At 67.6% G+C, this 227,055-nt stretch carries 210 protein-coding genes, 1 tRNA gene, 1 other RNA gene, 3 pseudogenes and 1 riboswitch (2 of these 216 running past the window's edge); of the genes and pseudogenes, 79 read left to right on the plus strand and 136 right to left on the minus strand.

The features are described 5' to 3' along the window. The 3 genes from AC1DER_RS06210 to AC1DER_RS06220 form a co-directional block, all read left to right on the plus strand. Positions 1–221 carry the 3' portion of a hypothetical protein gene (locus tag AC1DER_RS06210; protein ID WP_441817569.1) on the plus strand. Its footprint begins 202 nt before the window's first position, so the window shows 221 of its 423 coding nt (coding positions 203–423); its start codon lies off the left edge, out of view; it ends in the stop codon at positions 219–221. Between the two features lie 32 nt (positions 222–253). Then, positions 254–763, plus strand: coding sequence for a DUF3106 domain-containing protein (locus AC1DER_RS06215; RefSeq protein ID WP_477247738.1), 510 nt, complete (start codon positions 254–256; stop codon positions 761–763). A gap of 115 nt (positions 764–878) precedes the next feature. Beyond that, a complete protein-coding gene (locus AC1DER_RS06220) occupies positions 879–2,021 on the plus strand; it encodes an NAD(P) transhydrogenase subunit alpha (RefSeq protein ID WP_477247740.1) in 1,143 nt (380 codons plus the stop codon). 102 nt (positions 2,022–2,123) lie between these two features. Here the strand turns inward: AC1DER_RS06220 and AC1DER_RS06225 are convergent, their stop codons facing one another. Beyond that, entirely contained in the window at positions 2,124–4,355 is a 2,232-nt protein-coding gene (locus AC1DER_RS06225) for a DUF1631 family protein (protein ID WP_477357760.1), read from the minus strand. A 162-nt stretch (positions 4,356–4,517) separates the two neighbouring features. Between AC1DER_RS06225 and AC1DER_RS06230 the strand changes: the two genes are divergently transcribed. The 3 genes from AC1DER_RS06230 to AC1DER_RS06240 are packed head-to-tail and all read left to right on the plus strand — an operon-like array spanning position 4,518 to position 6,648. Continuing rightward, the gene (locus AC1DER_RS06230) at positions 4,518–5,123 is read left to right on the plus strand and encodes a nitroreductase family protein (protein WP_441817573.1); all 606 of its coding nucleotides are present in this window, start codon (positions 4,518–4,520) and stop codon (positions 5,121–5,123) included. Further along, a complete protein-coding gene (locus AC1DER_RS06235; protein ID WP_477248220.1) occupies positions 5,120–6,067 on the plus strand; it encodes a 5'-3' exonuclease in 948 nt (315 codons plus the stop codon). The genes AC1DER_RS06230 and AC1DER_RS06235 overlap by 4 nt, the downstream gene beginning before the upstream one ends. Before the next feature lie 26 nt (positions 6,068–6,093). Continuing rightward, positions 6,094–6,648, plus strand: a complete 555-nt coding sequence (locus tag AC1DER_RS06240; protein ID WP_477248222.1) for an NUDIX hydrolase — start codon at positions 6,094–6,096, stop codon at positions 6,646–6,648. Here the strand turns inward: AC1DER_RS06240 and AC1DER_RS06245 are convergent. The 3 genes from AC1DER_RS06245 to prmC form a co-directional block, all read right to left on the minus strand. Beyond that, positions 6,645–8,060, minus strand: coding sequence for a sugar porter family MFS transporter (locus tag AC1DER_RS06245; protein ID WP_477248224.1), 1,416 nt, complete (start codon positions 8,058–8,060; stop codon positions 6,645–6,647). The two genes, AC1DER_RS06240 and AC1DER_RS06245, sit on opposite strands and share 4 nt — an antisense overlap. 104 nt (positions 8,061–8,164) lie before the next feature. Beyond that, a complete protein-coding gene (gene pip / locus AC1DER_RS06250) occupies positions 8,165–9,106 on the minus strand; it encodes a prolyl aminopeptidase (RefSeq protein ID WP_477248226.1) in 942 nt (313 codons plus the stop codon). A gap of 107 nt (positions 9,107–9,213) precedes the next feature. Next, positions 9,214–10,074 (minus strand): peptide chain release factor N(5)-glutamine methyltransferase, encoded by an 861-nt coding sequence (prmC, locus tag AC1DER_RS06255; RefSeq protein ID WP_477248228.1) that lies wholly within the window; start codon positions 10,072–10,074, stop codon positions 9,214–9,216. A 217-nt stretch (positions 10,075–10,291) separates the two neighbouring features. Here prmC and ahpC point away from each other — a divergent pair, with 217 nt between their 5' ends. From ahpC to AC1DER_RS06270, 3 genes are all read left to right on the plus strand, one after another. Next, a complete protein-coding gene (gene ahpC, locus AC1DER_RS06260) occupies positions 10,292–10,855 on the plus strand; it encodes an alkyl hydroperoxide reductase subunit C (protein ID WP_241918628.1) in 564 nt (187 codons plus the stop codon). A gap of 234 nt (positions 10,856–11,089) precedes the next feature. Then, a complete protein-coding gene (ahpF, locus tag AC1DER_RS06265; RefSeq protein WP_477248230.1) occupies positions 11,090–12,679 on the plus strand; it encodes an alkyl hydroperoxide reductase subunit F in 1,590 nt (529 codons plus the stop codon). A 192-nt stretch (positions 12,680–12,871) separates the two neighbouring features. Next, positions 12,872–13,807 (plus strand): LysR substrate-binding domain-containing protein, encoded by a 936-nt coding sequence (locus AC1DER_RS06270; RefSeq protein WP_441817580.1) that lies wholly within the window; start codon positions 12,872–12,874, stop codon positions 13,805–13,807. Positions 13,808–13,813: 6 nt separating this feature from the next. On the opposite strand, the gene AC1DER_RS06275 is transcribed toward AC1DER_RS06270, so the two are convergent. From AC1DER_RS06275 to AC1DER_RS06285, 3 genes are all read right to left on the minus strand, one after another. Beyond that, the gene (locus AC1DER_RS06275; protein WP_441817581.1) at positions 13,814–14,389 is read right to left on the minus strand and encodes a hypothetical protein; all 576 of its coding nucleotides are present in this window, start codon (positions 14,387–14,389) and stop codon (positions 13,814–13,816) included. Positions 14,390–14,493: 104 nt separating this feature from the next. Further along, positions 14,494–15,012 (minus strand): adenine phosphoribosyltransferase, encoded by a 519-nt coding sequence (locus AC1DER_RS06280; RefSeq protein WP_477248233.1) that lies wholly within the window; start codon positions 15,010–15,012, stop codon positions 14,494–14,496. Between the two features lie 74 nt (positions 15,013–15,086). Next, positions 15,087–15,365: a putative signal transducing protein gene (locus tag AC1DER_RS06285; protein ID WP_477248235.1), complete on the minus strand. Its 279-nt coding sequence runs from the start codon at positions 15,363–15,365 to the stop codon at positions 15,087–15,089. 150 nt (positions 15,366–15,515) lie between these two features. On the opposite strand from AC1DER_RS06285, the gene AC1DER_RS06290 reads away from it, so the two are divergent. From AC1DER_RS06290 to AC1DER_RS06310, 5 genes are all read left to right on the plus strand, one after another. Further along, positions 15,516–17,288 (plus strand): glutamine--tRNA ligase/YqeY domain fusion protein, encoded by a 1,773-nt coding sequence (locus tag AC1DER_RS06290; protein WP_477248237.1) that lies wholly within the window; start codon positions 15,516–15,518, stop codon positions 17,286–17,288. A gap of 11 nt (positions 17,289–17,299) precedes the next feature. Continuing rightward, complete coding sequence (locus tag AC1DER_RS06295) at positions 17,300–17,743, plus strand: hypothetical protein (RefSeq protein ID WP_477248239.1); 444 nt, start codon at positions 17,300–17,302, stop codon at positions 17,741–17,743. Next, entirely contained in the window at positions 17,743–18,318 is a 576-nt protein-coding gene (locus AC1DER_RS06300) for a nucleoside deaminase (RefSeq protein ID WP_477357763.1), read from the plus strand. The genes AC1DER_RS06295 and AC1DER_RS06300 overlap by 1 nt, the downstream gene beginning before the upstream one ends. Positions 18,319–18,320: 2 nt before the next feature. Then, complete coding sequence (gene rlmM / locus AC1DER_RS06305) at positions 18,321–19,403, plus strand: 23S rRNA (cytidine(2498)-2'-O)-methyltransferase RlmM (protein ID WP_477248243.1); 1,083 nt, start codon at positions 18,321–18,323, stop codon at positions 19,401–19,403. Between the two features lie 155 nt (positions 19,404–19,558). Then, the gene (locus AC1DER_RS06310; RefSeq protein ID WP_477357766.1) at positions 19,559–20,251 is read left to right on the plus strand and encodes a hypothetical protein; all 693 of its coding nucleotides are present in this window, start codon (positions 19,559–19,561) and stop codon (positions 20,249–20,251) included. Between the two features lie 129 nt (positions 20,252–20,380). On the opposite strand, the gene AC1DER_RS06315 is transcribed toward AC1DER_RS06310, so the two are convergent. Together AC1DER_RS06315 and ubiH are read right to left on the minus strand one after the other, a co-directional pair. After that, positions 20,381–21,580, minus strand: a complete 1,200-nt coding sequence (locus tag AC1DER_RS06315; protein WP_477248036.1) for an FAD-dependent oxidoreductase — start codon at positions 21,578–21,580, stop codon at positions 20,381–20,383. Then, the gene (gene ubiH, locus AC1DER_RS06320) at positions 21,577–22,827 is read right to left on the minus strand and encodes a 2-octaprenyl-6-methoxyphenyl hydroxylase (protein ID WP_477248034.1); all 1,251 of its coding nucleotides are present in this window, start codon (positions 22,825–22,827) and stop codon (positions 21,577–21,579) included. Before ubiH ends, AC1DER_RS06315 begins: the two co-directional genes overlap by 4 nt. A gap of 98 nt (positions 22,828–22,925) precedes the next feature. Between ubiH and AC1DER_RS06325 the strand changes: the two genes are divergently transcribed. From AC1DER_RS06325 to AC1DER_RS06365, 9 genes are all read left to right on the plus strand, one after another. Beyond that, entirely contained in the window at positions 22,926–23,522 is a 597-nt protein-coding gene (locus tag AC1DER_RS06325; RefSeq protein ID WP_441817591.1) for a DUF6580 family putative transport protein, read from the plus strand. Positions 23,523–23,541: 19 nt separating this feature from the next. Further along, complete coding sequence (locus tag AC1DER_RS06330; RefSeq protein WP_441817592.1) at positions 23,542–24,096, plus strand: cob(I)yrinic acid a,c-diamide adenosyltransferase; 555 nt, start codon at positions 23,542–23,544, stop codon at positions 24,094–24,096. Positions 24,097–24,120: 24 nt separating this feature from the next. Next, a complete protein-coding gene (locus AC1DER_RS06335; protein ID WP_477248032.1) occupies positions 24,121–25,041 on the plus strand; it encodes a histone deacetylase family protein in 921 nt (306 codons plus the stop codon). 145 nt (positions 25,042–25,186) lie between these two features. Further along, positions 25,187–27,670, plus strand: a complete 2,484-nt coding sequence (lptD, locus tag AC1DER_RS06340) for an LPS assembly protein LptD (protein ID WP_477357769.1) — start codon at positions 25,187–25,189, stop codon at positions 27,668–27,670. Continuing rightward, entirely contained in the window at positions 27,667–29,061 is a 1,395-nt protein-coding gene (locus AC1DER_RS06345; RefSeq protein ID WP_477248028.1) for a peptidylprolyl isomerase, read from the plus strand. The genes lptD and AC1DER_RS06345 overlap by 4 nt, the downstream gene beginning before the upstream one ends. A 10-nt stretch (positions 29,062–29,071) precedes the next feature. Beyond that, a complete protein-coding gene (gene pdxA, locus AC1DER_RS06350) occupies positions 29,072–30,076 on the plus strand; it encodes a 4-hydroxythreonine-4-phosphate dehydrogenase PdxA (RefSeq protein ID WP_477248026.1) in 1,005 nt (334 codons plus the stop codon). Beyond that, positions 30,073–30,897, plus strand: a complete 825-nt coding sequence (gene rsmA / locus AC1DER_RS06355; RefSeq protein ID WP_477248024.1) for a 16S rRNA (adenine(1518)-N(6)/adenine(1519)-N(6))-dimethyltransferase RsmA — start codon at positions 30,073–30,075, stop codon at positions 30,895–30,897. Before pdxA ends, rsmA begins: the two co-directional genes overlap by 4 nt. Before the next feature lie 88 nt (positions 30,898–30,985). Then, positions 30,986–31,369: a Co2+/Mg2+ efflux protein ApaG gene (gene apaG / locus AC1DER_RS06360; protein WP_441817598.1), complete on the plus strand. Its 384-nt coding sequence runs from the start codon at positions 30,986–30,988 to the stop codon at positions 31,367–31,369. Between the two features lie 16 nt (positions 31,370–31,385). Continuing rightward, positions 31,386–32,414 carry a symmetrical bis(5'-nucleosyl)-tetraphosphatase gene (locus tag AC1DER_RS06365; protein WP_477248022.1) on the plus strand — a complete coding sequence of 343 codons (1,029 nt, stop codon included), beginning with the start codon at positions 31,386–31,388 and terminating at the stop codon, positions 32,412–32,414. Here the strand turns inward: AC1DER_RS06365 and AC1DER_RS06370 are convergent. From AC1DER_RS06370 to AC1DER_RS06405, 8 genes are all read right to left on the minus strand, one after another. Next, positions 32,411–32,920: a dihydrofolate reductase gene (locus AC1DER_RS06370; RefSeq protein WP_477248020.1), complete on the minus strand. Its 510-nt coding sequence runs from the start codon at positions 32,918–32,920 to the stop codon at positions 32,411–32,413. The genes AC1DER_RS06365 and AC1DER_RS06370 overlap by 4 nt on opposite strands. A 4-nt stretch (positions 32,921–32,924) precedes the next feature. Continuing rightward, a complete protein-coding gene (locus tag AC1DER_RS06375) occupies positions 32,925–33,719 on the minus strand; it encodes a thymidylate synthase (RefSeq protein WP_441817601.1) in 795 nt (264 codons plus the stop codon). Positions 33,720–33,737: 18 nt separating this feature from the next. Next, positions 33,738–34,622, minus strand: a complete 885-nt coding sequence (gene lgt, locus AC1DER_RS06380; protein ID WP_441817602.1) for a prolipoprotein diacylglyceryl transferase — start codon at positions 34,620–34,622, stop codon at positions 33,738–33,740. Positions 34,623–34,703: 81 nt separating this feature from the next. Next, on the minus strand, positions 34,704–35,192 hold the full coding sequence (locus AC1DER_RS06385; protein WP_441817603.1) for a TPM domain-containing protein: 489 nt from the start codon (positions 35,190–35,192) through the stop codon (positions 34,704–34,706). Positions 35,193–35,194: 2 nt separating this feature from the next. Next, the gene (locus AC1DER_RS06390) at positions 35,195–36,082 is read right to left on the minus strand and encodes a TPM domain-containing protein (protein WP_477248038.1); all 888 of its coding nucleotides are present in this window, start codon (positions 36,080–36,082) and stop codon (positions 35,195–35,197) included. 45 nt (positions 36,083–36,127) lie between these two features. Next, positions 36,128–36,781, minus strand: a complete 654-nt coding sequence (locus tag AC1DER_RS06395) for a LemA family protein (protein WP_441817604.1) — start codon at positions 36,779–36,781, stop codon at positions 36,128–36,130. Positions 36,782–36,895: 114 nt separating this feature from the next. Further along, positions 36,896–37,633 carry a TerC family protein gene (locus AC1DER_RS06400; RefSeq protein ID WP_477248015.1) on the minus strand — a complete coding sequence of 246 codons (738 nt, stop codon included), beginning with the start codon at positions 37,631–37,633 and terminating at the stop codon, positions 36,896–36,898. Positions 37,634–37,698: 65 nt separating this feature from the next. Continuing rightward, entirely contained in the window at positions 37,699–38,079 is a 381-nt protein-coding gene (locus AC1DER_RS06405) for a diacylglycerol kinase (RefSeq protein WP_477248013.1), read from the minus strand. A 247-nt stretch (positions 38,080–38,326) separates the two neighbouring features. Here AC1DER_RS06405 and AC1DER_RS06410 point away from each other — a divergent pair, with 247 nt between their 5' ends. After that, positions 38,327–38,629 carry a putative quinol monooxygenase gene (locus AC1DER_RS06410; protein WP_441817607.1) on the plus strand — a complete coding sequence of 101 codons (303 nt, stop codon included), beginning with the start codon at positions 38,327–38,329 and terminating at the stop codon, positions 38,627–38,629. Between the two features lie 45 nt (positions 38,630–38,674). On the opposite strand, the gene AC1DER_RS06415 is transcribed toward AC1DER_RS06410, so the two are convergent. From AC1DER_RS06415 to AC1DER_RS06435, 5 genes are all read right to left on the minus strand, one after another. Next, on the minus strand, positions 38,675–39,916 hold the full coding sequence (locus AC1DER_RS06415) for an ABC transporter permease (RefSeq protein ID WP_441817608.1): 1,242 nt from the start codon (positions 39,914–39,916) through the stop codon (positions 38,675–38,677). After that, complete coding sequence (locus tag AC1DER_RS06420) at positions 39,913–40,632, minus strand: ABC transporter ATP-binding protein (protein WP_477248011.1); 720 nt, start codon at positions 40,630–40,632, stop codon at positions 39,913–39,915. The genes AC1DER_RS06415 and AC1DER_RS06420 overlap by 4 nt, the downstream gene beginning before the upstream one ends. Next, positions 40,629–42,209, minus strand: a complete 1,581-nt coding sequence (locus AC1DER_RS06425) for an efflux RND transporter periplasmic adaptor subunit (protein ID WP_477357773.1) — start codon at positions 42,207–42,209, stop codon at positions 40,629–40,631. Before AC1DER_RS06425 ends, AC1DER_RS06420 begins: the two co-directional genes overlap by 4 nt. Positions 42,210–42,338: 129 nt before the next feature. Next, complete coding sequence (locus tag AC1DER_RS06430; protein ID WP_441817611.1) at positions 42,339–43,610, minus strand: sensor histidine kinase; 1,272 nt, start codon at positions 43,608–43,610, stop codon at positions 42,339–42,341. Between the two features lie 12 nt (positions 43,611–43,622). After that, positions 43,623–44,339 (minus strand): response regulator transcription factor, encoded by a 717-nt coding sequence (locus tag AC1DER_RS06435; RefSeq protein ID WP_158733290.1) that lies wholly within the window; start codon positions 44,337–44,339, stop codon positions 43,623–43,625. 109 nt (positions 44,340–44,448) lie between these two features. On the opposite strand from AC1DER_RS06435, the gene AC1DER_RS06440 reads away from it, so the two are divergent. Beyond that, positions 44,449–44,790: a DMT family protein gene (locus AC1DER_RS06440; RefSeq protein WP_441817612.1), complete on the plus strand. Its 342-nt coding sequence runs from the start codon at positions 44,449–44,451 to the stop codon at positions 44,788–44,790. A 12-nt stretch (positions 44,791–44,802) separates the two neighbouring features. Here the strand turns inward: AC1DER_RS06440 and AC1DER_RS06445 are convergent, their stop codons facing one another. The 4 genes from AC1DER_RS06445 to nudE form a co-directional block, all read right to left on the minus strand. Continuing rightward, positions 44,803–45,105, minus strand: a complete 303-nt coding sequence (locus AC1DER_RS06445) for an Mpo1-like protein (protein WP_477247159.1) — start codon at positions 45,103–45,105, stop codon at positions 44,803–44,805. Positions 45,106–45,216: 111 nt separating this feature from the next. Beyond that, a complete protein-coding gene (gene mazG / locus AC1DER_RS06450; RefSeq protein WP_477247161.1) occupies positions 45,217–46,095 on the minus strand; it encodes a nucleoside triphosphate pyrophosphohydrolase in 879 nt (292 codons plus the stop codon). 8 nt (positions 46,096–46,103) lie between these two features. After that, complete coding sequence (gene cysQ / locus AC1DER_RS06455) at positions 46,104–46,913, minus strand: 3'(2'),5'-bisphosphate nucleotidase CysQ (RefSeq protein ID WP_477247163.1); 810 nt, start codon at positions 46,911–46,913, stop codon at positions 46,104–46,106. Further along, entirely contained in the window at positions 46,910–47,461 is a 552-nt protein-coding gene (gene nudE / locus AC1DER_RS06460; protein ID WP_441817616.1) for an ADP compounds hydrolase NudE, read from the minus strand. The genes cysQ and nudE overlap by 4 nt, the downstream gene beginning before the upstream one ends. A 68-nt stretch (positions 47,462–47,529) precedes the next feature. Here nudE and bioA point away from each other — a divergent pair, with 68 nt between their 5' ends. Continuing rightward, positions 47,530–48,963 (plus strand): adenosylmethionine--8-amino-7-oxononanoate transaminase, encoded by a 1,434-nt coding sequence (gene bioA, locus AC1DER_RS06465; protein ID WP_477247165.1) that lies wholly within the window; start codon positions 47,530–47,532, stop codon positions 48,961–48,963. Continuing rightward, positions 48,954–49,691, plus strand: coding sequence for a 16S rRNA (uracil(1498)-N(3))-methyltransferase (locus AC1DER_RS06470; RefSeq protein WP_477247167.1), 738 nt, complete (start codon positions 48,954–48,956; stop codon positions 49,689–49,691). Before bioA ends, AC1DER_RS06470 begins: the two co-directional genes overlap by 10 nt. A gap of 47 nt (positions 49,692–49,738) precedes the next feature. On the opposite strand, the gene AC1DER_RS06475 is transcribed toward AC1DER_RS06470, so the two are convergent. Genes AC1DER_RS06475 through AC1DER_RS06490 form a run of 4 tightly spaced genes read right to left on the minus strand, consistent with a single transcriptional unit; the run spans position 49,739 to position 55,322 of the window. Further along, complete coding sequence (locus tag AC1DER_RS06475) at positions 49,739–50,824, minus strand: acyltransferase family protein (RefSeq protein ID WP_477247169.1); 1,086 nt, start codon at positions 50,822–50,824, stop codon at positions 49,739–49,741. Beyond that, positions 50,821–51,342 (minus strand): chemotaxis protein CheW, encoded by a 522-nt coding sequence (locus tag AC1DER_RS06480; protein WP_477247171.1) that lies wholly within the window; start codon positions 51,340–51,342, stop codon positions 50,821–50,823. The genes AC1DER_RS06475 and AC1DER_RS06480 overlap by 4 nt, the downstream gene beginning before the upstream one ends. A 22-nt stretch (positions 51,343–51,364) precedes the next feature. Next, the gene (locus tag AC1DER_RS06485; protein ID WP_477247173.1) at positions 51,365–52,954 is read right to left on the minus strand and encodes a chemotaxis protein CheB; all 1,590 of its coding nucleotides are present in this window, start codon (positions 52,952–52,954) and stop codon (positions 51,365–51,367) included. Further along, the gene (locus tag AC1DER_RS06490; protein ID WP_477247204.1) at positions 52,947–55,322 is read right to left on the minus strand and encodes a response regulator; all 2,376 of its coding nucleotides are present in this window, start codon (positions 55,320–55,322) and stop codon (positions 52,947–52,949) included. The genes AC1DER_RS06485 and AC1DER_RS06490 overlap by 8 nt, the downstream gene beginning before the upstream one ends. Positions 55,323–55,498: 176 nt before the next feature. Between AC1DER_RS06490 and AC1DER_RS06495 the strand changes: the two genes are divergently transcribed. Beyond that, on the plus strand, positions 55,499–56,146 hold the full coding sequence (locus AC1DER_RS06495; RefSeq protein ID WP_477247206.1) for a pentapeptide repeat-containing protein: 648 nt from the start codon (positions 55,499–55,501) through the stop codon (positions 56,144–56,146). Between the two features lie 775 nt (positions 56,147–56,921). On the opposite strand, the pseudogene AC1DER_RS06500 reads toward AC1DER_RS06495, so the two are convergent. From AC1DER_RS06500 to pilG, 5 genes and pseudogenes are all read right to left on the minus strand, one after another. Next, positions 56,922–59,153: pseudogene (locus AC1DER_RS06500) on the minus strand (Hpt domain-containing protein); the annotation flags it as partial. A gap of 103 nt (positions 59,154–59,256) precedes the next feature. Next, the gene (locus AC1DER_RS06505; RefSeq protein WP_441817622.1) at positions 59,257–61,281 is read right to left on the minus strand and encodes a methyl-accepting chemotaxis protein; all 2,025 of its coding nucleotides are present in this window, start codon (positions 61,279–61,281) and stop codon (positions 59,257–59,259) included. A gap of 68 nt (positions 61,282–61,349) precedes the next feature. Then, positions 61,350–61,910: pseudogene (locus AC1DER_RS06510) on the minus strand (chemotaxis protein CheW); the annotation flags it as partial. A gap of 8 nt (positions 61,911–61,918) precedes the next feature. Next, complete coding sequence (locus AC1DER_RS06515) at positions 61,919–62,284, minus strand: response regulator (RefSeq protein WP_115843696.1); 366 nt, start codon at positions 62,282–62,284, stop codon at positions 61,919–61,921. Between the two features lie 19 nt (positions 62,285–62,303). Continuing rightward, positions 62,304–62,702: a twitching motility response regulator PilG gene (gene pilG / locus AC1DER_RS06520; RefSeq protein ID WP_115843698.1), complete on the minus strand. Its 399-nt coding sequence runs from the start codon at positions 62,700–62,702 to the stop codon at positions 62,304–62,306. A 372-nt stretch (positions 62,703–63,074) separates the two neighbouring features. Between pilG and gshB the strand changes: the two genes are divergently transcribed. Then, positions 63,075–64,025 carry a glutathione synthase gene (gene gshB / locus AC1DER_RS06525; RefSeq protein WP_477247176.1) on the plus strand — a complete coding sequence of 317 codons (951 nt, stop codon included), beginning with the start codon at positions 63,075–63,077 and terminating at the stop codon, positions 64,023–64,025. Then, positions 64,022–64,900: an energy transducer TonB gene (locus AC1DER_RS06530; protein WP_441817624.1), complete on the plus strand. Its 879-nt coding sequence runs from the start codon at positions 64,022–64,024 to the stop codon at positions 64,898–64,900. Before gshB ends, AC1DER_RS06530 begins: the two co-directional genes overlap by 4 nt. A gap of 68 nt (positions 64,901–64,968) precedes the next feature. Here AC1DER_RS06530 and tsaB read toward each other — a convergent pair whose 3' ends face one another. The 7 genes from tsaB to mrcB all read right to left on the minus strand — a co-directional run bounded on the left by tsaB (position 64,969) and on the right by mrcB (position 73,373). Next, positions 64,969–65,691 carry a tRNA (adenosine(37)-N6)-threonylcarbamoyltransferase complex dimerization subunit type 1 TsaB gene (gene tsaB, locus AC1DER_RS06535; RefSeq protein WP_477247178.1) on the minus strand — a complete coding sequence of 241 codons (723 nt, stop codon included), beginning with the start codon at positions 65,689–65,691 and terminating at the stop codon, positions 64,969–64,971. A gap of 99 nt (positions 65,692–65,790) precedes the next feature. Then, positions 65,791–66,192, minus strand: a complete 402-nt coding sequence (locus AC1DER_RS06540) for a hypothetical protein (protein ID WP_477247181.1) — start codon at positions 66,190–66,192, stop codon at positions 65,791–65,793. Further along, positions 66,193–67,110: an AEC family transporter gene (locus tag AC1DER_RS06545; protein ID WP_477247183.1), complete on the minus strand. Its 918-nt coding sequence runs from the start codon at positions 67,108–67,110 to the stop codon at positions 66,193–66,195. Continuing rightward, on the minus strand, positions 67,107–68,135 hold the full coding sequence (locus AC1DER_RS06550) for a TauD/TfdA family dioxygenase (protein WP_477247185.1): 1,029 nt from the start codon (positions 68,133–68,135) through the stop codon (positions 67,107–67,109). The genes AC1DER_RS06545 and AC1DER_RS06550 overlap by 4 nt, the downstream gene beginning before the upstream one ends. 61 nt (positions 68,136–68,196) lie before the next feature. Beyond that, a complete protein-coding gene (locus AC1DER_RS06555) occupies positions 68,197–70,299 on the minus strand; it encodes an ATP-dependent DNA helicase (RefSeq protein ID WP_477357776.1) in 2,103 nt (700 codons plus the stop codon). 120 nt (positions 70,300–70,419) lie between these two features. Next, on the minus strand, positions 70,420–70,962 hold the full coding sequence (locus tag AC1DER_RS06560; protein WP_477247189.1) for a tetratricopeptide repeat protein: 543 nt from the start codon (positions 70,960–70,962) through the stop codon (positions 70,420–70,422). Beyond that, entirely contained in the window at positions 70,959–73,373 is a 2,415-nt protein-coding gene (gene mrcB, locus AC1DER_RS06565; RefSeq protein ID WP_477357779.1) for a penicillin-binding protein 1B, read from the minus strand. The genes AC1DER_RS06560 and mrcB overlap by 4 nt, the downstream gene beginning before the upstream one ends. A 134-nt stretch (positions 73,374–73,507) precedes the next feature. Between mrcB and AC1DER_RS06570 the strand changes: the two genes are divergently transcribed. Then, positions 73,508–75,613, plus strand: coding sequence for a glycosyltransferase (locus tag AC1DER_RS06570; protein WP_477247193.1), 2,106 nt, complete (start codon positions 73,508–73,510; stop codon positions 75,611–75,613). Between the two features lie 29 nt (positions 75,614–75,642). Here the strand turns inward: AC1DER_RS06570 and AC1DER_RS06575 are convergent, their stop codons facing one another. Together AC1DER_RS06575 and AC1DER_RS06580 are read right to left on the minus strand one after the other, a co-directional pair. Then, positions 75,643–77,322, minus strand: coding sequence for a tetratricopeptide repeat protein (locus AC1DER_RS06575; RefSeq protein WP_477247195.1), 1,680 nt, complete (start codon positions 77,320–77,322; stop codon positions 75,643–75,645). Positions 77,323–77,377: 55 nt separating this feature from the next. Beyond that, positions 77,378–79,555: a RelA/SpoT family protein gene (locus AC1DER_RS06580; RefSeq protein ID WP_477247197.1), complete on the minus strand. Its 2,178-nt coding sequence runs from the start codon at positions 79,553–79,555 to the stop codon at positions 77,378–77,380. 74 nt (positions 79,556–79,629) lie between these two features. Here AC1DER_RS06580 and AC1DER_RS06585 point away from each other — a divergent pair, with 74 nt between their 5' ends. Next, positions 79,630–80,130: a hypothetical protein gene (locus AC1DER_RS06585; protein ID WP_441817635.1), complete on the plus strand. Its 501-nt coding sequence runs from the start codon at positions 79,630–79,632 to the stop codon at positions 80,128–80,130. Between the two features lie 50 nt (positions 80,131–80,180). Beyond that, entirely contained in the window at positions 80,181–80,657 is a 477-nt protein-coding gene (locus AC1DER_RS06590) for a hypothetical protein (protein ID WP_477247200.1), read from the plus strand. Positions 80,658–80,678: 21 nt separating this feature from the next. Here the strand turns inward: AC1DER_RS06590 and hrpA are convergent, their stop codons facing one another. Continuing rightward, the gene (gene hrpA / locus AC1DER_RS06595; RefSeq protein WP_477357825.1) at positions 80,679–84,638 is read right to left on the minus strand and encodes an ATP-dependent RNA helicase HrpA; all 3,960 of its coding nucleotides are present in this window, start codon (positions 84,636–84,638) and stop codon (positions 80,679–80,681) included. Positions 84,639–84,734: 96 nt separating this feature from the next. On the opposite strand from hrpA, the gene AC1DER_RS06600 reads away from it, so the two are divergent. The 11 genes from AC1DER_RS06600 (at position 84,735) to AC1DER_RS06650 (ending at position 95,542) form a co-directional block, all read left to right on the plus strand. Beyond that, positions 84,735–85,268, plus strand: a complete 534-nt coding sequence (locus AC1DER_RS06600; protein ID WP_441817637.1) for a Dps family protein — start codon at positions 84,735–84,737, stop codon at positions 85,266–85,268. Positions 85,269–85,368: 100 nt separating this feature from the next. Continuing rightward, positions 85,369–87,183, plus strand: a complete 1,815-nt coding sequence (gene recQ / locus AC1DER_RS06605) for a DNA helicase RecQ (RefSeq protein ID WP_477247435.1) — start codon at positions 85,369–85,371, stop codon at positions 87,181–87,183. Positions 87,184–87,278: 95 nt separating this feature from the next. Further along, positions 87,279–87,686 carry a GFA family protein gene (locus AC1DER_RS06610; protein ID WP_477247437.1) on the plus strand — a complete coding sequence of 136 codons (408 nt, stop codon included), beginning with the start codon at positions 87,279–87,281 and terminating at the stop codon, positions 87,684–87,686. A 22-nt stretch (positions 87,687–87,708) separates the two neighbouring features. Further along, entirely contained in the window at positions 87,709–88,170 is a 462-nt protein-coding gene (locus tag AC1DER_RS06615; RefSeq protein WP_441817640.1) for a GFA family protein, read from the plus strand. 120 nt (positions 88,171–88,290) lie between these two features. Then, positions 88,291–89,040 carry an SDR family oxidoreductase gene (locus tag AC1DER_RS06620; protein ID WP_477247439.1) on the plus strand — a complete coding sequence of 250 codons (750 nt, stop codon included), beginning with the start codon at positions 88,291–88,293 and terminating at the stop codon, positions 89,038–89,040. 92 nt (positions 89,041–89,132) lie between these two features. Then, entirely contained in the window at positions 89,133–89,573 is a 441-nt protein-coding gene (locus tag AC1DER_RS06625) for a carboxymuconolactone decarboxylase family protein (protein ID WP_477247441.1), read from the plus strand. A 104-nt stretch (positions 89,574–89,677) separates the two neighbouring features. After that, the gene (locus tag AC1DER_RS06630) at positions 89,678–90,910 is read left to right on the plus strand and encodes an MFS transporter (RefSeq protein ID WP_477247443.1); all 1,233 of its coding nucleotides are present in this window, start codon (positions 89,678–89,680) and stop codon (positions 90,908–90,910) included. Between the two features lie 74 nt (positions 90,911–90,984). Further along, positions 90,985–91,455: a MarR family winged helix-turn-helix transcriptional regulator gene (locus AC1DER_RS06635; RefSeq protein WP_477247445.1), complete on the plus strand. Its 471-nt coding sequence runs from the start codon at positions 90,985–90,987 to the stop codon at positions 91,453–91,455. Positions 91,456–91,553: 98 nt separating this feature from the next. Then, entirely contained in the window at positions 91,554–92,480 is a 927-nt protein-coding gene (locus tag AC1DER_RS06640) for an NmrA family NAD(P)-binding protein (RefSeq protein WP_477247447.1), read from the plus strand. A gap of 34 nt (positions 92,481–92,514) precedes the next feature. Next, on the plus strand, positions 92,515–93,474 hold the full coding sequence (locus AC1DER_RS06645) for a carbon-nitrogen hydrolase family protein (protein ID WP_477247449.1): 960 nt from the start codon (positions 92,515–92,517) through the stop codon (positions 93,472–93,474). A gap of 160 nt (positions 93,475–93,634) precedes the next feature. Then, entirely contained in the window at positions 93,635–95,542 is a 1,908-nt protein-coding gene (locus tag AC1DER_RS06650; RefSeq protein ID WP_477247451.1) for an acyltransferase family protein, read from the plus strand. 106 nt (positions 95,543–95,648) lie between these two features. Here AC1DER_RS06650 and yczE read toward each other — a convergent pair whose 3' ends face one another. Continuing rightward, a complete protein-coding gene (yczE, locus tag AC1DER_RS06655; RefSeq protein ID WP_477247453.1) occupies positions 95,649–96,308 on the minus strand; it encodes a membrane protein YczE in 660 nt (219 codons plus the stop codon). A gap of 60 nt (positions 96,309–96,368) precedes the next feature. Between yczE and yczR the strand changes: the two genes are divergently transcribed. Further along, positions 96,369–97,820, plus strand: a complete 1,452-nt coding sequence (gene yczR / locus AC1DER_RS06660) for a MocR-like transcription factor YczR (RefSeq protein WP_477247455.1) — start codon at positions 96,369–96,371, stop codon at positions 97,818–97,820. A gap of 78 nt (positions 97,821–97,898) precedes the next feature. After that, the gene (locus AC1DER_RS06665) at positions 97,899–99,365 is read left to right on the plus strand and encodes a M20/M25/M40 family metallo-hydrolase (protein ID WP_477247457.1); all 1,467 of its coding nucleotides are present in this window, start codon (positions 97,899–97,901) and stop codon (positions 99,363–99,365) included. A gap of 221 nt (positions 99,366–99,586) precedes the next feature. On the opposite strand, the gene AC1DER_RS06670 is transcribed toward AC1DER_RS06665, so the two are convergent. The 23 genes from AC1DER_RS06670 to aspS form a co-directional block, all read right to left on the minus strand. Then, complete coding sequence (locus tag AC1DER_RS06670; protein ID WP_477247459.1) at positions 99,587–100,354, minus strand: tetratricopeptide repeat protein; 768 nt, start codon at positions 100,352–100,354, stop codon at positions 99,587–99,589. A 135-nt stretch (positions 100,355–100,489) separates the two neighbouring features. Next, entirely contained in the window at positions 100,490–100,930 is a 441-nt protein-coding gene (locus AC1DER_RS06675) for a pentapeptide repeat-containing protein (RefSeq protein ID WP_477247461.1), read from the minus strand. A 531-nt stretch (positions 100,931–101,461) separates the two neighbouring features. Next, a complete protein-coding gene (locus AC1DER_RS06680; protein WP_477247464.1) occupies positions 101,462–101,920 on the minus strand; it encodes a hypothetical protein in 459 nt (152 codons plus the stop codon). 220 nt (positions 101,921–102,140) lie between these two features. Next, a complete protein-coding gene (locus AC1DER_RS06685; protein WP_477247466.1) occupies positions 102,141–102,683 on the minus strand; it encodes a DUF4279 domain-containing protein in 543 nt (180 codons plus the stop codon). 51 nt (positions 102,684–102,734) lie between these two features. Further along, a tRNA-Lys gene (locus AC1DER_RS06690) sits at positions 102,735–102,810 on the minus strand. Positions 102,811–102,920: 110 nt separating this feature from the next. Continuing rightward, the gene (gene queC / locus AC1DER_RS06695; RefSeq protein WP_477247468.1) at positions 102,921–103,619 is read right to left on the minus strand and encodes a 7-cyano-7-deazaguanine synthase QueC; all 699 of its coding nucleotides are present in this window, start codon (positions 103,617–103,619) and stop codon (positions 102,921–102,923) included. A gap of 46 nt (positions 103,620–103,665) precedes the next feature. Continuing rightward, complete coding sequence (gene queE, locus AC1DER_RS06700) at positions 103,666–104,343, minus strand: 7-carboxy-7-deazaguanine synthase QueE (RefSeq protein ID WP_477247470.1); 678 nt, start codon at positions 104,341–104,343, stop codon at positions 103,666–103,668. A gap of 54 nt (positions 104,344–104,397) precedes the next feature. Beyond that, entirely contained in the window at positions 104,398–105,213 is an 816-nt protein-coding gene (ybgF, locus tag AC1DER_RS06705; RefSeq protein WP_477247472.1) for a tol-pal system protein YbgF, read from the minus strand. 12 nt (positions 105,214–105,225) lie between these two features. Beyond that, the gene (gene pal / locus AC1DER_RS06710; protein WP_441816694.1) at positions 105,226–105,738 is read right to left on the minus strand and encodes a peptidoglycan-associated lipoprotein Pal; all 513 of its coding nucleotides are present in this window, start codon (positions 105,736–105,738) and stop codon (positions 105,226–105,228) included. 102 nt (positions 105,739–105,840) lie between these two features. After that, a complete protein-coding gene (tolB, locus tag AC1DER_RS06715) occupies positions 105,841–107,157 on the minus strand; it encodes a Tol-Pal system beta propeller repeat protein TolB (RefSeq protein WP_441816695.1) in 1,317 nt (438 codons plus the stop codon). Between the two features lie 119 nt (positions 107,158–107,276). Continuing rightward, positions 107,277–108,242, minus strand: coding sequence for a cell envelope integrity protein TolA (gene tolA, locus AC1DER_RS06720; protein WP_477247475.1), 966 nt, complete (start codon positions 108,240–108,242; stop codon positions 107,277–107,279). Further along, positions 108,242–108,703 carry a protein TolR gene (tolR, locus tag AC1DER_RS06725; RefSeq protein WP_441816697.1) on the minus strand — a complete coding sequence of 154 codons (462 nt, stop codon included), beginning with the start codon at positions 108,701–108,703 and terminating at the stop codon, positions 108,242–108,244. Before tolR ends, tolA begins: the two co-directional genes overlap by 1 nt. Before the next feature lie 93 nt (positions 108,704–108,796). Continuing rightward, a complete protein-coding gene (tolQ, locus tag AC1DER_RS06730; RefSeq protein WP_441816698.1) occupies positions 108,797–109,588 on the minus strand; it encodes a protein TolQ in 792 nt (263 codons plus the stop codon). A 108-nt stretch (positions 109,589–109,696) separates the two neighbouring features. Continuing rightward, the gene (gene ybgC / locus AC1DER_RS06735) at positions 109,697–110,119 is read right to left on the minus strand and encodes a tol-pal system-associated acyl-CoA thioesterase (RefSeq protein WP_441816699.1); all 423 of its coding nucleotides are present in this window, start codon (positions 110,117–110,119) and stop codon (positions 109,697–109,699) included. Continuing rightward, complete coding sequence (gene ruvB / locus AC1DER_RS06740; protein WP_441816700.1) at positions 110,109–111,149, minus strand: Holliday junction branch migration DNA helicase RuvB; 1,041 nt, start codon at positions 111,147–111,149, stop codon at positions 110,109–110,111. Before ruvB ends, ybgC begins: the two co-directional genes overlap by 11 nt. Before the next feature lie 85 nt (positions 111,150–111,234). Then, positions 111,235–113,154 carry a potassium transporter Kup gene (locus tag AC1DER_RS06745; protein WP_441816701.1) on the minus strand — a complete coding sequence of 640 codons (1,920 nt, stop codon included), beginning with the start codon at positions 113,152–113,154 and terminating at the stop codon, positions 111,235–111,237. Between the two features lie 37 nt (positions 113,155–113,191). Continuing rightward, positions 113,192–113,782, minus strand: a complete 591-nt coding sequence (gene ruvA / locus AC1DER_RS06750) for a Holliday junction branch migration protein RuvA (protein ID WP_441816702.1) — start codon at positions 113,780–113,782, stop codon at positions 113,192–113,194. Continuing rightward, complete coding sequence (ruvC, locus tag AC1DER_RS06755; protein ID WP_477247480.1) at positions 113,779–114,306, minus strand: crossover junction endodeoxyribonuclease RuvC; 528 nt, start codon at positions 114,304–114,306, stop codon at positions 113,779–113,781. Before ruvC ends, ruvA begins: the two co-directional genes overlap by 4 nt. Before the next feature lie 17 nt (positions 114,307–114,323). Continuing rightward, complete coding sequence (locus AC1DER_RS06760) at positions 114,324–115,052, minus strand: YebC/PmpR family DNA-binding transcriptional regulator (RefSeq protein ID WP_441816704.1); 729 nt, start codon at positions 115,050–115,052, stop codon at positions 114,324–114,326. Positions 115,053–115,157: 105 nt separating this feature from the next. Next, complete coding sequence (locus AC1DER_RS06765) at positions 115,158–115,841, minus strand: esterase/lipase family protein (protein ID WP_477247482.1); 684 nt, start codon at positions 115,839–115,841, stop codon at positions 115,158–115,160. Next, positions 115,813–116,325: a GNAT family N-acetyltransferase gene (locus AC1DER_RS06770; protein WP_477247484.1), complete on the minus strand. Its 513-nt coding sequence runs from the start codon at positions 116,323–116,325 to the stop codon at positions 115,813–115,815. The genes AC1DER_RS06765 and AC1DER_RS06770 overlap by 29 nt, the downstream gene beginning before the upstream one ends. A gap of 2 nt (positions 116,326–116,327) precedes the next feature. After that, the gene (locus AC1DER_RS06775; protein ID WP_477247486.1) at positions 116,328–116,630 is read right to left on the minus strand and encodes a DNA primase; all 303 of its coding nucleotides are present in this window, start codon (positions 116,628–116,630) and stop codon (positions 116,328–116,330) included. A 4-nt stretch (positions 116,631–116,634) separates the two neighbouring features. Beyond that, positions 116,635–118,434 carry an aspartate--tRNA ligase gene (gene aspS / locus AC1DER_RS06780; RefSeq protein WP_477247488.1) on the minus strand — a complete coding sequence of 600 codons (1,800 nt, stop codon included), beginning with the start codon at positions 118,432–118,434 and terminating at the stop codon, positions 116,635–116,637. Positions 118,435–118,568: 134 nt separating this feature from the next. Here aspS and AC1DER_RS06785 point away from each other — a divergent pair, with 134 nt between their 5' ends. After that, entirely contained in the window at positions 118,569–119,471 is a 903-nt protein-coding gene (locus AC1DER_RS06785; RefSeq protein ID WP_477247490.1) for a DUF3011 domain-containing protein, read from the plus strand. A gap of 201 nt (positions 119,472–119,672) precedes the next feature. After that, the gene (locus tag AC1DER_RS06790) at positions 119,673–120,080 is read left to right on the plus strand and encodes a DUF3011 domain-containing protein (protein ID WP_441816710.1); all 408 of its coding nucleotides are present in this window, start codon (positions 119,673–119,675) and stop codon (positions 120,078–120,080) included. A 33-nt stretch (positions 120,081–120,113) separates the two neighbouring features. Here the strand turns inward: AC1DER_RS06790 and AC1DER_RS06795 are convergent, their stop codons facing one another. From AC1DER_RS06795 to AC1DER_RS06805, 3 genes are all read right to left on the minus strand, one after another. Further along, a complete protein-coding gene (locus AC1DER_RS06795) occupies positions 120,114–120,428 on the minus strand; it encodes an FmdB family zinc ribbon protein (protein WP_477247493.1) in 315 nt (104 codons plus the stop codon). 54 nt (positions 120,429–120,482) lie between these two features. Further along, positions 120,483–121,715 carry a cation:proton antiporter gene (locus tag AC1DER_RS06800; protein ID WP_477357782.1) on the minus strand — a complete coding sequence of 411 codons (1,233 nt, stop codon included), beginning with the start codon at positions 121,713–121,715 and terminating at the stop codon, positions 120,483–120,485. A gap of 74 nt (positions 121,716–121,789) precedes the next feature. Continuing rightward, positions 121,790–123,661, minus strand: coding sequence for an ABC-F family ATP-binding cassette domain-containing protein (locus AC1DER_RS06805; protein ID WP_477246093.1), 1,872 nt, complete (start codon positions 123,659–123,661; stop codon positions 121,790–121,792). Between the two features lie 238 nt (positions 123,662–123,899). Between AC1DER_RS06805 and ybaL the strand changes: the two genes are divergently transcribed. Continuing rightward, positions 123,900–125,588 carry a YbaL family putative K(+) efflux transporter gene (gene ybaL / locus AC1DER_RS06810; protein WP_477246095.1) on the plus strand — a complete coding sequence of 563 codons (1,689 nt, stop codon included), beginning with the start codon at positions 123,900–123,902 and terminating at the stop codon, positions 125,586–125,588. Between the two features lie 115 nt (positions 125,589–125,703). After that, entirely contained in the window at positions 125,704–126,510 is an 807-nt protein-coding gene (locus AC1DER_RS06815; protein ID WP_477246097.1) for an SH3 domain-containing protein, read from the plus strand. Here AC1DER_RS06815 and clpB read toward each other — a convergent pair. Beyond that, on the minus strand, positions 126,449–129,034 hold the full coding sequence (gene clpB / locus AC1DER_RS06820; protein ID WP_477246099.1) for an ATP-dependent chaperone ClpB: 2,586 nt from the start codon (positions 129,032–129,034) through the stop codon (positions 126,449–126,451). The genes AC1DER_RS06815 and clpB overlap by 62 nt on opposite strands. A gap of 145 nt (positions 129,035–129,179) precedes the next feature. On the opposite strand from clpB, the gene otsB reads away from it, so the two are divergent. Genes otsB through otsA form a run of 3 tightly spaced genes read left to right on the plus strand, consistent with a single transcriptional unit; the run spans position 129,180 to position 133,180 of the window. Beyond that, positions 129,180–129,941, plus strand: a complete 762-nt coding sequence (otsB, locus tag AC1DER_RS06825; protein WP_477246101.1) for a trehalose-phosphatase — start codon at positions 129,180–129,182, stop codon at positions 129,939–129,941. A 46-nt stretch (positions 129,942–129,987) separates the two neighbouring features. Next, a complete protein-coding gene (locus AC1DER_RS06830) occupies positions 129,988–131,784 on the plus strand; it encodes a glycoside hydrolase family 15 protein (RefSeq protein WP_477246103.1) in 1,797 nt (598 codons plus the stop codon). Between the two features lie 28 nt (positions 131,785–131,812). Next, a complete protein-coding gene (gene otsA / locus AC1DER_RS06835) occupies positions 131,813–133,180 on the plus strand; it encodes an alpha,alpha-trehalose-phosphate synthase (UDP-forming) (RefSeq protein WP_477246105.1) in 1,368 nt (455 codons plus the stop codon). A gap of 64 nt (positions 133,181–133,244) precedes the next feature. On the opposite strand, the gene AC1DER_RS06840 is transcribed toward otsA, so the two are convergent. The 6 genes from AC1DER_RS06840 to rluD all read right to left on the minus strand — a co-directional run bounded on the left by AC1DER_RS06840 (position 133,245) and on the right by rluD (position 139,355). Next, the gene (locus tag AC1DER_RS06840; protein ID WP_477246107.1) at positions 133,245–134,669 is read right to left on the minus strand and encodes a phosphatidylinositol-specific phospholipase C domain-containing protein; all 1,425 of its coding nucleotides are present in this window, start codon (positions 134,667–134,669) and stop codon (positions 133,245–133,247) included. Between the two features lie 103 nt (positions 134,670–134,772). Then, a complete protein-coding gene (gene gloA, locus AC1DER_RS06845; RefSeq protein ID WP_477246109.1) occupies positions 134,773–135,303 on the minus strand; it encodes a lactoylglutathione lyase in 531 nt (176 codons plus the stop codon). A 59-nt stretch (positions 135,304–135,362) separates the two neighbouring features. Then, positions 135,363–136,973 carry a SulP family inorganic anion transporter gene (locus tag AC1DER_RS06850; protein ID WP_477246111.1) on the minus strand — a complete coding sequence of 537 codons (1,611 nt, stop codon included), beginning with the start codon at positions 136,971–136,973 and terminating at the stop codon, positions 135,363–135,365. Between the two features lie 101 nt (positions 136,974–137,074). After that, positions 137,075–137,626 (minus strand): DUF4166 domain-containing protein, encoded by a 552-nt coding sequence (locus AC1DER_RS06855; RefSeq protein WP_477246113.1) that lies wholly within the window; start codon positions 137,624–137,626, stop codon positions 137,075–137,077. Then, positions 137,623–138,378: a peptidoglycan editing factor PgeF gene (gene pgeF, locus AC1DER_RS06860; RefSeq protein ID WP_477246115.1), complete on the minus strand. Its 756-nt coding sequence runs from the start codon at positions 138,376–138,378 to the stop codon at positions 137,623–137,625. Before pgeF ends, AC1DER_RS06855 begins: the two co-directional genes overlap by 4 nt. A 2-nt stretch (positions 138,379–138,380) precedes the next feature. Beyond that, positions 138,381–139,355, minus strand: a complete 975-nt coding sequence (gene rluD, locus AC1DER_RS06865; RefSeq protein ID WP_477246117.1) for a 23S rRNA pseudouridine(1911/1915/1917) synthase RluD — start codon at positions 139,353–139,355, stop codon at positions 138,381–138,383. Between the two features lie 79 nt (positions 139,356–139,434). Between rluD and AC1DER_RS06870 the strand changes: the two genes are divergently transcribed. Continuing rightward, positions 139,435–140,280, plus strand: coding sequence for an outer membrane protein assembly factor BamD (locus tag AC1DER_RS06870; RefSeq protein WP_441816726.1), 846 nt, complete (start codon positions 139,435–139,437; stop codon positions 140,278–140,280). Positions 140,281–140,340: 60 nt separating this feature from the next. Here AC1DER_RS06870 and AC1DER_RS06875 read toward each other — a convergent pair whose 3' ends face one another. The 3 genes from AC1DER_RS06875 to sucC form a co-directional block, all read right to left on the minus strand. Then, on the minus strand, positions 140,341–141,975 hold the full coding sequence (locus AC1DER_RS06875) for an NAD+ synthase (RefSeq protein ID WP_477246119.1): 1,635 nt from the start codon (positions 141,973–141,975) through the stop codon (positions 140,341–140,343). Between the two features lie 127 nt (positions 141,976–142,102). Continuing rightward, positions 142,103–142,978: a succinate--CoA ligase subunit alpha gene (gene sucD, locus AC1DER_RS06880; protein WP_441816728.1), complete on the minus strand. Its 876-nt coding sequence runs from the start codon at positions 142,976–142,978 to the stop codon at positions 142,103–142,105. A gap of 12 nt (positions 142,979–142,990) precedes the next feature. Beyond that, positions 142,991–144,157 (minus strand): ADP-forming succinate--CoA ligase subunit beta, encoded by a 1,167-nt coding sequence (gene sucC, locus AC1DER_RS06885; protein WP_477246121.1) that lies wholly within the window; start codon positions 144,155–144,157, stop codon positions 142,991–142,993. A 270-nt stretch (positions 144,158–144,427) separates the two neighbouring features. Here sucC and AC1DER_RS06890 point away from each other — a divergent pair, with 270 nt between their 5' ends. The 8 genes from AC1DER_RS06890 (at position 144,428) to AC1DER_RS06925 (ending at position 154,035) form a co-directional block, all read left to right on the plus strand. Then, a complete protein-coding gene (locus tag AC1DER_RS06890; protein ID WP_477246123.1) occupies positions 144,428–146,050 on the plus strand; it encodes a sensor histidine kinase in 1,623 nt (540 codons plus the stop codon). Between the two features lie 103 nt (positions 146,051–146,153). Further along, entirely contained in the window at positions 146,154–147,605 is a 1,452-nt protein-coding gene (locus tag AC1DER_RS06895) for a sigma-54-dependent transcriptional regulator (RefSeq protein WP_477246125.1), read from the plus strand. Between the two features lie 409 nt (positions 147,606–148,014). Continuing rightward, positions 148,015–148,422: a pilin gene (locus tag AC1DER_RS06900; RefSeq protein ID WP_477357786.1), complete on the plus strand. Its 408-nt coding sequence runs from the start codon at positions 148,015–148,017 to the stop codon at positions 148,420–148,422. 173 nt (positions 148,423–148,595) lie between these two features. Further along, positions 148,596–149,003, plus strand: coding sequence for a pilin (locus AC1DER_RS06905; RefSeq protein WP_477246129.1), 408 nt, complete (start codon positions 148,596–148,598; stop codon positions 149,001–149,003). 85 nt (positions 149,004–149,088) lie between these two features. Beyond that, complete coding sequence (locus AC1DER_RS06910; protein WP_477357789.1) at positions 149,089–150,972, plus strand: ArnT family glycosyltransferase; 1,884 nt, start codon at positions 149,089–149,091, stop codon at positions 150,970–150,972. Between the two features lie 14 nt (positions 150,973–150,986). Further along, on the plus strand, positions 150,987–152,096 hold the full coding sequence (locus AC1DER_RS06915; RefSeq protein WP_477246133.1) for a glycosyltransferase family 4 protein: 1,110 nt from the start codon (positions 150,987–150,989) through the stop codon (positions 152,094–152,096). Further along, complete coding sequence (locus AC1DER_RS06920; RefSeq protein WP_477246135.1) at positions 152,096–153,019, plus strand: NAD-dependent epimerase/dehydratase family protein; 924 nt, start codon at positions 152,096–152,098, stop codon at positions 153,017–153,019. The genes AC1DER_RS06915 and AC1DER_RS06920 overlap by 1 nt, the downstream gene beginning before the upstream one ends. Then, positions 152,992–154,035 (plus strand): glycosyltransferase family 2 protein, encoded by a 1,044-nt coding sequence (locus tag AC1DER_RS06925; protein ID WP_477246137.1) that lies wholly within the window; start codon positions 152,992–152,994, stop codon positions 154,033–154,035. Before AC1DER_RS06920 ends, AC1DER_RS06925 begins: the two co-directional genes overlap by 28 nt. Here the strand turns inward: AC1DER_RS06925 and AC1DER_RS06930 are convergent. The 7 genes from AC1DER_RS06930 to AC1DER_RS06960 are packed head-to-tail and all read right to left on the minus strand — an operon-like array spanning position 154,032 to position 161,066. Beyond that, positions 154,032–154,811 (minus strand): class I SAM-dependent methyltransferase, encoded by a 780-nt coding sequence (locus AC1DER_RS06930; protein WP_477246139.1) that lies wholly within the window; start codon positions 154,809–154,811, stop codon positions 154,032–154,034. The genes AC1DER_RS06925 and AC1DER_RS06930 overlap by 4 nt on opposite strands. After that, the gene (locus AC1DER_RS06935; RefSeq protein ID WP_477357792.1) at positions 154,808–155,788 is read right to left on the minus strand and encodes a glycosyltransferase family 2 protein; all 981 of its coding nucleotides are present in this window, start codon (positions 155,786–155,788) and stop codon (positions 154,808–154,810) included. Before AC1DER_RS06935 ends, AC1DER_RS06930 begins: the two co-directional genes overlap by 4 nt. Further along, the gene (locus tag AC1DER_RS06940) at positions 155,788–156,807 is read right to left on the minus strand and encodes a glycosyltransferase (RefSeq protein ID WP_477246143.1); all 1,020 of its coding nucleotides are present in this window, start codon (positions 156,805–156,807) and stop codon (positions 155,788–155,790) included. The genes AC1DER_RS06935 and AC1DER_RS06940 overlap by 1 nt, the downstream gene beginning before the upstream one ends. Continuing rightward, positions 156,804–158,261, minus strand: coding sequence for a lipopolysaccharide biosynthesis protein (locus AC1DER_RS06945; RefSeq protein WP_477246145.1), 1,458 nt, complete (start codon positions 158,259–158,261; stop codon positions 156,804–156,806). Before AC1DER_RS06945 ends, AC1DER_RS06940 begins: the two co-directional genes overlap by 4 nt. Before the next feature lie 44 nt (positions 158,262–158,305). Continuing rightward, positions 158,306–159,034 carry a dTDP-4-amino-4,6-dideoxyglucose formyltransferase gene (locus AC1DER_RS06950; RefSeq protein ID WP_477246147.1) on the minus strand — a complete coding sequence of 243 codons (729 nt, stop codon included), beginning with the start codon at positions 159,032–159,034 and terminating at the stop codon, positions 158,306–158,308. Then, positions 159,031–160,206 carry a DegT/DnrJ/EryC1/StrS family aminotransferase gene (locus tag AC1DER_RS06955; RefSeq protein WP_477246149.1) on the minus strand — a complete coding sequence of 392 codons (1,176 nt, stop codon included), beginning with the start codon at positions 160,204–160,206 and terminating at the stop codon, positions 159,031–159,033. Before AC1DER_RS06955 ends, AC1DER_RS06950 begins: the two co-directional genes overlap by 4 nt. Before the next feature lie 5 nt (positions 160,207–160,211). Beyond that, the gene (locus tag AC1DER_RS06960) at positions 160,212–161,066 is read right to left on the minus strand and encodes a glycosyltransferase family 2 protein (RefSeq protein ID WP_477246151.1); all 855 of its coding nucleotides are present in this window, start codon (positions 161,064–161,066) and stop codon (positions 160,212–160,214) included. Between the two features lie 175 nt (positions 161,067–161,241). On the opposite strand from AC1DER_RS06960, the gene pilB reads away from it, so the two are divergent. The 4 genes from pilB (at position 161,242) to coaE (ending at position 165,803) form a co-directional block, all read left to right on the plus strand. Further along, the gene (gene pilB / locus AC1DER_RS06965) at positions 161,242–162,966 is read left to right on the plus strand and encodes a type IV-A pilus assembly ATPase PilB (protein ID WP_477246153.1); all 1,725 of its coding nucleotides are present in this window, start codon (positions 161,242–161,244) and stop codon (positions 162,964–162,966) included. 3 nt (positions 162,967–162,969) lie between these two features. Next, a complete protein-coding gene (locus AC1DER_RS06970) occupies positions 162,970–164,226 on the plus strand; it encodes a type II secretion system F family protein (protein WP_477246155.1) in 1,257 nt (418 codons plus the stop codon). A gap of 37 nt (positions 164,227–164,263) precedes the next feature. After that, the gene (locus AC1DER_RS06975; protein ID WP_441816745.1) at positions 164,264–165,127 is read left to right on the plus strand and encodes a prepilin peptidase; all 864 of its coding nucleotides are present in this window, start codon (positions 164,264–164,266) and stop codon (positions 165,125–165,127) included. A 64-nt stretch (positions 165,128–165,191) separates the two neighbouring features. Then, positions 165,192–165,803 carry a dephospho-CoA kinase gene (gene coaE, locus AC1DER_RS06980; RefSeq protein ID WP_477246158.1) on the plus strand — a complete coding sequence of 204 codons (612 nt, stop codon included), beginning with the start codon at positions 165,192–165,194 and terminating at the stop codon, positions 165,801–165,803. A gap of 4 nt (positions 165,804–165,807) precedes the next feature. On the opposite strand, the gene AC1DER_RS06985 is transcribed toward coaE, so the two are convergent. The 3 genes from AC1DER_RS06985 to AC1DER_RS06995 form a co-directional block, all read right to left on the minus strand. Further along, positions 165,808–166,806, minus strand: a complete 999-nt coding sequence (locus tag AC1DER_RS06985; protein WP_477246160.1) for a Nudix family hydrolase — start codon at positions 166,804–166,806, stop codon at positions 165,808–165,810. Positions 166,807–166,891: 85 nt separating this feature from the next. Beyond that, the gene (gene secA / locus AC1DER_RS06990; protein WP_477357795.1) at positions 166,892–169,624 is read right to left on the minus strand and encodes a preprotein translocase subunit SecA; all 2,733 of its coding nucleotides are present in this window, start codon (positions 169,622–169,624) and stop codon (positions 166,892–166,894) included. A gap of 246 nt (positions 169,625–169,870) precedes the next feature. Next, the gene (locus tag AC1DER_RS06995) at positions 169,871–170,794 is read right to left on the minus strand and encodes a M23 family metallopeptidase (RefSeq protein WP_441816749.1); all 924 of its coding nucleotides are present in this window, start codon (positions 170,792–170,794) and stop codon (positions 169,871–169,873) included. Between the two features lie 5 nt (positions 170,795–170,799). On the opposite strand from AC1DER_RS06995, the gene AC1DER_RS07000 reads away from it, so the two are divergent. After that, entirely contained in the window at positions 170,800–171,237 is a 438-nt protein-coding gene (locus AC1DER_RS07000; RefSeq protein ID WP_441816750.1) for a DciA family protein, read from the plus strand. Between the two features lie 248 nt (positions 171,238–171,485). Here AC1DER_RS07000 and lpxC read toward each other — a convergent pair whose 3' ends face one another. From lpxC to rsmI, 17 genes are all read right to left on the minus strand, one after another. Further along, a complete protein-coding gene (gene lpxC, locus AC1DER_RS07005) occupies positions 171,486–172,400 on the minus strand; it encodes a UDP-3-O-acyl-N-acetylglucosamine deacetylase (protein WP_441816751.1) in 915 nt (304 codons plus the stop codon). 361 nt (positions 172,401–172,761) lie between these two features. Next, entirely contained in the window at positions 172,762–173,988 is a 1,227-nt protein-coding gene (gene ftsZ / locus AC1DER_RS07010) for a cell division protein FtsZ (protein ID WP_441816752.1), read from the minus strand. 186 nt (positions 173,989–174,174) lie between these two features. Further along, positions 174,175–175,410: a cell division protein FtsA gene (gene ftsA, locus AC1DER_RS07015; RefSeq protein ID WP_477246165.1), complete on the minus strand. Its 1,236-nt coding sequence runs from the start codon at positions 175,408–175,410 to the stop codon at positions 174,175–174,177. After that, positions 175,407–176,147, minus strand: coding sequence for a cell division protein FtsQ/DivIB (locus AC1DER_RS07020; RefSeq protein ID WP_441816754.1), 741 nt, complete (start codon positions 176,145–176,147; stop codon positions 175,407–175,409). Before AC1DER_RS07020 ends, ftsA begins: the two co-directional genes overlap by 4 nt. Beyond that, positions 176,144–177,118: a D-alanine--D-alanine ligase gene (locus tag AC1DER_RS07025; protein ID WP_477246248.1), complete on the minus strand. Its 975-nt coding sequence runs from the start codon at positions 177,116–177,118 to the stop codon at positions 176,144–176,146. Before AC1DER_RS07025 ends, AC1DER_RS07020 begins: the two co-directional genes overlap by 4 nt. Before the next feature lie 14 nt (positions 177,119–177,132). Next, the gene (gene murC, locus AC1DER_RS07030; RefSeq protein ID WP_441816755.1) at positions 177,133–178,614 is read right to left on the minus strand and encodes a UDP-N-acetylmuramate--L-alanine ligase; all 1,482 of its coding nucleotides are present in this window, start codon (positions 178,612–178,614) and stop codon (positions 177,133–177,135) included. 58 nt (positions 178,615–178,672) lie between these two features. After that, positions 178,673–179,734, minus strand: a complete 1,062-nt coding sequence (gene murG / locus AC1DER_RS07035) for an undecaprenyldiphospho-muramoylpentapeptide beta-N-acetylglucosaminyltransferase (protein ID WP_477246250.1) — start codon at positions 179,732–179,734, stop codon at positions 178,673–178,675. Between the two features lie 35 nt (positions 179,735–179,769). Then, a complete protein-coding gene (gene ftsW / locus AC1DER_RS07040; protein WP_477246168.1) occupies positions 179,770–181,101 on the minus strand; it encodes a putative lipid II flippase FtsW in 1,332 nt (443 codons plus the stop codon). Next, a complete protein-coding gene (mraY, locus tag AC1DER_RS07045; protein WP_441816757.1) occupies positions 181,101–182,186 on the minus strand; it encodes a phospho-N-acetylmuramoyl-pentapeptide-transferase in 1,086 nt (361 codons plus the stop codon). The genes ftsW and mraY overlap by 1 nt, the downstream gene beginning before the upstream one ends. Continuing rightward, positions 182,176–183,579 (minus strand): UDP-N-acetylmuramoyl-tripeptide--D-alanyl-D-alanine ligase, encoded by a 1,404-nt coding sequence (locus AC1DER_RS07050; protein ID WP_477246170.1) that lies wholly within the window; start codon positions 183,577–183,579, stop codon positions 182,176–182,178. The genes mraY and AC1DER_RS07050 overlap by 11 nt, the downstream gene beginning before the upstream one ends. Beyond that, positions 183,576–185,048 carry a UDP-N-acetylmuramoyl-L-alanyl-D-glutamate--2,6-diaminopimelate ligase gene (locus tag AC1DER_RS07055; RefSeq protein WP_477246172.1) on the minus strand — a complete coding sequence of 491 codons (1,473 nt, stop codon included), beginning with the start codon at positions 185,046–185,048 and terminating at the stop codon, positions 183,576–183,578. Before AC1DER_RS07055 ends, AC1DER_RS07050 begins: the two co-directional genes overlap by 4 nt. Beyond that, complete coding sequence (locus AC1DER_RS07060) at positions 185,045–186,973, minus strand: peptidoglycan D,D-transpeptidase FtsI family protein (protein WP_477246174.1); 1,929 nt, start codon at positions 186,971–186,973, stop codon at positions 185,045–185,047. The genes AC1DER_RS07055 and AC1DER_RS07060 overlap by 4 nt, the downstream gene beginning before the upstream one ends. Beyond that, on the minus strand, positions 186,970–187,233 hold the full coding sequence (gene ftsL / locus AC1DER_RS07065) for a cell division protein FtsL (protein WP_158733508.1): 264 nt from the start codon (positions 187,231–187,233) through the stop codon (positions 186,970–186,972). Before ftsL ends, AC1DER_RS07060 begins: the two co-directional genes overlap by 4 nt. A 2-nt stretch (positions 187,234–187,235) precedes the next feature. Beyond that, entirely contained in the window at positions 187,236–188,198 is a 963-nt protein-coding gene (rsmH, locus tag AC1DER_RS07070) for a 16S rRNA (cytosine(1402)-N(4))-methyltransferase RsmH (RefSeq protein ID WP_477246176.1), read from the minus strand. 11 nt (positions 188,199–188,209) lie between these two features. Beyond that, positions 188,210–188,656 carry a division/cell wall cluster transcriptional repressor MraZ gene (mraZ, locus tag AC1DER_RS07075; protein WP_441816762.1) on the minus strand — a complete coding sequence of 149 codons (447 nt, stop codon included), beginning with the start codon at positions 188,654–188,656 and terminating at the stop codon, positions 188,210–188,212. Positions 188,657–189,231: 575 nt separating this feature from the next. Continuing rightward, positions 189,232–189,587, minus strand: an RNA gene (gene rnpB / locus AC1DER_RS07080) — RNase P RNA component class A. Positions 189,588–189,950: 363 nt separating this feature from the next. Then, entirely contained in the window at positions 189,951–190,805 is an 855-nt protein-coding gene (gene rsmI / locus AC1DER_RS07085) for a 16S rRNA (cytidine(1402)-2'-O)-methyltransferase (protein ID WP_477246178.1), read from the minus strand. A 213-nt stretch (positions 190,806–191,018) separates the two neighbouring features. Here rsmI and AC1DER_RS07090 point away from each other — a divergent pair. Both AC1DER_RS07090 and AC1DER_RS07095 read left to right on the plus strand, forming a co-directional pair. Beyond that, positions 191,019–192,266 (plus strand): annotated as a pseudogene (locus AC1DER_RS07090) (penicillin-binding protein activator); the annotation flags it as partial. Then, the gene (locus AC1DER_RS07095) at positions 192,250–192,630 is read left to right on the plus strand and encodes a YraN family protein (protein ID WP_477246180.1); all 381 of its coding nucleotides are present in this window, start codon (positions 192,250–192,252) and stop codon (positions 192,628–192,630) included. The pseudogene AC1DER_RS07090 and the gene AC1DER_RS07095, both read left to right, overlap by 17 nt. A gap of 47 nt (positions 192,631–192,677) precedes the next feature. Here the strand turns inward: AC1DER_RS07095 and AC1DER_RS07100 are convergent, their stop codons facing one another. The 4 genes from AC1DER_RS07100 to AC1DER_RS07115 are packed head-to-tail and all read right to left on the minus strand — an operon-like array spanning position 192,678 to position 195,969. Beyond that, positions 192,678–193,256 (minus strand): manganese efflux pump MntP, encoded by a 579-nt coding sequence (locus AC1DER_RS07100; RefSeq protein WP_477246182.1) that lies wholly within the window; start codon positions 193,254–193,256, stop codon positions 192,678–192,680. Positions 193,257–193,296: 40 nt separating this feature from the next. Then, positions 193,297–193,701, minus strand: a complete 405-nt coding sequence (locus AC1DER_RS07105; protein WP_477357798.1) for a response regulator — start codon at positions 193,699–193,701, stop codon at positions 193,297–193,299. Positions 193,702–193,735: 34 nt separating this feature from the next. After that, positions 193,736–194,176, minus strand: coding sequence for a response regulator (locus AC1DER_RS07110; protein WP_441816767.1), 441 nt, complete (start codon positions 194,174–194,176; stop codon positions 193,736–193,738). Beyond that, complete coding sequence (locus AC1DER_RS07115) at positions 194,173–195,969, minus strand: sensor histidine kinase (protein ID WP_477246186.1); 1,797 nt, start codon at positions 195,967–195,969, stop codon at positions 194,173–194,175. Before AC1DER_RS07115 ends, AC1DER_RS07110 begins: the two co-directional genes overlap by 4 nt. Positions 195,970–196,203: 234 nt before the next feature. Between AC1DER_RS07115 and AC1DER_RS07120 the strand changes: the two genes are divergently transcribed. The 6 genes from AC1DER_RS07120 to AC1DER_RS07145 all read left to right on the plus strand — a co-directional run bounded on the left by AC1DER_RS07120 (position 196,204) and on the right by AC1DER_RS07145 (position 201,892). Beyond that, positions 196,204–197,169 carry an MBL fold metallo-hydrolase gene (locus AC1DER_RS07120; RefSeq protein WP_477246188.1) on the plus strand — a complete coding sequence of 322 codons (966 nt, stop codon included), beginning with the start codon at positions 196,204–196,206 and terminating at the stop codon, positions 197,167–197,169. Positions 197,170–197,241: 72 nt separating this feature from the next. Beyond that, on the plus strand, positions 197,242–197,457 hold the full coding sequence (locus tag AC1DER_RS07125) for a hypothetical protein (protein WP_477246190.1): 216 nt from the start codon (positions 197,242–197,244) through the stop codon (positions 197,455–197,457). 195 nt (positions 197,458–197,652) lie between these two features. Then, a complete protein-coding gene (locus AC1DER_RS07130; RefSeq protein ID WP_477246192.1) occupies positions 197,653–199,029 on the plus strand; it encodes a DUF3300 domain-containing protein in 1,377 nt (458 codons plus the stop codon). Between the two features lie 12 nt (positions 199,030–199,041). Then, positions 199,042–199,941 carry a DUF2950 domain-containing protein gene (locus AC1DER_RS07135; RefSeq protein WP_477246194.1) on the plus strand — a complete coding sequence of 300 codons (900 nt, stop codon included), beginning with the start codon at positions 199,042–199,044 and terminating at the stop codon, positions 199,939–199,941. Between the two features lie 32 nt (positions 199,942–199,973). Beyond that, positions 199,974–200,435, plus strand: a complete 462-nt coding sequence (locus tag AC1DER_RS07140) for a hypothetical protein (protein WP_477246196.1) — start codon at positions 199,974–199,976, stop codon at positions 200,433–200,435. 71 nt (positions 200,436–200,506) lie between these two features. Beyond that, positions 200,507–201,892 (plus strand): FAD-binding oxidoreductase, encoded by a 1,386-nt coding sequence (locus AC1DER_RS07145; RefSeq protein ID WP_441816774.1) that lies wholly within the window; start codon positions 200,507–200,509, stop codon positions 201,890–201,892. A 9-nt stretch (positions 201,893–201,901) separates the two neighbouring features. On the opposite strand, the gene thiL is transcribed toward AC1DER_RS07145, so the two are convergent. From thiL to glyA, 9 genes are all read right to left on the minus strand, one after another. Beyond that, positions 201,902–202,849, minus strand: coding sequence for a thiamine-phosphate kinase (thiL, locus tag AC1DER_RS07150; RefSeq protein ID WP_477246199.1), 948 nt, complete (start codon positions 202,847–202,849; stop codon positions 201,902–201,904). A 95-nt stretch (positions 202,850–202,944) separates the two neighbouring features. Next, a complete protein-coding gene (nusB, locus tag AC1DER_RS07155) occupies positions 202,945–203,406 on the minus strand; it encodes a transcription antitermination factor NusB (RefSeq protein WP_200606821.1) in 462 nt (153 codons plus the stop codon). Then, on the minus strand, positions 203,403–203,870 hold the full coding sequence (gene ribH / locus AC1DER_RS07160) for a 6,7-dimethyl-8-ribityllumazine synthase (protein WP_477246201.1): 468 nt from the start codon (positions 203,868–203,870) through the stop codon (positions 203,403–203,405). Before ribH ends, nusB begins: the two co-directional genes overlap by 4 nt. Before the next feature lie 79 nt (positions 203,871–203,949). After that, positions 203,950–205,074, minus strand: a complete 1,125-nt coding sequence (gene ribB / locus AC1DER_RS07165; RefSeq protein WP_477246203.1) for a 3,4-dihydroxy-2-butanone-4-phosphate synthase — start codon at positions 205,072–205,074, stop codon at positions 203,950–203,952. Between the two features lie 158 nt (positions 205,075–205,232). Next, positions 205,233–205,832 (minus strand): riboflavin synthase, encoded by a 600-nt coding sequence (locus AC1DER_RS07170; RefSeq protein WP_477246205.1) that lies wholly within the window; start codon positions 205,830–205,832, stop codon positions 205,233–205,235. A gap of 148 nt (positions 205,833–205,980) precedes the next feature. Further along, positions 205,981–206,167, minus strand: a riboswitch (FMN riboswitch). A gap of 102 nt (positions 206,168–206,269) precedes the next feature. Then, positions 206,270–207,043, minus strand: a complete 774-nt coding sequence (locus AC1DER_RS07175; protein WP_477246207.1) for a class I SAM-dependent methyltransferase — start codon at positions 207,041–207,043, stop codon at positions 206,270–206,272. Between the two features lie 30 nt (positions 207,044–207,073). Continuing rightward, positions 207,074–208,189, minus strand: coding sequence for a bifunctional diaminohydroxyphosphoribosylaminopyrimidine deaminase/5-amino-6-(5-phosphoribosylamino)uracil reductase RibD (gene ribD / locus AC1DER_RS07180; RefSeq protein ID WP_441816779.1), 1,116 nt, complete (start codon positions 208,187–208,189; stop codon positions 207,074–207,076). After that, complete coding sequence (nrdR, locus tag AC1DER_RS07185) at positions 208,189–208,710, minus strand: transcriptional regulator NrdR (protein ID WP_441816780.1); 522 nt, start codon at positions 208,708–208,710, stop codon at positions 208,189–208,191. Before nrdR ends, ribD begins: the two co-directional genes overlap by 1 nt. 59 nt (positions 208,711–208,769) lie before the next feature. Next, on the minus strand, positions 208,770–210,038 hold the full coding sequence (gene glyA, locus AC1DER_RS07190; RefSeq protein WP_477357801.1) for a serine hydroxymethyltransferase: 1,269 nt from the start codon (positions 210,036–210,038) through the stop codon (positions 208,770–208,772). 176 nt (positions 210,039–210,214) lie between these two features. On the opposite strand from glyA, the gene lpxO reads away from it, so the two are divergent. The 4 genes from lpxO (at position 210,215) to AC1DER_RS07210 (ending at position 215,289) form a co-directional block, all read left to right on the plus strand. After that, positions 210,215–211,123, plus strand: a complete 909-nt coding sequence (lpxO, locus tag AC1DER_RS07195) for a lipid A hydroxylase LpxO (RefSeq protein WP_477246253.1) — start codon at positions 210,215–210,217, stop codon at positions 211,121–211,123. A 210-nt stretch (positions 211,124–211,333) separates the two neighbouring features. Continuing rightward, positions 211,334–212,998 (plus strand): energy-dependent translational throttle protein EttA, encoded by a 1,665-nt coding sequence (gene ettA / locus AC1DER_RS07200; protein WP_441816782.1) that lies wholly within the window; start codon positions 211,334–211,336, stop codon positions 212,996–212,998. A 64-nt stretch (positions 212,999–213,062) separates the two neighbouring features. Then, positions 213,063–213,896 (plus strand): orotidine-5'-phosphate decarboxylase, encoded by an 834-nt coding sequence (pyrF, locus tag AC1DER_RS07205; RefSeq protein WP_441816783.1) that lies wholly within the window; start codon positions 213,063–213,065, stop codon positions 213,894–213,896. Between the two features lie 58 nt (positions 213,897–213,954). Beyond that, on the plus strand, positions 213,955–215,289 hold the full coding sequence (locus AC1DER_RS07210) for an NCS2 family permease (RefSeq protein WP_441816784.1): 1,335 nt from the start codon (positions 213,955–213,957) through the stop codon (positions 215,287–215,289). Between the two features lie 15 nt (positions 215,290–215,304). Here AC1DER_RS07210 and AC1DER_RS07215 read toward each other — a convergent pair whose 3' ends face one another. The 14 genes from AC1DER_RS07215 to gspE form a co-directional block, all read right to left on the minus strand. Beyond that, positions 215,305–216,150 carry a glycosyltransferase family 2 protein gene (locus AC1DER_RS07215; protein ID WP_441817012.1) on the minus strand — a complete coding sequence of 282 codons (846 nt, stop codon included), beginning with the start codon at positions 216,148–216,150 and terminating at the stop codon, positions 215,305–215,307. Positions 216,151–216,184: 34 nt separating this feature from the next. After that, positions 216,185–217,030: a glycosyltransferase family 2 protein gene (locus tag AC1DER_RS07220; protein WP_477246216.1), complete on the minus strand. Its 846-nt coding sequence runs from the start codon at positions 217,028–217,030 to the stop codon at positions 216,185–216,187. Continuing rightward, positions 217,027–219,276, minus strand: a complete 2,250-nt coding sequence (gspD, locus tag AC1DER_RS07225; protein ID WP_477246218.1) for a type II secretion system secretin GspD — start codon at positions 219,274–219,276, stop codon at positions 217,027–217,029. The genes AC1DER_RS07220 and gspD overlap by 4 nt, the downstream gene beginning before the upstream one ends. A 9-nt stretch (positions 219,277–219,285) precedes the next feature. Then, positions 219,286–220,113: a type II secretion system protein XpsN gene (locus AC1DER_RS07230; RefSeq protein ID WP_477246220.1), complete on the minus strand. Its 828-nt coding sequence runs from the start codon at positions 220,111–220,113 to the stop codon at positions 219,286–219,288. Beyond that, the gene (gene gspM / locus AC1DER_RS07235; protein ID WP_477246222.1) at positions 220,103–220,759 is read right to left on the minus strand and encodes a type II secretion system protein GspM; all 657 of its coding nucleotides are present in this window, start codon (positions 220,757–220,759) and stop codon (positions 220,103–220,105) included. The genes AC1DER_RS07230 and gspM overlap by 11 nt, the downstream gene beginning before the upstream one ends. Further along, on the minus strand, positions 220,749–221,930 hold the full coding sequence (locus AC1DER_RS07240) for a PilN domain-containing protein (RefSeq protein ID WP_441816789.1): 1,182 nt from the start codon (positions 221,928–221,930) through the stop codon (positions 220,749–220,751). Before AC1DER_RS07240 ends, gspM begins: the two co-directional genes overlap by 11 nt. After that, the gene (locus tag AC1DER_RS07245; protein ID WP_477246255.1) at positions 221,927–222,886 is read right to left on the minus strand and encodes a type II secretion system minor pseudopilin; all 960 of its coding nucleotides are present in this window, start codon (positions 222,884–222,886) and stop codon (positions 221,927–221,929) included. Before AC1DER_RS07245 ends, AC1DER_RS07240 begins: the two co-directional genes overlap by 4 nt. Before the next feature lie 23 nt (positions 222,887–222,909). Further along, on the minus strand, positions 222,910–223,572 hold the full coding sequence (locus AC1DER_RS07250) for a prepilin-type N-terminal cleavage/methylation domain-containing protein (protein ID WP_477246224.1): 663 nt from the start codon (positions 223,570–223,572) through the stop codon (positions 222,910–222,912). After that, positions 223,569–223,991: a type II secretion system protein XpsI gene (gene xpsI / locus AC1DER_RS07255; protein ID WP_477246257.1), complete on the minus strand. Its 423-nt coding sequence runs from the start codon at positions 223,989–223,991 to the stop codon at positions 223,569–223,571. The genes AC1DER_RS07250 and xpsI overlap by 4 nt, the downstream gene beginning before the upstream one ends. A gap of 5 nt (positions 223,992–223,996) precedes the next feature. After that, a complete protein-coding gene (xpsH, locus tag AC1DER_RS07260) occupies positions 223,997–224,455 on the minus strand; it encodes a type II secretion system protein XpsH (protein ID WP_441816792.1) in 459 nt (152 codons plus the stop codon). 33 nt (positions 224,456–224,488) lie between these two features. Further along, a complete protein-coding gene (gene gspG, locus AC1DER_RS07265; protein WP_441816793.1) occupies positions 224,489–224,923 on the minus strand; it encodes a type II secretion system major pseudopilin GspG in 435 nt (144 codons plus the stop codon). Between the two features lie 156 nt (positions 224,924–225,079). Further along, entirely contained in the window at positions 225,080–226,297 is a 1,218-nt protein-coding gene (xpsF, locus tag AC1DER_RS07270) for a type II secretion system protein XpsF (RefSeq protein ID WP_441816794.1), read from the minus strand. Positions 226,298–226,451: 154 nt separating this feature from the next. After that, on the minus strand, positions 226,452–226,745 hold the full coding sequence (locus AC1DER_RS07275) for a GIY-YIG nuclease family protein (RefSeq protein ID WP_477246229.1): 294 nt from the start codon (positions 226,743–226,745) through the stop codon (positions 226,452–226,454). Between the two features lie 239 nt (positions 226,746–226,984). Then, positions 226,985–227,055, minus strand: the 3' portion of a protein-coding gene (gspE, locus tag AC1DER_RS07280) for a type II secretion system ATPase GspE (protein WP_477246231.1). 1,648 nt of this gene lie beyond the right edge of the window; only the last 71 of its 1,719 coding nucleotides appear in the window; the start codon falls outside the window, past its right edge — the gene reads right to left on this strand; the stop codon is at positions 226,985–226,987.

Raw genomic sequence — 227,055 nt, forward strand, 5'->3', positions numbered from 1 at the left:
CCGCGGTGTTCGCGCTGGCGATCGGACTGCTGCTGCGGCCGTCGCCGCAGGCACCGGTACCGGCAGCAGCCGTGGCCGTGTCCCAGCCCGCGGCGGCAGTCGCAACGACGGCCGCGCCGCACTACGACCCCGACAGCGCCGTCGCCGTCCTCGACGAAAACCCCGACCTCTACCTGTGGCTGGCAGCGAACGACGATGCCATGCCGGATCTTGAACAGTGATGATCTGGAACAGTGACATGCGGAGCAACGACATGCGCAAGGTTTCCCTTCCCTCCAGCCTCGGGCGCGTTGCAACCGTGATGGCGCTGCTGCTGGCGGTTACGCCGGCATTCGCGGCCGATCCGCCCAAGGCCGCAGCGCCGGCCGCGACCAGCGCGCCTGCAGCCGCACCTGCCAAGCCATTGCCCGCCTGGGAGCAGCTCACCCCGGCGCAACGCGAGCAATTGATCGCGCCGGTTCGCGAGCGCTGGAACAGCCAGCCCTACGAGCGCCAGCGCATGCTCGATCGCGCCGGGCGCTGGCAGGAGATGACCCCCGACCAGCGCCAGCGCGCGCGTCACGGCATGAATCGCTGGGAGCACATGAGCCCGGAGCAGCGCGAACAGATGCGGGCGCTGTACGCCCGGATGCGCGGCCTCGACGACGCGCAGCGTGCCACGCTCAAGGAGCAATGGCGGGCGATGACGCCCGAACAGCGCCGCGCCTGGGTGCAGGCGAACCCCGCCCCGGCCGACAGCGACGACCAGCCACGGCGCCGCTGACAGGCGCAGCTCGCAGGCGCCAGCCGGAGCCGGCTGGCGGCGATCTCCGCGGCCAGGGGTCGCCAGCAAGCTCGCTCCTACACTAGGATGCAGCCATCAGGTTCTGGAGCGGAGCATGGCGGGCATCACCATTGGCGTTGCAAGCGAGACCGCAACCGGCGAACGCCGTGTCGCCGTGACTCCGGAAACGTGCAAGAAACTCGTTGCGCGAGGTGCGCGCGTGCGTGTGCAGCGTGGCGCCGGCCGTGCGGCCAGCTTCGACGACCAGGCCTACAGCGACGCCGGTGCGGAACTCGCCGATGACGCCGCCGCGGCATGGGCCGATGCCGATGTCGTGATGTGCGTGCAACCGCCGGGCGCGCAGGCAATTGCCGGGCTGCGCCAGGGCGCAGTGCTGGTCGGCATCCTTGCGCCGCAGGGCGACGCGGCACGCGGCGAAGCCATCGCCGCGCGCGGCCTGCTCGCCTTTCCGCTCGAACGCCTGCCGCGCACCACGCGCGCGCAGGCGATGGACGTGCTCAGTTCGCAGGCCGGCATGGCCGGCTACAAGGCCGTGCTGATTTCCGCGCAGCTTGCGCCGCGCTTCTTCCCGATGCTGACCACCGCGGCCGGCACCATCCGGCCATCGAAGGTGCTCATCGTCGGCGCCGGCGTCGCCGGTCTGCAGGCGGTGGCGACAGCCAAGCGCCTGGGCGCGCAGGTCGAAGGTTTCGACGTGCGCCCGGAGACGCGCGAGCAGATCGAATCGCTCGGCGGCAAGTTCCTCGACCTGGGCGTCAGTGCCGCCGGCGAAGGCGGCTATGCGCGTGCGCTCACCGATGAGGAGCGCGCCGAACAGCAGCGTCGCCTGGGCGAACATCTCAGGGGCATCGACGTCATCGTCTGCACGGCCGCCGTGCCGGGCCGTCCGGCGCCGAAGATCATCACCGCGACCATGGTGGCCGGGATGAAGCCGGGCAGCGTGATCGTCGACCTCGCCGCCGAAACCGGCGGCAACTGCGAACTGACGCAGCCGGGCGAAACCATCGAGCGCAATGGCGTCACCATCGCCGGCCCGCTCAACCTCGCCAGCAGCGGCGCGGTGCATGCCAGTGAGATGTACGCGCGCAACCTGCTCAACTTCGTCAGCCTGTTCGTGACCGAGGAAGCGTCGAAAGAAGGTCGCCTTGCCATCGACTGGAACGATGAGCTGCTGGCGCGCACGGTATGGCCGGAGCGTGAGGCACCGGCGCCGGCACCCTCACCAGCGCAGGCCTAGCCTTCGCGCAAACCGTCATCCCCGCGCTGGCGGGAATCCATGGACGTTGCCTTGACCGGCCCCGGCGTCCGCCGGGGCGAGATTGAATCGCCGGGACAACGCTCAGCGCGCGACCGGCGCCCTGTCCAGATGACGACGCACCTGCCGCATCGCCTCGTCGAAGGCGGTGCGTTCGGCGCCGATGGTCAGGCGCCCGGCGCTGGCCAGTGCGGCCAGTTCTTCCGGCGAGGCGACCAGCATGCGGATGCCGCGGCGGTTGACCAGCAGGAAGCGTGACGTCAGCGGGCTGACCCAGGCGATCTTGGCCGCCACCGACTCGCCCTGCGGGTCGGTCAGGCGCACCCAGTCGCCCGATTCCAGGCTGCGCATGCGCTCGGCCAGGATCTGGTCGTGGCTCATGGTGTCGGTGCCGCCGGCGAGCCACAACTTGCGCTCGTTCTCGGTGACATCGTCCTCGGGCATGGTCAGCGGCGGCGCCGGGCGACGGCGACGCGGCGTGTCCGGTGTCGCCAGCGCGCGCACCAGGCCAGCCATGCCGTGTTGCGCGGCGCTGTCGTCGAGGCCGGAACTGGCCAGGCATTCGACAATCGCCGGATGCAGCGCCAGCAGCTGGTCGGCCAACTCGCGGCCGCGGTTCTGCTCGGCCATGCGATCGGCCATCAACAGCGCATCGCCCAGGGCGATGGCTTCGGCGTGGCGGCGCGGATCGGCGCCGTCGCGCAGCAGCGTCTGCACCACGTGGTGGCGCCAGGGCATCGCCAGGAAATCGGCTACGGCCTGGGTCAGCTCCGGCTCGGCAAGGCGGTCGGTCAGCGCCGACTCGGCCTGCTCGCGCGCGGCGCCCAGGCGCTCGCGGCCATAGGTGGCCTTGGCGGCGCGCTGCTCCTGCATTTCGATGCGGCGGCGCTGCTGCGCCAGCAGGGCGTCGAGCTCGGCATGGGCCAACTCGAACACGGCCAGGTCTTCGTTGTATTCGGAGACGATGCGCTGCGAGATCTCGGTGGCGCGATCGAGCAGTTCGCGATCCTGCGCGGTCTCGGCGTCGTTGCCTTCGCAGGCCTCGGTGATCGCGTCGAGCAGACGGCGCGCCGGGTGCTCGCGCTTGACGAACACGCCGTTGTCGGTCAGCGCGACCTTCACGTATGGCAGCACCAGGCGCGCATACAGGCGGCGGGCGCGATCCTGCAGGGCGTTGTGCTTGAACAGCGAGTCGAACAGCAGCGCGACCAGGTCGATCGCGTCCTCTTCCTCGGAGCTGAAACAGGCCTGTTCGGGATTGAGGCCGAGGCGGCGGGCGCCGTCCTGGATATGGTCGCGGATCGTCTCGCCCAGCCTGCCGGTCACTGCCAGCGCGCGCGCGAACGCATCCGGCGGCTCGGCCTGCAGCAGCGAGGCAACGCTGAGGATTTCATCGACGCGCAACTCGCGGCGCGGCCCGCCGACGCGCGTGGACACCGAGCCCGGGCTGGCGTCGGCCCTCGGCGCGCTTTCGCGCCAGGCATGCAACTGGCTGCGCAACTCGGCCAGCTCGCTGGCCATCGCCGCCATGTCCTGGTTGGACATGGGGGTCGACAGGGTCCGTCCGAAATTGCCCGCCCCGGAGGCGTGGGCGAACGACGGCCCAGCACCGGGACCACCGAAACCATCGCCGCCCGAGAAGCCCTGCGCCGGCCCGTAGCCGTCGCCCTGGCCGCCGCGCTCGCGGCGCGAGTCGTCGCCGCGCGGCGCCGGCGTGGCCGGAGCGGCGCTGCCATAGCCGGACGTCGCCAATACGGTATTGACGCGTGCGTACAACTCGCCGAGCACGCGGACCAGCTCGGTTTCGTAATGACGGAACAGGCGTGCGCGCAGCGTGTCCGGGACCTGCGCTTCCAGGAAGGTCTGGGAAAAGGCCGCGACCAGGCGGTCCGGACCGATCGGGTTGACCCCCATCGGCACGCGCATCGCCTCGGAGAGGGTCTGCAGGCGGCTTTGCAGGGTGTCCAGGGGGCGCGCGAACCGCGCCACCAGCGCCTCGTTCAGGCGGCCGCTGGCAAGCTCGTATTCCAGTTGCTGCTCGTCCACCAGGCGCAGCTGGACTTCGCCGCCGCTGCGGATCCGCAGCGCCCGGAAGTCATCGAAGCCCTGCGCGACCTGCTGGCGGAAACGCATGACATGCGACGCCTGCTGCTGGCGCAGCACCCACAACGCAGCCTGCTCTTCGTAGAAGTTGTTTTTGCCATCGGTCTTGAGGGAGGCGAGCTTGAGCGCGTCCTCGATCGGGCCATAGAGCGTCCCCGGCAGCCCGCCGAGCGCTTCCAGGGCCTGACGCTTGATCTCCTCAAGCATGCGCATCGGATCGGTACGCGTAGCTTGAGCGACGCCGTGCGGATAGCCGGACACTAGCTTGTTCCCCAGAGTTGCGTGGACCGAATCTGCCGTGCGCCGGCAGGTGGTAGGCGCATAGTGGCAAGATACGACCTCGCCTTGCAGGCCCACTTTGAGCAATTGTGACTGATGTCGCGAAACACTTCTGACCCGTCCCGGGATTTCGACCTCGCCCTCGCCCCTTTGGACGCCCGCCGCTCGGTCCCGCCGAAGCAGCTGGGCGAGCCCGGCCCCGATCCGGACACCCTGATGCGCCTGCTGCGCTCGGCCGTACGGGTCCCCGACCACGGCAAGCGGGTGCCTTTCCGCTTCATCAGCTTCAGCGGCGACGCCCGCCATGCGTTTGGCGAACGCCTGGCCCAGCGCAGCCGCCAGCGCGATCCGGACGCCAGCGACGCGGTCATCGAGAAGGACCGGACGCGATTCTCCCACGCCCCGCTGGTGGTCGCGGTGATCGGACAACTCGGGCCGGACGAGAAGATTCCCGAATCTGAACGCTTTTCCACGGCTTCCTGCGTCTGTTTCGCCCTGCTCCAGGCCGCGCAGGCACTGGGCTACGGTGCGATCTGGCTGACCGGCTGGCTGGCCTATGACGCCCAGGTCGGCCAATGGCTGGGCCTTGGCGAGCACGAGCGCGTCGTCGGCTTTGTCCATATAGGTACGCCGAAGCTGGACGCGCCCGAACGCGAGCGCCCCGACCCGGCCGCCCTGCTGAGCGCGTGGTCACCGGCATGAGCAGCGTCGACGCCGCAGCGCCCGCACCGGGGCAGACGCTTTACCTGGTCGACGCGAGCATGTACGTGTTCCGCGCCTGGCACTCGATGCCCAACGAATTCCACGACGCCGACGGCTGGCCGACCAACGCCGTGCACGGCTTCGCCCGCTTCCTGCTGGAGCTGATCGACCGCACCCGCCCGCAGCACATCGCCATCGCCTTCGACGAAGCGCTCGACTCGTGCTTCCGCAATGCGCTGTACCCGGCCTACAAGGCCAACCGCGAGTCGGCGCCGGAAGAGCTCAAGCGCCAGTTCGTCCACTGCAAAGCGCTGTGCAGCGCGCTCGGCCTGGCGGTGCTGTCGCACGGCCAGTACGAAGCCGACGACCTGATCGGCAGCGCCGTGCATGCCGCCCGCGGCAACGGTTTCCGCTCGGTGATCGTTTCGGCCGACAAGGACCTGTCGCAGCTGCTCGGCGATCACGACGAGCAGTGGGACTTCGCCCGCGGCCAGCGCTGGGGCGCGGCCGGCGTGCCCGAGCGCCACGGCGTGCAGGCGCGGCAGATCGCCGACTATCTGGCGCTCACCGGCGATGCCGTCGACAACATCCCCGGCGTGCCCGGCATCGGCGCCAAGACCGCGGCCGCGCTGCTGGCGCATTTCGACACCCTCGATGGGTTGCTCGCCCGGGTCGAGGAAGTGCCCTACCTGCGCCTGCGCGGCGCCGCCAGCGCAGCGGCGAAACTGCGCCAGCATCGCGAACAGGCGTTGCTGTGCCGGCAGCTGACCACGATCGCGCTCGACGCGCCGCTGGGCGACACCGGCCTGCAGTTCGTGCGCGGCAACGGCGACAGCGCCGGCCTTGGCGTGCTGTGCGATGCGGTCCGCTTCGGCCCGATGACACGACGCCGCCTGTATCAGTCGGCCGGCCTCGACTTCGCCACGTCACAGGCCCAGGCGTAGCATTCGGCAAAACACCAGGGCGCCCCATGGACGATCACGCACAAGAACCGCTGGAAACCCTCTACGAAGGCCCCTGGCTGCGCATGCGCCGGCGTGGCCGCTGGGAGTACGTGGAGCGCACCAACGGCGACGGCATGGCGGTGATCGTGGTCGCGGTGACGCCGGAGGACAAGGTGCTGTTCGTCGAGCAATACCGGGTGCCGCTGGGCGCGCGAACGATCGAGATGCCGGCGGGACTGGTCGGCGACGACCATGCCGGCGACACACTGGAAGCGGCGGCGCGGCGCGAACTGATCGAGGAAACCGGCTGGTCGGCGCAGCGCGTCGACGTGCTGCTGGTCGGCCCGACCTCGGCCGGCATGAGCAACGAGCGCATCGCCTTCGTGCGCGCGCGCGGCTTGAGCAAGGTCGGCGACGGCGGCGGCATCGACAACGAGGACATCACCGTCCACGAAATCCCCCGCGCGCAGGCACCGGCATGGCTGATGCAGAAGCAGCGCGAGGGCTACGAGCTGGACCTGAAGCTGTGGGCCGGGCTGTGGATGATCGAGCACAACCCGGACGGCTCAGCGGCGCTCTAGTCGCGCATTTCCTCGAGCTCCATGCCCTTGGTCTCGCGCACCGAGGTCAGCACGAACACCAGCGAGCCCAGCGCGAACAGCGCATACAGGCCATAGGCGAACGACAGCCCGATCTCGGCCAGCGACGGGAACGAACTGGTGATGACGAAGTTGGCGATCCACTGCGCCGAAGCCGCCACCGCCAGCGCGATCGCGCGGATGCGATTGGGGAACATCTCGCCCAGCAGGACCCACACCATCGGCCCCCAGCTCAGGCCGAAGAACACGACGTAGGCATTGGCGGCCACCAGCGCGACCATGCCCCACGGCTCGGGCAGGCTCAGTTGGGAACCGCTGCCGGTCGCCTGCGAGAAGCACCACGCCATCAGCGCCAGGGTGACGGCCATGCCGGCCGAACCGATGGTCAGCAGCGGCTTGCGGCCGATCCTGTCGACCAGGGCGATGGCGACCAGCGTCACCAGCACGTTGACCACCGAGGTCACCACGGTGATCGTGAACGAGTCGGCCTCGCTGAAGCCCACCGAATGCCACAACGTGGACGAGTAATAGAAGATCACGTTGATGCCGACGAACTGCTGGAACACCGACAGCGCGATGCCGATCCACACCACCGGCAGCAACCCGGCGCGCGGACCGCGCAGATCCTTGAGCGTGGGACGGTACTCAGAACTCAGGCTGTTCTGGATGTCGCTGACCTTCTGGTCGAGCGCCGATTCGCTGTTGAGACCCAGCACCTGGCGCAGCACGTCGCGCGCTTCACGCGGGCGGCCACGCGCAACCAGGTGACGCGGCGACTCCGGCACGCCCAGCACCAGTGCGCCGTAGATCAGCGCCGGCACCACCGCGACCAGGAACATCCAGCGCCACGCCTCCAGCCCGAACCACAGCTTTCCTGCAGCGCCACCGGCCAGTCCTGCCAGCCATGAATCGCTGAGCAGCGCCATGAAGATGCCAAGCACGATCGCCAGCTGCTGCAGCGAACCCAGGCGGCCGCGCACCGCCGCCGGCGAGACCTCGGCGATATAGGTAGGCGCGATGACCGAGGCCACGCCCACGCCTATGCCACCCATCACGCGCCAGAACATCAGGTCGAGCACGCCGAACACCAGCCCCGAGCCGAGCGCACTGACGGCGAGCAGCAACGCAGCCACCTGCATCGTGCGGACGCGACCGAAGCGGTCGGCGAGCGGCCCGGCGTACCAGGCGCCCAGCGCGGAGCCCAGCAGCGCGCACGACACGGCGAAGCCGGTCTGCGCCGCACCGAGGCCGAAGCCACCGCGGATGGCATCGACGGCACCGTTGATGACCGCGGTATCGAAGCCGAACAGGAATCCGCCCAGAGCGGCGGCGGCGGATATCAGCACCACGCGTGCGGTGACGTGTTGTTGCTCGGACTCGGCAATCGCGCTCATTCGGGCTCCCCTGGGGCCGCCTGCTGGCGGCTGTCGGGCGATTCTGCGCGAGGCGGGGGTGGGCCGTCCTTGAATACGTATGCAGCCCCCCCTGGCGCTGCGCGTCAGGCGAAGCGGTCGGTTGCCGTCACCAGCGCGTCGACGTTCTCGGCCTCGAACGCCGAGTGCCCCGATGCCGGCGTGATCACCAGTTCGCTCTTGGGCCAGGCCTTCTTCAGGTCCCAGGCGTTGGCGACCGGGCAGACCACGTCGTAGCGGCCGTGGACGATCACGCCCGGGATGTCGGCGATGCGATGCGCGTCGCGCAGCAACTGGTCGTCGACCTCGAAGAAGCCGCTGTTGACGAAGTAGTGGTTCTCGATGCGCGCGAACGCGAGCGCGAACTGCGGATCCTCGTGGCTCGCGGCGAAATCCGGATCGACGTGCAGGAAGCTGGTCGCGCCTTCCCACACGCTCCATGCCTTGGCCGCGGCCAGGCGCGTGGCTTCGTCGGAGGAGGTCAGGCGGCGGTGGAACGCGCTGATCAGGTCGTGGCGCTCGACCACCGGGATTGCCTTCAGGTAGTGCTCCCACGCATCCGGGAACAGGCGCGAGGCGCCGTCCTGGTAGAACCACTCCAGCTCCCAGCGACGCAGCATGAAGATGCCGCGCAGGACCAGTCCGGTCACGCGCTGCGGATGTGCCTGGGCATAGGCCAGCGCCAGCGTCGAACCCCACGAGCCGCCGAACACCTGCCACTTGTCGATGCCCAGCTTGCCGCGCAGCTTCTCGATGTCGGCAACCAGGTCCCAGGTGGTGTTGTCGACCAGGTCGGCGTGCGGCGTCGAGCGGCCGCTGCCGCGCTGGTCGAACAGCACGATCCGGTACTTGGCCGGGTCATGAAAGCGCCGCATCTTCGGGCTGCAACCCGCACCTGGACCACCGTGCAACAGCACCACCGGTTTGCCGTCGGGATTGCCGCACTGCTCGAAATAGAGCGTATGGCGCCCGTCGACCTGGAGGGTGCCGCTGTCGAAGGGTTCGATCTCGGGATAGAGCGTGCGCATCGCGGGGCCTCGCCTGGGCAGGGGTGCAAATCAGAGGTCGGCAATTCTAGCCGCTGGGCATGCACGCCAATGCATGCATGCCAATGCCGGCGCGCGCCGGCAGGCGTCTACTGCGGCAAACGCCCGAGCGTCACACGGTCGCGCTGTTCCCAGTCGGTGGCGGTTTCGACCTGCTGCAATCCCGCCGCCAGCATCAGTTCGCGCACCGCACCGCCCTGCTCCCAACCGTGCTCGATCAGCAGCCATCCGCCCGGCGCCAGATGGTCGGGCGCGTCGGCGACGATGACGCGGATCGCGTCGAGGCCATCGTGGCCGGAGGCCAGCGCGCTGCGCGGCTCGAAGCGCAGGTCGCCCTGTTGCAGGTGGGCATCGTCGTCGGCGATGTATGGCGGATTGCTCGCGATCAGATCGAAGCGTTCGCCCGCCAGCGGCGCCAGCCAGTCGCCATGGCGGAACTCGACGCGCGCCAGGCCGAGCAGTCCGGCGTTTGCGCGCGCCACCGCCAGTGCCGGTTCGCTGACATCGACCGCCACCACCTGGGCCTGCGGCCGCTCGTGCGCCAATGCCAGCGCGATGGCGCCGGTCCCGGTGCCCAGGTCGGCGATGCGCAGCGCGCGGCCGGCCGGCAGGCGTTCCAGCGCCAGTTCGACCAGGCGCTCGGTTTCGGGACGGGGAATCAGCGTGGCCGGGGTCACTTGCAAGTCGAATCGCCAGAAACCGCGCTCGCCCAACAGGTAGGCCACCGGTTCGCCGGCAAGCCGTCGCAGTAGCAGGCGCTCGAAATCGGCTGCGCGGACGGAATCGGGTACGTCCTCGCCGTGGCTGTACAGCCAGGTCGACGACACGCCCAGGGCGTGCGCCAGCAGCCGTTCGGCCTCGGCGCGGGCCTCATCGCCGGGCAGGCGCGCAGCGGCATCGGCCAGCAGCCGGGCCACCGTCGCCGCACCTGAATGGGAGGAGTCGTTCATCGCGGCATTGTCGCGTGCGCGGCCGGGCGGCGCGAGCCGGCGCGCCTTGACGCCGGCGGAAACATCCGCACCTCAGGATGGATAAGCGCCGCCTATCTGCCCGACCAGCCATAGGCTGTGCCTATTGAATCAATTCCATCAATCAACTTGATGGATCACCCCATCTTCCTTAACCTCTGTCCATCGCTTCCACCCACCCCGCATAAGGAATCCCCTGATGTCGCTGATCAACACCCAAGTTCTTCCGTTCAAGGCCACTGCCTACAAGAACGGCGAGTTCGTCGAAGTCACCGACGCCACCCTGAAGGGCAAGTGGTCCGTGGTGTTCTTCTACCCGGCCGACTTCACCTTCGTCTGCCCGACCGAGCTGGGCGACCTGGCCGACAACTACGCCGAGTTCCAGAAGATGGGCGTGGAGATCTACGGCGTGTCCACCGACACCCACTTCACCCACAAGGCCTGGCACGACACCTCCGACACGATCAAGAAGATCCAGTACCCGCTGATCGGCGACCCGACCGGCGTGATCACCCGCAACTTCGGCGTGATGATCGAGGAAGCCGGCCTGGCCGATCGCGGCACCTTCGTGATCGATCCGGACGGCAAGATCCAGATCGTCGAGATCAACGCCGGCGGTATCGGCCGCGATGCCTCCGAGCTGCTGCGCAAGGTCAAGGCTGCCCAGTACGTCGCCGCCCACCCGGGTGAGGTCTGCCCGGCCAAGTGGCACGAGGGCGAGAAGACCCTGAAGCCGTCGCTGGACCTGGTCGGCAAGATCTAAAGCCGTTCCGATGCCCCTCTCCCGCACGGGAGAGGGGTGGGGCCAGGGCGCCACGCTTTTCACAGCGGCCCGCCCCGACCGTCCGCCCCCGCGGACCACGGCCGGCCAGATGCCCGCCAGTTTTCCTTTTTGGATGTCGCGACGTTCGGGCAGCTCTCCCTCCCTCCCTGCCCGGGCGCTCGCGGCGTTCATTCCGAACAAAGCCGTCTCGAACAAACGATGGAGCCGTCCCCCATGTTGGATGCCGATCTCAAGACCCAGTTGCAGGCGTACCTGGAAAAGGTCACACAACCAATAGAGCTGGTCGCCTCGCTCGACGACGGCGAAAAGTCGCGCGAGCTCGAGGCCCTGCTGCAGGACGTCGCCTCGCTGTCGGACAAGATTTCCTATGCGCGCCGCGATGACGATGCGCGCAAGCCTTCGTTCGCCATCAACCGCCTCGGCACCGATGTCGGCGTGCGCTTCGCGGGCATTCCGATGGGCCATGAATTCACCTCGCTGGTGCTGGCCCTGCTGCAGGTCGGCGGCCATCCGTCGAAGGCTGCGCCGGAACTGCTCGAGCAGGTCCGCGACCTCGAAGGCGAGTACGTGTTCGAAACCTTCATGTCGCTCTCGTGCCAGAGCTGCCCGGACACGGTGCAGGCGCTGAACCTGATGAGCGTGATCAACCCCAACATCCGCCACGTTGCCATCGACGGCGCGCTGTACCAGGACGAGGTCGAGCAGCGCCAGGTGATGTCGGTGCCGACCGTGTTCCTCAACGGCCAGCCGTTCGACCAGGGCCGCATGACCATCGAGCAGGTGCTGGCCAAGCTCGACACCGGCGCCTCGCAGCGCGATGCCGAGAAGATCGGCGGCAAGGCGCCGTTCGATGTGCTCGTCGTCGGCGGTGGCCCGGCCGGCGCTGCAGCGGCGATCTACGCTGCGCGCAAGGGCATCCGCACCGGCATCGCCGGCGAGCGCTTCGGTGGCCAGGTGCTCGACACCATGGCGATCGAGAACTTCATCTCGGTGACCTACACCGAGGGCCCGAAGCTGGCCAGCGCACTGGAGCAGCACGTGCGCGAGTACGACGTCGACATCATGAACCTGCAGCGCGCGAGCAAGCTGGTTCCGGCCAGCGAGCCGGGCGGCCTGATCGAGATCCAGCTGGAAAACGGCGCGTCGCTGAAGTCGCGCAGCGTGGTGCTCGCCACCGGCGCACGCTGGCGGCAGATGAACGTGCCCGGCGAAGACCAGTACCGCAACAAGGGCGTGGCCTATTGCCCGCACTGCGATGGCCCGCTGTTCAAGGGCAAGCGCGTGGCGGTGATCGGCGGCGGCAACTCCGGCGTCGAGGCCGCGATCGACCTGGCCGGCATCGTCAGCCACGTCACCCTGATCGAGTTCGACAACCAGCTGCGCGCCGACGAAGTCCTGCAGCGCAAGCTGCGCAGCCTGGCCAATGTCACCATCGTCACCAGCGCCCAGACCACCGAGGTGCTCGGCGATGGCCAGAAGGTCAACGGCCTGGTCTACAAGGACCGTGTCGGCGGCGACTCGCACCGGGTCGAGCTGGAAGGCGTGTTCGTGCAGATCGGCCTGCTGCCCAACACCGAATGGCTCAAGGGCACGGTGGCGTTGTCGCCGCGCGGCGAGATCGAAGTGGATGCGTTCGGACGTACGTCGATCCCGGGCGTGTTCGCCGCAGGCGACGTCACGACCGTGCCGTACAAGCAGATCGTGATTGCGATGGGTGAAGGCTCCAAGGCTGCGCTGAGCGCGTTCGACCACCTGATCCGCACCAGTGCACCGGCGGAAAACGCGACCGCGGTTGCAGCCTGATTCGATTGATACCGTCATTCCCGCGAAGGCGGGAACCCAGCGTCTTCGCAATCTGATTGCACAAAAAGCCACTGGGTCCCCGCCTTCGCGGGGATGACGATGCGAGTAGGGTCAAAAGTGGCCACAACGTTTTAGATCGAAAGAAGAGCCGAAGTTGTCCGTCGCCCCACAAGCCGTGTTGGAGAAACACCCTTGAACCTGCGCGACCTCAAGTACCTGGTAGCCCTCGCCGATCACAAGCACTTTGGCCGCGCCGCCGCGGCCAGCTTCGTCAGCCAGCCGACGCTGTCGACGCAGATCAGGAAACTCGAGGACGAGCTCGGCGTCGCGCTGGTCGAACGGGCGCCGCGCCGGGTGATGCTGACGCCGGTGGGGCGCGAAGTCGCCGAGCGCGCGCGCAAGGTCATCGCCGATGTCGAGCAGATGGCCGAGATCGCGCGCCGCAGCCAGGATCCGGAGGCCGGCACGGTCCGGCTCGGCCTGTTCCCCACGCTGGGCCCCTATCTGCTCCCGCACGTGGTGCCGGGCCTGCGCCAGCGCTTCCCGCGCCTGGAGCTGCTGCTGGTCGAGGAAAAGACCGACCAGATCCTCGCGCGCCTGCGCGACGGCCGCCTGGACGCCGGCCTGCTTGCGCTACCGATCCACGACGACCAGTTGCACGTCGAAGTGCTCTTCGACGAGCCGTTCCTGCTGGCCGTTCCGCAACACCACCCGATGGCCGACCAGGATTCGCTCGACGTCCAGGACCTCGACAACCAACACCTGCTCCTGCTCGAGGAAGGCCACTGCCTGCGCGACCAGGCGCTGGACGTGTGCCACATGGCCGGTGCCGGCGAACGCGACGGCTTCCGCGCCACCAGCCTGGAAACGCTGCGGCAGATGGTCGCCGCCGGTGTCGGCATCACCTTGCTGCCGGTGCTTGCGGTGCAGCCGCCGGTGCCGGTCTCCTCCGACATCCACCTGCTGCGTTTCCGCGGCGATGCGCCGCACCGGCAGATCGCGATGGTCTGGCGGCGCAGTTCGGCGATGGGCGATTTCCTGATGCAGCTGGCGGGCGAGTTCCGCAAGCTGCCAGCGTCGCTGCTGGTGCCGCCCAGGTCGCACGCCTCGCAGTCGTTGCAGGTGTAGCGCGGCTCATTCCAGGCCGGTCTGGCCGAGGCGATAGCGCGTCAGCACCGTCCCCGCCGCCAGCATCACGGTGATCAGCAACGTGGACACCACGTGCACGCGCGGCCGGTCGGATATCGCGCAGGCCACCATCAGCCCGATCCCCGCCACCTGCACCAGGCGGAACGGAATCAGCAGCGGCCGCAGCCCCATGAGCGGTTCGATGAAGATCCCCCACAGCGCCGCCACGATCAGCATTCCGAAGAACACCTTGCGGGCGTCGTAATAGTGCTTGCGGACATCGATGCTGCCGTCGATCAGTTCAGGCAGGAAGGCATGGCTGGCGATGCACAACGTCCCCGGCCCGATCAGGACATAGGCGAACTCGCCGTAGGTCCAGTCGCGTTCCGAACGCATCGCCCAGAACGACCACCACATCTGGATATGCAGCGCGATCAGCAGCCCTACCCAGACGCCATGCAGCCAGTAGTGATCGACCCGGCGGCGGATCTGCACCATGTTGCCGATGCCGGCGAACAGCTGGGTCAGGCCCAGGCCGAGGACCATCGACACCATGACCGACAGGTAATTGAATGCGTCCATCCACCCGCCCCGGCAGCCGCGCCGCAGTCAGGCTACTGACCGGGCGCGTGGGCGGCGTGAAGTGCCCGTCGCGGGCCTGGTGTCGCGGGCCTAGTGTCGCGGGCCTAGTAGCGAAGCAGGGCGTGCAGGGGCGTCGCACCCCTCCAGCGCGATCTGCCCTGCAATGCTTCCAGCTCGATCAGCACGCTCGCGCCGACCAGTTCGGCGCCCAGTTTCAGCACCAGCTCCTGCGCCGCCGCGAGGGTGCCGCCAGTGGCGAGCACGTCGTCGACGATCAGGGTGCGTTCGCCCGGTCGCAGGGCATCGTTGCGCGCCTGCAGGCGATCGCTGCCGTATTCGAGCTGGTAGGCGACCTCGACCAGCGGCGGCGGCAGCTTGCCCGGCTTGCGCAGCGGCACGAAGCCGGCGTGCAGCTTCTGCGCCAGCGCCGCACCGAAGATGAAGCCGCGCGACTCGATCCCGCACACCGCCTGCACCTCGCTGCCCTGCCAGGGTTCGGCGAGCGCGTCGATGCAGCGGGCGAAACCGCCGGCGTCGGCCAGCAGCGGCGTGACATCGCGGAACACCACGCCCGGCTTGGGAAAGTCGGCGACTTCGCGGATCAGGGATTCGAAAGAGGACATGGGGGCACGGGCGCGGCTGGGCGGGTCACGATACCCGACATGCCGACGGGTTCAGGAGTTGGGTGCCAGCCGGATCAGGCCGGCAGCAGGCCCGGTGGCAGGTCCGACGCTTCCTCACCGGCCTCACCGGCCTCGTCCGGCGGCTGGTTCAGCGGCAGCGCGGCGACTATCTCGCTGGCTTCGGGCCAGACCACATCCGGCACGCACACCAGGATCGTCCCGAACAGGGGCAGCTCGCCCATGCCGCCCAGCAGCGCCTCGCCCTTGAGGAACACCGGGATCTGCTCGGCTTCCAGGGCATGCCGGACCAGGTGCGCGTCGATCAGGTTGGCGGCTTCGTAGACGACTTTCACGGGGGTATCCACGGCAGGGGCTGCGTCCGAGCATACGCCGGCGCAATTGAACGGGCTGCGAGCGCCGCGGAGACGGATTCCGGGCCAGAAACGACGCCATTGTCCGCCAGCGGCTAAACTTCCCGGTCTTCCCCGCCCGTGCGATCCCGAATGTCCGCTACGCCCCACGCCAATGCTCCGACCGCCGTCCCCACCGCCGACGATGCCCTGGCATCCACCAGGCAGGACTTCATCCGGCAGATCGTTCGCGAGGACGTGGCCAGCGGCAAGCACCAGGCGATCAAGACCCGCTTCCCGCCCGAGCCCAACGGCTACCTGCACATCGGCCACGCCAAGGCGATCTGCCTGGACTTCGGCATCGCCCGCGAGTTCGGCGGCGAGTGCAACCTGCGCCTGGACGACACCAACCCGGTCAAGGAAGACCCGGAATACGTCCGCGCGATCCAGGAAGACGTGCGCTGGCTCGGTTTCGAGTGGCACGACCTGCGCCATGCCTCGGACTACTTCGAAGTCATCTACCTGGCCGCCGAGAAGCTGGTGCGCCAGGGCGACGCCTTCGTCTGCGACCTGTCGGCCGATGAGGTGCGCGCCTACCGCGGCACGCTGACCGAGCCCGGCCGCAACTCGCCGTACCGCGACCGCAGCGTCGAGGAGAACCTCGACCTGCTGCGCCGCATGCGCGCCGGCGAGTTCCCCGACGGCGCGCGCACGCTGCGCGCCAAGATCGACATGGCCGCCGGCAACATGAACCTGCGCGACCCGGCGCTGTACCGCATCAAGCACGTCGAGCACCAGAACACCGGCATGGACTGGCCGATCTACCCGATGTACGACTTTGCCCACTCGCTCAGCGATGCGGTCGAAGGCATCACCCATTCGCTGTGCACGCTGGAGTTCGAGGACCACCGCCCGCTCTACGACTGGTGCGTGGACAAGGTTGACCTGGCCAACTCGCCGGACCTGGTTTCTCCGCTGACCAGCAAGGGCCTGCCGTTCGAAGCCAGCAAGCCGCGCCAGATCGAATTCTCGCGCCTGAACTTCAACTACCTGGTGATGAGCAAGCGCAAGCTGATGGCGCTGGTGCAGGCCGGGCTGGTCGATGGTTGGGACGACCCGCGCATGCCGACCCTGCAGGGCATCCGCCGCCGCGGCTACACGCCGTCGGCGCTGCGTTTGATGGTCGATCGCGTCGGCATCAGCAAGCAGAACTCGCTGCTCGACATCTCCATCCTCGAAGGCGCCCTGCGCGACGACCTCGACGCCAGCGCAACGCGGCGCATGGCGGTGATCGACCCGCTCAAGCTGGTGATCACCAACCTGGCCGACGGCCACGAGGAATCGCTGACGTTCCCCAACCACCCCAAGGACGAGAGCGCCGGCGTGCGCACCATGCCGTTCTCCAACGTGCTGTGGATCGAGCGCGAGGACTTCGAGGAAGTGCCGCCCAAGGGTTTCAAGCGCCTGATCCCGGGCGGCGAAGTGCGCCTGCGTGGCGCCGGCATCTTCCGCTGCGACGAAGTGATCAAGGACGGCGACAAGGTCGTCGAGATCCGCGGCGTGCTCGATCCCGAGTCGCGTCCGGGCATGGCCGGCGCCGACCGCAAGATCAAGGGCACGATCCATTGGGTCAGCGCGCAGCATGCGATCGCCGCCGAGATCCGCCTGTACGACCGCCTCTTCAACGTCGCCGATCCGGACGACGACGAAGGCGCCGGCAAGACCTACCAGGACCACCTCAACCCGGATTCGCGCCGCACCGTCACCGGCTATGTCGAGCCGGCGGCCGCGGTCGCCGAGCCGGAGCAGTCGTTCCAGTTCGAGCGCATCGGCTACTTCGTCGCCGACCGCCATGACCATCGCAGCGACGCGCCGGTGTTCAACCGCAGCGTCACCCTGCGTGACACCTGGACCACCAAAGCCTGAGGAGTTTGGCCATGCGTCGTCTGACGACGGTACTGATCGCACTGCTGCTGTGCACGCTGTGCGCCTGCGCCGCCCCCCCTTCGGACGCCGCTGGCGCGGCAACCCCCTCGCCGGTTGCCGCGCCGGTGACTCCAGCCACGCCGGCGCCGGTCGCCGCACCGCCACCTGCACAGTCGGTGGCGGCGCCAGCGAAGCCCGCGGTCGTGAAAATTGATCGCAGCTGCCGCAGCGACGCCGACTGCGCCATCAAGGATGTCGGCAACTGCTGCGGCGCGATGCCTGCCTGCGTCAACGCCAACAGCCCGACCGACCCCGCCAGCGTCCAGGCCGCCTGCGCCAAGAGCGGGCGCATGGGCGTGTGTGGATTCAAGACGATCGACAGCTGCCAGTGCACGCAGGGGCAGTGCAGCGAAGTCTCGTCCGGTCTCGATCCCGGCCCGGAGCAGGTGCGCTGATGCTGTATGCACAGGTTCACCTGACCCTGCCGGCATGGGTGCATGACTCGGTCGACGCCGGCCGCAGTTACGACGGCGACGAGGCCAAGGTCGCCCTCGCGATCGCGTTGTCGCGGCACAACATCGAAGCCGGCAGCGGCGGACCGTTCGGCGCTGCGGTCTTCGGCCCCGACAGCCGCATCATCTCCATCGGCGTCAACCGCGTGCTGCCGCACACCTGCTCGCTGGCGCACGCCGAGACCATGGCCTACATGCTGGCGCAGCAGCGCACCCAGCGCGCGCGCCTGAACGAGGATGCCAACGGTGAGCGCGTTGGCCCGATCACGCTGGCCACGTCCTCGCAGCCGTGCTGCCAGTGCTACGGCGCCACGGTCTGGGCCGGCATCGACCGGCTGCTGATCGGCGCGCGCAGCGATGACGTCGAAGAGCTGACCGAGTTCGACGAAGGCCCCCTGCCCGCCGACTGGACCGGCGAGCTGGAACGCCGCGGAATACAGGTCGTGCGCGACATCCACCGCGACGAAGCACGCGCGGTACTGCGCGTGTACGGCGAACGCGGCGGCGAGCGCTACTGACCATGAACGAAGTAACGCCGATCGTCGACGCGCTGCTGTGCTACTGCCGCCCCGGCTTCGAACCGGAGCTGGCCGCCGAGCTGGGCGAGCGCGCCGCGCGGGTCGACCTGCCCGGTTACGCGCGCACGCAGCGCAACCAGGCCTACGTCGAGTTCCTCGGCACCGATGCCGCCGCGTTGTCGCGCGCACTGACCTTCGACGAGCTGATCTTCGCCCGCCAGAAGCTGTTGCGCCTGGCCGACCTGCAAGGTCTCGACCCTAGCGACCGCATCACGCCGATCCTCGCTGCGCTCGACGCCGCCTACCCCGACGGCAAGCCGTCTGCCTACGGCGACCTGTGGGTCGAGCATCCCGATTCCGACGAGGCCAAGCCACTCGCGGGCCTGGCGCGCGCATTCGGCAATGCGCTGCGACCGGCGCTGCGCAAAGCCGGCTGGCTGACCCGCATCGACGACCCCAGGCGTCCGCGTCTGCACGTGATCTTCCTCGCCGGCGACCACGCCATGCTCGCGCAGGGCAGCCCGCGCGACGGCTCGCCGTGGCCACTGGGCATTCCGCGCCTGCGCATGCATGCGGACGCACCGAGCCGCTCGGCGCTGAAGCTGGAAGAGGCGCTGCTGACGCTGGTCCACGAGCACGAACGCGAAGGACTGTTCCGCGATGGCATGCGCGGCGCCGACCTGGGCGCATCGCCGGGCGGCTGGAGCTGGGTGCTGATGCGCCAGGGCCTGCGCGTGATCTCCATCGACAACGGCCCGGTGCAACCGCACCTGCTCGACAGCGGGCGCGTCGAACACCTGCGCGCGGACGGGTTCCAGTGGCAACCCAAAGGGCCGCTGGACTGGATGGTCTGCGACATGGTCGAGCAACCGCGCCGCGTCGCCGAACGCATGGCCACGTGGATCCGTGAAGGCTGGTGCAAGCACACCATCTTCAACCTGAAGCTGCCGATGAAGAAGCGCTGGGAGGAAACCCGGCTGTGCCTGGAGCTGTTCGAGCGCCAGGCCGAAAGGCCGCTGCTGATCCGCGCCCGCCAGCTCTATCACGATCGCGAAGAAATCACGGTTTTCGCGACGCGGCAATGACGCGTCGCGAAGGGTTCATCGATTTGGCGGCGCGGCAATGACGCCGCCCTCACCTGCGTGAACACTGCACATCGTTGGAACGGGAAATTTATCTGCGGTTGATAACTGCGGTACTAGCGTCGCCTGTGCATCCCAGACAGAGGCGAGAGCAGACAATGAATACCGCGCACACGATCAACACGAAGAAGGTCCTCGCAGCCGCATTGCTGGTCGCGCTCGCATCGAGCGGCACTGCACTGGCACAACGCACCCAGGGCAGCCCGGCCAAGTCGCAGCAGCAGGCCGAAGCCGCGGCGCAGGCGGCCACTGCGAACGCCGAAGCGGCGCGCGACAGTGCCCAGAGCGCGCGTGACGCCACCGCCAATGCGGCGGCAGGCTATGGCCCGCAGACCTCGATGCATGCCAGCGACGCGCAGGACGCTGCCAACCGCTCGGTCAATGCCGCCCATGATGCGCACGCCGCGCAGGACGTCGCCGCCACCGGTGCCAATCCTGCCTCCGGCGCCGCCGAGGCGAGCGAGGCGGCGTCGGCCGCCAGCGCCGCCAGCGCGCAGGCGCAGCAGGCCGCCGAGGCTGCCGTGCAGGCATCGACGCCGCCGGCCCCGGCCGTGCCGGCCACTCCTGCCGTGCCGGCAGTTGCCGCAAAGCAACAGGTCAACGTGACATCGAGCCCGCCGAACTCGACGCTGTCGACCAAGGTCGATTTCGATTCGCTCGACGCTGACCGCGACGGCAATCTCAGCCGCACCGAAGTGGGCACCGACACAACGCTGGCTACCAACTTCGGTCGCATCGACGCCGACCACAACGGTCGCATCAGCCGCAAGGAACTTGCCGGCGGCATGTAAGCCGCAGCTGGATTTCAAATACGCGATTACGAATGTGTGTACACACGGGGGTGTGCAGGCCATCCCTTCCCATGGAGCGGGAAGGGATGGAGGCGCAACGGCAACCGCCATCGCCAGAGCGCGCGACCGCTACAGTCCGGCGGCGTGGCGCCAGAAGGCGTGCGTGAGCGGAGGCAAGCGCCCGGCCAGGCCCAGCAGCGGCCCGCGCAGCAATGTCGGCACCAGCGCATCATTGGAGAACAGCCGGTTGATGCCGTCGAAGGCATAGGCCGACACCGCGTTGGCGCTGCGCTGCTGGCGAGCCCACCGCGACAGCGACTGTGCCGCGCCCGGGTCGCTGCCGCGCTGATGCGCCTGCGCCAAGACCGCGCGCAGCGTCGTGACATCGCGCAAGCCGAGATTGACGCCCTGCCCCGCCAGCGGATGCACCGCATGGGCAGCATCGCCAATCAGCACCAGGCGCCCCTTGGCCTGGCTCTGCGCCAGTTGCAGGCGCAGCGGGAATGCAGCGCGCCTGGACACCTCCGTCAGCGCGCCCAGGCGCCCGGCAAACGCCAGCTCCAGCTCGCGCAGGAACTGCGCAGCGTCGACTTCCAGCAGGCGCGCGGCCTCGTCATCGGGCAGGGTCCAGACGATGGAACTGTCGTGGCCATCGCCGGCGAACGGCAGGAACGCAAGCGGACCGGTCGCCAGGAAGCGCTGCCAGCAGGTCGACTGGTGCGGCAGCTCGCTGCGCACGAACGCCACCAGGCCGCGCTGGCCGTAATCCTGCCGTGGTGCTTCGATGCCGGCCAGTGCGCGCAACTTCGACTCGGCGCCGTCTGCGGCCACGACCAGACGCGCCCGCAACGACACGCCGCTGTGCAATTGCACGGTAGCGCCCTGCTCGTCCTGTTCGAACGCGGTAACGGTATCGGGGCAATGCAGGTCAACGCCGGCCGCCGGCAAGGCCGACCACAGACGGTCGACCAGCAGGGCGTGCTCGACGATCCAGCCCAGCTCGCGCCGGCCGAACGCATCGGCGTCGAAGGCGAGTTCGCCGCCGCCGGCCGCATCCCACACCCGCATCGCCCGATACGGCTGCGCGCGTGCCGCCTGCACGTCCGACCATGCGCCGAGGCCGTCGAGCAGCGCGGCGTTGTCCGGCGCGAACGCATACACGCGCAGATCGATCGCATCGGAGCCGGTTGCTTCCGCGCGCCATGGCGGCGGTTCACGCGCTTCGACCAGCGCCACGCGCAGGCCATCGCGGGCAAAGGCCAGGGCCGCGGCCGCACCGACCACGCCGGCGCCAACCACGATCACGTCCACGCCACCGCGCCGGCTCATCGCTGCATCTCCCGGCACAGCGCCGGCACGTCGCCGCGATAGCCCATCGCGCCGCCGACCAGGAACGACTGCGCCGATGGCAGGCGATCCACCGCGAACATGCCCAGGCTGCGCAAGGGTCGCAGCAAGGGCGCATCGTTCGCGCTCAGGCGCGCCAGGCCGTCGGAGAAACCCATCGTGCGTTCGCGGTCCTCGCGCCGGCGCGCGACATGGGCAGCGAGCAATGCGGCCGTGCCGCAATCGGCCGCCGGATCGGCGCGACGCGCCTGCTCGATCAGTTCGGCCAGGGTCAGTGCATCGCGCAGGCCGAGGTTGAAGCCCTGTGCACCGATCGGGTGGATGGTCTGGGCGGCGTTGCCCACCAGCACGGCGCGGTGTGCCGTGGTGCGGCGCGCCAGCACGCGGATCGCCGCGTGCGTGCTGCGCGGGCCGCAGCCGACAAACCGTCCGGCGCGCCAGCCGAATGCATCCTGCGCACGCGCCAGGAAGGCGGCTTCGTCCAGTGCGGCGACTGCGTCGGCGTGCTCGCTGGCGACGGCATGGATCAGGCCGTAGTGACGATCGCCGCGCGGCAACAGCGCGGTCGGGCCTTCGTCGCCCAGGCGCTCGTAGGCGGTGCCGTCGGGCGGCCGCGCCGCGCGGACGCGGGCGACGAACAGGGTCTGCCGGTAGTCGTGTTCCTCGATGCCGATGCCAAGGGCGTCGCGTACGCCGCTGCGGGTGCCGTCGGCGGCCACCAGCAATTGCGCCTGCAGCACGCGCTCGCCGTTTGCCACGCTCACGCGCACCGCACATCCGTCGCCGTCAGCCGGGGCCAGGCCAAGGAAGCGCGCCGGCCGGTACCGCGCCAGCCGCGGCAGTTCCGCCAGCCGCGCCTCCAGCGCCTCGCCGAAATCGCGCGCGATCACCACCCGGCCGAACTCGCTGCGGCCATAGCGCCGCGCCTCCAGCAGGCTGCGGCCGAAGTCGCCGCGGCGGCTGATGTGGATGCGCTCGATCGCGCCACTGGGCGCGCGCAGCTTCTGCAGCACGCCCAGGACCGACAGCGCATTGACGGTGGCTTCGGCGAAGCTGAGGTTGCGCTCGTCGAACACCGCCGGCAGCGCACCAGCCGGGGCGGCTTCGACCAGTCCGACGTCGAGGCCGATCCGCTCCAGCGCGATCGCCAGGCTGGCGCCGACCAGGCCACCGCCGACGATGAGGACATCGTGACGACCGCTGCTGGAAGGGCCGGACAGTCCGGCCATCGACGACGACGAGGGGGCCGGGGATGTGGGGGGCAAAACAGGCATTGCGTTATGCTAGCGGTTCCTGAAGGCCGTTACCTTCCCAAGAATCGACCACGATGAATCGTCCTGCCTCCGAGAAGTCCGCCCTGGACAAAGTCTTCGCCCCCGGCCCGCTGGTGCTCGCCGGCATGATCGTGGTCGCCGCACTCACCCGCCTGCTGCCGCACCCGCCGAACTTCTCGCCGGTCGAGGCCATGGCGCTGTTCGGCGGCGCCTACTTCGCGTCCAGGCGCTGGGCTTTCATTGTGCCGCTGGTTGGCATGTTCGTTTCCGACATCGCCCTGGCGGCGATCAATGGCGGCCTGTACTCGACCTGGTTCGGCAGCGCCGGCATCTGGGTGGTGTATCTGTGCGTGGCCCTGATCACGGCACTGGGCCTGAACCTGCGTGGCCGCGTCAACGGCTCGCGCGTGCTCGGCTATTCGCTGGTCGGCTCGGTGCTGTTCTTCGTCGTCACCAATTTCGCCTCGTGGGCGTTCCAGGTGACCCCGACCTATCCGATGACGGCAGGCGGTCTCGGCGCGGCCTTCGTCGCCGGCATCCCGTTCTTCCAGTGGACCGTGCTGGGCACGCTGTTCTACGCGGCGCTGCTGTTCGGTGGTTTCGCCCTGCTGCGCAGCCGCGTGCCGGCGCTGCGCATGCAGACGGTCTGACCCCCGGACCGCTGGCACAGTGGGCAACCGCCTCAGCAAGATCTACACGCGTACCGGCGACGACGGCACGACCGGCCTGGGCGACGGCAGCCGCGTCGCCAAGGATTCGGCCCGCGTGGCGGCCTACGGCACGGTGGACGAGGCCAACTCCTGCATCGGCCTGGTGCTGGCCACGGACGTCCCCGACGACATCCGCACCCTGTTGACCACGGTCCAGCACCAGATGTTCGACCTCGGCGGCGAGCTGTGCATTCCCGGCCACGCCGCCATCTTCGACAACGACATCGACCGCCTCGAGCAGCAGCTCGATGCCTTCAACGAACCGTTGCCGCCGCTGAAGGATTTCATCCTGCCCGGCGGTGGCGAAGCGGCGGCGCGCTGCCACATCGCGCGCACCGTGGTGCGCCGCGCCGAGCGCGAAACCGTGGCCCTGTCGCGGCTGGAACCGGTGCGTGCCGAAGCGGTGCGTTATCTCAACCGCCTGTCCGACCTGCTGTTCGTGCTGGCGCGCGTGCTGGCGCGCGCCAGTGGCCACGGCGAAGTGCTGTGGAACCACGAGCGCCGCAAGGCCTGAGCACGCAGCGGCGGAGCGGCTGACATGCGCGTCTACAGCCATCCGGCCTGCACCCGTCACGACCCCGGCCCCGGCCACGCCGAGCGGCCCTTGCGCCTGGTCGCGGTGATCGAGGCGCTGCGCGAGAACTTCACCTCACTCGACTGGCACGAGGCACCGCGCGCGAGCCGCGGGCAACTGCTGCGCGTGCACGATGACGCTTTGCTGGCACTGGTGCTGGACACCGTGGTCGACGCGCCGATGGCGCTGGATCCGGACACCGTGCTTGGACCGGGCTCAGCTGAAGCTGCACTGCGAGCCGCCGGCGCCGGCATCGCTGCCGTCGATGCGGTGATGCATGGCGACGCGCGGCGCGTGTTCTGCGCGGTGCGCCCGCCCGGCCATCACGCCACCGCGACGGTGGCGATGGGCTTTTGCCTGTTCAACAACATCGCCGTCGCCGCCGCGCATGCCTGCGAGAAGCACGGGTTGACGCGCGTGGCGGTGGTCGATTTCGACGTGCACCACGGCAACGGCACGCAGGCGATCTTCGATACCGATCCGCGCGTGATGTACCTCAGCTCGCACCAGATGCCGCTGTATCCCGACACCGGCTACGCCAACGAACGCGGCGTGGGCAACATCGTCAACGCGCCGTTGCCGCCGGCGTGCGGCAGCGATGCGTTCCGCCGCGCCTGGCAGGAGCGGCTGCTGCCGGCACTGGAATCGTTCCGCCCGCAGCTGCTGTTCGTCTCGGCCGGATTCGACGGGCACAAGCGCGACCCGCTGGCGCAACTGGAACTGGAAACCGACGACTACACCTGGCTCACGCGGCAGCTGGTGGCCGTGGCCAACCGCCATGGCAACGGCCGGATCGTGTCGATGCTGGAAGGTGGCTACGACCTGTCGGCGTTGCGCGAGTGCAGCATCGCCCACGTCGGGGCACTGCTGGACGCCCAGCCCTGACTCCCCGCCAGGGGGCTGGTGGGACCCACGCCGTCTTGACGCGGAAATGAACAGGCTTGTGAGCATGATGATGCGCGCGTTGCCCGCTTGCGGTGGATACGGCAAGCTAGCGGCCCGTTTCCCCACGCCACGATACGGATCCCGAGTGCGCCAATCCCTACGCCTGCTCCCGTTGTCGCTGTGCATCGCGCTGGCCCTGCCCGCGCACGCCGCCGACGGCGACGAGGAGGATTGGGGCCTGTGTCCGATCGTCGACGCGGTGCCGTCTTTCGACGATGCGCCTGCTCCGGTGGGTGACCTGGCCACGCGCGGGCAGGAACCCACCGACATCGACGGCGGCCAGCTCGAGCGCTCGGCCAACGACCAGGACATCGTCGTCCAGGACAACGTCAAGCTCAATCGCGGCGACCAGTTCCTCGGCACGGACAAGCTCAGCTACAACGCCGAGACAGGCAAGTACAGCGCGATCGGCAACGTCCGCTACCAGGACTCGGGCATGCGCGTCACCGCGGCCCGTGCCGAAGGCGACCAGAACGCCGACAAGCACCGCATCGAGGACGTGCAGTACCAGCTGACCCAGCGCCGCGGCAACGGCGGCGCCGAGCGCATCGATCTCGATGGCGCCAAGGGCAGCATGGTCGAATCGACCTATTCGACCTGCCCCCCCGGCGAGCGCGCCTGGGAACTGCGCGCCCACCGCATCGACATCGACACCGCCGAAGGCATGGGCGTGGCGCGCAACGCCACCATCCGCATCGGCAAGGTGCCGGTGATGTACGTGCCGTGGTTCATGTTCCCGGTCGACGAGCGCCGCCGCACCGGCCTGCTCTATCCGCAGATCTCGCTGTCGGGTCGCAACGGTTTCGACTGGAAACAGCCGATCTACCTCAACCTCGCGCCCAACTACGACGCAACACTCTATCCGCGCTACATGAGCGATCGCGGCAGCCTGCTCGGCGCCGAGTTCCGCTGGCTGTACCCCAAGGGCAAGGGCGAGGTCTACGGCAACTGGATGCCGAAGGACGATCTGCCGGGCAACGAACCGGACCGCTACCTCAACGATCTCAACGGCAATCACATCCCCGGCGCGACCCTGCCCGAGGACAATCGCGGCCAGTTCGCGATGACGGCCACGCACAATCTCAACGGCAACTGGTACGCCAACACCAACCTCGGCTGGGTCAGCGACACCCACTACTTCGAGGACTTCAGCAGCAGCCTGTACGGCATCTCGAACTACTCGATCCGCAGCGACGCCGGCCTGTACGGTCGCGGCCAGCACTGGGAGGCCAGCCTGATGGCCGACCACTACCAGCTGGCCGACTACACCCTGACCGATTCCAGCCTGGCCTTCGACCGGCTGCCGCGCGCCTACGGCCACTGGGGCCAGCCGTTCTTCGGCAGCTGGCTGCAGGCCGGCGTGGACGCCGAGGCCGTGCGCTTCCAGCACACCGAGTTCCTCGGCGGCTCGCGCATCGACGTGAAGCCCTACATCGCCGTGCCGCTGGAAGGCGCCAGCTGGTTCATCCGGCCCAAACTGGCCTGGCGCTACACCGCCTACCAGAACGACGGCAGCGCGATTGAGCGCGCCAACGAATTCATCGCGCGCTATGGCAGCACGCTCACGCCAGAGGAGCTGGCCCAGCAGTTCCGCGACAACTCGCAATCGCGCAGCCTGCCGATCACCTCGGTCGACGCCGGCCTGTACTTCGACCGCAACACCACCGTCCGCGGCGACGCCTTCCTCAACACCCTGGAACCGCGGATCTACTACCTGAACGTGCCCAACCGCGACCAGGACGGCCTGCCGATCTACGACACCGGCGCGACCACCTTCAGCTGGGGCCAGCTGTTCCGCGACAACCGTTACACCGGCGCCGACCGTCAGGCCGACGCCAACCAGCTGACCGCCGCCCTGACCACGCGCCTGATCAGCGAGGACGACGGCAAGGAGCGCCTGGCCGCCAGCATCGGCCAGATCTTCTACTTCGACGACAGCCTGGTCACCCTGCCCAACGAGACGCCGATCGAGCAGGGCAAGTCGGCCTGGATCGCCGACGCCAGCGTCAGCCCGAGCGACCGCTGGACGCTTTCGGGCACCTACATGTGGAACCCCAAGTACCGCGCCGAGGACATGACCAGCTTCCGGGCGCGGTACATCTTCGACAACAACGGCGTGGTCAACCTCGGTTACCGCTACCGCCGCAACGCCAGCTTCCGCCCGGGCATCGACCCGCCGGAAAACCAGGACCTGCTGGAACAGGCCGACTTCTCGTTCCTGTACCCGATCAACCGCACCTGGAGCGTGGTCGGTCGCTACTACTACTCCATCCTCGACAAGAAGGAACTGGAGACGATCGCCGGTGTCCAATGGGAAAGCTGCTGCCTGGCCGCCCGCCTGGTGGCCCGCCGCTACCTCCGCAATCGCGATGGCGAACTGGATACCCGCATCATGTTCGAGTTTGAACTCAAGGGCCTGGGCTCGGCCGGGCAGAACGTAGAGCGCTCCCTGCGCCGTGGTATCCTCGGGTACAACCGCGATGACCTCTATCTCGTGCCGCCCAGCTCCGCGGAGCGCCTGAACAACGGCGGCGGCCAAGTCGAACCCACTCCCGACCCGACCCTATGAAGAAACTATTCGCGTCCGCCCTTGCCGTCGCGGTGCTCTCCGGCACCCTGCCGCTGGCGACCGCACTGGCCCAGTCCTCGCAGCTGCCCGACTCGCAGCCGTCCAGCTCGGTCCAGCCCATCGATGGCATCGCTGCGGTGGTCGACGAGGACGTGGTCCTCAAGACCGAGCTCGACCGCGCCGTCAACAACATCCTCGGCCAGTACGCCGGCCGCGAGAACCAGCTGCCGCCGCGCGACGTGCTTGAGCGCCAGGTGCTCGAGCGCCTGGTCCTGGTCAAGCTGCAGGTCGCCCGCGCCCAGAGCACCGGCGTGCGCGTCACCGACCAGGAAGTCGACCAGGCCATCGCCGGCATCGCCCAGCAGAACCGGGTCAGCCCGGAGCAGCTGCGCCAGCAGCTGGCGCGCGAAGGCACCAACTACAACGATTTCCGCAGCTCGATCCGCGATGAACTGCTGATCCAGCGCCTGCGCCAGCGCTTCGCGCAGAGCCGGGTGACGGTCAGCGACGCCGAGATCGACTCCGCCATGGCCGCACAGGCCAACAGCGGCAGCCAGTTCCACCTCGCCCACATCCTGGTGCAGTTGCCGGAAGGCGCCACCGCCGAGCAGATCGCCGTCGCGCAGAAGAAGATCGAGGGCGTAAAGGCCCTGATCGACAAGGGCGAGATGGACTTCGCAGCGGCAGCGGTGCGCTATTCCGACAGCCCCAACGCGCTGGAAGGCGGCGACCTGGGCTGGCGCAGTGTCGACGAGATTCCGCAGGCGTTCGCCACGCTGATGCGCAACATGAACGTCGGCGACGTCACCGCGCCGATCCGCGGCCCCAGCGGTTTCCAGCTGGTCAAGCTGGTCGAGACCCGTGACGCCTCGCAGGCGGCGCCGGCCATGGTCACCCAGTACCAGGCGCGCCACATCCTGGTCCGCGTCGACGACACCACCGACGACGCCAAGGCCAAGGCCAAGGCGACCACGCTGCAGGCCCGCCTGGCCGGTGGCGCCGATTTCGCGGTGCTGGCGCAGGAAAACTCCGACGACGCCAGCTCCAAGGGCAAGGGCGGCGACCTGGGCTGGTTCACCCGCGACGAATTCGGTCCTGACTTTGGCGCCGCCATCGCCGCGCTGCAGCCGGGCCAGGTGTCCGCACCGATCCGCACCCAGGCCGGCTGGCACGTGGTCAAGCTCGAAGGCACCCGCCAGTCCGACGTCGGCGACCGCAACCGCCGCGCCCAGGTCCAGGAGACCATCGGCCGCCGCAAGCTCGAGGACGAGTGGAACCGCTTCCTGCGCGAGCTGCGTGGCGAAGCCTTCGTCGACGTCCGCGTCGGCAAGGCCGCCGAGCCGGCCGCAGCGCCCGCCACGCCTGCCACGCCCGCCACCAGCGGCGGCTGAGCACGCCTGGATGAACCCTGTTCGGCTCGCGCTGGTGCCGGGCGAGCCGGCGGGTGTGGGGCCCGAACTGTGCGTGCGCCTGGCCCAGCGCCCACGCGATTACTCCCTGACCGCCTTCGCCGACGCGCGCAGCCTGCAGGCCGCCGCGACGGCCCTTGGCCTGCCGCTGCGCCTGCTTGCGCCTGACCAGCCGGCGTTCGAGGCCGGGACGCTGGCCCTGGTCGACATCCCCAATGCCACCGTGCCGGCTTTCGGCAGCCCCGAGCCGGGCAACGCCCGGGCGGTGATCGACGCCCTGCTGCAGGCCGCCGCAGGCTGCCTGGACGGCCGCTTCGAGGGCGTTGTCACCGGCCCGGTGCACAAGGCGGTGATCAATGAAGGCGGCATCGCCTACAGCGGCACCACCGAGCTGCTCGCCGGCCACGCCGGCCGCGAGGTGGTGATGATGCTCGCCAACGACATCGTCCGCGTGGCCCTGGTCACGACCCACCTGCCGCTGCGCGCGGTCGCCGACGCCATCGACGCACCGTCGCTGGCGCGGACGCTGCTGACCACCCACGCGGCGCTGCGCGACGACTTCGGCATCGCCGAGCCGGTGATCGCGGTGCTGGGCCTCAACCCGCATGCCGGCGAAGGCGGCCACCTCGGCCGCGAGGAGCTGGACGTCATCGAGCCGGCGCTGGCCGCCCTGCGCGATCAAGGACTGCGTCTGGTCGGGCCGCTTCCGGCCGACACCGCCTTCCTGCCCGGCAAACTCAAGGGCTTCGACGCAGTGGTGGCCATGTACCACGACCAGGGCCTGCCGGTGCTGAAATACAGCGGTTTTGAGCAGGCGGTGAACCTGACCCTGGGCCTGCCCTACCCGCGCGTCGCGGTCGACCATGGCACCGCCCTGGAGCTGGCCGGCCAGGGCGTGGCCGACCCGTCGAGCCTGTTCGCAGCCGCCGACACCTGCGCCCGCATCGCCCGCATCCGGCGGGGCACGAGCCACTTTGCTACGAGCATGCCCGCATGAGCACGCGCAACTTCACCGAGCCGGCAAAGAAACACCTTGGCCAGCACTTCCTGCATGACCGCAGGATCATCGACATGATCGTGCAGGCCGTCGATCCCAAGCCTGGCGACCGTCTCGTCGAGATCGGCCCGGGCCAGGGTGCGATCACCTTTCCGCTGCTCGATCGCCATGGCGAACTGACCGTCATCGAGTTCGATCGCGACCTGATCTTCCCGCTGACCGAGGCCGCGCGTGCGCACGGCACGCTGGAAGTGATCCATCGCGACGTGCTGTCGGTCGACTTCAGCGTCATCGCGCGCAACAGCGCCTCCGGCGAAGGCCACGCCGGTGACGGCAAGATCCGCCTGGTCGGCAACCTGCCCTACAACCTGTCCTCGCCGATCCTGTTCCACGCACTCGAACATGCCGCGGCGATCAGCGACATGGTCTTCATGCTGCAAAAGGAAGTCGTCGATCGCATGGCTGCCGGCCCTGGCAGCAAGGTCTACGGGCGCCTGGGCGTGATGCTGCAGGCCTACTGCCAGGTCACCGCGCTGTTCGACGTCCCGCCGGGCGCGTTCAAGCCGCCGCCGAAGGTCGATTCGGCGGTGGTGCGACTGGTGCCTCGCGCACCGGAAACGATCGGCATAGCCGATCCGGCGATGTTCTCTGCCGTCGTGCGCGATGCGTTCGGGCAACGCCGCAAGACGCTGCGCAATGCCCTGTCCAAGCTCTGCGATGCGGCCGCGATCGAGGCCGCCGGCGTGCGCCCGGACGCGCGTGCCGAGCAGATCGAAGTGGCGGATTTCGTCCGCCTGGCCAATTCCCTGAAGCGGGAATGACGCGCGGGAACAGCGAATAGAGGTCGATTCCCACTGTTTGCATACACAACGTTGACCAATTTTCGACCGGTCGCCCTACACTGTCGGCATGGAACGCAGTATTGACTACGCCGTCGACGTCTCCGTCGCCACCCGTTACCTCGACGACCAGTCCGAGCCTGGGCAGGACCGCTACGTCTTTGCCTATACCATCAGCATCCACAACCGCGGCCGCGTGCCGGCACGCCTGCTCAGCCGCCGCTGGTTGATCACCGACAGCAACGGCAAGATCCAGGAAGTAGAGGGCGAAGGCGTGGTCGGCGAGCAGCCGTACCTGCGTCCCGGCGAAGACTTCGAATACACCTCCGGCGCCGTGCTGGAAACCAGCCACGGCATGATGGAAGGCAGCTATCACATGCTCGCCGACGATGGCACGCAGTTCGATGCGCCGATTCCGGCGTTCAGTCTGTCCGTGCCGCGAACCTTGCACTGACCGGGCCCCTGAACACATGACCACCTGGGCCATCGGCGATCTCCAAGGCTGTTACGACGCGACCCAGCGCCTGCTGGAACGGATTGCCTTCGACCCGGCGCGCGACCAGCTGTGGTTCTGCGGCGACCTGGTCAACCGCGGCGGCCAGTCGCTGGAAACGCTGCGGCTGGTGCACTCGCTGCGCGCCAACAGCGTGGTCGTCCTGGGCAACCACGACCTGTCGCTGCTGGCCATTGGCGAGCGGCGCGAGGACGAGCAGCGCAAGGTCAACCAGGACCTGCAGCGCATCGTCCTGGCCGAAGACCGCGACGAACTGCTGACCTGGCTGCGCATGCAGAAGCTGGCCCACGTCGATCGCAAGCTGGGCTGGATGATGGTCCATGCCGCGCTGGCGCCGCAGTGGTCGACCCAGATGGCCGAGCGCTTCGCGCGCGAGATCGAGGAGCGCCTGCACAGCGACCAGTTCCGCCGGCTGCTCAAGAACATGTACGGCGACAAGCCGGCCTGGCACCCCAAGCTGGCCGGCCTGGAACGCCAGCGCGCGATCATCAACATCTTCACGCGCCTGCGTTACTGCACGCCGCGCGGCCGCATCTCGTTCGAGGACAAGGGCAGCCCCGGCACCCAGCCGGCTGGCCTGTACCCCTGGTACGAAGTGCCCGGCCGCGTCGAACGCGACCTCAAGATCGTCTGCGGCCACTGGTCCACCTTGGGACTGTTCATCGGCCACGGCGTCCATGCCATCGATTCGGGCGCGGTGTGGGGCGGCAAGCTCACTGCACTGCAGCTGGATACCGATGAACTGCGGATCGTCCAGGTCGCCGGGCGCGACGTGCCGGCCACGCCGCCGCGTCCGCGGCCGCCGTACCACGCCGACGACCGCAACCGTCAGCGCCAGCAGCGGCAGCCGCAGGGCGGACAGCCGCGCCAGGGTCAGGCGCGAGGCCAGGGCGGCCAAGGTGGCCAGGGTGGCCAGGGGCAAGGCCGGCAGCGCCAGAACGAAACCGCAGCCGCACCGCCGCCAGTGGAAACCGACCAGGACTAGGCGCGCAGGTAGTCGACGAATTCGAACGCAAAGGCGTGCTTCGCGTCAGCCTCGTGCCGTTCGCGGCCTACAGCGCGCCAATGCCCCGCATCAAAGATCGGGAAGAATGCGTCGGCGCCATCGACCACCGTGTCGACATGGGTCAGATGCAATTGCGTGGCCATCGGCAGGCACTGCGCATAGACCTCGCCGCCGCCGATCACGCACAGCGAAGTCGCGCCGGCTGCTGCCGCAACGCGCATGGCATCGTCCAGCGACGCAACCGCCTGCATGCCGTCGAACGGCACCTGTCCCGAGCGTGTCAGCACCAGGTTGAGCCGGCCGGGCAGCGCGCGCCCGAGCGACTGCGCGGTCTTGCGCCCCATCAGCACCGGCTTGCCCAGCGTCAGCGCCTTGAAACGCTTGAGGTCGTCGGGCAGGCGCCAAGGCAGGTCGTTGTCACGACCGATGGCACGGTTGCGGTCAAGCGCCGCAATGAGGACCAGTTCGAGCTGTACCGGCTGCATCGGGTCAGACCGCGACCGGCGCCTTGATCGCCGGCAGCGGGTCGTAGTGCTCGATGGCGATGTCGTCGTACGTGAAGCCGAAGATGTCTCGCACGTCCGGATTGAGCCGCAGCGTCGGCAACGCGCGCGGTGTGCGCGACAACTGTTCGCGCGCCTGCTCGAAGTGGTTCGAGTACAGGTGCGCATCGCCAAGCGTATGCACGAAATCGCCCACGCCCAGGCCGCAGACCTGGGCGACCATGTGCGTCAGCAGCGCATAGCTGGCGATGTTGAACGGCACGCCGAGGAAGATGTCGCCGCTGCGCTGGTACAGCTGGCAGCTGAGCTTTCCGTTGGCGACGTAGAACTGGAACATCGTGTGGCACGGCATCAACGCCATGCGCGGCAGGTCGGCGACATTCCACGCCGACACGATCAGCCGGCGCGAATCGGGATTGCGTTTGATCTCATCGACCACCCAGCGGATCTGGTCGATCTCGATGCCGTCCGCGCCGGCCCAGCGCCGCCACTGCTTGCCATAGACCGGGCCGAGCTCGCCATCGGCGTCGGCCCACTCGTCCCAGATGCTGACCTTGTTGTCCTTGAGGTAGGCGGTGTTGGTTTCGCCCTGCAGGAACCACAGCAGCTCGTGCACGATCGAGCGCAGGTGCAGCTTCTTGGTGGTGACCAGCGGGAAGCCTTCGGCGAGGTCGAAGCGCATCTGCCAGCCGAACACGCTGCGCGTGCCGGTACCGGTGCGGTCGGCTTTGTCGCTGCCGCTTTCCAGGACGTGACGCAGCAGGTCGAGGTATTGCTTCATTGCATCAACTCCCGTGGCTCAGCCCGCGCTCGGCGGAACGGCCAGCGGCTGCGGCTGCAACGTCGGCTGACGCCGCGACCACCACAGCCAGAACAGACCCAGCGCGATCAGCGGCAGGCTCAGCACCTGCCCCATCGTCAGCCAGCCGAAGGCGAGGTAGCCGATCTGCTGGTCGGGCACGCGCACGAATTCGACGAGGAAGCGGAAGCAGCCGTACAGCAGCGCGAACAGTCCCGACACCGCATAGCGCGGGCGCGGCTTGCTGGAGAACCACCACAACGCCAGGAACATCACCAGGCCTTCGAGCAGCGCCTGGTAGAGCTGCGAGGGGTGGCGCGCGTAACGATCCAGCGCGCCGCTGGCGAACTGGCTGTAGATCTGCTCCTGGCTCCAGCCGTCGAACTCCGGCGCGCGCGGGAACACCACGCCCCAGCCGGCTTCGGTGAACTTGCCCCACAACTCGCCGCCGATGTAGTTGCCCAGGCGCCCGAAGCCCAGGCCCGGCGGAACCAGCGGCGCGATGAAGTCGACCGTGTCGAACAGGTGCAGACGATGCCGGCGCGACCACCACCAGGCCGCCACGACCACGCCGATCAGGCCACCGTGGAAGCTCATGCCGCCTTCCCAGATGCGCAGCAGCATCAACGGATCCTGCAGCAATGCCGGGAACGAATAGAAGAAGACGTAGCCCAGTCGCCCGCCCAGGACGACACCGAGCATCCCGTAGAACAGCAGGTCGCCGTAGGCCTGTTCGTTGACGCCGGGGAGGCGACCGGCGCGGACACGGCGGCGGCCGAGCCACCAGGCAACGCCGAAGCCCAGCAGGTACATGATTCCGTACCAGTGCACCTGGAGCGGGCCGAGATGGAATGCGATCGGATCGATCTGGTGCAGGACGGTCATGCGGCGGTTCGGCTCCGGACGGCGTGGTGGCTATTGTGCCCTCTCCCCGCCCGCCTTGGGCGGGCAGGCTGACCGCAACGGCTAGAGGATGTACGGCAGATCGGGCAGCTCGTTGCTGTCGTGCACGCCTTCGCCGCGCGGGAAATGCTCGACCAGCAGCGCCGACAGCGCGTCGATGCCGGCCAGCACGCCGGCCTCGGCCTCGCCGCTGCGCATCCGCTCCTCGATCAGCTGGCACACGCCGCGCCACTGCTCGGCGCTGACGCGGCCCTCGAAGCCGCGATCGGCAACGATCTCGATGCGATGGTCGGCGAGCAGCAGGTACAGCAGCACGCCGTTGTTGGCCTGCGTGTCCCATACCCGCAGGCGGGCGAAAACCTCGCTGGCCTGCTCGCGCGCCTCCACGCCGGACAACACCTGGCGCGGATGCAGGCTCGGGTCGACCGCGAAGCAGATTTCGCCGGTGTGGTGCAGCTCGCTGGCGGCGATCGCCTCGGCGATGCGCTGCAGGCTCGCGGCCGGAAACAGGCGCTTGGCCGAAGGCGGAAAAAGGTGCTTGAACAGCCGCATGGTCACCAGCTCCCGGAGGCGCCACCGCCTCCGCTCATGCCGCCGCCACCGCCCCAGCCGCCACCGCCGCCGAAGCCCCCACCGCCACCGAAGCCACCGCCACCCCAGCCGCCGAATCCGCCGTGGCCGCGATCGCGCGCGAAGCGTCCCGACGGCACGCTGGCCAGCCCCATGAAGAAGCCGATGGCGGCGCCGATGCCGCCGACCACCATCATCGAGGAGATCAACCAGGCGATGCCGCCGGCAGCGCCGGCGCCGATCACACCGCGCAGCAGCGACGGCGCGCGGCCGACGATGCCGCGCGCGATCTGGGCGACGATGAAGGCGACGAACAACGCGAACAACCAGCCGCTGCCACCGTTGCCGCGCGCCGGAGCGTGATCGGCCATCGGCGCCGGCAGCGGCTCGCCGTCGATCAGTTTGACCAGCGCGCCGCTGGCGTCGGCGATGCCACCGGCGTAATCGCCGGCGCGAAACTTGGGCACCAGGTATTCCTGGATCACCCGCGAGGAGGTGGCATCGGGAATCGCACCCTCCAGGCCGTACCCCACTTCGATCTTGACCCGGCGGTCGTCCTTGGCGACCACCAGCAGGATGCCGTCATTGACGCCCTTGCGCCCGACCTTCCACTCGTCGAACACGCGCACCGCGTACTGGGCGATGTCCTCGGGGGCCGTGGTCGGCACCATCAGCACCTGCAGTTGGCTGCCCTTGCGTTGCTGCAACGCCAACGCCTGCGCCTCGAGCTGCTGGCGGGTGGTCGCGTCGATCGTGCCGGTGGTGTCGACCACCGGCGAGGTCATCGCCGGGATGGGCGCCAGCTGCTGCGCCTGCAACGAGGCGCAGGCGAGCAGCAACCCGGCCGCGACCAGGGCGACCTGAAACCACAACCGCCGCGCGTTCACGGCAATGCTCCGCTACGGCTCACGCCCGGCTCAGCCGTTGGCCGGTGCCGGCTGCTGTTGCGGCGCCGGCTGCTGCGGCTGGGGTTGCTGAGGCTGCGCCGGCTGGCCGAAGTCGACCTTCGGCGCTTCCTGGATCTGCGCCTCGTTCTCGACCGTGAAATTCGGCTTGGGCTTGTAGCCGAACATCATCGCGGTGAGGTTGGTCGGGAACTGGCGGATGTAGGTGTTGTAGTCCTGCACCGTGCCGATGTAACGCTGGCGCTCGACAGTGATGCGGTTCTCGGTGCCTTCCAGCTGCGCCTGCAACTGCAGGAAGTTCTGGTCGGCCTTGAGCTGCGGATAGTTCTCGGTGACCACCAGCAGGCGGCCGATCGCGCTCTGCAACTCGCCCTGCGCCTGCTGGAACTGCGCCAGCGAGGCCGGATCGTTGGCGTTGACGTTGATGCTGCCGACCTTCGAACGCGCCTCGGTGACCTGGGTCAGCACCTGCTGCTCGTGGGTGGCGTAACCGCGGACTGTCGCGACCAGGTTCGGCACCAGATCGGCACGGCGCTTGTAGACGTTGAGCACCTGCGACCAGGCTGCCTTCACCGCTTCGTCTTTCGACTGGATGGTGTTGTAGCCGCAGCCGCTGAGCGCGACGGCCATGAGGACCAAAACGAGCGCTTGAACAAAGCGGGTCATGACGCGCGACTCCTTCCGTGACGATGGCAGGCATTGCAGCATCTACCGCGGCGGCATGCAAACCGACCGCGGGATAACGAATGCATAACGGCCCCCGCTCGGCCCCCTCGGCCCCTACTCGGGCTGCAGGCGACGCTGAGCGCGCCGCTTCGCCCACAGGTTCAGGCACTCCACCAGCGCCGAAAAGCCCATCGCACCGTAGATGTAGCCCTTCGGGATGTGCAGCTCGAAACCGTCGGCGATCAGGTACACACCGACCAGCACGATGAAGGCCAGCGCCAGCATCTTGATCGTCGGATTGTGGTCGATGAAATTGCCCAGCGGCCGGGATGCCAGCAGCATCACGCCCACCGCAATCAGGATCGCCGCGACCATGACCGGGGTGTGGCTGGCCATGCCGACCGCGGCGATGACCGAGTCCAGCGAAAACACGATGTCGATCACCGCGATCTGCGCGATGACGCCCATGAACGACGCGACCGGCTTGGTGTGGATGTCCTCGGCCTCGTCCTCGCCGACCACCAGGTCCCGGATCTCCATCGAGCCCTTCACCAGCAGGAAGGCGCCGCCCAGGATCAGCACCAGATCGCGCACCGAAATGCCCTGGCCGAAGATCGAGAACAGGTCCGACGTCAGACCCGCCAGCCACGCCAGCGTCAGCAGCAAGCCGATACGGGTGAGGCAGGCCACGGCGATACCGAATTTGCGGGCCTTCTCGCGCTGCGTGTACGGCAGCTTGCTGACCGCGATCGAAATGAAGACGAGGTTGTCGATACCGAGCACGATCTCGATGGCGCTCAAGGTAAAGAGGGTGATCCACACCTGCGGATCGGTCAGCAGCTCAACAATCACTTGCGGTTTCCTGCACTTTGGCTTTTGGGGTTCTTATCTATGGATGCGAGCGGCGAACGCAGGGTTCACCACAGGCGGGGCACGACGATCGCGCCCCAGGTCAGCACAACGTTCATCATCAGCACGAACACCGCCGCCGAACCCATGTCCTTGGCCCGGCCGGCCAGTTCGTGGAACTCGGGACCGTAACGCTCGATCACCGCCTCCACCGCCGAATTGAGCAACTCGATGCTCAGCACCAGCAGCATCGACCCGACCAGCAGCACGCGCTCCACCGCGGTCTGCCCCAGCCACCAGCCCAGCGGCGCCAGGACCACGAACAGGTACACCTCGAGCCGGAACGAAGACTCGTGCAGCCATGCCGCACGCAGGCCCTGCATCGACCACTTCGCAGCCTTGAGAACGCGCGCGGGACCGCGCGGCATGTGACCGAATTCGTCAGCCACGCTGACGGCACTCCGGCGGCTCGCACAAGTGCTGGGACTGCTCGAAGATCGGCATGGACGGGTGTCTGGGATAGGTGTGAAGGCGCGACCGGCGGTCGCGGCAGGGGGCCGATTTTGCCACAAGCCCCGAGCGCCTGCCCCGGCCTTTCTGAACGGCAGCCCGTCATGGCCGCCTAGCGTGTTTTTCGCGTGCCATTAGCGTGCCAGGCCCTACCCTGAGTGACCCGCCCGATGGGAGGAAGACGCAATGTCCCGATGCGCTCTGCTGGCACGGTTGGAGGCCAAGCCCGGCAAGGAAGAACAGCTCGAGCAGTTCCTTCGCAGCGCCCTGCCGCTGGCCGAAGCCGAGCCGGGCACGCGCACCTGGTTCGCCCTGCGCTTCGGACCGAGCAGTTTCGGGATCTATGACACCTTCGACACCGAGGCCGGCCGCCAGGCGCACCTGGACGGCCCGATCGCCGCGGCACTGATGGAACGCGCCGACGAACTGCTGTCGCAGCCGCCGCAGATCGACCGGGTCGACCTGCTGGCCAGCAAGCTGCCGCACTGAGCCGCCCGTGGAGGTGCTTCGCTTCGGAGGGCTTTTGCCGTGGCGCTACTGCTGCCGCAACGCCTCGATCGGATCCAGCTGCGATGCCTTGCGCGCCGGGTAATAGCCGAAGAACAAGCCGGTCATGATCGAGAAGCTCGCCGCCAGCGCAATCACCTGGCCGTTCAATGCAACCGGCAGCGAACCGAACTTTCCGACCAGCAACGCCCCGACCACGCCTATGGCGATGCCCAGCGCACCGCCGATCAGCGAGATCAGCATCGCCTCGGCCAGGAACTGTCGACGCACGTCCGACGGACCGGCACCCACCGCCATGCGCAGGCCGATCTCGCGGATGCGCTCGGTCACCGACACCAGCATGATGTTCATGATGCCGATGCCGCCGACGATCAGCGAAATCGTCGCCACCGCACCGAGCAGCAGCGACATCAATCGGGTCGTCGCCGTCCGCGTGGCCACGATCTCGGAGATGTTGCGCACGTTGAAGTCGTCATCCTCGCCCGGCTTGATGCGATGGCGCTGGCGCAGCAGCGCTTCCACCTCGCCCTGCGCGTAACCGAGATCCTTGGCATCGGCCACCGTCAGCGCGATCTGCGTGACCGCACCGGCCGGCAGGCCCATCGCGCCCATCAGGCGACGGCGCGCGGTCTGCAGCGGCACCATCACCACGTCGTCCTGGTCCTGGCCGAAGCCGCCCTGGCCCTTGGGCTTGAGCGTGCCGACCACCGTGAACGGCACGCGCCCCAGGCGAATGGTCTGGCCCACGCCCGGGTCGTCGCCGAACAGCGTGCGTCGCACCGTCTCGCCGAGGATCACCACCTTGCCCGCGCTGGTGTAGTCCTGCGCATCGAAACCTTCGCCGTTGTCGATGACCCAGGCGTTGATGTCGAAGAAGTCCGGTTGCACGCCCTGCCAACTGGTCGAGGCATTGTTCTCCGCGTACACGACCTGGGTGCCGCCGCGCAGCGCGCCGGCGACGTACTGCACTTCCGGAATCTCGCTGCGGATCGCCTCGACGTCGCCCTCGTTGAGGGTGAAGAAGCTCGACGAGCTCTGCCGCGCACCACCACCACCCGGGCCGCGAGCGGCGCCGGAGCTGATGTCCAGGCGCTGCGAGCCCAGCCCCGACACCATCTTGTCGATCTCGGCCTGGGTGCCCTGCCCGACCGACACCATCACGATGACAGCTGCTATTCCGATGATCACGCCCAGCGACGTCAGGGCGCTGCGCATCCAGTTGCCACGCAGCGCATGGATCGCGGTGCGCAGGATGTCGGAGAAATTCATGCCCCGTCCTCCTGCGCATGCAGCTCGCCGTCGCGCATCACGTAGATGCGGTCGGCGTGCGCAGCGACTTCAGCGTCGTGGGTGATCAGCACCACGGTGTGGTTGTCGTCGCGCAGGCGCTTGAACAGCGCCAGGATCTCTTCGCCAGTCTTGCTGTCGAGCGCGCCGGTGGGTTCGTCGGCGAGCAGGATCGGCGGCCGGTTGATCAGCGCGCGGGCGATCGCCACGCGTTGCTGCTGGCCACCGGACAGCTCACTGGGACGATGGCCGACGCGTTCGCCCAAACCCACCGATACCAGCGCGGCACGGGCGCGCTCGAGCCGTTCGTGGGGCGGCACCTGCGCGTAGCCCAGCGGCATCGCCACGTTTTCCAGCGCGCTCATCCGCGGGAGCAGGTTGAAGCCCTGGAAGACAAAGCCAATCTTGTCCCGGCGCAGGACCGCCAGGTCCTCGGCATCCAGCGTCGACACGTCGACGCCATCGCAGTGGTAGCTGCCGGCGGTGGGGGTGTCGAGGCAGCCGATCAGGTTCATCAGCGTCGACTTGCCCGACCCCGACGGCCCCATGATCGCGACGAACTCGCCGCGGTCGATGCGCATGTCGACATCACGCAGGGCCAGCACTTCTGCCTCGGTGTGCGCCGAATAGGTCTTGCACAATCCGCGCGTGAGGATCACCGCCGGTTGCGCTGCCGGTGAGGAGGCGACCGCGCTCATTGCTGCGCACGCTCGCCGGTCACGATCAGGTCGCCCTGCTTGAGGCCACCACCGGAGACTTCGGTGCTGCTGCCGTCGCTGGCGCCGATACGCACCATCACCATCTCAGGCTTGCCGCCGGCGAGACGGTAAAGCGGCGCGCGCTTGGCATTGAGCAGGCCCGCCAGCGCGCCGTCCCACTTGGCCTTCTGCGCATCGTCGAGGCTGCCGCGGAACCCGGCGAAATCCTCGCGGAAGCGGTCGGCCATGCGCTGGCGCATCTGCGCCTGCAGGTTGCCCGCGCCGCCGGCGCCGCCCGTCACCACCACGCCCGGTCCACCGCCGCCGGGGCCGCGACCACCGCCGCCACCGCCGAACAGGCGATTGCCGCCGCCGGACTGCGCCGCCTGCGCCTGCCGCGCTGCCTGGCGCTCGCGCACGGCAGTGATCGCAGCGTCGAATGCCGCCTGCTGCGAGGCACTCAGGTTGAGCGTGGATGCGGTGCGGGTCAGGTCATCGATCACGCCGCTGCCGCCGCCCTGGCGATTGGCCTGCGGTGCGGCCGCCGTGGCATTGCCCGCATCGTCGGCCGGCTTGAAGCGCAGCGCGGCGTTGGAGACCTTCAGCACGTTGTCGCGACGGCTGACTTCGATCTCGGCATTGACGGTCAGCCCCGGCAACAAGGTGCCGTCGCTGTTGTCGACCGTCACCACGACCGGATAGGTGACAACATTGTTCGTGGTCGTCGCCGACAACCGGACCTGCTCGACGGTGCCGCGGAACTGCCGGTCCGGGAACGCATCGACGGTGAACGACACACCCTGGCCGGTGCGGACCTGGCCGATGTCGGCTTCGTCCACCGCCAGTTCGATCTTCATCTTCGCCAGGTCCTCGGCGATCTTGAACAGTTCCGGTGCCTGCAGGCTGGCCGCCACGGTCTGGCCCGGTTCGATGCTGCGGGTCAGCACGACGCCGTCGACCGGCGAACGGATCACCGTGCGGTCGAGGTTGACCTGGGTCGTTTCGGTGGATGCGGTCTGCTGCTGGATCGAAGCCTGCGCGGCGTTGACCTGTGCACGCGCCTGGTCGAGCGCGGCGCGGGCCAGGTCGACGTCGCTGCGCGCAACCAGCTGGCGCGCGCCGAGGTCGGCCTTGCGGCGGTAGTCGAGCTCGGCATTCACCAGCGCCGCCTGCGCCTGCGACAGTGCGGCGCGGGCATTGGCGATCTGCGCGTTGCCCTGCGCGATCTGCGCCTGGTAGGTCTTGGGGTCGATGCGGGCGATGACCTGTCCGCGCTTGACCGGGTCGTTGAAGTCGACCAGCACGTCGGTCACCTGGCCGGAAATCTGGCTGCCGACGGTGACGGTCGAAATGGCGCTGAGCGTGCCGGTCGAGGAAATGGCAACGCGAATGTCGCCGCGTTCGACCGGAGCAGTGCGATACGCGCCAGTGGCGGCTTCGGCATCGCGCTGGCGGAAATACCAGAATCCGCCTCCGGCCAGCGCGAGCACGATGGCGGCGGCGATGCCGCGGCGGATCCACACATTGGACTTGCGGGCGGGGCTCGACGACTGGGGGGACTTGCGGGCTGCGCTCATGTGGCTCGATTCAAGGGTTATGCCCGCGCCAACGCGCGAAGTGGCGTTGCGTTGACAGCTGGGGGACCGGATGGTTCAGCCCATTGTCATCCCGGTGGCGCCATCCGCCTATCGACGCAACACCGCGCCTTACTGGAACCGGATCACCGCCGTCGTGCCCTGTCCCGGTTCGCTGGCCAGGGTGACCGGCCAGCCGAAGCGCTCGCCGAGCCTGCGCACGATCGACAGGCCCATGCCCTTGCCGTCGCTTTCGACAAACTCGGCACGGAAGAACGGGTCGAAGGCCTTGGCCAGGATCTCCGGCGACATGCCGATGCCGCTGTCGCGGATCACCACCCGGTCGGGCATGACGCGCACTTCGATGTGTCCGCTGCCGGTGAAGCGCACGGCGTTGCTGAGCAGGTTGCCGACCATCACCCGCAGCACGTGCGGCGGCGCCACCAGCCGCGGGCCACCCTCATCGTGGAAGGTCAGCTCGACCGGTCGCCCGGCCAGCATCGGCCGGATCCGCTCGACTTCGCTGGCGACGATGTCGCGCACCTCGAACTCCTCGCTTTGCGGCGCCACGTCGGCTTCGCGGGCGAGGATCAGGAAGGCCTCGATCACCGACTCCATGTCGCGGCCGGCCTGCTGCACGCGCGCGAGCGAGCGCTGCGCGCGCGGGCTGGTTTCCGGGTCGGCCAGCATCAGGTCGGTGGCCACTCGGATGACGGTCAGCGGCGTGCGCAACTCATGGCTGGCGTCGCGGGTGAAGTTGCGCTCGCGACGGACGAAGTCGCTGACCCGCTCCGACAGCCCGGTCAGCGCCTTGGACAGCTTGCGCACTTCGTCGCTGGCGTCGGCGGGCAACCGCGCCGGCGCGATCGCGCTGGCGTCGGGGTCGCGCGGGTCCCAGTGCGCGACCTGGTTGGCGAGCCAGCTCACCGGCGTCACCAGTCGCTTTGAGGTCCGGTAGGTCAGCCAGATCAGCACACCGCTGGTGATCAGTGAGAGCAGCAGCGAGACCAGCCCGGTCATCAGCACCGACTGGTCGGCCATCCACGCCGAGAACACCAGGTACAGCGTTCCCTGCGGGCGGCGGTCGACATACACCAGGCTGCGGCTGTCGGGCAGGCGCTGCACGCCCGGGCCCAGGCCGTTCAATTCGGCCGGCAGCTTCGGATTGACCTGGCCGGGGATCACCACGTAGCCCGACATCGTCGAGCTGCTCGGAAGGCTGTGGTTGGGGTCGGCGGCATACGCCTTCCAGAACGCCTGCGCTTCCTGTCGCACGCGCTGCTCGATGACTTCCTGGCGCACGATCACGCCGGCGAGCAGGATGCCCACCGTGATCACGATGCTGCCGATCAACGCCTGCGTGATGAACGCAAGCTTGATCCTGCGCGGAAGTCCGTGCCGCATGGCGCTGGCTGGTTACTCGGGTGGCTGCGAGATATCGGCAACGCGGTAGCCGGCACTCTGCACCGTGTGCAGCAGTTGCTTGTCGAACGGCTTGTCGATGGTCTTGCGCAGGTTGTAGAGATGGCTGCGCAAGGTGTCCGAATCGGGCAGGCCGTTGCCCCAGATCTCACGCTCGATTTCCTGGCGGCTGACCACGCGTGGCGATTCGCGCATCAGTATCGTCAGCAGGCGCAGGCCGATCGGCGAGAGCTGCAGTTCGCTGCCACCGCGGGTCACGCGCAGGCTGGCCGGATCGAGCACCAGGTCGGCGACCTTGAGCACTTCACCACCCACCTGGCGACGCTCGCGCCGGATCAACGCGCGCAACCGTGCTTCCAGTTCCTGGATGGCGAATGGCTTGGTCAGGTAATCGTCCGCCCCTGCCCCCAACCCCGTGAGCTTCTCGTCGAGCGTGTCGCGCGCGGTCAGCATCAGCACCGGCGTCGACTTGCGCGCCTCCTCGCGCAGCTTCTTGCACAACTCCACGCCGTCCATGCGTGGCAACATCAGATCCAGTACCACTACGTCATAGTTGTTTTCGGTCGCCAGTCGATAGCCATCAAGGCCGTCGCTGGCATAGTCCACCTCGAAGCCACGGCCCTCCAGATATTCGCCGACCATCTCCGAGATGTTGCGGTTGTCCTCCACGATCAGGACCAGACCGCCGTCCCTTGTGCCGGTACCCTGCATGCAAACCCCTCCAACCCTTCAGCTTTGTGAAGGCTGCCGATGATCGTGTGCATGTTTCGTGAAGGCGCGGTGTTTAAGCTGAACACAATCCCTACGGCCGACAATCCCCATGCCCGTTGAACGCATTTACCCCATCCTGCTGCTGCTTGGCTCGAACCTGTTCATGACCTTTGCCTGGTACGGGCACCTGAAGTACAAGTCGACTCCCCTGATGGCGGCGATCCTGGTCAGCTGGGGCATCGCCTTCTTCGAGTACTGCCTGATGGTGCCCGCCAACCGAATCGGCAGCGCGGTCTATTCGGCGCCCCAGCTCAAGGGCATGCAGGAAGTGATCACCCTGCTGGTGTTCGCCGGCTTCTCGGCCTGGTACCTGGGCGAACCGCTGAAATGGAACCACTGGGCCGGCTTCGCCCTGATCGCGGTGGCGGCCTGGCTGATCTTCCTGGAATGACGCAGGTACGGCCTAGAACCTGATCCTGCCGCTGAGGATGTCCTTGAACATCACCCAGTCGCCAGCGAACGAATAGATCGGATGGCGGAACGTCGCCGGGCGGTTCTTCTCGAAGAAGAAATGGCCGACCCAGGCGAAGCCATAGCCACACAGCAGCGCGGCCAGCAGCCACCAGCCATTGCGCTGGACGATCGCCAGGGCGAGCAGCACCAGCACGCCGCAGCTGCCGACGAAATGCAGGCGCCGGCTGGTGCGATGGCTGTGCTCGCTGAGGTAGTACGGGTAGAACTCGCGGAAGCTGGCGAAGCGCTGCACGTTGTGACTCCCAGGGCCTCCGTTGGCCTGCAGCGGTGATCGTGCACCGGCTCCCGTACGCCGGCAAGCCCGTCCCGGGCAAAGCCCGTGTGCCGACGCGCAGGCCCGTCCCTACTCCCCGGACTTCTCCGCGGCCTTGGCCCGCTCCCAGTAGCGGTCCTGGGCTTCCAGCGACTGGCCTTCCAGCGCGGAGCCGTCGGCCTGCGCCAGTGATTCCATCGCCCGGAAGCGACGCTCGAACTTGTGGTTGGCCCGGCGCAACGCAGCGCCAACGTCGACCTTGGCATGGCGCGCGAGGTTGGCGCAGACGAACAGCACGTCGCCGATCTCGTCCTCCAGGCGGTCGCGCGCGGCGGCATCGTCGGGATCGGCGTCGAGCGCGGCGAACTCGGCCCGCACCTCCTCGACCTCCTCGTGCAGCTTGGCGATCACCGGGGTGACCTCGGGCCAGTCGAAGCCGACCCGTGCCGCCCGCTTCTGCAGCTTCACCGCGCGCTGCCACTCGGGCAGGCCGCGGGCGATGCCGGCGAGCGCAGAGCGGTCCTGGTGGCCGTTGTCCTCGCGCTCGCGGCGCTTGTGCTCCTCCCAAGCGAGGGTCTGCGCTTCGGAGTCCTCGACGGCGGCATCAGCGAACACGTGGGGATGGCGCCGTACCATCTTGTCGCTGATGGCGGCGACCACGTCGCCGAACTCGAAGGCGCCCTGCTCCTGCGCCATGCGCGCGTGGAACACCACCTGCAGCAGCAGGTCGCCCAGTTCGTCCTTGAGGTCGTCCAGATCGCCGCGATCGATCGCGTCTGCGACCTCGTAGGCCTCCTCGATCGTGTACGGCGCGATGCTGGCGAAGTCCTGCTCCACGTCCCACGGACAGCCGGTCTGCGGGTCGCGCAGCCGGGCCATGATGGCGAGCAGGCGCTCGATGGCCTGGTGTGCAGAGACGTGCTGTCCTGAGACGTGTTGTCCAGAGACGTGTTGTGCAGGGGCGGTCATGGCCTGGCTCACTCGCCCAGCCACTGCCGCCACGGCAGCGCGGTGTCGCCCAGGGCGATGAAGTCGCCGTTGAGGATGGCCTCGCGCTGGTTGTAGCGGAACGGGCGGCCCTGCGGGTCGAGCACTGCACCACCGGCGCCTTCGAGCACGCACTGGCCTGCGGCGGTATCCCACTCGCTGGTGGGGCCAAAGCGCGGGTAGATGTCCAGCCGGCCTTCGGCGAGGGCACAGAACTTCAGCGACGAGCCCAGGCCCAGCGGCTCGGCCGAACCCATGCGGGCGATGAACGATTCGGTGCGCGAATCGCGGTGCGAACGGCTGGCCGCCACGCGCAACGGGGCAGTCGCCGGCGCGCGTACGCGCACGGCCTGCTCATGGCCGCCTTCACGCCGAAACGCGCCCAGCGTGGCGCCGCCATGCCAGAGCGTGCCGGTCACCGGCGCCTGCACCACGCCGAACACGGCGACGCCGTCTTCGATCAGTGCGATGTTCACGGTGAACTCGCCGTTGCGCTTGACGAACTCGCGCGTTCCGTCGAGCGGATCGACCAGCCACAGCCGCTGCCACTGCCGGCGCTGCGCCGCAGGCACCACGTCGGCGCATTCCTCGGAGATCACCGGGATGTCCGGGGTCAACCGCGCCAGTCCATCGACGATGCAGCGGTGCGCAGCCAGGTCGGCCGCGGTCAGCGGCGAATTGTCGTCCTTGTGCTCGACGGCGAAGTCGCTGTCGTAGATGCCCAGGATGGCGGAGGCGGCGTCGTGTGCCAGCGCGATCACGCCTTCGCGCACCTCGGCAGGAATCGTGTTCGGCGTCATGTCTGGTGCGTCCTCAGCCACTCGCGGGCAATGAAAAGGGCGGCGATGCTGCGGCCTTCGGAGAAGTCCTCGCGCAGGATCAGCTGGTGCAGGTCGTCGAGCTTCCAGGGGACCACTTCCAGCTCCTCGGGCTCGTCACCCGGCAAGCGCTCCGGGTACAGGTCGCGCGCCAGCACCAGGTGCGCCTGGTGGCTCATGTAGGTCGGGGCGAGGGTCAGCGAACGCAGCACGGTGATCGAGCGCGCGCCGTAGCCGGCCTCTTCCTTGAGTTCGCGGTCGGCGGCCTGCTCGGGCGTCTCGCCGGCGTCGATCCTGCCCTTGACCAGTCCCAGCTCGTAGCGGTGCACGCCTGCGGCGTACTCACGCACCAGCAACACGGTATCGGCGTCCAGCAGCGGCACCACCACCACCGCACCGTGGCCGCGCCCGTGCAGGCGCTCGTAGTGGCGGCGCTCGCCGTTGGCGAACTCCAGGTCGAGTCGTTCCAGCCGGTACGGGCCGGCGTCGTGTTCGGTGACGCTGTGGATGGTCGGCAGCCGGCGGCTCATGGCCTGGTTCCGTGACAGGCCCCGGTCGCGGCGCTGCAGCGCGCGCCGCCAGGCGGGATAATGGAGGGATGCAGAAGAAGACTCACGATGACCAGATGCTAGCAGAGGCCGGTGTCGGGGCAGGTGCACATGCAGGCGATGCCGATGCCTGGCGCGCCCGCGACCTGGCGGTGCTGTGGCATCCGTGCACGCAGATGCGCGAGCATCCCCACACCCTGCCCCTGCTGCCGATCGCACGCGGCGAAGGCGCGTGGCTGGTCGGCCGCGACGGCCGCCACTACCTCGACGCGATCAGCAGCTGGTGGACCAACCTGTTCGGCCATGCCGAGCCGCGAATCGCCGCCGCCATCGCGCAACAGGCGATGACGCTCGAGCACGTCATACTCGCCGGTTGCTCACACGCGCCGGCGGTCGAGCTGGCCGAGCGATTGCTGACCATCGCCCCGCGCGAACCGGGGCGCGAACCGCTGAGCAAGGTGTTCTACGCCGACAACGGCTCGGCCGGGGTCGAGGTCGCGCTGAAGATGGCGTTCCACTGGTTCCGCAATCGCGGCGTCGAGCGCCGGACCAAGTTCATCGCGCTCGACAATGGCTACCACGGCGAAACCCTGGGCGCGCTCGCGGTCGGCGACATCCCGCTGTACCGGCGCGTCTATGCGCCGCTGCTGGCCGAAGCGTTGTTCGCACCCTCGCCTGACGCCTACCTGTGCGAGGAAGGCGAGACCCCGGCCGATCGTGCGCGCCGCGCCGCCGATGCCCTGCGCATCGTGATCGAGCAGCACGGAGAAGAGGTCTGCGCGCTGATCCTGGAGCCGCGCGTGCAATGCGCAGGCGGGATGCGCATGCACGACCCGCTGTACCTCAAACTCGTACGCGAACTGTGCGATGCCCATGGCGTGTTCCTGATCTGCGACGAGATCGCGGTCGGCTTCGGACGTACCGGCACGCTGTTCGCCAGCGAGCAAAGTGGCGTCCAGCCGGACCTGCTGTGCCTGTCCAAGGGACTGACCGGTGGCGCCCTGTCGCTGGCGGCGGTGCTGGCCACCCAGACCATCTACGACGGCTTCCTCGACGATTCGCGCGAGAAGGCGTTCCTGCATTCGCACAGTTACACCGGCAACCCGCTGGCCTGTGCCGCCGCGCTGGCCAGCCTGGACATTTTCGCCAGCGACCAGGTGATCGTCCGCAACCGCGACACCGCGGCACGGATGACGGCCCTGGCCGCGCCACTGGCTGACCACCGCCATGTCGCCGATGTGCGCCAGGCCGGCATGATCGTCGCCTTCGAACTGACGCCCGGCGGCAAACGCGGGGCCGCCTTCGAGCCTGCCGCGCGTGTCGGCCTGCGCGCCTACCGCGCCGCGCTCGACCGCGGCGTGCTGCTGCGACCGCTCGGCGACGTGCTGTACTGGATGCCGCCGTACTGCGTCGACGAGCGGGCATTGCAACTGCTTGCCGACACCACCCGCGCCGCCATCGACGAGGCCACTTCATGCGCATGACACGTGTCCACGTCGACCAGCCGCTGGCGGCCGGCAGCGAAGTCGTCCTGCCCGAAAGCGCGGCAGCCCATCTCGGCCGGGTCTTGCGCCTGGGCGTGGGCGACGCCTGCGTGCTGTTCAACGGCGATGGCCACGACTACGCGGCGCGGATCATCGCCCTGGGCAAGCGCGAGCTGCGCGTGGCGATCGATGCGTCCAGCCAGGTCGATCGCGAGTCGCCATTGCGGCTGGTGCTGCTGCAGGGCGTGGCGCGCGGCGAGAAGATGGACCTGATCCTGCAGAAGGCGACCGAGCTGGGCGCCGCCGCATTCCATCCGCTGTGGTCGCAGCGCAGCGAAGTGAAGCTCGACGAGGCCCGCGCGGAGAAGCGGCTTGCACACTGGCGCAGCGTGGTGTCGTCGGCGTGCGAGCAGAGCGGCCGTGCCGCCGTGCCCGCGGTCGCCGCGCCGGTCACGCTGGCAGCCACGCTGGCAGCGCTGCCTGCGGGCGGCCTGCGCCTGATCCTGGACCCGGAAGGCGAGCTGTCATTCACCGGCCTGTCGCCGGACATCAGCGCGCCGGTGTACCTGGCGATCGGTCCGGAAGGCGGCTGGTCGCCGCTCGATCGCGAGCAGGTGCGCGCAGCAGGCTTCCAAGGGTTGCGGCTGGGCCCGCGCATCCTGCGCACCGAAAGCGCGGGCCTGGCGGCGATTGCGGCGTTGCAGGCGCGGTTCGGCGACCTGCAGTAGGGCATGGATCCCCGCCTCCGCGGGGATGACGAATCTCGGGATGACGGTCAGATCTTGAAGTAGATCTTTCGCGCGTCGAGCACGCGCACGACCAGCCACCACACCAGGACGAACGCGATCGCATACGCCAGCGACGGCACGAACGGCCCGAAGAGCGGCGTCATCCAAGCGGCGAACGCGTGCTGGTACAGCGGCTCAAGCCAGCCGAAAGCGACCAGCGCGTACAGCATGAAAGCCGAGCCCGCATAGGCGGCGATCGCGTTGACGCCGAAGGCCCTGCCCAGTGCGGGAAGTTCCTGGCGATCGACCAACCGGTGCGCCAGCGCCAGCACCCAGCAGGCGATGCCGCCAGTCCAGAGCACATAGGACGACGTCCACAGGTTCTTGTTGAGCGGTTGCCACCACGACCAGGCCAGACCCAGTGCCATGGCGACTGCACCGGCCAGCCACAGCGCGCGCGAATCACCGCGCCGCAACCAGTCGCCTGCGCGGATGCCCAGTACGGTGGTCGCCAGCGCGCCCAGCGTGCTCACCAGGCCTTCGGGATCATGACCGCGGCCGCTGGCCGGATCGATCTGGTACACGTGCACGCCCAGCAGCGCGTGGTCGACGCGGCTGGCGATATTGACGAAGGGTTCGTAGCTGCCACCGGCCGCCAGCAATGCCCCGTAGCCCAGCAGCAGGCCGGCGAGCACCAGCCATTGCGTGCGCGGCCGCGTGTACAGCGCGAGCATGCCCGCCGCGGCGAAACACAGACCGATCCGCTGCAGCACGCCAAACACGCGGTAGTGGGCCAGGTCGAAGGCCCACAGCGCGCACAGATGCAGCAACAGGCCCAGGCCGACGATGCGCGCGGCGCGCGTCAGTACGGTTCGCGCCAGTGCGGCGCGCGCGTCGCCACGCTCCAGGCGCGGCATCAACGCCAGCGTGATCGACACGCCGACGATGAACAGGAACATCGGGAAGACCAGGTCGGTCGGCGTGCAGCCGTTCCACGCCGAGTGCTCCAGTGGCGCGTAGACATGGCCCCAGTCGCCGGGATTGTTGACCAGCAGCATCGCCGCAACGGTGATGCCACGCAGCGCATCCACCGAGGCAAAGCGCGTCGGCGCTGCCACGGTCGTTGCGGTCAAGCCGCCTGCACCAGCACCGCGCTGACCTGGGCCTCGATCGACTCCAGGTCAGGCAGGAACGCCGCATCCTCGTTGAGCAGCACGCGCGCCTGCACGCCGTTGGGCAGTGCATTGGCGTCGTCCACCACCACCAGGGTGTCGCGCGACACGGTGACCAGGCGCGGGAAGCCGTGGGTCAGCATGGCGAAGTACGGCGCACGCGGGTTGCCACCGAGCGCACGCAGCACCACCACCTTGCTGCCCAGGCCACCGCGTTCGTCGGCCAGGCCGGCCAGTCGTGCGAATGCCACCAGCGGCAGCTGCCAGCCGCGCCAGCGCATGCGGCCCAGGAGCCAGTCCGGCACGTCGGCCAGCGGTTCGGGCTCGGCGTACGACAGCACTTCGGCGATGGTCGCGTTGGGCAGCAGCAGGCGGCCGCCGGCAACCTGGATCAACACGCCCCGGATGTCGTTTTCGACAACCGGAACCGAGGCGGCGTGCTTGCCGCCGGAATGATTGGAATGGTTTCGATGCGGCATCTGTAAGGTCCTGTCTGCCGGCTCAACGCCAACGTGCGATCAGACGTTCGGCCAGTTCGACCGGCTGCCCGGCGACGCCGCCGCGCGCGATCAATGCGGTGGATGCGGCCGCGTCATAGCAACCGTCGGTCGCCTGGCCGGCCACGAGTGCGCCCGCCCAGGAGTGGTTCATGGCTGCGTCGACACGGGCCGGGTCGCTGCCGCTGAGCAGCAATACCGCCGAATCGGCCGACGGCAGCGAGGCGATCACGTCGCCCTCGCCTTCGGTGAAACGGATGCCGTGCTCGTTGACGGAGATGCCGATCTCGGCGGGCAGGATGTAGATCGAACCGGCCATCGCCAGCAGGCCCGGTTCGGCCAGGCGAACCTGCAACGGCGTGGCGCGCTGCATCTGCGCGACCAGCCGGTCGTAGCGGCCACCATCGAGGCGCTGCTGCACCAGCACCGGGCGCGGGAATGTGTCCGGCAGCGCGCCCAGGAGCTGGCGCACCGCGTCGGGACCGCCAATGCCGGCGAGCACCAGGACGGCGCCGTTGCTGTGCACGGTGGTGCGGTCTTCGACCAGCTCCAGTGCGGAGATGCGGGTCTCGAGGTCGCCCAGGTCGCGCTGGAAACGGTTGTTGGCGGCGCGGCTTTCGGTGCTGGCGGCGGTGCCGGAGTTCTCGTCGGCGAACGACCAGTCCGGAGCCGACGGCGCGGCAGTGGCCGGGGCCGCAGGCGTGGCGACCGGCGCGCTGTCGTCACTGGCGATGTCGAGCGAGCGGCTTGCCTCGAACAGCAGCACCGGTTCGGCCGGCGTTGCGTGTTGCGGCATGGCTACCGGCTGTTCGGTATCGAGCAATTGCAGGTCGTCGAGCAGTTCGACGGCGACCGGCGCCTGGGCCGGCGAAATTTCGTAGTCGAAGCTGGATTCGAACGGCTCGATCACCAGCGCATCGTCGTCGGTCGACACCATGCCCGGCTCGTCGAGCAGCGGCATGTCGATCGCGTCCAGTGCCTGCTCGTCCAGCAGCGCCGGCGTGGCGGTGACCGCCATGGGCGCTTCGAAGTGAAGCTCCGCGGCGACCGGGTCGAACGGGCTCAGGTGCATCGTCTCGACTGCGACCGGGGCCGGGGCCGTCTCGGGCTCAGGCACTGCTGCGACCGGTTCCGGTGCGACCGGTTCCGGTGCAAGCGCGAGCGGTGCTTCGGCAATGGCCGTCGCGGCTCCGGGCACGGCTGTGCCCGCGCCGAACTCCTCACCGTCGCCTTCCGGCTCGTGGCCCGGCGGCAGCACGTTGCCATGACCCTGCAGCTTCGCGGCCAGGTGCCGCGTCCAGCGCGCCAGGTCCCAGCCTTCGCGGCTGGCGGCAAGCGCCGCCTCTTCATAGATGACTTCGACCGCAGGATCGCCCAGCACCGGGTCGAAACGTTCGATCGCATCCTCGGTGGCCGCGTCCAGCGCCACCACGATCACCTGCGGCGCGGCCAGGCCGAGCGCGGACGGATCGAGCGTGGTCGGGTCGGCCTCCAGCACCAGTTCGGCACCGGCGTCGGAGAGCGCCGAGCGCAGGCGTTCACACGCCGCGCCCGGTCGCGCCAGCAGCACCGCGCGACGCGAAGACTCACTCATGATTGCGCGATGCCCCCGCGCCCGGCGCATTGATGCCGAGCAGTTCGTAGACGTTGCGGATCAGTTCCGGCTCCTGGTACGGCTTGCCGAGGTAACGCTCCACGCCGATTTCAAACGCGCGCTGGCGATGCTTGTCGCCGGTACGCGAAGTGATCATGACGATCGGCACGCCGCGCAGGCGCGAATCGCCCTTCATCGCGGTGGCCAGCTCATAACCGTCCATGCGCGGCATTTCGATGTCGAGCAGCATCAGGTCCGGCACGCGGTCGGTCATGCGTTCGAGTGCGTCGATGCCATCCTTCGCGGTGAGGACCTCGAAGTTGTGGCGTTCCAGCACGCGGCCGGTGACCTTGCGCATCGTCACCGAGTCGTCGACCACCATCACCAGCGGCACGCGGCGCTGTTCGACCGGTGCGGCAACGACCGGCACGTGGTCGCGCGGCAGCAGCATCTGGCGGCGCACCAGCGGGGCGACGTCGAGGATCACGACCACGCGGCCGTCACCCATGATGGTCGCGCCGAAGATACCCGGCACCGAAGCGACCTGCGGACCGACCGCCTTCACCACGATTTCGCGGTTGCCGACGACCTGGTCGACGCAGACCGCGGCGCGCAGATCGCCGGAGCGGATCAGCAGCAGCGGCATCTGCAGGTGGCCTTCGGCCTTGGCGGTGCCGTGGCCGACCAGCGCGCCCAGATCATGGACCGAGTAGTCCTCGCCGCCGTAGCGGTAGGTCGCATCGGCCATGTCGAGGCGGTCGCGGGCGATGCGGCCGACACCGCGGACCGAGGCGATCGGCACGGCGAAGGTGGTCTCGCCGATGCGGACGAACACAGCCTGGGTGACCGCGAGCGTCTGCGGCAGGCGCAGGGTGAAGTTGACACCCTTGCCCGGGACCGAATGGATGTCGAGCGTGCCGCCGAGCTGGCGCACTTCGCTGGCGACCACGTCCATGCCGACGCCGCGACCGGACAGGCGGCTCACCGCATCTGCAGTGGAGAAGCCCGGTTCCAGGATCAGTGCATCGAGGGCGGCATCGGACAGCGTCGCGCCAGCGGGCACCAGGCCGCGCTCTTCGCCACGGCGGCGGATCGCGGCGCGGTCCAGACCGGCACCGTCGTCGCCGACTTCCAGCACCACTTCCGAACCTTCGCGGCGGACCGCGATGCGGATCGTGCCTTCTTCCGGCTTGTGCGCCTTGCGGCGCTTGTCCGGCGTTTCCAGGCCATGCGCGACCGCGTTGCGCAGCATGTGTTCCAGCGGCGCGGTCATGCGCTCGAGCACGTTGCGGTCGAGTTCGCCCTGGGTGCCGTCGAGCTTGAGCTGGACGTGCTTGCCCAGTTCGCCCGAGGCCTGGCGGACGACGCGGCGCAGGCGCGGCAGCAGGCCATCGAACGGCACCATGCGCGTGCGCATGAGGCCTTCCTGCAGCTCCGAGCTCACGCGCGACTGCTGCAGCAGCAGGGTTTCGTACTGGCGGGTCAGGTCGTCGAGCGTGGTCTGCAGGCTGGTCTGGTCAGCGGCCGACTCGGCCAGTGCACGCGACAGCTGCTGCAGGTTGGAGAAGCGGTCGAGCTCGAGCGGATCGAACGCCTGCTCGGCCAGATCGCCTTCGCGCTGGTAGCGGGCGACGATCTGCGCTTCGGTTTCGATTTCCAGGCGGCGCAGCTGGTCACGCATACGCGTGTTGGTCGCTGCCATTTCCGCGATGGCGCCGCGGAAGGCACCGAGCTGCTGTTCCAGTCGGGCGCGGTAGATCGCGACTTCACCGGCGTAGTTGACGAGACGGTCGAGCAGGTCTGCGCGGATGCGCACCTGCTCCTGCGGCGCGCGAACGCCGATGTCGTCTTCGTCGCCCGCCGGGGCATCGCTGATCGGTGCAGACAGCGGCTTGAGTTCGACGTGCTGCGGCGCTTCCGCCGTGACGGTGGTCGCGGCCGGCTTGGCCGGTTCGACCGGCGTCGCGGGAACGTACGACTGGCCGCGGGCGCGTGCGTCGAACTGCGCGATGAGTTCGTCCGGCATGGCGATCGCGCGGCGTTCGCCAACGCGGGTGACCATGGCATGGAGGCGGTCGAAACCGTGCTCGAGCAGCGGCACGCCATCGCGTCCGAGCTCGCAGCGCTGTTCGGCGACCGCTTCCAGCAGCGATTCCATGGCGTGGCCGAGTTCGCCCACGGCCATGATGCCGGCCATGCGCGCGCCACCCTTGATGGTATGCAGGTCGCGCTGCAGGCCCACCACCGGCTCGCGATCGCCCTGCGCCTGGCGCAGCTGCGCCAGCAGGCCATCGGAATGGTCGAGCAGGTCGCTGGCTTCCTCGACGAAGATGTCGACCAGTTCCGGATCCAGTCCGCTCAGGTCCAACGCTTCGTCGGGGTCGTCGCTGCCGGCCAGTGCATGCGCGATCAGTGCGGCAACGGCCGGTTCCTGTTCGTCGCTGGCCGCTTCGGCGTGCGCGACTTCGGCCTGCGGCTCGTGGCCAGCCGGTTCGTCTTCGCCACCGTCGGATTCGTTGGCGCCCGGCGCACCCGCATCGGCGAATGCGGCCAGGCCAATCGACGCGGCCTCGATCGCTGCCGCCTGCTTTTCGCGGGCGACACGTTCGGCTTCGGCGTATTCGGTTTCGAGGCGGGCATATTCGCGCTCTTCGTCTGCCAGGCGCTCGGCTTCGAGACGCTCGGCTTCGAGGCGTTCTGCTTCGAGACGCTCTGCCTCGAGGCGCTCGGCTTCGAGGCGTTCTGCCTCGAGGCGTTCGGCTTCGAGACGCTCCGCTTCGAGGCGCTCGGCTTCGAGACGCTCGGCTTCGAGACGCTCGGCTTCGAGGCGCTCCGCTTCGAGACGCTCGGCTTCGAGACGCTCGGCTTCGAGGCGTTCGGCTTCGAGGCGTTCGGCTTCGAGGCGTTCGGCTTCGAGGCGTTCGGCTTCGAGGCGTTCGGCTTCGAGGCGCTCGGCCTCGAGACGCGCTTCCTGCTCGAGCTGCGCCATGGCCTGGCGCTCGGCTTCGTTCTGCTCCAGGCCAAAACGTTCGGCCGGCACGCGCTCGACGTCGATCTGGCCGACATTGGCCTCTTCGATCGCAAGGCGTTCGGCTTCGATGCGGCGCGCCTCGGCCAGTTCGGCTTCCACGCGCGCGGCCTGCGACGGCTCGGCGAGGAAATCCGGACCGACGTCGGACGCCAGGTCGGTGAACTCGCTCAGGTCGAACGACGTCAGCTGGATCTCGTCGCCATCGTCCATGGCGATGTCAGTGTCGACCGGCTCGATGTTGACCGGCATCGACTGGCGTGCGTCCGGCAGGCTGTCGCGCAGGGCGCGCATGCGCGCGGCCAGGCCTTCGAATGCAGGCACGCGCGGCGCCGGCGTCTTCAGCGTGGCGAGGGTGCGGCGGATCGCGTCGGCAACATCGGCCATCGCCGCCACGCCTTCACCGCTGGCCGGCGTGGCCGAGGCAAGCAGGCGCTTGACGTAGATTTCGGTCGGACCGGTGATCTCGGTGATGACCGGCACTTCGGTCATCGCGAACGCGCCGTTGAGCGTATGGAACGAGCGCTGCAGGCCGTCGTCGACCAGGCGCGGACCGTGGTTGGCTTCGGCCAGCCACTGTTCGATCGTCACCAGGTGGCCGCTGACCTCGGCATCGAGGATCTCCAGCAGCACCGCGTCGACCGAGGCGGGCGTACCCGGCTCGACGGCGACCACCGGAGCCAGCTCTTCGATCGCCATCTCGACTTCGACGGCCTCGACGGCCTCGACGGCCTCGACTTCGGGTTCTTCGGCGAGCACGTCGAGGCTGACGGCTTCCAGCGTCAGCTCTTCGGCCACCACCGGCTCGTCGGCAACCACCGCCGCAGCACCGGCCACGGCCGGCGTGTACAGGCTTTCGTCGCCTTCGGCCAGGCGGTCGGCATGGGCTTCCATGCCGGCCAGGTCGGCCGTGATCGTGCCTTCGTTGCGCAGCGCCGCGTGCAGCTGCGGCAGCGCCGTGTAGGCGTGCCCGACCAGGCCCATGACCGCCGGGCTGGCAGCACGGGTGCCGTCGAGAACGCGGTTGAGCAGGTTCTCGATCTTCCAGCTGAACTCGCCCAGGGTCTTGGCGCCCACCAGGCGGCCACTGCCCTTGAGGGTGTGGAACACGCGGCGGATCGGACGCAGCCGCTCGCTGTCTTCCGGCGCACCGTGCCAGACCGGCAGCAGGTCGCCCAGATGGCGGATCTCTTCGTCGAGCTCCTCGAGGAACACCTCGCGGATCTCGTCGTCGATGTCGTCGCTGTGCTCGAAGCCACCGGCGGCGATCGCCTGCGGCGTGGTCGCGATCGGGGCGTGCACCACGACCGGCGCCGGCGCAGCCGCTGCGGCAACCTCGGCGACCTTGGCAGGCTCGGCCGAAGCCGGCATCGCGACCGTGCCCAGGGTGATCGTGTCGGACAGTTCGAAGTCCGGAACGTTGGCCAGCTCTTCGCGCGTGATCGGCGAACTCGGCGCCATCGTCGCGGCGATGTCGAATTCCGGCAGCGGCCAGTAGCGTAGCGATTCCAGGCTCTGGCGGGTGATGTCGAGGATGTTGTTGCGGTTCGGTCGCTGCTCGCGCAGTGCCTCGAGGTAGTACTCCAGGCTGGCCAGTGCATCGGCCAGGGTGTCGAGCTGCTGGCCATTGGGCACGCGCTTGCGGCCGATCAGCTCGACCTCGGTGTAGCGCTTGACGCCGGTCAGGTAGTCGGCCGGCTGCACGAGCTCCAGCATGCGCAGCGCGCCGCCGACTTCGTCCAGCACGCGCGGCACTTCGGCCAGCTCGGCGTGGTCCCAGTTGGTTTCGACGAAGGCGACGAACGCCTGGCGGGCATCGCCGAAGTTGGCGATGGCCTCGCGAACCACGACGTCGAGGACCTTGCGCGCCTCACCGGCAAGCAGGTCGTCGTCGGCCTGTTCGTCGGGCAGGCCCAGGCGCGAGACCTGGTCGTCCAGCGAAGCGTCGACGTAGAGCAGTGCGCCGGCGACATCGAGCAGCGCGCCCTCATCGGCCGGACGGCGTCCGCTGACGATCTCGTGCATCGCGTCGCGCTGCTGCAGCACGACGGTGCGGGCAACGCCCAGGCCCATCATGCCGAGCGTGTCGCTGACGCGGGTCAGTGCTTCCACCTGCGGCAGCAGGGTGGCGACATCGGTCTGGCCGGTGCGCAGGTGCAGGTCGAGGGCGTCCTTGACCCGCAGCAGGTCTTCCTTGATCGCCGCGGCAACGGTGTCGAGCAGCGCGCGATTGCGGCCGCTGAGGCTGCCGCGTGCATGCTCGAGTTCGGACTCGCTCGGCAGGTGCGAGTCGAGTTCGAAGGTATGGCGCAGGTCGTCCAGTGCCGGGTGGCGGCCATCGCTGTGGGCGACGTGGTAGAGCAACTGGCGGGTCGGTTCGGCGGCCGGCTCGCTGCGCGGCGCGGCGAAACCGTCGTCGGCCAGCATCAGGCGCGCTTCGCGCTCGACGCCACCGAAGGCCTGGCGCAGCGCGCGCGTGGCCGGCAGGGCGCCGTCGCGCAGTGCACCGGCGACCGAGGAGGCCACCCAGAGCATGCGCCGGACCGGCTCCAGCACCACTTCGGCGAGCAGGCCGTCAACGGCGCCTGCCAGCTTGTCGGGATGCGCGGGACTGCCCTCTTCCGGCCAGGTGGCCAGGGCATCGCGCAATGCGGCCAGATGGCCGGAGGAGTTGTGCGAAGGCGTGCTGCGCTGGCCCGGTGACGACACCAGGTTCGACGGCAACGGACGGTCCAGGTCCGGCGCGAACAGCACGCTCTCGTTGAGGCCCGCCTCGCCGCGCGTGGCGCGCAGTTCGTTGAGCAGCGGCAGCAGCACGATCGGGATATCGCGGTGACCGCCCTGCAGGCGTTCCAGGTAGTCGGGCAGCAGGACCACGCCGCGCATCAGCGCCGCACAGGCCTCGTCGCGGTCGGCGACCTTGCCCTGCTGCAACGCCAGCGCCAGGCGCTCCATTTCCTCGGCGACCATCGCCGGTGCGTACAGCTCGACCATGCGCAGGGTGCCGTGCACCTGGTGCAGCTGGTCGGCGCAGTGGCGCATGCGGCTGGTGTCGGCAGGATCCTCGGCATAGGCCTCGATTTCCTGCTGCGCCAGGCGCAGGGTCTCGTCAAGCTCCGGCTTGATCCAGCCCAGCGTGGTCGTATCGATTGCTTCGCGCATCACCGTCATCGCTCACCCCACGCAGGGATGACCCGGCGCGTGCCGTGGCGCATGCCCATGACGGGCATGTCCCGGTGGCCGTATTTGAACCTGTTCATCGACCTCGTCCTTGTCAGGCCGGCAGCTTGAAGTCGGCGACCGAGCGGCGCAGGTCGGCGGCCAGTTGCGCCAGGTTTCCAATCGACGCCGCCGTCTGGTTCGCACCCTGCGAGGTCTGCGCGGTAATCGACTGGATGGTGTTCATCGTCGCGGTGATGTTCGATGCCGCGCTGGACTGCTGCTGCGCAGCGGTCGAGATGCCCTGAATGAGGTTGGACAGGTCCGACGACACCTTTTCGATCTCGCCCAGTGCGGTACCCGCATCCTCGGCCAGTCGAGCACCGGCGACCACTTCCGAGGTCGTCTGCTCCATCGAGCTGACCGCTTCGTTGGTGTCGGACTGAATCGTCTGGACCAGCGTTTCGATTCGCTTGGTGGCGTTGGACGCGCGTTCTGCCAGTCGCTGCACTTCGTCGGCCACGACCGCGAAGCCGCGGCCTGCTTCACCGGCCGAAGCCGCCTGGATTGCCGCGTTCAGCGCCAGGATGTTGGTCTGCTCGGAGATGTCGTTGATCAGTTCCACGATCGAGCCGATTTCCTGCGAGCTTTCACCCAGTCGCTTGATTCGCTTCGAGGTTTCCTGGATCTGGTCGCGGATCGAGTCCATGCCGGCGATCGTCTGGCGCACCACGCCCGCGCCCTTGGTCGCGATCTGCACCGAGCGCTGCGCCACGTCCGCCGATTCGGCCGAGTTGCGCGACACCTGGTTGATGGAGGCCGCGATTTCACTGATACGGCTGGAGGCGGAGTTGATTTCCTGCGCCTGGTGTTCTGCTGCCTCGGCCAGGTGCATGGCGGTGGCCTGCGTTTCCTGGGCGCTGGCGGCGACCTGCACCGAGGTATCGGTAATGGTCTGCACCAGGCTGCGCAGCTGCTCGACGGCGAAGTTGATCGAGTCGGCGATGGCGCCGGTCATGTCCTCGGTGACGGTGGCCTTTACGGTCAGGTCGCCTTCTGCGAGCGAACCCATCTCGTCCAGCAGGCGCATGATCGCCTCCTGGTTACGGTCGTTGAGTTCCTTGGTGGTCAGGTAGCGCTTCTTCTGCTGGCTGTTGAGCGAGAACACCAGGAAGACGATCGCGAGCAGTGCCGCGCCACCGGACAGGATCGAGATCCACAGGTTGCCGGCGAAGCTGGTGTCCTTGAGCGAACCGAACGCGGTGAAGGCGCGGAACAGGCTCTGGCTGTCGGCCAGCAGCTTGTTGGAGCCGCCGGTGATCGCTTCGGCCGCGGCCTGTGCGCGGAACAGGTTCTGCGAGCTGGACAGGATGGCGTCCAGGTCCTTCTTCATTTCCAGCCACAGCGTCTCGGCCTGGGCCAGTGCAGCCAGGGCGTTGCTGTTGCCCAGCGGGGTCACGCCGAAGGCGGCGTCGCCCTTGCGCAGGCCGGTCAGGACGTTGCCGAACACGGCGGCGTCGCGGCCCAGGGCCTCACCCGCCAGCGCAGCGCCACTGCCACCGGCGCGGATCTGGGTGATGCGTTCGTTCATCTTGCCCGACAGCACCACCTGGCGCAGGGCGATATAGACCTGCGAGGACGGCGAGCCGGAGGCCGACATCGCGCGCACCAGTTCGTCCAGGCGGGCCTGCAACTGCGGCACGCGGCTGGTGAAGCTGTCGGCGTTGCCGGCCAGGGCCAGCACCGCGGTCTCGCTCGAGATCACCTGGTCGGCGCTCTTGCCGAGCGGGCCCCAGGTGTCGGCGACGGTCTTGATCGCACCTGAGACGCCGGCGGTGTCGCCGAAGTTGGTGTTGAGCTGCTCCACGTCCGCAACGATCTGGCCGCGGGTTTCCTTGAACGCGGTGAAGGCCGCGGCGTTACCGCTGACCGCCTCCGAGCCCTGCACGGCGAGCTTCTGCGAGTTCACCTGCAGGTCCGAGGCCGAGGAGCTGGCGCCACCGAGCCGGGCCGCCTTCCACGTTGCATAACCGGTGTTGAGGCCGAAGATCAGCACCGAAATGCCCAGCACGATCAGCCAGGTGTTGACGCCAAGGCTACGGCCCTTGCCGGCAGCGCTATCAATCGCAGTGACACTCATGATTCGACCTCGGTAATGTTGCTGCTGGAGCGGCTCTCGGACCGCGACATGTCAGTGCGCGGCATTTCAGAGGCCGCTTGGCGGAATTCAGGCGTGCGGGCCAGCCGATCCAGGCTGAAGATGCCCCACGTATGGTTGTCGAGGCGGTAGGCGCGCTCGATGAAATGGCTGTAACGGCCTGCCGCGAGTGCCAGGTCGGTGCCCTCTTCGGCCACCGGCTCGACTTCGACCTCGACCAGTTGCTGCTCCAGGAAGCTGCGCTGGCCGTAGAGCTCGTCGATCAGCACGGCGACGTCGCCACCGGGCTGGCGAACCAGCAGGATCCGCTGGCTTTCATGCAGCACGGTGCGCTGGCCTTCCAGGAACTGCTTGAGGTCGACGATCGGCAGCAGGCTGCCGCGGACGTTGGCCAGGCCGAGCAGCCAGGGCTGCGCGCCAGGCACCGGGGTGACCTGCGGCAGCGGGAGGATTTCCAGCACCTCGCCGAAGCCGGAGGCCAGGCGACGGTCACCAATGCGGTAACCGACGCCGCGCCACAGGCCCGGCGCGTCGAGCTGCTCGGGCAGACCGACCACGTGCGCCAGGCTGCGGCGCTCGTAGTCGACCAGCACATCGAACGGCGAATGCAACATCTGTGTCAGGCACCCAGCAAGGCGTTGATACGGGCGATCAGCTCGTCTTCGCGCGGCGGCTTGACGATGTAGTCGCGGGCACCCTGGCGCATACCCCACGCCTTGTCGGTGTCCATGCCCTTGGTGCTGACGATCAGGACCGGGATGGTGCTGGTGTCGGCATCGCGCGACAGCGCGCGGGTCGCCTGGAAGCCGTTCATGCCCGGAAGCACGACGTCCATCATCACCAGGTCGGGCTTCTCGCGCTTGCAGGTTTCAATGCCGTCTTCGGCATTGCCCGAGGCCAGCACCTGGTGGCCATTGCGCTCAAGAAGCTGGGTAAGGACCGCCGTATCGGTCGGCGAGTCCTCGATAAGAAGAATACGTGCCATTTGTTGCCTTACCCCCCGGTCAGGCGTTTACGTGCGTTCGGATCGCGTCGAGCAGTTCTTCGCGGGTGAATGGTTTGGTGAGGTACTGCTCGGAGCCGACGATGCGCCCGCGCGCCTTGTCGAACAGCCCGTCCTTCGATGACAGCATGATGACCGGCGTGCCCTTGAACAGATGGTTGTTCTTGATCAGGGCGCAGGTCTGATAGCCGTCCAGGCGCGGCATCATGATGTCGACAAAGATGATTTGTGGCTGCTGGTCGGCGATCTTCGCCAACGCCTCGAAGCCGTCGGTGGCGGTAACCACTTCACAGCCTTCTCGTTTCAACAGCGTTTCGGCGGTTCGGCGGATGGTCTTGGAGTCATCAATCACCATGACCTTCAGACCGCCGAGGCTGCCGTTGCGGACCTCGTCTAGCATTTTCGATTTCCCCCGTGCGAATGCCGCGCGTCTGCGGGCACTTCGCCAGCTGTCTTTATTCCAAGCCGCGCCGTAGCTGTCAAGCAAACTTTTCAGCGGGCATGCTGAACGCGCCACGGGCCCGGTCAAGCCGGGAACCGCTTCCAGATCGAACAGCAGGGGGTCGGGGGACCGGCCAGCGGGGCGACTTTCGGGCACGTGGGATGCGTATACCCCGGATCCCCGCCGCTGCCGACGACCCCGTTCCCGAGCCGCGACGCAGGTACCAGTCCGGATGGACGGCGGGCACAGGGCCGCAGTCCGGCCAAGGGGCTGGCCGGGCGCGGCGGGCGGGCTGCTACCATCTGCCGCATTCTTTCCAGCAGTGCCGCCATGCCGCTCGACATCGTCGTCGTGATGGACCCCATCGGGTCGATCAAGATCGCCAAGGACTCGACCTTCGCCATGCTGCTGGAAGCGCAGCGCCGCGGCCATCGCCTGCATTACGTGCAACCCGGTGGGCTGTCCGTGCGCGACGGTACGGCGCTGGCGAAAGTGGCGCCGTTGAAAGTGCGCGACGACAAGGCCGGCTGGTTCGAACTGGGCGACTGGAGCACGCTGACCTTCGGCCCGGGCCAGGTGGTGCTGATGCGCAAGGACCCGCCGGTCGACAACGAATACATCCACGACACCCAGGTGCTCGGCCTGGCCCAGCTGGCCGGCGCGATGGTCGTCAACGACCCCCAGGGCCTGCGCGACTACAACGAGAAACTGGCCGCGCTGCTGTTCCCGCAGTGCTGCCCGCCGACCCTGGTGAGCCGCGACAACGCCGCGCTCAAGGCCTTCGTCGGCGAGCACGGCGAGGCGGTGCTCAAGCCGCTCGACGGCATGGGCGGCCGCTCGATCTTCCGCGCGCGCGCGGGCGAGGCCAACCTCAACGTGATCCTGGAAACGCTGACCGCCGGTGGCCACAGCCTGGCCATGGCGCAGCGTTACCTGCCGCAGATCAGCGATGGCGACAAGCGCATCCTGCTGGTGGACGGCATGCCGGTGGACTACTGCCTGGCGCGCATCCCGCAGGGCGATGAATTCCGCGGCAACCTCGCCGCAGGCGGTCGCGGCGAAGGCCGTCCGCTGAGCGATCGCGACCGCTGGATCGCGGCCGAAGTCGGCCCGGAAATGAAGCGTCGCGGCATGCTGTTCGTCGGCCTGGACGTCATCGGCGACTACCTCACCGAGGTCAATGTCACCAGCCCTACCTGCATCCGTGAGCTCGATGCGCAGTACGGCCTGAACATCGCCGGGCTGATGTTCGACGCGATCGAGGCTCGCCTGCCTGCATGAGCGCTGTGGTCGCACCGCAGAGTTATGGCGACGCCGAAAACGGTCGCGTCAGCGCCACCTTCGTGCTGTCGCTGATGGTCCACGGCATCCTCCTGCTCGGCCTGGGCTGGACGCTGGAGAAAGCCGCGCCGGTGATGCCGACGCTGGACGTGATCCTGACCCAGACCACCTCGGCGCTGACGCCGAAACAGGCGGATTTCCTCGCCCAGGCCAGCAACCAGGGCGGTGGCGAGCACGACAAGAGCACGCGCCCGCGCGAGGCGCAGTCCGGTCCGTTGCCGCAGGCCACCACCGGCCTGGCACCGCGCCCGCTGCGCGCACAGTCGCCAGCGCCGCAGCCGGCACCGCAGGCACGGGTGGTCACCAGCAGCCGCGGCGAAACCGTCACGGCCACCGCCCGCACCACGCCGGCGCCGAGCGAACGCCCGCTGCCGCGCGGCCAGGAAAAGATCGAGCACGACATCGAGATGGCGCGCCTGGCAGCCGAGATCCACATGCGCTCGGAGCGTTACGCCAAGCGGCCGACGCGCAAGTTCGTCTCGGCCAGCACGCAGGAATACACCTGGGCCGGCTACCTGCGCGAATGGGTCGACCGCGTCGAGCGCGTCGGCAACCTCAACTACCCCGACGAGGCCCGCCGCCGCCATCTCGCCGGCCAGGTGGTGATCAGCGTGGCGATCCGTCGCGACGGCTCGGTCGAGCGCGCCGACATCGTCAAGACCAGCGGCGTACCGCTGCTGGACGCATCGGCGCTGCGCATCGCCAAGCTCGCCGAGCCCTACCCGCCGCTGCCCAGGACCGAGGAAAACCCGGACATCCTGCACGTGACGCGGACGTGGAACTTCCTGCCGGGCGGCACGCTGGTCGACGAATGACCGGTGGAATGGACGCGCGCCGATCACCGGTGCGTTGAATCACCGGTGCGCTGACCGGGAACAGTGCGTCAGCGCGAGTCGCGCAATGCCTGCTGCTCGCGAATCGTCAATGCGACGTTGTTGCGCAGGTAGGCCGGCTCGACCCGTTCCGGCGCGACCGCTTCGCCACGTGAAAACGCATGCGCCGCCAGGCGAGCGACATCGGCTGCATGTGGCAACTGCGTCGGATCGACGGCGATGACGCGACCGCCCAGATGCTGCGCCAGGGCACCCTCGGCCGCGCCGAAACCGGTGCCCACGCCGAGCCAGTTGCGCGATGCATCAGGCAGCGTCACCAGGTTTGGCGCGCACACGGATTCAGCCGACAAGGCATGCGCATCGCCGTCGCGAACCAGGAATGCCGCCGAGTAAACCTCTCCCATCCGCGCGTCGATCGCGGCGAGCACGCGCGCTCCCTCGTCCGCGCGGGCAACGGAACGCTGATCGGCGCGCATGGCCAATACCGCCAGAGTCGACACGGGCACGACCGGGCGATCGAGCGCCATGGCGATGCCCTGCACCACCGCGATCGCCAGGCGCACGCCGGTGAAGGCGCCCGGTCCACGGCCAACGGCGATCGCATCGAGCTGCGAGCGCGCGACGCCGGCCTGCGCCAGCAATTCATCGGCCCATGGCAACGCCAGCTCGGCATGGCGGCGTGGCGCCAGCTCGAAACGTTCGCGCACCTCGCCGTCGACCAGCACGGCGACGGAGAGGGCTTCGGTGGCGGTTTCGAAGGCGAGGAGCTTCATGGGTCAACCGGGCCTCTACCTGGGAATGACAACATTCTACTGCCCCCGAACGACTCCCCGAGCTGGCCAGGCCTTCACCGGCGAAGGGTCCAGTTCGACTCAGGTCTCGGCGGCCCTGACCAGATCCAGGGAAAGAAGCCGGATTCGTCGATCCACGAAATAGCCTCCCCCCTCGACGTAGAACAGGAATGAACGGCCGCATCGCCTGCACGACCATACCGTGCAGTCGTTATACGGGTAGAACCCCATGGCAATGGGAGCGTCCTCGGACCAGAAGTTTGTTCCAGCCGGATGGAACTCCTCGAACGTCAACTCTTCCGCCGAAGATCCGCGCAGCGTCGCGACCTCGTCCAGCAGCGTGTTGGGTAGTGACAGTGGCATGCTTGTCCAAGCGCGAGGCACGGGACGGCTGCACGCACAGGCGATGGAAATGCCGCAGGTATGCGCTGCCAACTCAAGCAAGGCCGAATAGTCGAGCAGTGGTAGTTCAGGAGTGGTCATCTACAGCGTTACCAGGCTCAGGATGACGGTGATCGTTGCCAGAGATCCGACCGTCGTCCAAGTGATGATCGACGCCATTGCCTCTGTATCGCCGCCCATCTGACGGGCCAGAATGTAGGCATTTCCTGCACACGGGGCGGCGGCATACAACAGCGCTATGTTCCCCGACACGCCGGCCACGCCTTGGAACTTGAGGAGTGCGAGGGTAATGGCCGGCATCACCAAAAGTTTCAATCCGGACGAATACAGCGTGATCGTGATCTTGCGGACCTGAGTCACGAAGATTAGCCCCGCTCCTACCGACATCAGACTCAAGGGCGTAGCCGCACCGCCGAGATAGCGGAACACTTGCACCAGAAACTCGGGAATCTTCACGCCACATACATTCAAGACGACGCCAAGGAGCGCCCCACCAATCAATGGATTCTTGAGCAGCGCGACTAGCATGCTGCCGAAGCTCCTTCTGCCGTCTGCACAGTAGCGATTCAACACCATCACGCTCATCACGTTCGTCAGTACGATCATGTAGGCGACGAATACGCCGGAGATGGCCACCCCGTCCTCCCCGAACAACGACTGCGAAAGCGCAATAAAGACGTAGGAGTTGTAGCGGACGGCCCCTTGGAATATCGAGGTGAACACATCGCTTGGGAGGCTTGTAATCGCCTGCACGGCAAAGGCGACCAACGCAACGACCATCGTCGCCCCAACGGCTGCAACGACGCCCGGGAAGGCTTCGCCACCCGAGAACCTGGCACCGCTGACGTCAAGTACCAGCAAAGACGGAAACAACAGGTAGTAGACCAGCTTGTCTGCCGTCGACCAGAAGTCATCACTGCCTATGAAGCAACGCTTCGCAATCGCGCCAGCAACTATGAGCAAGAAGATTGGAAAGACCGCCTCGAGGACCTCGATCATGCGGCCACTTCGACAGGCATGAAAACCCGCCTCTGAACTCGCACAAGATTTCGGTGATTCCACAAATTCGACGCGATGAATGCACGCTGCACCCAACGCAATGGATTCCCGAAGGCGTCGAACGTCGGCTGGAAGGCATCTCTTGAGTGAAGGGTGAAGCGATTATCGATGTAGAGCAGACGTCCAGGAACGACGTCGATCGCGAGGGAGCAGGCCTTTATCTGTTCATGGAACAGCTGCAGGGCCCGCCTGGATGGCTCACCCATGGACTCCACCATGTCTCCGTAGAACACGGCATACACTTCGGGAAAGTCTGGGTTTCCGCTCACCATCGGAACAGGACCGGTTCGCTCCAACCCTGCCTCCCCTGCCCCTCTCCAGCGATAAGGCACTCTGATGCGGTACGAAGGCCTCATCAGTTCCGCAACAGTCTCGCTCGAAAGTCGCTCCAATGCGCATCGCGCGTCGGACAGCCGCGTGCTTGGTCCGTTGGGGTCATGACGCACCCCGGCAAGTACGAGCCCCAACGGCGAGAAATTTCGCTCCCCCATGCACTTTAGCGCGGCATTCTCGATGTGAAAATCCAGCTCGAGCTCGGAGCCAAGACCGGTGTACTCCGCCCTTGATCCTGGCGCCGGAATCAAGTTATTGACCACCTCCGGTCCCTCGAAGGCGATGGAGTATGGCTCGCCAAGTGTTGCTGCGAATGCCATCACGGAGTTCTCGCTCACTACGCCGCTCTTGCAGGACGGATCGAATCTGTTTGGGCTAGGAGTGGTAAACACTTCCTCGTCGACAGGAAGGTTGTCAAAGATCAGATGCGACTGCGGACTGAGCGAAGCGCGCTGCTCGGCAAGGGCATCGACCACCCGGCGCGGGAGCGCCGATTGCGCCGCAATTCTCACGTCAGTTACGTAGGCGGTGCCACAGTGGGATCGTACTGGATTGAGCCGATTGATTCGCGAAAGCGCTCTCTTTCCGAGTCGGCAAGCCTGAAACTGCAACAACTGGTAGCCATGCATCATCCATGATGTTTGGTTTTCGCCCGTACAGGCTTGTACGGACCCGTCTTTCGACAGCTGCCTCCTATTCGACGTCAGGCTCCGCGGTGGCGTCTTCCGGCACTTCGGCGAAGAACGCGCCGACATCCTCCACATGCCGTGTCTTCGGCAGCGGCGGCAGCGAGTTGAGGAAGACGCTGCCGTAGGTCTTGCTGGTCAGGCGCGGGTCGCACAGGACCAGCACGCCGCGGTCCTGCTCGTTGCGGATCAGGCGACCGGCGCCCTGCTTGAGCGCGATCACCGCCTGCGGCAGCTGCTCATCGCGGAACGGGTTGCCACCATTGCGGCGGATCGCGTCCAGCCGCGCCTCGAACACCGGGTCGTCCGGAGCGGCAAACGGCAGCTTGTCGATCACCACCACGCTGAGCGCATCGCCGGCCACGTCCACGCCTTCGCGGAAACTGGCTGCGCCCAGCAGAACGCCATTGCCGGAGGCGCGGAAGCGTTCGAGCAACACCGGTCGCGGCGCTTCGCCCTGCACGAACAACGGCCACGGACCACCCTTGAGCAGTTCGGCCGCCTCGCGCAAGGCACGGTGCGAGGCGAACAGCACGAACGCGCGCCCGCCCGACGCCTGGAGCACCGGCCGGATCTTCTCGACCATGCTCTCGTTGTAGTTGCGCACGGTCGGATCGGGCAGGCCGCGCGGCAGATAGCACAGCGCCTGCCTTTCCCAGTCGAACGGGCTCGGCACGAGCAGTGTCTGCGGCGGATCGTCGCCCTTGAGGTACAGGCCGAGCTTGATCGCGTAGTGCTCGAAGCGGCCGCCGACGGCGAGCGTGGCCGAGGTGAAGATCCAGGCCGCATGCGACTGCGCGCGGTGCTGCGCGAGTGGCCCTGCGACGTCAAGCGGGGTGCGGCTGAGTCGGAACCCGCGCGCGGTCAGCTCGTACCAGAGCACGCTGCCGTCGTCGCGTTTCTTCTTCGCGGCTTTGGCCTTTGCGGCGGCGTCTGCTGCGTCGGCGGCGGCGGCGTCGAGCTGGGCGAAGTCGTCGGCGAACTCGTCGTCGTCCTGCGCGTCGCCTTCCTGCGCGCCAGTTTCGGCCGAGTCGTCGCGCCATCGCTGCAGCCGCCCTTCGAACTCGACGGCACGCGCCGCGCAGGCGTCGAAGCCCGGCGATGCCGGTGCCAGCGGCGCCAGCACGTTGTGCAACTGGCGCAAAGCATCGGCCAGGCCGTCGAAGGCCTCTTCGACCGCCGGTTCTTCGGCAGCGCGCCTGCGCGTGCCACGCACCGGCAGCTCGTCCATCGCCGCACGCAGCGCGCGCACGCTCTGCTCCAGCGCGCGTGCCGGATCCTGCACCGCGGCCAGTGCCGAGGGCACCTGCTTGCACTCGGTCAGCGCATCGCGGGCCAGTTCCACCAGCGGCCGCGCACTCAGCGCTTCGCCGAAGAACTGCGCGGCCAACTCGGGCAGCTGGTGCGCCTCGTCGACGACGAAGGTCTGCGCGCCCGGCAGGATTTCACCGAAACCCTCCTGCTTGAGCGCCAGGTCCGCCAGCAGCAGGTGATGGTTGACCACGACCAGATCGGCCGCCTGTGCGCGTTGCCGCGCCTGCACCACGAAGCAGTCGGCGAAGAACGGGCACTCGCTGCCCAGGCAGTTCTCCGTGGTGCTGGTGACCATCGGCAGCAGCGGCGAGTCTTCCGGCAGGGCGTCCAGTTCGGCCAGGTCGCCCATACGCGTGCGCCCCGACCAGGCGACGATGCGCTGGAACTGCGCGGCCATCTCGCGCGTGGCGAAGCGCGGCTCGCCCTGCGCCTGGCGCATGCGGTAGTGGCACAGATAGTTGGCGCGGCCCTTGAGCAGCGCGGTCTTCAGGCCGATGCCGAGGGCGTCGCGCACGCGCGGCAGGTCGCGGTGGTAGAGCTGGTCCTGCAGCGCGCGGGTGCCGGTGGAGACGATCGTCTTCTTGCCCGACAGCAGCGCCGGCACGAGATAGGCGAAGGTCTTGCCGGTGCCGGTGCCGGCTTCGGCCAGCAGCGTGCCGCGGCTGTCGACGGCATCGGCGATCGCCGCGGCGAGATCCTGCTGGGCGATTCGCGTGGTGAAGGCCGGGATGTTGCGCGAGAGTTCGCCGCCGTCGGCCAGGGCCGCACGGCTCGCCTCGCTGAGGCGATTACTCATGCGCTGGGCGGTCCTGCGTGCGGGGGCGAGGCAAAGTCATGTGCGATCCGATGAGGGGGCCGGCTTGCTGGCGACCCTGCGGGGCCACCGCTTCCAGCACCCACCATTGTCGCTCGCATTTCAGTATCGCGGCGGTGCGGCGATGGTGCAGGCGTCGCGCTCACGGCGGGCATCGGCGGCGCTGGGAGCGTCAGGAACTTCCACCGGAAGCGCCCTGGCCCTGGCCTGGCGGACCTGGGCGATCGTTTCCCAGTGGCGGCGGCACAACGGCCCGACCTTGGAGCCGCCGTCCAGGCCCTGGCGGGCAAAGCGCTCGGCGTCGTCGAACTGCTCGTTCAGCAGCGCTGCCTCGGCGCGCTCCTGCAGCAGCGCCGGGTCGTCCGGATTGAGCTGCAGGGCATGGTCCAGCGCCGCGGCCGCCTGCGGATACTGGCCCGCCTTCTCCAGTTGCTCGGCGTCCTTGCGCAGGTCCTCGACCTGCGGGTCGCGCAGCGGCTGCACGTCCAGTTCGCTGCTGGCTGCACCGCCGGTGGCGCGAACCGCGCGGACCGCGGCAGGCGCGTCGAACACGGGTACCGGCGTCGGCGGCGGCGTGGTGCTGCAGGCCGACAGCAGCGCGATTGCCAGCGCCAGCGTCGTGGCCTGCGACTTCAACCTCGTCACGGCAGGTTCTCCTGCTGCTGCGGCGGCGGTGCCTCCGCGGCCGGCTCGGCCGGCTTTTCCTCGTCCTTGTGGCCGAAGCCGAACCACTCGCGCCAGCCGCCCTGACCTTCCTCGGCCACCGGTTCCGGCGCCGGGCACGGCGCGTAGCCGGGAGCGAAGCCGGCGACGTAGGCGAAGCGGCGCGCACCCATGCAATCGGGATCGGTGGTGTTGCTGGCAATGGTCCACTGCCAGTCGATGCCCTTGTCGCCGACCTTCAGCGGCGCACTGGGCAAGTGCGAGAAGATCCCCGACCACACCCGCATGGCACCGGTGGCGCCGTACAGGCCGGTGGTCTGGTTCTGGTCATTGCCGACCCAGATCACCGCCAGGTGATCGCCCGTCCAGCCTGCGAACCAGCTGTCGCGGCCGTCGTTGCTGGTGCCGGTTTTTCCCGCCGGCGAGAGGCGGCCGAGGCCGTCGCGGACCAGCTGGCTGCCGGTGCCGTTCGACACCGCCTGCTGCAGCGCGATGGTGATCAGGCGCGCGGCGATGGCGTCGCCTTCCTGCGCCGGCGCGGGGTCCTTGTCGTAGCGGTTGAGCGCACGGCCATTGGCGTCGAGCACGCCGCGCACGGCATGTAGCGGCTGGATCTCGCCGCCGGATGCCAGGAACTGGTACAGCTGCGCCATCGCGTAGGGGCTCTGGTCGACCGCACCCAGGATCAGCGCCGGGTTTGGCTCGGTCTCGATGCCGGCCAGGGTCTTGATCAGGCTGGCGATGCGCTCGGGAGCGACCTGCATGCCCACGCGCACCGTGGCCTGGTTGTAGGACATCGCCAGTGCGTCGATCAGGCGCACGGTGCCGTGGCTGCGGCCGTCGGAGTTGCCCGGGTTCCAGTTCTTCTTCTTGCCCAGTGCGACCGTGACGGGCGCATCGTCGACCCAGCTGGCCAGCGAGTACTTGCCCGGCTGCGCCAGCGCCAGCAGGTAGACGAACGGCTTGAGCAGCGAACCGACCGGGCGCTGCGCCTCGACCGCGCGGTTGAAGCCATGCTCGGTGACGCTGCGGCTGCCGACCACGGCGACGACTTCGCCGTTGTGCACGTCGGTCACCACAAGACCGGTCTGCAGCGGTGGCCGGCGCTTGTTGTCCAGGCTCTTGAGGGTGCGCGCGACGGCGCCTTCGGCCATCGCCTGCGCCGACGGCGACATGCCGCTCATCACGCTCAGGCCGGCACCGGACAGTGCATCGGCGGGATAGTCGCGGGCGAGCTGGCGGCGGACCAGGTCGACGTAGGCCGGGAAGCGGTTGGCGGCGATGCTGCCCGGGTCCCTGGTCACGCCCAGCGGCGCCTTCAGCGCGCGCTGGTATTGGGCGTCATCGATGAGCGTGGTTTCGCGCATCTCGCCGAGGACGAAGTTGCGCCGCTCAAGCGCACGTTCGGGATTGCGGCGCGGGTCGTAGTACGACGGCCCGCGGACGATGCCGATGAGCAGTGCGATCTGTTCGGTGCTCAAGTCGGCCAGGTCGCGGCCAAACCAGAATTCCGAGCCGGCGGCGACGCCGTGGATCGCCTGCGCGCCGCGCTGGCCGAGGTAGACCTGGTTGAAATAGGCCTCCAGGATCGTGCCCTTGTCGTAGCGGGCCTCGATCAGCAGCGCGTAGAGGATCTCCTTGCCCTTGCGGGTCAGGGTCTGCTCGCGACCGATGCCGAGCAGGCCGCTGCGGGCGAGCTGCTGGGTCAGCGTGCTCGCGCCCTGTTTTGCGCGGCCGGCGGCAACGTTCTTGAACGCCGCGCGCAGCATGCCGGTCACGTCGATGCCGTGGTGGCTGTTGAAGTCGCGGTCCTCGACGGCCTGCAGGCCGGTGACCAGCAGTTCGGGCACTTCCTTCAGGCGCACCAGGCGGCGCTCTTCCTGCTTCTGGCCGTACAGCGTGGCGATACGGGCCGGGTCGAGCCGCACCGTCTTGAGCGGCCGCTTCTTGTCGACATCGCGCACGCTGGCAACGCGGCTGCCCGACAGCACCACTTCGATCCGCCGCGCCGGAACCGCGCCGTCGACGTCGCTGAAGCCGCGGCTGGAGATCTGCCATTTGCCGCCGTCGCGCGAATAGCTGCCGGCGCGGACGCCGTCGCCGGCGTGGTAGGCGGCGGCATCGAGCTCGGTCTTGAGGGTGGTCGCATCGAGCGCCAGCCCCGGAGCGAGTTCCAGCGGGCGCGCGTAGACCCGGGTCGGAATCTGCCAGCGCAGCTGGCCGAAGCGCTCACCGACCTCGTGGTTCAGGTACAGCGTGTAGGGAATGAGGAAACCCAAGCCCAGCCCGACCGCGGCCAGCAGCCAGGTAACCAGACGCCGCCGCCACTGCGGGGGCTGGCTGTCGTCGGTGGATTCGTCTTCGTCGTAGTCGATGGTGTGGCGTGCTGGCATAAGTGGGGCGGCATGGGACAATGTCAGGGCTGCGCCCTCTTGGCCGCGAGTCTATCGCAGCCGGCCGGCCACCCCGCACGGGCGTGGCCGCGGCAAAGTCTGCGTTAAGGAATCTTCAGAATGACGAGTGATCGATGGGCCTGAGCTGGACCGAAGTGCGGTTTCTATACGACCGGGGAACCGGATTGTTCCGGCGGGGATTGACCAGCCTGCGCACGCGCGGGATCCGCGCGTCCTGGGAGCGCCTCCAGAAGCAGTTCCATCGCGTCCCGCAAGCGCAGCGGCTGCCACTGTACCTGCCCCCGGCCGAGCCATTCGCTCCGTTCCAGGTGCCGTCTTCGAAGGCGCCCAGGGCAAGCGTCGTCATCCCCGTATACAACCATTTCGAACATACCCTGGCGTGCCTTCGGGCCATTGCCGCCCACCCGCCAGCGGCCGACATCGAGATAGTTGTTGTCGACGATGGCTCGTCCGACGGCACTCAGGCATCCCTGCAGCAGATCGCGGGCCTGCGCTATCAGCGACGTGACCGCAACGGCGGCTTCATCGCTGCCTGCAACGATGGCGCCTCGATAGCGCGCGGCGACTATCTGGTGTTCCTCAACAACGACACCGTGCCCCAGCCAGGCTGGCTGGACGTCCTCTTGTCCACCTTCGACAGCCAGCCCGGCACGGGCATGGCAGGCTCCCGCCTGGTCTATCCGGACGGACGCCTGCAGGAAGCCGGTGGCGTGATCTGGCGCGACGGTTCGGCCGACAAACTCGGTCGTCTGCGCGCGGCCAACGAACCCGAATTCTCTTTCGTACGCCGGGTCCACTACTGCTCGGGCGCAGCTCTGGCGATCCCGCGCGCGCTGTTCGAGTCCATTGGCGGTTTTGACGCTCGCTATACGCCGGCCTTCTACGAGGACACGGAGCTGGCGATGCAGGTGCGCGAACGCGGCCTGGAAGTCATTTGCCAACCGGCGTCGGTGGTCGTGCATGCCGAGGGCGTAACCACCGGCACCGACGTCCGCCGTGGCGTCAAGGCCTACCAGGTGCGCAACCAGGGGACGTTCCATGAGCGCTGGGCCAGCCGGCTCCTGCAGCATCCCGATCACCATGTATCGGGGACGCAACTGATCGGCACGCTGTACCGGCGAAGCGTCCTGGTCGTTGATGCATTGACCCCCAAGCCCGACCGCGATTCTGGTTCGCTGCGCCTGTTCAACATGATGCGAATTCTTCGGGAGGAAGGCGCCCACGTTGTCTTCGTGCCCGACAATCGCGCGCACGAGGGCGCCTATACGGAAGCGCTCCAGCAGTTGGGCGTGGAGGTCTGGTATGCGCCGTTCGCAAGCCGTCCGCATGCCTGGCTGCGCGAGCACGGCCGGCGCTTCGATACAGTCGTGGTCTGCCGCCACTACGTGCTTCGTGAATGGCTGCCGCTGCTGCGCAAGTTCGCGCCGCAGGCGCGGCTCGTGTTCGACACCGTCGACCTGCACTACCTGCGCGAACGGCGCGGAGCGGAGCTGTCATCCGATCAGGCACTGATGCGAGCGTCCGAGCGCACGCGCACCCTGGAACTGGACATGATCGCGCGCAGCGACGCTACCCTGGTGGTCAGCGAAGTCGAGCGCAACCTGCTGGCCCGGGATGCACCCGCCGCACAGGTCGACATCCTTTCCAACCTGCACCAGGTCCAAGGGCGCGGCCATCCGTTCGCGCAACGCCGTGACCTGGTGTTCGTTGGCGGCTTCCGCCATCCGCCGAACGTCGATGCGGTGCGCTGGTTCGTCGCCGAGGTGTTCCCGCTGATTCGCGCGCAGGCACCGGAGATCACCTTCCATTGCATCGGCAGCGACACGCCCGCGGAGATCAGCGCCCTGGCAGCGCAACCGGGGGTGAAAATACACGGCCATGTGCCCGACCTGTCGCCGTACATGGATGGCGCCCGCATCTGCGTGGCACCGCTGCGCTACGGCGCCGGCGTCAAAGGCAAGGTCAACCTCAGCATGGCCCATGGCCAGCCGGTGGTGGCCACGGCCTGCGCCGTCGAGGGCATGCACCTGCGCGATGGCGAGGACGTGCTGGTCGCCGATGACGCCAACGGCTTCGCCTCGGCGGTGCTGCGGCTGTATCGCGACGAAGCGTTGTGGCAGCGGCTGGCCGGCAATGGCCTGGCCAATGTCGAACGGCATTTCTCGCTCGATGCCGCACGCGAGGTGGTGCGTCGGGTGTTGCTCGGCTCAGGCAGCTGAGCGAGCCGACAGGTCCGGCGGTTGCCTGCCTAGTTGGCGGCCGAAGCGCGGCGCAGGCGGTCGGCGAACTCACCCAGGCCGCTGGCCTGCGGATCGAGTTCGCGCGCAGCCGATAGCGCGTCCTGCGCAGCGCGAAGTTCACCCGCGCCCAGCCGCTCGTCACCCACGGCGATCCAGCGCTGGGCCAGGCGCCGGCGCGAGTCGCGCAACGCCGGGCCATCGCCTTCCAGCACGGCGCGCGCATCGAGGCACTCGCGTGCGCGGCTGAGCCGGTTGCCACGCAGTTCCGATTCGAAGCAGCGCTGCGCCGCGGGCAGCAGGCGGGTCATCGCCGAACGTACCTTCGGATCCTGCGGCGCCATCGACTGCGCCGCGCGCAGCTTGTCGAAGGCGCTGTCGCCGGGCGGGGTCAGCAGGTCGCCGCGCGATTCCGCCTGCGCCGCGTCGGCCAGCAACTGATCGAGCCGGCGCTGGCGTTCGGCCGTCGGCACGTGCTGGCCGTAGCGCTGCTGCGATTGCCGCGACTGCGCCAAGCGCTGTTCGGCGGCTGCCACGCCGGGCGCGTCGGCATCGACGCGACGCGCCTCGAGCAATTCCTTCTCGGCATCGCTGAAACGGAAATCGCCGGCGTAGCGCTGGCTGCGCCCGGCGTAGGCATTGGCCACCGCCGTGATGCCGCGCTGCGAGCGTTCGTCAGCGGGGATGGCCACCAGCACGGCGCGGTAGCCTTCCAGTGCCTGCGCCAGGCGGCCGCGGCGCAGCTCGGCGTCGGCGCTGCCGCGGCGTTGTTCGGCCGCGCGGTTGAGTGCGGCAAGCGCATCGGGAAGATCGACATGGCCGGCGTCGGCGGCCTGCACGCGCTGCATCCGCGCCGAGGCTTCGGCCAGATCGCCGCGCGCCAGTGAAACCTGGGCCTGCTGCAGCAGGTCGGCCAGGGTGTCCTCGCGACCTTCCAGCGCCTGGGTGCGGTTGGGTTCCAGCGCCAGCACGCGCTGGTACAACGGCAACGCGGCGTTGTCGCCACCGTCGAGCAGGCCGGCCTTGCGCGCGGCGGCGGCCTGGGCAAGGAGCTTGTCGACGCCGGAGTCGCCGGCCTCGCGCTCGCGCACGCGCTGCTCGAGCGCATCGACGCGCGCACGCGGCACGGCCAGTTCACGCGCGAGCGCGATCTGGCGATGGGCTGATGGGTAATCGCGCTGTTCCAGCGCGCGCTCGGCCTGGATCAGGGCCTGCTGGCCGACCTTGGCCATGCCCTGCCGGGCCTCGCTGCGGTCGGGATCGAGTGCGAGCGCGGCCGCGTAGAGCTCCTTTGCGCCGCGTCCGTCGGGCGATGTCAGCCGCCCTTGCTGCAGTGCCTGCGAAGCGTCGGCCTGCAGTTGCTGCGCGCGCGTGTCCGGCCACAGCCAGTTCGACAGCGGCTGGCGAAGCAGGAGCAGCAGCAATGCCAGCGACACCACCGCCATGACGCCGATGCCCCAGCCGCGCCAGCGCATGCGCCTGGCGGTGCGATCGGCCCAACGGCCGGATCCTTGCCAGTCGTCGTGCCCGTCGTCGCGCCAGGTTTTTTCGGCGCTGCGCTCGTCGTCGCCCCACTTCCAGTCGCTCCAGCGCGCAGATTGCGGCTCGATGCGGTCGCCACGCCCCGCCGGGACGCTGTCCGCGCCGTCGACACTGGCATTTCCCGGTTCATGTGGCGTAGCTGATGTCACCGGCCAAGCATAGCCTCATGACGGTGACGGCACGCAGAAAGCCGACACCATTCGTTCAGCGTCGCTGCGCGTGCTCCACGCCAGGCAGCGAGGCCAGCTTGCCCAGCAGGGTCGACAGCTGGCCGTAATCGCCCACGCGCAGACGCAGCCGCAGGCGTACGCGCGCGCCATTGCGCTCGACGTCGCTGCGGATGCTCAGCACATGGGCGTTGCCCTGGGCGATCAGGTTGGTGACTTCCTTGAGCAGCCATTTGCGGTCCAGCGCGAGCACCTCGATGTCGACCTCGTAGCCACTGCCGGCACGGCCCCACTCCACCGGCAGCACGCGCTGCGGCTGCGATGCGGCCAGTCGCTGGAAGGCCACGCAGCCGGGCCGGTGCACGCTGACGCCACGGCCACGGGTGAGGTAGCCAACGATCGGCTCGCCCGGCAACGGCTGGCAGCACCGCGCCAGCTGCACCAGCAGGTTGCCGACGCCCTCGACGGTGAAGTCGGTACTTCTGCGCGGAACCTTTCGCGGCGGTGGCGGCGTGGTGAGCGTGCTGCCGGCCGTGGCCGTGCTCGCGGCGGCGGCGGCGGCGGACGCGGCGCGCTCGTGCTCGAGCAGGGCGCGGCCGACCTGGTGCGGGCCGATGTCGCCCAGCGCCACCTGCACGTACACCTCGCCATCGCTGGCGAGATTGAACTTCTCCCGCGCCGGAGCGAGGTCGGCGCCGAGCAGTCCCAGCCGGCGCAGTTCCTTGTCGAGCAGGTCCTTGCCGGCGGTCTCGTTGCGGGCACGGTCGAGCTTGTGGAACCAGGCGCGGACCTTGTCGCGCGAACGGCTGCTGGCGAGGAAACCGTTGGCAGCGATCAGCCAGTCGCGGCGGGGTTCGCCCGTCTTGGCGGTCATGATCTCGACGCGATCGCCGGTGCGCAGTTTGTGGTCGAGCGGGACGATGCGACCGTCGACCTTGGCGCCGCGGCAACGGTGACCGACCTCGGTATGGACGTGATAGGCGAAATCCAGCGGCGTGGCGCCGGTTGGCAGGTCGATGACCTCACCCTTGGGCGTCAGCGCGTAGATGCGGTCCTCGACCAGTTCGGTATCGAACTCGCCCGACAGCGTGCCGTCCTCGCGCCCGCCCTCGGCCGAGCCTTCCAGCAGGCGGCGCATCCAGGCGATCTTGCGATCGAAGGCGGCGTCGGCGCTGTGGCTGCCGACTTCCTTGTACTTCCAGTGGGCGGCCACGCCGAGTTCGGCCTGGCGGTGCATCTCGTGCGTGCGGATCTGCACTTCCAGGGTCTTGCCTTCCGGCCCGACCACGGCGGTGTGGAGCGAGCGGTAGTCGTTGCGCTTGGGCCGGGCGATGTAGTCGTCGAACTCGCTGGGTATCGGCGCCCACGTGGCGTGGACCACGCCCAGTGCGGCGTAGCAGCCGGCCAGGTCGTCGACCAGCACGCGCACCGCGCGCAGGTCGTAGAGCTCGCCGATCGGCACGTTCTTGCGCTGCATCTTCTTCCAGATGCTGTAGATGTGCTTGGGCCGGCCGGCGATCTCGGCCACCACGCCCTGCGCCGCCATCGCCTCGCGCAGGGTGTGCTTGACCTGTTCGATGTAGCGCTCGCGATCGACGCGCTTTTCGTCGAGCAGGCGCGCGATCTGCTGGTAGGTCTGCGGCTCCAGGTAGCGGAAGGCCAGGTCCTCCAGCTCCCACTTGAGCTGCCAGATGCCCAGGCGATTGGCCAGCGGCGCATGGATGTCGCGGGTGAGCAACGCCAGCTCGCGGCGCTCGTCGTCGGGCAGCGGCTCGGCGTGGCGCATGCGCGCCAGCTGGCGCGCCAGCAGGATCGGCACCACGCGCAGGTCGCGCACGATCGCCAGCAACAGGCGACGCAGTCCTTCGTTGCCGGCCTGGCCGTGGCGCTCGGCGTGCAGCGCCCAGACCTGGGCGGCGGCGCGCTGGCCCTCGATCAGCGGCGCGACGGCCGGGAACTCGCGTTCGATCGGGCCCAATGCGGCCCGCCAGCCCGGATAGGCGTGCAGGATCGCGGCAGCGGCGGTGTCGCCGTCGGCGCCGAGCAGCACCAGCGCTTCGAGCATGCTCGCCACGACCGGTGGCGGATCGACGGCATCGATCAGCGCGCCGGGCGCGTTCGCGGCCTTCTCCATCGCCTGCCGCAACGGCGCGGCGATGCCGGCGGCAATCGGATGCGCCAGCACGGCGGCAAGCTGTGGAGACTCGGTGGCCATGGTGGGGGCGTGGCGTGGAACGGTCCGGGACGACGCGGTCTACACTAGCGGGCAACCGTCTGGAGGAACAGCGCATGCGTTCGACCCGCCCCTACCTGCCCGCGCTCCGCTTGCTCGCGCTGGCCGCCATGCTGCCGCTCGCCACCGCGGCATTCGCCCAGAAAATCGAACAGCAGATGACCCCAGAGCAGTTCAAGGCCGCCGGCCTGGATCGACTGAGCCCGGAACAGCTGTCCAACCTCAACGACTGGCTCGACGGCAAGGTCAAGGTCGAAACCGCCAAGGCGGCCGAGACCGCCAAGCACAGTGCCGCCGAAGAGGACCATCGCGGGCTTTTCTCGGCCGCCTCGCGCGAGCCGATCGGCGGCAAGATCACCAATTTCGCCGGCTTCGGCAAAGGCCGCAGCTATACACTCGACAACGGCCAGGTCTGGCAGCAGATCGACGACGTCACCATTTCCGGCGTCAAGAACACCAATCCGATCGTGATGATCACTCCCAGCCTGATTGGCTCTGCCTGGTACATGGCCATTGAAGGTTTCAACGCCCGCGCCAAGGTGCAGCGGGTGAAGTGAGGCGTCGCCAGACGCCACCCCCGCGTTCCCCGTAGCCGAGACCCGTTCCCATGCGTTTGTTGCTTGCCGGATTCTTCGTTGCCGCCACGGTGCTGTCGGCGTCGGCCGATGCTGCCCAGGAGTACGTCGCGCTGGAGCAGCGCCTCGACGCCGAACAGATGCACGCCACCGGCCTGGACACGCTCTCGTCCGCGCAACTGGCACTGCTTAACAACCTGCTCAGCCAGGACCAGGGCGCGGCGGTCGACGCCGCGGTGGCCGATCGCACGGCCCAGGCCGGCCTGCGCGAGAAGCGCCCGCCGGCCGAAGCGCTCAGCGCCAGCGTGCAGGGCGACGTGCGCGCCTGGTCGCGCGGCGACACCGTGCTGCTCGACAACGGCCAGCGCTGGCGCGTCATCGACGGCAACCTCTACCTGGGCAAGCCGGTCAGCAATCCGCAGGTCACCATCGCACCGGGCTTCCTCGGCGCCTGGTACATGGAGATGGAAGGCCAGGCGCCGCGCGTGAAGGTGCAGCGCGTCTACTGAGCGCGCCTTCTGGGCGCGCCGTCAGCGTCGTAGCTGCGCCAGCCGCTGCGCCAGCTTCTTCGGCGACACGCCACCGCGCGCGCCCAGCTCCTGGGCGAACAGCGACACCCGCAGTTCTTCCAGGTCCCAGCGCAGCGCCTGCCACTGGGGCGCATCGCCGACACCTTCGGCGACTGCGTTGGCCAGGGCGTCGGCGAAGGGTTTGATCTCGAGCATGCGCGCCTGGTCGCGGACCGGGTCGCGCAGCGCACGCTCGCCGCGCAGCGCCAGCGCCTTGAGATAACGCGGGTACTCGCGCAGCGCCTGCGCCGGGACATTGCGCAGGAAGCCCGGCGGCGTCAACGCCGCCAGATGCGCGCGCATGTCGTCGAGATTGCCGCTGGCCCAGCCCATCAACGGCGATTCCAGTTTTGCCCGCGCCTCGGCGACCGCGCCCAGGATGGCCTCGGCCTGGCGCAGGCGCTCCATCGCGTCGGCGAACAGCTGCCTGGCGATCACGTCGCGGCGCGCGGCAAATGCGGCAGTGTCGCGGACGTCGACCAGGCCGCCGTCGGCGTCCTCGCCCGCCAGCGACGCGAATGCGCCGTCGACGAGATCCAGGCGCAAGCGGTCGCCTTCCTTCAATCCATCGTTGCGCGGCGCCGCGGACTCGATCGCGGCATACAGCAGCCCGGTCTTGGGCGTCACCGGCAACTGCTTGCGCGCCTGCTTGAGCTTGTCGGCCAGCGCGATCGCCAGCAGCCTGCGCACGCCGCGCGGATGCTCGCGGCGGGCCACCTCGGCTTCGGCATGCACGCGCAGCGACACGCTGTCGCCATCGTCGTGCAGGGCCGGCCAGGCCGGAACGCCGCCGGCGCCGGGCACCGACACCGGGATCGCCATTTCCGGGAACGTCACCAGCCCCTGCTTCGCCAGTCCGTCGGCAGCGCGCGCCGCGAAGGCCGCCGCCGCGCGCTCGCCGAAGCGGCGGCGCAGTTCCTCCAGGTCGCGCGATTCGGCCAGCACGTTACCGCCCTTGCCTCCCTTGCCATCGCCCTCGAGCAGGCTCAGGTTCATGCGCAGGTGCGGCTCCAGTGCCGTCTCGTCGAAGTCGAGCGCGGAAACCGCGACGCCACCCAGCCTGGAAAGGAAACGCGCCAGTTCGCCGGTGATGCTGTCGGCCGTCGGCTGCTGATGGGCCTCGTGGAAGGCGCGGGCAAAATCCGGCGCCGGCACGAAGTTGCGGCGCAGTGTCTTGGGCAGCGTCTTGATCAGTGCCGCCGCCTTGTCGGCGACGAAACCCGGCGCCAGCCATGACAGCCGCACCGGGTCGAGCGCGTTGAGCAGATGCAGCGGCACGGCGAGGGTCATGCCGTCGTCGCCGGCGCCCGGTTCGAACCGGTACTTCACCGCCAGCCGTGCGTTGCCCAACGCCAGGTACGGCGGGAAGCGCTGCGCATCGCTCTCGTCGACCACCATCAGGTCCGCCAGCGACCACTCCAGCGCCGCCTTCTCCGCCGCCGGCAGCTTGCCGTACCACGCATCGAGGGCGTGCGCGTTGTGCACCTGCGGCGGCAGCCGGTCGAGGTACCACTGCGCCATCCATTCGTCTTCGACCACCAGCCCGCTGCGGCGCTGCTTGGCCTCCTCATCGCGCGCCTTGGCCAGCGTCGCCAGGTTGCGCGGCAGGAAGGCGCAACGTGTGTTGATTTCGCCAGTGACCAGCGCATCGCGGGCGAAGATCGCGCGGCTCTCTTCCGGAAACAGCGCGCCGTAGTGCACAGGCCGCTTGGGAGCCAGCACCAGGCCGAACAGGCTGATCTGCTCGCTGCCGACCACGCGTCCCTGCGAGCGCGCCCAGCGCGGGTCGTGCTGGCGCCGCGCCAGCAGGTGCGGCAGCTCGGCGATGACCCAGTCCGGTTCGATCGCGGCATTGGTCAGCGACCACACCCGCTCGGTGTCGAGCAGCGTCGCCGACAGCACCCACGGCGGCGGCTTCTTCGCCAAGGGCGAGCCGGGGAACAACTGGAACTTGCGACCGCGCGGGCCGTCGTACTGGCCGCGCTCGCTTCGAAAGCCAATCTGCGTCGGCAGGCCGGCCAGCAGCGCGCGATGCAGGGTCGCGTAGGCGGCCTGGTCGAATTCGGCGTGGCGCGGCTCACTCGCCCAGTCCAGTTCGTCGGCCATCAGCTTGAGCTGGCGGTGCAGCTCGCGCCATTCGCGCATGCGCAGGAAGCCGAGGAAGTGCTTCTCGCACCAGCCGCGCAGCCTGGACTGGGTGAGGTCTTCGTGCGCGGCCTGGTAGGCGTCCCACAGCTTGAGGATGCCGACGAATTCCGACTTCGCATCGGCGAACTGGGCGTGGGCGTTGTCGGCCGCACCGCGCTGGTCGGACGGACGCTCCCGCGGGTCCTGGATGCCCAGGAAGGACGCGATCACCAGCATCTCGCGCAGCATGCCGTGCTGGTTGGCGGCCACCAGCATGCGCGCCAGTTTCACGTCGACCGGCAGGCGCGACATCAACTTGCCGGTGACGGTGAGCTGGCGCACCTCGTCGACGGCGCCAAGTTCGCCGAGCTGTTGCCAGCCATCGGCGACCGCACGCGGATCGGGTGGTTCCAGGAACGGGAAGTCCTCGATGTTGCCCAGGCCCAGCGACAGCATCCGCAGGATCACGCCGGCCAATGCGGCGCGGCGGATTTCCGGATCGGTGTAGCGCGCCCGCGAGAGGAAATCGGCCTCCGAATACAACCGGTAGCAGGTGCCCTCGCTGATGCGGCCGCAACGGCCCTTGCGCTGGTCGGCGCTGGCCTGGCTGACCGGTTCGATATGCAGGCGGTCGAGCTTGCCGCGCGGGCTGTAGCGTTTGACACGGGCCAGGCCCGGATCGACCACGTAGCGGATGCGCGGCACCGTCAGCGAGGTTTCGGCGACGTTGGTGGCCAGCACGATGCGACGCTTGGGCCCGGGATTGAACACGCGGTCCTGGTCGCGCACCGACAAGCGCGCATACAGCGGCAGCACTTCGGTCTCGCGGTACTTGCGTCGTTCCAGCGCCTGGTGGGCGTCGCGGATCTCGCGCTCGCCGGACAGGAAGATCAGCACGTCGCCGCGCGGGTCCTCGCGGGTGATCTCGTCGCAGGCGGCGACGATGCCATCGTTGACGCTGCGGTCGCCCTCGCCTCCTTCTTCGTCGCCTTCCCCCAGCGGGCGGTAGCGCACCGAGACCGGATAGCCACGGCCTTCGACGTTGACCACCGGCGCATCACCGAAGTGCTGGGCGAAGCGCTCGGTGTCGATCGTCGCCGAAGTGACGATGACCTTCAGGTCCGGGCGTCGCTGCAGCAGCTGCTTGAGGTAGCCGAGCAGGAAATCGATGTTGAGGCTGCGTTCGTGCGCCTCGTCGATCAGGATGGTGTCGTAGCGCGACAGCCAGCGGTCGGACTGGATCTCGGCCAGCAGGATGCCGTCGGTCATGAACTTGACCGCGGTCTGCTCGCCGACATTCTCGGTGAATCGGACCTGGTAGCCGACCGCGCCGCCCAGCGGGGTCTGCAGCTCCTCCGCGACGCGGCGGGCCACGGCACGCGCGGCGATCCGGCGCGGCTGCGTGCAGCCGATCATGCCGGCGGCGCCGCGGCCGGCGGCCAGGCACAGCTTGGGCAGCTGGGTGGTCTTGCCCGAACCGGTCTCGCCGGCGATGACGACGACCTGGTGCTTGCGGATCAGCTCGACGATGCGCTCGGCTTCGGCCGCGATCGGCAGGCCCGGGTCGACCGGTGCCTGCGGCAGCGCCGCCGCCCGCGACTGGCGCTGCGCGACCGACGCACTCAGGGCCTGGGCGAAGGCCTCGCGTGCGCGCTCGTCCGCCGGCTTGCCGCTCCAGCGCGACCACAGTCCATGCAGCCGCCCACGGTCACGGCTCAGCGCGCCATCGATGGCGCGCCGGGCCTGGCGTAACGCGTTACTGACATCGGGCTGCTTAGACTGCGCCGGGTCCATTGATTTCATCGATCGAAGTACAAGCCAAAAACCATTTCATTTCGCGGTCGGCACGGCTTATTGTCGCCCGCAATGCTCAGCTAAGGGAGAAAAACAGTGGCCAAACAGAAAACCGCCAAGTCCAAGACCCCGCCAGCACCCGCGCCCAGCCACCCGGGCATTGATATCGGGATCAGCGGCGCCGACCGCAAGAAGATCGCCGAGGGCCTGTCGCGGTTCCTTTCGGACAGCTTCACGCTCTACCTGAAGACCCACAACTTCCACTGGAACGTCACCGGGCCAATGTTCAACAGCCTGCATGTGATGTTCGAAGGCCAGTACACCGAGCAGTGGACGGCGCTGGACGAGACCGCCGAGCGCATGCGCGCGCTCGGCTACAACGCGCCCGGCTCGTACGCCGAGTTCATCCGCCTGAGCTCGATTCCGGAAGAGCCCGGCCTGACCGAGGCGCCCGACTGGCGCGAGATGGTCCGCCAGCTCACCGTCGGCAACGAGGCCGTGGCCCGGACCGCGCGCAAGGTGCTCAAGCTGGCCGATGACGGCGGCGACGACCCGACCGTCGACCTGATGACCCGGCGCCTGCAGACCCACGAGAAGAACGCCTGGATGCTGCGCTCGCTGCTCGAGTGACAGCCATGGCCCCTCTCCCGCGTGCGGGAGAGGGGTTGGGGTGAGGGCTGGTTACTGTTTTTCCGACAGTCGACCCTGCCGCGCCCGCTAAACTAGGCGCATGTCCGACCCCGCACTCGATCTGCTCCGCCGCACCTTCGGCCACCCTGCTTTCCGCGGCGAACAGGCGCAGATCGTCGAACACGTCACCGGCGGCGGCGACGCCCTGGTGCTGATGCCCACCGGCGGCGGCAAGTCCCTGTGCTACCAGCTGCCGGCACTGCTGCGCGATGGCTGCGGCCTGGTGGTCTCGCCGCTGATCGCGCTGATGCAGGACCAGGTCGAGGCGCTGCGCCAGCTCGGCGTGCGTGCGGCCTACCTCAATTCCACCCTGGATGCATCCACGGCCGCGGACGTCGAACGCCAGTTGTTCGCCGGCGAGCTCGACCTGCTCTACGTCGCGCCCGAGCGTCTGCTCACCGGCCGCTTCCTGTCGCTGCTCGAGCGCGCCCGCATCGGCCTGTTCGCCATCGACGAGGCCCACTGCGTCTCGCAATGGGGCCACGACTTCCGCCCGGAATACCGCCAGCTGACGGTGCTGCACGAGCGCTGGCCCGATATCCCGCGCATCGCCCTGACCGCAACCGCCGACGCCCCGACCCGGCGCGAGATCGCCGAGCGGCTGGCGCTGGAGGACGCGCGCGAGTTCGTCAGCTCCTTCGACCGCCCCAACCTTCGCTACCGCGTGGTGCACAAGGACGGCGCCGGCGTGCGCCAGTTGCTGGACTTCCTGGCAGGCCATCGCGACGAGAGCGGCATCGTCTACGCCTTCTCGCGCAAGCGGGTGGAAAGCGTGGCCGAGCAGCTGCAGGCCGCCGGGATCAAGGCCCTGCCCTACCACGCCGGCATGGACGCAAAGCTACGCTCAGGCAACCAGCGCCGCTTCCTGCAGGAGGACGGCGTGGTGATGGTGGCGACGATCGCCTTCGGCATGGGCATCGACAAGCCCGACGTGCGCTTCGTCGCCCACGTCGACCTGCCCAAGTCGATCGAGGGCTACTACCAGGAAACCGGCCGCGCCGGCCGCGATGGCGCACCGGCCGAACTGTGGCTCAGCTATGGCCTGGGCGACATGGTCAACCTGCGCCAGATGATCCAGCAGGGCGAAGCGGGCGAGGAGCGCAAGCGCCTGGAGCTGGGCAAGCTCGACGCACTGCTCGGCTATTGCGAATCGACCCAGTGCCGGCGCCAGGCACTGCTGGGCTGGTTCGGCGAACCGCACCCGGGCGCCTGCGGCAACTGCGACAACTGTCTGGAGCCGCCGAGCAGTTGGGACGGCACCCAGGCCGCGCGCAAGGCGCTGTCGTGCGTGTACCGCACCGGCCAGCGCTTCGGCGCCGGCCACGTCATCGACGTGCTGCGCGGCGCCGACACCGAAAAGGTGCGGCAATGGGGCCATGAAACACTGAGCACCTTCGCCATCGGCAACGACCTGGACGAGCGGCAATGGCGCGGCGTGTTCCGCCAGCTGGTCGCCAACGGCCTGCTCGAAGCCGATGTCGAACATCACGGCGCACTGCGCCTGACCGCGTCCAGCGGCCCGGTGCTGCGCGGCGAGCGCGAACTGCGCTTCCGTCACGAAGCCCCCAAGCCCGCACGCGGCCGCAAGGCGCGTGGCGCGACCACGGTGCAGATGATCGAGCTGGACGTCGACTCGCAGTTGCGTTTCGATGCGCTGCGGCAATGGCGCGCCACCACCGCGCGCGAACAGAACGTGCCGGCCTACGTGATCTTCCACGACAGCACGCTGCGCGCGATCGCGGAAGCCGCGCCCGACGACCTCGACGAACTGGGGCGCATCCCCGGCATCGGCAGCAGCAAGCTGGACCGCTATGGCGAGGCGGTTCTGCAGCACCTGTTCGACAGCGCGCCGTGATGCCCCCCACGGATTGACGGGACGTTTGTGCCGCGGCGACACCGGGCACACACTGGCGCCGCTATACCTCCCTTCTGCCCTTCAGCGGAGGCACCATGGCCAATCCCATCGACGGCGGTTGCCTGTGCGGCGCGGTGCGTTACCGCGCCACCGGCGAACCGCAGGCGCGCAGCCTTTGCCATTGCCGCAGTTGCCGCAAGGCAAGCGGTGCGCCCACGGTGGCGTGGGTGGTCCTGCGCACGCGCGATTTCAGCTTCACCCGGGGCCAGCCGGTGGCGTTCGAGTCGTCGCCTGGAATCGAACGCACCTTCTGCGGCCAGTGCGGGACGCCGCTGACCTACCAGCGCAGGAATGGCAGCAGCACCATCGACGTCACCACGGCGACGCTCGACGCACCCGACGACTACGCGCCGACCAAGGAGATCTGGATCGAGCACAAGATCGCCTGGGAGACGCTGAGCCCCGAAACCAAGCATTACCCGCGCAGCAGCGTGGGCGCCTGACCGAACGCTTGAGGACGACCCGATGCCCGACGTCACGGAACACTCGATCCACGAAGGTGGCTGCCTGTGCGGCGCGGTCCGCTACCGGGCGACGGCCGAGCCGCTGCGCGGCGTGATCTGCCACTGCGACATCTGCCGCCGCCATTCCGGCGCGCCTGCGCTGGCGTTCGTCCACTTTCCCGCAGCATCGTTCGCCTGGACTGGCAGGCAGCCGGACTGGTTCCGTTCGTCGCAGTTTGCAGAACGCGCGTTCTGCGCCACCTGCGGCAGCACGCTGGGAATGCGCGAGGACGTGCTCGGCGATCGCGTGCAGGTGGCGGTTGGCAGCCTGGACGCGCCGGCGCGGGTGCGTATCGACGACCACGTATGGACACAGTCGCGACTGCCCTGGTTCGACACGCGCGACGAGCTGCCGCGATTCGCCGCCAGCAGCGACGCGGTGCCAAGCCTGGCGCAGGGCCCCGAGGAGCCCGACCGCCCCTGACAGGCTCTGCGGAAGACGTTCGAAGACATCGAACGAGTTGGCCGGGAAGGTGGTACGGAAAGCGCCGCGGTCGCGACCAGTATGGCCCTGCAGCAATCGGCTGCTCCCGAAGGAATCACCATGAACCGCTTCACCGGCAAGTCTGTTCTCGTTACCGGCGGCACCAGTGGCATCGGCCTGGCCGCAGCCAGGGCGTTCGTCGCCGAGGGCGCCCATGTCTTCATCACCGGCCGCGATGCCGCCATGCTGGAACAGGCATCGGCAACGCTGGGTTCGGCTGCCACCGCGCTGCGCATCGACTCGGGCAACATCGCCGACGCCCGCACGCTGGCCACCGCCATCGCCGACAGCGGCCGTCGCCTCGACGCCGTGTTCGTCAACGCCGGCGCGGCCAAGTTCGCCGCCTTCAAGGACGTCGACGAAGCGCTGTGGGACCAGATCTTCGACACCAACGTCAAGGGCGCCTACTTCCAGGTCCAGTCGCTGCTGCCGCTGTTGAACCCGGGTGCGTCGATCGTCATCAACGGCTCCATCAATGCCCGCATCGGCATGCCGCAGACCTCGGTGTACGCCGCGAGCAAGGCCGCGCTGATTTCGCTGGCCAAGACACTCTCGGCCGAACTGCTGCCCGTCGGCGTTCGCGTCAACGTCGTCAGCCCGGGCCCGGTGTCGACGCCGATCTACGGCAAGCTCGGCCTGGACGCGGCAACGCTGGAGACCACCGCCGCGCAGATCCAGGAACAGATCCCGCTGGGACGCTTCGGCACTCCCGACGAGATCGCCTCCACCGTGTTGCACCTGGCGTCGCCGGAATCGGCCTTCATCGTTGGCACCGAGATCATCGCCGACGGCGGCATGAGCCAACTTTGAGGGAACAGTCCATCCCTGCAGTTGTCACGTTCCCCGGCAAGCCGTCGCAGTAACCTTTCCCGACCCGAGTCCCTCACTTCAGGTGTACCGCAATGGAACCCCGTCTCGACTTCTACAAGGCCTCTCCCAATGCCGCCAAGGCGATGATTGCCCTGGAGGGCGCCGTCGGCAAACTGGGCATCGATCCCGGCCTGCTCGACCTGATCAAGCTGCGCGCTTCGCAGATCAACGGCTGCGCCTTCTGCGTCGACATGCACAGCAGCGACGCACGCAAGCGCGGTGAAACCGAACGTCGCCTCTACTCGGTCTCGGTGTGGCGCGAAGCCCCGTTTTTCACCGACCGCGAGCGTGCCGCGCTGGCCTGGACCGAAGCGCTCACGCTGATCTCGCAGACGCACGCCCCCGATGCCGACTACGAATGGCTGTGCCAGCAGTTCGACGAGCGCGAGCGGGTCGACCTGACGGTGGCGATCAACGCCATCAACGGCTGGAACCGCCTGGCGATCGGCTTCCGGTCCGTCCCCCCGGCCTGAGCCCCGCGACAGGGCCGCCACCGCGGTCGCCCTGCTTCACGACCGGATGTCGATTCCTCCCGCCCTGCTTCGTCATCGAAGCAGGTCCCGGGAGATTCCAACCGATGAACAGCCCAGCCTCGACCCGTTCCATCGACCGCAACTGGCCCCTCGTGGCTGCTGGCGCACTGATGGGCTGTGTCGCCATTGGCACGATCTTTTCGCTGGCCGTGCTGCTCACGCCGATGGGCACTGCCACGGGCTGGTCGCGGGCCGGCCTGTCGAGCGCCATGACCCTGGCCTTCATCAGCAGCGGCTTCGCCGGATTTGGCTGGGGCATGCTCAGTGATCGCTACGGGCCGCGCATCGTCGTGCTGGCCGGTTCGCTATTGCTCGGCCTGTCGTGCGTGCTGGCCAGCCGCGCCGCCAGCCTGCTGCAGTTCCAGCTCGCCTACGGCGTGCTGCTGGGCGTGGCCGCCGCGAGCTTCTTCGCGCCGGTGATCGCGACCACGGCAGCGGCGTTCGAGCGTCGCCGCAACCTGGCGATATCGCTGGTCTCCGCCGGCGTCGGTGTCGCCCCGATGACGATGTCGCCGCTGGTGGCGTGGCTGATCAGCCACTACGACTGGCGCACCACGCTGCTCATCGTCGGGCTGCTGGCCTGGGCGCTGACGTTGCCGGCGGTGTGGTTCGTGCGTCCCGTGACGATTGCCAGCCACGATGAATTCGTCGCCCCGACTCAGCAGATGACCGCGCAACAGGCATTGCGATCGAAGGCTTTCATCGTCCTCGGGCTCGCCTTCTTCGCCTGCTGCGCGGCGCACTCCGGGCCGATCTTCCACACCGTCAGCTACGCCGTCGGCTGTGGCCTCAGCGTTACCGCTGCGGTGACCATCTACAGCATGGAAGGCGCGGCAGGGCTCGGCGGTCGACTGCTGTTCGGCGTCCTCGCCGACAAGGTCGGCGCCAAGCCGGTGCTGGTCGCCGGGTTGCTGATCCAGGCCGTGGCGGCGGTCAGCTACCTGCAGGTGAACCAGCTCGACGGCTTCTATGCCGTCGCAATTGTGTTCGGCATGGCTTACGGCGGCACGATGCCCTTGTATGCCTCTCTCGCGCGCGACGCATTCAGCCCCGCCATCCTCGGCACCGTCCTGGGCGCGGCCAGCCTGCTGTCCGGCTTCGGCATGGCGATCGGCCCGCTGCTGGGCGGCTGGCTGTACGACCGCTTCGGCAGCTACACATGGCTGTACGTCGGCTCGATGGCCGTGGGTCTGGCCGCCGCGGCGATCGCGATGCTGTTCCCGACCACGCGCGGGCAGCGCGACCGGGACGGATTGAGGCCGGTTTTGCAGGAGTGAGGGCGCGGATGGCAGGGGTGCGCGTTCCGGGGGGGGGGTTGACATAATGGTGTATATGCACCATAGTAGACCCCATGAAGACCAAAGCCCCCCATCGCCCTGATCCCGTGGCCGCCGGACTGGTCGAGGAAGTCACACGCGCTTGCCTGATGACCCGGACCCGCCGCATCTCGCGCGTGATCACCAGCCTGTTCGACCAGGAATTGCGGCCGTTCGGCGTAAGCGCCTCGCAGTTCTCGCTGCTGGTGCTGATTGCCGGCAAGGGCGGCGCCAGCCGCGCCGAGCTGGGTCGCGCCAACCATCAGGAACGCTCGACCTCCACCCGCAACCTGCAGCTGGTGCTGGACCAGGGATGGGCCGAGGAAATCGTGCCCGACAAAGGCCGCAGCCGGCCGATCCTGATTTCGCAGGCCGGTCGCGACCTGCTGGCTGCGGCGATGCCCGCCTGGCGCTCGGCCCAGGCCAAAGCCCGGCGCATCCTTGGCGATGACGGCGCGACCGCCATCGTCGATCTCGCGGCAAACCTGCCGGTCGAGTCGGGCTGAGTCCGGCTGCCAAGGTTTTTTATTGTTGTATATACACCACCGTTGAGAACTTCCTTCCCCACGCCCTCCCCCACTGGACCTCCCCGAACCCCACGACCATGAACACTTCCAACGAAAACCCGATCCTCGTCACCGGAGCCGCCGGAGACATCGGCGCCATCGGCCGCACCGTCACCGCAGACCTACTCGCCCGGGGCCACAAAGTACGCGCCCTCGTCCGGCGCGAGGACGAGCGGGCCCAGGCCCTGCGCGCGCTCGGCGCCGAGGTGGTGCTGGGCGACCTGACCAACCTCGACTCGATGCACCGCGCCATCGAAGGCGCCTCGCGGCTCTACTTCGGCATGTCGATCTCGCCGGCCTATCTGGAAGCGACGGTCAACGTCGCCGCCGTCGCGCGCCACCATGGCGTCCAGGCATTCGTGAACATGTCGCAGATGACAGTCACGCAGATGAGCGCCACGCAGACCACCGACAGCCCGCAGCACAAGCTGCACTGGCTGGCCGAACAGGCGCTGGCATGGTCAGGGCTGCCGGTCGTTACCGTGCGTCCTACCGTCTTCCTCGAAGGCTTCTTCCTGCGCCTGGCCGCAAACGGCGTGCGCGAACGCAACGAACTGGCGCTGCCGCTGGGCAACAGCCGCACGTCGCCGATCTCGTCGCTCGACGTGGCGCGCGCGGTAGCGGCGATCCTCGACGATCCCACCCCGCACATCGGTCAGGTCTACAACCTCACCGGTCACGAATCCACCGATGTGGAGCACTACGCGCGCGCATTCTCGGAGGCGCTGGGCCGCACCATCGCCTACCGCGACGTCCCGCTCGATGCCTGGACCGACGCACTGGCGAAGGCCGGCGTCCCGCAACACGTCCTCAGCCACCTCGCGACGATGGCCACCCTGCACAAGCAAGGCAGCTATGACCGCATGACCGACGATCTGCTCAGGCTCACCGGCGAACGGCCCACCAGCATGGTCGAGTTCGTGAAGCTTCATTCCAGCGAGTTCGCGCGGGCACAAGCCGCGTAACCGACCCGTCAGCAACGTCCAGGCAACCCCCACCATGACCATCATCAAAGCCGCCGCCGTACAGATCAGCCCCGTGCTGTACAGCCGCGAAGCCACCGTCGACAAAGTCGTGCGCAAGATCCGCGAGCTGGGCCTCAAGGGCGTCCAGTTCGCCACTTTCCCCGAGACAGTCGTGCCCTATTACCCCTACTTCTCGGCCGTGCAAACGCCGATACAGATACTGGGCGGAACGGAGTTCCTCAAGCTCCTCGACCAGGCAGTGACGGTGCCCTCCGCCGCGACCGACGCGATCGGCGATGCCGCCCGCGAAGCCGGCATGGTCGTGTCGATCGGCGTCAACGAACGCGACGGCGGCACGCTCTACAACACGCAACTTCTGTTCGACGCCGACGGCACGCTGATCCAGCGCCGGCGCAAGATCTCGCCCACCCATTTCGAGAAGATGGTCTGGGGCCAGGGCGACGGATCAGGTCTGCGCGCCGTCGACAGCGCCGTCGGCCGGATCGGGCAGCTGGCCTGCTACGAGCACAACAACCCGCTGGCGCGCTACGCGATGATGGCCGACGGCGAACAGATCCATTCGTCGATGTACCCGGGATCGGCCTTCGGCGAACCGTTCGCGCAGCGGATGGAGATCAACATCCGCCAGCACGCCATGGAGTCCGGGGCATTCGTGGTCAACGCAACCGCCTGGCTCGATGCGGACCAGCAGGCGCAGATCATGAAGGACACCGGCTGCGACATCGGCCCGATATCGGGCGGCAGCTTCACGGCCATCGTCGCCCCCGACGGCATGCTCATTGGCGAACCGTTGCGCTCCGGCGAGGGTGAAGTCATCGCCGACCTCGACTTCAGCCTGATCGACAAGCGCAAGATGCTGATGGACGCTGCCGGGCACTACAACCGGCCGGAGCTGCTGAGCCTGGTAATCGATCGCACGCCGGCTGCGAATGTGCACGAGCGGGTGAGGCAACCGGTGGCGCTGGCGAGCTGATACCGACCGAACTGGTCCGCCGCTACCTGCCCGGCGATGCTGAAAATGCACTTGGAGGAGTACAGCGCCGCCAGCGCTGGCACTCCTTCCAGGTCACGCAGGCTGCAGGAATGTGACCGGGCCTCGTGCAGCTGCACACACCGGATGGTAATTTGCCTCCATGGCAAGGGGCATGGGGTTTCGGAGCGATATCGAAGGGTTGCGGGCAGTAGCCATTCTGCTCGTGGTGTTCGCGCACGCCCATGTCCCGGGATTCCCGGGCGGGTTCGTCGGGGTCGACGTTTTCTTCGTGCTGTCGGGTTATCTGATTACCGGCCTGCTCTTGAAGGAAGCCTCACAGTCCGGCTCGATTGATTTCGCCAGCTTCTATGCGCGCCGGTTCCGGCGCCTGATGCCGGCCCTGATGGTGATGCTGCTTGTGGTGTGCGGCACAGCCGCACTTGCGCTGTCGGCCCAAGCGCAGATCGACCAGGCCTCAGCCGCAGCCGCAGCCGCCCTCTGGCTCAGCAACATGCACTTCTCGCTTTCCAGCGTCGGCTACTTCGCTGCGGACGCCGAGCAGAACCTGTTCCTCCACACGTGGTCGCTCGGTGTTGAAGAGCAGTTCTACCTGGTCTGGCCGGCACTGGTGCTGTTTGCCGGATCTGCGACGCATCCGCGGCGCCTGCGGCTCGTCATGGGCGCCGTCCTCGCGGGCAGCCTGGCAGCCTGCGTCTGGCTGACAACTGCGGAGCCGAACTTCGCGTTCTATTCGATGCCAACTCGAGCCTGGCAGTTCGCCGGCGGCGCGCTGGCCCTGCTCGGCGTCCAGCGCGTCCGTCTTTCACCGACGACCGCACGACTGGCAGGTTGGGCCGGTCTCGGCCTGATCCTGTGGAGCGCGATCACCCTCACGCCGGCATCTCCCTATCCGGGATGGCGCGCCCTTGTTCCCTCCGTTGGTACGGCATTGATCCTGGTCGCCGGGGCACTACGGCCAACCGAAGGCGTGGGGAAACCGCTGTCCACCTACCCGATGCAGTGGATTGGTCGGGTCAGCTATTCCTGGTACCTGTGGCATTGGCCCGTCCTGCTGCTTGGCGACGCGCTTATCCCGATGGCAGACGGTCCGCGGCGAGCGCTGATGGTCGCCGCATCCTTTGCAATCGCATGCCTGTCGTACCGGTACGTCGAAACGCCATTCCAGAACAACTCACGCATCCTCCGGCGCCCGCGGCGGCTGATCGCAGTGACGGCGGCGGCGATGGCAGTCCTCGTTGCCGGCACGGTCGCGTGGCATGGCCGCGCAACGGCCCTCGATGCATCCGAAGTCCGGTTTACTGCAAGCAAGCAGTCTGCCGTCTATCGCCTCGGCTGCGATGACTGGATCCACAGTGGCGACGTGAAGGTGTGCGCGTTCGGACCTGCGAACGCGCACCACACTGCCGTGCTGATGGGGGATAGTGTTGGCGCGCAATGGTTCCCGGCAATCGAGCGGATCTATGCGCAACACGGTTGGCGCCTTCTCGTGATAACGAAGTCGTCCTGCCCGATGGTGGACGAACCATTCTTCTATCCGCGGATTCGCCGTGAGTACACCGAATGCTCCACTTGGCGCCGCGCCGCGCTCGACCGAATCACCGCGATCTCCCCTGACGTGCTCATCCTGGGATCGACGGACAATTACGGATTCACGCCGGACCAGTGGACCGAGGGCACTTCGCGACTGCTCGGAGTCGTGGCCACCCATGCGAAGCAGATCGTCATTCTTCGCGCCACGCCCGCGCTTCCCTTCGAACCGGCCACCTGCCTGCAAGCCGCCCGAAGATTTGGAATCGTAGATACCGTCGCGTGCACCGCGCCCGCGGCCTCGCGGCAATCGGAAGAAGTCGTCCAGTCGATCGTTGCGGCCGCCTCGCGTTTCCACAACGTCCGCATCGTCGACATGAACGGTGCAGTCTGCCCGGGCAATGAATGCCGCGCGTCTGTGGGTGGACATCAGATCTATCGCGACACCAGGCACCTCGAAGTCGAGTTCGTCGAGTCACTGACTGCAGCGCTGGCGCGGCGCCTGGAACAGGAGCAGTAGGGAGGTCGCCAGCGGCCAACTGATCGTAGCCATGTCGAGAAAGAACAAAGTAAACCATCAGCTTCCTACTCCTGCTCCAGCCTAATGTCCGCTATCGGCTGCGGTTTCAACCGGTCGGCGCCTCCAGGCGCACCACCAGGTAACGCATGAAGAACTGCGTGATCGACCCAACGAACAGAGCAAACACGAGGGTTCCGACGCCGGCGGTGCCGCCCAGCACCACGCCCATCGCGAGCACCACGATCTCGATGCAGGTGCGCACGCGCTGGATCGACCGGCCGGTGCGACGCGCGAATCCGGTCATCAATCCGTCGCGCGGCCCGGGACCAAGTTGCGCACCCACGTAGAGCGCGGTGGCGAGCGCGCAGACCACTACGCCACCGACCAGGTAGACGCAACGCAACGACAGTGACCCAGGCGCATCCAACAGCCGAAGGTTGAGGTCGGTGAACGGTCCCAGCAACAGCGTGTTGGCGACGGTGCCCAGCCCGGGCATCTGCCGTAGGGGGATCCACAACAGCAGCACCGCCACGGCGACCAGGACCATGATCGTTCCGAGCGACAACGGCAGGTGCAGCGAAGCGCCCTGATGGAAAACGACCCACGGCGAGCCGCCGAGCGTACTTTGCATCAGCAGCGCGTTGGACACGCCGTACAGCCATAGTCCTGCCAGCAGGCGCACCAGCCGTTCCGGCAGGCGGCCGGCCCGGAGCTGGGCGAGAGGGCCCAGATTGGCCAGCCCCAAAGGGGACATATTTGCGTTCATGGCGCCAGTATCTGGACGATTGGCTCTTCCACCTAGAGCCAATATCGCCATAGTGGCCTTATGAACCGATCCTTGACCCCAGAGCACCTGGCCACTTTGATCGGCCAGTTCCCGCGCAAGCCGGCCTACCGCGGGCTCCGCAAGGCCCTGCAGGAATTGATCGGCGACGGCCGCATTCCCCTCGGCACGCGATTGCCCAGCGAGCGGGCGGTGTCACAGGCGCTTGCCGTCTCGCGCAATACGGTGACCCGCGCCTACGCGGACCTGGTTGTCGCGGGTTTCGCGAACGCACGCCAGGGCGCAGGCACGTTCGCCGCGGTTCCGGACGAGCGCCGGCGCGCGCACGAACACTCGCTGCGTTCGATCGCCAGTGCGGATGCGCTCGAAGGCGCCATCGACCTCAACTGCGCCTCGACGGCCGCCATTGCGGGCATCGCCTCCGCCTACGAGCGCGCGCTCGAAAGGCTGCCCTGTTATCTGGCGAGCGACGGCCACCGGCCCACCGGGCTTCCGACCCTGCGAGCCCTGATCGCGCAGATGTACGCACGGCGTGGATTACCCACCGACCCCGAACAGATCATGGTCACCTCCGGCGCGCTGTCGGGCGTGGCCATCGTCGCGCGCGCACTGTCCCGGCCCGGCGATCGAGTGATGATCGAATCTCCGGTCTACCCGAACGTCATCGAATCGCTCCGCCTCGGCGGCGCGCGCCTGGTCGCGTCACCGATGGGCGATGCGCTGGGTGACGAAGGCTGGGACCTCGACGGCATCGAGGCCACGCTGCGCCAGACGCGGCCGCACCTGGCGTACCTGATTCCCGACTTCCAGAATCCCACCGGCTTCCTGATGAGCGACCACCAGCGTGGCCGCTACGCGGCCGCGCTGCATGCCACGCGCACCGTGGCGGTCGTCGATGAATCGCTGCAGGCGATCGCACTGACGGACGTCAGCATGCCCCTGCCCTTCGCCGCGCATGCGCCGGACGCCATCACGGTCGGCAGCGTGTCGAAGCTGCTGTGGAGCGGCCTGCGCGTGGGGTGGATCCGCGCGCCGCACGACCTGATGGATCGGCTGATCAAGGCGCGATTGCAATTCGACCTGGGCACGGCGCTTTTCGACCAGCTGGTGGTCACTGAACTTCTGGAATATGGCGACGTCATCGCAATGCGTCGCGCGCAACTTCGCCAGCGTCGTGATGCACTGGCTGGTGCAATCCGCGAACAGCTGCCGGACTGGCGTTTCCGACTGCCCGAAGGCGGAATGACCATGTGGTTGCAGTTGCCGCATGGCAGCGCCACGCGACTGGCGGCGAGCCTGGAGGCGGTTGGCGTCCACGTTCCTCCCGGCCCGATGTTCAGCGTCGAAGGTGGCGCCGACCAGTGGCTGCGCATCCCTTACGTACGACCGGAAGAGGAGTTGATCGAGGGCGTCCGGCGCATCGCGGATGTTTGGTCGAGTGTGACGGCCAAGGCTTCGGGTCGCCCGGAAGGCTCGCGGATGGTCATTCTGTAGACCGCTAACGGCCAGGAGCGGACATCGGTCACTGGATACTGTAGAAGGCGGATGAGGGCCCTTCGATCGAGGGGGCGATTGCGCAGCCTCGCGCAATTCGCGGACACAACCAAGGGGTTAGGCATGAAAATGATGGGGATGGCATTGGCGGTGGGCGCGTTGATCGCGGGTCCGGTCGTGGCACAGGTGCCGACCGGCAAAATGGACCCGCTGCGTCCTGACCAGCAACGCTTCTTCGAGCTCTACAAGCAACTGGTCGAGACCGACACCTCGGTCACCACCGGCAGTTGCACCCAGGCCGCCGGGCAGATCGCCGCGCGCCTGAAGGCAGCGGGCTTTGCCGACGACCAGATCACCCTGTTTTCGGTGCCCGAGCATCCGAAGGAGGGCGGGATCGTAGCCATCTACCCCGGCACGTCCAGCACGCTCAAGCCGATCCTGCTGCTGGCGCACATCGACGTGGTGGCGGCCAAGCGGGCCGACTGGGTGCGCGACCCGTACACGCTGGTCGAGGAGGGCGGCTACTACTACGCGCGCGGCATCGCCGACGACAAGATGATGGCGGCGACCTGGGCCGACACGCTGATCCGCTTCAAGCAGGACGGCTACAAGCCCGCGCGCACGGTCAAGATGGCGCTGACCTGCGGCGAGGAGACCGACACCGCGTTCAACGGGGCGCAGTACCTGGCCAACCACAAACGCGATTTGGTCGACGCGGCCTTCGCCCTCAATGAAGGCGGCGGCGGGGACACCGATGGCAAGGGGCACCTCGTCGCACAATCGATCCAGGTAGGCGAGAAGACTTACCAGGACTACAAGCTGGTCGCCACCAATCCCGGCGGACACAGCTCCCAACCCGTGCGCGAGAACGCGCTCTACGCCATGTCCGAGGCCTTGCTGAAGGTCGGAGGGCACGAGTTCCCGGCCGAGTTCAGTGACACTACCCGCGCCTTCTTCGCGCGCGCCGGCGCGGCGCGCAAGGATGAGTTGGGGGCGGCGATGGTGGCGTTGGCGAAGGATCCGGATGACGCCAGGGCGGCGGCTGTCGTCAATACCGACAAAGGCTTCCACTCGATGCTGCGCACGACGTGCGTGGCGACGATGATCAACGGCGGGCATGCGGTAAATGCACTTCCGCAGCGGGTCGAAGCCAACGTCAATTGCCGCATCTTCCCCGGCCATACGCCGGTGGAGATCCAGGACGCGCTGGCCCGGGTCATCGGCAATCCCGCCATCTCGATCGACCTGGCACGCAAGGACAAGCCCCTGGCCAAGTCGCCCGCGCTCGATCCGGCGATCATCGGCCCGATGGAGACGTTGAGTGCGAAGTACTTCCCCGGCGTGCCAGTGATCCCGTCGATGTCGACCGGCGCGACCGACGGACTCTACATGTCGGCCGTGGGTATCCCGACCTACGGCGTGCCCGGCATGTGGGGCGATCCCGATGGCAATGGCGCGCATGGGCTCAATGAACGGCTAGAAGTGCGCTCGGTTTATTTCGGGCGCGATTATCTGTTCGACCTGGTCAAGGCGTTGGCGCAGTAAGGGCGAAGCCGGTCCCCAGAACGAAAGAAAGGGGGGGGGCAGCATGGGGACGGAGGTAACCAAGTCAGTTCTGGAACCTCCGTCCAGTATTCAGGTCCGCCAACGGCGGGCCTACTTTGTTGCGAAAGGAGGAAGCACGGATTGCTACTGACGGATGTTCTGCTTCCGGCCAGAAGCGGACGTCAGCCCAGACGAGTAACGAAGCTACCTATGCCTCGTCCTCACCAGAACTGCCACCATGGCTTCACCTTCTGTGGCTTTCCGTCGGCCACGGTTGCTCGCGAATTCGGACCTCTTGGTCCGTCGAGATGCAATGCGTTCAGATAACGAAGATAGAGTTCACGATGATCTGGAAAACGCTCCGCGCCTTCACGGAAAATCGCGGCGGCCTCGTCATTCATGCCTAGCTTCATAAGGCACTCACCCCGAGAGAAGAAGGCCGCTTGCCCCTCTGGGTTCACTCGCAGTGACTCCTCGAAACCTCTGAGTGCAGTGACGTAATCGCCAAGCTCCATGTACGTGAAGGCCCGATTGTCGATTGCCTCGTAGAACAGAGGAAAGATATCGATGGCCTTGGAGTACTCCTCGATAGCCTCTGCACGCTTCTCGATGTCTCCAAGCGCGCATGCACGGCGGTAATGGTCGTTCGCACGAGCGACAAGGCCGCTCACATCCTGCCCGGTAACGCTCGCGAAGCGTGCGAAGTCCGTCAGCTTGAGATACTCGTGGAATCCTTCCAGCTCATCGTCGGCCACCGGGCAGGAACATAGAACTTCCCATCCGCTTCGATACCCCTCTGCGGCGATGGGGGCGTGCATTACCGAAACCCTGAGGGATTCCAGGTTGTCTTCCGCCGGCCTCTCTTCTACAGGCTCATACAGGCAGCAGTGAAACACTTCACTGCCATCCGACCAACGATCGACCGCTAGCAGTTTGACTGCGGACCAGCCTGTGTCCCGCCGGCGAATGAGCAGGTCGCCTGCCTTCATGCTTTCACCCCAGTAATCTTGGCGAGCACACCGGGTCCGCTTCGTGTCGGAAGCGGACATTGGCAGCACCGCCGCCATCCGTCCCGGCCATATGTCCGCTATCGGCCAGAAGCGGCCACTCGGCAAGGCAAACCCTTAGCCAGCACTGACCATGCCCGCAGCGTCGGGGTCGAAGCCCGCAGGAAATCGAGTTTCTGGGTCGTATTCCGCCCCGACAAGGTTGCATCGGTTGAGGCTGGCATCTGTCAGATCAGCACCCTGCAACCGGGTTGGAGCACCAAGGTTGTCGAGCGCGAGGTTGGCGCGGCGAAGATTGGCACCAACGAGCTTGGAGCTCATCAGATTGGCCCCGCGCAAGTCTGCATCCTCGAAGTTACAGCAAGACAGGTCAGAGCCCTCCAACAACGCCCCGTAAAGCGAGGATCCCGCGAAGCTGTGACCGCGGAGAGTCGAGACGTTAGGCGCAGCAAGACCATCGAGGTTTCCATGCTCAAGGTCGAGAGAATCCGCTGGGAGGTAAACGGCGGCGATGTGACTACCGTAGTCATCCATGATGGCAACGCGACGCTTCGACATGTTGGCTAAGCACCTAACAGGCTGACTTGTGAACCGATTGTGGACCAGCCGCGCCGGCGGCCCTACCCCATGACCGCTTTCGTCCAGAAGCGGACGCGCACTTACCCAAACAAGCGCCGCTAAGCCTTGCGCCTGCCGACGAGGACAGAGGCCCGAATCAGAACCGGAGCAACCATGATCCAAGATGCAACCGCGAGGCTCAGCACAAGAGCATCTAGAGATGAGATACCGAAGAACGTAGCTAGAAAGAGCGCCGCAACGAACGAGGCAAATGCGGCCAGGACAGAACTTGTCACTAGCCAAAGCCCAGGGTTCTGGCGCTGGAGTGGGAAGATCAGGAACACGACAAGCGCCACCGCCGAAACGAGCGTGGACATGGCTAAGGTGACCAGGACGTACCCGACAGATTCCATCTCTTATCCTGTGCTGCGAGTGCCGAGGCGATGACCGCTTTGGGTCGGAAGCGGACGTTAGCACCGGTCCCGGCGCTCAGGAAGTCTCTGATGTCCGCTACCGGCCAGAAGCGGCCTGTCATGCCGGCGCCGGATCGGGACACTTACCGCTCGCAACCTGCGAAGAAGTTGCGTGCTCGATTGGGTTAGGCTCCCAACCCATTGCCTCAATCTCGTACCCTCGCAACTCTTGAGCCGTCGCGACAAGCGCATTCGGAATCTCGGCCTGACGCTCCGCGAAGCGGACCAACGCGTTTGTCGACAGATCAACACCTGAAGCTCCGTGAGTGCTGTCGAAGACCGCAAAGCGCTCGGCCCAAACGCCGGTTTGCTTCTTGAGTAAACGCGATTGATCAGTTGTCAGATGAAAGACATAGGGCGTGCGCGTGCTGTCTCGATGGCATTTACGGATATAGTCCAGGCGCGCGGCCTGATGAGGGGTCAGGTCGATGGTCGTGCTCTTTCCAGGAAATCTCCCTTCACGGAGCACCCAGCCATCGGCTACGGCTGGGCCCGCGAGCAACGACAGGAGGAGCATGCCCATAAGCCTTGGCGACCAACGCATCGTACGGTGCCTCCTCAGGAGCGGACTGATCCAACCACGTCAATCAGATCACCAAACCGATTCACGACAGACGACAGTGGCTCCCTGCCTGACTTGCGATTCGGGTCGGAAGCGGACATTAGCACCGCACCGGACCAGCCAGCCTACCCCAATGACCGCCTCGGCGAAAAACGGCCATTCGCAGCACGCTGCTCTATCGCGGGCCGTCTCCGATGGCTCTGACAGGATCATCCTCTTGCCCATAAATGTCGAAGTCCAAGGACAGTCGAAGTGACACGCACTTCTCCAGCAGTTCTTGCCTCAGTGAGAAGCCACCGTTGAAGGCCTCAAGGAAGAACCCGATGAACAACTCGGCAGAACCGCCCGTCGCGGAGTTCAGATCAAGCGCGTCGCGGAACTGTTCCAGACTGACAAGTATTGCCAGCAATGAGCTCTCGAAGTCCGACTCGCCAATTTCGATCGAGGCGCACCAGTAGGAATCGAGGCGCACGCCGTTGAGCGGGGTGCCACGTGGTGAAGTGCGAGGCTCCCCGGCGGTCCATTGGCGGACCGGTTCGATGCCAATCAATCGTGTGAAATGCGACAGATCCGCAGACGGATGCCGGAATCGAAGCGAAACTTTGTGGCGGTATGGAAACAGAAGGTCCTCCGCAGAAGTGCACAGTTCGCTCAAAGGCCTGCTTCGGGTCGATAGCGGCCATTGTTGCAGTAGAGAAGCACCGAAGCCTCCCTCCACGAATTACGGAGGCAAGCGCGGCAAACTGGAGCCCTAGGGCACTACTGCAAATGGTGGGCCGTGACGGATTCGAACCGTCGACCAGCGGATTAAAAGTCCGATGCTCTACCGACTGAGCTAACGGCCCACTTGGAACTTCCTGCGCCCGTGGTGGTTGCGGGCTGCGCACCCGGCCTTGCGCCGGGCGAGCATTCTAGCGCACGCCGCCACCGCGATGCAGTCCGCGGCGGCGCTTGTTCAGACGTAACGCGTGGGGTCGGCCACGCCGGCCGCAGCGAAACCTTCGGCGCGCAGGCGGCAGGCGTCGCAATGGCCGCAGGCGCGGCCCAGGTCGTCGGCCTTGTAGCACGATACGGTGTCGGCGAAATCCACGCCCAGGCGCACGCCCTCGCGGACGATGTCGGCCTTGCTCATGAACTGCAGCGGCGCGTGCACGCGGATGCCGGCGCCCTCGACGCCTGCCTTGGTGGCGAGGTTGGCCAGGTCCTGGAATGCGCTGATGAACTCGGGGCGGCAATCGGGGTAGCCCGAGTAGTCCACGGCGTTGACGCCGCAGAAAATGTCGGCCGCACCCAGCACTTCGGCCCAGCCCAGCGCGACCGACAACATGATCGTGTTGCGCGCCGGCACATACGTCACCGGGATGGCGTCCTTGGCCGCGGCCTGGCCGATGGCATGGCCGTCGTCGTCGGTGGGCACCGAGATGTTTTCGTCGGTGAGCGCCGATCCGCCGATGCTGCGCAGGTCGACGTTCACGGTCTTGTGCGCGACCGCGCCCAGCGACTTCGACACGAGGTCAGCGGCGTCGAGCTCGGAAGTATGGCGCTGACCGTAGCGCACGCTCAGCGCGTGCACGGCGTAGCCCTGCTCGCGGGCAATGGCGATGACCACGGCGGAGTCCATCCCGCCCGATACCAGGACCACAGCGTTCTTCATCACGTCAATCCACTGGGGGAACCATCTGCGCAACGACGGCGCGCGATCAGCGACCGGGCTCGTCGTTCCACAGGATCTTGTGCAACTGCAGCTGGAATCGCACCGGCAACTTGTCGGCGACGATCCAGTCGGCCAGGTCGCTGGGCTTGATCTGGCTGAAGCTCGGCGAGAACAGCACGTCGCAGACCGCGGCCAGGCCATGCTCGGCGACCACGCCTTTGGCCCAGTCGTAGTCCTCGCGCGAGCAGATCACGAACTTGACCTGGTCGTGCGGGGTCAGCAGCGGCAGGTTCGACCACAGGTTGCGGTGGACTTCCATCGACCCCGGCGTCTTGATGTCGAGGATGCGCGAGACGCGCGCGTCGACCTGGCTGATGTCGATCGCACCGGAAGTCTCCAGCGACACTTCGTAGCCGGCATCGCACAGGCGCTGAAGCAGGCCGATGCAGCGCTTCTGCGAAAGCGGCTCGCCACCGGTCACGCAGACATGGCGGGCGCCGTGGCCGGCAACCTCTTCCAGGATGTCGTCGATCTGGTGCCACTCGCCACCGTGGAAGGCATAGGCGGTGTCGCAGTACTGGCAGCGCAGCGGGCAGCCGGTCAGGCGCACGAATACGGTCGGCCAGCCGATGCTGCGGGCTTCGCCCTGCAGGGACAGGAATATCTCGGTGATCCGCAGCCGCTCCGGCGAGGCTGCGGCCGCTTCGGCGGGGACGGCGTTCATCGCAGTGATTTTAAAGGATCTTGCGCGGCAGATGCCGGCCTTTCAGGCCGTGGCTCAGCGCAGGCGGCCGAGCTGGATCGCGTTGAGGCGGTCGCTGGCGGCGCGGGCGGCGTCGGTGCCGGGGTACTTGGAGGAGACTTCGGCCAGCGTGCGCTCGGCCGTTTCGACCTGCTTGAGGCCGATCTGCGACAGGCCGACCTTGAGCATCGCGCCCGGGGCCTTGTCGTGGGTCGGGAAGCGCTCGAGCAGCGACTGGAACTGGACCAGGGCCATCTCGTAATTCTGGGTGACGTAATAGCTTTCGCCGAGCCAATACAGCGCATTGGGGGCGTAGGCGCCCTGCGGGTAGGTCTCGATGAAGGCCTGGAACAGGCGCGCGGACTGGACGTAGTCGCCGGCCTTGAGGGCATTGAAGGCGGCATCGTAGGCCGAGCGCTCATCGGCACCCTGGGCCAGCGAGCCCTTGTCGCCGTAGACCGCCGGGGGGCGGTCCCTGGTAGATGCGGAAGGCGCCGGGGTCCTGGCCGGCTTGGCCGGTGCCGCGGCAGGTGCCGGGGTGCCGGTTGCCGCGGGCGCTACCGCGCCGCTTTCGAGCCGGTTGATCCGGCCGTCGAGGTCCAGGTACTGGGCCTTGCCGCTTTCCAGCAGCTGGCTGTTCTGCTGCTGCAGTTCTTCGATCTGCGAACGCAGGGCCTGCACTTCGCTACGCAGCTGGCTGACCTGGTTGAGGAGGTCGACATTGCCCTGGTTGTTGGCGGCCTGCTGCTCGAGCACGGCCACGCGGTCAGCCAGGCTGGCCCGCTGCGCGACAGCGGGCGCGGCGACCACGAGGGTCGCCGCGAACGCCATGGCAAGTAACGTCTTGCGCATCATCGCCAGCTATTACTTGGCGGTGTACACGATCTCGACGCGACGGTTCTTGGCCCAGCAATCTTCGTTCGAGTCGGTGCAGACCGGACGCTCTTCGCCGTAGCTGGTGACCGTGATCTGGCTGCCCGAGCCGCCATTGGCCTGGACGGACGAGGACACGGCGTTGCCGCGGCGCTCGCCGAGGCCCAGGTTGTACTCGCGGCTGCCGCGCTCGTCGGCGTTGCCTTCCAGGGTCATGCGGGCCGACGGACGGTCACGCAGGTACTTGGCGTGGCAACCGACGATGGCCTGGAACTCCGGACGCAGGCTGTCCTGGTCGAAGTCGAAGTAGACCACGCGCTGGCGCAGGCAAGCGTCGGTGTCCAGATCGTTCGGGCCGTACACGCCCGAGGTGACCGGAGCTTCAGCAGCCGGAGCGGTGGTCGGCGTTTCGGCCGGCGGCGGGGTTTCCTTGACCTTCTTGGAGCAGGCCACAGCCGCGGTGCAGAGCACGGCGGTGAGCAGGATGCGAGCGGTGTTGTTCATGGTTTTCCTCGTCATTCAAGCAGGGACAGATACGGGGCAAGCGGAAGTGAAACAAGAAACGTATTGCTATCTCGCTGGTCCAACCGGATGGGTGGGGAGGGCTCAGCGAGGCAAACGGAACGGCCCCCAAGCCGGCTCACGCACGTCCCCATCCGCAAGCACCAGGCGCTGGCGCACCCGGGCATCGGACGAAACGGCGTAGAGCACGCCCCGGCGGCCCTCGCGCGCAGCATAAAGGATCATCGCGCCATTCGGGGCAAAGCTGGGCGACTCGTCCAGGGAACCGGGCGAAAGTGTGCTCCAGCGCGCAGCTCCCAGGCTGCTGTCCATCATGGCGATCCGATAGGTATTTCCGGCGCCCTGGGCGGTGGCGATCTTCTTGCCGTCGGCGGAAATGCTGGCGCTGGCGTTGTAGCTGCCCTGGAACGTAACGCGGGTGGCGCTGCCGCCGCTGGACGGAACCGAGTAGATCTGCGGGCGGCCTCCGCGGTCGGAGGTGAAGTAGATGGTGCCGCCGTCAGCGCTCCAGCTCGGCTCGGTATCGATGCTGAAGTGGTTGGTCAGCTGGGTCAGCGCCTTGCTGCCCAGGTCCATCACGTAGATCTCGGGGTTGCCGCTGCGCGACAGGGTCAGGGCCAGGCGACGCCCGTCCGGCGAGAACGACGGGGCGCCGTTGATGCCGCGGAACTTGGCGATCAGCTCGCGGCTGCCGGAGGTGATGTTCTGGATGTAGATCGAGGAGTTGCCGCCCTCGAAGCTGACATAGGCCAGACGGCCGCCGTCCGGGCTCCACGACGGCGACAGCAGCGGCTCGGGCGAGCGCACCACGGTCTGCGGGTTGAAGCCGTCGGAGTCGGCGACCATCAGCGCGTACTGCGCGCCCTTGCCGGTACCGATGGCAGTGACATAGGCGATACGGGTGAAGAAGGCGCCGCGGATGCCGGTGATCTTCTCGTAGACCGCGTCCGCGACCTGGTGGGCGACGTCGCGCATGGCGTTGGCGCGCGCGGTCAGGGCGAAGCCGAGCAGGCGCTGCTGCTTGGCCACGTCGAACAGCTCGTACTCCAGGCGGTAGCTGCCGGCGCCGGCGTCGAGGACGCGGCCGACGACGATGAAATCCTGGTTCAGGGCGCGCCAGGTCGGGTAGTTGATCTCCCCGCCCTTGGTCGGCTTCTCGATGATGTCCTTGTCCGGCAGCGGCCGGAACTGGCCGGAGCGGGCCAGGTCGGCGCTGACCACCTGGGCAAGGTCGGTCTCCGGCGCGGTCGCGCTGCCCTGGTAGGGCATCGGCACCACCGCGATCGGGAGTGCAGCGGCGTTACCGCCGACGATGTCGATCTCCAGACCCTGCTGGGCGGAAGCGGCGACAGGCAGCAACAGGGCGAGCAGCGAGGCAAGCCAGGCGAGGGGTCGGTTCATCGGTGCTCCAGTGATGCGGTCATTCAGCTTTGCAATTGTTAACAGGCATCGGGTGAACGTGGGCTCAAGCTCGAGCCCCTCTCCCGCTTGCGGGAGAAGGGTCGGGGTGAGGGCATCCCTCAGCGGTCCTGCGCCGTGAAGTTCAGCGTCAGGTTGCGCGCGAACACCTTCTCGAACCCGGCATACGGCAGCGGCTGCGCCTTTCGCACGGCGGCCTCGATCGAGCGTTGGCCCTGCTCATCGTAGGCGCACGGCGATGACACTTCCGCGCTCATCACCTGGCCGCCGGGCAATTGCCGGATCAGCAGGGTGCAGCGCGCTCCGATCGGCACGGTTTCCGGACGCGTCCACTTGCTCAGGATCGCCTCCTGCAAGGCGGCGGCATAGCGCGCCTGCAGGCCGGTATCGATGCCGTTGTTGCCCGGCGGCGGGCTGGCTTCGCTGCTGCCGGTGGCCGCCGTCGAGCGCGCGTCGGCAACCTGCTGCGCACGCTGGTTGGCCAGGTTGGCGGCGCGCTCGGCGGCCGTCCGTTCGCGGGTCGCGGCTTCGCGCTTGCGGCGGATCTCGGCCAGTTTCTGCTCGCGCTCCTGGTCCTGCTGCTCGGCCAGGCGGCGCTGCTTTTCGACCTGTTCCTGGCGCTTCTGCTCGGTCAGGTCGACCTGGTCCTGCTTGCGCTTGGCTTCCTGGACCTTGTCTTCCTCGGCCGCGATCGGCGTTGGCTGGTCGACCACCGCGTCCTGGTTGGTGTTGTCCGGGACCGGGATGAAATCCTGGGCCTGCGGCTGCGGCGTGACCACCGAGTCTTCCGGACGCGGTTCCGGCAACGGCTGCGGCAATGGCGCGGCCTCCTCCGGTTCCGGCGGCGGCAGTTCGGCCGGCTTGGGGCGCTTTTGCAACGTGCGCTGCATCGCCGGCGACAACGCATTGGCGTCGATCAACTCGGCGGTCACGGGCGATCCCACCGCCGAAACCTGGGCCGTGGTGCGTGTCCACAGCAGCCCGACGAACATCAGGGCAAACAGCAACGCGTGCAGACCCAGCGCCTGCCAGATCGCCCGCGCGGTGTCGGCGCGCGACTCCCGCATCAGCGACCCGCCTTGGTGGCCTGACCCTGGGCCTGATCGGGCTGGCTCATCAGGCCAACCTTTTTCACGTTCGCGCTCTGCAACAGCACCAGCGCGTCCATCACCTTCTGGTAGTTGGCCTTGGCATCGCCGGCCACGAACACCGCAACATCCGGGTTCTGCGCGACGATCGCCGAGACCTTGGCCTGCAGCGCCTCGGCGGTGACCGCCTCGTTGCTGCCGGCCTTCAGGGCCAGGAAGTAGTGACCGTTGGGGTCGACGCTGACGACGACCGGGTCCTTCTTTTCCTGGATCGACTTGGCGTTGGACTGCGGCAGGTCGATGTCGACGCCCAGGTTCAACAGCGGCGCGGTGACCATGAAGATGATCAACAGCACCAGCATCACGTCGATATAGGGAACGACGTTGATCTCTGCCTTCAGCTTGCGCTTGCGATGGCGGCGCGCGGTGATACCGGCCATGGCCTTCCTCTCGTAACTAGTGGTTCAAGGCCAGGGACTGGCCCTTGAAGGTCCGCTCGCCAGGGGCGTGCGGGACATTGCGAGGAAGCCCGATCACGGCTCGTCGAGGTTGGCCTGACGTTGCAGGATCGAGGAGAACTCTTCGGAGAAAGCGTCGTAGCGCACCGACATGCGTTCGACCTTGGTCGCGTAGCGGTTGTAGGCCCACACCGCCGGGATCGCCGCGAACAGGCCCATCGCCGTGGCGATCAGCGCTTCCGAGATACCCGGGGCGACCGTGGCGATGGTCGCTTCCTTCATGTTGGCCAGGCCCTGGAACGAAATCATGATGCCCCACACCGTGCCGAACAGACCCACGTACGGGCTGATCGAACCGACGTTGGCGAGGAACTCCAGGTTGTGCTCCAGCCCGTCGATCTCGCGCGAACCGGTCGCGCGCATCGCGCGCTGGGCGCCTTCGAGCTGCATGCGGCTGTCGGCGCCGCGGCGCTGGCGCAGGCGGCCGAATTCGCGGAAGCCGGCTTCGAAGATCGCTTCCAGGCCGCCGATCTCGCGGTTGCGCTCGGTGGTGCCGGCATAGAGCTTGGACAGCTCGGCGCCGGACCAGAAGCGTTCCTCGAACTGGTCGGCTTCGCGCGCGGCGCGGTCGAGCACGCGCTTCTTGCGGAAGATGATGACCCACGAGGCGATCGAACCGAACAGCAGCAACAGCATCACCAGCTGCACCGGAATACTGGCGTGCAGCACCAGTTGCAGCAGGTTCAGGCTGTTGGTGTCGGCCGCGCCGGTGGTCAGCGCCTGCGCGGCGGTCGTCGCGGCATTGGCGGCCTCTTCCGGCAGGGGCTCCACCGCGGTGGCCTGCAGTGCTGTCAACAGTGGGGTCATGCTCGGTTCTCCGTGCCCGTCACGCGGGACTGTGTGCAACTTGGGGGAATGCCTGATCGAACAAAAAAACGGGTGAAGGGCAAATCGGGGTTACAGCGGCAAATCGGGTTACAGCGGACGCTCTAGCGCCTTGAGCTGGTCGTACAGCGGCTGCGGGATCGGGCGCGGACGGAAGCCATCGGCATCCAGCGCAGCCACCCGTACCTGCGCGGTCAGCAGCAGGTCGCCACCGCGGCCGATCGCCTGGGTGAAGATCGCGCTGGCGCGGCGGCACTCCTGCAACGCGACCGACACCGCCAGGGCATCGTCGAGCCGTGCCGGCTTGAGGAAGTCCAGCTGCATGGCGCGAACCGCGAACACCAGCCCGTGCTCCAGGCGCAGCAACTCCTGGCCGTATCCCTGCGCACGCATCCATTCGGTCCGCGCGCGCTCGAGAAACGCCAGGTATTGCGCGTGGTAGACCACCCCACCGGCGTCGGTATCTTCCCAGTAGACCCGTGTCGGCCAACTGAACGCCGCATCAACCGTCACGCTCGACCTCCTCGAAAAGCCCGCCGGAGCCGGCTTTCGGCTTCAGGCCGATGTGGCGGTAGGCCTTCGCCGTGGCCATGCGGCCGCGTGCGGTGCGGATGAGATAACCCTGCTGGATCAGGTAGGGCTCGATCACGTCCTCGAGCGTGCCGCGCTCCTCGCTCAGCGCCGCGGCCAGCGATTCCACGCCGACCGGGCCGCCGTCGAAGGACTCGATGATGATCTTGAGCATGCGCCGGTCGAGCTCGTCGAAGCCCTCCGGGTCGACCTTGAGCATCGCCATCGCCGCATCGGCGACCTCGCGGGTGATGTCGCCGCCGGCGCGCACCTGGGCGAAGTCGCGAACGCGCCGCAGCAGGCGGTTGGCGATGCGCGGGGTACCGCGCGAGCGGCGGGCGATTTCGGCCGCACCTTCCGGCTCGCAGGCGATGCCGAGGATCTTGGCCGAGCGGCGCACGATCCGGGTCAGCTCTTCGGCGCTGTAAAACTCCAGGCGCTGGACGATGCCGAAGCGGTCGCGCAGCGGCGCGGTCAGCAGGCCGGCGCGGGTGGTCGCGCCGATCAGGGTGAACGGCGGCAGGTCGAGCTTGATCGAACGGGCGGCGGGGCCCTCGCCGATCATGATGTCGATCTGGTAGTCCTCCATCGCCGGATAGAGAACTTCCTCGATTGCCGGCGAGAGGCGGTGGATCTCGTCGACGAACAGCACGTCGTGCGGCTGCAGGTTGGTCAGCAGCGCGGCCAGGTCGCCGGCCTTCTCGATCACCGGGCCGGAGGTCTGGCGCAGGCCGACGCCGAGCTCGTTGGCGATGACGTGGCTCAAGGTGGTCTTGCCCAGGCCGGGCGGTCCGAAGATGAGGACGTGATCGAGGGCCTCGCCGCGTGCCTTGGCGGCCTCGATATAGATCTTCATCTGCTCGCGCACCGGCACCTGGCCGAGGTATTCGTCCAGCCGCTTGGGCCGGATGGACGCCTCGATGGCCTCGTCCTCGCGGGTGGCGCCGGCGGCGATGATGCGGGAGTCATTCATGCCCGTATGTTCGCACGCGCGCGGCCCCGGAGGCATGGCGCAGGGCCTCAAAACCGGGATCCCGGCGCCGCCGGGATAGCGGCGGTCAGATCTCGACCTGCGCCCCCAGCTCCACCAGGCGGTTGCCGGGGATGCGGAAGAAGCCCGTCGCCGGCGCCGCGTTGCGGTGCATGAAGGCGAACAGTTTGTCGCGCCAGATCGGCATGCCGCGATGGCGCGTGGCCACCACGGTCTCGCGACTGGCGAAATAGGTGGTGTCCATCGGGTCGAAATAGGTACCGCCGGCATCGCACGAGCGCATCAGCGCCAGCGGCACGTCAGGCACTTCCATGAAGCCGAAGCGGATCAGCACGCGGTAGAAGTCGTCGCCGATGGCCTGGATCTTCAGGCGCTTGTCGCGCGGCGCGTACGGGACGTTGAGCGTCTCCACCGTCAGGAACACGTTGCGGTCGTGCAGCACCTTGTTGTGCTTGAGGTTGTGCAGCAGCGCGTGCGGCACCACGCCCTTGTCGGCGGTCATGAAGATCGCCGTGCCCGGCACGCGCACCGGCGGCGCCAGCATCAGGCCGGGCAGGAAGCTGTCGAGCGAGATGCCTTCCTTGCGCACTTCGTCGTGCAGCAGCTCACGGCCACGGCGCCAGGTGCGCAGCAGGGTGAACACGACCAGGCCCAGCAGCAGCGGGAACCAGGCGCCGTCGAAGAACTTGGCGCCGTTGGCGATGACGAAGCCGACATCGACCACGAAGAACAGCAGGCACAGCGGCAGCACCCAGGTGCGCCAGCGCGGCCACAGCGCGCGCGCGACCAGCGCCAGCAGCAGCGTGTCGATCAGCATCGTCGCCGACACCGAGATGCCGTAGGCCGTGGCCAGTGCGGTCGAGCTGCGGAACATCAGCACCACCGCCAGCACCGCGATCATCAGCAGCCAGTTGATGTACGGCACGTAGATCTGGCCGATGGTCGACTGCGAGGTGTGCTTGACCTGCATGCGTGGGATGTAGCCCAGCTGCATCGCCTGGCGTGCAACCGAGAAGGCGCCGGTGATCACCGCCTGCGAGGCGATCACCGCGGCCATCGTCGCCAGCACGATCATCGGGTACAGCGCCCACGCCGGCACCGCCTCGAAGAACGGATTCTTGACCGCGTCCGGGTGGCCGAGCACGAACGCGCCCTGCCCCAGGTAGTTCAGCATCAGGCACGGCAGCACCAGCGTATACCAGGCGTAGCGGATCGGCCGCGGGCCGAAATGGCCCATGTCGGCGTACAACGCTTCGCCACCGGTCACCGCCAGCACCACCACGCCCAGGATCAGCACCGAGTGCGAACCGTGCTCGATGAAGAATCGCGCGCCCCACATCGGGTTGAGCGCCTTGAGCACTTCCGGCGCATCGACGATGTTGTGGACGCCGATCGCCGCCAGCGCCAGGAACCAGACCGTGGTGATCGGCCCGAAGATCCGCCCGACCTTTTCGGTGCCGAAACGCTGGGCGAAGAACACCATCACCAGGATGACCACCGCGATCGGCACGATGAACCGGTGCAGGCCCGGCGCGGCGACCTCCAGGCCCTCGACCGCGCCGAGCACGGTGATGGCCGGGGTGATCACGCTGTCGCCGAAGAACAGCGACGCACCGAAGATGCCGAGGATACCGATGACGTAGGCCGAGCGCGAGCCCTTGGGCAGCGTGCGCTGCGCCAGCGTCATCAACGCCATGATGCCGCCCTCGCCTTCGTTGTCGGCGCGCATGATGATGGTGACGTACTTGAGCGTCACCGTGATCATCAACGCCCAGAACACCAGCGACAGGATGCCCAGCACGGTGTCGTGGTTGCCGATCAGGCCAAAGTGCGGCGAGAACGCCTCTTTCAGGGTGTACAGCGGGCTGGTACCGATGTCGCCGAAGACGACGCCGATGGCACCGATGACAAGGCCGCCCAGCCCCTGTTTGCCATGGCTGTGCTGCGCGCCATTGGCGGAGGTGGAAGGGTTGACTGAAGAGGACATGGAGTTGGTTGCTCGGGGCGGCAGGGCCGCCGTGGCGTCAACGAAGCGCGGACTTTAGCGCTTTGCGGATGATGGTGGCGGCGTCGTCGCCGGCGGCCGTGGCTTCGCGCGCCATGCGCACGGCCTCGGTCGGCTTGTAGCCCAGCTGCTGCAGGGCAATGACCGCTTCGCTCTGGGGGTCGGCGGCGGCGCCGTTGCCGGACAGGGTCGCGCCGACGCCTGCAAGGTCGGCGGCGCGGTCGCGCAGTTCGACCACCATGCGCTCGGCGGTCTTCTTGCCGATGCCCGGGATGCGGGTCAGCGCGGTGATGTCGCCGACCTGGACCAGGCGCGCGAACTCGTCGACCGACACGCCAGAGAGCACTGCCAGGGCGATCTTGGCGCCAATCCCCGAGACCTTCTGCACGTCGCGGAACAGGCGACGCTCGCCCTCGTGCAGGAAACCGTACAGCGAGACGCTGTCTTCCTTCTGCGCGTAATGGGTGAACAGCGCGACCTCACGCCCGACGTCGGGCAGGTCGTAGAAGGTGCTCATCGGCGCCTCGAGCTCGTAGCCGACGCCGTGCACGTCCACCACCAGCCACGGCGGCTGCTTGTGGACGAGGATGCCTTTCAGACGACCGATCATGCGCCGCGTCTCCGCAACAGGTGGGTGGCCACGCCGGTGCGGGCCGCGGTCGCGCTCATGTGCGCGTGGGTGAGCGCCACGGCCAGGGCATCGGCGGCGTCGGCCTGCATCTTCTGCTCCGGCAGGTTCAACAGCAGCCGGACCATGTGCTGGACCTGATCCTTCTCGGCCGCGCCGCGACCCACCAGCGACTGCTTGATCACGCGCGGTGCGTACTCGCTGATCGGAATGCGCCGGCGCACCACCGTCGCCAGCGCCGCGCCACGGGCATGGCCGAGCTTGAGCGCCGAGGTCGCCGACTTGGCCATGAACACGGTCTCGATCGCGACCTGGTGCGGCTGCCATTCGTCCAGCAGCGCCTCCAGCCCGTCGCACAGCAGCCCCAGCCGCGACGGAAAATCCTCGGCTTCGAGCAGGACCAGCGCGCGCGCATGCACGAACGTGCAGCGGCCATCGGTGGCGACGTCAATGACGCCGACACCGGTGCGCTGGGAACCGGGGTCTATCCCGAGGATTCTGATCACGTGTCGAGCTTACGCCGTCAGGCGTAGGCATCCTCGCCGAGGTCGGCATTGGAGTAGACGCTCTGGACGTCGTCCATGTCTTCCAGCCAGCGCAGCAGCTTGACCACCTGCTGCGCGGTCTCGCCACTGACGGCGATGTCGTTGTCGGCGCGCATCGTCACTTCGGCGATGTCGGCCTTCAGGCCGGCGGCTTCCACGGCAGTCTTGACCGTGGCGAAAGCGTCGGGCGCGGTGACCACGTCGATCGCGCCGTCGTCGTAGACGACGACGTCATCGGCGCCGGCGTCGATCGCCAGCTCGGTCACCTTGTCTTCGCTGGCGCCGGCGGCGAAGGACAGCACGCCGACCTTCTTGAACATGAATGCCACCGAGCCATCGGTGCCGAGGTTGCCGCCGAACTTGCCGAACGCATGGCGCACGTCGGCAACGGTGCGGACCTTGTTGTCGGTCAGGCAGTCGACGATCACGGCGACGCCGCCCGGGGCATAGCCCTCGTAGCGGATTTCTTCGTAGACCACGCCTTCGAGTTCGCCGGTGGCCTTCTTGATGGCGCGTTCGATCACGTCCTTGGTCATGTTGACCGACAGGCCCTTGTCCACGGCCACGCGCAGGCGCGGATTGCCCGACGGGTCGCCGCCGCCGGCGCGTGCCGCGACGCCGATTTCCCGGATTATCTTGGTGAAGATCTTGCCGCGCTGCGCGTCTACCGCGTTCTTGCGGGCCTCGATCGAGGGGCCTCTACCCATGAACTTGTTCCAGGCTGTTGCTTTGGCGAAGGCGGGATTTTACTCGATTGGGCAGAACGTGCCGCCCGTCGCGAATCGACCGGCCTCAGGCCCCGAAACGCCGGCTCAGGACCCGAAGCGGCCGCTGCGCAGGAACCCGGCGACCAGCCCGGCGACCTGCCGGGAGTAGACCAGTCCGGTGTGGCTGGTGCTGACCACCGTGTGGTCGGCCAGGCCCGGCAGCCGGGTCTCGGCGACCGCCACGGTGCCGTCGTTTTCCTCGGCGAAATGGCCGAAGTACTTGCCCAGCCCCAGCGAGGTGCGGCCGGCGACCACCCCCACTTCGGCGCTGCCCGACCAGGGGGCGCAGCCTTTTCGCAGCATCTGGGCGCTGCGTCCCAGCGTCGGCGCGGTCCAGGCGTAGCCGGCCAGGCCACTGGCCGCGGCGCTGCCGCACAGGGGCGAACCCAGGCAGACCACGCGTTCGACCGGGACCGCAGGGTGGCGCTGGAGGGCGGTCAGCGTGACCAGGCCACCGAGGCTGTGGGCCACGACATGCGCCGGGGCTTTGTCCAGGTGGTCGGCCAGGCGCGGGATCGCCGCGTCCGGGCCACCGGCGACCGTGGCGTAGCCGAAGAACTCCGGGGCGAATCCCGCCTCGCGCAGGCGCTGGGCCAACCAGTGCATCGACAGGCGGGGCATCCAGAGCCCGTGGAGGAGGACTACGCGGGTGGTGGGCATGGGGGATTGATGGTGGCGATCGGGGGCAATGCAACTGCCGCTACGCCGACCGGCGCAGGATGAACTCATGGTCACGGGTACCGCCGACCACGAAGTCGTAATCGCCGACCCGCCCGAACCCGTACCGCGCATAGAACCGCTGGGCGCCAAGATTCTCGCTCCAGACGCCAATCCACAGCGTCCTGGGGCCATCGCGCAGCAGCCATTCCTGCGCCGTCTCGAACAACCGCGCACCCCAGCCGCCGTTCTGATGCTCGCGCAGCACATACAGCCGCTTGAGCTCGCCATCGCCGTCGGCGACATCGGCATGCGGCAGGCCACAGGGGCCGGCCGCGGCATGGCCGACGGCCTTGCCCTCCACTTCCAGCAGCCACACCGCGTAGTCCGGGTGGCCGAGGATCATCTTCTGCTTGTCGACGGCATAGCTGTCGCGCAGGAAGAATGCCAGGTCGGCCTCCGGGTATTGATGCCCGAAGGTCTCGGTGAAGGTCTGCGCGGCCAGGGCCGACACGGTTTCCGCGTCGGCCACGGTGGCTCGTCGAATCGTCGCCACGATCAGACTTCCTCGTCCGCCTCTTCTTCCTCGTCGGCGTCCTCGTCTTCTTCGTCGCCTTCCTCGGCGTCCTCGCCTTCCTCGGCGTCTTCTTCTTCCTCGTAGTCCTCGTCGCCGAAGTCCTCGCCGTCCCAGCGGAACTGGCCATCGGCGACGAAGGTCATCGTCAGCTGTCCGCCGGCAGTACGCGTGCGCACCAGCCAACCACCGAACACCTGCGCGCGCTCGGTCACCAGGCCGGCACCCGCGGCCGAACCGGTTTCACCCAATGCTTCCCACTCCAGGTCCAGAGCAACTTCCGTCATGCGCTTACTTCCCTTCCTTCTTCGGGCGAACTTGAATGTGCACTTCCGCCAGCTGCGCATCCGGCACCACCGACGGCGCGCCGGTCATCAGGCACTGCGCGGTGGTGGTCTTCGGGAACGCGATGACGTCGCGGATCGACTCGGTGCCGGCCATGAGTGCGGCGATGCGGTCGATGCCGAAGGCGATGCCACCGTGCGGCGGCGCGCCGTACTTGAGGGCGTCGAGCAGGAAGCCGAACTTGCCCTGGGCCTCTTCCGCGCCGATGCCGAGCAGCTCGAACACCGCCGACTGCATCGCCGAGTTGTGGATGCGGATCGAACCGCCGCCGATCTCGTTGCCGTTGAGCACCATGTCGTAACCGCGGCTCACTGCCGTCCTGGCGTTGGCGCGCAGGTCGGAAATCGAATCGACCGCCGGCGCGGTGAAGGGGTGATGCAGGGCGACGTAGCGGTTCTCTTCCTCGTCCCACTCGAACATCGGGAAGTCGGTGACCCACAGCGGCGCCCAGCTGTCGGCGACCATGCTCAGGTCCTTGCCCAGCTTCAGGCGCAGCGCGCCCATGAAGTCGCTGGCGGACTTGTACGTTGCCGCGCCGAAGAAGATCGCGTCGCCGCTCTGCGCGCCGGTGGCCGACAGGATCGCGGCCAGCGTGGCGTCATCGAGGAACTTGGCGATCGGTGAATTGACGCCTTCGCGACCCTTGCCGGCGTCCTCGACCTTCATCCACGCCAGACCCTTGGCGCCGAACTTGGCCGCGTGCGCGCCGTAGTCGTCGATCTGCTTGCGGCTGAGCGTCGCGGCGCCCGGAACGCGCAGCGCGACCACGCGGCCGTCCTCGTGATTGGCCCAGTCGGTGAAGACCTTGAACTCGCAGTTCTTCACCAGCTCGGCGATGTCGGTGAACTCCATCGCGATGCGCAGGTCCGGCTTGTCCGAACCGTAGCGGCGCATGGCTTCGGCGTAGGTCATGCGCGGGAATTGCGCGGCCAGTTCAACGCCCATCACTTCACGGAACACCGAACGGATCATCTCCTCGGTCAGGTCCTGCACGTCGCGCTCGGACACCCACGCGAACTCCATGTCGAGCTGGGTGAATTCGAGCTGGCGGTCGGCGCGCAGCGCTTCGTCGCGGAAGCAGCGCGCGATCTGATAATAGCGATCGAAGCCGGCCATCATCAGGATCTGCTTGAACAGCTGCGGCGACTGCGGCAACGCGTAGAACTCGCCGTGGTGCATGCGCGCCGGCACCAGGAAGTCGCGCGCGCCTTCCGGCGTGGCCTTGGTCAGGATTGGCGTTTCGATGTCCTGGAAGCCGCGCTCGTCGAGGTAACGGCGCAGCGCCTGCACCAGCTTGATGCGGGTGCGCATCTTGCGCTGCATTTCCGGCGTGCGCAGGTCGAGGTAGCGGTACTGCAGGCGGATGTCCTCACCCGGATTCTCGTGGGCGTGGAACGGCAACGGCTCGGCCTTGTTGAGCAGCTCGATCTTCGTCGCGACCACTTCGACCTGGCCGGTGCGGATCTTGGCGTTGACCGCCTCGCGCTTGCGCACGACGCCGGTGATGCGCAGGCAGTCCTCGTAGCCCACCTGTGCCGCGGCGGCGATCACGGCAGCGTTGACCTCACCCGCGCCCAGCGCCTTGTCCTGGGTCGGCTCGGCCACGATCTGGACGATGCCTTCGTGGTCGCGCAGGTCGATGAAGCACAGGCCGCCGAGGTTACGGGCAACGTCGGCCCAGCCGCACAAAGTGACGGTCTGTCCGATCAGGGCCTCATCGATGAGGCCGCAATAATGGGTACGCATGGGGGCTCCGGGGTAAAACAACGTCCGGCCAAGGGCAGGCCGGAGAACACGTCATTTTAACGGCACCGGCGGGTTACTTGCCCGCGGATCTCAGCCAACGTGGCCGAGGCGGCCATTTCGACCCCGGGGGTCCCATGAACCGCCCGATCAAACCCTGGTTTCTGGCGTTGTGCCTGGCGCTGCTCGCCCTTCCGGCCGCCGCGCAGCAGCGCGCCTATGCGCCGGAAGACCTGCGCAGCCTGTCCTACGAGGACCAAATGCGGGTCATCAGCCGCGAATACGAGGATCAGTCCTACGGGCGCCGGATCCCGGACGACCAGTTGCAGTTCTACCTCGACCAGGTCAACCGCTCGAACTGGCGCTTCAGCCAGATCAAGGCCGATATCGCCGTGTCCCTGGGCGGTTCGCCGACGTCGCCCTCGACCCCGGTCCGCTGCGAGAGCTTCAACGGCCGGGCGCAGGTCTGCAGGGTGCCGTGGAATGGCGACTCGCGACTGCTGCGGCAGCTGTCCAGCGTGCCCTGCGTCGAAGGCCGCAGCTGGCAGTCCCAGCGCGGCCAGGTCTACGTGAGCAACAACTGCCGGGCCGAATTCGCCTCGGCAGGGCCGACGACATTGCCCGGCGGTCCGGTTGGCCAGAGCGTGACTTGCGAGAGTTTCAACAACCAGGCGAGCATCTGCCGCGTGCCCTGGCAGGGCCGGTCGCGTTTGATGCGGCAGTCCTCGGGCAGCCAGCCGTGCATCGAAGGCCAGACCTGGCAATCGCAGAACGGCCAGGTCTACGTCGGTCGCAACTGCCGGGCGGAGTTTGTCGCCCTGGGCACCGTGCAGCCGGTCGCGCCGGCGCCAGGCACGCCGTCGGTGGTGTGCACCAGCGTCGATGCCCGCCCCAAGGGCTGCCAGTGGCCGAGCGGAACCGGCGCGCCGCGCCTGATCCAGCAGCTGTCCAGCCAACCGTGCGTACAGGGTCGGACCTGGGGCTTCACCGGCAGCGCGATCTGGGTCAGCCAGGGCTGCAGCGGGCGCTTTGGTTACTGACGCTGCCTCCACGCCCGCGGGCATATAGAAGGGGCGCTGGCGCGGCCGTTCCGTGCCAGCCCCCGCCGCCGAAACAGCCATGCGAAATTCGTCCTCAAGTTTCCCGTGCGACGGCCGATGTCGTGGCAGGACCCGCATTCGGCGCAGCCGGCCAATGGTCCCGTCCAAGTCAGACCCGGCCCATCCAGGAGCAAGAGCGTCATGGCGACAGTGCCCAAGCAAGCGGTTTGGCTGTTGAGCCTGACCCTGCTGGCGACGCCCATTCTTTCGCCGGCACGCGGCGCAGGCGGCGCGTTCGTCGCGCCGATGATGGCCAGCAGCAGCAGTGGGCAAATGCAGGTTGGCCTGACCCTGCTTGCTCCCGATTCGACCACCACGCAGCCACCCGACCCGGCCAGCCTGGACTTCCCGGCGTCACCGAACGCCGTGCTGTGCCACAGCCCCAACCGCGGTTATCGCGAATGCCGTACGCCGTTCCGCGGCCCGGTGCGGCTGTCGCGTGAGATCACCGGCACCCGCTGCGTCGAAGACCGCAACTGGGGCTGGCGCGATGGCGCGATCTGGGTGGACCAGGGCTGCGGAGCGGTATTCATGCGCATCGGGGTCTGACCCAGCTGCACGCCCGCTCCCGGATGCGCGCCGTCAGGTCTTGGACGGCGGTGCCGGGTCGGCTTTCTTCTCTGCCGGCTTGCTCTCCGACTTGTTCTCCGACGGCTTGCTGTCGCCGCCACCGGAGGACGAGCCTTCGCCGGCGAGGTTGCGCTTCTTGTCGCCGTCCTTCTTGAAGTCGGTCTCGTACCAGCCGCCGCCGGCCAGGCGGAACTGCGGCGCGGTCAACTGGCGGCGCACGTGGGGCTCCCCACAGACCGGGCACTGCGTGGGGTCGGCCTCAGACAGCTTCTGCAGGCGGTCAAAGGCGTGGCCGCAGGCGGCGCACTCGAAGGCATAGATCGGCATGGAGGGGCGAATCGCGAAAGGCAGGCCGGCATTCTGGAGGCAATGGCCGGCTTTTCAAGCATCCGATGGTCGCGAGGCGGCCTGGACGGCCTCGCCGCCAGGCGCTGGCGGCCCGGCCGGGCCCGCCGGCGCAACCGTCGCGACCGGCGTGGGCAGCGGCGCGACGTCGAACGGGGTACGCAGGACCAGCGACGGCAGCAGCGTGTTGAGGAAGGCATACAGCAGCAGCCCGCCGAACAGCGCATCGGGAATCGCAAACCGGTCGTGCAGGATCGTTGCCAGCACCAGGGTGAAGATCAGCGTCGGCATCAGCGCCATCGACACCCGCAGGCTGCTGCCGGGGCTGTCGCGGAACAACCATCGCCGCTGGATCCAGATCACGCCGAACCGCCCCGGCAACACCATGGCGGTGAGCCCCAGGCCCACCAGCAATGCCTCCCACGTCAACGCCCCGGTCGGCACGCGCGCGCCGTTGGCGAAGAAATAGAACGGCACGAAGAACGACGAGAACAACTTGACCGCGTGCATGATGTCGTCCGACGCCAACGCCGGCACACGCGGCCGCAGCAGCCGCGCGAGCAGGCCGGCGATGAAGGCGCCCAGCAGGTATTCCACGCCGATCTTGTCGGTGACATAGGCGGCGACGAAGCCGACCATCACCAGCAGCGAGAACTCCGAACCGGGCGCGTGCGGGACGATCCAGCGGCCCAGCGCGACATAGATCACCGGAGTCAGCGCGACCAGCGCCAGCAAAGTCATCGAGGACGCCCCCAGCTCGATCGGGTTGGACGCCTTGAGCACGAAGAACATCAGCGCCAGCGCCAGCAATTCGCCGGCGATGGCCTTGTTGGTGACCCAGAAGCGGTCCTCTTCGCGCATCTCGAAGCGGTCCAGCGAGTCGACGATGAAACCGGTGGACGAGGTCAGCAGCGCCAGCGCCAGCAGCATCGCCGGCTGCCATTGCAGGCCCAGGAAAAGCCAGGCGAGCCAGGCCACCAGCGCCAGCGTGAGGCAGCGCAGCGCGAGGTAGGTCAACAACTGCCCCACGCCGCGGCGCAGCTGGGTCAGGTCGACTTCCAGGCCGGCATACAGGAACAGCGTGGAGATGCCGAGCGCTGCCAGCAGGTGGATCGCGTCGTTATGCCCGCTCGCCTCCGGCCACGCCAGCATCAGGCCGATGCCGAACGCAAAGCAGGTCAGCGGCGCCGGCACGCGATAGCGCTGCAGCGCCCGCGGCACGATCAGCAGGGCGCAGATCAGCAGCAGGTAGACAAGCTCGTGACTCATCCGCTCTCCTTGTGACCGGCCACGCGCGGATCATCTCGGGCGCGGCCGCGATCCGCAAGCGGACATCCCTTCCCTCAGCCCTCGTACAAGCCCAGCAACGCCTCTTCCGCCTCCGCCAGCTGCGCGGCGATCTGCTCGCGTCGCTTGGCCAACTCGACTGCATCGGTGCCGCCACCGGCGTACTGGTCCGGGTCGGCCAGGTCCATGTCGAGCGTGTGCAGTTTCGATTCCAGTTCGGCAACGCGCGATTCGGCCTGCGCGAGCTTGTGCGCATTGACCTTGACCGCCTTGGCCGCCGGCTTGGCCACGGGCACGGGCGCCGCTGCCGCGACCTTGGCCGGCACCTTGCCGTCTCCGCTGCTGTCGCGGGTGCGCAGCCACGAGGCGTAGGCGTCGAGGTCGCCGTCGAACGGCTGGGCCACGCCGTCGGCGACGCGCCAGAACGTGTCGCAGACCAGGCCGATGAGATGGCGGTCATGGCTGACCAGCACGATCGCGCCCTCGAAGATGCTCAGCGCTTCGGCCAGCGCCTCGCGCATGTCGAGGTCAAGGTGGTTGGTCGGTTCGTCGAGCAGCAGCACGTTGGGTTTGCGCCAGGCGATCAGCGCCAGCGCCAGGCGCGCGCGTTCGCCGCCGGAGAACACGTCGACGTTCTCGAACGCGCGATCACCCGGGAAATTCCACTTGCCCAGGAAGTCGCGCAGCTGTTGCGTGGCGACGCCCGGCGCGATGTCGGCCAGATGGTCGATCGCGGTGGTGCCTTCGCGCAGCGACTCCACCGTGTGCTGGGCGAAGTAGCCGATGCGCAGGTCGGGATGGCCGCCGCGTTCACCGTTGATCAGCGGCAACTCGCCGACCAGCGTCTTCACCAGCGTCGACTTTCCGGCGCCGTTGGGGCCGAGCAGCGCGACGCGATCGCCGGCCTCGAGGATGAAACCGATCTGGTGCAGCACGACATGCGGATTGGAAGCCGGGTCGCCGTAGCCGCAGTCGGCATGGGTCACGCGCAGCAGCGCATGCGGCAGTTTCGCCGGCGCCGGGAACTCGATCCGCAGCGCGCGCTCCACGCGCACCGCCTCGGTGTCGGCCATCTTGGCCAGGCGCTTGACCCGCGACTGCGCCTGCTTGGCCTTGGCCGCGCTGGCGCTGAAGCGGTCGATGAAGCTCTGCAGGTGCGCGCGCTCGGCCTGCACCTTCTCGTGGGTGATCTGCTGCAGGCGCAAGTGCTCGGCGCGCTGGCGCTCGAAGGCGGTGTAGTCGCCGGTGTAGAGCTTGCCCTTGCCGTCGTGCAGATGCAGCGTGTGGGTGGTGATCTCGTCGAGGAACTCGCGATCGTGCGAGATCAGCAGCAGCGTGCCGGGGTACTTGAGCAGCCACTGCTCCAGCCACAGCACCGCGTCGAGGTCGAGGTGGTTGGTCGGTTCGTCGAGCAGCAACAGGTCCGATGGCGTCATCAGCGCACGCGCCAGGTTCAGGCGCACGCGCCAGCCGCCGGAGAACTCCTTGACGGCGCGCTCGTGGGTGTCGGGCGAGAAACCCAGGCCGTGCAGCAGCTTGCCGGCGCGCGCGGTGGCGTCGTAACCGTTGAGTTCCTCCAGGCGGTGATGCGCCTCGGCGACGGCTTCCCAGTCCTCGCGTTCGACCGCTTCGCGTTCGGCGATGATTGCCGCGTGCACGGCGGCATCGCCGGACAGCACGAAGTCGAGCGCGGGATCGTCGAGGGCCGGCGTTTCCTGGGCGACGCTGGCGATGCGCACGCGGGTGGGGATGTCGAGATCGCCGCGATCGGCTTCGACCTCGCCCTGGATGGCGGCGAACAACGACGACTTGCCGGTGCCATTGCGGCCAATCACGCCCACGCGCCAACCGGCATGCAGGGCGAGGTCGACGTTGGACAACAGCAGGCGCTCGCCCCGGCGGAGGGCGAAATTACGGAAGGAAATCACGGGGGGACCAGAGGGATGTCAGAAAACCTGTCTAGTCTAGCGGTTCGGGGGCCCCAACCCGGCTTCGCGTGATGCTCCCGGTGGCGCAAGGCCACCTCCAACGGGCTTTGCGCGCTCGCTGACCCGCGTTTGACACGCTTTGGCGCAATCTGGCGAACGGCCGCGCCCGCATCAGGCCCGGGTTGCATCACCCGCCTCCGGCCCACATCCTGAATGGCAGACCGCAAACGGATACTCGATGCACCATACGTCCCTGATCGCAATCCTCGTGGCCGGCTTCGTGCTGGCGTTCATCTTTGGCTCGCTGGCGCAACGCCTGCGGCTGTCGCCACTGGTGGGCTATCTGTTGGCTGGCGTGATCGCCGGCCCCTTTACACCCGGATTCGTCGGCGACCAGACGCTGGCACCGCAGCTGGCCGAGATCGGCGTGATCCTGCTGATGTTCGGCGTTGGCCTGCACTTCTCGATGCGCGACCTGATGGCGGTCAAGGCGATCGCCCTGCCCGGCGCGATCGCCCAGATCGCCCTGGCGACGGCACTGGGCTGGGGGCTGGCGCTGTTCCTGGGCTGGTCGCACGGCGCCGGCATCGTCTTCGGCCTGTCGTTGTCGGTGGCCAGCACCGTGGTGCTGCTGCGTGCGCTGGAAGAACGGCGACTGGTGGAAACCGGGCGCGGGCGCATCGCGGTCGGCTGGCTCATCGTCGAGGACCTGGCGATGGTGCTGGCGCTGGTGCTGCTGCCGGCATTGGCCGGCGTGCTCAAGGGCGAGGCCGGCGACGCGGTGCAGGTGTGGACGGCGCTGTTCAAGACGTTCGCCAAGGTTGGCGCCTTCGTCGCGTTGATGCTGATCGTCGGGCGGCGGGTGATCCCGTGGATTCTCGAACGCGTCGCCGGCACCGGTTCGCGCGAACTGTTCACCCTCTGCGTCCTGGCGATCGCACTGGGCGTGGCGTTCGGCTCGGCGGCACTGTTCGGCGTCTCGTTCGCCCTGGGCGCGTTCTTCGCCGGGATGCTGCTCAACGAATCGGAGTTCAGCCACCAGGCCGCGACCGAGACACTGCCGCTGCGCGACGCATTCGCGGTGCTGTTCTTCGTCTCGGTCGGCATGCTGTTCGATCCGATGATCCTGGTCCAGCGACCGCTGGAAGTGATCGCGACGTTCCTGATCATCGTCTTCGGCAAGTCGCTGGCCGCCTACGCCATCGTCCGCGCCTTCGGCAAAGCCAATTCCACCGCGCTGCTGATCTCGGCCAGCCTGGCGCAGATCGGCGAGTTCTCCTTCATCCTCGCCGGCCTCGGCCTGCAGCTGGACATCCTGCCCAAGGCCGGCCAGGACCTGGTGCTGGCTGGCGCGCTGCTGTCGATCATCGTCAATCCGCTGCTGTTCGCCTGGCTCGACCGGCGCGAGGCGCGCGAGGCCGCCAACCGCGCGCCGGAACCGGAAGAGCACATTTCGCCGCCGATCCGCCCGGGCCTGAGCAACCACGTCATCCAGATCGGCTACGGCCGCGTCGGCAGCGAACTGGGCCGGCTGCTGACCGATCGCGGCGTGGAGATCGTCGTCATCGACGACGAAGACGATCTGGTCGCGAAGGCGCGCGCCGCCGGCCTGCCGGCGATCCGCGGCAATGCCGCCAACGAGCGCGTGCTGCGCGAGGCCGCGCCGGAGCGCGCGACCATGGTGATGATGGCCATTCCCAATGCGCTGGAGGCCGGCGAGATCATCGCCAAGCTGCGCGAGATCAATCCCGCCCTGACGATCGTCGCGCGCGCCCACAGCGATGCCGAGGTCAAGCATCTGCTCCAGCACGGTGCCGATGCGGCGGTGATGGCCGAGCGCGAACTGGCCCACAGCCTGGCCGAGATGGTGATGGCAACGCCGCAATACCGCGGCGAGCGCCACTTGCCTCCCGCTGCACCGGCCTGAGACCGCCCTGTGGGGGCGTTCACCCATGCGCGGCATGGGCGTGGCCGCCGCGTTCGGCGTTCTTCGTAGCCCATAACAACGGATGCCGTGGCACGCGGTGACGGATGGGAACGGCATGAACAGGATCTGCGCGAGGCTCGGGGCGGCACTGCTCTTCCTCGCGCTCGCCTGCCTGCCACCACTGGCCAGTGCGCAATGCAGCCTGGTCGCACACACCGGCGTCGAGACCACGGTCCACACCGGCGTGCCCACGCTCTCCACCCGCTCCGGTTGGCGCATGGCCGACGACGTCGCGTCGCTGCCACGCGGCGCCGAGGTCCGGGTTTGCCAGACGCGCAAGGTCGGACAGTTCGGCATCGGCACACGCGACTGGCTTCGCATCCAGTTCGACGGCGGAATCAGCGGCTGGGTCTACCTGGGCGCGACCGACATGGGACCAGCGCGCGTCGCAGCGCCGTCCACCGTCGTGCAGGCGTTCTCGCCGATACCCGACGCGTACGCCCGGGACCGCTCCGTTGCTTATGGCACCGACGACGGACTGCCCTGGCACGGGCGTGGCTGGATCCTGATGCTGTCGGTGGTGTTCGTCGTGCTCGGCATCGCCACGCGCCAGGCGTTCGATTCCAGGGGGCCGGTGCCGTTGCGCGACCGCCTTCGCGTCGCCGCCTGCAAGCGGGCGCTACTGGTCGGCCCGCTTGCGATCGTGACGGTGTTGCTGATTGGCGATTTCACCCTCAATGGCGAGACGGCGACGCTGGTATGCCTGCTGATCGCCTTCCAGAGCGGGTTCTTCTGGCAGGTATTGCTGGGGCGGGGCTCGCCGCATCCCCTCTCCCGCATGCGGGAGAGGGGTTCGATCTTCAGGCCTTCGCGAAGGTCAGCTGTCCACCCGCGGCATCCACCTTCACGGTATCGCCGCTGACGAACTCGCCGGCGAGGATCTTCTGCGCCAGCGGGTTTTCCAGTTGCTGCTGGATCGCGCGCTTGAGCGGCCGCGCGCCATAGACCGGATCGAAACCGACATTGCCGAGCAGGTTCAGCGCGCTGTCGGTGAGTTCCAGGCCCAGCCCGCGCTCGCCCATGCGCTTGTCCAGCCCGCCGATCTGGAAGCGCGCGATCTGGCGGATCTGCGCCTTGTCCAGCGGATGGAACACCACGATGTCGTCGAGGCGGTTGATGAACTCCGGGCGGAAATGCGCCTGCACCACGCCCATCACCGCCGCCTTCATCTGCGTGTAGGCCTCGGCCGAGCCGTCGCCGGCAAGCTCCTGGATCTGGTGCGAGCCCAGGTTGCTGGTCATCACGATCACGGTGTTGCGGAAATCGACCGTGCGGCCCTGGCCGTCGGTGAGGCGGCCGTCGTCGAGCACCTGCAGCAGGATGTTGAACACATCCGGGTGCGCCTTCTCGACTTCGTCGAGCAGGATCACGCTGTAGGGGCGGCGACGCACCGCCTCGGTGAGGTAACCACCCTCTTCATAACCGACATAGCCCGGGGGCGCGCCGACCAGGCGGCTCACCGAATGCTTCTCCATGAACTCGCTCATGTCGATGCGCACCATTGCATCGCTTGAATCGAACAGGAACTCGGCCAGCGCCTTGCACAGCTCGGTCTTGCCCACGCCAGTGGGGCCCAGGAACAGGAACGAGCCGCTGGGACGATTGGGATCCGACAGCCCGGCGCGCGAGCGGCGCACCGCATCGGACACGACCTTGATGGCCTCGTCCTGGCCGACCACGCGCGTGTGCAGGTGCTCTTCCATGCGCAGCAGCTTCTCGCGCTCGCCTTCGAGCATCTTCGCCACCGGGATTCCGGTCCAGCGCGAGACCACCTGGGCGATTTCTTCAGCGGTGACCTTGTCCTGCAGCAGGGTGAAGCCCTTGGTCTCGGCTTCCTGCGCGGCCTTGAGCTGCTTCTCCAGCTCAGGCAGGCGGCCGTACTGGATCTCGCTCATCGCGGTGAAATCCTGGCGGCGCTGCGCGGCTTCCAGGTCGAGCTTGGCCTGCTCGATCTGCTCCTTGATGCGCGTGGCGCCCTGCAGCATGGCCTTCTCGGCCTTCCACACCTCTTCCAGGTCGTTGAACTCGCGTTCGAGCCTGGCGATTTCCTCTTCGAGGTCGGCCAGGCGCTTCTTCGACTCGGCGTCCTTCTCCTTCTTCAGCGCCTCGCGCTGGATCTTGAGCTGGATCAGGCGACGCTCCTTGCGGTCGAGTTCCTCGGGCTTGGAGTCGATCTCCATGCGGATCCGCGAGGCGGCCTCGTCCATCAGGTCGATGGCCTTGTCGGGCAGCTGCCGGTCGCTGATGTAGCGATGCGACAGCGTCGCCGCGGCGACGATCGCCGGATCCGTGATCTCCACGCCGTGATGCACCGCGTAGCGTTCCTTGAGGCCGCGCAGGATGGCGATGGTGTCCTCCACCGTGGGCTCGCCGACGAACACCTTCTGGAAGCGGCGCTCCAGCGCGGCATCCTTTTCGATGAACTGGCGGTACTCGTTGAGCGTGGTCGCACCGATGCAGTGCAACTCGCCGCGCGCGAGCGCCGGCTTGAGCATGTTGCCCGCATCCATCGCGCCTTCGGCCTTGCCGGCGCCGACCATCGTGTGCAGCTCATCGATAAACAGGATGATCTGGCCTTCGTTCTTGGACAGGTCGTTGAGCACGGCCTTGAGCCGCTCCTCGAACTCGCCGCGGAACTTGGCGCCGGCGATCAGCGCGCCCATGTCCAGGCTCAGCACGCGCTTGCCGCGCAGGCCTTCGGGCACCTCGCCGTTGATGATGCGCTGGGCCAGGCCCTCGACAATCGCGGTCTTGCCCACGCCGGGCTCGCCGATCAGCACCGGGTTGTTCTTGGTCCGGCGCTGCAGCACCTGCACGGTGCGACGAATCTCTTCATCGCGGCCAATGACCGGATCGAGCTTGCCGCTCTCGGCGCGTGCGGTCAGGTCGATGGTGTACTTCTCCAGCGCCTGGCGCTGGTCCTCGGCGTTCTCGGATTGCACGGTTTCGCCTCCACGCAGTTTTTCGATCGCCGCTTCAAGCTTCTGCTTGCTGGCGCCGGCCGCCTTCAGGGCGCGACCGGTCTCGCCACTGTCGTCGAGTGCGGCGAGCAGGAACAGTTCGCTGGCGATGAAGGCATCGCCGCGCTGCTGGGCCAGCTTGTCGGTGACATTGAGCAGCCGCGCCAGGTCATTGCCGACGCTTATGTTGCCGGCCTGGCCGCTGACCTTTGGCAGCTTCTCCAGCGCTTCGCCGAGGCGTTCGCGCAGCAGTGGAACATTGACGCCGGCCTGCGCCAGCAGCGGTCGCGTGCTGCCGCCGCTTTGTTCCAGCAGGGCGGTCAGCAGATGCACCGGTTCGATCACACTGTGGTCGCGGCCGACCGCCAGCGATTGCGCGTCCGCCAGCGCCTGCTGGAAACGCGATGTCAGTTTGTCCATTCGCATGGATGGGTTTCCCTCTCGATTCTGGGCGGCCGCATCGATCTGCGCGGCCGCAATGGCCATCAGATGCGGGCCGATCAGGCGCGATTCAAGCGCGCGGCAGGCGCGTCCACCTGATGCTTACATGCTCTTGTTCACAATGGCGTGTATGACTTCGCAGCGCCCCCACCTGCCGCTGCCGCCGGCGGTCGCGCCCGACTGGGCCTTGTTTCTCGATGTCGACGGCACCCTGCTCGATTTCGCCGATGCCCCCGGCGACGTCGCGGTCGAGGCAAGCCTGATCGACACACTGGCGATCCTGCACGGCCGCCTCGACGGCGCGCTGGCGCTGGTAAGCGGTCGCCGCCTGGCCCAGCTCGACGAGTTGTTCGCACCCCTGCACCTGCCTGCCGTCGGGCTGCACGGGCTGGAGCGCCGCGACGACGGCCACCTGCACCAGCACGCGCGCGCACCGGCGCTCGATGCGGTCCTGGCGTCGGCGCGGGCCCTGGCCGCCAAGTACCCCGGCGCACGCGTCGAGGACAAGGGCGTTGGCCTGGCGCTGCACTGGCGCGGCGCGCCGGCCGCCGAGGAGCCGCTGCACGAGTTCGCCACCTCGGCCCTGATCGACCTTCCCGGCTACCACCTGCAGCCCGGCAACCGCGTCATCGAGCTGCGTCCCGATGGCGCGCACAAGGGCGCTGCGGTGCTCGACCTGCTGGCGTTGCCGCCATTTCACGGACGCCGCCCGGTGTTCGTCGGCGACGACCTCACCGACGAGCACGGATTCACCGCGGTCGGCTGCCACGGCGGTTTTGGCGTGCTGGTTGGCGCGCGCCAGCCCAGCGCGGCGCGCTATGGACTGCACGACCCGTCGTCGGTGCGCGGTTGGCTCGAGGATTCGATCGCGTGCATCGCCTCGCGCGCATGACCGCGCCGGGCGCCCGCCGCCTCCCCTTCCCCGCCTTGGAGTACGGATGACTTCGCCCGCAAACCTGCAGTCCAGCCTCGACCTGGGCCTGATTGGCAACGGCAGCATCGCCGCTCTCATCGACGCGCGCGCCCGCATCGTCTGGGGCTGCGTGCCGGCATTCGACGGCGATCCGACCTTCTGCGCACTGCTGTCGCCGCGCCGGCACGAAGGCGGCGACTACGTCATCGAGCTGGAGGACTGCGTCTCCAGCGAACAGGAATACCTGCTCAATACCGCGGTGATCCGCACGGTCCTGCGCGACAGCAAGGGCGGCGCGATCGAGATCATCGACTTCGCCCCGCGCTGGCACCAGAACGAGCGCTTCTATCGCCCCGTGATGCTGCTGCGGCGCGTGCGGCCGATGTCGGGCCTGCCGCGCGTGCGCATCCGCCTGCGCCCGCTCGCCGACTACGGCGCCAGCCAGCCCGAGACCACCTGGGGCAGCAATCACATCCGCTACCTCATTCCCGGCTTCACCCTGCGCCTGACCAGCGATGTGCCGGTGCGCCTGATCCGCGACTCGCTGCCGTTCGTGCTCGACCGCGACCTGCACCTGGTGCTGGGTCCCGACGAGACATTGACCCAGCCGGTGGCGACGTTCGTGCGCCAGTCCGAAGAGAAGACCATCGCCTACTGGCGCGACTGGGTGCGCTATCTGTCGATCCCGCTGGAGTGGCAGGACGCGGTGATCCGCAGCGCGATCACGCTGAAGTTGTGCCAGTACGAGGAAACCGGCGCGATCGTGGCGGCGATGACCACCTCGATCCCCGAGGCGGCCAACACCGTGCGCAACTGGGACTACCGCTATTGCTGGCTGCGCGACTCGGCCTTCGTGGTGCGCGCGCTCAATCGCCTGGGCGCCACGCGCAGCATGGAGGACTACCTGCGCTACGTCGCCAATGTCGCCGCCACCGACGGCGCGCTGCAACCGCTGTACGGCATCGGTTTCGAACGCGAGCTGGCCGAGTCGGAAGTCGAATCGCTGGCCGGCTATCGCGGCATGGGCCCCGTTCGCCGCGGCAACCTGGCGTGGCTGCAGGCGCAGCACGATGTCTACGGCAGCGTGGTGCTGGCGGCGACGCAGCTGTTCTTCGACCAGCGCCTGACGCGCATGGGCGATGCGGCCATCTTCGCGCGCATTGAACCGCTCGGCGAGCTGGCGTACTCGCTGCACGACCAGCCGGACGCCGGCCTGTGGGAATTCCGCGGCCGCGCCGAGGTCCACACCTACTCCAGCGTGATGTGCTGGGCCGCCTGCGACCGCCTGGCGAAGATCGCGGTGCACCTGAATCTGGCGCCGCAGGTGAAGTACTGGCGCCAGCGCGCCGACGAAATGCACGCGCGCATCACCGAGCACGCCTACAACAGCGAGCTGGGGCATTTCGTCGAGGCCCTCGACGGCAACCGCCTGGACGCGTCGCTCCTGCTGCTGGCCGACCTGGGTTTCGTCAAGGCCGACGATCCGCGCTTCGTGCGCACCGTGGAGGCGATCGGCAAGGGGCTGCGCCGCGGTGACGCGCTGTTCCGCTACGTCGCGCCTGACGACTTCGGTTCGCCGGAGACCAGCTTCACCATCTGCACGTTCTGGTACATCGACGCGCTTGCCTCCATTGGCCGCCACGAAGAAGCGCGGACACTGTTCGAACGCATCCTGGCGCGACGGAACCCGCTGGGACTGTTGTCGGAGGACCTGGAGTTCGGCGGCGGCGAGGCCTGGGGCAATTTCCCGCAGACCTATTCGCACGTCGGCCTGATCAACGCGGCCATGCGATTGTCGCGGCCCTGGCAGGACGCGGCATGAGTGGGTGCGGGTCGACGCAGGTGCGGGCATGAGTCGCCTGGTCGTCGTTTCCAACCGCGTCGCCCTGCCCGGCGTTGACAGCGCCGGGGGCCTCGCCGTGGCCTTGCAGGCGGCTCTGGAAGAGACTGGCGGCTTGTGGTTCGGGTGGAGCGGCAAGATCGACCCCGAAGCCTCCGGCAAAGTGCACGAGATCGAGAGCGGCAACATCCGCTACGTGACCGTCGACCTGTCCAAGCGCGACCACGACGACTACTACAACGGCTTCGCCAACCGCACACTGTGGCCGTTGCTGCACTTCCGCGTCGACCTGGTCGACTACAGCCGGGCCACGTACGCCGCGTACCGCCGCGTCAACGCCATGTTCGCCGAGAAGCTGGCGCCGCTGCTGCGCGACGACGACCTGGTCTGGGTGCACGACTACCACCTGATCCCGATGGCCAAGCTCCTTCGCGAACTGGGCGTGCGCTGCAAGCTGGGCTTCTTCCTGCACGTGCCGATGCCGTCGTCGGACCTGCTGGCGGCGTTGCCGCAGCATCAACGCCTGTTCGAGGGCCTGTCGTCGTATGACCTGATCGGCTTCCAGACCGGGCGCGACCTGGAACGCTTCCAGGACTACGTGCGCCTGTTCGGGCGCGGCCGGGTGATCGAGAACGGCGTGCTCGAAACCGAACGTGGCCGCCGCCTGCGCGCGGGTGCCTTCCCGATCAGCATCGACACGGCCAACATCGCCAGCCAGGCGGCAGTCGCGATTGGCAAGCCGGCCGTTCGCCGCTTGGCGGCGAGCCTGTCCGGACGGGCGCTGGCAATAGGCGTGGACCGCCTGGATTATTCCAAGGGCCTGCCGGAACGCTTCCGCGCCTTCGGCCGCTTCCTCAAGCACCACCCAGAGCAGCGCGGCAAGCTGACCTATCTCCAGATCGCCCCGGTCTCGCGCGGCGAGGTCGTCGAGTACCAGCAACTGCGCAGCGAGCTGGAACAACTGGCCGGGCACATCAACGGCGCCCACGCCGAACCGGACTGGACCCCGGTGCGCTACGTCAACCGCAATTACCCGCACCCCTCCCTCACCGGCTTCTACCGCCTGGCCCGCGTCGGTCTTGTCACGCCGTTGCGCGACGGCATGAACCTGGTGGCCAAGGAATTCGTGGCGGCGCAGAACCCCGAAGATCCGGGCGTGCTGGTGCTGTCGACCTTCGCCGGTGCAGCGCGCGAGCTCGACACCGCCCTGCTGGTCAATCCCTACGACCTCGATGGCGTCGCCGATGCGGTCGCCGCGGCGATGACGATGCCGCTTGGCGAACGCCGCGAGCGCTGGCAGTCGATGATGACGCTGCTGAAGGAACATGACATCACGGCGTGGCGCCGCAGCTACCTCAATGCACTGCGCGATGGCTGAGCCTTCCTGAGCGGATGGTGCAGGAGCACCTGCACCATCCGCATTGACGGTTACGGTACCGTCGTCAGGTGGCGTCGAACTGCTGCTCCGCGCGTTCGGCCTCGCACGAACGCAGGACGACGCCGCCGGCGACGGGAGCCTCGACATCCAGGCAAGCGCCGTAAGGCTGCGCCACCGGACCCAACCGGATCTGCCCTTCCTTCAGGGACCACTGCTGATAGAAGGTCTCATTGCAGGGACGCAACTCCACCTGCGCCGGATAGGTGCCTGGCTTCGCTTCCAGGCAACGACCGCCAATGCGAAGCGATGAGCTGACAAAGGTGAAGTCCTGATCCTTTTCGGTGCTGCAGGGAAGCAACTGCAACTTGTCCCCGGTTGCGGCCAGGCAACCGCCCGTGGATTGGCTCGTGAGTGTCAGTTCGCGCGGTGGGGCGTCGTTGACTTCTGCGATGGCCTTGATCAGATCGGGCCCGGGAAAGTCGGCGAATACAAATCCCACGTAGCCGGGACGCTCCTTGCGAATGTAGTCGCGGGTCAGGGTGTTCGTGCCCTCGTAGGCGATGGTGCACCGACGCGGCAGGCAGTTGACGCGCGGGAAGTCCGGAAAAGTGGAGTTGTCGCCTTTGCGGGCAGTTCGCCCGGTCGAGAGACGGTTCGCATTGGACTTCGCCGATGCATGACCGCTGGCCACGAAGTACGGGAATGCGCCACCGGATGCGGAAAGGTAGTTCATGATCGAGGGCCCCTGCTCCGGGCTGGCCTTCGCCCGTGCCAGCTGCCCCTTCACCCGCTGCCACTTCGTGTAGAGCTCCCAGTTGCTGCCGACATTGAACTCGTCCTGGATGTTGAAGGTGCCGTAGCCCAGGCCGAAGTTGCGCGACGTCTTGAAGTCAACCAGGAAAACCAGCTTGCCGCGCAGGTCGTCCAGGCGGGTCTGCATGCCGTTTTCGGGCACCGCGATGATCGACTTGTACCTGTCGAAATACGTCTGGAAGGTGGCTTCGAAGCTTCGGTTGTTCCTGGCGGGCTTGTACTCCTCCTTCACCCGCACGAACACCATCTCGGTGGGGTAGGTGCGCAGGAACGTCTGGATCTCGTTGAGCGCGTCGCCGAAGAACTTCTCCTGGAACACGGGCCCGTGATGCAGCGCGAAGACGTTGTCGATATGCCGCAGGCGCAGGTCGAGCAGGCGGATGCCGCCGTTGAGTTGCTGCGTCAGCGAGAGCGTCTGGTCCTGGGCGATCTGTCCGCCATGCAGCGCGGCCGAACCGTGGGTGCCAGGCAGGCTGAGGCTGCGGATGGTGCGTTCACCATCGATCTCCGCCATCCACTTCGTCATCCCTGGCAGGTTCGTGGTTTCGTGGCGGTAGGCACCGTCTTTGTGCGCGGCCGCCTGGGTCGCCAGGCAACCGATCAGCGGTACGAGGAGGGTCGGGAGCAGGCGTCGCGGGAGTGCGTGCCGGGCCCTTGTCGGCTTGTTCATGTTCATCCCTGAAACAGTGTGTGGACTTGCAGTCTAGGTAACGGACCGCAGGCAACACTCAGGGATTGGCGCTATGCGGACCTCGGAGGACCCCTCACTTCGGATGCGATCAATCCCGCGCCGTTGGCTGCAGAATCTCGACCCAGTAGCCATCAGGGTCCTTGATGAAGGCGATGTCCTTCATCCGTCCGTCGCTGAGGCGCTTCTGGAAGGGCACACCCAGCTGCTCGAAACGCGCGCAGGCGGTCTCCACGTCGGGCACCGACACGCAGATGTGGCCGAACCCGCGTGGCTCGCTGTTGCCGTCGTGGTAGGCGAAGCCGGCGTCATCCTGCGTGCCATGGTTGTGGGTCAGCTCGAGCACGCCGCGCTGGCTCAGCAGCCATTCGCCGCGTGCCGGCTCCGCGGCCGGGATCTGCGCCGGATCGTCGACCAGCACCAGGAAGTACAGGCTGAACTTCGCTTCGGCGAAGTCGCGCCGCCGAACCAGCGTGAAGCCGAGCACGCGCGTGTAGAAATCCAGCGACCGGGTGACGTCTTTCACCCGCAGCATCGTGTGGTTGAACACGAACTGCCGCGTGGACGCGTTGCGCTGGGCGCTGACGCCGGGAATGGCATTGAGCTCGTCTTGCAGGGACATCGCAACACTCGTCAGAAAATGAGGATGTGGATTCTAGTCGGGCCACGATGACCGCGACATCAATGCGCCGCGTCCGGCGAATCGACGGGGACCGCGTCGCGCTGCAGCGACAGCAACGCCAGCAGCGCGGCGAGCGCGACGTAAGCGCCCGCGAACTGCCACGACAACACGCGCGGAAGTCCTTCCAGCGTCCACGGCCAGTAGATGCCGCCCTGCGGATGCACCGAATGGATCAGCCCGAACAGTGTCAGCGCCGCGCCTGCCAGAAGAAACGCGCTCGCGCGCAGCAGGCGCCCGTCAACCATCGCCGCCACTGCCGACGTCCAGATCATCGCGGTGATGATGAAACCGTTGCCGAGGGTGATGATCACCGCCATTTCCGGCAGACCGTGGCCGTCGCTGGTGGACATCAGCCGGGCGAAATTCTCCGGCGCGATCCAACCCGGATTGCCGACCTTGATCGCCAGCATGTATGCCACCGACGGCAGGAATCCCAGCACCATCGCCGTGGCATGGCGCCGCGGCGTGGCCTGGAACGCCTGCGTGGTGATGTCCAGCGCGACGTAGACGATGATCGGCGCCAGCACCGCCAGCGGCAGCCACTGCACCAGCCCCGAAACCAGGCCGAGCATGCCGCCAAGGCCGATGAACAAGCCGGTCAGCAGCGTGTAACCGCTGCGCGCGCCCATGTGCTTGTAGGCCGGCTGGCCGATGTAGGGTGTGGTCTGCGCGACGCCGCCGCAGAAACCGGCGACCAGCGTCGAGAACGCTTCGGCCAGCAGGATGTCGCGGGTGCGGTAGTCGTCACCGGCAGCGCGCGCGCTCTCGCTGACGTTGATGCCGCCCACCACCATCAACAGGCCGAACGGCAGCAACAGCGGCAGGTACGGCACCGTTGCCGGCAGGCCTTCCAGGAAGCCCAGCGTCGGCCACGGCAGCACCAGGCGCAGTGGCGCCGGTTCGGGCCAGTGGAACCCCGGCGCCAGCCCGGCCGCGCCAAGTGCGTAGTAAAGAACAGTGCCGAAGACGAAGGCGACGAACACGCCCGGCAGCCGCACCGGCAGGCGCCCCTTCGCGATCAGCACATACAGCAACAAGCCGAGCGTGACGAAGCCGACCACCGGCGAGCGCAGCGCCTCGACCAATGGCAGGAAGCCCATCAGCACCAGCGCGATGCCGGCGATCGAACCAAGCAGGCCGGCGCGCGGAATCAGCCGCGTGACTGCATCACCGGCAAAGGACAGCACGAACTTGAGCACGCCCATCACCACCAGCGAGGCCATGCCGAGTTGCCAGGTGGCGATCGCCGCGGCGTGCTCGTCCATGCCCTGCTGCTTGAAGGCGACGAAGGCCGGGCCGAGCACCAGCAACGCCATGCCGATGCTGGTGGGCGCGTCCAAGCCGAGCGGCATCGCGGTGACGTCGTCGCGACCGGTCCTGGCGGCCAGGCGGCGCGCCATCACGGTGTAGATCAGATTGCCAACCAGCACGCCGAATGCGGTGCCCGGGAACATCCGCGCGAACACGACCTCGGCCGGAAAGCCGAAGATGCCGATCAGCGCCGCGGCGATGAATCCCAGGATCGACAGGTTGTCGACGACCAGGCCGAAGAAACCGTTGAGGTCGCCGGCAACGAACCAGCGGCGGGAAGGTGCATGGGAGTTGGCCAAGGCATCGGCTCCGGAAGGATCGGGGCATCGTAGCCGAGCGACTGCCCGTGCAGGCATGACCTTTCGTTCTGGTGCCCGATCAATCGATCACCGCGACGACGTCATTCGACGTCCAGCCATCCCCGGTAGTGCACCACCAGCCCGACCCCCGGCAGCTTCGCGGCAACATCGAAGCGGTAGCGATGGTCGCGCTCGTACTCGCGCGCGGTGACCCCGGCGAACCAGCGCAGGGGCAGCGGCAGGCCCAGCGCGCTGACCCTGGCGACATGCCAGACCACCGCAGGTCCGGCGCCGGGCAGTTGCTCCACATCGAGGCGGAACGCAAAAACGAGCAGGCCCAGGCGCTCGCGCAGCAGCGACCCGCTTGCCCACAAGCGCGAACGCATCGCCTTGCCGGCAAACACCCGCGCCCAGCGTTCGCCGGTCGCATCAGCGTCGATCTCGACCTTGATGCTGCCGCGGCCCGGCGCCGGCAGTTGCGCCGCCCAGGCGCACAGCCGGGACAAGATTCCGCTGCCGCGATCGACTTCGACCTTGCCGTGGTAGCGGCGGCAACCACTACGGTCGTGCAGCGCGCGCAGGGTCGGCGGCAGTTGATCGAACCGCGCGGCAAGAAGTTGTCGGTACAACGACTGCGGCGCGGTGATGGTCATTTGCCCGGTTCGATCCAGATCAGGGAGGCCATGCGGCCGCCGCGCTGGTCGCGGCGGTGCGAGAAGAAGCGGTCCGGCTCGGCGATCGTACACAGGCCGCCGCCGTGGATCCGGCCGGCATCGATGCCGACCGCTTCCAGCCGGCGCCGGGCCAGCGCGTACAGGTCCACGCGCCAATGGTGCGGACGGGTGCTGACGAAAGCGCTGCCGGCGCTCCAGTCGCGCGAGACGAACGCGTCGTACACCTCTTCGCCGATTTCGTAGTGCTGCGGCCCGGCGGCAGGGCCGAGCCACGCATGCAGGCGCTGTGGCGGCGTGCGCATGGCGGCGACGGTGTTCTCGAGAACGCCGCCGACAAGTCCACGCCACCCGGCATGCGCGGCGCCGACCTCGCTGCAATCCTCTGCGCAGAAAAGCACGGGCATGCAGTCGGCGGTGAGGATGGCCAGGACCGTGCCGGCGGTGGAGGTCACTGATGCGTCTGCTTCGGCCTCATCTTCTTCGGTACGGCCGAAGCGGGCCACATCGACGCCGTGCACCTGGCGCAACCAGCACGGTTCCGAAGGCAGCCGCGCAGCCTCCCGCAACAGCGCCCGATTGCGCAGCACCGCCGCGGGCTCATCGCCGGCCCGCAGGCCGAGGTTGAGGTCATCGAATGGCGGCTGCGACACGCCCAGACCGTGCCTCAGCGTGGTGAAGGCCCGCACCGATGCCGGCAGCGGCCAATGCGCCTCCAGCCAGGGGGCCGGCACCCTCAGCGCTCCCGCGCGGCCGCGGCTGCGGTGTCGTCGTGAAGCGCCTTGACCAGCTCGCGCAGGTCGTCGGGGACGGGGGCGGTGCAGCGCACCTTCTCGCCGGTCACCGGGTGCACGAACTCCAGCGTCTCGGCGTGCAGCGCCTGGCGCTTGAAAGCGCGCAGCGTCGCGATCAGCTCCTCGGTCGCGCCCTTGGGCAGCTTCAGCGGGCCGCCGTACAGCGGATCGCCGACGATGGGGTGCTTGAGGTGCGCCATGTGCACGCGGATCTGATGGGTGCGGCCGGTTTCAAGGCGGCATTCCAGCAGCGTGTGCGCGCGGAAGCGTTCGCGCAGGCGGAAATGGGTGACCGCGTCGCGGCCGTCCTCGCGCACGGCCATGCGGATGCGGTCGCGCGGGTGTCGGTCGATCGGCGCATCGGCCGTGCCGCCCGATACCAGCGAACCCAGCACCACGGCCACGTACTGGCGGTGGACTTCGCGCGAGGACAACTGCTCGATCAGCGCGGTATGCGCCGGCAGGGTCCGCGCCACCACCATGACGCCCGAGGTGTCCTTGTCGAGGCGATGGACGATACCGGCCCTGGGCAGGGTGTTGAGGGAGGGGTCCCGGTGCAGCAGGGCATTGACCAGGGTGCCGGCCGGATTGCCGGCGCCCGGGTGGACCACCAGCCCGGCCGGCTTGTTGATCACGATGACGTGCTCGTCCTCGAAAAGGACGTCCAGGGCGATGTCCTCGGGCTCGGAATGGGTCTGGACCTCGAGCGCGGCATGGAGGGTGACCGCCTCGCCGCCACGGACCGGATCGCGCGGGCGGACCTCGCGGCCGTCCAGGCGGGCGTCGCCGGACTTGATCCAGGAAGCCAGCCGGGACCGGGAAAAATCAGGGAAAAGCTCGGCCAGGACCGCGTCGAAGCGGCGCCCGGCGGCGCTGTCCGGGACGGTGGCACGGAGGGGCGTGGCGGAATTGTTCATCGGAGGGGAAGGATTCAGGGCTGCCGCGCAGGGGCTGCTATTATCCGACCTTCGTACCTTCGGCGCCCGTGTACCTGCCATGACCCTACGCTCTGCCCCTTCGCGCCTGCTGGCGCTGCTGCTGATCGTCGCTTTTGCTGGAGTGGGCTGTAGCAAGTTCAAGAACAAGGACGCCGATGAAGGCGTGCCGGTCGAGCAGCTCTACGAGAAAGCCCACAAGTCGATGACCAACGGCAACTGGTCGGCAGCCGAGACCACGTTCAAGCGCCTGGTCGCCCAGTACCCGTACGGCCCCTACACCGAGCAGGCCCTGGTGGAGACCGCGTACGCCCAGTACAAGTCGGGCAAGCACGATGACGCGATCAGCAGCATCGACCGCTTCATCCGCACGTATCCGACGCACAAGAACATCGCGTACATGTACTACCTGCGCGGCCTGTCCAACTCCAGCCGCGACACGGTGTTCCTGCAGCAGGTCTGGACGCTCGACGCCAGCCGCCGCGACCTGGCCACGCCGCTGCAGGCATTCAACGACTTCTCCATCGTCGCTGACCGCTATCCCAACAGCCGCTACGCCGAGGATGCGCGCACCCGCATGCGCGGCCTGCGCGACATGTTCGCCCGCCACGAGCTCGACACGGCCCTGTACTACCTGCGCCGCACCGCCTACGTGGGTGCGATCGAGCGCGCCAAGTACCTGCTCGAGACCTACCCGCAGAGCCAGTACCAGAACGACGCCGTTGCCACCCTGGCCGCTGCCTACGAAGGTCTTGGCAACCAGGCGCTCGCCGCCGACGCCAAGCGCGTGCTGCAGCAGAACGATCCGAACCACCCGTATCTGGCGGGCAAGTGGCCGGACTACCCGAGCAACTTCCGCAAGCTCAACCCGTTCGCGGGCGAGAAGTCGGCGCTGGACAACGACTGACCGGGTCGTCGGGATGCAAACGAAAACGCCGCCTCCGGGCGGCGTTTTTGCATCTGGCCCCTAGCCCCGATACCCGTTGCTGATCGGGTAGCGCCGCTCGCGACCAAACGCGCGTCGCGACACCTTCGGTCCCGGGGCGGACTGGTGGCGCTTCCACTCGCTGATCCGCACCAGACGCAGCACTCGCTCGACGGTGGCCGCATCGAAGCCGGCAGAGACGATCTCGTCGTACGACTGCTCCTGGTCGACATGGCGCAGCAGGATCGCATCGAGCACGTCGTAGGGCGGCAACGAGTCCTGGTCCTTCTGGTTCTCGCGCAACTCGGCCGAAGGCGGGCGATCGATCACCGCCTGCGGAATGACGCGATCGCCGACCGTGTTGCGCCAGCTCGCCAGTGCGAACACCTCGGTCTTGTACAGGTCCTTCAGCGGCGCATAGCCACCGCACATGTCACCGTAGATGGTGGCGTAACCGACCGCGTACTCGCTCTTGTTGCCGGTGGTCAGCAGCAGCCCGCCGAACTTGTTGCTCATCGCCATGAGCAGCGCACCGCGCGTGCGCGATTGCAGGTTCTCTTCCGTGGTATCGACGGGGCGATCAGCGAAGTGCTCGGCCAAAGCGTCCAGATACCCCTGGAATGGCTTCTCGATTGGCACGGTCAGCAGGCGCACGCCCTGCATCTGGCATTGCTCGACGGCCAGGTCGTTGGACAGGTCGGCGGTGTAGCGAGACGGCATGCGCACGGCGGTGACGTTGCCGGCACCGAGTGCATCCACGGCAACGGCCAGCACCAGCGACGAATCGATGCCACCGGACAGACCCAGCCATACCTTCTCGAAACCGTTCTTGCGGCAATAGTCGCGGGTGCCGCGCACCACGGCGCGCCAGGCCAGCGCATCGCGGCTCTCGTCGCCGTCTTCCATCCATTCCACCGCTTCGAAGCGGCGCGTGTCGGCATCGAAATCCACCACCAGCCACTGGTCGGTGAAGGCGGCCGCCGCCGGATGCACCGTGCCATCGCCGTCGGCAACCACGGAGCCGCCATCGAACACCAGCGCGTCCTGGCCGCCAACGCCATTGAGATAGACCAGGCCGACGCCGGTTTCCTGCACGCGCTGGGCCAGCAGCATGTCGCGCTCGGCATGCTTGTCGCGCTCGAACGGCGATGCATTGGGCACCAGCACCAGCTCGGCGCCGGCGGCGACCGTGCTGGCCAGCGGCTCGGCGAACCACAGGTCCTCGCAGATGATCAGCCCGACCTGGACGCCGTCGACATCGAACACGCAGTCTTCGCGGTCCGGGTCGACATCGAAATAGCGGCGCTCGTCGAAAACCGCGTAGTTGGGCAGCTCGCGCTTGCGATAGGTGTGCGAGACATGGCCGTCGCGCAGCACGCTGGCGGCGTTGTAGACCACGCTGCCGGCGGCCTGGGGCCAGCCGACGACCGCGACGATGCCCTGGGTGGATGCCGCGACGCGGTTGATCGCCGCTTCGCAATCGGCCAGGAAGCCCGGGCGCAGCAGCAGGTCCTCGGGTGGATAGCCGCTCAACGCCAGCTCGGGGAACAGCACGACATCGGCGCCGTACTCGTCGCGCGCCTGCGCGATCATCTGCGCGATGCGCTCGGCGTTCTGGTGGACCGCGCCGACCGGGAAATCGAACTGGGCCAGGGCGATGCGAAGCGGATTGGACATCGAAGTGCCACCTGCTCTGAAACCCTCCCGCGGCAGCGGAGAGGGCTGGGAATAGAGCTGCATTCTCCCAGAAAAAGAAAAAGGCCACCCGAAGGTGGCCTCTTTCACAACGCTGGCAACCGGCGGATTACTTCGCCAGGCGCTTGGCGATCGCCGCGCCGAGGTCGCCCGGCGACTTCACCGTGGTCACGCCGGCCTTTTCCATCGCCGCGAACTTGCCTTCGGCCGTGCCCTGGCCGCCCGAGGCGATCGCACCGGCGTGGCCCATACGCTTGCCCTTCGGCGCCGAAGCGCCGGCGATGAAGCCGACGACCGGCTTGGTCACGTACTTGCTGATGAACTCGGCCGCTTCTTCCTCGGCCGAACCGCCGATCTCGCCGACCATGATGATGCCCTCGGTCTGCGGGTCTTCCTGGAACAGCTTCAGCGCGTCGATGAAGTTGGTGCCGTTGATCGGGTCGCCGCCGATGCCGATGCAGGTCGACTGGCCCAGGCCCACGTCGGTGGTCTGCTTGACCGCTTCATAGGTCAGCGTGCCCGAACGCGAGACGATGCCGATCTTGCCCGGCATGTGGATGTGGCCCGGCATGATGCCGATCTTGCACTCGCCCGGGGTGATGACGCCCGGGCAGTTCGGACCGACCAGCACGACGTCCTCGAAACCCTTGAGGGTGTTCTTGACGCGCAGCATGTCGAGCACCGGGATGCCCTCGGTGATGCAGACGATGACCTTGATGCCGGCATCGGCCGCTTCCAGGATCGCGTCGGCCGCGAACGGCGGCGGCACGTAGATGACCGAAGCGTCGGCGCCGGTCGCATTGACCGCGTCGCGCACGGTGTTGAAGACCGGCAGGCCAAGGTGCTGCGTGCCACCCTTGCCCGGGGTCACGCCACCGACGACCTTGGTGCCGTAATCGAGCATCTGCTCGGCGTGGAAGGTGCCCTGCGAGCCGGTGAAGCCCTGGACGATCACCTTGGTGTTCTTGTTGATCAAAACGGACATGTCTGTGGCCCCTTACTTGCCAGCGACGGCGGCAACCGCCTTCTTCGCGCCATCGTTGATGTCGTCGGCCGGGGTAATGGCCAGACCCGAGTTCTTCAGAATTTCCTTGCCGGCTTCGACGTTGGTGCCTTCCAGGCGCACGATCACCGGCACCTTGACGTCGACTTCCTTCACGGCGGCAATGATGCCTTCGGCAATCATGTCGCAGCGGACGATGCCGCCGAAGATGTTGACGAAGATCGCCTTGACCTTGTCGGACGACAGGATCAGCTTGAACGCTTCGGTCACGCGCTCCTTGGTTGCGCCGCCGCCGACGTCGAGGAAGTTGGCCGGCGAACCGCCGTTGAGCGAGATCACGTCCATGGTGGCCATGGCCAGACCGGCGCCATTGACCATGCAGCCGATGTTGCCGTCCATGGTGACGTAGTTGAGGTCGTGCTGGCTGGCCAGCACCTCGGTCTCGTCTTCCTGGCGGATGTCGCGCATCGCGGCCAGGTCCTTGTGGCGGAACGTGGCGTTGTCGTCGCTGTTGATCTTGCCGTCGAGCACGGCCAGATCGCCGTTGGTGAGGATGGCCAGCGGGTTGAGCTCAACCAGCGCCAGGTCCTTCTCGTTGAACAGCTTGAACAGGCCCAGCATGATCTTGGTCAGCTGGCCGACCTGCTTGGCGTTCAGGCCCAGGGCGAAGCCGAGCTCGCGGCACTGGTAGGGCTGCAGGCCCTGCACGTAGTTCACGTGCAGCGTCTTGATCGCGTCCGGGTTCTCCTCGGCGACCTTCTCGATCTCCACGCCACCCTCGGCGGAGGCGATGAAGGTGATGGCCTGGGTCGAACGGTCGACCAGCACCGACAGGTACAGCTCGTTGGCGATGTCGGTGCCTTCGGAGATCAGCACCGAGTCGATCGGCAGGGCGACGCCGGCGGACTGGTAGGTCTCCATCCGGGTGCCGAGCATGGCCTGGGCGTACTGCTTGACCTCGTCATAGGACTTGGCGAGCTTGACGCCGCCAGCCTTGCCGCGGCCACCGGCGTGGATCTGCGCCTTGACCACCCACAGGTCGCCAGGGATGGCCTTGGCCGCCGCGACGGCCTCGTCAGGGGTGCGCGCAACGCGCCCGGCCGGAACAGCGATGCCGTAGTCGGCAAACAGCTGCTTTGCCTGATATTCGTGAAAATTCATGCGTCACCGAGGGGAGTAATAAGAATCCCCGCGGTCCGGCACGGCCGCAGCGCGAGGGGGCCGTATTGTCGCCGATCAGGGCGGTTCGGGCAAAACACCCCTCTGCCCCGCCGAGGCGCTTGCAGGCACGTTGTCCTGCCCTCTGCCTTTGCGGGAGAGGGACAGGCCGCCGCAGGTGGCCAGGAAGAGGGGCGGCATCGGCCACATCTGGCAACAATGTCCCGCCGCCCCCCATACTCGCGACAACCGCCCGCCTTCCAGGACAGCCGCTTGCCGCTTGCTCTCGCCCCGATCGATGCCGCCGATGCCGATCGGGCGCTGCGCCGCGAGCTCTATTTCTTCACCCTGTACCGGCTGCTCGAAGCGGCACTGCTGGTGTTCTTCCTGTTCGGGCCGGCCACCGAGCTGATCGAGCCGTTGCGGCACGCCCTGGGCGCGCGCGCGGTGGCCCTGTCCTACCTCTTCATCGCCGCCTTGCTGTTCGCCTTCGGCAAGCGTGGCGAGCTGCGCAGCCAGACCCTGACCGGCATCGCCGCCGATCTGTTCTTCGGCCTGCTGGCCATGCACACCATGCCTGCCGCGGGCACCGGCATCGCCCTGATGCTGCTGTTCAACGTCGGTGCCGCGGCCCTGCTGCTGCCGCCACGCTATGGCCTGGGCGCCGCGGTGGTGGCGGTGCTGGGGCTGTTTGGCGAGTACGCCTGGAGCACGCTGGACCCAAGCTTCGCGCGCCGCACGCTGGCCGAACCGATGATGTTCGCCATCGGCTACATGGCCGTCGCCACGCTGACCAGCATCCTCGGCCGGCAGATGCGCGACAGCTACGACCTGGCCGAGCGCCGCGGCGCCGAAGCCGCGCACCTGGGCGAGATCAACGAGCTGATCATCCGCCGCCTGCGCACCGGGGTGCTGCTGGTGGACCGTGGCGATTGCATCCGCCTGGCCAACGAGGCGGCGATGCTGCTGCTGGGCGACGCCGGCGAGAGCACCGACCCGCACGGCCAGCGCAGCCTTGCCGTGGCAGCGCCGGAGCTCGCGCGCCGCCTGCAACGCTGGCGCAGCGATGGCACCCACAACGACAGCCCCGTGCAGTTGGCCCCGGACCTGCCCGAGGTGGTGCCGCGCTTCACCCGATTGCTCGCCGGCAGCGACCAGGTGCTTCTGTTCCTCGACGACACCTCCCTGCTCTCGCGCCACGCCGAGTCGATGACCCTGGCCACGCTCGGCCGGTTCTCGGCCAGCCTGGCCCACGAGATCCGCAACCCGCTGGCCGCCATCAACTACGCCGTGCAGCTGCTGGAGGAATCCGACGACATCCCGACCGCCGAGCGCCGGCTGCTGGAGATCATCCGGCAACAGGGCATGCGCATGAACGGCATCGTCGAGAACGTGCTCGGCATGGCCCGGCGCGAACCGGCCAAGCCCGAGCACGTCGAGCTGGTCGGCTTCGCCCGCATGTTCGTCGAGGAGTACCTGGAGAGCCATCCGCTCGACCACGACACGCTTCGCACCAGCGGCAAGGTCGCGCGCCTGCCGGTGATGATCGACCCGCGCCAGCTGCACCAGGTCCTGACGGTGCTGGTGCACAACGCCCTGACCTATGGCCGCATGCCGGGTGAGCCGGCCAAGGTGTCTGTCCATGTATATGCAGACGAGGCCGGGACGCCGTCCATCGACGTTCTCGATCGTGGCCCCGGCATTCCCGAATCGGTGGCATCGCGCCTGTTCCGGCCGTTCTTCACCACCTCCAGTCACGGCACCGGCCTTGGCCTGTACATCGCCCGCGAACTCTGCCGGGCAAACCAGGCCACGCTGGACTACGTGGCGATGCCGGGCGGCGGTGGCTGCTTCCGCATCCGCCTGATCGGCAGCCACACCCTGATGACCGCCTGATCGCGTCGATCGTGTCTCCAACACCGTGCTGAATGCGCGGAACCCGCCGAATCGGCTTGGCTCTTCACGCTCCCTTAAGTTATCGTGAGGGACGGAGGGGACGATGGCCGAAACACGTAGTGCACTGGTGGTTGACGACGAACGCGACATTCGCGAGTTGCTCGTCATGACATTGGGGAGGATGGGATTGCGTTGCGACACCGCTTCCACCCTCGGGGAGGCACGCAGCCAGCTGTCCCGGAATCAGTACGACCTCTGCCTGACCGACATGCGCCTGCCGGACGGCTCGGGCATGGACCTGGTCGCCGAGATCAGCCAGAAGCACCCCGAGACCCCGGTCGCCATGATCACCGCCTTCGGCAACGTCGAAGCCGCGGTGGAGGCACTGAAGGCCGGCGCGTTCGATTTCGTCGCCAAGCCCGTGGACCTGGCCGTGCTGCGCGACCTGGTCCGCCACGCCCTGGACCTCAACGAGAGCCGCCGCAGCGCGCCGCCGGCCGATGCCGTCGCGGCCCGCCTGTACGGCCAGTCGCCGGCCATGACCACCCTGCGCCAGACCATCGCCAAGGTCGCGCGCAGCCAGGCGCCGGTCTATATCGTCGGCGAGTCGGGCGTGGGCAAGGAACTGGTCGCCCGCACCATCCACGCCGAAGGCGGCCGCGCAGGCGGCCCGTTCGTTCCGGTCAACTGCGGCGCGATCCCGGCCGAGCTGATGGAAAGCGAGTTCTTCGGCCACAAGAAGGGCAGCTTCACCGGCGCCCACGCCGACAAGCCCGGCCTGTTCCAGAGCGCCGACGGCGGCACCCTGTTCCTGGACGAGATCGCCGAGCTGCCGCTGTCGATGCAGGTCAAGCTGCTGCGCGCGATCCAGGAAAAGTCGATCCGCCCGGTCGGCGCCAATGTCGAAGTGCCGGTCGACGTGCGCATCCTGTCGGCCACGCACAAGGACCTTGGCGCGCTGGTTTCGGACGGCCGTTTCCGCCAGGACCTTTACTACCGCATCAACGTCATCGAGCTGCGCGTGCCGCCGTTGCGCGAACGCCAGGACGACCTGCCGGGCCTGGTGGCCATGGTGCTCAAGCGCCTGGCCACGGCGCAGTCGCGGCCGGTGCCGGCGCTCAGCGACGACGCCCTGGGCGTGCTGCGCAGTTACTCGTTCCCGGGCAACGTGCGCGAGCTGGAGAACATCCTCGAGCGCGCGTTGGCGCTGGCCGAAGACGAGATCCTGACCGCCGACGACCTGCGACTGCCGCAACCGGCACACGCGCAAAGCGCGGTGTTCCCGCCGCCGGCGAATGCCGCGGCCAACAATGGATCGCCGGCGCCGGCACCGATCGCCGTGCCGGGCCAGCCGATGATGGCCATCGACCCGCGCACGCTCAACCCACGCGACACCGCCAGCAGCCCGCTCCCCTCTTACATCGAGGAAATCGAGCGCGCGGCGATCCAGCAGGCGCTGCAGGAAAACCGCTACAACAAGACCCGCACCGCGGCCGCGCTGGGCATCACCTTCCGCGCGCTGCGCTACAAGCTGAAAAAACTCGGGATCGATTGAGCGCACGGGTGCGCTGCAAATTGCCGACCACATTGAATCCCGGCACACGCCGGGATTCTTCTTTTGGGTCGCAAAGATGACCGAGCGCACATGCTTTGGCAGCATCTGCCCCCGGCAGTCGTTTGGCACCCGATCGGGTCCAAACCCGCCCCAGCCTCGGTCCGGCGGCGCTGCTGACGCATAGCGTCACTGACCCACCCAAACTGACAAATATCGTCACTGCCGCTTTGGCGGGTTCTGACATTTTGCGTGAACGCATACCCAGAATGGCAAGTAGAACCGCCAAAACCACCCTTGGCACGGCTTATGCGTGTATTTTCAGCGCACGTGCCGTGAGCACGGCTGCCCGAGGATCGGAAGGCCCGAACCAATGGCACGTGAAGCAATAAAACACTCCTAGGGGAAACACATGAAGAACAACCAGCAAGGCTTCACCCTGATCGAACTGATGATCGTCGTTGCGATCATCGCCATCCTGGCCGCGATCGCGCTGCCGGCTTACCAGGACTACGTGGCCCGCTCGCAGGTCACCGCTGGTCTGGCCGACATCCGTGGCGGCGTGACGGCGTTCGAAGAGCTGATCAACAAGGGCAGCCCGACCACCTTCACCAGCCAGGCCCTGATCGGTCTGCAGCAGACCACCACGCGCTGCAAGACGATCACCGTCGATGGTAAGGAAGCCGGCTCGATCGCGTGCGAGCTGACCGGCAACCCGAAGGTCGCCACCAAGACTGTCACGCTGACCCGCGCCACCTCGGGTGCGTGGACCTGCGCGACGACGGTCGATGCGAAGTACAAGCCGGCCGGCTGCAGCTGATCTGATCCATAAAAAAGCCCCGGCCTTGGCCGGGGTTTTTTTTTGCCCGCGCTCTACCATTCAGGCCGCGAAATCGCCCGCTGGTCAGCCAAGTCGGATCGGGAATCCAATCGGACGCAACTTGGCACGCATCGTGCACCTGTTAACGAAGTTATATCTGCAGGGGGCAGATGATGCGAAACCAGCAAGGATTCACCCTGATCGAACTGATGATCGTCGTGGCGATCATCGCGATCCTGGCGGCCATTGCCATTCCGGCCTACCAGGACTATGTGATTCGCGGCCAGCTGACGGCCGGCCTGCAGGAAATCACGGGGGGCAAGTCCACATTCGAGTCCCAGGTCATCGCCAACAGCGCAACCACGTTCAACGTGACCGATCTTGGCCTGCATTCTCCGACGCCACGCTGCACCATCACCATGAATCCGTCCGCGAGCAACGGCTACATCCGCTGCACGCTCAAGGGCAACCCGGCGATCGCCAACGAGACCATCGAAATCGCCCGCAGCAGTTCCGGCGCATGGACCTGCAAGGTCTCCTCCGGCGTGCAGGACAAGCACAAGCCGGCAGGCTGCGTCTGACTCGTGACTTACGCCTCGAGAATGCGCGCGCGACCCTGCTTCGGAGCGATTACACTTCCGGATCGTCGCTATTGAGCGCACTTTGATGCATGCAGCAAGCCGTAAGACCCTGCTTCTCGCGTTTGTCCTGCTGTCTGCCGCCGCTCTGGTCTACTGGCCCGGCCTGAGTGGCCGGTTCCTGTTCGACGACTTCCCGAACATAGTCAGCAATCCCCTGGTTCATCTCGAGGCCTGGTCCTGGTCCGGGCTAGCCTCTGCCGCGCAGGCTTATGAGCACGGTGCGTACGGCAGGCCGCTCGCCACGATCAGTTTCGCCCTCAATTATCTGATTGGCGGTTCCGACCCGTTTGGCTACAAGGTCGGGGGCCTCATCGTCCACCTCATCAACAGCGCGCTCGTCTTCCTGCTGGTGCGCAAGCTGTTCCGCCTGGTGAGTACCGAAGCCTGGACGACAGCCACGGCCTTCACCGTGGCCCTGCTCTGGGCCGTGCATCCGCTCCAGGTCTCGTCGGTGCTGTACGTGGTGCAGCGCATGGAGACCCTGTCGCTCACGTTCGTCCTTGCCGCGCTTCTGGCCTACCTGCAGGGCCGCTGCGCACAGATCAAGGGCGAGGCTGGCTGGCCTTGGCTGCTGTGCTGCATTCCGCTGGTGGTTCTTGGCCTTCTCAGCAAGGAAACCGCGATCCTGTTTCCTGCGTTCGCCCTTTCGCTGGAACTGACCGTCCTCGATTTCAAGGCACAGTCCGGCCGTACGAGCCGGTCGTGGAAGTGGGCCTACGGTTGCGGCGTTGCGCTCGCGGTCGTGCTGTTCGCAACCGTAATCCTGCCGCCGTACCTTGAGCCTTCGATGTTCGAGTTCCGTGGCTTCACGCTGTCCGAGCGACTGCTCACGCAGCTGCGGGTCCTGCCGTTGTACCTCGGGCAGATGTTGTTGCCGCTGTCGGGAAGCCTGACGTTCTACTACGACACGTTCCCCATCTCGCACGGCTGGCTGGACCCGGTCACGACGTTGCTGGGGGGCCTGCTGCTTCTGGCCTTGCTCGGGACCGCATTTGCCCTGCGCCGGCGGGCACCGCTGGTCAGCCTGGGCATCTTCTGGTTCTTCAGCTGCCACCTGCTGACAAGCAATGTTTTCCCGCTCGAGATGGTGTTCGAGCATCGCAACTACTTTGCGCTTCTCGGCGTGCTGCTGGCTCTGGCGGACCTAGTCCGGCGCATCCCGATGCGCGATGGCCCCAGGCTCAAGTACGCCGCGGTGGCGGCAATCGTGCTGACGATGGCCGGCCTCACCCTGTTGCGTTCGGCTACCTGGGGCAACTCGCTCCACCTGGCAATGGACCTCAGCGCGAAGAATCCAATGTCGGCCCGTGCGAGCAACGACCTCGCCGAGCAGTACATGTTGATGGCTGGCGGCAGCAGCAATTCGCCGTTCTACAGCATGGCGGTCCAGGAGTTCGAACGTGGCGCACGACTGCCGAATGCATCGCCACTGCCCGAGCAGGGCCTGATTCTCTTCGCCGCAAGCCTCGGCAAGCCCGCACAACAGGACTGGTGGGATCGGCTCTATCACAAGCTTCGCACCAGGCCGCTGGGACCGCAGGAGGAATCCGCGGTTGCCGGCTTGCTCAAGCACCGGTACCAGGGCATTGACCTCGACGACCGGAAGCTCGCGCAGGCCTACATCATCCTGACCGATCGCACCAAGGTCCCGAACTACGTCTACGCGCAGTTTGGCGACCATGCCATCAAGTACCTGCATGACGATGCGCTCGCCGACCGGATGTTCCTGGCTGCGATCAACCGCAATCCCCATGATGCCGACTACGCAATGCAGACGTTTGCGACCCTGGTGGCGGATGGTCACAAGCGGCAGGCGCAAGTAGTGATGGAGCGTGCCAAGGCTTTGGGACTCGCGCCTGAAGGAAAGGTCGCGGGCGTGCCCGGTCCGGCAGCCTCTGGATCCCGATGACCTGCGGGGCGTAGATGAAAGCCTTGATGGTCAGTACGTCGTACCCAACCGACGATTCGGACTGGAAGGGATTGTTCATTCGTCGACTCGCCGAAGCGCTGGCGAGGCGTCGCGAAATCGATCTTCGCCTGTGGTCGCCACCGGGCCCCCTTCCGGGGAATTCCCGCCTGGATCTGACTCCCGATGAGCAGCGGTGGCTCCTCAAGCTCATGGCTGATGGCGGTATCGCCCATCTGATGCGCACCAGTCGCGTGGCCGGAGGCATCGCCGCCGCGCAGCTGTTGTACTACTTGCGTCGCGTATTCCGCCGCAACCAGGACGTCGACATCTATCACGTCAACTGGCTGCAGAATGCCCTCGCCCTGCCGGCGAACCGACGCCCCGCGCTTCTAACCGCGCTGGGGACGGATATGCAGCTGCTGCGCCTGCCAGGCGTCAAGGCCTTGCTTCGGCGCGCGCTTCGCAACCGGCAGGCAGCAATCTGCCCGAATGCCGAATGGATGGTCGAGCCGCTCAGTGCCGCCTTCGGCGATGTGGCCAGGATCCAGTACGTTCCGTTTGGCGTTGACCCGCGGTGGTTCCAGATCCAGCGCCAGCCGCCAGACGCAGAACCCAGACGTTGGCTGGTCGTCTCGCGACTGACGCAGAACAAACTGGGCCCACTGTTCGACTGGTGCCGGCCGCATTTCGAATCCGGCCAGCGCGAGCTGCACCTGCTCGGCCCGATGCAGGAGCAGGTCGAGGTCCCCTCCTGGGTCCACTACCATGGGCCCGCCACTCCGGATCAGCTTGCCAATCGCTGGTTTCCGCAGTCTAGTGGCCTCATTACGCTGAGCCGGCATGCCGAGGGGAGGCCACAGGTGATGCTTGAAGCCATGGCCGCGGGCCTGCCGATTGTCGCCTCGGGAATTGCCGCCCACGAGGACCTCCTCAAGCATGGTCAAACCGGTTGGATCTGCGCGGACCCGGACGCGTTTGCCGACGCAATCGGCGCCTCGGAAGGCGATGCCGGCACAGCGATCGGAGAGAACGCACGAACCTGGGTACGCAACGAGATCGGCACGTGGGACGACTGTGCGCAACGTTACGTTTCACTCTATGAAGGCCTGACACGGGAAACCTGATGGCGGAGTCGATACTTGTCCTGGGAGCATCGGGCTTCATCGGTCGCCGGCTCTGCGAAGCCTTCGCAGACGACGGCTTCGATGTCGTGGCCGCGACGCGGCGCCCGGTATCGTTCGACGATCCGCGGATTCGATCGACCTTCGGAACGTTCGACACCCCGCAACAGTTCGCTGCCCTGCTTGAAGACTGCCGACTCGTGGTCCATGCGGCCTCTTCGAGCACGCCCGGCAGCAGCGCCTCCGATCCGCTTTCCGAACTGAGCGCCAACCTCCAGCCGACGCTCGCGTTGCTCGACGCCATGCAGCACAGGCCGGACGTCCCGCTGATCTACATTTCGTCCGGCGGGACGCTGTATGGCGACCATGCCATGCCGCCCTACTCGGAAGGCACGCTGCCGGCGCCTCGCTCGTTTTACGGGGCAGCCAAGGCCAGCGCGGAGATGTTCATCAGCGCCTGGGCTTCGCAGTCGGGCGGATCGGTGACGATCCTGCGCCCTTCGAATGTCTACGGCCCTGGGCAACACTCACGGTCGGGATTCGGCGTTGTTCCCGCCGCATTCGGTTGCGTGATGGCCGGGACGCCATTCACGATCATTGGCGATGGCCAATCCGTTCGCGACTATCTGTACATCGACGACTTCGTTGCCGCATGTCGGCTCTCGCTCCACGCGCCCGTCCGCCAGGGCGTGACGACCTTCAACGTGGCCAGCGGCCACGCAGTGCCGTTGTCGATGCTGCTCGATGCGATCGACCAGGTGACTGGAACTCCGCTGCAACGCATCCACGTGCCCAGTCGCGCAGTCGACGTTCGCAATGTCACGCTCGATTGCAGCCTGCTGCAGAAAACCCTGGGCTGGCACGCCGATACCGACCTTCACCGCGGACTTGAGCAGACATGGCGCTGGATCTCGACGCTCCAGTAGGCGAGGCTCGCCCGGTCTGTACGGTCTGTATCGCCAATTACAACGGCGAAGCGCTGCTCGGCCCCTGCATTGAATCCATCCTGGCGCAGGACTGCGGGTTCGCGGTCGAGATCATCGTTCATGACGATGCCTCGACCGACGGATCGATGGCGTTTCTCCGAAGCCACTTCCCGCAAGTGGAGGTCATCGCCAGCACGTCGAACGTCGGCTTCTGCGTCTCCAACAATCGAATGGTGGCCAAGGCGAGCGGCGAATTCATTCTGCTGCTGAACAACGACGCTGCGCTGGCCAGCGATGCACTGCGGCGCCTCCACGAAGAGTCGCGCCATAGGCAGCGTGTTTCCGTGCTGACGTTGCCCCAGCGCGATTGGGTAACCGGCGACCTCGTTGATCGCGGCTGCCTGCTCGATCCCTTCTATAACCCGGTTCCCAACCTGGATCCGTCACGCTCCGAGGTCGCCTACGTGATCGGCGCCTGCCTGTGGACCACCCGCGACCTCTACCTGTCCCTGGGTGGACTACCGGACTGGATGGAGTCGATCGGTGAGGACCTCTACCTCTGCTGCGCGGCCCGGCTGCAAGGCGTCGATGTGGGCGTCCTGCCCGACAGCCATTACCGTCATCGCCAGGGCGCGAGCTTCGGAGGCAACCGGCCTGATCAAGGGAAGTTGAGCACCACCTATCGCCGAAGGTTCCTGAGTGAGCGCAACAAGACCGCCGCCCTGCTGTGCTGCACCCCGACCGCAGGGGCCTGGCTGCTGTTGACGATGCACCTGTTCATCCTTCTGCTGGAAGGGTTGGCAGTCAGCATCGCCACCGGCAAACCGGCGGCCTTGTGGCGGATATACCTGCCGGCGATCCGATCCACCCTGTCGGGCCTTCCCGCTCTTCGCAAGCGCCGCAAGCGGCTGCAGCAACGGCGTTCCATCCCGGTCGGAACCTACTTCCGCGCCTTTACGCTCGCACCCAGAAAGCTGGTGCTGCTGTTCCGCCACGGATTGCCGAAGTTCCGCTAGGCAGCGCCTGCAAGCGCAGCCTTGGAGAAAAGGAAGAAGGGCTCCCGCGCGTTGACGCCATGCACGCCAGCATCGATCTGGGGCAGCAGCTCGTCGTGCGTCGCGACGCCAGGCAACAGGCCCGAGGCGGCAAAACGATCGACGATGTCGCGGCCATACAGTCGCACGTGGTCGTCCTGGCCGAACGCCTGCAGCCGTGCATCGGGATCGTCGATGCCTTCGTCCTGCCAGGTGCTCCGCAACATCGGACTGTATGGCGTCTGCAGGATCGCGATCCCGCCCGGCTTCAACACACGGTGGATCTCGTCGGCGGCAACCCTGTCGTCGGCGACATGCTCCATCACGTGATTGGCCACGACCACGTCAAAGGTTCCGGACGGGAATGGGATCGCCATGATGTCCACGTCGATCACGTCGGCCGCACGCGGGTGGAGGTCGCACTTCACATAGTTTGAGGGACCGCTCGAGCGGATCACTTCGGCCACGGCCGGCTCGGGTGCGAAATGAAGGACGCTCGCGCCGCGCAGGCGCGTGTCGACTCCTGCCGCGCGCATATAGAGAAGCAGATGCCTGTCGCGATCGTTTGAGCCGCAGCACGGACACTGGTAGTTGCGAAGGTCGCTCCCCACCCAGTGCAAGGCCCGCATCAGCGGCGGAAACACGCTGTCGCCGCCGGGATACGACAGGAACCATCCGAATCGCCGCCCGCACACGGCGCAGAGCTTGCGCGATACGGGAGACATTCTCGCCAGAAGAGCCCGGATTTTCCTGATCACGCGTCAACGCCCCCAACCTTGTGCCACTTGCGCAAATCGACACGCATGACGCGATCGACACGTCCGGCGCAGCCTCGAGCGCCGTCAACAAACCCACGTACGATCATCGCAACCTGCCTGCGCCTGTTGGATGCAAACAATGCATGCGCGTACACGTTGCCAAGGCTGTAGAGGCTTGCCTTCATCGCCCATCGGCGTGGCGTGTAGGGCAACCGGCAGACCAGGACGAAGTTCCTGATCCGGTAGTAGAGCCTCACCGGCGAGTACTCGCTATAGGAACGATAGCCAAAGAACCACACGCGCATCATCCTCTCGCCAAGCCGATGACGGATGCGGGCGTTGGCGGTGGCGAACATCCCCAATCCCAGTGCCCGCGCGCGGTGGCACCATTCCATGTCCACGTAGTCGATGAACAATGCCTCCCTCATGCCGCCGACGGCGAGCAGGGCGGCACGCGGGACAAGCGTCCCGGAACTGATCGACGTGACAACTTCGACCGTGGGCTGGCCGGGCTCGACAACGACATTCCGGTAGAACTTCTTTCCCGGGTTTACCGTCTGGAATGGGAACACCTGACCGGTGGTCTCGTCGAAGTACTGGGCACTCATCCCGCCGACCCGACCACCTCGCCCGGAAACCTCTTCTGTCGACCGGATCAGCTCGGCCACCATGCCCGGCTCGGGCAGGCTGTCCTGGTCGCTGAGCAGGAGGTAATCGTGCCCTTCGGCAATCGCTGCGTCGACGCCGACATTCAATGCAGCGGCAATTCCAAGGTTGTCACCGAAACGGACCATGCGCAGATTGGCGATCGCCAGCGCGGCGACGATATTCCAGACTCCATCATCTTCGCGCGCCCCGTTATCGACCACCAGGACGTCGGCCACCTGCATCGACAGCGACCTGAGCAGGTCGTGCAGCGCGGCGGTCTCCGGGTGGAAGGTCACGACAACGGCAAGCACCCTCGGCGACGACGCCATCATCCTTCGCTCCGCGTGTACATGGCGAACTCACGCGCGGCGCGACGTGCTTCGATCAATGGCACCGCAATGGCCGACATTGCCGGACTGCTGGCCAGCCATCCCGCAAGCCGGCGCCCCGGCGACAACTGACCGGGATCGTTCTCGCGCAACCATCCGATCGCCTCGTTTGCATGCTCCGGGCTGCGCGCGAGCAGTGCCTGCTTCAGCATTTGCCGGTACAGCGCGGAAAGGGCCGACTTGCGGACCGGATCGGCGACGGCAAAGTGCTGACAGAAGTCCTCGACGACCTTCTTGTAACTGTCGACAATTCTCAGCGTGGACCTGTAACCGGAGTTCATCGCCGATCCGGGCGCCCGACGATAGGTCGCCGTCGCGTTGTCGATGTATCCGATCCTGGACGTCGCGGCGATGTAAAGGCTCAGCGGCCAATCGAACACGCCATAGGACGCAACGTCGAAGCCGGCATCGAGGTACTGCCTCGCCAGCGATGTGCGTACACACAAGGTGCAGGTCTGGATGAAGTTCCCGGCGAGCAGACGTTCGAAGATCTCGCCGCTGGGCACGTCTGTGCGAAGCGCCTCCTGGAAACGCGGCAGCTCCCGCCAGCCCCCCATCAACCAGATCAGATGCGAGAACTCGGTGTGTACCGCGCCGCATTCCGGGTGGAGCTGCATGAACTCGACTTGTTGCTGCAGCTTGCTGGCGTCGCGCCAATAGTCGTCGCCTTCGCAGAAGGCAATCAGGCCACCTCGCGCCGCACGGATCAGGCGCCGGTAGTTCCGGTGCATGCCCACGTTCACCGGCTCCTGGATGAGGCGGACGGAGTCGGGATGCTCGCGCTGGAACCGCGCGGCGACTTCCGCGGTCGCGTCCTTCGAGCAGTCCTCGCCAATCAGGATCTCGATCGGGAAGTCGATGCGTTGCGACAACACGCTTTCGATGGTGCGGGCCAGGTAAGGCTCATGGTTGTACGCCGGGATCAACACGCTGACCGTGGGTAAGACAGCGACGCTCATCGGCGCGCTTCCCCGGTCGATCGCGCCTGCGTTGCGAGGCGAAGCAGCGCAAGCATGTCGACGATTGCGTGCAGCCGCAGCATCCAGGCGATTACCGCGTACAAAGCGGCTCCCGCCAATACCGCCACCGCCAGTTCCAGTACGGCGCCCGATTGCCACGCGTCGAGCATCAGCGCCACCGCCAGAGCCATCAGTGCGCCTGGCACGAAGGACGGTGCGAACTCCCGGACCTGATCACGGATGCCATAGTCGACCAGCCGCCCTACCGTCCAGGCATTAACCAACAGCGAAACGACGCTGAAAGCGACCTGGCTCCAGGCAATGCCGAGGACACCGTGCATGGCGCCTGCAACCAGCAGCAGCAAGCCAATGGACTTCTTCACGACTTCGGCGCGGAACAGCGTCCGCGACTGCCCCAGCGCCATCAGCACGTTTACGTTGACGACGTGCATCGGCCACAGGACCCCGGCCAGGCACAGCACCCGCAGCACCGGCACCATCGGCAGCCATTTGTGCCCGAACACCGCCATCACGAACGGTTCGGCCACCACCATCAGCCCGAGCATCACAGGCACGTTCACCAGCATCAGGCCGCGAATCGCCAGCTGCATGCCGCGGCGCAACTGCTGCTTGTCATGCGCCGCCGCCGAGAACATCGGGAACGCGACCCGCGCGAACACACTGGACAGCATCCCCGCCGGAACCTGCTTGAGATTGTCGGCCTGGTTGTAGAAACCCACATCGCGCATGCCCTGGAACCGTCCGATGAGCGCGGCGTAGGCGCGGGTGTAGCCGACGTCCATCAGGTTCGAAACAAGCACGTAGCTGCCGAACCGGAACAGACTCCGGACCGAGTGCGCGCTGAACACCAGGCGCGGCCGCCAGCCGCTCCAGAGCCACAGCAGCGCCGTGCTGCAGGTGGTCATGGCCAACGACTGGATGGCGAGCGACCAGACTCCGAACCCGGCTGCCGCCAGCGCGACGGCCACGCCTCCGGACACCAGTGTCGAGACGACACCCACCTTCATCAGGGCACTGAACCGCAGGCGCTTGCTGAGAATGGCAACGTGGACGGCGCCACAGGATCCGATGAAGACAGTGAGACCGGCGATTGCCGACAGCCCGGCCAGCCTGGGCTCCTGGAAGAACCGGGCGATGGCGGGACCACAGATCGCCAGGACGCCGCCTGCCAACGCCCCGGCTGCGACGCTCAACCAGTAGACGGTCGACTCATCCTCGTGGGACACGTCCTGCCGCTGGATCAACGCGGTCGAGAACCCGCCTTCCACGATCACACCCGCCAGGCCAGAGAACAGCGCCAACATGGCCACCATTCCGAAATCCGCAGGGGACAACAACCGGGCGAGCACTGCGAGCAGCAGGAACTGCAGCCCGTATCGCGTCGTTATCTCCGCGCCGCTCCACGCGGTCGCAACGAGGGCGGTGTGCTTCACACCCCGTGCGGGCCGGGGTCGCTCCGGACTTGACGGGTCCACGGCTAATCCGCTTGCTGGACGCGCAGCTCCAGGAATACTTTCTTTCCGGAGCCGGGATCAATGAAGTACGCGTTCCTGTAACCCTCGAACGTCAGTGCCCTCATGCGGTCGTAGAACTGGGCGAATGTTCCGACTTGCTCCATGTCGATGCGGCACAGGGCGTCGAAATCCTTCTTGAGGAACAGGTTGCCCTCCCCTTCCGGCGCAATCGCTGTGTAGTTGCCGGCCAGCAGGGCCACGAGGTTTTCGTTGAGCCAGCTGATCTCGGCTTCGACGATCCTGTGGTAAAGACTGCCGGAGGTATCCCAGGCCTCGGCGTGGATTTCCTGGCGGTGCACGATCATGCCGTGATCGAGCTTGTCGTCGATCCGGTGCACGGTGAATCCGACCCGGTGACCCTGCGCAATCGCCCAGACCTGTGGATACCAGCCGCGTGTGTCGGGGTTGAACCCCGGATGGATGTTGATGCACTCAACCACCCCGTGGACATCCGCGGGAAAAAGCTGCTTGCAGTGTGCCGAGATCACCAGCTGATAGCGTTCGACAATGCGCGCCGCGTCCCGGCGCATGTCGACCCGCATCATTCCGGGAAGCATCGTCACCGGAACTGGAGCGCCAGGCGTGCACGACAAGTCCACCCGGTCTTGGAGGCCGTCCCTGGCAATCAGTGCCTGCAGGGCGGTGGCGAGCAGGAGGTTGTCACAGACAACCAACGCACGACGCGCCGTCATGACGTTTCGCAGCAGACACGGATCATGGCGCCGATCTGCTGCACGGCACCGGCATCCACGCCGCTTCCGGAAGGCAGGACGATCACGCTTGCCGCGACGGTCTCCGTGTTCGGCAGCACCAGGCCGGCGTGCGGGAACAGATCACGATAGGGCTTCATTCGATGGCAGCCAGGCCAGAAGTACTTGCGCGCCAGGACGTTCTCGGCATGCAGCGTCTGGACGATCCGGTCGCGCAGCCCGACCCGCTCCGGGTCGACTTCGATGACCACATAGTGATAGTTCGGGTCCTGGGCCTCGTCGTACTGCAGGAGACTGATGCCCGGGACGCCTGCGAGAGCCTTCGAATAGGCTTCGTAGTTCTCCCGGTTCTTGGCGACGAAAGACTCCATGGCGCGCAGATTGACCAGGCCCATCGCGGCGCTGATCTCCACCATCTTTCCGTTCGTGCCGGGGTAGACCACGTTGTCGTAGCCAGCGAAGCCGAAGTTGCGCATCAGGCGCATCGCATCGGCGAGTTCGTCTTCGTTGGTCAGCACCGCGCCACCCTCGAAGGAGTTGAATACCTTCGTGGCATGGAAACTGAAGACTTCGCAGCGACCGAAGTTGCCGATCTTGCGACCGCCGTGGCTGCAATCGAAGGCATGGGCGGCGTCGAACATGAGCTGCAGCCCGTGCTCGTCCGCCAGCGCCTGCAGGGCCTCGACTGGAGCGGGCCGGCCCCACAGGTGCACGCCGACGATTCCGGTGGTGCGGGGCGTAATCATCCGCCGGACCGCTTCCGGGTCGATGTTGTGCGTGGCGGGGTCGATGTCGGCGAACACCGGCGTGATGGCCTGCCAGTGCAGCGCGTGGGCGGTGGCGACAAACGTGTAGGACGGGACGATGACTTCGCCGTGCAGTCCAAGGGCGCGTATCGCGATTTCCAGCGCGACCGTTCCGTTGCACATGGCGACGCAATGCTTGACGCCCAGGCGGCCGGCGATCTTCTGCTCGAGCTCCTGGACAAGCGGGCCGTTGTTCGTGAGCCAATTGCGCTCGTAGATTTCGGTGGTGTAGCGCAGGAGCTCGCCGCGGTCGCCCAAGTGTGGCCGCCCAACGTGCAACGGCTCGCTGAATGCTGGCGCAGCCCCATTGAGGGCCAGGTCAGCGGCCAACTTGATGGACTTGTGCATGAAGCTCATTCGAACCGCCGATAGGTCAGCGCCGTGATCTGCTCTGAAACCAGGCCGATGAGGAAAATGATCACCGTCGCACTGAACAACAGTGTGCTCATGTTGGTGAAGCGCCCCATCGTCGCGTATGTGTACGCGTAATAGCCGACGCCAAGCGCGAAGAATGCCGCGGCGGTCGGCGCAAACAGCTTCAGCGGCGAATACAGCGTCGCAATCTTGAAGATGATCAACAGAAAGCGGATGCCATCCTTGATCGGCCGGATATGGCTGCCGTTGCCCACGCGCTTGGCGACGGGAATCGGCACGTAGGCCACTGGATAGGCGCTGCGGAAGAACGCCATCGTGCTGGTGGTCGGATAACTGAAGCCATTGGGTAACAGGTGCAGGAACTCGCGGAACTTGTCGGCGCGCACGGCACGGAAGCCGGACGTCAGGTCGAGGATCTCGTGCCCGGTCATCCAGCTGGCCAGGCGGTTGTAGAAGCTGTTGGCCAGCCCACGATGGAAATTGGCCTGACCCGAGCCGTCGCGGGCCCCGACCACCATGTCGTAGCCCTCGTCGAGCTTCTCGAGCAGCAGGCCGATATGGGCCGCGCTGTGCTGGCCATCGGCATCCATGAACACGATCACGTCGCCCGTGGCCGCCCGCGCGCCGCGCTTGATGGCCGCGCCGTTGCCCATCGAGTACGGGGATGACAGCACGCGGGCGCCGTGCCCGGCCGCGACCGCGGCGGTGGCGTCGCTGGAACCGTCATCGACCACGATCAGCTCGGCCTGGGGCCATTGCTCGCGCAGGGCAGGCAGTGTCCTGGCCAGGCCCTCGGCTTCGTTCTTTGCAGGTAGTACTACGGAAACGCGCATCCCCCTCCCCCAGTTGCCTGCACAGAGTAGGCGATGGGGCTTCCCCCAGGAAGGTGCAGACGTCCCCGTTTTCTAAATGGGGCTGCGGCCGCGGGACTGCACAAACGTGCGCACCGTCCGCTCCCCAGGCAACAGGATTGCGGTACAGTCCGGTCGGGGAATTACAGGGGGCTCCATGAGCACCGTTGCCACTGCCAACCTGGTGGGGATCACCGGCATTGCCCGGCGCCTCGTGCTGGACGGGGTCCTGGAGGACACGGCTGCCCGCCAGGCGCTGGCCACCGCCACCAGCCAGAGGCAGCCCATCGCCACCTACTTGGCGGAGAAGCGGCTGGTGACGCCGGCGCAGCTGGCCGCCGCCAACTCGATCGAGTTTGGCGTGCCGCTGCTCGATGCCTCGGCGTTCGATCCCAAGCAATCCGCCATCAAGATCGTCAGCGAAGCCCTGGTCCGCAAGCATTCGGTGCTGCCGCTGTTCAAGCGCGGCAACCGGCTTTTCATCGGCATCGCCGATCCGACCAACAACCAGGCCCTGGACGAGATCAAGTTCCAGACCAACCTGGCGATCGAGCCGATCCTGGTCGACGAGGACCGGATCAAGCGCTGCATCGACACCTGGCTGGAAGCCAGCGACGCACTGGCCGACACGGTCGGCGACTCGGAAGGCCTGGATTCGCTGGACGTGTCCGGCGGCGACGCCGACCTGGCCAACGAAAGCGGCGTGGACGTCAAGACCGACGACACCCCGGTGGTCAAATTCGTCAACAAGGTGCTGGTGGACGCGATCCGCAAGGGCGCCTCGGACATCCATTTCGAGCCCTACGAAACCGAATACCGCGTGCGCCTGCGCATCGACGGCCTGCTCAAGCAGGTCGCCAAGGTGCCCACCAGCCTGCAGGCCCGCATCGCCGCCCGCATCAAGGTGATGGCGCAGCTCGACATCGCCGAGAAGCGCGTGCCGCAGGACGGCCGCATCAAGCTCAACATCTCCAAGACCAAGCAGGTCGACTTCCGCGTCAGCACGCTCCCGACCCTGTTCGGCGAGAAGGTGGTGATGCGTATCCTCGACGGCAGCGCGGCCAAGCTGGGCATCGACAAGCTCGGTTACGAGGACCACCAGCGGGACCTCTACGAGAAGGCCCTGGCCAAGCCCTACGGCATGGTCCTGGTGACCGGCCCGACCGGCTCGGGCAAGACGGTGTCGCTGTACACCGGCCTGAACATCCTCAACGAGGAGCAGCGCAACATCTCCACGGTCGAGGACCCGGTCGAAATCCGCGTGCCGGGCATCAACCAGGTGCAGATGAACGTCAAGCGCGGCATGACCTTCGCCGCCGCGCTGCGCAGCTTCCTGCGCCAGGACCCGGACGTGATCATGGTCGGCGAAATCCGCGACCTGGAAACGGCCGAGATCGCCATCAAGGCCGCACAGACCGGCCACATGGTGCTGTCCACGCTGCACACCAACGACGCGCCGCAGACCATCGCGCGCCTGATGAACATGGGCGTGGCGCCGTTCAACATCACCTCGTCGGTGACCCTGGTCATCGCCCAGCGCCTGGCCCGCCGCCTGCACGACTGCAAGCGCGAAGTGCACCTGCCCGAGCATGCCCTGCTGGCCGAGGGCTTCAAGCCCGAAGAGATCGCCGAAGGCCTGAAGATCTACGAGGCCGTCGGCTGCGCCGACTGCACCGAAGGCTACAAGGGCCGCACCGGCATCTACCAGGTCATGCCGATGAGCGATGAGATCCAGGCGATCGTCCTTGCCGGCGGCAACGCCATGCAGATCGCCGATGCAGCACAGAGATCGGGCATCGACGACCTTCGCCAGTCGGCGATGCTGAAAGTCAAGAACGGCGTTACCAGCCTCGCCGAAATCAACCGCGTAACAAAGGACTAAGCCATGTCCGCGACCCGCACTGCCACCAAGCCCACTACCGTGCGTCGCGCCGACGCCTTGCCTGTCTTCACCTGGCAGGGCACCGACAAGCGCGGCAAGGTGATGAAGGGCGAAACGCAGGCAAAGAACGCCAATGCCCTGCGCGCCGAACTGCGCAAGCAGGGCATCCAGCCCAAGGTGGTCAAGCCCAAGGGCAAGCCGTTGTTCGGCGCCGCCGGCAAGCGCATCACCCCGCTCGACATCGCGGTGTTCAGCCGCCAGATCGCGACGATGATGAAGTCCGGCGTGCCGATCGTCGGCGCGATGGAGATCATCGCCAACGGCAACAAGAACCCGCGCATGGCGACGCTGGTCAACTCGGTCCGCGCCGACATCGAGAGCGGCTCTTCGCTGCATGAGGCGCTGAGCAAGCACCCGGTCCAGTTCGACGAGCTCTACCGCAACCTGGTCAAGGCCGGTGAGTCGGCCGGTGTGCTGGAGGTCGTGCTCGACACCGTCGCCACCTACAAGGAAAACCTCGAAGCCCTCAAGGGCAAGATCAAGAAGGCCATGTTCTACCCGGCCATGGTCATCGCGGTGGCCCTGATCGTCAGCTCGATCCTGCTGGTGTTCGTCGTGCCGCAGTTCGAGGAGGTCTTCAAGGGCTTCGGCGCGGACCTGCCGGCCTTCACCAAGCTGATCGTCGCCCTGAGCCGCTTCATGGTGGCCTGGTGGTTCGTGATCCTGATTGGCGTCATCGGCGCGATAGCGGCCTTCATTATGGCCAAGAACCGATCCGTCGCGTTCTCGCGTCTCCTTGATCGATTGATCCTGAAGTTGCCCGTGATCGGCCAGATCATGCACAACTCCGCCATCGCCCGTTTCTCGCGCACCCTGGCCGTGACCTTCAAGGCCGGCGTGCCGCTGGTGGAGGCGCTCGACACCGTCGCCGGCGCCACCGGCAACGTCCTGTACGAGGACGCCGTGCGCAACATCCGCGATGACGTCGCGGTCGGTTACCCGGTCAACGTGGCGATGAAGCAGGTCAACCTGTTCCCGCACATGGTCGTCCAGATGACCGCCATCGGTGAAGAAGCCGGCGCCCTGGACACGATGTTGTTCAAGGTCGCCGAGTTCTACGAGCAGGAGGTCAACAACGCCGTCGACGCGCTGGCCAGCCTGCTGGAGCCGCTGATCATGGTGTTCCTGGGCGTGATCGTCGGTGGCATGGTGATCGCCATGTACCTGCCGATCTTCAAGCTGGCCTCCACGGTCGGCTGATCGGCACACAGGGATTTCTTAGGCGACAATCCGACGCATGGCATTCCTAGATCAGAACCCCGCCATCGGTTTCCCGCTGGCGGCCGGGCTCGGCCTGTTGGTCGGCAGCTTCATCAACGTGGTGATCCTCCGGCTGCCCAAGCGGCTGGAGTGGCAGTGGCGGCGCGACAGCCGCGAAATGCTGGGCGAGCCGGAGACCTACGATCCGCCGCCACCAGGCATCGTGATCGAGCGATCGCACTGCCCGCACTGCAAGCACCAGCTGTCCTGGTACGAGAACATCCCGGTGTTCAGCTACCTGGCGCTGCGCGGTCGCTGCCGCAGCTGCAAGGCGCCGATCTCGCCGCAGTACCCGCTGGTCGAGCTGCTGACGATGCTGCTGGTCGTCGCCTGCGTCTGGCGCTTCGGCTTTGGCTGGAAGGGTTTTGGCGCGATCGTATTCACCTGTTTCCTGATCGTGCTGTCCGGCATCGACCTGCGGACGAAGTTGTTGCCTGACCAGTTGACCCTGCCGCTGATGTGGCTGGGGTTGATAGCCGCGTCCGACAACCTGTATTTCCCGGCCAAACCTGCCCTGCTCGGCGCCGTTGCGGGCTATTTGAGCCTGTGGACGGTGTGGTGGCTGTTCAAGCAGCTCACCGGCAAGGAAGGCATGGGCCACGGCGACTTCAAGCTGCTGGCCGCGATCGGCGCCTGGACGGGCCTCAAGGGCATCCTGCCGACGATCCTGCTGTCATCGCTGGTCGGCGCGATCATCGGCTCGATCTGGCTGGCGATGAAGGGTCGCGACCGCTCCACGGAAATCCCGTTCGGGCCCTACCTGGCCGTCGCCGGCTGGATCGCCTTCTTCTGGGGCGACCAGATCGTCGGGACCTACATGCGGGTCTCCGGCTTCCACTGAGGCCGCACGTCTTCATCCCTGCCCCTCGCCCGCACAGTGGCGGAGGGGCTTATATGATCCGCGCATGAGCGACTTCATCATCGGCGTCACTGGCGGCGTTGCCTCCGGCAAGAGCGTGGTCACGCGCCGTTTCGAGGAACTCGGGATTGTCGTTGCCGATGCCGACGTGGCCGCGCGCGCCGCGGTAGCGCCCGGGTCCGACGGCCTGGCCGAGGTCGTCGAGGCATTCGGAAGCGGCGTGCTGGGCGCCGATGGCGGCCTGGACCGTGCCGCCATGCGGCAACGGGTATTCGGCGATGAGGCCGCTCGCCGGCGCCTGGAGTCGATCATCCACCCGCGTGTGCGCATAGCACTCCATTCGGCCTGCCAGGCCGCCAGCGGCCCATACGCGATCGCGGCGATTCCCTTGCTCGCCGAAGGCGGTGGCCGTGACGCCTATCCGTGGCTGGCGCGGATCCTGGTGGTCGATGTTCCGGTCGCGGCGCAGCGCGCGCGCTTGATGGCGCGCGACGGCGTCGACGCCGCCCTGGCCGACCGGATGATCGCAGCCCAGGCGACGCGGGCGGCGCGACTCGCGGTCGCCGACGACGTGCTGATCAACGATGCGGCGCTCGATGCCCTTGACGAACCGATTGCGGCGCTCGATCGCCGGTACCGCGCCCTCGCCGGGGCCTAGCGCGTCAGACCGGCCAGAGGCTGCGTATGGCAGCGATGCCCTGGGCGCCGTGCGCCCTCGCGTCTGCCAGGTCGTCCGGGCCGAGGCCGCCGATCCCGTAGATTGGCAGCGACACCCGCTCGCGCATCGCCGCGAAGCCTTCCCAACCGATGCCGGCCAGGCCGGGGTGACTCAGGGTCGGCTTGACGTTGCCCACCACGGCGAAATCGCAGCCCAGGGTCTGGGCGGCGATGACGTCATCCAGTCCGTGGCAGGACGCCGCCAGTGGCAGTTCTGGCGGCAGCGGCCGCTGCGACTGCCGGTGCAGGAGTGACGTCGGCAGGTGCAGACCGATGCCCAGTTCGAGCGCGATGTCGGCGTCGCTGTTGATCAGGACCTCGGCGCCCGCCTGGCGGCAGCGCTGCACCGCCTTCGCCACGAGCGTTCGCCAGCGCGCCGCGTCGATGCCCGGTGCGCGCAACTGGACGCGGCGAAAGCCTGAGGCAAGCGCGGTTTCCAGCTGCGTCAGCCACTGCGCATCGTCGTCCGGCACCGGCGTCACCAGGTACAGCGCCGGCTGCAGCAGTGCGGCCACCACGGGCCGATCCGCCGGTGGCATCGCGTAGCTGCTGAGTTTGTGCGGCGGCACCCATACCAGCGCCTGCCCTTCGCGGCCGCGGGCACTGCCGCGCCAGCTGGCGATCGTGCGCACATCCAGGCGCAGGCGTTTGTCGGGATATATCTGCGGGACGCTGATCAGGCGCGCGCCCACTTCCACATCGATGCCGAGCTCTTCGTGCAGTTCGCGCGCGAGTGCCGCTTCCGCCGACTCGCCGGGTTCGTGCTTGCCGCCCGGGAATTCCCACAGGCCGGCGAGGTCACGGCCTTCGGTACGACGCGCCAGGAGGACGCGGCCGCGGGCATCGCGGATGACGCCGGCCATGACTTCGACGAAACGGGTGGGCGCTCGCGCGCCGTGCCCGTCGGGGTGCGGGGAGGTTGCTGGTGGAGGCTGGGCGGTCATGGGGTCGGCGCCATGGGCGCCCTGCCCTCACCCCGACCCCTCTCCCGCGAGCGGGAGAAGGGCTTTGAGACGGAGCGGCCGATGGTCAGGCGATCTGCCCATGGCAGTGCTTGTACTTCTTGCCGCTGCCGCACGGGCACGGATCGTTGCGGCCGACATTGGCGAACGCATCGTTGCCGCCGGCCTGGGCGAGCGCCTGCTGCGCTTCCTCGTCGGCACCGTAGCCGCCGACGTCGGCGTGCTGGAACTGCATCTGCCGGGACTGCGCCTCGGCAGCGGCGCGTTCCTGCGCTTCCAGGGCAACCACTTCGTCCTCGCTGCGGATGCGCACGCGCGCCAGCAGGGTGACGACTTCGCGCTTGACCTTCTCCAGCATCTCGCTGAACAGCTCGAACGCTTCTTTCTTGTATTCCTGCTTGGGCTGCTTCTGCGCGTAGCCGCGCAGGTGGATGCCCTGGCGCAGGTAATCCATGCGCGCCAGGTGCTCCTTCCAGTTCTGGTCGAGCACGTTGAGCATGATGTGCTTTTCCAGCAGGCGCATGGTCTCGGCGCCGAGCTGGGTTTCGCGCTCGCTGAAGTGGCCGTGCACGGCCTGCTGCACGCGCTCCTCGATGGTCTCCGAGTCGAGCGCGTCGCTTTCCTTCGCCATCGCCACCAGCGGCATGGCCACGCCGAACTCCTGCTCCAGCGTCGACTCCAGGCCCGGCAGGTCCCACTGTTCGTCGATCGAGTTGAGCGGCACGAAGCGGGCGACGGTGTCGGCAACGACATCGCTGCGCAGCCCTTCGATGTTCTCCTCGACGGTCTCGGCTTCCAGCAACTCGTCGCGCTGGGAGTAGATCACCTTGCGCTGGTCGTTGTTGACGTCGTCGAAGTCGAGCAGGTTCTTGCGGATGTCGAAGTTGTGGGCCTCGACCTTGCGCTGCGCGTTGGCGATCTGCTTGGTCACCAGCGGGCTTTCGATGATGTCGTCTTCCTTCAGGCCCATGCGCGCCATCACGCGCTGCACCCAGTCGGCGGCGAAGATGCGCATCAGGTTGTCTTCGAGCGACAGGTAGAAACGGCTCGAACCCGGATCGCCCTGGCGACCGGCGCGGCCGCGCAGCTGGTTGTCGATGCGGCGGCTCTCATGGCGCTCGGTGCCGACGATGTGCAGGCCGCCGGAAGCCTTGACTGCCTCGTGACGCGCCTGCCATTCGGACTTCAGGCGGGCCTTGGTGACTTCATCCAGCTCGCCGCCAGTGCTGGCTTCCAGCAGCGCCACTTCGTTCTCGAGCGAACCGCCGAGCACGATGTCGGTACCGCGACCGGCCATGTTGGTGGCGATGGTGATCGCGCCCGGGCGACCGGCCTGCGCGACGATCTGCGCTTCGCGCTCGTGCTGCTTGGCGTTGAGCACCTCATGCGCGATGCCGGCCGCACTCAGCTGCTCGCTGAGCATTTCCGACACTTCGATGGACGTGGTGCCGACCAGCACCGGCTGCTTGCGGGCGTTGGCGTCCTTGATCTCGTTGACCACCGCGCGGTACTTGCCGGCGCGGTTGAGGAACACCGCATCCGGGTGATCCTTTCGCTGCACCGGCTGGTGCGTCGGGATCACGATCACTTCCAGGCCGTAGATGCTCTGGAACTCGTACGCCTCGGTGTCGGCCGTGCCGGTCATGCCGGACAGCTTGTTGTACATGCGGAACAGGTTCTGGAAGGTGATGCTCGCCAGCGTCTGGTTCTCGCGCTGGACCGGCACGCCTTCCTTCGCCTCGACCGCCTGGTGCAGGCCGTCGGACCAGCGACGGCCGGCCAGGGTGCGGCCGGTGAACTCGTCGACGATCACCACTTCGCCGTCGCGGACGATGTAATCGACGTCGCGCTGGTAGATGGCGTGCGCGCGCATGGCGGCATTGAGGTGGTGGACGACGCCGAGGTTCTGCGCGCCGTACAGCGAGTCGTCTTCGCCCTGCAGGATGCCGGCCTGGCGCAGCAGCGCCTCGGCATGTTCCTGGCCGGTCTCGGACAGGTGCACCTGCTTGCTCTTCTCGTCGACCCAGTAGTCGCCCTCGCCTTCTTCCGTGGCCTGGCGGATCAGGTTCGGGACGAGGCGGTTGACCTTGATGTACAGCTCCGGCGATTCGTCGGCCGGGCCGGAAATGATCAGCGGCGTGCGCGCCTCGTCGATCAGGATCGAGTCGACTTCGTCGACGATCGCGTAGTTGAGGCCGCGCTGGAAACGGTCTTCTTTCGACAGCGCCATGTTGTCGCGCAGGTAGTCGAAGCCGAATTCGTTGTTGGTGCCGTAGGTGATATCGGCGGCATACGCAGCGTGCTTGTCGCTGTGCGGCATGCCCGGGTAGACCACGCCGACCGTCAGGCCGAGCCAGTTGTACACGCGACCCATCCACGCCGAGTCGCGGCGGGCCAGGTAGTCGTTGACGGTGACCACGTGCACGCCCTTGCCTTCCAGGGCGTTGAGGTAGACCGGCAGCGTTGCCACCAGGGTCTTGCCTTCGCCGGTGCGCATCTCGGCGATCTTGCCCAGGTGCAGGACCATGCCGCCGATCAGCTGGACGTCGTAATGGCGCATGCCCAGGACGCGGCGCGAGGCCTCGCGGCAGACGGCGAACGCCTCCGGCAGCAGCTTGTCGAGCGTCTCGCCGTCGGCGAAGCGCTTCTGGAACTCGGCGGTCTTGGCCTGCAGCTCAGCATCGCTGAGCTTCTCCATCTGCGGCTCGAGGGCGTTGATCTTGAGGACGGAGCGTTGCAGCTGGCGCAGCAGACGATCGTTGCGACTACCGAAAACGCGGGTAAGCAGGCTGTTGAGCATGTACGGGTCCGGAAAGCGGAACAGGGGAACCAGCGAGCGGGACGCACTGAGAGTGCATGTCCGCCAGCAAGTTCCCCGGAAGGAGGTCGGCTGGAAATGAAATCGGGGCGCCGTGCGCCCCGATCGCATCGAGCCTGAACTGTGGCCAGTCCGATTGTACCGTGGGGGCGAGGGTCGGTGCTTGCAAGGCGCTCGCCTGCCCTCACCCCGGCCCTCTCCCGCAGGCGGGAGAGGGAGTAAGCGGCATCAACCCTTGATCTGGACCTTCAGCGGCGACTGCTGGCTGAGGAAATTGCGCGGATTGACCACGCGGCCGTTTTCCCAGACTTCGAAGTGCACGTGCGCACCGGTGGAGCGGCCCGTCGAACCGGCCTTGGCGATCTCCTGGCCGGCACGGACCAGCTCGCCGACCTTGTGGGTCAGGCGCGAGTTGTGGGCGTAGCGGGTGACGTAGCCATTGCCGTGATCGACCTCGATCACGTTGCCGTAGCCCGAGCGCACGCCCGAGTAGCTGACCACGCCGTCGGCCACGGCCAGCACCGGGTCACCGACGTTGGCCTTGAAGTCCAGGCCCTTGTGGTTGGCGTGCCCGCCGTTGAACGGGTCGGCGCGGCCGCCGAAGCCGGAGGTGATGTAGCTGCCGGCGATCGGCTCGCGGCCCGGGACCGCGTTCATGTCGAGCTGGCGGTTGAACAACAGCGACTCAAGTACCGAGAGCTGCTCGCCCGAGGCCTGGAACTGCTGGCCCAGGGTCGCCATGCCTTCGTCGAGCTCGGCCTTGGTCATGTCACGCACCGGGCCGACACCACCGACGCCGACCGGCTTGTCGAAATCGAACTCGCCGTCCTGGAGCTGGCCGATGCGGGTCAGGCGCTCACCGAGGGCGTTGAGGCGGTTGGCCTCGGCCTGAAGCTCGCCCATGCGGGCGGCCAGGGCATTGATCTCGCGCTGGGCATCACGGCGGGTGGCCGCGATCAGCGCTTCCTGGTTTTCGGACTTGCCGCGCAGCAGGGCGTTGTCGGCAATGCCGGCGCCTGCGCCGATCGCCGCGCCGCCGCCAAGCAGCAACGCGATGGCCAGGGCGGGTCGCTGCGCTCCCCAATATCCGGCCTGCTGCAACCAATGCGACAGCTGGGCGCGGGATTTGTTTACGATGGATGGATAGGTCATGTCTTATGTCTGATTCCAAGCACAAGCCCCGAAAAGGCGGCTCTTCGACTCCGCTGGCCGCGCTTGACGCGCTGCTGGCCGAGCCCGCTGGCGGTCCAATTCGTCGTGCCTTGTGGCTCGAACAACTGGACCTACGGTTACGCCCACACCTGCCGCCGTCTTTGGCCGCGCATGCGCGGCTGGCCAATTACGAACGAGGCAGGCTCGTGTTTGTCGTCGACGCCCCGGTGTGGCGTGCCAAGTTGCGGCTCGCTGCCCCGGAACTGCTCGACGCGGCCCGTTCCGTCGGGCTGGATGCGGCTGAACTGATCGTCAAAACGACAACTCCGACGACTGCCTCCCCACAATCGGATCGGAAAGCCAAACCCATCTCAGCGACTGCACTGCTAGCACTGCAGGCCGCTCTGGTACTCCTGAAAGAACCGGATTCTTCCGACTCCTGAGGGAACACCGCCGAACCTGATCGACCTTGGCAAACTTGTTGCCGGGGCCCATCGATTGGCTGCGGTCGGGGCATGCTAAAGGCCTAACCCCTTGAAATTGTTAAAGGGTTAGAAACAAATTGATAGGTTTCCGTTAAATAATTGTTAAAGCGTCACGTGATGTTCACGTCTGTGACGCCCACCCAATTCATGTAAACGGTTGCGCCAGGATCCAGCCCCGATAGCCGCGTAATCGGTACGCGCGGGTATCAGGCGGTGGCGGGGACGCCATAGGCGACCGGGGCCGGAGCCGCGTCGGTCTGATTGAACGTCACTTCTTCCCAGGCTGAACGTTCGGCCAGCAAGGCCCGGACCAGCTTGTTGTTGAGCGCGTGCCCGGACTTGAAGCCGACATAGGTGCCGATGACCGGGTGCCCGGCCAGGTACAGGTCGCCGACCGCGTCGAGGATCTTGTGGCGGACGAATTCGTCGGCGTAGCGCAGGCCGTCGTCGTTGAGGACACGGAACTCGTCGAGGACGATGGCGTTGTCCATCGAGCCGCCCAGGCCCAGGTTGCGCTCGCGCATGTACTCCAGGTCGCGCATGAAGCCGAAGGTGCGGGCGCGGCTGACTTCCTGGATGTAGTTGGCGGTCGAGAACTCGACCACGGCCCGCGACTGCGACGCCGGGATCGCCGGGTGGTCGAACTGCACGGTGAAGTCGAGGCGGAAGCCGTCGTAGGGCTCGAAGCGCGCGACCTTGTCGCCTTCGCGCACTTCCACCGGATGCTTGATGCGGATGAAGCGCTTGGGCGCTTCCTGTTCGGCGATGCCGGCCGACTGCAGCAGGAACACGAACGGACCCGATGAGCCGTCCATGATCGGCACTTCGGCCGCCGACAGCTCCACGTAGATGTTGTCGATGCCCAGCCCTGCCAAAGCCGACAGCAGGTGTTCGACCGTCTGGATCTTGGCCGGCCCGCAGCTCAGGCCCGTGCACAGGGTGGTCTCGGTGACCAGCTCGGCGCTGGCAGGCACTTCCACCACCGGGTCGAGATCGACGCGGCGGAACACGATGCCGGTATCGACCGGGGCCGGGCGCAGGGTGAGAAAGACCTTCTCGCCGCTGTGCAGGCCCACGCCGGTGGCGCGGATCACGTTCTTGAGGGTGCGCTGACGCAGCATCTGGAAAAAACCTGTCGGGGGCAGACCTGTTGCGTGGGACTGGTCACGTCTGGACGAGCTCAGCCTTGCACGTCCGGGATATGTAGGGCCTCAGGCAGGCAGATGCAAATCGTTCTCGCCTGAACGGCGCGCAAGAATACCACCGGCGTGGCTGAACCTTAACGGAAATTCGTCACTGTCCCGACTTGCCGGCCGGGCAAGATGGCCGGTCGGCCCGCATTTGCGGGGCCGACCGGCCTAAAGCCCCTCCTGGAAGGCCCAAGGAGGCACTAGGGGACGACGACGGTCTTGCCCTCCTTCTGTCGCCAGGCGGAGGCCCTGCTGCCTTGCCCTCCCCTGCGAGCAGGGGAGGTCATCTACATCAGTCGGCCTGGCGGCGCAGGAACGCCGGGATGTCCAGGTAGCTGCTGTCGCTGCCGAAGTCGGCCACGGCCGGCGAGGACGACGGCTCGGCCGTGCGGGCGCTGGTGCTGCCGCGCAGGCTGTTGCCGAAGCTCGGACGGACCGGGGCGGCCATGTCTTCCATGGCGCCGAACTCCGGCTGGCCGGTGGTGGCGTTGCGCACCAGGGTGATCGGGGCGCGCAGGGCTTCCTTCTCGTTGCCGCGGACCGACTGGCGCGAGACGGCGCGGTTGAGGCCGGTGGCGACCACGGTGACCTTGACCTCGTCCTGCATGTCCGGGTCGAGCACGGTGCCGATGACGACGGTGGCGTCTTCCGAGGCGAAGTTCTCGATGGTGCGACCGACTTCGTCGAACTCGGCCATCGTGAAATCCGGACCGGCGGTGATGTTGACCAGGATGCCGTTGGCGCCGGACAGATTGACGTCGTCGAGCAGCGGGTTCTGGATCGCCGATTCGGCGGCGGCCTGCGCACGGTCGTCGCCGCGTGCCGAGCCGGTGCCCATCATCGCCAGGCCCATCTCGCTCATCACGGTGCGCACGTCGGCGAAGTCGACGTTGATCAGGCCCGGGCGGACGATCAGGTCGGCGATGCCCTGCACGGCGCCGAGCAGCACGTCGTTGGCGGCACGGAAGGCCTGGATCATCGTGGCGTTGCGGCCCAGCACGGTGATCAGCTTCTCGTTTGGGATGGTGATCAGCGAGTCGCAGTGGTGGCTCAGTTCCTCGATGCCCTTGAGCGCGACCTGCATGCGGCGGCGACCCTCGAACGGGAACGGCTTGGTGACCACGGCGACGGTCAGGATGCCCATCTCCTTGGCCAGCTGCGCCACCACCGGCGCGGCGCCGGTACCGGTGCCACCGCCCATGCCGGCGGTGATGAACACCATGTCGGCGCCGGTCAGTGCATCCATGATGCGCTCGCGGTCCTCAAGCGCGGCCTGGCGGCCGACTTCGGGATTGGCGCCTGCACCCAGACCCTTGGTCACGTTGCTGCCCAACTGCAGCTGCAGCTTGGCACCGCAGTTCTTGATCGCCTGCGCGTCGGTGTTGGCGGTGATGAACTCCACGCCATCGACATTGCCGCTGACCATGTGCGCAACGGCGTTGCCGCCGCCACCGCCCACGCCAACAACCTTGATCACCGCGTTCGGGGCCATTTTTTCAACCAGTTCGAAATGTGCCATGTCGTCGTCCTCGTTATGTGTTGCTAGTTATGTGTCGTGTTGCTTTCGAAAAACTGGTGCTGCCTGCCGCTCTTCGCCTTCGCCTCGCCTGCCCTCGTGGCCCGGACTCCCTGCCCGGACCGGGAACCGGCTGCGGCATGCGCCGCGTCGATTCCGTGCTACTTGCCGCAACGGTTCTGACCATCGTCAGAACTCGCCGCGATACCAGTTCTTGAGCTTGCTGAAGAAGCTGCCGGCGCGACCGGTGGAGATCACCGGGCGACGCGGGTGCTCGATCTGGCTGCCCATCAACAAAAGACCCACGCCGGTGGCATGGACCGGATTGCCCACCACTTCGCCCAGCCCGGTCACGTGCTGCGGGATGCCAACGCGCACAGGCATCTGCAGCATCTCCTCGGCCAGTTCGACCACGCCTTCCATCTTGGCCGCGCCGCCGGTCAGGACCATGCCGGCGCGGACGTGGTGCTCGAAGCCGCTGCGACGCAGTTCGGCCTGGATCATTTCGAAGATTTCCTCGTAGCGCGCCTGCACCGCCTGCGCCAGCGAAGCGCGCGGCATGCGTCGCGGCGGGCGGTCGCCGACGCTGGGCACCTGGATCGATTCCTCGGCGGTCGCCATCTGCGCCAGCGCGCAGGCGTAGCGCACCTTGATCTGCTCCGCTTCCGGTGTCGGCGTGCGCAGCATGTGGGCGATGTCCTCGGTGACCTTGTCGCCGGCGATCGGCAGGCTCGCGCTGTGCGCGATCGCGCCGCCGACGAACACCGCGATGTCGGTGGTGCCGGCGCCGATGTCGACCAGGACCACGCCGAGCTCGCGCTCGTCGGAGGTCAGCACCGCCTGGCTGGAGGCGAGCACGCTCAGGACGAGGTCGTCGATCTGCAGGCCACAGCGCTGCACGCACTTGCTGATGTTGGCCGCGGCCGACTGCGCGCACACCACCAGGTGCGCATGCACCTCCAGGCGCACGCCGGTCATGCCGACCGGGTTGCGGATGCCGTCCTGCGAGTCGTCGAGCACGTAGTCGCGCGGGATCGCGTGCAGGATCTTCTGGTCGGCGGGGATGGCGACGGCCTTGGCCGCGTCCAGCACCCGGTCGAGGTCGCCGTAGGTGACCTCGCCGTCGCGGATCGGGGCGATGCCCTGCGAGTTGCGGCACTGCACGTGGTTGCCGGAGATCGAGGCGTAGACCGAGCGGATCTCGCAGCCGGCCATCAGCTCGGCTTCCTCGATCGCACGCTGGATCGACTGCACCGTCGACTCGATGTCGACGACCACGCCGCGCTTGAGGCCGCGCGATTCATGCGAGCCGATGCCGATCACCTCGATCGGGTTGCCCGGCGAGTACTCGCCCACCAGCGCCACCACCTTGGAGGTGCCGATGTCGAGTCCCACGATCAGCGACTTGTCGCCCTTACGATTCATGACTGTCCTTGCGGTTGTTGCGGCACGGCCGCCGGCGCCGGGACCGGCGCCCACGTCAGTGCAAAACCATTGGTGTAACGAAGGTCGGCGCGCTTGAGCACCTGCGCCTGCTGCGCCATCAGCTGCGGCATCAGGCGCACGAAGCGGCCGATGCGCGCGCGTGCTTCGCTGCGTCCGACCACGATCTGTGCGCCGTTGTCCAGACCCAGCGTCCAGCTGCCGCGCGGGTCGAGCGCGACTTCCTTCACTTCCAGGCCGATCGGCGCGAACTGCGCGCGCGATTCGTTGTACAGCTCCACGACTTCGGCTACGCGCGCGTGCGGGCCCCCGAGCTGCGGCAATCCCGGCGGAACCTCGACGCCCTTGGCCGGGAACAGCTTGCCCTGCTGCGACAGCAGCAGGTCCTTGTCCCAGCGGGCGAACGGGCGGTGTTCGACCACGATCACTTCCAGCACGTCCGGCCAACGCTTGCGCACCTGTGCATGCTCGACCCACGGCAGCTTCGCCACTGCGTCCTGCGCGCCGGCGAGATCGACGGCGAAGAAGCCGCGCTGCGCGTAGGGCATGACGGTCCGGCGCAGCAACGCTTCGTCGACACGCTCGAACTGGCCGGTCGCGCGCAGCTTCTGCAGCGGCCACTGGCTGGCTCCGATCCAGCCGTTGAGCACGGCCACGATCGGCAGCACGACCAGCGCCAGCGCGAGGATCCAGCCAACAAGGCGAAGCATGGCGTTCACGCCGACGCACCTCCCGCAACCGGGGCCAGGCTCGACTCGAGCACGCGCCAGCACAGTTCATCGAACTCGATGCCAACCTGGCGCGCGGCCTTGGGCACCAGCGAGTGGCTGGTCATGCCCGGCGCGGTGTTCACTTCGAGCAGATGAAGCGCGCCGGTGCTGCGGTCGCGCATGAAGTCGACGCGGCCCCAGCCGTGGCAGCCGGCGGACACAAAGGCCTCCTGCGCGAGGCGGCGGATGGTGCCTTCCTCGGCGCCTTCCAGTCCCGGGCACAGGTACTGCGTGTCGTCGGCAACGTACTTGGCGTGGTAGTCGTACCACTCGCCCTTGGGAACGATGCGGATCGACGGCAGCGCCACGTGCCTGCCGCCGACGAGCAGCATCGGGACGGTCAGTTCCTCGCCATCGATCAGCTGTTCCATCAGCAGCTCGCCCGGGTAACGGGCGGCATGGGCGACGGCTGCGTCGAGATCGGAGTCGGCGAGCACGCGCGATACACCGACGCTGGAGCCTTCGCTCGACGGCTTGATGAACACCGGCAGGCCCAGTTCGCGCGCAGCCGCATGCACATCGGCGCCGGGGGCCAGGCGCGCATAGCGCGGCGTCGGCAGGCCTTCGCTCAGCCACACCTGCTTGGTGCGGATCTTGTCCATGGTCAGCGCCGAGCCGAGCACGTTGGAGCCGGTGTAGGGCACGCCGAGGGCTTCGCACAGGCCCTGCAGGACGCCGTCTTCGCCGCCGCCCTTGTTGCCGTGGAGGATGTTGAACACGCGATCGACGCTGCCGGCGCGGATCGCGTCGACCAGGGCCGGGATGCCGTCGACCGCGAACGCGTCGATGCCGCGCGAGCGCAGCGCCTCGAGCACGTTGCGTCCGGAGTCGAGCGAGACTTCACGCTCGGCGCTGGTGCCGCCCATGAGCACGGCCACGCGCCCGAACACCGCGGGATCGCTGACCTGGGTCGGGCCGATCGGGAACTGCGCGCTCACTTCCGCTCTCCGTTGCCGTTGTGGTTGCCGCCGTTGTGGTTGCCGCCGTTGAAGCCGTGGGCCGCGATCTGCTGCGCGGCGGAGCCGATGTCGCCAGCGCCCATCATCAGCAGCAGGTCGCCGTCGTTGAGGACGTCGGGCAGCACGCTGGCGAGGTCGGCCGCGCCGCTGACCACGATCGGATCGATGCGGCCGCGCGCGCGGATCGCACGCGCCAGCGACTTGGCGTCGGCACCGGCAATCGGCGCTTCGCCGGCCGGATAGACTTCGGTCAGCACCAGCACGTCGACGCTCGACAGCACCGCGGCGAATTCGTCGAACAGGTCGCGCGTGCGGCTGTAGCGGTGCGGCTGGAAGGCCACGACCAGGCGCTTGTCGCTCCAGCCACCGCGAGCGGCGGCGAACACCGCTTCCAGTTCCTTCGGGTGATGGCCGTAGTCGTCGACCAGTTGCACTTTCGCGCCCCGGGCCGTGGTCGGGCTGGCGAGCAGGTTGAAGCGGCGACCGACGCCGGCGAAGGCCTTCAGTGCGCGCGCGATGGCTTCGGCGCTGACGCCGAGCTGCCAGGCCACCGAAGCGGCTGCCAGCGCGTTCTGCACGTTGTGCCGGCCCGGCAGCGCCAGCGTCACCTGGGTTCGCGTCGCGTCGGGCAGGCACAGGGTGAAGCGCATGTTCGGACCGTCCTGCTCGACGTCCTCTGCGCGCACGTCGGCGACGTCGCTGAAGCCGTAGGTCATGACGTGGCGCGGCGTCTTCTTCGCCAGCGCCGCCACTTCCGGATCGTCGATGCACAGCACCGCCAGGCCGTAGAACGGCAGGCGGTGCATGAATTCCTCGAACGCGGCCTGGACGTTGGCGAAGTCGCCGCCGTAGTTCTCCAGGTGGTCGGCGTCGATGTTGGTGACGATGGCGATCTGCGGGTTCAGGCGCAGGAAGCTGCCATCGCTCTCGTCGGCCTCGGCCACCAGCCAGTCGCCGGTGCCCAGGCGTGCGTTCGCGCCGGCGGCAAGCAGCTGGCCACCGATGACGAAGGTCGGATCGATGCCGCCCTCTGCGAGCACGCTTGCAGCCAGCGAGGTGGTGGTGGTCTTGCCGTGGGTGCCGGCCACCGCGATGCCGCGCTTGAAGCGCATCAGCTCGGCCAGCATCTCCGCGCGCGGCACCACCGGGATGCGCTGTGCACGCGCTTCCATCAGCTCGGGGTTCTCGGCGCGGATGGCGCTGGAGACCACGACGCAGTCGGCGCCGAGCACGTTCGCCGCGGCGTGGCCGCGCTGCACGTTGATGCCGAGCGCCGACAGCCGCCGGGTGACGGCGTTGTCTGCGTTGTCCGAGCCGGAGACCTGGTAGCCCAGCGTGCACATCACCTCGGCAATGCCGCTCATGCCGACGCCGCCGATGCCGACGAAGTGCACGCGCGGGAAGGCTTTGGCGAGGTCGCCGGTGTGCTGCAGGCGGCGGCGCAGGGCGGTACTCATGGCGTGTTTCCGTGGAGCGGGAATCGGGAATGGGGAATCGGGAACGAGAAGTTGGCCATCACGGCACCACCTCCATGACGGCATCGGCGACGCGCTGTGCGGCATCGGGCCTGGCGATCGAGCGCGCACTGTGCCCCAGCTGCAGCAGCACACCACGCTCGCCGAGGATCTCGATCGTTGCCGAGATGCGGTCGCCCAGGTCGTTGCCGACGCCCTGCGGCACCAGGTGCGCGGCGCCGCGGTCGACCAGGTACTGCGCGTTCTTGGTCTGGTGGTCGTCGACTGCCTGCGGGAACGGCACCAGCACGCTGCCGACACCCACCGCACACAACTCGGCCAGCGTCAGGGCGCCCGCGCGGCAGATCACCAGGTCCGCCCAGGCGTAGGCGGCGGCCATGTCGGCGATGAACGGTTCCACCGAAGCCGTGACGCCGGCCATGGCGTAGGCCTGTTCGGCCTCCTCGCGCATCTTTTCGCCGCTCTGGTGGCGCACTTCGCAGGCCAGGCGCCCGCGCAGTCCGGCCACGGCCTTGGGCATCGCCAGGTTCAACGCACGCGCGCCCTGGCTGCCACCGAGAACGAGCAGCCGGATCGGACCGGTGCGCTGGGCGAAGCGGACACTGGGCGGCACCACCGCGGCGATCTCGCCACGAACCGGATTGCCGACCACTTCTTCCTTGAGGCTCGGGAACGTGCCCGGGAAGCCGGTCAGCACGTGGCGTGCGAAGCGCGCCAGCACGCGATTGGTCAGGCCCGGTGCGCGGTTCTGTTCGTGCACGAGCAGCGGCACGCCGGCGATGCGAGCGGCGATGCCACCGGGGCCTGCAGCGTAACCACCGAAGCTGACCACTGCACGCGGCTGGCGCTCGCGCAGCGTCTGCAGCGCGGCGCGCACTGCGCCGATCAGGCGGAACGGCGTGGCCAGCAGCGTGCCGATGCCCTTGCCGCGCATGCCACTGACCGCGATCGTATCGATGGCGATGTCGTGTTGCGGCACCAGGCGCGTTTCCATGCCGCCCTCGGCGCCGAGCCACAGCACGGGCACGCCGCGCTCCTTGAGCTCGTGCGCTACCGCAAGGCCCGGGAAGATGTGACCACCGGTGCCGCCGGCGAGGATCATCACCGGGTGCAGGTCGGAATCGGTCGCGGCAATCTTCAAGCGATCCTCCCCAGGGTGGGTTCGACGCGCTGGCGCAGGCGGCTGGTGCCGCGCACGTCGCCGCTGCGCTTGGACTGCGAGGCAGGCATCGACGTCGGCGACGGCGACGGCGACGAGGACGAGGACGAGGACGGCGACGGCGACGGCGTGGCTTCGTTGCGCACGCGGGCAACCTGGCGCTGGGCGCGATCGAGTTCGTAGGACACGCGCAGCAGCAGGCCCAGCGCGGCGCAGGTCATGATCACGCTGGAGCCGCCGTAGGAAATCATCGGCAGGGTCAGGCCCTTGGTCGGCAGCAGGCCGAGATTGACGCCGATCGAGACGAAGCTCTGCAGGCTCATCCACAGCGCGATGCCGAACGCGCAGTAGCCGGCAAAGTGGCGGCGCATCTCGACGCACTTCAGGCCCAGCCAGAACGCGCGGCCAGCCAGGCCGGCGTAGAGCGCGACCACGGTGCACACGCCGAGGAAGCCGAATTCTTCGCCAATCACCGCAAGGATGAAGTCGGTGTGCGCTTCGGGCAGGTACGACAGCTTCTGCACCGACGCGCCCAGGCCGACGCCGATCCATTCGCCGCGGCCGACCGCCATCAAGGCGTTGGTCAGCTGGTAACCGGTCTTGAACGGGTCCTGCCACGGGTCGAGGAACGAGGTCAGTCGGGTCACGCGGTAGGGTTCGGCAATCGCGACGATCGCCAGCACCGGCAGGCCGATCAGCACCGGGCCGAACATGCGCGGCATGTTGACGCCGCCGAGCACGAGCATGCCGGCGGTGACCGCCAGGATCAGCGACGACGAACCGAAGTCGGGCTGCAGCAGTAACAGCACGACCAGGCCGACGGCGACGCCGATCGGCTTGAGCATCGCGCCCCAGGTTGCCGTCACTTCCTCGCTGTAGCGCTTGAGGTAGCTGGCCAGCCAGACGATGTAGAGCAGCTTGACCGCTTCGACCGCCTGGAAGTTCGACACGCCCAGGTTCAACCAGCGCCGCGCGCCGTTGACGTTCTTGCCGATGCCGGGCACGAACACCGCGATCAGCAGCACGAAGCAGACCAGCAGCAACCACTGGTTGTGCTGCTCGATGGTCTTGAGCTCCGTGCGCATCACCCACACCGCCATGACCAGGCCCAGGGCCAGGAACACGACGTGGCGGCTGAGGAAGTAGAACGGTCCGACGTCGTGGCCGTCGGCGACGCCAATCGATGCCGAGCCGACCATGACCACGCCGACACAGGCAAGCGCGCACGAGATGCCCAGCAGCCACGGATCGAAGTGGCCGCCGATGGCGTCGAGGCGCGTTGCCTGGCGAGCGGTCGAAAGGTCGGTCATCAGCGCACCTTCAGCGTCGCCAGGCCGACCAGGACCAGCACCACCGAGATGATCCAGAAGCGCACGATCACGCGCGGCTCCGGCCAGCCCTTGAGCTCGAAGTGGTGGTGGATCGGCGCCATCCGGAACACGCGCTTGCCGGTGAGCTTGAACGAGCCCACCTGGATCATCACCGACAGCGTCTCGATCACGAAGATGCCGCCCATGATCACCAGCACCAGTTCCTGGCGGACGATGACGGCGATCGTGCCGAGCACGGCGCCCAGCGCCAGCGCGCCGATGTCGCCCATGAACACCATGGCCGGATAGGTGTTGAACCAGAGGAAGCCCAGGCCCGCGCCGGCGATGGCCGCGCAGATGATCACCAGCTCGCCGGCGCCCGGCACCGGCGGGATCTGCAGGTACTTGGAGAACTCGGCGTGGCCGGAGGCGTAGGCGAAGATGCCCAGCGCGCAGGCGACCAGCACGGTCGGCATGATCGCCAGACCGTCGAGACCGTCGGTGAGGTTGACCGCGTTGGAGAAGCCGACGATCCAGAAGTAGGCGATGGCGACGAAGCCGATGCCCGCCAGCGGCAGCGCGATCGACTTGAAGAACGGCACGTAGAACGTGGTGGCCGCCGGAACGTCGGCATACAGATAGAGGTACAGGCCGGCGGCCAGACCGAACACCGACTGCGCCAGGTACTTCCAGCGCGACTTCAGGCCATTGGGGTCGCGGCGGACGATCTTGATCCAGTCGTCGTACCAGCCGATCGCGCCGAAGGCGAGCATGACCAGCAGCACCGTCCACACGTACTTGTTGCGCAGGTCGCCCCACAGCAGCACCGACGCCATCACCGTGAGCAGGATCAGCGCGCCACCCATGGTCGGCGTGCCGGCTTTGGAGAAGTGCGACTGCGGGCCGTCCTTGCGAATCGGCTGGCCGCCCTTGAGCTGGCCCAGGCGTCGGATCACCGCCGGCCCCCACCACAGCGACAGCGCCAGCGCGGTCAGCGCGCTGAGGATGCCGCGGAAGGTCAGGTAACTGAACAGTCCGAACAGACTCTGCAGTTGTTCGAGCCAGCGAGTGAGTTCAAGCAGCATCAGGATTCCCCTTCTTGTCCGAGCGCGGCGCGGCGTCGACCAGCGCGGCGACGATCCGGTCCATCGCGCTGCCACGCGAGCCCTTCACCAGCACGCGAACGCCGTCGCGCAGTTCCGCGCGCAGGGCGCTGGCCAGCGCGTCATGTGTTTCGAAATGCGTGGCGCCTTCACCGAACGCCGCCGCTGCCGCAGCGCTGTGCGGGCCCAGCGTGAACATGCGGCTGATGCGGGCGCCCTTGGCGCGGCGACCGGCCTCGGCATGCATCGCTTCGGCATCGGCGCCGAGTTCGCGCATGTCGCCCAGCACCAGCCAGGCTTCACCGCCACCCTCCGACAGCGTGTCGATGGCGGCCGCGAGCGAGCCCGGGTTGGCGTTGTAGCTGTCGTCGATCAGCACTGCACCGTTGGCCAGGCGGTACGTGATCAGGCGGCCCGGCACCGACCTGGCGGCATTGAGGCCGTCGGCCACGGCCTGCAGCGTTGCCCCCACGCCCAGCGCGAGCGCCGCCGCGGCCAGTGCGTTGCGGACGTTGTGGCGGCCCGGCAGCGCCAGCGCGATCGCCGCTTCGCCCTGCGGCGTGACCAGGGTGAAGCGCGAGCCTTCGACTTGCGCCTGGACGTCGCGCGCGGTGATGTCGGCGCTGGCATCGAGACCGAAACGGACCAGGCGGCGACCATGGGCGCGCTCGGCGAAGTACGGCGCGAACGCATCATCGGCGTTGATCACCGCCACGCCTTCGGCCGGCAGCGCGTCGTAAATCGCGGCCTTGGTGTCGGCCACGCCAAGCAGGCTGCCCATGCGCTCGAGGTGGCCAGGCGCGATGTTGTTGATCACCGAAACGTCGGGGCGGACCACGGCAGTCAGGTAGGCGATGTCGCCTGGCTGGCCGGCGCCCATTTCGTAGATTGCGAACTGCATGCCTTCGGGCGCGTCGAGCACCGCCAGCGGCAGGCCGATCTCGTTGTTGCGATTGCCCGGCGTGGCGTAGGTCGGGCCAACGCGCTCCAGGATCGCGAGCGTGAGCGCCTTTACGCTGGTCTTGCCGTTGCTGCCGGTGATCGCGACGGTCTTGCCGGCGTTGCCCGATTCCACACGCGCGCGCTGCACGGCCGCTGCGAGGTCGGCGAGTGCGCGCTGGGTGTCGGCAACGACGATCTGCGCAATCGCCACATCCAGCTGGCGCGACACCAGCACGGCGGCGACCTTGTCCGCCGGCAGCGAGGCGACGTGATCGTGCGCATCGAAGCGCTCTCCCTTGAGCGCGATGAACAGCACGTCCCCGCCCTGCGGTAGCGCGCGCGTATCGGTTGCCACCGTGGTCACCACGGCGTCTTCGCCGTGCAGGCGGCCGCCGGTCATGCGTGCGATCTGCGACAGATGCAGCGGCTTCATGCCCGCGCCTCCAGCGCCGCGCGCGCGACCTGGGTGTCGTCGAAGGGGTATTGCACGCCCTGGATGTCCTGGTAGGGCTCGTGTCCCTTGCCGGCCACCAGCACGATATCGTTCTGGCCGGCCATTCCGACCGCGCGTGCGATCGCGGCGGCGCGGTCGCGCTGCACGCTGACCAGCGCCGGATTGGCGAAGCCGGCCATGATGTCGTCGACGATGACGTCGCCGTTCTCGAAGCGCGGGTTGTCGTCGGTGACGATCACGACGTCGGCATGGCGCTCGGCGATCGCCGCCATCTGCGGACGCTTGCCGCGGTCGCGATCGCCGCCGCAACCGAACACGCACAGCAGCCGCGCCTGTACGTGGGCGCGCAGCGACGACAGTGCCTGCTCGAGCGCATCGGGCGTGTGCGCGTAGTCGATCACCACCAGCGGCAGCTCGCCATCGCCACCGAGGCGGTTCATGCGGCCGTGGATCGGCTGCAGTTGCGACAGAACCTGCGCGATCCGGTCCGGCTGCTCGCCCAGCGCCAGCAGCGTGCCGGCCACCGCGAGCAGGTTGTCGACATTGAAGCGGCCCAGCAGCGACGAGTTGACCGGCCATGCCTCGCCTTCGTGCACCAGCTCGAAGCCGATGCCGGCATTGTCGAAACGCAGCGACTGCGCCTGCAGCGTCGCATCGCGCTCGCCGCGCGAGCTCAGGCCGATGGCGCGCACGCCGGCCGGTACGGTCGAGAGCAGCTCGCGGCCGAACTCGTCATCGAGGTTGACCACCGCCGCCGACAGGCCCGGCCACGCGAACAGGCGCGCCTTGGCTGCGCCGTAGGTCGCCATGTCGCCGTGGTAGTCGAGATGATCGCGAGTGAGGTTGGTGAACACCGCGACATCGAAATGCACGCCGTCCACGCGGCCCTGGTCGAGCGCGTGCGAACTGGCTTCCATGGCAATGGCAGAAGCGCCCTGGTCGCGCATCTGCGCCAGCAGCTCGTGCGTCTGCAGCACCAGCGGGGTGGTGAAGCCGGTCGGCACCACTTCGCCGTAGAGGCCGGCGCCCAGCGTGCCGACGCTGCCGCTGCGGATGCCGCGCAGGTGCCAGGCCTGCGTGAGCAGCTGCACGGTCGAGGTCTTGCCGTTGGTGCCGGTGACGCCGACGACATCCATGGCAGCGGTGGCGCGGCCGTGGAAGGCATCGCCCATTTGGCCCAGGCGCGAACGCAGGCCAGGCACGGCGATGGCGTCGGCCGGTGCCGGCAGGTCATCGGGTGCCGGCGGCTCGAACAGGATCGCACTGGCGCCGGCGGCGCGCGCCTGGTCCACGAAGCGCAGCCCGTGCGCACCGAAGCCGGCAATGGCGACGAATGCGTAACCGGGTTTGACCGCGCGCGAATCGAGCACCAGCCCACTGATCTGCAGCTCCGGCGCGATGCCGGCGACATCGGGCAGCAGCTCCGACAACGGCATGAGGCGGCTCATCGGCCACCTCCGGGGGTTGCGACCACGCCGGTGGACAGCGGTGCGGCCGCGACCTGCACCGGCGCCGGCAGCACCGCACCGGACGGCTTGCCGCCGTTGGCCTTGGCGCGCTTGGCTTCGGCTTCGGCCTGCGCCGCCATCCACGTGTCGATATCGTCTGGCGCCACGTCCATCAGGCGCAGCGCACCTTCCATGACGTTCTTGAACACCGGGCCGGAGACGAAGCCGCCGTAGTAGCCCTTGGCCGGATCGGGATCGTTGACCACCACCACCATCGAGAAGCGCGGGTTGTTGACCGGGACCACGCCGGCGAAGAACGACACGTAGCGGCGCGAGTAGCCGCCGGTCTCGTTGAACTTGCGCGCGGTGCCGGTCTTGCCGGCGACGTGGTAGCCCAGGATCGCTGCCTGCGTGGCGGTGCCGCCGGGCTCGGTCACGGTCTGCATCATGCGCATGATCTGGCCGGAGATCGCCGGATCGAGCACCTGCACCGGTTCGTTCTGTTCGCCGCCCTTGACGAAGGTCGGCGTGATCAGGCGGCCGCCATTGCCCAGTGCCGCATACGCCTGGGCGATCTGCAGCGGCGTCGCCGACAGACCGTAGCCGTAGGACATGGTCTGCTTGGTGGTGCCGCTCCAGCGCGACGGCGGCGCCAGCACGCCCGAAGACTCGCCCGGGAAGCCACTGTGGGTCTTGCGGCCGTAGCCGAAGCGGTGCAGGAAGTCGTAGTAGTTCTGGCTCGGGATCCGCGCCACGATCTTGGCGGCGCCGACGTTGGAGCTCTTGGTGATCACGCCGGTGGTGTCGAGCACGCCGTAGTTGCGGTGATCGGTGGTGCGGAAGCGACCGTTCGGCATCCAGCCCGGGTTGGTGTCGAAGGTGGAGTGCGCGGTGATCACGCCCGCCTCCAGTGCGGCGGCGACGGTCAGCGGCTTCATCGTCGAGCCGGGCTCGATCACGTCGGTGACGGCGCGGTTGCGATGCGTGTCGGGGTTGCCCACGCTCAGCGCATTGGGGTTGTAGGTCGGCAGGTTGGCCATCGCCAGCACTTCGCCGGTGGCGATGTCGAGCACCACCACCGAGCCGCTGCTGGCGCCGGTGCGCTGCAGCGTGCCACGCAGCTCGCGGAACGCCAGGTACTGGATGCGGCGGTCGATGGTCAGGGTCAGGTCGTGGCCCGGCTCGGCCTGCTTGACCAGGTCGACGCTTTCGACGATGCGACCGGCGCCGTCGCGGATCACGCGCTTGGAGCCGGGCTTGCCGCGCAGCCAGTCGTCAAATGCCAGCTCCAGTCCTTCCTGGCCCAGGTCGTCGATGTTGGTGAAGCCCAGGACGTGCGACATCGCCTCGCCCTGCGGATAGAAGCGACGGAACTCGCGCTGCGAGAACACGCCCGGGATCTTGTAGGCCAGGATCCGGTGCGCTTCGTCCGGGTTGATCCGGCGCTTGAGGTAGACGAATTCCTTGTCGGCGCGCTGGCTGAGCTTGCGCGTCAGCGCATCGGACGACACGCCCAGCGTCTTGGCCAGTTGCGGAATGCGAGCGGGATTTGCCAGCAGTTCCTGCGGATTGGCCCAGATCGACTCGACCGGCGTCGACACCGCCAGCGGCTCGCCGTTGCGATCGGTGATCATGCCGCGCGAGGTGGGGATCGGGATCTCGCGCAGCGAGCGGGCATCGCCCTGCTGGCGGTAGAAGTCATTGCTGATGACCTGCAGGTCGAGCGCGCGCGCGACCAGCGCCAGCGAGCACACGCCCAGCGCCGTGCCGACGATCAGCAGGCGGTTGCGCAGGTTGAACGATGCGCGGCCGCGGCCCTTGCCGGCGACGCGATTGTCGCGCTCGCCACCGAACTTCTCGCGCAGCGCCAGCACCCGCTCAAGCAGGCTGGTGCGGCCGGCGGGCCTGGAATTGCGGCCGGTCATGGGCGGATCACCACGGTTTCGGCGCCTTCGGGGAACTTCATGCCGAGGCGATCACGCGCGACCTGGTCGATGCGGTTGCTTTCGGCCCAGGTGGCCTGCTCGAGCTGCAAGCGGCCGAACTCGATGTTGAGCTCGTCGCGGGCGCGCTCCAGGCGGCTTAGCTGGACGAACAGCTGGCGGTGCTGATGACGCGCCTCCACCACCGCCAGCGCCGAAACGACGTTGGCCACCACCAGCACGCTCAGCAAAAGGCGGGCGATGCTCATGCCGCCTCCTTGCCGTGCACTGGGCCGAGAACCGGCAGCTTCTCGGCCACGCGCAGCACCGCACTGCGGGCGCGCGGATTGACCGAGGTTTCCTCGTCGAACGCCTTCTGCGCCGAACCGATCGCAAGCAGCACCGGCGTGAACGCCACCTCCACCGGCATGCGGCGATTGGCCGGCGGCGCCTTGCTGTGGCGAAGGATGAACTGCTTGACGATGCGGTCTTCCAGCGAATGGAAGCTGATCACCGCCAGGCGGCCGCCTGGCTTGAGCCGGGCAAGCGCCGCGTCGAGACCGATCTCGAGATCGGCCAGCTCGCGGTTGATGAAGATGCGGATCGCCTGGAAGCTGCGCGTGGCCGGATGGATCTTGCTGTCGCCGCGCGGCATCACCGAGGCGATCAGGTCGGCCAGCTGGGCGGTGCGCAGCAGCGGCTGCTCGCCGCGGCGGGCAACGATGGTGCGGGCGATCTTGCGGCTCATGCGCTCTTCGCCGTAGGTCCACAGCACGTCGGCGATTTCGCGATCGTCGGCCTGGGCCAGCCACTGCGCCGCGCTCAACCCGCTGTCGGGGTCCATGCGCATGTCGAGCGGGCCGTCCTTGCCGAAGCTGAAACCGCGTTCGGCGACGTCGAGCTGCGGCGACGACACACCCAGGTCGAACAGGATGCCGTCGAGGCCGCCGGCGGTCTCGTTCCACTGCGCCAGTTCGGCGAAGCTGCCACGGAAGATCGCCACGCGCGGGTCCGCGGCGAACTCTCGTTCGGCAACGGCAATCGCTTCGGGATCCTTGTCCATGACCAGCAGCCGGCCTCCGGGGCCGAGTTGTTCCAGCACGCCACGCGCATGGCCGCCGCGCCCGAACGTGCCATCCAGGTACGTTCCGTTCCCGCGCACGTTCAGGCCGTCCAGCGCCTGCGCGTACATCACGGGAAGGTGGCCGGAAAGCGCGCCGCGCCCCATGCCACCCACCGTCACAGCTGCAGGTCGAGCAGCTCCTCGCTCAGATCGTCGTCAGAAATGGTCTGACGGATCTGTGCGTGGTGCGCTTGCTCGCTCCACAGTTCGAACTTGTCGCCCATGCCCAGCAACACGGCCTTCTTCTCGATGCCGACGGCGGCACGGTGGCTGGCGGGGATGCTGATGCGGCCATTGCCGTCGAGCTCGACGAAGGTCGCCGCGCCGACCAGCTTGAGCTGCATGCTGCGGTTGACCTTCTTGGCCTTGGGCAGGGCATTGACCTGGTCGCGGACGCGTTCCCAGATGGCCTGCGGGTAGAGGTACAGCGAACCCGACTCGAACGGGTTGTAGGTGAGGACCATGCGGTTGCCGCATTCACGCGCGACGGCGTCACGGTAGACGGTGGGCACCGCCAGCCGGCCCTTGTCGTCAATCGTGATGGCGGTCTCACCCTGGAACATTCAGCACCTGGTTGGGGCCACCTCTAAGCGGGCGGCTTGGTCACTGAAAAACCACAAAAAACCCGGTTTTCCCTCAGATGCCCACCTTAGGCACGCCTCACAGGGTTGTCAACAAGTTTCCAGAGACAATTTCACCTGTTCCATCAAGGGCTTGCAGCGAACTTCACAGTCTTATTCAAGACTTATCCACTAGCCGTTGTTTAGTCTCATTTTTTGAGACTGGAAGGGGTTCAGGCGCCACCTCAGGCAAACCCGACCCCGAGCCCTTTGCCGATGCTGCTGCGCAGCACCAACGGCCCATTTGCGATAGCGATCACATATCCAGAATGAATATGAGATGTCTATCGACCCCTCAGGCCCCGGACCGGCAAGCTCAAAAGCCGCCCATCTACCCCGCCCTTGCCCCGACGGGAAAAGCCGCCCGCCCACCACTGGCGGGAACGCACCCGAGCGAACGAGCCCCCTTTAGTAAAGGGGACGCCGCGGCAGCGGCAGGGAATTGGAGGCAAAAAGCCTGGGGCCCGAGTTGCGACAGCAACTTGGGGCTCTTTGAGCGCAAAGCGCCAAAGAGCAGGCGGCGGAGCCGGCCTGTAAGCCGGGTTCTGTCGTGGACAGTCATTCCTCTAGGCGCAGCGTCGCCGCTACGCTCAAGCAACCTACCCGGAGACACCGCGGGCCGCGGCATTGCCTCCCTATTTGGTCTTGCTCCCGGTGGGGTTTGCCGTGCCGGTCTGTTGCCAGACTCGCGGTGCGCTCTTACCGCACCGTTTCACCCTTACCACGCACGTCTTGCGACGCCGTTCGGCGGTCTGCTCTCTGTTGCACTTTCCGTCGGCTTGCGCCGCCCAGGCGTTACCTGGCACCGTGCCCTGTGGAGCCCGGACTTTCCTCGGCACCCCCGAAAGGATGACGCGACTGCCTGGCCGACTCCGCCGTGTTTATTCTACCGCTTCGCGTTGAATAAACCCCAAAGTTTGCTGCGCAAACCTTGGGCCCCGACTCAGTTCACCTCCAATTCCCTGCCGCTGCCGCGGCACCCCCTTTACTAAAGGGGGCTGTTGCGTGGCATGCGCGACTGCCCGCTGCGCGCCCCACTCCCGACTACGCGCACAACGAAGACCGGGAAGTGAATTGCCGAAGCGTCGTCCGGCGGGTCGGGGATTGCGCAGCAGCGGGACATGGATGTCCCGCGCCCCGCATCAGCCATGGATGGCTGATCAAGGGGCTGCGCAATCCCCGACCCGGCGGACGGCGCCCCAGCGGAGAAGCGCTCTGCGCAGCCCTCGCCGAGGGCTCAGCCTTCGTCGGAGTTGTACAAGGCCTTGCGCGGCGCGCCGCTCAGCTCGGCTGCCAGTTTTGCTGCCTGGGAAGGCTTGAGGTGCTCGCTGAGCTTGGCGTACAGGCGTCGGCCCTCGGCGATGCTGGCGTCGGCGTCGTCACCGGCGCCTTCCACGATCACGACGAACTCACCCTTGCGCTGGTTCGGATCGGCCGCAACGCGCGCCTTCAACTCGCCCAGCGTTCCGTCGAGCACCGTCTCGAACAACTTGGTCAGCTCGCGACCGACCACCGCCACGCGCGCCTCCCCGAACGCCGTGGCGAGGTCTTCCAGCGACTCCTCGATACGGTGCGCCGACTCGTAAAAGATGAGCGTGCGCGGCTCGCTCACCAGCCGCGACAGCCGCTCGCGACGGGCCGAACCCTTGGCCGGCAGGAATCCCTCGAACACGAAACGATCGCTCGGCACACCGGCGACGCTGAGCGCGGCGATCGCGGCACAGGCGCCCGGGACCGGCGACACCCGGATCCCGGCCGCGCGCGCGGCGCGAACCAGGCGGAAGCCGGGATCGCTCACCAGCGGCGTTCCCGCATCCGACACCAGCGCCAGCGACTCGCCGGCACGCAGGCGCGCCACCAACTGCGCCGCCTGCGCGTCCTCGTTGTGCTGGTGCAAGGCCAGCAGCGGACGCTCCAGGCCAAAGTGCGACAGCAGCTGGCGGGTGTGGCGGGTGTCCTCGGCGCAGATCGCGCTCACCGTCTTGAGGGTCTCCAGCGCGCGCGCCGACAGATCACCGAGGTTGCCGATCGGCGTGGCGACGACATGGAGGATTCCCGGAGGTGGGAGATTTGCTGCTTGGGACGTAGGCATCGTGCGTCTGCGGTGGGGCCGGGTAGAATCCTAACCGGTCCCTCAGGAACGCCGCGTCGCGGCGAACGCATGCCGATGAGCCTAGCTTCGAATCGATGGGCGATGAAATGGATCTTCGCCGCGGCAATGAGCACCGCCCTGCTCGGCGGTTGCGCCACGGTCACCCAAACCGGCACGACATCGCAGGCCAGCCGCAACGCCACCATCATGCAGGCCGGCGAACTTGCCCGCAGCGGTGCTTCCCTGGTCGGCCCGGCGCGCAGCGCCAACGATCGCCAGATCGAGCACCTGCTGGCACAGCTCGACAACCCCACCCTCGCCCGCGAAGCGGCGGCCCTGGCGGCCGGCGATCCGCTCTACAACTATGTTGGCCAGGCGCTGATGCGCCGCGGCCTGCCGCTGCCGCGTCCGTTCGACCGCAGCGGCTGGCATTTCGATGCCGCCAGCCGCCCGCCGGCCGACAGCGACGGTTACCGCCCGCCGGTGAAGCTGGCCGTGCTGCTGCCGATGTCGGGCAGCCTGGCCGTCCCGGCCACGCCGGTGCGCGATGGCTTCCTCGCCGGCTATTACGGCGAAACCCGCCGCCGCCCCGACATCAGCTTCTACGACACCGCCGGCACCACCGGTGGCGCGCTGGCGGCCTACGACCTGGCCGCGGCCGAAGGCAACGACTTCGTGGTCGGTCCGCTCGGCCGCGACGAAGTCAACGCGCTGTTCGGCAAGGCCTCGTTGCCGGTGCCGGTGCTCGCGCTCAACCGCGGTGATGTCTCGCCGCCGAACGGCAACGCCGGCTTCTCGCTGTCGCCGGAAGACGAGGGCATCGCCGCGGCCGAATACCTGCTGGGTCGCGGTGCGCGCAAGGTGCTGGTGATCGGCGGCAGCGACGAGACGCAGCAGCGTGCCGTCGCCAGCCTGCGCGATCGCCTGGTCGAACGCGGCGGCGAGGTGACCGACGTGGTCAGCGAAGGCATCGCCGATCTTGGTCCGTATGCGCGGAAGGCCGGCGGCGTCGATGCCGTGTTCCTGGCGATCAAGGGCAGCAATGCACGCACGCTGATGCCGAAGCTGGCCCTGGCCGGCCTCGCTGGCAAGCCGCGCGTGGCGACGTCGCAGGTGTTGTCGGGCACCGGCAAGCCGGAAGAAGACCGCATCCTCGACGGCATCGTCTTCCCGAGCGATGTCTGGAGCACGCGCGGCGTGCCCGGCCTGCCACCGGCAAGCAACGTCGGCGCGCAGTTGTCGAGCGCCAAGGGGCCGGCCGCACGCCTGTTCGCATTCGGCTACGACGCCTGGCAGATCACCGCCTACCTGCAGCGCCTGGCAACGACGGCCGACGGCCGCATCGACGGCGCCACCGGCACGCTGCGCCTGGACGGCTTCGGCAACGTCCTGCGCACGCCGGCGTGGTCGACGTTCAGCGCCGGCGTCTCCACCCCGCTGGCCGATGCCGCCCAGCGCTGACAAGCGCGCAAGAGGCGCGGCGGTGGAAGCCGCCGCGCGCGATTACCTGATCGATGCCGGGCTGCGCGAAGTGGCCGCCAATGCGAACTACCGCATCGGCGAACTCGATCTGGTCATGCTCGACGGCGCCACGCTGGTGTTCGTCGAAGTGCCATTCCGCCGCAACGCCCGCTTCGGCGGCGGTGCCGGTTCGGTGGACGTGCACAAGCGCCGAAAGCTTATCCGTGCCGCGATGGTGTTCCTGGCCAGGAACCGGCGCTACGCCGACGGCGCGTGTCGTTTCGATGTGGTCGAGGCCGAAGGCGACCCGGCGGCGCCCACCTTCCACTGGCTGCGCGATGCATTCCGCGCCGACGACTGCTGAGCGGCACGGCGGCATCCGGCGCTGTTGGTGTCACGCCGTGCGATCGTTCACGCCGTTGCCGCGTGCAGGTGCTCGTAGAGGATCGTCGCGCCGACCAGGATCAGGATGACGCCACCGGCCATTTCGGCGCGCTTGCCGATCAGCATGCCCAGCGCGCGGCCGGCCATGATCCCGAGCGTGACCATCGTCAGCGTGCAAAGCCCGATGACGACGGCGACGACGAGGATGTTCACGTCGACAAAGGCCAGGCCCACACCGACGGCCATGGCATCGATGCTGGTGGCCAGTCCGGTCAGGGCAACTGACCAGATCCCGCCCAAGCGGCCGGTGGCCGCCGCTTCGGCCGCGTCCTGGTCGGTGGCGGCCTTGTAGATCATGTGCAGCCCCAGCACCCCCAGCATGCCGAAGGCGATCCAGTGGTCCCAGGCTTCGATGTAGCGCGAGGCGGCGGAACCCAACAGCCAGCCAATGACCGGGGTGATGCCTTCGACCACGCCAAATATCACGCCTATGCGCAGCGCTTCGGGCCAGCGCGGCCGGAGCATGCCGGCGCCCTTGCCCAGCGCCGCCGCGAAGGCATCGGTGGACATGGCCAGGCCGAGCAGCACGATTGATACGGGGTTCATGGCGTCGATCACCAACGCTGTCGGCCGGAAGTCCAGCTTATCAGTGCGGACTCAACGACTTCCGGGAGGCAGCGTGACGCGTCGGCGGGAGCCCGCCGCAAGCCTCTTGCACCGCATGAAGCAGGCCGGTCAGGTCCTGCTTGAGCAGATAAGCCTGCACCTTCGACTTGGCGGCGCGCATGGCCACCTCGTCTTCAATCGCGCCCGACACAAGCAGGAACGGGATTTCCGGATCGAATTCGCGCGCGATGGCCAAGGCCTCGAATCCGCTGAATGCCGGCATCGATACGTCCGAGACGACCAGGTCCGCGCCAGCACTCATCGCTGCGCGCAACTCCGACGCCGATTGCACGTGCAGGAACTGCGCACGGATTCCGGCGTCGGCCAACTGCAGCGACACCAGTTCGGCGTCGTCGGCATCGTCCTCCACCAGGACGATGCGCAATGCATCGGCGTTGGGATCCGCGGCCGATCCCATGTCAGTCGATCACAGGCGGTTCGTTGATCACCGCCCAGAACTTGCCAAGGACCTTCACGGCCTGGAAGAACTGGTCGCCATCGACCGGCTTGACCACATAGGCATTGACGCCCAGGTTCCAGCCGGCGGCCAGGTCGCTCTCCTCGCGGGAAGACGACAGGATCACCACCGGCGTGTTCTTGAGCTTGGCGTCGCCGCGGATCTGCTGCAGGACTTCGAGTCCGTCCATGCGCGGCATCTTGATGTCCAGCAGCAGCACGGCCGGATGGCCTTCGGGACGGTCGGCAAAACGACCGCGCCGGTGCAGGTAGTCCATCGCCTCGACCCCGTCCTCGACGTGGACGATGGGGTTGACCAGGTTGGCATCGCGCAACGCGTCGATCGCCATCTCGGCGTCGGCGTGGCTGTCTTCTGCAAGCAGGATGGTGCGGAATTCGGTCATTGCATGAGCCTGGTAGTGGACGGCGGCGCATCGAGCGCGGCCGGCAGGGTGAACCGGAAAGTGGCGCCCTGGTCGGGCTCGGACTCGGCACTGATGCTGCCACCGTGCCTTGCCAGTACGCGCTTGACACTGGCCAGGCCGATCCCGGTGCCGGGGAAGTCGCTGGCCTTGTGCAGTCGCTGGAACACGCCGAACAGCTTGCCGGCGTAGGCCATGTCGAAGCCGGCGCCGTTGTCGCGCACGCAGAACTCGTGGCTGCCATCGTCCAGGCGCTGGTGCGATACCTCGACCTGGCTGCGTTCGCGGTTGCTGCTGTACTTGACTGCGTTGCCGAGCAGGTTGAGCCAGACCTGCCGCATCATGTTCTCGTCGGCGACGACGATCGGCAGCGGCTGGATCTTCCAGGAAACCTGCTGCGGGCTGCCGTCGGCCGACAGGTTCGCGTCGAGCATCGCCCGTGTCTCGGCGACCATCGATTGCATGTCGACCGGCAGCAGGCGCAGTGCGCTGCGACCCAGGCGCGAATACACCAGCAGGTCGTCGATCAGGTGCGACATGCGCTTGGCCGAATTGCTGATGATGCCCAGGTAGTGCAGGCTCTTTTCGTCGGCGCCTTCGCCAAGGTGGCGGGTCAGCTTGTCCGAGAAGCCGGCCACGTGGCGCAATGGCGCGCGCAGGTCGTGCGATACCGAGTAGCTGAACGCCTCCAGCTCGCGATTGACCTCCGAAACCTGGTCGACCTTGCCTTCGAGCTGGCGATTGAGCTCGTTGATCTTCCGCTGCGTTGCCTTCTGCGCGGATACGTCGCTGACGGTCAACAGCGCGACTTCGTCGTCGCGGTCGGGCAATGACATCCGGCTGGCATTGATCAATACGGTGCGCTCGACGCCATCGGCCGTGGTCTGCACCTGTTCGAAATCCCACAGCTCGCGTCCGCGCGAAAGCACGTCGCCCAGGCGCTGCTGCAGGATGGGATCCACCCAGGCGGCATTGGTCGCCAGCTGCTGGCCGTCGGCTGTCCGGCCGTAGAGCTGTTCGAATGCGGCGTTGTGCATGACCACGCGCTGTTGCGCATCGATCAACGCGATGGGTTCGCGGACCGTCTGCAGCACGGCCAGGGCGCGCGCACTGGACAGGCGCGACTGCCGTTCGGCAGACAATCGCTTCGACACCTGGCGTCCGAGCAACCACGTCACCAGGGCCAGCAGCAGCACCTGCACCAGCATCGAACCCCAGCCCAGCCAGCGCGCCCAGGCACGCTGACGCTCGGCATTCCTGATGCGCTTGTCGAGCAGCACCTGCTCGTTGGCGAGCATCTCGCGAATGATGCTGCGAATAGGGAAACGCGTCACCAATGGCGTCACGACCGGCCCGGCATCTGCGGCCCGGGTCTTGAGCAACTGGTCGATCACTTCCAGGCGGCGTTCGATCAGCTCGCCCAGCCGGCCTATGAGCAGCTGCTGGCGCGGATTGTCGGCGGTCAGCGCGGTCAGTTCCAGCAACTGCCCGGGTATCTGCGCGCGCCCTTGGGCAATGCGCTGCCGGGCCATCGGCAAGTCGCCACCGAGCACCACCACCATGGACGCCGACTCCACCTCGCGCACGGTCAGCGCCAGGCCGGTCACGGCCGATTCCACCTGGTGGGTGTGCGCGACGGCATCGGCCGCGTCGAGGTTGTCGCGGGACAGGTCCTGCAGGAACAGGAACGGGACGACAACGATCAACATGATGCCCGCGGCGATGGCGGGCACCCGCCACCGTCCCAAGCTGTCCCGGGTTTCGGATACGTCCATTTGTCCCCTGACCACTGCCGCGATGGCTGGCCACACCAACCTGCGGCCGGCGGCAAGCGGCTGCCCCGGCCCAGCGGGCGATCCTATCCGATTTGCCGCGGCGGCTGCGAGCGCTACCAGCTGCTTGAACGATTCAGGATTGCGCGACCTCGCCGCCCTGCTTGTGAGTCCCTGCCGACGCGCATAGGCTCCACGAAAAGTCGCGCCCCCTCCCACGCACTCGCAGGCAGCCGCATGACACGTACCCAGCCAGCCATCCTCGCCGCCGCACTCGCCAGCGTCCTGTTGCTCGCCGGATGCTCGAAACCGGACCCGGCCGCGACCGAAACTGCCAGCGCTGCCGCGCCCACGCCTCCCGCCCCGGCCGCAGCAACCCAGCCGGGGGAGAATCCGGATGTCTTCCGCTTCACGATCGGGTCGCTCGATGCCGTCGCACTCAAGGATGGCGTCATCGATGTCGCCAACGACGGCAAGACCTTCGCGCTCGGCCAGGCTGCGGGCGATGTCGCCGCGTTGCTGGCCGCGGCCGGCCAGCCGACCGATACGCTGCACCTGGGCATCCAGCCTCTGCTGGTGCACAGCGGCGCGCGAATCCTGTTGTTTGATACCGGCGCCGGCAATGTGTCCTGGGCGCGTGCCGGGCTCCTGCCGGCTTCTCTGCACGCTGCCGGCGTCGAGCCGTCCCAGGTCACCGACATCTTCCTGTCCCACCAGCACCAGGACCACACCGGTGGCCTGCTCGCACCCGACGGCAAGCTGGCCTTCCCCAACGCTGCCATCCACCTCTCGGCTCCCGAATGGGACTCGTTGAAGAAGGACCAGGATGCGGCTTCGCTTGTGGCGGCGATGACGCCCAAGGTGGTTGCCTTCCAGCCCGGCGCCGAGATCGTGCCCGGCGTGGTCACCGCCGTGGCTGCCGCCGGACATACGCCGGGTCACAGCGCCTACGAAATCCGCTCGGGCGACGAGCGCCTTCTCTACATCGGCGATGTCGCGCATCACTTCGTGATCTCGGTGCAGCGACCGGAATGGACGGTGCAGTACGACCAGGATGCAGCGATGGCGCAGGCCAGCCGGCGCGCCCTGCTGCAACGCGCCGCCGACGGCAACCTGCGCATCTACGCAGTGCATTTCCCCTTTCCGGGCCTGGGGCACTTCAAGGCGCAGGGCGACAGCTTCGTCTGGGTGCCCGAGGGCTGACGCCCGGACGACATCGCCCGCATAGGCCCCGCATAGGCTTGGTCTCGTAGCCCCGATTGCCAGGAGTGCGATATGGCGTCCGCCCAGAGGGTCGAACTGCGCCGCCATCCGACCAGCCCTGCACGATTGCCGTCGCTGATCTTCGCCGGGCCGGCAGCATTGCTGTTGGCTTTTTCCTCATCGACGACGTCGTTCCATTCGCGCATCAACGGCTGTACAAGCGGCACCTGCCGCAGGCAGTCGTTCGGGCTTTCGATGATCGAGGGCATCAGTTCGGCGACGACCTGACCGAAATGGCACGCGACATCAAGGAACTCTGAACGAGCGTCTTCACGGCACGCCATGGCCGGTCTCCCGGCTGCCAAGGCGTGTGGGCGGCGTGAACGCCGGCGTTTTGCCGAAGCCTATGATGCGCCCGAAGCGCCCCTGCGCCGTTCGCCTGGACGGTCGCGAAGCCGGACGTCTTGCGATTGGAGAATCCCAATGCGCATTTCCGCACGTCACTTGCCGCTGGCCGCATTGCTGTTCGCAGTGACGGCTGCAGCGGCACCGCAGGCGACCGAACCCGTTGCCGCGCAGGCTGCAGCGTCGGCACCGGCGGATGCATTCAGTGCAGAGCAGCTCGACCAGATGATGGCGCCGCTCGCGCTGTATCCCGATTCGCTGCTCGCGCAGGTGCTGATGGCCTCGACCTATCCCGGCGACGTAGCCGACGCGGTCAAGTGGACCAAGGCGCATCCCGATGCCAAGGGCGATGATGCGGTGCGCCAGGTCGGCAGCCAGGCCTGGGACCCGAGCGTGCAATCGCTGGTCGCCTTCCCGCAGGTACTGGACCTGCTGGGCAAGGACCCAGCCTGGGTGCAGCGGATGGGCGATGCGTTCCTGGCACAGCCTGATGCGGTGATGGACTCGGTGCAGCGGCTGCGCCGGCAGGCGCAGGCAGCGGGCAACCTGAAGTCGACCGAGCAACTGAAAGTCAGCTCCGAACCTGCGGCCGGATCCACGACCACCGTGGCGCCGGCGTCGTCGACGATCATCATCGAACCGGCCGACCCGCAGGTGGTGTATGTGCCGGCCTACAACTCGACCACGGTCTACGGCACCTGGCCCTACCCCTCCTACCCGCCCTACTACTATCCGCCGTCGCCGTATTACTACCCCGGTGGCGCGCTGTGGGCGGGACTGGCCTTCGGCACCGGCGTGGCGATCACCGCCGCGTTGTGGGGCGATTTCAACTGGGGCCATGGCGACATCGACATCAACGTCGACCGCTACAACAACATCAACAGCAACCGCCAGATCAACCGCGGCGACAACACCTGGCGCCACAACGCGGCCAACCGCGACGGCGTGCCTTACCGCGACCGCGCCAGCCGCGAGCAGTTCGGCCGGCAGAAGGACGGCGCCGGGCAACGCGACAACTTCCGCGGCCATGACCCGGCCCGCGCCGCCGACCGCGAACGCGCGCGCCAGTCGATGTCGCAGCATGGCTTCGACTCGCCCGCCGCAAGCAATCGCGAAGCCCGTGACCGTGCCGGCCAGGCTTCGCAACAGATGAACCGTCAGCAGGCCGGCGGACGCGACGCCGCGAGCGCCCGCCAGGGGGCGCAGAACCGCGCCGACTCGCAACGCAATGCCCAGGCCCGGCAAGGCACCCGCCAGCAATACCAGGGCAACCGCAGCGGACCCAACAATGCCTTCGCCGGCGCCGGCAATCCCGGGCAGACGCGGGCATCGTCCAGTCGCGGCCATGGCAGCTATTCGGCATCGCAGCGGCCGTCCAGCGCGCGCGGTGGCGGCCGCCAGATGTCGCGTCCGTCGCGCCCGCCTCGTTCGGGCGGCGGCGCTCGTCGTCGTTGAGAGGAGACGAAGATGACCATCGCCGTTCGCTTTCTCGCAATGACATGCCTGGCGCTGCTGGCTTCGGCGGCAGCCGCGCAGGAGTCGTTCCCGACCCAGGAGGCCGCCGCGCAGGCGCTGGTCGATGCGCTGGGTACCGACAAGGTCGACGAAGCGCGGCTGGGCGCCATCCTCGGGCCCGACTGGCTGATCTATGTGCCGCGCGGCAGTGTCGAGCGCAGCGACGTCGATGCGTTCCTCACCCGCTATCGCGAGAAGCATTCGTTCCAGACACCGGCCGCCGGCCGCGCGATCCTGGCGGTGGGCAAGGACACCTGGACCCTGCCGGTGCCACTGGAAAAGAAGCCGGCCGGCTGGGCCTTCAACGTCAAGGCCGGCGAACCGGAAATCCGCGCGCGCCGGATCGGTCGCAACGAACTCGATGCGGTCCAGGCCGTGCTCGCCTATCACGATGCGCAGATGGACTATGCCGCGGTCGATCGCGACGGCGACGGTGTGCTCGAGTACGCGCAGAAGTTCCTCAGCAGCGACGACATGCACGACGGCCTGTACTGGCCCGAAGAGAACGGCATCGACGACAGCCCGCTGGGGCCGTTGTTCGGCGACGACACGCCCGATGGCGAATGGCACGGATACAAGTACCGCATCCTGACTGCGCAGGGCCCGTCGGCGCCGGGCGGCCAGTACGACTATCTGATCGGCGACAGCATGAGCCGCGGATTCGCCGTGATCGCATGGCCGGCCAGGTACGCCGACACCGGCGTGATGAGCTTCATGATCAGCCACGAAGGTGAGGTGTTCGAGAAGGACATGGGTCCCGACAGCGAGAAAACTGCCGAAGCGATGAAGCAGTTCGATCCGGACAGCAGTTGGAAGGAAGTACCGACCGATACAGCGGAAAAGGGCAAATGAAGGGCGCGTAGCCCGCGGCCAGGAGGGGCGCGATGAGGATGGCCGTTGTCACCGCGGTGGTGATCGTCGCAGGCTGCGGCGGCTCGCCATCGAAGGTGGAGACGCCGGCGCCGCCGACGCAATCGGAAGCAGACCGCGAAGTGGACGCAGGCCGCGGCGAGTTCACCGTCGCCGCCGGCATGAACGACACCTGGAACGCCGTCGGCCAGATCCTGATCCGCCTCGACGGCGTCAACTACGAGATGCGCGCGCAGATGCTCGGCATCTACACGGTGCGCTACCGCGGTGAACGCTTCATCGTCCTCACCCGCGCGCTGCTGGCCAGCAGCGAACGCAAAGGTCTTGCCACCGAAGTGGGCGCGCTCTGGCTCGACGGCAAGCCCAACAACAGCGCCGCCGCGCGCGACCTGCTCAGGCAACTGCAGCAGCACCTCCCGGCCGAGCTCGCGTTGATCGAGGCGGGCGGCAGGGGCAAGCCCAAGCCCAAGCACTGAAGCCCCGGCGCCGTGAACCGCTGGAGAACCGGGGAAGCCGCTGCCGGGACGACGCGTTATCCTGCGCAGCGATGAACACACCCGTGTCCGAACTTCACGCCGAACTCGCCGCGCTGCTCGGCGATGGCTGGCGCACCGACGCCAGTGAGCGCCTGGCGTATGCCTACGACAACTCCCGCCGCCAGTCGCTGCCCGATGCGGTGGCGTTGCCGACCACGCGCGAGCAGGTCGTGGCGCTGGTGCGCTCGTGCCGCGCCCATGGCGTGCCCGTGGTCGCGCGCGGGCGCGGCACCAACACCACCGGCGCGGCCGTGCCCGTCGCCGGCGGCGTGGTGGTCTCGTTCGAACGGATGAACCGCATCGTCGACATCCGCCCTGGCGATCGTTGCGCGGTCGTCGAACCCGGCGTGCTCAATGGCGACCTGCAGGCGGCACTGAAGCCGCATGGGCTGTTCTGGCCACCCGATCCGACCAGCGCCGGCTACAGCAGCATCGGCGGCAACCTCGCCTGCAATGCCGGTGGCCCGCGCGCGGTGAAATACGGCGCCAGCCGCGACAACGTGCTGGCGCTGACCGCGGTGACCGGCACCGGCGAATTGATCCATTGCGGCACCGCGACCACCAAGGGCGCGACCGGGTACGACCTGCAACGCCTGCTGGTCGGCAGCGAGGGAACACTGGCCCTGATCGTCGAGGCCAGCCTGCGCCTGACGCCAATGCCGAAGACCCGGCGTGCGCTGCGCGCGATCTACCGCGACGTGTCCAGCGCGGCACAGGCGGTGGCGCGCCTGATGGCGCAGCCGGTAACGCCATCGATGCTGGAGTTCATGGATGCCGATGCCGTGCGCCTGGCGCGCGACGTCGGCGGCGCCGACCTTCCGCACGATGCCGGTGCGCTGCTGATGGTCGAGGCCGACGGCGACGAGCAGACGTTGCCGCACGACATCGAAGCGCTGATGCGCGCGGCTGCAGGCGATGGCCTGATCTCGATCGACGACGCCGCCGACGAGGCCGCGCGCGAGAAGCTGTGGGCTGCGCGCAAGGCGCTGTCGCCGTCGTTGCGCACGCTGGCGCCGGGCAAGATCAACGAAGACGTGGTGGTGCCGGTGTCACGCATTCCGCAGCTGGTCGATGGCGTGCAGGTGCTGTCGCGCGAGTTCGAACTGCCGATCGTCTGCTTCGGCCACGCCGGCAATGGCAACCTGCACGTCAACCTGCTCTACGACCCCGCCGATGCCGCACAGAACGCGCGTGCGCATGCGGCGATGGCGCGGGTGTTCGCGCTGACGCTGTCGCTCGGCGGCACCTTGTCGGGCGAGCATGGCATCGGGCTGGCCAAGCGCGAGTTCATGCCGCAGGCAATCGATGCGCCGACGCTGGCGATGATGCGGGCGGTGAAGCGGGCGTTCGATCCGGACGGGATATTGAATCCGGGCAAGTTGCTGCCGGACGAGTAGGTGGCCGGCCTAGCCGAAGTGTTCGTAGCCCTTGCGCGGCGGCAGCCACTCGATCGCGTCCGCGTCGAACACATGCACGCCCGGGTTCGCGGTGATGCGCCCTACCCAGCTCACCGGCACACCCGCGCTGTCGGCGGCGCGCTGGACCTCATCGAGCCGTTCTGACGGCGCGGTGAAACACAGTTCGTAATCGTCCCCGCCGGCCACCTGCAGCAGCCGGCGCGCTTGGCCGCTGGCGAAGGCCTGCAGCGCATCGGATGCGGGCAATGAATCCAGGTCGACGTCGGCGCCGGCGCCGCTGGTCCGGCAGACATGGCCCAGGTCGGCCAGCAGGCCGTCGGACAGGTCGATGCAGGCGTGCGCGATGCCCAGCAGCGCCCGCCCCAGTTCGACGCGCGGTGTCGGCCGGTCGAGCCGTGTGCGCAGGTGCATGTCGGCTTCTGCACCCTCGCGCCACTGTTCAAGCGCCGCCGCGGCGTCGCCGAGGCAACCGCTGACCCAGACGTCGTCGCCGATGCGCGCCGCATCACGTCGCAACGCGCGGCCGGGTTCGACGAACCCGTGCACGGTCACGCTGATCGAGAGCGGGCCGCGGGTGGTGTCGCCACCGACGAGGGCGATGCGGTGCTGCGAGGCAAGGTCGAGGAAACCGTCGAGGAAACCGTCGAGCCAGGTTTCGTCGCTATCGGGCAACGACAACGACAGCGTGCACCACGCCGGCTCCGCGCCCATCGCCGCAAGATCGGAGAGATTGACCGCGAGCGCCTTCCAGCCGACGTCGGCCGCTGCGGTTTCGGGCGGGAAATGCACGCCGGCGTTGAGCGTGTCGGTGGCCACGACCAGTTGCATGGCCGGCGGCACCTGCAGCACCGCGGCATCGTCGCCGATGCCGAGGATGACGTCGTCGCGGTGGGCGGCGCGGGACTGGATGCGGGCGATCAGGTCGAACTCTTTCACGGCCTTGTCCTCGTCCCTGCCTCGCCCCTGCCCTCTCCCGCCAGCGGGAGAGGGAGCGTAACAACTGCCGCTCTCCCGCAAACGGGAGAGGTGCATCACTTGCCGCGCGGCGCCTGCACTTCGGTCGCGCGCCAGGCGGCGGCGGCATGGTCGAGCACGCCATTGACGTAGGTGTGGCCGTGCTCCGCGCCGAAGCGCTTGACCGACTCGATCGCCTCGTTGATCACCACGCGGTACGGCACGTCCGGACGCAGGCGCAGCTCGTAGGCGGCGATGCGCAGGGCGGCGCGTTCGATCGCATCGACCTGGTCGATCTCGCGGTCGAGGAACGGCTGCAATGCTTCGTCGAGGTCGTTGCAGTGCTGGTCGACGCCGCGCACCAGGTCCTCGAAGTATTCCAGGTCGGCCACTTCGTGCGCCTGCTCGTGGGCGAACTGCGAGATCACGTCCGGCGCGGTGGCGCCCGACATCTGCCAGGCATACACGGCCTGCAGGGCGCGACGGCGCGCACGCGAACGGGCTACGGGATCGATTCCATCGTTGCGACGGCGGTTCATGGCAGTTGCCCCAGCAGGTGACTCATTTCCAATGCGGCCAAGGCCGCCTCTTCGCCCTTGTTGCCGTGACTGCCGCCTGCGCGGGCCTCGGCATCTTCGTGGCGCTCGACCGCGAGCACGCCGTTGGCCACGGGCAGGCCGTAGTCCAGCGAGACCCGCATCAGGCCGTCCGAGCATCCGTCGGCGACCTGTTCGTAATGACGCGTGTCGCCGCGCACGACGCAACCCAGCGCGACCACGGCGGCATGCTGCCCGGCGGCGCCCAGGCGCGCGGCCACGAGCGGGATCTCCCAGGCGCCCGGGACGCGGATCACGTCGACCGCCATTTCGGCCACGCCGTTGTCGGTGAACGTCTTGCGCGCGCCGGCCACCAGCGTATCGGTGATGCGCGGGTTCCAGCGGCTGGCAATGATCGCGAAGCGCGCGCCCTCGGGGCTGCGCAGGTCGCCTTCGTAATGGGGCATGGGGGATTGTCCGGAGTGGGCGGGCATTTTAGCGCGTTAAGGGGATGCTCCCCCTGCAGGCAGGGGGAGGCGCACGTCGTCAGTGCGGCAACTCGACGTACTCGACCACTTCCAGGCCGTAGCCGGCCAGGCCGATCTGACGGCGCGGGGTGCCCAGCACGCGCAGCTTGCCCAGGCCGAGGTCGGCCAGGATCTGGCCACCGGCGCCGTTCCTGCGCCATTCGGCCAGCGCGTGGCCCGGGGGCGTTGTCGCCGGGGTCGCTTCGTTGTCGGCATGCAACGGCGCCCGCACGCGCGCCAGCATCGCCTCGGCGTCGGCTCCGTCGGCCAGCAGCACCAGCGCGCCGCGGCCTTCACTGGCGATGGCCCTGAGCACGTCACCCACGGCCGGTCCAAAGTCCGGGCGTCGCCAGTGCAGGGCGTCGGCGAGCGGGTTGAGCATGTGCACGCGCACCAGCGTCGGCGACGAGGGGTCGGGCTCGCCGCGACGCAGGGCGAAGTGCAGGCCGTGGCTGAGGCGGTCGCGGTAGGTGAACAACTGGAACGGGCCGTGCTCGGTCTCGATCTCGCGCTCGTCGATGCGCTCGACGGTGTGCTCGGTTTCCAGGCGGTAGCGGATCAGCTCCTCGATCGAGCCGATCTTCAGGCCGTGCTCGGCGGCAAACTGCTCCAGCTGCGGCCGCCGCGCCATGCCGCCGTCGGGGTTGAGGATCTCCACCAGCACGCCGGCCGGCTCCATGCCCGCCAGCAGCGCCAGGTCGGCGGCCGCTTCGGTATGGCCGGCGCGGTTGAGCACGCCGCCGGGCTGGGCCTGCAGCGGGAAGATATGGCCGGGCTGGGAGAGATCGCTCGGCGCCGCATCCGGGCGCACCGCGGTGCGGATGGTGTGGGCACGGTCGTAGGCCGAGATGCCGGTGGTGACGCCTTCGGCCGCCTCGATGCTGACGGTGAAGTTGGTGTGGTGCTGCGAGGTATTGTCGCGGACCATCGGCGGCAGGCCGAGCTGGCGGCAGCGTTCGCGCGTGAGCGACAGGCACACCAGGCCACGCGCGTGGGTGACCATGAAGTTGATGTCCTGCGGGCGCACCAGTTCGGCGGCCATGATCAGGTCGCCTTCGTTCTCGCGGTCCTCGTCATCGACGATGACGACCATGCGGCCGTTGCGGATCTCTTCGAGCAGTTCGGGGATGGGGCTGAAAGGCATGGGGTTTCCTGTTGCACGTCATCCGGGCTGGGCCGGTTCAATTCTTGTCAACGTCATCCCGGCGAACGCCGGGATCAAACTTGTCAACGCCATCCCGGCGAACGCCGGGATCAAACTTGTCAACGCCATCCCGGCGAACGCCGGGATCTGTTTTCCGGTCAGTCGTTGCGGCCGGCGAGCAGGCGCTCGACATAGCGCGCCACCAGGTCGATCTCGAGATTGACCGCGTCGCCAACGCCGGTCTGCACGAATGCCGTGTTGGCGACCGTGTGCGGGATCAGCGCGACTTCGAAGCCGTGGGCATCGACCTCGTTGACGGTCAGGCTGACGCCGTCCACGCAGATCGATCCCTTCTTGGCGATGTAGCGCAGCAGCGCCGCCGGGGCATTGAAGCGCCAGCGTTGCGCGCGCGCGTCCCCGGTGACCGAGGCGACGCTGCCGAGGCCGTCGACATGGCCGCTGACCATATGACCGCCAAGGCGATCGGTCGGGCGCATCGCCCGCTCCAGGTTCAACACCGAACCGGGCACGAGGGCGCCAAGCGTGGTCAGCGACAGGGTCTCGTTGGACGCATCGGCGGCGAAGCGGGTCGCATCGAACTCGACCACGGTCAGGCACACGCCATTGACCGCGATGCTTTCGCCCAGCTTGACCGCGTCGAACGCGAGCGTGCCGACGTCGACGGTCAGGCGGACGTCGCCGCCGCGGTTCTCGGTGGTGGCCAGGCGGCCTACCCCTTCGATGATGCCGGTGAACATCAGCGCGCCTCCGCGGACGCGACAACGCGGCCGGCAAAGGCGAAGGACCTGGTGAACCTGATGACGATGGACATGAAACGTTTCCCGCAGAAGTGAGCGAAAAACGCCTCAAGGCATGAGGCAGGCGCACGGCCGCGAGGCCGTGTGCAGCTGTCTTCTTTCATCCGGACTGTGGCGGCGCCATCGCTGGCCCCGCTGTACCGTCGGCTCCGGCATCTGACCGGATCTGCTGACCCTCCGGCGTGGCCGGAGGCGCTCGCGGGCTCGTGCAGACTGGCCTGGGCTGGCCTGCACCTACCGCCGGTGGGGAATTCCACCCCGCCCTGAAGACGTCGTGTTGTGGTGCCGCTGGATTGGCGCGGCGATTCTAGCATCCGGGTCCGGGGCCGCTTTCGGGCGGGCCGGCGGACGCAGTGTTCCACCGACCCGGCTGGGATTCAGGGCTTGCGGCGCAGGTGCAGGAACAGCGGCCACTGGATCAGGCGGGTATCGCCCTCCCCGCCCCAGTCTGCCGCCAGGGCCGGCCCGTAACGGCCGACGGGGTCTTCGCCGGTGTCTGCGGTGCAGCGCGCGACCGCCGACATGCTCGACAGGTAGCGCAGGAAATGGCCCAGGTCCCACTCCGCCTCCAGCCACATTGCCGGCGCCGGCAGCGCCGGGAACGGCCAGTCGTAGCCGGCGTAGCGGGCATCGATCTGGGCGCGCTCGGGGGGCCAGTAGGGTTCGATGCGGGCACGGAACGCCGCAACGGCATCGACCATGCCCTCGGGCGCGATGAAGTCGCCATAGCCCCAGGCGGCAAGAACACCGCCCGGCGTGAGCACACGCTCGCACTCGCGGAAGAACGGCTCGCGGTCGAACCAGTGCAGCGCCTGCGCAACCGCCACCAGTTGCACGCTGGCGTCGGCCAGTGCGGTGCGTTCGCCGGGTTCGACGGCGAGGCTGACGTTGCTCTTTTCGTTATGGGCCCAGTGCTGGGCCAGCTGCTTCGCGCTCGGCTCGGTGGCATGCACGTGGGCGAAGCGTGCCGCCAGTCCGCGCGTGGCCTGGCCACTGCCGCAGCCGGGTTCCCAGACATGGGCGCTGGCGGGAACCACCGCGGCGATCGCGTCGAAGAGCGCGTCCGGGTACTCCGGGCGGGCCTGCGCATAGGCATCGGCGATGCCGGAGAAATGATCCTTGAACGGTGTCGCTGCCGGGTCCGTGGTCATGACTGCCTCCAGTGCTGCACCGCGTGTGTGCTATCCGCCAGGTGCCGTCCCTGCGGCTGCCGGTTGCGGCCGCAACAGCAACCGCACGTCCTGGCCAATGTAGCGCGACTCGACGATGGCCATGTTGAGCTTCTGTGACATCGAGTCGATGGCGAGCCCGTCAAACAGCGGCCGCGCACGCTCGCCGAGGAGCACCGGTGCGACGTACAAAAGCACTTCGTCGACCAGACCCGCGGCGAGGAACGCACCGGCAAGCGTGGCGCCGGCCTCGAGCTGGATCTCGTTGACGCCGCGCTCTGCAAGCAGGCGCAGCACGGCATCGAGGTCAAAGCGGCCTTCGCGCACGGTGACGGCTGCCAGCTGCGCCTGGATTCCGCGCGGCGGCTTGGCATCGGGCGCGTGGATGTAGAGCGTGGGCGCGTCGCCTTCGCGCACGCGGCCGCGCGCGACCGTGGCCAGGCCGGGATCGAGCACGACGCGCAGCGGCGCCACGAACGGCGTGTCGTCCTCCATGCGCACGGTCAACGCGGGATCGTCGGCGAGCACGGTGCCGGCGCCGGTCACGATGGCCCCGGCGCGTGCGCGCCAGTGCTGCACGTCCAGGCGCGAGGCTTCGCCGCTGATCCACTTCGACTCGCCGCTGGCCAGCGCGCTGCGACCGTCGAGGCTGGTCGCGAGCTTCACCCGCAGCCAGGGGCGGCCGCGCTCCACTCGCGACAGGAAGCCGCGGTTGAGCGCGCGCGCCTGCACTTCCATCAGACCGGACTCGACCTGGATTCCGGCCGCTTGCAGCTTCTCGAAACCGGCGCCGTCAACCTGGGGAAACGGATCGCGCATCGCCGCGACCACGCGCGTGACGCCTGCAGCGATCAGGGCATCCGCGCACGGGCCGGTGCGTCCGGTGTGGGCGCAGGGTTCAAGCGTGACGTAGGCGGTCGCGCCGCGGGCGCGCTCGCCAGCAGCACGCAGCGCGAAGACTTCGGCGTGCGGCTCGCCGGCGCGCTGGTGCCAGCCTTCGCCGACGACTTCCTCGCCATGTGCGATCACGCAGCCCACCATCGGATTGGGCTTGGTGGTGTAGGCGCCGCGCTCGGCCAGGCGCAGGGCCTGGGCCATCATCGCGTGGTCGGTGGCGGTGAAGGCCATCAGCGTTTCCTGGTGCGCGGAGCCGGCTCGGGCTCGCCTTCGAGCAGCGGCAGCTGGCCTTCGGCGGAGCTGTCGCTTTCGAGACGGTCGAGCTCCTCGCGGAAATCGGCCACGTCCTGGAACGCGCGGTAGACCGACGCGAATCGTACGTAGGCGACGTGGTCGAGCTTGCGCATCTCGGCCATGACGAATTCACCGACGCGCCGCGACTGCAGTTCGCGTTCGGCCGTCATGCGCAGCTGGTGCACGACCGCGCGCACGGCCGCTTCGATCTGTTCTTCGGCCACGGGCCGCTTCTGCAGCGCGCGATCGAAACTTGCGCGCAGCTTGCGCGCATCGAACGCCTCGCGGCGGCCGTCGCTCTTGATCACCAGCGGCAATTTCAGCTCGATGGTTTCCAGCGTCGAGAAACGCTCGCCGCAGGCCTCGCAGACGCGACGCCGGCGAATCGTGGCGCCGTCATCGGACACGCGCGAATCGATCACGCGCGTGTCGTTGTGCTGGCAGAAGGGGCAATGCATGCGCTATTGCCCCATTCCGCGCTGCCGCAGCGTCACACTGGCCGCCGGCGTGGTCATCCTCAGCCGTAAACCGGGTACTTGCGGCACTGCTCGGTGACCTTCTCGCGAACCGCAGCAATGACCTTCTCGTCGCCCGGTGCATCGAGCACGTCGCAGATCCAGTTGGCCAGTTCGACGCAGTCGGCTTCCTTGTAGCCGCGGGTGGTGACAGCCGGGGTGCCGATGCGCAGGCCCGAGGTGACGAAGGGCTTTTGCGGGTCGTTCGGCACGGCATTCTTGTTGACCGTGATGTGGGCCTTGCCGAGCGCGGCCTCCGCGTCCTTGCCGGTGACGCCCTTGCCGATCATGTCGATCAACATCAGGTGGTTCTGGGTGCCGCCGGAAACGATCTTGTAGCCGCGCTTGATGATGGTTTCGGCCATCGCCTGCGCGTTCTTGACCACCTGCTGCTGGTAGGCCTTGAACTCCGGCTCCAGCGCTTCCTTGAAGGCCACGGCCTTGGCCGCGATCACGTGCATCAGCGGACCGCCCTGGATGCCCGGGAAGACGATGCTCTGCAGCTTCTTGACCAGGTCCTCGGACGCATTCTTTGCGACGATGATGCCGCCGCGCGGGCCGCGCAGGGTCTTGTGCGTGGTCGAGGTGACCACGTGCGCATGCGGCAACGGGTCCGGATAGACGCCAGCGGCGACGAGGCCGGCGACGTGGGCCATGTCGACGAACAGGAACGCACCGACCTTGTCGGCGATGGCGCGGAAGCGCGCCCAGTCGATGTGCTGCGAGTAGGCCGAGAAACCGGCGACGACCATCTTCGGCTTGTGCTCGATGGCGAGCTTTTCGACTTCGTCGTAATCGATCATGCCCTGGGCATCGACGCCGTACTGGACGGCGTTGAAAAGCTTGCCGCTGGCGTTGACCTTGGCGCCGTGGGTGAGGTGGCCGCCATGGGCCAGCGACATGCCCAGGATCGTGTCGCCCGGATTGAGCAGGGCGAAATACACGGCCTGGTTGGCCTGCGAGCCCGAATGCGGCTGGACGTTGGCATACATACCTTCCGTGGAGCCGGCATTGAAGAGCTGCTTGAGGCGGTCGATGGCGAGCTGCTCGGCCACGTCGACGTATTCGCAGCCGCCGTAGTAGCGCTTGCCCGGGTAGCCTTCGGCGTACTTGTTGGTCAGGACGCTGCCCTGGGCCTCCATCACGCGCGGGCTGGCGTAGTTCTCCGAGGCGATCAGCTCGACGTGGTCTTCCTGGCGGCGGGCCTCGTTGGCGATGGCCTGGGCCAGTTCATCGTCGTAACCGGCGATACGGGCAGAGCTGGGGAACATTCGCGGAACCTCGAACGGTGGGGGTTGGGAGGGCCAGGGGATCCCGGCGGCCGGGCATTCAGGGCCGATGGGGTGGCGCAGTCAGCCCCCGGATGGTAGCCCAGGCCTTAAAATGCGGCCAGCAACGCGCCGCCCGGCGAGCCCGGACGGCCCATTCCCCACCCACAGGGCCTGCGATCGTGAAATGGGTTTTTGTCTTCCTGTTCCTTGCCAGCGCGGTGTACGTGCACTTCCGCGGCAAGGTACGGCACCGCCTGGGCCGGCAGCTGCTGGACCATTCCACGTTCATGGCCCCGATCAACGTGCTGATGTACGCGTTCTCGCGCGTGCCGACCACCGCGTTCATCCATGAGCCGGGCGACCACTTCCCCGAGCTCGAGCCCCTGCGCGCCAACTGGCAGGTGATCCGCGAGGAAGCCCGCAGGCTGCGCGAGCTGCAGCACATCAAGGCGGCCGAGGGCTACAACGACGTCGGCTTCAACTCGTTCTTCCGCCGCGGCTGGAAGCGCTTCTACCTGAAGTGGTACGACGACGCCCACCCCTCGGCGGCGCAGCTGTGCCCGCAGACCACGGCCCTGCTGCGGCAGATCCCCAGCGTCAAGGCGGCGATGTTCACCGAACTGCCGCCCGGCGGAGAGCTGCGCCCGCACCGCGACCCCTTCGCCGGCTCGCTGCGCCTGCACCTGGGGCTGGAGACGCCCAACGACGACGGCTGCTTCATCGAGGTCGACGGCAACCGCTACAGCTGGCGCGACGGCCAGTGGACGATGTTCGACGAGACCTTCATCCACAGCGCCCGCAACGACACCCAGGTCAACCGGATCATCCTGTTCTGCGATGTCGAGCGGCCGATGAAGTACCGCTGGGCGCAGGCGCTGAACCGTGTCATCGCCCGCAACCTGATCGCCGCCGGCGCCTCGCCGAACATGGAAGGCGACAAGACCGGGGGCATCAACCGCCTGTTCAAGTACTTCTACGTCCTGCGCCTGAAGGCCAAGGGCCTGCGGGAGCGCAACAAGAACCTGTATTACGGGCTGAAGTACCTGGCGGTGCTGGCCGCGGTGGCGTTCATCGTCTGGATCTGAGGCCCGTCGCCCCGGCGATTGCCGGGACCCGGGACCGCGACCTGACCGTTGGCCACGGCTCGCTGGCTGGGGCTCCGTCACTGGATCCCCGCGTTCGCCGGATGACGGTGGCCAGGCGGCAGCGGGCCCCGACCCCGTATAATCACCGCTTCCCCGCCCTGCCCCAGGCCTCCCGGCCCGGCTCGGCGCGTCCTGCGTTCCGGAGTGCCCATGTCGCAATACATCTACACCATGAACGGTGTCAGCAAGACCGTTCCGCCGAAGCGCCAGATCATCAAGGACATCTCGTTGTCCTTCTTCCCCGGCGCGAAGATCGGCCTGCTCGGTCTCAACGGCGCGGGCAAGTCGACGGTGCTCAAGATCATGGCCGGCGTCGACACCGATTTCGTCGGCGAAGCGCGCCCGCAGCCGGGCATCAAGGTCGGCTACCTCGCCCAGGAGCCGCAGCTCGATCCCACCCACACCGTGCGCCAGGCCGTGGAAGTCGGCGTCGGTGACGTGCTCAGCGCGCAGGCCGCGCTCGACGCCGTCTACGCCGCCTACGCCGAAGAAGGCGCCGATTTCGACAAGCTCGCCGCCGAGCAGCAGCGCCTGGAGGCGATCCTCGCCACCGGCGACGCGCACATGCTCGAGCAGCAGCTCGAAGTGGCCGCCGATGCACTGCGCCTGCCGCCGTGGGAAGCGGTCGTGGGCAAGCTGTCGGGTGGCGAGAAGCGCCGCGTCGCGCTGTGCCAGCTGCTGCTGCAGAAGCCGGACATGCTGCTGCTCGACGAACCGACCAACCACCTCGACGCCGAGTCGGTGGAATGGCTGGAGCAGTTCCTCGCGCGCTATACCGGCACCGTGGTGGCCGTCACACACGACCGTTACTTCCTCGACAACGCCGCCGAGTGGATCCTCGAGCTCGACCGCGGCCGCGGCATTCCGTGGAAGGGCAACTACACCGACTGGCTGATGCAGAAGGAAGAGCGCCTCAAGCAGGAAGAAGGCCAGGAAAAGGCGCGCCAGAAGGCGATCCACAAGGAACTCGAGTGGGCCCGCCAGAACGCCAAGGGCGGCCGCTCCAAGGGCAAGGCGCGTCTTGCCCGCCTCGATGAGCTGCAGTCGGTGGACTACCAGCGCCGCAACGAGACCAACGAGATCTTCATCCCGCCGGGCGAGCGCCTGGGCAACGCGGTGGTCGAGTTCAAGAACGTCAGCAAGAAGTTCGGCGACCGCCTGCTGATCGACAACCTCAGCTTCCTCGTGCCGGCCGGCGCGATCGTCGGCATCATCGGCCCGAACGGCGCCGGCAAGTCGACGCTGTTCAAGATGATCACCGGCCAGGAAAAGCCGGACTCCGGCGAGATCACCATGGGTTCGACGGTGAAGCTGGCCTATGTCGACCAGAGCCGCGACAAGCTGGAAGGCAACCACAACGTCTTCCAGGAAGTCTCTGGCGGCCTCGACATCCTCAACATCAACGGTGTCGAGATCCAGTCGCGCGCCTACATCGGCCGCTTCAACTTCAAGGGCCAGGACCAGCAGAAGCTGGTCGGCACGCTGTCGGGTGGTGAGCGCGGTCGCCTGCACATGGCCAAGACCCTGCTGCAGGGCGGCAACGTGCTGCTGCTCGACGAACCGTCCAACGACCTCGACATCGAAACGTTGCGCGCGCTCGAAGACGCACTGCTCGAGTTCCCGGGCAACACGTTCGTGATCTCCCATGACCGCTGGTTCCTGGACCGCATCGCCACGCACATCCTCGCCTTCGAAGGCGACTCGCACGTGGAGTTCTTCCAGGGCAACTACCGCGAGTACGAGGAAGACAAGAAGCGTCGCCTGGGCGCCGAAGGCGCGCAGCCGCACCGCCTGAGGTTCAAGGCCCTGAAGTGACGATCTGGCCCGCGCCCGCTCTGCGGGCGCGGCTTTGCCAGATCGTCATCCCGGCGAAAGCCGGATGAAAGTGGAGACACACGTGACCTTCATCGCGGCCCTGAAACAACGCTGGACCCAGGCCAACTCCCTCGTCTGCGTCGGCCTCGACCCGGAGCCGGCGAAGTTCCCGGCGCGTTTCGCCGCCGATCCTGACGCGGTCTTCAACTTCTGCCGCGACATCGTCGACGCCACCGCGCAGTACGCCTGCGCCTTCAAGCCGCAGATCGCCCACTTCGCCGCGCTTGGCGCCGAAGATGCGCTGCAGCGGCTGGTCGCGCACATCCATGCCGCGCATCCGGGCATCCCGGTGATCCTCGACAGCAAGCGCGGCGACATCGGCAGCACCGCCCAGCATTACGCCAGCGAAGCGTTCGACCGCTACGCCGCCGATGCCGTCACCGCCAATCCCTACCTCGGCCGCGATTCGTTGCAGCCGTTCCTCGACCGTGCCGACCGCGGCGTGGTGATCCTGTGCCGCACTTCCAATCCGGGCGCCGGCGACCTGCAGGACCTGGTCGTCGCCGACGGCCGACCGCTCTACCAGCACGTCGCCGAGAAGGTGGCGCGCGAGTGGAACGGCAACGGCAACTGCGCGCTGGTGGTCGGCGCGACCTGGCCGGCGCAGCTGCGCGAAGTGCGCGCGATCGTCGGTGACGTGCCGTTTCTGGTGCCCGGTGTCGGCGCACAGGGTGGCGACGTCGAGGCGGTGGTCACCCATGCGAAGTCTGCCGACGGCACCGGCCTGATGGTCAGCAGCTCGCGGGCGATCCTGTACGCCTCCTCCGGCGACGACTTTGCCGAAGCCGCGGCAGCCGCGGCGCGCGAGCTGCGCGACGAGATCAACCGCCACCGTTGAACCCCGCCATCGCCGCGACACTGCGTCGACACCAGGCAATGGCACCCTAGGAACCGCCATGCCCAGCCGCGCCCTCGAATCTCTCTTCAAGCTCCGCGAGCACGGCAGCGATGTCCGCACCGAACTGGTGGCCGGGCTGACCACGTTCCTGACGATGTCCTACATCGTCTTCGTCAATCCCAGCATCCTCGGCGACGCCGGCATGGACGTCGGCGCGGTGTTCGTCGCCACTTGCCTGGCCGCGGCGATCGGCACGCTGGTGATGGCCTTCGCCGCCAACTACCCGGTCGGCATGGCGCCGGGCATGGGGCTGAACGCCTTCTTTGCCTTCACCGTGGTCGGCGCCATGGGCTACAGCTGGCAGCAGGCGCTGGGTGCGGTGTTCATTTCCGGCATCGTCTTCCTGCTGCTCACCATCACCGGCGCGCGCGCCTGGCTGATCGCCGGGATACCGCATTCCCTGCGCAGCGCGATCACCGCGGGCATCGGCCTGTTCCTGGCCATCATTGCCCTGCAGAAATCCGGCGTGATCGTGGGCGACGCGGACACGCTGGTGTCGCTCGGCGACCTGCGCGAGCCCGAGCCGCTGCTCGCCGTCGCGGGCTTCCTGCTGATCGCGGTGCTGGAAGCCTGGCGCGTGCGCGGCGCGATCCTGATCGGCGTGCTGGCGGTGACCGCCTCGGCGCTGCTGCTTGGCCTGGTCGAGTACCACGGCGTCATCGACATGCCACCCAGCCTGGCGCCAACGCTGATGCAGCTCGACATCGCCGGCGCCCTCGGCGGCGGCGCAGGCCTGTCGTGGTCGGCGATGCTGCACGTGGTGATCGTGTTCGTGCTGGTGGAGGTGTTCGACGCCACCGGTACGCTGATGGGCGTGGCGCGCCGCGCCGGCCTGCTGCCGACCGACGATGCCTCGCCGGCGCAGCAGAAGCGTTTCGGCCGCGCCCTGTTTGCCGACAGCACGGCGATCCTGGCCGGTTCGCTACTCGGCACCAGCAGCACCACGGCCTACATCGAGAGCGCGTCGGGCGTGCAGGCCGGCGGGCGCACGGGCCTGACCGCGCTGGTGGTCGCTGCGTTGTTCCTGCTCGCCCTGCTGTTCTCGCCGCTGGCCTCGATGGTGCCGCCGTATGCGACGGCGCCGGCGCTGCTGTTCGTCGCCGGACTGATGCTGCGCGAACTGGGCGACGTGCATTGGGACGACCTCACCGAGTCGGTCCCGGCGGCGCTGTGCACGCTGGCGATGCCGTTCACCTACTCGATCGCCAATGGCCTGGCGTTCGGCTTCATCGCCTATGCGGTGCTGAAGCTGGCAACCGGACGCGCGCGCGAAGTGCACTCGGCGGTGTGGGTGGTGGCGGTGCTGTTCGTGCTGCGCTTTGCGATGGCCTGAGGCCGCGTCGAATCGCTACGGCAGGTGCTTCAGGCGGGCACGCGTGTAGGCCAGCGGAAAGCGCAGCCAGATCGCGGCGAACACGCCCAGGCGCAGCCACAGGCTTCGCCTTGGCGCCTCGAACTTGCGGAAGTAGCGCCACAGGCCGCGGTGCTTGTGCCACTCGACGAACAGCGGCCGCGAGCGGCTCGAGACGCCGCGCACGTGCAGCACGCGGATGTGGTTGGCGACGGCGATGCGCGCGCCGGCCTCGCGCGCGCGACGGCACAGGTCCAGGTCTTCGGCATGCAGGCGATAGCCTTCGTCGAAGCCGCCGATTCGCACGAACAGCGCGCGCGGCATGAGCATCAGGGCGCCCGAGATCGCCTCGACCGGTTGCAACGCCTGCGCGTCGTCGATCGACAACTCCAGTTTCGCCGCCGGCGTGCCGCCGAGCGCGCCCGCCAGCATCGCGGAGAAATCGGGGTCGCGCCGGCGCGCGGCGCCGTCACGCAGGCCCTGCTCGTCGACCAGGTCGGCGCCGAGCAGGATGTCGCCCTGGCCGGCCGCCAGCGTGCGCAGGCGCGCCAGCGTGTCCGGCTCGACCAGGCAATCGGGGTTGACGAACGCCAGCCATGAAGCGTCGCCGTTGGCATCGCGTGCGCCCTGGTTGCAGGCGACCGCGAAGCCGGGGTTGTCGGGATTGGCGATGAAGCGCACGCGCGTATCGGCCATGGCGTGGCGCTGGACGATCTCGAGCGTGTCGTCGTCGGACTGGTTGTCGACCACGCGGATGGCAGTCACGCCGTCGGCGCCGCGCAGGCGCTGCAGGCAGTCGTCGATGGTCTCGCCGCTGCGGTAGGTCACCACGACGACGGCGATGCCGTCGGCAACAGCGACTGCAGGGGCGGGAGAATCAGGCGAAGAGATCACGTTGCGGTTCCGGCGGGCCGATGCTGTCGAGCAGCAGGGCCAGTTGCGTGCGCGAGGGTCGCAACGGGTCCTGCATGAGGAAGTTTGCCAGTCGCCGATGCCAGTCGGGCCAGCGCGCCGCCAGTGCGTCCATGTCGCCGTCGAACGGCACGCCTTCGCCGCGGCGGCCGACGAAGGCGGTGTCGCACAGCACGTTGCGCCAGCCCAGGCCGGCCAGTCGCAACGACAGGTCGATCAGGGCCGCGTACCACGAGCCGTAGCTGCTGGCATCCAGACCGCCGACGCGGCGGCGCGCACTGCCGCGGATCAGCACCGCATGGGTCACGGCGGCAGGCAGTTCCGGATGCAGTGCCGGCATGCCGGCAGCCGCGCGCGACAGGCGATCGAGGTCATGCGGAATGGCGTCGATCTCGCCGATGCGCGGCCACGATGCGGCTTCGCCGGCGTTGCTCCAGGGCGTCGCGGTGGCGATGGCGCCGTCGCTGGCGAGCCCGGTGGACAATCGCAGCAGCCAACCCGGCGAAGGCGTCGCATCGGCCGCCAGCACGGCGACATCGGCATCGCCGCATGCGGCCAGCACTTCGTCGAGATGCGCGACCTCGCCAACGCTGCGCTGGCGCCGCGTGTAGTCGGCCTTCAGCGCGGTGCGCGCAATCCAGCGCTCGATGATGGCGTAGCCGCGCGGACCGGCCTGGGCATCGTCGGCCAGCCACACGTGCGTGCCCGGCGCGGTGGCGGCATCGAGCGCGGCCAGGCAGCCATCGAGCGCCTCGTCGTCGCTGCCCACCGGCACCACCACGATGGGTGCCGCGCCAGACGCTGGCGTCACTGCTGTCCCGGCCGGCGCGGTTTGTTCTGCAACGGTTCCATCGCGCGGAAGCGGCGGCCGTACTCGTCGGTCAGGTCGCGGGCCTCCTGCGGGTTCTGGACGATGGTCGGCGTCAGCAGGATGATCACTTCGTTGCGCGTCTTCTGCGAAGTCTGCGTGCCAAACAGCGCACCGATGACCGGAATCCGGCTCAACCCCGGCAAGCCGGAGGCGCCGCGCGTGACGCCATCGTTGATCAGGCCAGCGAGCATCACCGTGTCGCCGCTCTGCACCGCGGCCTCGGTCTTGAGCCGGCGCGTGTCGATGCGCACGTTGCCGTTCGGATCTGCCGTATCGGGACTGCCGGGCGTGCTGACTTCCTGGACGATGTCCAGGAACACCACGCCATCCTTGGCCACGCGCGGGCGCACCTTGAGGATGGTGCCGGTGTCGAGGTACTGGACCTGGCTGTAGGTGTTGTCGGTGTTGACGCCGGAATTGACCGTCACCGACGAGATCGGGATGCGGCTGCCGACATTGAGCGTGGCCTCGGCGTTGTTGCGCACCATCACCGAGGGCGTCTGCAGCAGTTGCAGGTCGGTGATGCTGTCGAGCGCGCTGATCACGGCCGCGGCGTCATTCTTGAACAGCGACCAGACCAGGCCGTTGCCGCCGACGCCACCAATGCTCGCGCCCAGCGTGCTCCACTTCGGCGGGATGCCGGTACCGCGCTCGGTCACGTCCGGAAAGCCGTTGTCGGTCGCCGCCTTTTCCAGGAACCAGCTCACGCCGTAGCGCAGTTCGCCCTGCAGCTGCACTTCCACCACTTGCGCCTCGATGTGCACCTGCATCGGCATCACGTCGAGGCGCTCGATCACGTCGCGGATCGACTTCCACGCCGACGGGCTGCTGCGCACGATCAGCGAGTTGGTTTCCTCGATCGCCGATACGCCGACGCGGTCGCCGTCGACTTCGAGGGTAAGGCCGGCGTTGCCGCTCTGGCGGGCATTGAGCGAAAGCGAGCCTTCGCCCAGGCCACCACCACCGCTGCCGCCGGAGCTGCCGGTGTCGCCACCGCCCAGCGTCGCCGTACTGCCGTAGTCGCCGTCCTTGAGCTCGACCGGTTCCAGGCCCGGCATCAGCGACGGTGCGCCGTTGCCGCCGCCGCCGTTGCCGCTGCGGCCGTTGCCGAACACGTCGCTCAGGCGGTCGGCGAGGTCCTTGGCCTTGATGTACTTCAGCTCGTAGGAATACAGCTGGACGCTGCCGCCGGCGTTATCGATCCGGTCGAGCCACTGCTGGATGTCGTCGAGATAGTTCGCCTGGGACGTGATCACCAGCACCGCATTGGCGCCTTCCAGCGGCATGAAACGGAACATGCCCGCCACCGGCGACTTGCTCTGCTCGCCGAACACCTTCTCCAGATCGGCCACGACCTTGCTGGCCTTGCCCGATTGCAGCGGGAACACGCCCACCGACATGCCGGCCAGCCAGTCGACGTCGAACACCTCGATCGTGCGCAGGTAGTTCTCGAGCTCTGCGCGGCTGCCGCCAACGGTTATGACGTTGCGGGAATTGTCGACGTTGACGATCGCGTTCGGTCGCGCGTAGGGCTTGAGGATCTTTTCCATCTCGGTCGCCGAGACGTACTTGAGCGGCACCGTGCGCACCTCGAAACCTCGCGCGTTGGCCGCCCCGCCGGTGCGCGCGGCGACGTTGCCGGCCAGGGCCTGGTCGGCGGCGACCACGTTGTAACGGCCGCCGCTGTAGACCAGGCGCGCGTTGTTCCAGCCCAGCACCATCTCGAGCAGGTTCAGCGCCTCGGCCGGGCTGACCGGCTTGGGCGTGGCCAGGGTCACGGTGCCCTGCACGCCCGGGGCGATGACGTAGTTCTGGCCGAGCATGTCGCCGAGGATCGCCTTGACCACCGCGTGCAGCGATTCGCCTTCGAAGTTGAAGGTGGCCGAGCCGCTGGTGGCTCCCAGGTTCGGCGGCGGCGCCGATCCGGCGCTCTTGTTGATCACCTGGCCCGTGCCGCGACGGATCTGCGGACGGGCATCACCACCGGTGGCCGGATCGGGCAGCGGCTGCGTCGTCGTGCCGGCCGTCGTGGCCGTCTCCTGCTGCACCGGGGCGGGCCGGCCATCGCGTCGCACGTTCGGCACCGGCGCGCTTGCGCAGGCCGCCAGCAGGCTGGCGATGGTGGTGGTGACGATCGCCTGGGTGGCGAATTGGCGGGCGGCGAGCTTCCGGGCGCTGGGCTTCATTCGTTCACTCTAAGGCGTCTTGGCCGGGGGTTGCGCGGCCTGCTGCTGCCGCATCTGCGCACGTCGCGCTTCGATCCGCTTGCGGATCGCTTCCATCTGCGCCTCGGGAGTCACCGGCGCATCCTCGTCTGCCGCGCCCGATTGCTGCTGCGCACCCGAGGCCGCCTGCAGCGCGGGCGGCGCTGAGGATGCGTTGGGTTGCGCCGTTCCCGCACGGGGTGGAACGGTCGGTGCGCGGCCCGACTGCGGCCTGGGCTGCGGCGCCGCCGAAATTCCGGCCGGCAGCCCCTGCGGCGGTAGCCCGGCGTTGAGTTGTGTCGGCGGTTGACCGCCCTGGCCATCGAACACGCGCAGTGTCATCTCGCGTCGCCCATCCGGGCCTTCGAAGACCGCGCTGCGCGCGTTGAGTGCGGTCAGGCGCCACGACGGGTGCGACTCGGGCACGTCGCCGAGCTTGACCCGGACCGATTCGCTGCCATCGGCCGGCTGCAGGATCGCCATGTGCAGGTTGGGCGTGATCAGCACGCTGGTCAGCAGATAGTCGAAGGCGTTGTCCTTGCCGTCGCCTTCGCCCTTTCCCTGCAGGAAGAACGGCTTGGGCAGGCGGTCCTGGCTGAATAACGGACGCGCACCGATCGGCGCGTACTGCGCCAGCGGCCCCAGCCGCTCGGCGGCTTGCGCACGCGCGCTCGGCAACGGCCGCAGCAGGCTCGGGTCGGCGTCCAGTTCCGGTGCATGCCGGCCCATGCCGGCCAGGGCCAGCAACCAGGCCAGCACGGCCCAGCCGGCCACGGCGGCGAGCAACCAGGTGCGCGGGCCGGCATCGTCAAGGCGCACGCTTCACCTCCGCCGGTGCGGCGCCGGGGCGCAGGTAGCCGGACAGGTCGAAGCTGACATCCAGTCCGCCATCGCCGCCGGGCTGGGTGTTGCCTGGCAGGAAATAACCGCGCGAGGACAGGATGTTGAGGTTGCCGACGAACAGCCGCGGCGCGCCGCTTTCAAGCGCATGCAGCACGGCGGCCAGTTCCGGATTGCCGCAGCGCATGCGCACCTGCACCACCACGCGCGCATAGCGCTCGCGCCGCGGCTCGCTCAGCGGCGAACGGTTGCTGATCGCGCAGCTGCGATTGCCGGGGCTGGCCTGGGCGACGACCGCTTCCAGTCGCTGCACCAGGTTGGCGGTGGCCAGTTCGGCGCTGCTTTCGGGCAGGAAGCCGGGCAGGCTCGCCTGTTGCGTCTGCAGCTGCTGCAGGCGCTTGCTCACCAGGGGCGCCTGCTGCAATTGCATGCGCTGGCGAAGTTCGCGCTCCTGCAGCGTTTGCAGGCGTTCACCGGCATCGAGCATGGGCACGGTCCACCACGGATGCACCAGGACCAGGTAGGCCAGCGCCAGCGCCGCCAGGAACAGGCCCAGCGCCAGCCAGCGATCCCGATCGATGCGGCGCTGCGCGGTTTGCACGGCCGAGGCGGCGTTACTGGCCATTGTCTGCCTCCTCGCGTGGGCGCGCGGCCGGTTGCGGCGGCGCCGCCGGTCCGAGTTCGGCGGTCAGCGTGAAACGGTCGCGTCCGCTGGCCGGATCGGGGATCAGCGCACCGGTCAGCGCCGGCGCGCGCCACAGCGGCGAGCCCTGCAGGCGCTGGATCAGCGACGGCGCCTCGCGGCTGAGGCCGATCATGGTGAGCGTGCTGTCCTCGATCGCGAGCTTTTCCAGGTAGGTGCTGTCGGGCAGGCGCCGGGTCAGCTCGTCGATCACTTCCAGGGTGGTCGGCCGTTCGGCGCGGGTGCGGTCGAGGAACGCCTGGCCTTCGGTCAGTTCGATCAGCGTCTGTCGCTGCGTCGCCGCGGCGCGCGCGGCAGCGGCGTGTCGGGCGATGGTCTGTTCGAGGTCGTCGGCGGCGGCGCGGCGATTGCCCAGCAGCTGCCACATGGTTGCGGCGACGGCGAGCACCGCGATCGCGACCAAAGCCAGGTTCCAGAACCGGAACGGGTCGCCGTGGTGGCGACGCGCCGCCGGTGGCAACAGGTTGACGCCCAGCGGAACGCCGGCGCCGCCGGCGACATCGATGCCGGCAAGGCTCTGCGCCAGCGGACCGAGCGCCGCCAGTTGCGGATCCAGCCCCTGCCGCGGCACGACCACCAGCTCGGTGTCGAGCATGCCGTCGCTGTCGCGGCGGCCGAGCACGCGCGCATCGAAGGCGACCGCGTCGGCGGTGAACGGCGTCTGCCGGTCGATCTCGAACCCGACCACGTCGCGCAGTCGTTCGGCGGCGGCGGCAGGAAGTGCGAGACGGCGGCGCAGCCCGGCCGAGGCGGGCAGCAACAGCCAGCGCGGCAGGTCGGCCAGCCGCGGCGGCAGCAACGGCGCCAACGGGTCGACGACCGCATCCAGGGCCACGGCCGGAATCGATCCGAGTTCGTGCAGTTGACCGCCCTGCTGCAGGCGCAGTTGCAGGGACTGCTCATGCAGTTGCAGCAGCAGCCGGCCGCGGTCGAAGCCAAGCACGCGGCGCACGCGCAAGGGCAGCCAGGCGGCGAGGTTGTGCCCCCACCAGCCCAGAAACCCACCCGCGCCAGGGGCCAGCCGCGCGCCCATGCGCCGCAGCCGGTCCTGCGCCCAGTCGGCTCCCTGCCGTGTCTGGCTGCCTGCATTCATCGTGGTGAAGCTCCCTCCTCCCAGCGCAGCGGAGTGTAGGCCATGCCGGGCAAAGCCCCACCCCCGACGCGGACAACGACCCGCAACACCGACTCGCGACCATCGGCGAGCCGTGCACGGCTGTCGATACTATAGGTGCCGGTGCCGCCTCCGGCCACGCCGGCGATGTCCTGCGGCAACCCTTGCGGCACTCCCGGTGCCAGCCCGTTCGCATCGGGCCGCTGCCGCTGCGCGACCAGTTCGTCGCCGCTCAGGCCCATGGCATCGAGCACCGGCCCTGCCGCGTAGGTCGCGTCCGGACGGTCGCGGCCGCTGTAGACGGTGAGATACGGTTCCAGCCGCGCGTACAACCGCGGGGTGAATCCGATGACCTGCTCGAGCTCGGCCACGCTTTCGAATTCGGCGTCCTTGGCCCCGTACGGCAGCCCGGCCGCAGCGTAGTCGGCGTCCTCGCCGCCACCGCTGGGCTGCGTCAGCGGGTCGCTGTCGCGCCAGTCGACGATCGCCCCGGCCAGGCGCGCCGCCTGCGTCTGGTCCATCCTGCTCCCATCCTCGCCGCCGCCGGCGCCCTGGATCAGCATCGCCAGCAACTGCGCGTCGGCCTGGTTGAGATCGACCTTGCCGCTCTCGTCGGTCATTTGCACTTCGACGTCGGCGTCGCCGTAGCGCCAGCGATAGGTGCGTCCGTCCGGACGCCATTTCAGCCGCGGATCGCTGAGGCCGACCCGGGTCAATGAATACTCCATGCCGGCGCGGGCGGCACCGGAGGCGACCAGCCCGCGCACCAGCACCTTGCCCTGCAGGCTCTCGATTCGCGCCATCAAGGCAAAGGCGCCGATCACCGAGGTCAGCAGCACGATCAGCCACAGGACCAGGATCAGGGCAGTGCCTCGTGCGGCTCCTCGTGCGGCTCCTCGTGCGGCTCCTCGTGCGGCTCCTCGTGCGGTTCCCCGCATCGGGTTGCCTGGCCGCAGCGTGGTCATAGCTGCTGCACCGGCAGTCCAGAGGCGTCGAGCTGCGCCGACAGCGGCAGCGACACCACCAGCGGCGGCCAGGCGCGGCCGTCGCGGTCGACCAGGGTCACCTCGACCAGCAAGGGGAGGCGCTGGCTGGCCTCCCACGTGTCCTGCCAGTCGCCCAGGCGCCCGTCTTCGTTCAATGCGCGGTAGCGGAAATGCGCTTCGCGCAATCCATCAACCAGCAATTCCGGCGGGCGCGGCGGCTGCTCTTCGACCACCTGGCCGGCCAGCACCATGCCCAGCGCGAGCGAGATCCGCGTGTCGCCCCCGTCGTCCTCGATCGTCAGGTCGTGCAGGTACGGGCCACCACGGCCCAGGTAGTCCGGCAGGTCGGCGACGAAACGCAGGCGGTCGGGCTCGCCGACGAAGCGGATCGCCGTGCCGCTGCTTTCGTCGAAGGCGAACGACACCGGTCGCGTGGCGGTCAGGCGACTGCGCAGGAAACCGGCGACGGCGCGCATGTGTTCGCTGCGATCGGCCATCGCCTCGCCGCGGATGGCCGTGCGGTTGGCCGCGCCGAGGGTGGTGAACGCCAGCGCCAGGCCGGCCACCAGCAGCACCGTCGCCAGCAGCACTTCGATCAGGGTGAAGCCACGCATGCGACGGACGGCGCCGGGACTCATGGCGACGCCCCTTCGCTGTCTCCGGTGACCATCCGCAACGAACGCAACTGAAGGCGCTGGGCCGGCCCGGCATCGCCCCACTGGACGGCCAGGGTGACCTCGAACAGCGCGGCGGTATTGGGATCGACCTGCTGCCGTGCCGCCGCAAGCGCGCGGTCGCGCCACGGCGCGATGCGCAGTTGCCAGCGATAGCGGCCGTCCTCGAAGTCACCGGTACGCTGGCCGGCGACGAGGGCTTCACCGGTGCCGACCTCCGCCATCAGCGACTGCGCGTACAGCGCCGCGCGCGCGCCATCGCTGGAGCCGCGAACCTGGCGCGCCGCGCCCGAAAGAATGCCCAGCAACAACGTCAGCGCCAACGCCAACAGGGCGAAGGCGACGATGACCTCGAGCAGCGTATAGCCGCGCTGGCGCGTCATCGCCCTCATTGCGGCGCTCCCGTCGCCCTGCGCAGGCGCACTTCGCCGGTCAGCCACGCCACGTCGATGTTCCACGCAGCGTCGCGGGCGCTGAGCTGGACCCGGCCCCCGCTGCTGGCGCCGTCGGAGAAAAAGACGATCGCGCCTTCGCCGCGCCGCGGCTGCAATTCACGGGCGCCGGTGAAGGTGATGCGCAGGGCGGGAGCGATCTCGCCCTTGCGGCCATTGGGTGCGGTCCAGGTGTGCGCGGCCGGGTCGAGGGTGAAGCTCTGTTTCCTGCCGGTGGCGATGGCCTGCGTGCGCGTGTAGCGCAGCTGCGCGGCCACCGATTTGGCCGCCGAGCGCAACTGCATGCCCTGGATGCCACCGCCCAGCGCCGCCGTCGCCAGCACGCTGATCGCGGCGATCAGCGCGATCACCAGCAGCATCTCCAGCAACGATGCGCCGCGGGCGGGATGCTGCATCCGACTCGAACCTGGTGGCAGTGGCGTGATGGCTTACTCGTACTTGATGTCGGCGTCGACGCTGGTGCCGCCGACCTTGCCATCCTTGCCGAGGATGACCAGGTCGAACGGGCCGCCTTCGCCCGGGGCGCGATATTCGATCGGGTGGCCCCACGGGTCCTTCAGTTCGGCCGGCTTCGCATACGGGCCGAGCCAGCCGTTGACGTCGGTCGGCTGGGTCACGAGCTCCTCGAGCGAGGTCGGCAGGCGGCCGGTGTCCATCTGGAACGCGTCGACCTTGCCCGCCATCGTCTGCACCTGGGCCTTGGCGATGTTGTAGTCGCCGCGGTCCTTGCCGCCGAGCACACGGCTGCCGACGAATGCCAGCACCGCGCCGATGAGCACGATCACGATGATGATCTCGATCAGGCTCATGCCGCGCTGGCGGGCAGCAGACGGGGAGCGGGTCAACGAGCGACGGTTACGCATGTGGGGGATCCTTGTCGGAAAGCGGTGACGAAGACGGTACGGAACAGGGTACGTCCGGAAGGCGACGTTCAAAACGGGATGTTTACCCGAAATCGGTTGCCAGTGGGCTGACTGCGCGCGGGTACATTCAGTTCCCCATTCCTGCGCCGGTCCGGATCAGCCGATGGCGTTGGTCAGGTCATACAACGGCGTCAGCACCGCCAGCACCACCGTGCCGACGACCGAGGCCAGCACCACCGTCACCAGCGGCACCAGCGCCGCCAGCATCCGGTCCAGCGCCAGCGCGGTTTCCTGCTCGAACGTCTCGGCGGTCTTGACCAGCATCGCGTCGAGCGTGCCCGACTCCTCGCCGACCTGGATCATCTGCAACGCCAGCCGCGGGAAACGCTTGCCGCGACCGAGCGCGGTCGACAGCGCCACGCCGTTCTTGACCTCCTCGGCCGCAGCCGCGACATCGGCCGCGAGCACGCGGTTGCCGAGCACGTTGCGGCCGATACCGAGCGCGGCCATCAGCGGCACGCCATTGCGCACCAGCGTGCCCAGCGTCCGCGCCAGCCGCGCGGTCTCGACCTTGGCCACCAGTGCGCCGGCGAACCGGCGCTGCAGCAACCAGCGATCGAAGGCCTCGCGGAACACCGGATCGCGGCGCTTGCGGTCAAACCACCACAGCGCCAGCGCCGGCACCACCAGCAGCACGATCCACCAGTCGCGCACGAACAGGCCGATGCCCAGGATGATCCGGGTGAACAGCGGCAGCGCGGCGTCGAGGCTCTCGTACATCGCCGCGAACTGCGGCACGACGTAACCCAGCAGGAACAGCAGGCTCAGGCCGACCATCACCAGCAGGATCGCCGGATAGATCAGCGCATTGATCACGCGGCCCTGCAGCGCGCGCGAACGTTCCATGTAATCGGCCAGCCGCGACAGCGTTTCGTGCAGGCTGCCACCGGCCTCGCCGGCGCGGACCATGTTGACGTACAGGCGCGAGAACGTGCCGTGCTGGCGCTCCAGCGCCGACGACAGCGAACTGCCACCGCGCACCGCATCGCGGACATCGCCGATCGTGCGTCGCGCGAGTTCGTCCTCGGGCAATTCCAGCAGGATGGTCAGGGCGCGGTCGAGCGGTTGCCCGGCGCCGAGCAGAGTGGCCAGTTGCTGGGTGAACTGCACCAGGCGCGCACCGGCAAACGGCCTGGGCTTGAACAGCCCCCGCCAGAACGAAGCGCCGGACGCCTCGCTGGCCAGCTTCGCCTCGACCGGCAGATGCCCCTGTTCCTGCAGGCGCGCCACCACCTCGGCATTGCTGGCGGCCTCCATCTGGCCGTCGAGCAGTTCACCGCGAGGGTTGAGGGCTTTGTAGTGGTAGAGGGGCATCGTTACTCGTCATTCCCGCGCAGGGGGCCAATCCGTCATTCCCGCGAAGGCGGGCCAATCCGTCATTCCCGCGAAGGCGGGCCAATCCGTCATTCCCGCGAAGGCGGGCCAATCCGTCATTCCCGCGAAGGCGGGAACCCAGTGACTTCGCTCCTCAGCCGCATATGTCTCGCCACAGATCATTCCAGTACGGGTTCATCTGTTCAATCAAGCGGATTTTCCAGGCGCGATTCCATTTCTTGAGCCGCTTCTCTCGCGTGATCGCGTTGTCCATGGTTTCGTGCTGTTCGTACCACACCAGGCATGTCGTTCCATGTGCGCACGAAAAGCCTGCGACCAGATGCTGCCGGTGCTGCCAGATCCGCGCAACGAGGTCACTGGTGACGCCGATGTACAGGGTGCCATTGCGACGGCTCGCAAGGATGTATACGGCTGGTTGCCTGTCCATAGGCATTGCACGTCCAAGTCACTGGGTTCCCGCCTTCGCGGGAATGACGGATTGGTCGGTTCCCGCCTTCGCGGGAATGACGGATTGGTCGGTTCCCGCCTTCGCGGGAATGACGGATTGGTCGGTTCCCGCCTTCGCCGGAATGACGGATTGGTCGGTTCCCGCCTTCGCGGGAATGACGGATTGGTCGGTTCCCGCCTTCGCGGGAATGACGGGTAGCTGGGGCGCGGAGGACCCAGTCAGGCATCCTCGGTCACCCGCAGCACTTCCTCTATCGTCGTTTCCCCTGCCAGCGCCTTGATGATGCCGT

Source organism: Lysobacter sp. 05T417 (assembly GCF_056396405.1).

What these genes read in the sequence shown, in the direction of transcription:
- AC1DER_RS06215 (WP_477247738.1), top strand. Translation starts at nt 254, where the DNA reads ATGCGCAAGGTTTCCCTTCCCTCCAGCCTCGGGCGCGTTGCAACCGTG.
- AC1DER_RS06220 (WP_477247740.1), top strand. Translation starts at nt 879, where the DNA reads ATGGCGGGCATCACCATTGGCGTTGCAAGCGAGACCGCAACCGGCGAA.
- AC1DER_RS06225 (WP_477357760.1), bottom strand. Translation starts at nt 4,355, where the DNA reads ATGCGCATGCTTGAGGAGATCAAGCGTCAGGCCCTGGAAGCGCTCGGC.
- AC1DER_RS06230 (WP_441817573.1), top strand. Translation starts at nt 4,518, where the DNA reads ATGTCGCGAAACACTTCTGACCCGTCCCGGGATTTCGACCTCGCCCTC.
- AC1DER_RS06235 (WP_477248220.1), top strand. Translation starts at nt 5,120, where the DNA reads ATGAGCAGCGTCGACGCCGCAGCGCCCGCACCGGGGCAGACGCTTTAC.
- AC1DER_RS06240 (WP_477248222.1), top strand. Translation starts at nt 6,094, where the DNA reads ATGGACGATCACGCACAAGAACCGCTGGAAACCCTCTACGAAGGCCCC.
- AC1DER_RS06245 (WP_477248224.1), bottom strand. Translation starts at nt 8,060, where the DNA reads ATGAGCGCGATTGCCGAGTCCGAGCAACAACACGTCACCGCACGCGTG.
- pip (WP_477248226.1), bottom strand. Translation starts at nt 9,106, where the DNA reads ATGCGCACGCTCTATCCCGAGATCGAACCCTTCGACAGCGGCACCCTC.
- prmC (WP_477248228.1), bottom strand. Translation starts at nt 10,074, where the DNA reads ATGAACGACTCCTCCCATTCAGGTGCGGCGACGGTGGCCCGGCTGCTG.
- ahpC (WP_241918628.1), top strand. Translation starts at nt 10,292, where the DNA reads ATGTCGCTGATCAACACCCAAGTTCTTCCGTTCAAGGCCACTGCCTAC.
- ahpF (WP_477248230.1), top strand. Translation starts at nt 11,090, where the DNA reads ATGTTGGATGCCGATCTCAAGACCCAGTTGCAGGCGTACCTGGAAAAG.
- AC1DER_RS06275 (WP_441817581.1), bottom strand. Translation starts at nt 14,389, where the DNA reads ATGGACGCATTCAATTACCTGTCGGTCATGGTGTCGATGGTCCTCGGC.
- AC1DER_RS06280 (WP_477248233.1), bottom strand. Translation starts at nt 15,012, where the DNA reads ATGTCCTCTTTCGAATCCCTGATCCGCGAAGTCGCCGACTTTCCCAAG.
- AC1DER_RS06290 (WP_477248237.1), top strand. Translation starts at nt 15,516, where the DNA reads ATGTCCGCTACGCCCCACGCCAATGCTCCGACCGCCGTCCCCACCGCC.
- AC1DER_RS06295 (WP_477248239.1), top strand. Translation starts at nt 17,300, where the DNA reads ATGCGTCGTCTGACGACGGTACTGATCGCACTGCTGCTGTGCACGCTG.
- AC1DER_RS06300 (WP_477357763.1), top strand. Translation starts at nt 17,743, where the DNA reads ATGCTGTATGCACAGGTTCACCTGACCCTGCCGGCATGGGTGCATGAC.
- rlmM (WP_477248243.1), top strand. Translation starts at nt 18,321, where the DNA reads ATGAACGAAGTAACGCCGATCGTCGACGCGCTGCTGTGCTACTGCCGC.
- AC1DER_RS06310 (WP_477357766.1), top strand. Translation starts at nt 19,559, where the DNA reads ATGAATACCGCGCACACGATCAACACGAAGAAGGTCCTCGCAGCCGCA.
- AC1DER_RS06315 (WP_477248036.1), bottom strand. Translation starts at nt 21,580, where the DNA reads ATGAGCCGGCGCGGTGGCGTGGACGTGATCGTGGTTGGCGCCGGCGTG.
- ubiH (WP_477248034.1), bottom strand. Translation starts at nt 22,827, where the DNA reads ATGGCCGGACTGTCCGGCCCTTCCAGCAGCGGTCGTCACGATGTCCTC.
- AC1DER_RS06325 (WP_441817591.1), top strand. Translation starts at nt 22,926, where the DNA reads ATGAATCGTCCTGCCTCCGAGAAGTCCGCCCTGGACAAAGTCTTCGCC.
- AC1DER_RS06335 (WP_477248032.1), top strand. Translation starts at nt 24,121, where the DNA reads ATGCGCGTCTACAGCCATCCGGCCTGCACCCGTCACGACCCCGGCCCC.
- AC1DER_RS06345 (WP_477248028.1), top strand. Translation starts at nt 27,667, where the DNA reads ATGAAGAAACTATTCGCGTCCGCCCTTGCCGTCGCGGTGCTCTCCGGC.
- pdxA (WP_477248026.1), top strand. Translation starts at nt 29,072, where the DNA reads ATGAACCCTGTTCGGCTCGCGCTGGTGCCGGGCGAGCCGGCGGGTGTG.
- rsmA (WP_477248024.1), top strand. Translation starts at nt 30,073, where the DNA reads ATGAGCACGCGCAACTTCACCGAGCCGGCAAAGAAACACCTTGGCCAG.
- apaG (WP_441817598.1), top strand. Translation starts at nt 30,986, where the DNA reads ATGGAACGCAGTATTGACTACGCCGTCGACGTCTCCGTCGCCACCCGT.
- AC1DER_RS06365 (WP_477248022.1), top strand. Translation starts at nt 31,386, where the DNA reads ATGACCACCTGGGCCATCGGCGATCTCCAAGGCTGTTACGACGCGACC.
- AC1DER_RS06370 (WP_477248020.1), bottom strand. Translation starts at nt 32,920, where the DNA reads ATGCAGCCGGTACAGCTCGAACTGGTCCTCATTGCGGCGCTTGACCGC.
- AC1DER_RS06375 (WP_441817601.1), bottom strand. Translation starts at nt 33,719, where the DNA reads ATGAAGCAATACCTCGACCTGCTGCGTCACGTCCTGGAAAGCGGCAGC.
- lgt (WP_441817602.1), bottom strand. Translation starts at nt 34,622, where the DNA reads ATGACCGTCCTGCACCAGATCGATCCGATCGCATTCCATCTCGGCCCG.
- AC1DER_RS06385 (WP_441817603.1), bottom strand. Translation starts at nt 35,192, where the DNA reads ATGCGGCTGTTCAAGCACCTTTTTCCGCCTTCGGCCAAGCGCCTGTTT.
- AC1DER_RS06395 (WP_441817604.1), bottom strand. Translation starts at nt 36,781, where the DNA reads ATGACCCGCTTTGTTCAAGCGCTCGTTTTGGTCCTCATGGCCGTCGCG.
- AC1DER_RS06410 (WP_441817607.1), top strand. Translation starts at nt 38,327, where the DNA reads ATGTCCCGATGCGCTCTGCTGGCACGGTTGGAGGCCAAGCCCGGCAAG.
- AC1DER_RS06415 (WP_441817608.1), bottom strand. Translation starts at nt 39,916, where the DNA reads ATGAATTTCTCCGACATCCTGCGCACCGCGATCCATGCGCTGCGTGGC.
- AC1DER_RS06420 (WP_477248011.1), bottom strand. Translation starts at nt 40,632, where the DNA reads ATGAGCGCGGTCGCCTCCTCACCGGCAGCGCAACCGGCGGTGATCCTC.
- AC1DER_RS06425 (WP_477357773.1), bottom strand. Translation starts at nt 42,209, where the DNA reads ATGAGCGCAGCCCGCAAGTCCCCCCAGTCGTCGAGCCCCGCCCGCAAG.
- AC1DER_RS06430 (WP_441817611.1), bottom strand. Translation starts at nt 43,610, where the DNA reads ATGCGGCACGGACTTCCGCGCAGGATCAAGCTTGCGTTCATCACGCAG.
- AC1DER_RS06435 (WP_158733290.1), bottom strand. Translation starts at nt 44,339, where the DNA reads ATGCAGGGTACCGGCACAAGGGACGGCGGTCTGGTCCTGATCGTGGAG.
- AC1DER_RS06440 (WP_441817612.1), top strand. Translation starts at nt 44,449, where the DNA reads ATGCCCGTTGAACGCATTTACCCCATCCTGCTGCTGCTTGGCTCGAAC.
- mazG (WP_477247161.1), bottom strand. Translation starts at nt 46,095, where the DNA reads ATGACCGCCCCTGCACAACACGTCTCTGGACAACACGTCTCAGGACAG.
- cysQ (WP_477247163.1), bottom strand. Translation starts at nt 46,913, where the DNA reads ATGACGCCGAACACGATTCCTGCCGAGGTGCGCGAAGGCGTGATCGCG.
- nudE (WP_441817616.1), bottom strand. Translation starts at nt 47,461, where the DNA reads ATGAGCCGCCGGCTGCCGACCATCCACAGCGTCACCGAACACGACGCC.
- bioA (WP_477247165.1), top strand. Translation starts at nt 47,530, where the DNA reads ATGCAGAAGAAGACTCACGATGACCAGATGCTAGCAGAGGCCGGTGTC.
- AC1DER_RS06470 (WP_477247167.1), top strand. Translation starts at nt 48,954, where the DNA reads ATGCGCATGACACGTGTCCACGTCGACCAGCCGCTGGCGGCCGGCAGC.
- AC1DER_RS06480 (WP_477247171.1), bottom strand. Translation starts at nt 51,342, where the DNA reads ATGCCGCATCGAAACCATTCCAATCATTCCGGCGGCAAGCACGCCGCC.
- AC1DER_RS06485 (WP_477247173.1), bottom strand. Translation starts at nt 52,954, where the DNA reads ATGAGTGAGTCTTCGCGTCGCGCGGTGCTGCTGGCGCGACCGGGCGCG.
- AC1DER_RS06495 (WP_477247206.1), top strand. Translation starts at nt 55,499, where the DNA reads ATGCGGCCAGGCCAATCGACGCGGCCTCGATCGCTGCCGCCTGCTTTT.
- AC1DER_RS06505 (WP_441817622.1), bottom strand. Translation starts at nt 61,281, where the DNA reads ATGAGTGTCACTGCGATTGATAGCGCTGCCGGCAAGGGCCGTAGCCTT.
- AC1DER_RS06515 (WP_115843696.1), bottom strand. Translation starts at nt 62,284, where the DNA reads ATGGCACGTATTCTTCTTATCGAGGACTCGCCGACCGATACGGCGGTC.
- pilG (WP_115843698.1), bottom strand. Translation starts at nt 62,702, where the DNA reads ATGCTAGACGAGGTCCGCAACGGCAGCCTCGGCGGTCTGAAGGTCATG.
- gshB (WP_477247176.1), top strand. Translation starts at nt 63,075, where the DNA reads ATGCCGCTCGACATCGTCGTCGTGATGGACCCCATCGGGTCGATCAAG.
- AC1DER_RS06530 (WP_441817624.1), top strand. Translation starts at nt 64,022, where the DNA reads ATGAGCGCTGTGGTCGCACCGCAGAGTTATGGCGACGCCGAAAACGGT.
- tsaB (WP_477247178.1), bottom strand. Translation starts at nt 65,691, where the DNA reads ATGAAGCTCCTCGCCTTCGAAACCGCCACCGAAGCCCTCTCCGTCGCC.
- AC1DER_RS06540 (WP_477247181.1), bottom strand. Translation starts at nt 66,192, where the DNA reads ATGACCACTCCTGAACTACCACTGCTCGACTATTCGGCCTTGCTTGAG.
- AC1DER_RS06545 (WP_477247183.1), bottom strand. Translation starts at nt 67,110, where the DNA reads ATGATCGAGGTCCTCGAGGCGGTCTTTCCAATCTTCTTGCTCATAGTT.
- AC1DER_RS06550 (WP_477247185.1), bottom strand. Translation starts at nt 68,135, where the DNA reads ATGATGCATGGCTACCAGTTGTTGCAGTTTCAGGCTTGCCGACTCGGA.
- AC1DER_RS06555 (WP_477357776.1), bottom strand. Translation starts at nt 70,299, where the DNA reads ATGAGTAATCGCCTCAGCGAGGCGAGCCGTGCGGCCCTGGCCGACGGC.
- mrcB (WP_477357779.1), bottom strand. Translation starts at nt 73,373, where the DNA reads ATGCCAGCACGCCACACCATCGACTACGACGAAGACGAATCCACCGAC.
- AC1DER_RS06570 (WP_477247193.1), top strand. Translation starts at nt 73,508, where the DNA reads ATGGGCCTGAGCTGGACCGAAGTGCGGTTTCTATACGACCGGGGAACC.
- AC1DER_RS06580 (WP_477247197.1), bottom strand. Translation starts at nt 79,555, where the DNA reads ATGGCCACCGAGTCTCCACAGCTTGCCGCCGTGCTGGCGCATCCGATT.
- AC1DER_RS06585 (WP_441817635.1), top strand. Translation starts at nt 79,630, where the DNA reads ATGCGTTCGACCCGCCCCTACCTGCCCGCGCTCCGCTTGCTCGCGCTG.
- AC1DER_RS06590 (WP_477247200.1), top strand. Translation starts at nt 80,181, where the DNA reads ATGCGTTTGTTGCTTGCCGGATTCTTCGTTGCCGCCACGGTGCTGTCG.
- hrpA (WP_477357825.1), bottom strand. Translation starts at nt 84,638, where the DNA reads ATGGACCCGGCGCAGTCTAAGCAGCCCGATGTCAGTAACGCGTTACGC.
- recQ (WP_477247435.1), top strand. Translation starts at nt 85,369, where the DNA reads ATGTCCGACCCCGCACTCGATCTGCTCCGCCGCACCTTCGGCCACCCT.
- AC1DER_RS06610 (WP_477247437.1), top strand. Translation starts at nt 87,279, where the DNA reads ATGGCCAATCCCATCGACGGCGGTTGCCTGTGCGGCGCGGTGCGTTAC.
- AC1DER_RS06615 (WP_441817640.1), top strand. Translation starts at nt 87,709, where the DNA reads ATGCCCGACGTCACGGAACACTCGATCCACGAAGGTGGCTGCCTGTGC.
- AC1DER_RS06620 (WP_477247439.1), top strand. Translation starts at nt 88,291, where the DNA reads ATGAACCGCTTCACCGGCAAGTCTGTTCTCGTTACCGGCGGCACCAGT.
- AC1DER_RS06625 (WP_477247441.1), top strand. Translation starts at nt 89,133, where the DNA reads ATGGAACCCCGTCTCGACTTCTACAAGGCCTCTCCCAATGCCGCCAAG.
- AC1DER_RS06630 (WP_477247443.1), top strand. Translation starts at nt 89,678, where the DNA reads ATGAACAGCCCAGCCTCGACCCGTTCCATCGACCGCAACTGGCCCCTC.
- AC1DER_RS06635 (WP_477247445.1), top strand. Translation starts at nt 90,985, where the DNA reads ATGAAGACCAAAGCCCCCCATCGCCCTGATCCCGTGGCCGCCGGACTG.
- AC1DER_RS06640 (WP_477247447.1), top strand. Translation starts at nt 91,554, where the DNA reads ATGAACACTTCCAACGAAAACCCGATCCTCGTCACCGGAGCCGCCGGA.
- AC1DER_RS06645 (WP_477247449.1), top strand. Translation starts at nt 92,515, where the DNA reads ATGACCATCATCAAAGCCGCCGCCGTACAGATCAGCCCCGTGCTGTAC.
- AC1DER_RS06650 (WP_477247451.1), top strand. Translation starts at nt 93,635, where the DNA reads ATGGCAAGGGGCATGGGGTTTCGGAGCGATATCGAAGGGTTGCGGGCA.
- yczE (WP_477247453.1), bottom strand. Translation starts at nt 96,308, where the DNA reads ATGAACGCAAATATGTCCCCTTTGGGGCTGGCCAATCTGGGCCCTCTC.
- yczR (WP_477247455.1), top strand. Translation starts at nt 96,369, where the DNA reads ATGAACCGATCCTTGACCCCAGAGCACCTGGCCACTTTGATCGGCCAG.
- AC1DER_RS06670 (WP_477247459.1), bottom strand. Translation starts at nt 100,354, where the DNA reads ATGAAGGCAGGCGACCTGCTCATTCGCCGGCGGGACACAGGCTGGTCC.
- AC1DER_RS06675 (WP_477247461.1), bottom strand. Translation starts at nt 100,930, where the DNA reads ATGTCGAAGCGTCGCGTTGCCATCATGGATGACTACGGTAGTCACATC.
- AC1DER_RS06680 (WP_477247464.1), bottom strand. Translation starts at nt 101,920, where the DNA reads ATGCTCCTCCTGTCGTTGCTCGCGGGCCCAGCCGTAGCCGATGGCTGG.
- queC (WP_477247468.1), bottom strand. Translation starts at nt 103,619, where the DNA reads ATGAAGAACGCTGTGGTCCTGGTATCGGGCGGGATGGACTCCGCCGTG.
- queE (WP_477247470.1), bottom strand. Translation starts at nt 104,343, where the DNA reads ATGAACGCCGTCCCCGCCGAAGCGGCCGCAGCCTCGCCGGAGCGGCTG.
- ybgF (WP_477247472.1), bottom strand. Translation starts at nt 105,213, where the DNA reads ATGCGCAAGACGTTACTTGCCATGGCGTTCGCGGCGACCCTCGTGGTC.
- pal (WP_441816694.1), bottom strand. Translation starts at nt 105,738, where the DNA reads ATGAACAACACCGCTCGCATCCTGCTCACCGCCGTGCTCTGCACCGCG.
- tolB (WP_441816695.1), bottom strand. Translation starts at nt 107,157, where the DNA reads ATGAACCGACCCCTCGCCTGGCTTGCCTCGCTGCTCGCCCTGTTGCTG.
- tolA (WP_477247475.1), bottom strand. Translation starts at nt 108,242, where the DNA reads ATGCGGGAGTCGCGCGCCGACACCGCGCGGGCGATCTGGCAGGCGCTG.
- tolR (WP_441816697.1), bottom strand. Translation starts at nt 108,703, where the DNA reads ATGGCCGGTATCACCGCGCGCCGCCATCGCAAGCGCAAGCTGAAGGCA.
- tolQ (WP_441816698.1), bottom strand. Translation starts at nt 109,588, where the DNA reads ATGACCCCACTGTTGACAGCACTGCAGGCCACCGCGGTGGAGCCCCTG.
- ruvB (WP_441816700.1), bottom strand. Translation starts at nt 111,149, where the DNA reads ATGAATGACTCCCGCATCATCGCCGCCGGCGCCACCCGCGAGGACGAG.
- AC1DER_RS06745 (WP_441816701.1), bottom strand. Translation starts at nt 113,154, where the DNA reads ATGTCCTCTTCAGTCAACCCTTCCACCTCCGCCAATGGCGCGCAGCAC.
- ruvA (WP_441816702.1), bottom strand. Translation starts at nt 113,782, where the DNA reads ATGATCGGTCGTCTGAAAGGCATCCTCGTCCACAAGCAGCCGCCGTGG.
- AC1DER_RS06760 (WP_441816704.1), bottom strand. Translation starts at nt 115,052, where the DNA reads ATGGGTAGAGGCCCCTCGATCGAGGCCCGCAAGAACGCGGTAGACGCG.
- AC1DER_RS06765 (WP_477247482.1), bottom strand. Translation starts at nt 115,841, where the DNA reads ATGAGTTCATCCTGCGCCGGTCGGCGTAGCGGCAGTTGCATTGCCCCC.
- AC1DER_RS06775 (WP_477247486.1), bottom strand. Translation starts at nt 116,630, where the DNA reads ATGACGGAAGTTGCTCTGGACCTGGAGTGGGAAGCATTGGGTGAAACC.
- aspS (WP_477247488.1), bottom strand. Translation starts at nt 118,434, where the DNA reads ATGCGTACCCATTATTGCGGCCTCATCGATGAGGCCCTGATCGGACAG.
- AC1DER_RS06785 (WP_477247490.1), top strand. Translation starts at nt 118,569, where the DNA reads ATGAACCGCCCGATCAAACCCTGGTTTCTGGCGTTGTGCCTGGCGCTG.
- AC1DER_RS06790 (WP_441816710.1), top strand. Translation starts at nt 119,673, where the DNA reads ATGGCGACAGTGCCCAAGCAAGCGGTTTGGCTGTTGAGCCTGACCCTG.
- AC1DER_RS06795 (WP_477247493.1), bottom strand. Translation starts at nt 120,428, where the DNA reads ATGCCGATCTATGCCTTCGAGTGCGCCGCCTGCGGCCACGCCTTTGAC.
- AC1DER_RS06800 (WP_477357782.1), bottom strand. Translation starts at nt 121,715, where the DNA reads ATGAGTCACGAGCTTGTCTACCTGCTGCTGATCTGCGCCCTGCTGATC.
- ybaL (WP_477246095.1), top strand. Translation starts at nt 123,900, where the DNA reads ATGCACCATACGTCCCTGATCGCAATCCTCGTGGCCGGCTTCGTGCTG.
- AC1DER_RS06815 (WP_477246097.1), top strand. Translation starts at nt 125,704, where the DNA reads ATGAACAGGATCTGCGCGAGGCTCGGGGCGGCACTGCTCTTCCTCGCG.
- clpB (WP_477246099.1), bottom strand. Translation starts at nt 129,034, where the DNA reads ATGCGAATGGACAAACTGACATCGCGTTTCCAGCAGGCGCTGGCGGAC.
- otsB (WP_477246101.1), top strand. Translation starts at nt 129,180, where the DNA reads ATGACTTCGCAGCGCCCCCACCTGCCGCTGCCGCCGGCGGTCGCGCCC.
- AC1DER_RS06830 (WP_477246103.1), top strand. Translation starts at nt 129,988, where the DNA reads ATGACTTCGCCCGCAAACCTGCAGTCCAGCCTCGACCTGGGCCTGATT.
- otsA (WP_477246105.1), top strand. Translation starts at nt 131,813, where the DNA reads ATGAGTCGCCTGGTCGTCGTTTCCAACCGCGTCGCCCTGCCCGGCGTT.
- AC1DER_RS06840 (WP_477246107.1), bottom strand. Translation starts at nt 134,669, where the DNA reads ATGAACATGAACAAGCCGACAAGGGCCCGGCACGCACTCCCGCGACGC.
- gloA (WP_477246109.1), bottom strand. Translation starts at nt 135,303, where the DNA reads ATGTCCCTGCAAGACGAGCTCAATGCCATTCCCGGCGTCAGCGCCCAG.
- AC1DER_RS06855 (WP_477246113.1), bottom strand. Translation starts at nt 137,626, where the DNA reads ATGACCATCACCGCGCCGCAGTCGTTGTACCGACAACTTCTTGCCGCG.
- rluD (WP_477246117.1), bottom strand. Translation starts at nt 139,355, where the DNA reads ATGAACAATTCCGCCACGCCCCTCCGTGCCACCGTCCCGGACAGCGCC.
- AC1DER_RS06870 (WP_441816726.1), top strand. Translation starts at nt 139,435, where the DNA reads ATGACCCTACGCTCTGCCCCTTCGCGCCTGCTGGCGCTGCTGCTGATC.
- AC1DER_RS06875 (WP_477246119.1), bottom strand. Translation starts at nt 141,975, where the DNA reads ATGTCCAATCCGCTTCGCATCGCCCTGGCCCAGTTCGATTTCCCGGTC.
- sucD (WP_441816728.1), bottom strand. Translation starts at nt 142,978, where the DNA reads ATGTCCGTTTTGATCAACAAGAACACCAAGGTGATCGTCCAGGGCTTC.
- sucC (WP_477246121.1), bottom strand. Translation starts at nt 144,157, where the DNA reads ATGAATTTTCACGAATATCAGGCAAAGCAGCTGTTTGCCGACTACGGC.
- AC1DER_RS06895 (WP_477246125.1), top strand. Translation starts at nt 146,154, where the DNA reads ATGGCCGAAACACGTAGTGCACTGGTGGTTGACGACGAACGCGACATT.
- AC1DER_RS06900 (WP_477357786.1), top strand. Translation starts at nt 148,015, where the DNA reads ATGAAGAACAACCAGCAAGGCTTCACCCTGATCGAACTGATGATCGTC.
- AC1DER_RS06905 (WP_477246129.1), top strand. Translation starts at nt 148,596, where the DNA reads ATGCGAAACCAGCAAGGATTCACCCTGATCGAACTGATGATCGTCGTG.
- AC1DER_RS06910 (WP_477357789.1), top strand. Translation starts at nt 149,089, where the DNA reads ATGCATGCAGCAAGCCGTAAGACCCTGCTTCTCGCGTTTGTCCTGCTG.
- AC1DER_RS06915 (WP_477246133.1), top strand. Translation starts at nt 150,987, where the DNA reads ATGAAAGCCTTGATGGTCAGTACGTCGTACCCAACCGACGATTCGGAC.
- AC1DER_RS06920 (WP_477246135.1), top strand. Translation starts at nt 152,096, where the DNA reads ATGGCGGAGTCGATACTTGTCCTGGGAGCATCGGGCTTCATCGGTCGC.
- AC1DER_RS06925 (WP_477246137.1), top strand. Translation starts at nt 152,992, where the DNA reads ATGGCGCTGGATCTCGACGCTCCAGTAGGCGAGGCTCGCCCGGTCTGT.
- AC1DER_RS06935 (WP_477357792.1), bottom strand. Translation starts at nt 155,788, where the DNA reads ATGGCGTCGTCGCCGAGGGTGCTTGCCGTTGTCGTGACCTTCCACCCG.
- AC1DER_RS06940 (WP_477246143.1), bottom strand. Translation starts at nt 156,807, where the DNA reads ATGAGCGTCGCTGTCTTACCCACGGTCAGCGTGTTGATCCCGGCGTAC.
- AC1DER_RS06950 (WP_477246147.1), bottom strand. Translation starts at nt 159,034, where the DNA reads ATGACGGCGCGTCGTGCGTTGGTTGTCTGTGACAACCTCCTGCTCGCC.
- AC1DER_RS06955 (WP_477246149.1), bottom strand. Translation starts at nt 160,206, where the DNA reads ATGCACAAGTCCATCAAGTTGGCCGCTGACCTGGCCCTCAATGGGGCT.
- AC1DER_RS06960 (WP_477246151.1), bottom strand. Translation starts at nt 161,066, where the DNA reads ATGCGCGTTTCCGTAGTACTACCTGCAAAGAACGAAGCCGAGGGCCTG.
- pilB (WP_477246153.1), top strand. Translation starts at nt 161,242, where the DNA reads ATGAGCACCGTTGCCACTGCCAACCTGGTGGGGATCACCGGCATTGCC.
- AC1DER_RS06970 (WP_477246155.1), top strand. Translation starts at nt 162,970, where the DNA reads ATGTCCGCGACCCGCACTGCCACCAAGCCCACTACCGTGCGTCGCGCC.
- AC1DER_RS06975 (WP_441816745.1), top strand. Translation starts at nt 164,264, where the DNA reads ATGGCATTCCTAGATCAGAACCCCGCCATCGGTTTCCCGCTGGCGGCC.
- coaE (WP_477246158.1), top strand. Translation starts at nt 165,192, where the DNA reads ATGAGCGACTTCATCATCGGCGTCACTGGCGGCGTTGCCTCCGGCAAG.
- AC1DER_RS06985 (WP_477246160.1), bottom strand. Translation starts at nt 166,806, where the DNA reads ATGACCGCCCAGCCTCCACCAGCAACCTCCCCGCACCCCGACGGGCAC.
- secA (WP_477357795.1), bottom strand. Translation starts at nt 169,624, where the DNA reads ATGCTCAACAGCCTGCTTACCCGCGTTTTCGGTAGTCGCAACGATCGT.
- AC1DER_RS06995 (WP_441816749.1), bottom strand. Translation starts at nt 170,794, where the DNA reads ATGACCTATCCATCCATCGTAAACAAATCCCGCGCCCAGCTGTCGCAT.
- AC1DER_RS07000 (WP_441816750.1), top strand. Translation starts at nt 170,800, where the DNA reads ATGTCTGATTCCAAGCACAAGCCCCGAAAAGGCGGCTCTTCGACTCCG.
- lpxC (WP_441816751.1), bottom strand. Translation starts at nt 172,400, where the DNA reads ATGCTGCGTCAGCGCACCCTCAAGAACGTGATCCGCGCCACCGGCGTG.
- ftsZ (WP_441816752.1), bottom strand. Translation starts at nt 173,988, where the DNA reads ATGGCACATTTCGAACTGGTTGAAAAAATGGCCCCGAACGCGGTGATC.
- ftsA (WP_477246165.1), bottom strand. Translation starts at nt 175,410, where the DNA reads ATGAATCGTAAGGGCGACAAGTCGCTGATCGTGGGACTCGACATCGGC.
- murC (WP_441816755.1), bottom strand. Translation starts at nt 178,614, where the DNA reads ATGAGTACCGCCCTGCGCCGCCGCCTGCAGCACACCGGCGACCTCGCC.
- murG (WP_477246250.1), bottom strand. Translation starts at nt 179,734, where the DNA reads ATGATCCTCGCCGGCGGCACCGGTGGTCACATCTTCCCGGGCCTTGCG.
- ftsW (WP_477246168.1), bottom strand. Translation starts at nt 181,101, where the DNA reads ATGACCGACCTTTCGACCGCTCGCCAGGCAACGCGCCTCGACGCCATC.
- mraY (WP_441816757.1), bottom strand. Translation starts at nt 182,186, where the DNA reads ATGCTGCTTGAACTCACTCGCTGGCTCGAACAACTGCAGAGTCTGTTC.
- AC1DER_RS07050 (WP_477246170.1), bottom strand. Translation starts at nt 183,579, where the DNA reads ATGAAGCCGCTGCATCTGTCGCAGATCGCACGCATGACCGGCGGCCGC.
- AC1DER_RS07055 (WP_477246172.1), bottom strand. Translation starts at nt 185,048, where the DNA reads ATGAGCCGCCTCATGCCGTTGTCGGAGCTGCTGCCCGATGTCGCCGGC.
- AC1DER_RS07060 (WP_477246174.1), bottom strand. Translation starts at nt 186,973, where the DNA reads ATGACCGGCCGCAATTCCAGGCCCGCCGGCCGCACCAGCCTGCTTGAG.
- rsmH (WP_477246176.1), bottom strand. Translation starts at nt 188,198, where the DNA reads ATGGGGCGCGGCGCGCTTTCCGGCCACCTTCCCGTGATGTACGCGCAG.
- mraZ (WP_441816762.1), bottom strand. Translation starts at nt 188,656, where the DNA reads ATGTTCCAGGGTGAGACCGCCATCACGATTGACGACAAGGGCCGGCTG.
- rsmI (WP_477246178.1), bottom strand. Translation starts at nt 190,805, where the DNA reads ATGCCTACGTCCCAAGCAGCAAATCTCCCACCTCCGGGAATCCTCCAT.
- AC1DER_RS07095 (WP_477246180.1), top strand. Translation starts at nt 192,250, where the DNA reads ATGCCGCCCAGCGCTGACAAGCGCGCAAGAGGCGCGGCGGTGGAAGCC.
- AC1DER_RS07100 (WP_477246182.1), bottom strand. Translation starts at nt 193,256, where the DNA reads ATGAACCCCGTATCAATCGTGCTGCTCGGCCTGGCCATGTCCACCGAT.
- AC1DER_RS07110 (WP_441816767.1), bottom strand. Translation starts at nt 194,176, where the DNA reads ATGACCGAATTCCGCACCATCCTGCTTGCAGAAGACAGCCACGCCGAC.
- AC1DER_RS07115 (WP_477246186.1), bottom strand. Translation starts at nt 195,969, where the DNA reads ATGGACGTATCCGAAACCCGGGACAGCTTGGGACGGTGGCGGGTGCCC.
- AC1DER_RS07120 (WP_477246188.1), top strand. Translation starts at nt 196,204, where the DNA reads ATGACACGTACCCAGCCAGCCATCCTCGCCGCCGCACTCGCCAGCGTC.
- AC1DER_RS07125 (WP_477246190.1), top strand. Translation starts at nt 197,242, where the DNA reads ATGGCGTCCGCCCAGAGGGTCGAACTGCGCCGCCATCCGACCAGCCCT.
- AC1DER_RS07130 (WP_477246192.1), top strand. Translation starts at nt 197,653, where the DNA reads ATGCGCATTTCCGCACGTCACTTGCCGCTGGCCGCATTGCTGTTCGCA.
- AC1DER_RS07135 (WP_477246194.1), top strand. Translation starts at nt 199,042, where the DNA reads ATGACCATCGCCGTTCGCTTTCTCGCAATGACATGCCTGGCGCTGCTG.
- AC1DER_RS07140 (WP_477246196.1), top strand. Translation starts at nt 199,974, where the DNA reads ATGAGGATGGCCGTTGTCACCGCGGTGGTGATCGTCGCAGGCTGCGGC.
- AC1DER_RS07145 (WP_441816774.1), top strand. Translation starts at nt 200,507, where the DNA reads ATGAACACACCCGTGTCCGAACTTCACGCCGAACTCGCCGCGCTGCTC.
- nusB (WP_200606821.1), bottom strand. Translation starts at nt 203,406, where the DNA reads ATGAACCGCCGTCGCAACGATGGAATCGATCCCGTAGCCCGTTCGCGT.
- ribH (WP_477246201.1), bottom strand. Translation starts at nt 203,870, where the DNA reads ATGCCCCATTACGAAGGCGACCTGCGCAGCCCCGAGGGCGCGCGCTTC.
- ribB (WP_477246203.1), bottom strand. Translation starts at nt 205,074, where the DNA reads ATGCCTTTCAGCCCCATCCCCGAACTGCTCGAAGAGATCCGCAACGGC.
- AC1DER_RS07170 (WP_477246205.1), bottom strand. Translation starts at nt 205,832, where the DNA reads ATGTTCACCGGCATCATCGAAGGGGTAGGCCGCCTGGCCACCACCGAG.
- AC1DER_RS07175 (WP_477246207.1), bottom strand. Translation starts at nt 207,043, where the DNA reads ATGACCACGGACCCGGCAGCGACACCGTTCAAGGATCATTTCTCCGGC.
- ribD (WP_441816779.1), bottom strand. Translation starts at nt 208,189, where the DNA reads ATGGCCTTCACCGCCACCGACCACGCGATGATGGCCCAGGCCCTGCGC.
- nrdR (WP_441816780.1), bottom strand. Translation starts at nt 208,710, where the DNA reads ATGCATTGCCCCTTCTGCCAGCACAACGACACGCGCGTGATCGATTCG.
- glyA (WP_477357801.1), bottom strand. Translation starts at nt 210,038, where the DNA reads ATGTTCCCCAGCTCTGCCCGTATCGCCGGTTACGACGATGAACTGGCC.
- ettA (WP_441816782.1), top strand. Translation starts at nt 211,334, where the DNA reads ATGTCGCAATACATCTACACCATGAACGGTGTCAGCAAGACCGTTCCG.
- pyrF (WP_441816783.1), top strand. Translation starts at nt 213,063, where the DNA reads ATGAAAGTGGAGACACACGTGACCTTCATCGCGGCCCTGAAACAACGC.
- AC1DER_RS07210 (WP_441816784.1), top strand. Translation starts at nt 213,955, where the DNA reads ATGCCCAGCCGCGCCCTCGAATCTCTCTTCAAGCTCCGCGAGCACGGC.
- gspD (WP_477246218.1), bottom strand. Translation starts at nt 219,276, where the DNA reads ATGAAGCCCAGCGCCCGGAAGCTCGCCGCCCGCCAATTCGCCACCCAG.
- gspM (WP_477246222.1), bottom strand. Translation starts at nt 220,759, where the DNA reads ATGGCCAGTAACGCCGCCTCGGCCGTGCAAACCGCGCAGCGCCGCATC.
- AC1DER_RS07240 (WP_441816789.1), bottom strand. Translation starts at nt 221,930, where the DNA reads ATGAATGCAGGCAGCCAGACACGGCAGGGAGCCGACTGGGCGCAGGAC.
- AC1DER_RS07245 (WP_477246255.1), bottom strand. Translation starts at nt 222,886, where the DNA reads ATGCGGGGAACCGCACGAGGAGCCGCACGAGGAGCCGCACGAGGAGCC.
- AC1DER_RS07250 (WP_477246224.1), bottom strand. Translation starts at nt 223,572, where the DNA reads ATGAGTCCCGGCGCCGTCCGTCGCATGCGTGGCTTCACCCTGATCGAA.
- xpsI (WP_477246257.1), bottom strand. Translation starts at nt 223,991, where the DNA reads ATGACGCGCCAGCGCGGCTATACGCTGCTCGAGGTCATCGTCGCCTTC.
- xpsH (WP_441816792.1), bottom strand. Translation starts at nt 224,455, where the DNA reads ATGCAGCATCCCGCCCGCGGCGCATCGTTGCTGGAGATGCTGCTGGTG.
- gspG (WP_441816793.1), bottom strand. Translation starts at nt 224,923, where the DNA reads ATGCGTAACCGTCGCTCGTTGACCCGCTCCCCGTCTGCTGCCCGCCAG.
- xpsF (WP_441816794.1), bottom strand. Translation starts at nt 226,297, where the DNA reads ATGCCCCTCTACCACTACAAAGCCCTCAACCCTCGCGGTGAACTGCTC.
- AC1DER_RS07275 (WP_477246229.1), bottom strand. Translation starts at nt 226,745, where the DNA reads ATGGACAGGCAACCAGCCGTATACATCCTTGCGAGCCGTCGCAATGGC.